Origin of the sequence: Herbaspirillum sp. ST 5-3, assembly GCF_004804275.1 — a bacterium.
In the GTDB taxonomy this organism is placed as follows: domain Bacteria; phylum Pseudomonadota; class Gammaproteobacteria; order Burkholderiales; family Burkholderiaceae_D; genus Noviherbaspirillum.
The window spans coordinates 224,767-453,918 of sequence record NZ_STGI01000002.1; the positions used below are offsets into that span (position 1 = coordinate 224,767).

Sequence of the window (229,152 nt, forward strand, 5' to 3'; positions counted from 1 at the left end):
TTTCAAAGCTACGGTTTTGCCAAAGACCATCATATTGAGACAGGGGTGGTATTCAATGCGGCAATTTTCTTGGCTGTCTCAACGGGAGTTGCAATTTGGGTGGCATCTCAATTCGGGATCACCGAGGGCTTTTGCATATGGCTAATTCTGAGCTGGGTGGCGGTCTGCCCGGTGTTGGCAGCAATTGCCGAGGTCAATCCTACGGGATTCAGTCTAAGCATCGGCGGAGGAGACCCGGCTTGGTATGGAGTTTGGTGGTTCAGGTGGGGCGTTGGCTTCGGGCTGGTCGCTTTGAGTGGATACCTACTGCATCGCAAACACGCGTATTGATCGATGTGGTATTCCGATGCAGTGATAGGAAGCCCTCCTTGTGAGGGCTTTTCTTTGAGCAATTCAGACGGGGCGCAGTGCCAAATCTCCTACAGATTTCCCGCCGCAATGCGTGCCAAATTCTACGCAAATCGGTGCCAAAATGCGCGCCGCGTTACAGATGTGCGGGCGCCTTCACCTTGGGCAATCTTGCGCAATAAGCAAAAGAAAAAGGGCTTGCGTTCTCACGCAAGCCCTTGCATTTCTGGCTCCCCGACCTGGACTCGAACCAGGGACCTGCGGATTAACAGTCCGTCGCTCTACCGACTGAGCTATCAGGGAAAGGAGGCCGAATTTTAGTGGTTCGTCACTGAAATGTCTAGAGGGCGCGTTTTTTGTATTCAAGGCAACATGCGCCCGGCAAACCTGGTTTGTCTGCCCAATGCTTGATCCTTCTCGCTATCAATGCGCCCAGACGCGATAGTGTCATGTTTGTAAAGATTACCGATCATGGCCTGAACTCTGAGGAGAGGGATATGTCTCGCAGCATTCTTTCCATCGAAGAAATCAATCATCTGATCCGCGCGGAAATGCGCAAGCACGAGCAGTGCGCCAAGGTTTCCCTCAAAACCATTTATTGGCATGAACCGGACTCAACTGGTTGCAATTGGGATGCGAACATGTGGGAGGGCGATGTGGCCGATGCGCTTGCGTGCAAGGAGCAGATTATCGAGGCAGTCAAGGACTTGCGAGCGCGCTACAACATTCCGAAGCCGGAGTGAGGCGGTCGATCGCCCACGTTGCAACTGCCGTCGCACGTAAAAACCACAATAAGTCCGACTAGCCGGTGAATGCTCCCGGCCGGCTTCGCTGTCCGCCCTTCAGCGGCGGAGCAAGGCTCTGAGCCAGGCAAATGCGAAAAACCGGCGTCCGAGACGAATCCTGGTGTGGAGCGATTTACCCATGATGACCTCCCATGCTTGAGATGCGCTTCCGCCTGGTTTATCGCAGGGTTGAACTGCCTCTCAATCGAAATTGTAGGAGCGGCATCCTTACGAGAAGATGACAAGCGCCGGCGGACGGCTTTGCCTCGCATCAAAAACAACACTGCAAGGCGGCTGGCCTGCATGGCACGAGGTTTGCATCGTTAGTGGCATAGGTGCCGCAGAAAAACAGAAGAAAACGCGCAATTCTTTTCTTTTGTTTTCGTGAGAAGCTCATGACCAAACCGACCAAAGAGCAAGTCCGCAAATGGCAGCAGGAACGCATCAAGTCGCATGCGCCGCCGCCTGACCCCATGCATATCCGGCGCGAGCTCGGGTGGGGCTCGCTTGAATTCCAGCACCCCAACGCGGGGAGATCGAACGCGCCCGGCTGACGGATCGAAGCAGGATCAGTGGGGGCGTACCGGGACGTCAAGTGGAATACCCCAGACGCCGATACCCTTGGCGCGCGCGATTCTTTCCATCGCTGTGTAGTGAAACGGCGCATCCGGCAGGGCGAGCGCCCAGCCGCGTTGCAGCATCCATTCGCTCAAGTCTTCGTCACCCGTCTTGCAGCTCGCCGTAATGCTGCCGTCGGCATTGACAGCGCGTTCCATGCAGTGGACGAAGTCGCCGGAGATCTTGAAGTCGAGCGCGAGCGCGGCGCGCGTTCCGCACGGTGTCGGGCGAATGAAGGTGTAGCAGGTGCGCTCGGTGGGCGGGATGTAAATGCCGTACAAGCGAATCAGGCGACCGTCGACGACCAGCGAGCCGTCGTCCTGCACGAATGCGAAGCTGGAAATGTCCGCTGCTGCCGGCGCAGGTGTGCCAATCACGGCACCGGCAAGCAGTGCGAACGCGATCTTTCTCAAGGATTTTCCTGTGTTCACATTGCGCCTTTGGCCGGCGGGATGACGAAACTCCTTTGCGCTGACAGCTTCGACAATCAACTGTAAGGTTTGGAGCCGATGTCGACGATGAACTCGGCGGCGCTGAGATAGCCTTCCGTCGGATTGATCGGCTGACGCTGAGGATCCCCGTGGTGCTCTTTCGCCAGTTCCGGCGCGATCTGCTCCAGCAGGTCCAGCGGGATGGATTCCGCACAGGATTCGACGAGGGCGAACAATTCGGGAGACAAGCCCTGGCCCTCCCGCACGCGCTGCGCAAGCGAGGCAAAGCGCGGACGCGCAACTTCCATCAGCGCCGCCCGCATGCGTGTGGATGACGGATTGGAGCGCGACGCTTCGGCAAGATCCGCATGATCGATAACAGGTATCGCCGCCACGCCGGTGCCAGGCCGGGCCAGCTTGAATGGATCAAAATCCGCCTCCAGCAGGTAGCTCAGGAATCGCTCGTGGAATTCGCTGTGCGTTACAGCATCCAGTGCGAGTGCATGGAAGGACGGTCCAGCCTCTTCGTTGTAGGCGCGTGCGCCCTTGCGTGCCAAGGCTTGAAGCCGTGACCAGTCGAAAGAGGAGGGCGCGCGTTCCCAGCTTTCCTGCAGGTCAATGAATTCGACGATCAGCCGGTTGATTTCGTCAGGGTCGTGTTGGGGCATGCTGCCTCCAAAATGCATTTGGCGCTTCCCGGATAAAAACGTTCCGGCACTTGTCTTGCCGAAATGAGGCGACGGCAGTCAGGCCGCCAGGAGCGACTCCAGCTGATCCGCCGGCACCGGCCGGCTGAACAGGTAGCCTTGGTACATGTTGCAATCATGGCGTGCGAGAAAGTTGCGCTGCTCTTCGGTTTCCACGCCCTCCGCAATGACCGCCAGTCCCAGGCTCTGGCCAAGCGTGACGATGGTGCGGGCGATCGCTGCGTCATTATCGTCGGTCAGCACATCTCTGACGAACGAACGATCGATCTTTATCTGATCCAGCGGGAGCAGCTTCAGGTAAGACAGCGACGAATACCCGGTGCCGAAATCGTCCAGGGAAAAACCGACCCCTCTGGCTTTCAGCTCCGTCATCTTGGCAATCGTCGCATTCACGTCATCAAGCAGGACGCTCTCGGTGAGTTCGAGCTTGAGTTGTCGCGGATTGGCGCCGCTGTTTTCCAGTGCGCCCAGTATTTGATCGACAAATTGTTCATGGCGGAACTGCCGCGGACTGACGTTGACTGCGATGCTCAAGCCGGCCATCGACGGCTGCGAGGACCAGGCGGCCAGTTGTTGGCAGGCGGTATTCAGCACCCACTGTCCCAAGGGCAGTATCAGCGCCGTCTCTTCCGAGAGGGCAATGAACCTGGACGGAAGCACCAGCCCGCGTGTGGGGTGCCGCCAGCGGATCAGCGCCTCGGTTCCGACCATGCGGCCGTCCTTGTCCATTTGCGGCTGGTAGTAGAGCATGAACTGGCCATCCCGCAATCCCTGCCGCAAGTCCGTTTCCAGCGTGGCCCGGGCGATGACGGCCGCTTGCATGTCCTGATTGAAAAAGCGCACAGTGTTGCGTCCGGAGGCTTTGGCTTGATACATGGCGAGATCCGCGCGTTTCAGCAACTCGCCCACCGTGTCGTTCCGGCCCTGGAAGAGCGCGACGCCGATGCTTGCCGCGCTGTGTTGCTCGACACCGTCGATCGAATAGGGCTGACGCAGACCATCAAGTATCTTTTCACACACTGCCTTGGTCTGGATGGCGACTTCACCGCGATGTTCGGGCAGGTCGGTCAGCATGATCACAAACTCGTCTCCGCCCAGCCGCGCCACGGTATCGCTTTCCCGCACGCAGGAGGAAAGGCGCCTGGCGACCTGTTGCAGCAGCAGGTCGCCTTTTTCATGGCCGAGGGTGTCGTTCAATGCCTTGAAATTGTCGAGGTCGATGAACAGCAGGGCGCCTGAGCAATGGCTGTGGGAGCTGGCCACCAGCGCTTGCCGCAAACGGTCCTGCAGCAACAGCCGGTTGGGCAATTCGGTCAGCGGATCATAGAAGGCGAGCTGCCAGACACCGTGTTCGGCCTCCTTGCGCTTGGTGATGTCGGTGTCGATTGCGAGAATCGATTGCGGCCGGCCATGGTCGTCCCTGACCAGGGTCCAGCGGCTCTCGACCACCAGCATGCTGCCGTCGTCGCGCCGTCGGGTGAATTCGCCACTCCACTCGCCTTCGGCCATTACCGTGTCGGTGGCTTCCGCGAAGACGGCGGCATCGTCATAGATGAGATTGTCGATCGATGCGCCAACCGCTTCGCTTGCCGCCCAGCCATACAGGCGTTCGGCGCTCTTGTTCCAGTAGAGGATACGGTGGTCCATGGCACGCACAATGATGGCGTCGCGCGCCTTGTCGAGCAAGGCGGCCTGATCGCGGATGCGCGCGTCCGCCTCGCGGCGTTCCTGCGCGGCAGCCGCGCGCGCGGACACCACCCTGAGTTTCTCTTCGGAAGACTCTTTTCTGGCAAGGATGCCGTAGGAAATATAGCTGGCGAAACACATGAGCGCGGTAGCGATAGTCAGCATGACGATCAACAGCAGATCGCCGATCCTGCGCGACGCATCTCCCATGCTGTACGAGAAGGCGTCTTCCAGCGGTGTAAGGCGATTGTTGATCTGCTTGATCCGCTCCAGTATCGGGCGCAGCGATGCATTGCTCGGGTTGCCGGAAAGGACGGCCGCATGCAGCATATCGGCCTCCGCCATGAGTAACGCAATGTATGCGTCGCCTTCTGCCCAGATCGAAATGGGGATGCGCATGAAGCTGAAGTTGCGAAGATTGCGAAACATCCTGATCATGCCGCCGATGTCGTCGGGATGATTTCGTCCTGCCAGAAAACCCTGCCGGGCGACGTCGAAATCGGGAGACGCCTTCTCCAGTTCCATTCGCGCCTTGTGATCGCCGAGCGGCACGCTGATTGCCGCCAGATAGCTTTGAAAATCGGCCGCGTCACGCGATTCGGCGTAGCGGTTCAGATGAAACACGGCTTCCTTCTGCGCCTTGGACCAGAGGCTTTCTCCTTCCACATAAGCGCGGCTTCCCGACAGGATATCCATGCTGAAGGCACTCAGTCCACCCAGCAAGGCAATGCCTGCCAGGAAGGGCCAGATCACTTTTATCCATCGCCAGGCAAAACCGGTCTTGGGGGACATGTTGATGTTGATGTTCGAATCACTGGTTCGATTGGAATTCAATTTGAATTGTTCCAGCCCGCGGCAGAATAGGTTGCGCAACAATACCGAGGGGATAAATCAGGTGAGGTTGGCGCTTTGAGATCTCACTGCGCCGATGGGGGGCGTGCTTCAGGGAACGCGCAGCTGGAATTCGGCGCCCCCATCGGGATGATCGAAAAGCGATACGCTTCCGCTCTTGTCACCCTTGCGATGCGCTTGCGCAATAGCGCGGCACAACTCCATGCCCAGCCCGGTCGAGGGCTTTTCCTCTTTGGAACCCAGGCCTGTTCCATCGTCGCGGATGCTGAATACGAGATAGCCGGCATCGTCCTTCATGCAGCCGACGTCGATCTGCCTGCACGCAAACCGGGTGGCGTTCTGCAAAGCCGCTTCCAGCGCGAGGCCGATCAGGTTCTCGTCGAAGAAACCGAGCACCGGCATGTTGCTCGGATTGACCGATATGCCTACCTCGCGTCTTGGATTGGGGTGGTTGCGGACCAGTCCGTTGAGGAAATCCTCCGGATTGACGGCATCGATGCGCGCGTTCAAGCCTTGCGAGGCGGCCTTGTACAGTGTGAGGAATCCGATCAGCTTGTCCTGCAGCGAGGCGCAGGTCTCGTGCGCGAGCAGCGCCTGTTCGCGTGTCGGGTTCATGGTCATGTCGTGCAGCTCGCCTTCAAGAACGCCGAGAGCGTTCTTGATGTCGTGGATGATCACGGCGGCGAGCTTGATATCCATGATTACTCTTTCTTCGCGGTGCGGCTGAGCGTCTCGCGCAGGAAGCGATACATCTTCGCCACGCGCTCGTTGCCCGGCATGAGCACATCGAGTTTGGAGAGGAAGTTGTTGACCTTCGCCACGTAATCGAGATTCAGACCCTTCTGGCTCATCCACAGCAGATGCAATTGCGCCGCGGCGAGCAGCACGCCGGTATTTTCCGGCATGGCGGCGAGGGCTTCGTCGAGCTTGGCCAGCGATTCGTCGAATTGCGCCTTGCGCATCAACGCGTTTGCCTCGGCCACGATGGAAGTGACTTCACTGAGTGCATGATCGACAACCTGGCTCGCCAGTTCTTCCTTGCCGGTGTCTTTCAGGACCTTGCGCGCGAGCGAAACCAGCCGGTTGTTTTCGTGGTCGGCCATCACCGCTTTCTTCAGGATCTCCGCGCCTTCGTCATCGCGCCCTATGGAGAATGCCGCTTTCGCCAGCGCCAGCGCAGAAGTATCGGCCTTGGTGCTGTCCACCAGGCTTTTTGCGAGCGCAAAGGCTTTTTCGGCTTCGATGCCGTTGCCCAACTTGATGTGTGCCTGGGCTTGCACCGCGGCTTGCGTTGCGGCGAATGCGTTGGATTCGATGTAGTGCTTCGGCGCGCTCGACAGAACCTGCAATGCTTGTGCCGCTTCCCCTGCGTCCACATGCACCTGCGCCAGCGATAGCATGTCCGAGGGCTGCGCGGTGAGCGAGCCTTTGGTATGCGTCAGCGCGCGGCTGAAAGCCGTCTTTGCTTTTTCCAGGTCCCCGGTGCGATAAGCGATGTCGCCCACCATACGGCTGCGTCGCGCCGACGGAATGACGTCGTACGATTGGTTCAGCGCTTCCAGCGCTTCCTGTTCATTGCCCTGGCTTTCCGCGACCTTGGCCAGCAGATCGTATGCCGGGATGTACTTGGCGTTACTGGCCAGCACCTCTTGCGCCGCCGCTTTCGCGTCGTCGAGCTTGCCGGCGATCTGATGGCAGGTGGCGATGCCGAGCCTGGCCCAGACCAGATCGTCACGCATCGCCAGCGCCTGCGAATAGACAGTGTGCGCTTCTTCCGGCTTGCTCAACTCCAGCAGGGCGGCGCCTTTGATCTTCAGGATATCGAGCGCCCACTTCGGCGCAGCCTGCAGCATCTTGTCGCATTCGGCCACGGCACCCGCGGTGTCCTTGAGTTTGAGGCGGCCGACAATAGTGCGCAGGGCGTTCTGCTTGTCCAGCAGGCGCTCGATGCGTTCAAGCAGCTTGGCGCCGGTGAGCGGCTTGACCATGTAGGCATCCGGCTGGAATTCGGCTGCGCTGGCGACGAGGTCATAGGCGGCCTCGGCCGTCACCATGATGAACATCGTGGCGGGGGACAGCAGGTTCTGGGAGCGAAGAAATTCCAGCAGTTGCTGACCGTTGGTTTCCCGGTTCAGGTTGTAATCGCAAACGATGATGTCGTAACCGCTTTTGCGGATGTAGCTGATTGCCTCGTCGGGCGTTCCCGCCTGGTCGACCAGGCCGATGCCCAATTGACCGAGCTGGTTGCGGATGTTTTGGCGCATGGTCGCCATGTCATCGACAACGAGGGCGCGCAGATTGGCAAGTCGCAGATTGGTAATCGTGGCCATATAAATGCAAGGGGTTACACGGACTTCATGCTAAGTCTAACGTCATATTGTTGCTGGATGGAAATAAATTTGATGTGCACAGGAAAATTCTTGCCGTGTTTGTGGTATTTATTGATGCTAGGAAAACACTCATTTGAACGCGGCGCATGACGCAGGCCGGCGGCGTTGACTGTTTGTTATCAGGCAGAAGAATGGTCGACGCCGGCGAGCCCCGCCGCTTCGCATACTCAAGCAACAGGGAACGCATATGGTTCAGCAACCCACGAACGAATCAGATCTTGAAACAGGCGGGCACCACGCAGGGACACTGTCAGTCCTGCACCTGATCAACAGGGCGCACAAACGCCTTGAGCACCTCCTGTTCAATCTGGAAGGCGAATCCGATGTGCAGGCCAGCGTGGTTGACATTGCCAGGGCGCTGACCCATGCAACCGATCTGAATCCGAATATTGCGCTTGCCTGCATCCTGCTCAATCAGGAAGAGGGCAGCTACGCTGTACGCCATTGCATCGACAGCGCGGTGGTGGCCTTGCTGGTGGCGCGCGCGCTGCAAAAAGGGCCGGCGGAAACGCTGACCATCATGGCCGCCGCGCTCACCATGAATGTCGGCATGCTGCCCAGCCAGGAGCAATTGCAGAGCCGTCTGAACGCGATTTCCGACCAGGAACTCGCGCTCATTCACAATCATCCTCAGCAAGGCGTCGACATGCTGGCGCGGGCCGGTGTCGCCGACCCCGACTGGCTGAGCTATGTGCTCGCGCACCACGAGAATGAAGACGGCAGTGGCTACCCTCTGCGCAAGACCGGTGACGAAATTCCGTTCAATGCAAAAATCATTTCGCTCGCCGATCGCTATTGCGCCCGCGTTTCCTCGCGCAGCTACCGCAAATCGCTGCTGCCCAATGAAGCGCTCAGCGACATCCTGCTGGCCGACCACGACAGTGTCGATCCCATGCTCACGACCTGCTTCATCGGCGTGCTCGGAATCTATCCGACCGGCGCCATCGTGCGCCTTGCCAATGGCGAAATTGGCGTTGTCGCCGGCAAGGGCGGCAGTCCCACCACACCCGTCGTGCATGCGCTGATCGGACCGCAAGGCGCGCCGCTGTCGGCGCCCATCAAGCGCGATACGGCGAATGCTCAATACACCGTGCGGGAAATGCTGAGCGAAGAGCGCGCCGGTGTGCGTTTCAGCATGCAGCAGGTATGGGGCGACGAAGCACGCCCGTAACCGGCGACCAAGCCGTCTCGCTGCCTCCGCGCCGTCTTCCGCCTGAAACTCCGGCCGGGCGGAGCCGCCGTGCTCAGGATGCATGAGAGAGATCAATTCGCATCGGCGCAAGTGCGAAGATGATTGATGACATGCATTTCGATTGCAATGTTTCTTCTCTCTCGATCGGCGGTCCGCACCGCCGCCCGGGTTTCAAGGAGAGTTGGCATGGCCAGGCAAATCGCACTGATCACTCTGCACGGCATGGGCGAGACGGTCGACAACTACTACGATACCCTGCGGGGCAAGCTGTTTGCGAAGCTGGACAACACAGCGAACAAGGTTGCTTTCCAGGCCGTCAACTATCAGAACCTCCTGCAGCCGAACGAGCAGGCCGTCTGGGAACGCATGGACAAGGGTGATCTGCGCTGGGATGACCTGCGCCGTTTCCTGTTGTTCGGATTTGCCGATGCCGCCGGACTCGAGACCAACAAGGAGGACGAGGGCTCTGTCTATGAGGGCGCGCAACTCGATATCGCGCGCAAGATGTGGGCCGCGCGGCAGGAAATGGGCGGCGACGGCCCGCTGCTCGTGATTGCGCAATCGCTCGGCGGCCAGGTGTTCTCCTGCTATATCTACGATGCGCAGCGCGCGGCGGCAGGCCAGACGCGCCATGCCGGCATCTGGAAGGACATCGACAGCTTCGCGGCAAGGATCACCGGTTCGGACAAAGCCCTGACGGCGGCGGAAAAGTCATTCCTGCGCGGCTCGACGCTGGTCGGACTGATGACCACCGGCTGCAATATTCCGATCTTCGTGGCGGCGCACAAGCGCTTGAATATTCGCGCGATCGACCGGCCGAACAACCAGTTCAAATGGCTGAATGTCTACGACAAGCATGACGCCCTTGGATGGCCCCTGCGGCCGCTGGAGGGTGGATATGAAGACCTGGTGGAGGACCGGCAAGTCAATGTCGGCGAAGGGCTTCTCGATTGGCTGAAGAGCTTTACGCCGATGTCGCATACCGCCTATTGGGAGGATGAAAACGTGGTGGCGGCGCTGGCGCGCATGATCATGCAGGGACTGCTGCATCCGGTTACACATAGTGTCGCGCCCGTCACAACACCTGCACAGCCGCACTGAACATCACTCGCAAGATGTATCGGCGGACGTCACGCATCGCGGGCTGAATCCGCCTCGGGCATGCCAAGATCGATTCCTCCGGGATCGGTGACCCTGCGCAGGGCGATGACATGGCCGACAAAGGGCTCCCGGTCCTGCCAGCCATTGTCGCGCGCCGGCACCAGCCAATATCCTTCTTCGTCATGGACCACCCAGTAGCGTGGATGACTGGTGTATTCATAAAGCGTCACCATCGGAATCTCCTTGCTTGCAAGCTTGCCATTCCCGGTTGCCGAGATGGGAAGACAAACTTGCATCGCCGCATTATTTCATGAAAAAAGAGAGCGGGAGTGTCATAATCAGCGACTCGAAAAATTGCGGTGAATCAATTACTCGATGCAAAAAGCAATACTCGGCGGGCTCACCGGAAGTCGCGCCATCTCGTTTTTCGCAGCCTTGACCGGCGTGCTTGGATTCATGTGTTCTCTGGCACTTGCCCTTCAAGTATTGCTCGCCCAGGGCAACCCTGGATTTCTCATCATCTGGCTGCTTGCAATGGCCGCCACCGCGGCATCCCTGCGCTTCGATCGCAAATGGCGCGAAACGTTTGGGCGAATCCATGCGATGAAGCCCGCAAGAACCGTTCACTCCGCACACCGGAAATGGACTCGCGATGCGGTAGATGTCGTGTTTCGCGACATACCCAGCACCTCGGTCGCCGCAGGACGGTAAGAGCAGCACGCGCAAGTGAATGCGTCCGGCACGCATCTGCGGAGGACGCCGGACAGCCGCAAGTCACGCCCACAACGCATCGCGGCATCGACGTTTTTCAGACCAAGGCACCAGCGCCGGCATGGCTTGCCGCTCACCGCTGAGCGCCGAAAAAACACCCTCAACATGCGGCGTTTGATTAGCGTCATCATCGCGTAACACGACGCCAGTATCATTTCTCCATCTGCTGTACATGCAACCGATATGCATGACTGCAGCCTGGCGTGCCTGATCGAAGCTATCGGACAGGCACGCCGCCCGCTCCTCGTTCATCATTCCTGATAACTGGTTCTCCGTGCCTGTCTCACTGCGCCGTCCCTGCTCATTCCCATCCTCGCCGCGGGCAGCGCTGTTGTTTTTCCGCCGGCTTGTGCCAGTCGTCACATCAGCTATCTCTAGACTTTCCTACAATCGTTTTCAAGAGCAGACATCTTTTTCACCGGGAGATCATCATGGGCAAAACCCTGCATGACCGTGTGCGCCTCAAAGGGCGGTACGCACTCTTCAATTTCAACCGCCTGCATGTGGCCGCACTTTGTGTATCGGCAGTCCTGGCGCTGCTTGTCGTTGGCGTCCAGGTACTTTATTGACCGCTAGGTTCTGAATGACGGCGGAGCCCCGTGAAGATCGTCTTCGCCGACGCGTTCGTACTCCGCAATGACCTGCGCCCCGAACAACAACAAGGTTGCTGCGATTTCCAGACTGAGAAGCACCACGATTGCCGTCGTCAGCGAGCCATAAACGACATTGACCTGCGACAGCGTGGCGAAATACCAGACAAGGACATGCCGCGTCAGTTCCCAGAGCAGGGCGGCGGTGACGCCACCTAACAGCGCGTGCCGCAGCGACAAGCGGCCAACGGGCATCACGAGATATACGGACGTGAGGACAAGAATCTCCCCTCCAAGTCCAAGCAGGTAAAGCAGCGTTCCCGAGACGCCACGCAGCGACCAGCTGTGGCCGAGCAAATCGACGCTTTCCTGTCCGATGGCCTGCAGGCTTCCAGAGACCAGTGTCACCAGCAGCAAGCCGACGCCCAGCGCAAGGATGTAGCAATACGGCAGCAATGCCGAGATCAGGAAATGGCGGCGGCGGATTGCGACGCGGTGAAAGAAGATGACCGACATCGCGTTTTCAAGCACGGTGAATGCGAGCGAGCTGAAAAAAAGCATGGTGGCGAGCAGCACCCAACCGATCACGTCACGATGCGTCATGAAGTTGGCCAGCTCGGCCACGATCGCTTTCGATTGCCCGGGCAGCAGCCACTCGAGGTAGCGCCCCAAGGTTTGCAAGAGTTCCGCTTGATCGATGACGTGCGACAAGGCTATCACCGTGACAATCAACAGCGGCACCATTGACAGCAGCGCGTAATAGGCGACCGCACCTGCGAGCAGCAGGCCTTGATTCGCGCGAAAACTCTTCAATGCCTTCAGGGCAAATGCGCCGGGATGTTGCAAAATCAGGCGTGCCCTCTGATCGATGATGTGCATGTTGACCTTGCGCGAACGACTCACGCTAGCAGAAAGTGGATTGGCCTCGTATTCCAGCTGGCGACTTGCAAGAAGCGTTCGCGCCTTCCTTGCGAGTCGTCAAAAAATGCAACTATGGAAACCGGACGCGAATCCGCGTCCTGAATTGCACGACTCTGCCTTGCGTCGGTGCCTACACCGACACTTCCTATTGTTTCCCGTCCTGCGCTTCGCATGTTTGTCATAGATAAAGCTCTGACTTGGCTGCAATCAATGCGCTCGCGCCTGGCTTCAAGACAATGTCTGAATGGAATGACGGTGTTGATCTGTATCGTTCGTTCCTGTCTTGAATTGGGGCGGTTTGCGGAAGGATGAGCAATGACAAGCAACAGCGCGTCCTCCCGCAAACCGCCCCGAATATTGCCTCGGCACCCCCATGCATTTCCGGAGTGCTGTGCGCAAGGAAGCACAGCCGATCCGGAGCATGAGGATTCATTGCCGAGGTGAAGCCATTGTCACGTATCGAAAATTGAAAGGTCAGCATGGATAAACTTTTGGCACGGAAGCGTCAACCTTCGTTGTTCCCCGAACATGGCGCGAAACCAGCGCTTTTTCATATTAGGCCGATTGTCGCAGCTCTGATTGCTGCCAGCGTGCTCTCAGCATGCGGCGGAGGTGGTTCAGGGTCCTCGACAACATCTCCGGCCACTGAAACAGGCAATACAGGAGGATCCCAGCCAGCCCCGACACCCTCTCCGTCGCCAAGTCCAAGTCCAGCGCCGACACCCGCTCCGGCACCTGCACCAGCTCCAACCCCCGCACCCGCACCCATCCCGACGCCACCGGCGCCGGTAAGCGCGTCCATGATCATGTCCTGTGTCGACGGTCCGAATTATCAATGCAGCGGTGGCAGCGTGATCCGCACGGATAATGGCGTCGCATTGACTAGTTCAGGTGTGCAGGTGTACGGAAACTCCACCAGCGATCTGGCAACGCCCAATCCGAGTCCTACGACCGCCATCGGCCTGACACCTGCGTCCGGCGGCGTGGCCGAGTTCCGGCTTGCCAAGGATGCGAACAGCACCGTGTCGAACCCGGCGATCCTGCTGAGCAATCTGGGGCTATCCTGGGACGGCAAGGTCGAGCGTCCCTTGATCATCGAAACATTCCGTACTACGCAAGGCCGTGTCCAGCTTGGCGGAACAGGCGCCATCACCTCGGTAGCGCTGCCAGCCAGTTCGGATCTCGGCTTCTACAACTTTTCGACGCTGGGCGCAGCCGGCACGCAAGTCAACTACGCGAATAACGTGTATTTCCCGCGTACGATCGCATCGCGTTGCCCGGCTGACCTGAATCCCTGCCCGACCACCGAAACGAGCGGCGTCCAGATTAAAGCAGGCGATTGGCGCACCGGCGGCAGCGACTTCGACTGGCTGGCCGCCACCCGCTTCCATGAGGACGGCGACGTCCATGCCGGCGACGGCGTGCCGAATGCTACCGGCAGCGGTGTTCCGTTTCCCGGCTCGAAGGGCTATCGTGGCGTCGCGGGCTGGAGTTCGCAATATGCCAACCTCGGTACCTGGGAAACGCAGGATACGGTGCTGATGGGAGAGTGGGGTGCCGCATCGGGCGCCGAACACAACACCAAGCGTCGCGGCGTGGTGTCTTTCGGCTCGGTTACCGATCCGGCGACGGTGCCGACGACGGGCACTGCAAGCTACAAAGGCATCGTGTATGGCTGGTACGCCTCGAACAAGACGGAGGAGCCGCCCGTATTCCGTGGTGATGCAACCATCACGGTGGATTTCGCGACGCGCCAGGTCACGATCGCATTCCAGAACACGAAGACCTTCGATGCCGCCGGAAACACCGTGCCGCTGGCCTTTACGGCAAATGCAGCGATGGGCGCCGCGGGAGCGAGCGTGGCCAATTACCTGACTGCGCCGACGACGGCGGGTACGCTGGCCGGCGGCATCAGCGGCCGCTATTACGGCCCGGTGGTATCGACCGGTACCGGTGGAACAGGTCCTGCGGAAATCGGCGGCGCATTCCAGCTGTCGAATGCAACGACGGGTGCCACGGCGATCGGCGGATTCATCGCGCTGAAACGCTGAGCGGGAGTACTTGGCAGGCCAGGCTGTGGCTATCGCGGTCTGGCTGAAGAGGCGCCAACCGTCTGCTAAGGCGCCTTTTTCTCCTCAACAGCCTTTGCCGGTTTTGCTTTCGCCACGGGCTTGCTGCGCGGCTTGGAAATGCAGATGGATTTGACAAGCTGCTCTTCCAGCGAGTCGGGTCTCGCGACATTCATGTCCAGGCTGACCGACTTGTTTTCGCCGACAATCGCGCCGCTCGCGAAGCGCCCGGAATAAAACGAGGAATCCGACACACCGACCCGGGCAGTCTTGCAATCGACGACCACGCGCTCTCGTGCCGACAGGTAGGCGTTTTCCTTTTCGAAGTATTCCGGATATGGATATTCGTAGTGCCGCCAGACCGCGACACGGTCCTTGTCCAGTTTTTTCACGTCGTGATGGATGAACACGGCGGCATTGTGCAATTTGCCGAGAGGGCGCCAATTCGCCGTCAGCTCATGCTGGCCCCGTTCGTAGAGGCTGTCCACGGTTTGTGGCGCAGCAGTTTCGGCATGGACGGCGAGGGCATGCAGCGCAAGGCACAGTACCGCGCCATGACGAAAGAATGTGCTCATGCCCCAGCCTCTCCTTATTGTTTGCCCTTGAGTCCGTCCGATGCAGTCAGATCGCCGGCAAGAATCTCGTTATGACGGCATGCGGCGAAGATGTCCAGGCCGCTTTGGTACATCGCATTCTTCACGCCCATGCCGCCAAGGACCGTGTGATAGAGATTGTCATGGCTGAACGGTTTGTCGAGTTCGGCGCGCAGGCATGCACTCTCGAGCGAGAAACGCTGGCGATAGCCGTCCGACATCCACAGGATGAACGGCACTCGTTTCTGCGCTTCGGGGGCGAACATGTAAGGCGCGCCATGCAGGTACAAGCCTTTCTCGCCCAGCGATTCGCCGTGATCCGAGACGTAGATCAGCACGGTGTCGAAGCGATCCGAGACCGACTTGAGGATGGCGATCTGTTGCGCCAGATTGTGATCGGTATAGACGATGGTGTTGTCGTACGCGTTACGGATCTGCTCTTCGGAACATTGCTTCAGCTCGTTGGTGTTGCAAACCGGCGTGAAGCGCTCGAAGCGTTGCGGGTAGCGTTTTGCATAGGCGGGACCATGGCTGCCGATCTGGTGAAAGGCGAACACAGTATCGTCCTTGATCGTCCGCAGCGACTTGTCCAGCCCCTGCAGCATGACCTCGTCATAGCAGGATTCGTTGTTGCACAAGGAAGCGTCGGCCTGCGCATTGTAGGTGACGTTCCTGGCGCGGGCGCTGACACCCTTGCTGCCTGAATTGTTGTCGCGCCACTCGACCTCCACGCCCGCCTTGTTCAGTGCATCCAGCAGATTCGTGGTATGCGCCGCAACCGGCACGCTGAAGTGTTCCTGGCCGAGATGGGAGAACATGCAGGGTAGTGAAATCGCCGTCGACGTGCCGCATGAGCTGACATTCCTGAAGTAATACAGGCCGTCGACTTTCGCCAGCTCCGGATTGGTCGGTCTGTCATAGCCGCCCAGCTGGAAATTGAGCCCGCGTGCCGTTTCGCCGACCACGAGGAACATCAGCAGCGGCTTGTTGTGCGCGGTCTTGGTGAAGCGGGTGGTGACGCCGCGCGTGTCGGCAAAGCTGTTGTTTTCCGCATTCGGAATCATGCTGCGCGCATACTGGATCGTCCCTTGCACGGCGGCTCCGGGGCTGAGAAGGTAGCGCAGGTTCTTGTGCTCACGCGCGAACGAACTGTAGTTCGCGGAAAAGGCAAACAGCATCAATCCGCTGAGCACCAGCCCGGCAACAAGAAACAGGCTGCGCTGCATCAGTTGCCGCTTCAGTCCGATTTTCTGCACCCGTACTCGCCACAGCAGCAACGACGGAAGAATTCCCAGCACGAGCATGTATGCGGCGAAGCGCAGGTTCAGGAGTGCGCCCGCTTCGCGCTGATCGGTTTCGAACAGATTGCGGATCATGTCCTTGTCGATGAACACGCCATAGGAATCTGCCGAATACGAGGCGGCAGCCGCAACCACGAACAGAATAGTTGTCGTCGCCTTAAGCAGGCGTCGACCCGGAATCAGCAGCAGGAATGCCGTATGCAGGAAAAGCAGAAAGAGGAACAGCGAAGCCATGAACAGGCTGTCGCTGAGCGTCCCGTCCCATAGTGCGGCGCCGGCCTCGCGCCAGAACCGGAAGTTGTGAAAAACCAGGAAAATTGTTGAAATGGCAAGAGCCAGTGTGACAGGGGAGCGGAAGTGGAACTTGGACTTGTCTCTATTGAAAGTCGAATAATTTTGCATGCTATGGAAGAAGCTGACGCGGCAGGGCACGCCATGAACTTGTGTAAAGGCAGCGGGCAGTATACACCGCCGTCACGGCGCATACGGCAAGCGGAAGGCGCGGGTGGAACAAGGCCCCTGAAGAATTGACAGAGATGCACGACGCCTTGCGTGCCTACCTTTTCACGCAAGTCAGGTACAGATAGCTGGACGAGAGCACGGCAATCACGATGCAGGAAAAGGCAAAACCGATTCCGGCACTCATGCAGAACAGCGTGGCGCATAAATGCCCGGTGCTTTGTTCCGTGGTACTCGTCATGCGGTCGGACAGCAATCGCATCAACTGCAACATGCAAAAGGCGATCCCGACCCATTTCCAGACATAAAACGGCAAGACCTTGCGCTGCGCGCGGTTGTACCGGTAATTGGCGACGCGCTGCTCCATGCTGCCACGGCCGGCGTCACGGAAAATCCAGAACGGGATGGCCAGTCGCCAGACATATTGCAGCCGAAATGAGATTCTCTTCAGCAGCGGCTGGGTGTTTTCGTGCATGGAATTCGCACCTCCTGCTACTTAGGCGAGAATTCAGAAAATGTGTTCCCGAGGCGAACAATCCAAGCGGGCGATTCAGAAGGGGCCTGCCCTCGGATGGCTGACGCGGAAGCAACAGCAGGTGCGCCCGCATCCAGGCCTCAGGTCTTGCGGAACAGCTTTCTTGAAAAGTGGTCGAGCATCATCCGCAGCTTGTGCGTCAGGCGCGAGAAGTCGAGCACCGATTTGTAGCGTGAACCATAAAAGTAAAACGCCATGCGACGCGACTTCCCCGAGCTGTGCCTGTGTGAATGCCGGTGCGAGTGGCGATGGCTTTCACGACTGCGCTCATCGTCCGACTCCGCACGCGCGATCCAGTCATCGTGTTCCCTGCGTTTGGCAGGATCGGACAGCACTTCATAGGCGACATTGATGATCTGGATGATGCGCATGGCGTCGGGGCTGTTGCCGTTGCGATCAGGATGATGTTTTTGCGACAGCGTTTTATACGCGGCGCGAATCACTTCGGGTGGCGCATCGCGCGCTACCTTCAAGTTGTCGTAGTGGGTATGGACTCGTGCCATCGGCGGCAATCCGAAAACAGTTATTTTTGTTAAAAACTTTAGAGTCGCAACCTGCTCGCTTCGTTCGCGCCCTTGCTGATGATGCTGACTATTTCAACCGTATCCTAAGTCGGCGAAATGCCTGACATATTGCAGTTTATCAAGGGCACTTGTGAATATGTTCGCGATCGCGCCGAATGGGCGGAAGCCGCCGGCTGCAGGTCAACGGCAAAAATAATCCGAAATGACCCGTTCCCCGTCAGGTTCCTGCACGGCCAGAAGGAAGGCATCAATACAGTCGGTTGCCTGGTCGACGACACCGTATACCGCGACGGATTCGAATAGCGGATGATGATTGGCGACGCTCATCACAAGGCGGGGAGGGCCGTAAGCCTGCAGCAAAGCCTCATACGGCTTGCCTCGCCATATGCTTTTCATGCGGATTTCCCGCTGATGGCGCGAGTCGTGGGTGGCGGCGAAGTGCGCTTGAGCTGGTGCGGATGTGCATCCATCGATCAAGGGTAATGCGAACGCAAGAATCAAGCTCAGCGAAAATGCACTTGGCCTGATGATCATTGCAATGGTGTCCGATAGGGAGAGGCGGGAAAATCATGCCGCATGCCCTGCGGCTTAATGCCGAATATCGTGTGCGGCGAAGTGGAGCATTATTTCATTCGGGAAAAGCGTGCGCAATATTCCAAGTCAACAAATGAATATTTCGTAACGAGATTGCGCGAAGGAGATAAGACCGGCCATGTTCTGCGCATGAATCGCTTCAGATTTTCCCGCTCTTGAGAAACTCGTTGCCTGCGCGGCGGGCAGCGTCGATCGCTTCCTTGTAATCCGCGATCGGGTGCTCGGAAGCATGGTGCGTCTCAAGGACGCACTTGAAGTCCTGGGCCTCGTCATCGAATCGATGTACGGAGACAAAAGGATCCCAACCGCCTCCCGGTACTTCCTGGGCGGTCAGATGGAGCTGGTATTTTCCGACGGTCTCGATTTGCATAGGCTTCCTTGCTGACTTGTCCATCGTAGCAAAGGACCTTCGGAAATCATTGACCGGCATCATGCGCATCAATGATGGTGTTCATGGCAAGAGTGAATGCCATCGTGCTGCGGGAAGGGCCAAAGAGCGCCGTCTATTGCGGAACAAATCCGGTTCGGCAGGAGTCTAGGCAGATTGATTTTCGTTTTCCACTGGAAAGACTCATGGCCCGCCAACAATCGATCGACGATGAGCTTGCCGCTCTTCGCAATCTCGAAGCTGCTGTTCGTGCATGCGGACTGCCGACCATCATGGTGTCCGGACAGCAGCAGCTCGATATGTTGGCGGATGCGCTGAAGGCTGTGGAGGAGGTGCGCAGGCTTGCCGAGCAACCTACGCCGCAGGTTCCGCAAGTGCAGGAGGAGCAACACTAAATCTCGGACTGTCCAGTCGTCGAAAGGAAAATGCGAATCAGGTAAGGTGTTCAGTTACCCGTGTTCCACCACGCACCGAGCAGGCCGGTAATATAGGTGGCAATTCCAATCGTTATCGATACCGCCGCAGCGATCGGCGAGTCGGCGGCAGCGGCGATGAGGCCGCCTGCAATCACGGCTCCGCCAAGGAGTTGTATCAGCCGGTATTCCTTGATCGTCGCCTGCGTGACTTCGTTGGCTTCACGCGCATGGGCAGTGACAGGATAACTGCATTCCCCGCAAATTTCGGCATTGGCAGGCAGCCGCGCCCCGCATTCCGTGCATGCGATCCCGGACAACTTCCCTTTTCTTCCCCACATATCCTGCGCCAGTCCTGCTGATGTTTTCAAGAATTGCAAATGCGTAATTAGACACCTGCGCCATGCCCCGGCCTAGCCATATATATGGGATGTCTGTCGGTATAAATACAAAATGCGCCAGAGCACGGCACAACTTTTGCTATTTCGGCATGCATGCAGTTGCGTTGGCGGCACGCATGCGTGGCATCTTCATGCGCGTGTAATAAATACACTGCATCATTGGCCCGAATTACACGCATTATTGACAGGAGGTCGTAGGTGAAAGTGACCGATGAAATGGTGCAGGTAGCAGTAAAAAAAGCTGTCGAAGCCGGGCTGTTGCCGCGCCATGCATGCCGTGAAGATACCGGCTCCTATCAGGAACTCATCGAACTGATCCTGCGGGCGGCGCTGGAGCTTGCCCCAGCGGAATCCGACCCGGTTTCCCAAATCTTCGCGGGAACACCCATGGAGCACAGCGCATACGGCTGACCATGAATTGAAGGGCGCGGGAACTTGCCCACATTAATTGTGGGAAAGCTTGTGGACAACTATGGAATTTGTTCCCTATCTCAATGATTCATAAGAAAATTCCATTGTTGATCAAAATCAAGGCAGATCGCTTCGGCGATACCGGACGGGCTCATTCCCTTGCGTTCCTCGTCTCGGCGATGTCCGCCCGAATTTTCGGCAGGTATTCGGGATATTCGCGCTGGATGAAATAAAGCAGTTCTTCACGCAGGCGGCAGCGCAGATCCCAGGACTGGCCCGCGTTGCCCGCGCTGATGAGGACGCGCAATTGCATGGCGTGCTCGCTGGCTTCGACCACCTGCACCAGACAAAGGCGACCATCCCATTCCGGAGCGCTCTTGCAGATTCGCTCGGCTTCCTTGCGCACCGGGTCCAGAGGCATCCGATAATCCACCCAGAGGAGCACCGTGCCGAGGATGTCCGAACTGGTTCTGGTCCAGTTCTGGAACGGGTTTTCAATGAACCACTGCAGTGGAACGACCATTCTGCGCTGGTCCCAGATACGCACCACGACGTAGGTCCCGGTGATCTCTTCGATATGACCCCATTCGTTTTGCACGATGACGACGTCCTGCAGCCGGATGGGCTGGGTGAGGGCAATCTGCATCCCTGCCAGGAGGTTGCCCAGCACCGGTTTCGCGGCGAAACCAACGACCAGTCCGGCGACGCCCGCCGATGCCAGAAGGCTGGTGCCGATCTGGCGCAGGATCGGCAGTGTCATCAATGCTGTACCGGTGCCTACCAGGATAATCATCACCATGGCGGTGCGCCCCAGGACCTTGGTTTGGGTCTGAATGCGCCGTGCTTGAAGATTGTCCGGTGAATCGGCCGGATTAAGCTCAATGATGGTGTGGGAGATTGCACGCACACAGCGCACGCCGAGCCAGGTCAGGGCAGCGATGAGCGCCAGTGCGCTGAAGTGCCTCGCCGCCGCCATTCCTGGTAACGAGTCGGCGGCATTGCGCAGGATGACTTGCGCAAGCAGCAGGAACACGACCATGGCGCCTGCACGGTGACCGTATTGCACGAGTCGGCGCGAGAACGGGAGCGCCGCCGCCAGCCTCTGCAGAAGCGTGGTTCCGATCCGGTGCACGATCATCACCACCGGCACGCAGAGGAGCAATTGCACCATGACGCCGATCCACGGCATACGGGTCACGAGCACAAACCATGGCATGATGGTGTATGCGGCTGTCGTCAGCCAGTCAGGCATACCGTCTGTCATCGGATGTTCGGCAACTCGATTGCATCGCGGCGGAGGCTTGAAGCCTCGTTTGGAGGGCGGCTCTGGAGATCATGCGGCCGCCGGGAATCGGAGCAAGCAGCAGGTGGGGCGCTGCCTCTGCCCGCATCGCTGCGCCCGGCGATTCGCCACGTCGAATTCCAGCCGGCAGAGAGCAGGAAAGGTGCGACCTATTCCGGGTTGTGATCAGGCACAGGCTCTTCGTCCGGTGTCGGTTTCTTGTCTGGCGTCGGTTCGTCGCCGGGAAGAGGCTCCGTCGGAACCTGATGCTCGTCTGCTGTCAACATCTTTCGCTCCGCTTAATCCATGCGCCGATCCTACTCCGAGCGGGGGCGAGGTCATTGAGGCAAATCATGCGTTTCGGTATTCCTTGAAGGATGACAAGGGCGGGCTTGGGGAGATATATGAAGTGAAAATAACAGCTATCACAAGAATAAAGCAGACGAATGATTATGGCTTCGATATAGTGGAACCGTCTCCTCCAACTCTCCTTGAATTGGATTCAGCCCGCAACCGAAAGGTCTGCGGGCTTTTTTTGCGCGCAGCATTCTCCCGTGTTGCCACGCTGGAGTCGACCACGCCAAGGTGTCCGAAAGAACCGGAGTCACTTTGTGCAATTTTTATCCGGAAGGATAAAACGCAATGAAATTAGCAACTTGCGGAACAATCCACACAGTTGTCCACAAACTTGACCACAGTTGCTGTGGGTAAGTATTGGCAAGCCTCAATGATGGAAAAACAGCTCGCACCGTCGGTGGGAGCTGCCTGTTCCAGCCAATCTCTGAAGCTTCCGTTGCGTGGTTCCGCCGCCTGCGCGTTGCTGATGCGGCGCTTCAGGCGGCGCTCGACGCAGCCGATACCGGCGTTTCCTTCGGCTTGAACTGTTTGTCGCTGATCCGGAATTTGGTGCGACGGTCGCCCATCAGATGGCGCAGATCCTTGATGCTCAAATCCGAAACTTCGTGCATGCGGATCAGGAGCGACGCGCCGACAGGGAGCCTGCGATGACGGATCTTGCTGATCAAAGGTGGTGCGACTTCGAGCGCACGCGAAAGTGCCGCATCGTTTTTCAGATTCAGCCTTTCGATCAAGGACTCCAACAGATTGTTGGGGTCGTATTGAAATTGCTCGGAATAGTTTGTCTCTTTAAAGTCGTTCATCTGCGGTTCCCCGTTTTCTGGTTCAATCTGGATCCTATTCTGACCAATCGCTCGGATGTAATTTTGATAATTCTCAGAGGTGCTGATCTCCGTGCTTAACGCGGAAGTGTGCGCTTGCCTATCTGTGTCGGAATTCTGTTCGCACCGGTTCGCGCGTATCTTGAAAATTATGCAAAGTAGGCCGCGCCGAGAACCAGCGGCGATCCGCTGACTCCCGCAACAACCAGCCTGCGTGCGACGCTGTGAATCTGATCTTCATATGCGCGATAGGTCTCCAAAAAATCCATTTGCCCGCCTTTGGTGCGACGCAAATGAGCGAGCGCATTCTTCGATACCAGGCATTCTCGATCTGTAAACCCGACTTCAACGGTAAATCTCACACCTTCATCGGCGACTAGTGGCTCGGTGCTTGTCTTGTTCATTGTTTTTCTCCATTGGTTGGACACGCATGAATGGGACGACAAGAATGCGTCTGCTTCCTGATAGTAGTGAGTCACTCCTGCCCGGTATTGATAGCGGTCAATACTTTGAGGATCGCGTCGCATGGGTGCGACGGTGGATGTTTCAGCTTGCCGGCGCCTGGAACAAGGTGAGTTCCCATTCGCGCGCGGGAGGCGAATAGCGCAGGATGTAGGTGCCGCCGTCGCTGGCGCTGATCTTGTAGTAGCTGTGGTCTTGCGCGATCCAGCGATCGACGATGCTGACGACATCGATGCGCCGCCCGCCAAGCTGGAAGGCGAGCGGCTCCCTGTCACCATAGGGGCCCGATCGGCTTTCGACATGTAGATGCATTAAACGCTCCACCAGGCCCGGCCTGTCCCGCATGCGTATTTGGGCATGCGAATTTTCGATTCGTTCGCCTTGGCTGCATTCTGCTCCCAAGTGATGGAAAAGCTTGCGCAAACAGCGATTGTCACCAAGAATGTGGGCAACACGGCAAGACACAGCGGCCGGTGATGGCAACCAAGTTCAGACGGAGAGCGGAAGATGTATTTAGATCACCCGAAAATCAGCGCAACGAACAGCAATACCGAACCCGACCGCATCGAACGTCTGAATCGCGTGTACGGTTATGCGCTCGCGGTTGCCGACGCAAGCGGCAATGAGGAATTTCTCGGCAAGCTGTCGCACCTGCACGACCACAAGGGCAAGCTGATCGTCGTCTGGTTCTCGGAGCCGACCGAGCAGGACAAGGAGTGCTTCGTCAAGGCCTGGAACAGCAAGGTGGGCGATGAAAGTACCAACGTCGGGCATGAGGTGACACCGCCGACTGTTTGAACTGGGATTGCTGCGCCGTGATCAGTCCGCGTGCAGCAAGAGGAACGCATAAAAAAACCCGAATGCGTTTGAACGCAGCGGGTTTTTTGTCGCGATCTGCATTGAAAGATCATCGGTGCCTTGGCACCGATTTCATTTCGATGCCGGTACCAGTGTGATGACATTGGTGCTGGAAATCTGATCCTGAATCAGTTCGATTTCCGCCAATAGATTCATCAGCGATCGCAGCCACGGATAGCGCGTGTAACGAATGGTGCGGTTGTTGACCTCCAGGTCGACGATAAATTGCGGCGTGATGATGTGCGGGTGCCTGGAACTGCACACGCCACCATGAAGTTGCGCGCGCTTGCCAAGATACGCCATGGCGCAGGCACGCTTGTATGCCACGGCGCTGCCGTAGCGATCGATGATGCTCTTGTCTTCGTTACACCTTGCGATGCATTGAAGATAGGCTTTCCAGTCACCTTCACGAATCTCGATAGCGCCCGATTTCGGGCTGATATTGGGAATCGCATCTTCTGAACCAAGTACTGCTGACACACTACCTCCCGAGCGTCGCGATATGCGGAGTTGTTTGCTTCCCCGTGTTGAAGCGGTCTGTTTTGACGCAAGGGCAAAGGGAAAAGTTCACTCAGGAAACAGATCAATTTTGCTGCGACGCCTCAATGCAAAAACTCGTCGTGGTGGATGTCATCATCGGCAAATGCAGCGCTGCGCCCGTGGCGTCGATCGGCGGGATTAGAGGGTAAACCGACGCCTGATTGTCGGTTAAAAAAAGCTTCGCCATGGTGCAATAGCATGGCGGTCGATTGTCATAGTGGGGCAGCCGACTCGCGTTTCCTCCGAGGTCGAGATTGGACCCGCCGGCGCAAGGCTGGCGGGTCGTTTTCTTTACGCGACAACGCGCGTGCGAATTTTTTGCCATACTTCTCAATGTGCGCGCGGAACGGACTATACTTCTTCCAGAATTTCTCCGCGATGCCATCACGGAACATCATCTTTCGGCTCGATCATGAAGGCAGACCATACCGACGATCGCACTGACCCTGTCAGACAGGCTGAAATCGCGCAGCCCAAAAGCATTGCGGACCTGAAGCCGAAGGGCGCGTGCTGGTATTGCAATCAGCCGCTCGACAATGTGCGCCGTTTCTGCAGCAAGACCTGCGCCGACGATTACCGTATCGAAGAAGAAGCATTCAACAATCCTCCGCCCTAGCAACTTCGCTCGTGCTGCTGTGATGCAACACAGTTTTAACAAAGCTTGAGCATGAACAATACCGGGACGCTCCCGCTTCGGGTTTTCTCAGACTGTTGTCTCCCGATCAAGATTAACTTCGGTTAAGGCAAGCAAGGAAATCAATGCCTTCATTGAAAAGTTAGTCCGCATTACGGACCTCAGGAGCGAATGATGACACCGGAAGAAATCGTTACCGATCTCAATACGAAGAATCGGGACATACTCTATGCCCGCACGGACTATCAGCATCTGACGCACGACCAGGTGCTTGCGATGATGGACTCGGCTGCCATGCGTGGATTCAAGCTGGGGAGCAATGTGGCTTTGTCCATGGTGAAAGGCGCGTTGCTGGTGCAACTGGCAAGGGCGGTCGGCGCACGGAAAGACACATCGGGCGTCTAGGAACCCATTGCGCGCGTGCGCTCATCCGGCTCAGAGCAACTCCCGGGAATTCATCGGGAATTCATCGGGAAACGACGCTTGCCTTCCGCGAGACCGGAAACCGGCTTCCGCAGACTGGCGAACGACGATACATTCCGTTACATTTCTCTGTATTACTTTTGATTTGGTGCAGCGTTTACAGGGATAGTATCGAGGTCCAAGTTTCCTGGGAGTCATAAATGAATACGCGAGCGAAACTCATCGCTTCTCTTGTCTGCTTTTTCAGCCTGCCCGCAGCCTATGCGGCCGACTTTGACGACTATGCGCGCGTCATGAGTGTGACGCCGCAGGTCGAACAAGTGAATTATCCGCAACAGGAATGTCATACCGAATACGTGCCTGTGCAACGCCAGCAGCGCGGCGTCGGCGGCTCCATTCTCGGCGGACTGGCGGGCGGCATCATCGGTAATCAGGTCGGCGGCGGCAGCGGCCGCTCCGTAGCGACAGCGGCTGGCGCCATCGCCGGTGCTATCGTCGGTGACCGCATGGAAAACAGCGAAACACCGGCGACCGAATCGCAGCCGGTAAATCGCTGCCGCACTGTCGATAACTGGCAGTCGCGCACCAACGGCTATGCCGTGACATACGAATACCACGGCCATAGCTACACCAGCGTGATGCCCTACGATCCCGGCGAGCGGATGCGAGTCCGCGTCTCCGTGATGCCGGCACGCTGATCTTCCGCCGCAACAATCCCTTCCTTGCAGGACGCCGGCTCGGTGCCGGCACCTGCATCTCCGCTCCAACGCTTCGCGCTTCAATATCTGTGCAGCACATGTCTGCACAGATCGCTTCCACCTCCTGACATTTCCAGGCAGATTTATCAAGGGAACATTTTTCCCGGCCGGGAGTCAGCTTGAATGGTTCAAGCGGTAAAGAAATCGCAATACGAACAATACGAACGCGTTGAAGCATCCAGTGTTCACTCAGCGTTGATCGAATTCAAGCGGCGCAGGCATTGATCGCCTGCGCGGCCGACCCATTGTGCAAGCAATCGAGGGGCAGTGCTCGCCTTCCTTTGGATACACATCGCCATGATCTTGAAAAAACCGGAAAAACAATCATTGCAACCGACGACAAAGCAGCTTGAATTATGGGGAGGCATTGAATGCACGGTGGTGCGCATTCAGGACAGTTACCGCAATCAGATCGCTGAAACAGGGCACGCCGATCGCATCGACGACCTCGATGCGATCGCGGCGCTGGGCATTCGCACGCTACGCTACCCGGTGCTGTGGGAAACCGTCGCGCCCGACCATCCGGACACATCGGATTGGCATTGGCACGATGCCCGGCTCGGCCGCTTGCGCGAGCTGGGCGTGGTGCCGATCGCCGGCCTGGTCCATCACGGCAGCGGGCCGCGCTACACCAGCTTGCTCGATCCCGCATTTCCAGACCTGCTGGCGCGATATGCGGGGCGCGTGGCGCAGCGCTATCCCTGGATAAAACGATTTACGCCGGTCAATGAGCCGCTGACCACCGCGCGCTTCAGCGGACTTTATGGACATTGGTATCCGCATGGGCGGGATACGCACACGATGCTGCGCGCGCTGTACACGGAATGCCGCGCCGTGGCGCTGTCCATGTGTGCGATTCGACGCAGTATTCCGGACGCCCAACTGGTGCAGACGGAGGATATGGGTAAGGTGTTCAGCCTGCCTGACCTGAAGTTTCAGACGGACTATGAGAATGAGCGGCGCTGGTTGTGTTTCGATTTGCTGTGCGGCCGCATCGACGCATCCCACTCATGGTACAGGGCATTCATCGATGCCGGCATCGACGCGCGCCAGATGGATTTTTTTGTCGAACAGCCCTGCGTGCCCGATATTATCGGCATCAACCACTACGTCACCAGCGAGCGGTTTCTGGATCATCGCAAGCGCGACTATCCCGCGGCCTTCCACTGCGAGGGCGTGCCGTACGTCGATATTCACGCCACGCGCGTCCATTACGCGGACGGCCTGACCGGCCCTGCGCAGCGCCTGCGCGAAGTATGGGAGCGCTATCGCTTGCCGATTGCCGTCACCGAGACGCATCTTGGCGGAGCACGCGATGATCAACTGCGCTGGCTGCACGACATGTGGCAGGCCGCGCACACGCTGAGAGGCGAGGGCGCGGACATTCGGGCGGTGACCGCATGGTCTATCTTCGGCTGTATCGACTGGAATTCGTTGCTGACGCAGAACAAGGGCTTCTATGAAAGCGGCTTGTTCGATGTGCGCGGCGGTTCGGTGCGGCCGACCGCTCTGGCAGGCGCCGCGGCATCCCTGGCAAAGACGGGCAGCTTCGACCATCCGGTGCTGGATGCGCCGGGGTGGTGGCACCGCCCGGACCGCTTCTTCGCGCACTCTCCGCAGCGCATCGTCGCGCCGGAGATCATCAAGTCGGCACGCAAGCTCGCGATCACCGGAGCAAGGGGAACGCTCGGACGGGCGCTGTCGCGCATTTGCACACAACGCGCGCTTGCGCATGAATTGCTGACGCGGGACGACATGGATATCGCGGATGAGGCATCGGTGGAGGCAGCGTTGAAGTTGCATCGGCCGTGGGCGGTGATCAATGCCGCCGGCTACGTGCGCGTGCCGGACGCCGCGCGAGAATCGGAGCGCTGCTTTCGCGAGAATGCCGCCGGCGCGGAAGTACTGGCGCGAGCCTGCGCCAGGCTGGGCATTCCGTATGTCACCTTTTCCTCGGACCTGGTCTTTGATGGCAGCCTCGGCCGTGCCTATGTCGAGAGCGACCTGGTTTCGCCCTTGTGCGTCTACGGCAGCAGCAAGGCCGAAGCCGAGCGCCGCGTGCTGCAAGCTTTCCCCGACGCACTCGTGGTGCGCACCAGCGCTTTCTTCGGCCCATGGGACCGATACAACTTCGTACATGGCGTGCTGCGCGATCTGAGTGCCGGCAGACGCGTCGCGGCAAGCGATGATTCGCAGGTGTCGCCCACCTATGTTCCCGATCTTGCGCATGCAACGATGGACTTGCTGATCGATCGGGTGAACGGCATCTGGCATCTTGCCAATCAGGGCGCAATGTCCTGGTTCGAACTGGCAGAACGTGCGGCGCGCCAGGCAGGTCTGGATGCATCGATGCTAAGCAAGACACATGGCGGCGGTCGCGGGATGACAGCCTTGTCGAGCGAGCGCGGGCTGATCCTGCCTAGCTTCGCCAGCGCGCTTGAGCGCTACGTGCGGGAAAACCTCGTGGCATGGAATGACAAGCCGGAGCGGGAGGCGGCGTAATCGGCATTCGTCATCGACATTCTTTGTGCAGCGATGGGAACAGCCTTGATTGGCAACACTCCAAATGAGGTAGCGTTCACCGCAAAGGAACCAGAATGGCCGATACCGCATACCCGCGTCCGCAGTTGGTGCGCGAGCACTGGCAATCGCTGAATGGCCAGTGGAAATTTACCTTCGACAACAACAAGCAATACAAGCATCCCTCCGACACTATCCAGTGGTCGCACGACATTCAAGTTCCTTTTCCTCCGGAATCACAGGCCAGCGGCATCGGCGATCGCGGCTTTCATCGGGCATGCTGGTATCAGCGTGAATTCAGCATCAAACCGGAAGGCGGCCGCATTCTCCTGCACTTCGGCGCCGTCGATTATCACGCCAAGGTGTGGGTTGACGGTCACAAGGTTGCCGAGCATGAGGGCGGGCACAGCTCGTTTCGCGCCGACATCACGACCGCACTCGGGCAGGATGAGCGGCATACGCTCACAGTCTATGTGGAGGACGATCCGCATGACCTGTCCAAGCCGCGCGGCAAGCAGGACTGGCAACCCGAGCCGCATTCCATCTGGTATCCGCGCACGACCGGCATCTGGCAAACCGTATGGCTTGAGCGCGTGCCGCATACTTATATCGACCGACTGCGCTGGACACCGCATTTCGACGGCTTCGAGATCGAGTGCGAAAGCTTTGTCGCCGGCGACCTGGAAGATAACCTGTCGGTGGAGGTGAAGATACGCAGCGGCTCGAAGATGCTGGCGGACGACACCTACCAGATCATCGGTGGCGAAGCGCATCGCAAGATTGCCTTGTCCGACCCGGGCATTGACGATTCGCGCAACGAACTGTTGTGGAGTCCGGAGCATCCGACTCTGCTCGATGCCGAAGTGACGCTGCGCCACAAGGATCAGGTGCTCGACAAGGTGCGTTCCTATACGGCGCTGCGCTCGGTGACGATCAATCGCGACCGCTTCATGCTCAATGGCAGGCCATACCACCTCAAGCTGGTGCTCGACCAGGGCTACTGGCCGGAGACCTTGTTGGCCTCGCCCTCCGACGAGGCCTTGCGCAGGGACGTGGAGCTGGCCAAGGCAATGGGCTTCAATGGCGTCAGAAAGCACCAGAAGATCGAAGACCCGCGTTATCTGTACTGGGCCGATCGGCTCGGCCTGCTGGTCTGGGAGGAAATGCCCTCCGCATACCGCTTCACGCCGCTGGCGATCAACCGCATGGTGCGCGAATGGAGCGAAGTGATCGAGCGCGACTACAGTCACCCATGCATTATCGTCTGGGTGCCCTTCAATGAATCCTGGGGCGTGCCCAACCTGACCTCGATGCAGGCGCATCGCAACGCAGTCGAAGCCTTGTACCACCTGACGCGCACCTTTGATTCGACGCGGCCGGTCATCGGCAATGACGGCTGGGAGGCGTCCGCCACGGATCTGCTCGGCATTCATGACTACGACGGCGACCCCGAGCGGATCAAGGCCCGATACGCATCGGGCGTGAGCACGCAGGAATTGTTCGACCGGCGGCGGCCGGGAGGACGGATACTGACGCTGGATGGCTATCCGCATCGCGGCCAGCCGATTATCCTGACGGAATTCGGCGGCATCACCTACGCGAAGAAAGCGGAGCCGGGTGTCAGCAATGTCTGGGGATATTCGCTTGCCGACAGCGATCAGGATTTCCTCGACAGCTATCGCCGCCTGCTGGAAGTGGTAAACGAAACACCGATGTTCAGTGGTTTCTGCTATACCCAGTTCGCCGACACATTCCAGGAAGCGAACGGCCTGCTGACTGCCGACCGTACGCCCAAGCTGCCGCTGGAGCAGATCTCAGACGCTACCAGGAACCACAAGCCGCATGCGAAGAAGCAGTACGGGATTTAGGCTTGGAGTCTAATCTTCGGCCTGATCCGCGCCGCAGCACTTCTTGAATTTCTTGCCGCTGCCGCAGGGGCAGGGATCGTTGCGGCCGACTTTGGGCGCGTCGCGCTGCACCTGCTGCACCGCCGATTTGCGCAGCGGCTTCCAGAAGCGATGGATATGCGGAATGGCCGCCTCCATTTCCACGGCCAGCTTGTCGCGCTTGAAGGGGTCATCGACCAGCGCCATTTCATCTTCCGCGATTTCGTCCGCACCGAGCAGATAAATCGGCTCGACCATTTCCGCGATGTTGGACGACCAGATCGGCTCCCAGGCTTCGCCACGCAGATTCATCGCCTGCCAGAACCCCCACGCCCAAGCCTCGCCATCGATCAGGGTGCGGCCTTCGACCTCGTGTTCGCAGAACAGCGGCTCGAACTCCTTCGGGGCCACCTCGAAAGTCATCACGACTTCGTTCATGAAACGCGCGATCAGGGCGGTGATGCGCTCGGCTTCCCTGGGCGACTTGAAGGCCGGTCCTTCCTTGCCTTTTGAACCCCACACTAGCGGCAGCCATTCGGCCATCAGCACTTCTTCAGGGCCGATCGCCAACGCTGTCAGGAAGCCGTGCAATGAGTCCATCGTCATGCCATCGTCGGCACAGCGGTCGGAGAGGAGGAACTGGTCGAGCTCCTTGAATTCCTTGTCGGAGAGGGGGTCGTCGAAGTGCATGCGGATTAGTCAAAGTGAGCGATGAAGGCGGTAGTGTAGCGCTTCGGGCGGGACGAGCGTCAATGAAATAAGAACGGCCGGGGAAGAAATATTTTTCTACCCCGACCGTGGCCGTTTCCGCAACGCTCGTCAGTTGCTACTTCTTGTACCAGTAGACTCGCCGGGTTCTCTTGGAGATGTTGGCATCCTTGTAGCAATTTTCGAGTGCAGAGGTGCAAGGAATTGTCGACGTTTGCGGCGGCTGCCCTTCGGCCGACACACAACCGATGCAGAAGCCGACTTTCTTCGTGCCCGAGCTGTCGGTGATCGACACGACACCGCTTACCGGTGAAGGTGGCAGTCCGCCGCCGTCGAGAGTCGTCGTCGTGGTCGTTCCGGTGAGCAAGCCCAGACTGTAGATTCGCGCAACGCCGAGCGTAGTTGTACAGGAATTTTCGTCCGGCTGGATGGCCTGATTAGTGCCGAAGTTTGTAACGCCACCGATGGTCAAGGGTGCATTGACCGACTTTTCGCCGGTTTGCAGGGTGTGGTAGTATCCGTGCCCCGAACCATCGTAGGCTGTGCTTGTGGCGTTAAACAGGTTAGTTTCCGTGATCGTCGCCTGTCCGCTCGCATCCTTGCCCGGCTTCATGTCTTTCAGCATGTACAAGCGATTGGTGACGCTGTACGAGCCGTTGGTATACAGGGGGTGTTCCCGGTCACCGGAACCAACCAGCACGGCATCGTAAGAATCAGGATTCGTCGCCGATCCGATCGGAACCACGCTGGGTTGGAAAAGGAATTTGCGGGGAGTAGCTCCGGCATCGCATGTACCTGTGCCGCATCCGAGCGCGGCAAGCTTGGTGACTTGCCAGCTTGACGGAGTCGATCCGCCAGTTGGCTCAAGGTCGACGCGCCATACATTGCCGCCAACGTCGACCGCATACATGCGCTCCACGTAGCCGTCGTTGTCGCGGTCGAGCAGCGAAATGTCTGCCACGATGCTGTAATCCATTCCGGAGACCTGACGTGTTGCCGCTGCCGTCGGGCCCGCGCTCCACACCAGGCTGCCGTCGGTTGCGTCCAGCACAAACACGCCACGGCCCATGGTATCGGCCGTTGGGGGTTCGCTGTCCTGCGTCGTGCTGTAGCCCGCGCCGAATACCAGCACGGGGTGCGCATAACCTTTCACGATGGCGAGGCGCGGGCGCGACCAGGTTTGCCCGAGTTCGCCCATGCCGGAATCGCTATAGGACTTTTTCCACAATACCCGCGGACTTGCCGGTGTAGTTACATCGAGTGCGTAGATGAAACGTCCGCCACGCCGCATGGTGAGATAGATGTAGGCGTGCGCGATGGTGCCGTCGGAATTGAGCTTCTGGTACATCCCGGTCGGACCGTCGACGAAGTAGTCTTTAGGCTGCGGGTGCAGATCTTCGTCCGTGTTGGCCAGCTTCAACGGTGGAGTGTTGTCGCGCTGGCGCTTGAGCTTGCCATAGAATTCCGGCAGTACCAAGCTCCACAGCTCGCTACCGGCCGGCACGCTGCCGATGGCGGCTGTCTGGTTGCCGTTCACTGCGTGGAATACGCCGTCGTTGCTGCCATAGTAAACTACGACCGATTCCGTTTGGCCGCCATAGCTGATGACCACCGGGCGAGAATGCAACACGTCGCCATGAATCGATGGTCTCACAGTCACGCCGCCGGGACCGCTCTCGTCGCCCTTGTTGTCTGCACCACGCACCCAGTTGATCAGATTAGTGCGATCGCTGTCCGAGGATACGCCCAGCATGGCCTGCGTGATCGCGGTGTTACTGGTGGCGAAGAGATTGGCGGTATTGGTCAAGTCGGCGTTGCAGCTAGTGCCACCCGGGCAATAGGTGTAAAGCCGACGCGGATTGGAGCTGGAACCGGCAGCGCTGGAATAGTTGCTGTTCAGGTTATCGATGCGGAGCCGTTGCGCTGCACCGCCTTTTTCAACCACCTCGCCATCCGGAGAGTCGTAGCCGAGGCCGGCTCCTTGCGGCTTGTTTTTCCAGAAGCCGCCATTGTTATCCGGGGATGTCGTCGTGTTCTTGACAGTCCAGAAACTGACGGCGTTCGGCGAAATGAAACCGGTACCGGCAGAACTGATTGCGGATTCCCCGGTTTTGTCTGCAAGCCGCAGCACACCCGACGAATCCAGTTTGAACTGGTATTGCTTCAGATTGCCCACCCAGCGCGGGTTTCCGTCGGCGTCCGGACGGAACATGCCCATGTAAATCTGGTTCAGGAAAGTCCCCTGTGTGTTCACGCTGACAGGCAGACTCGACGATGCGAACTGGCTGTTAATCGCGAGCACTTCATTCAGGATCTTCGTCAGAGCGGTGCTGATCTCACTGTAGCTGGATGTCGCAAAATATTTGCCGCCGCCGACGTTTGCCATGCTGTTGAGCAGAGCAGGATAGTCCGACTTGCAGCTCGGGCCGAGCAGGCCGACCGTGTAGGTCTTGATGTTGCGCGAGCCTCCCGCGTGGCCGTCGAGATCAATCTGAAACATGTAGCGGGTCCACTCGTCGGCGTACAGACCGGACGAGTCGGTATGGTTGCCCATCGAGTAGGAGCCGCAGGAGAACGCCGGGCTGGTGACCGTCGCGCAGGTCGTGCCTGAGCTGAAAGGGCTGTAGCCGAAAGTTCCGTAGCATCCCGACTGAATCGTGATATTTGTCTTCAGGGCAGCGGTGATGCCGGGAGCGGTGTTCAGCGATGCGCTTGGACTTGTACTGCCGCCATCGCCTGGCGTACCGCTGTTCTGGAAAGCGTTGCCGATGAAAACGACATAGTTCTTCTGGCAAGAGCCGCTGCTCGGCGCAGTATAACGGGTTCCCGACAGCCCAGTGCTGCCGGCGAAGTAGGCCCATGCCTCCTGGATCACGGCGGCGGTCGCTTCACCGCTTGCCTTGATGTTGTACTGGGAATTGCCCGATGTGACCCATTGCCTGATCCAGGCTTTCAGGCTTGCCTTGTTGGCGGCCGTCATGGGTACCAACGCCTTGACCAGGCAGCCACCGTTGCCGCCGCTTGCGCAGCCATAGCTCGTGCCGTAGCTTGCGTTATACATCATCATCCCGATATTGACTTTGGCGCTGCCGTCTGCATTTACGTCGAGCGCGTTGATGACGTTGTAGATGGCGCACTGTTCTATGCCGCCGGCTGTGCTGTTCAGCGATGGCGCCGTGCCATCGTCGTCATAGGTGCAGTTGCCCGAGCTGGCGGAAAAATTGGCGGCATTGTCCAGGATGATCAGCAAATTGGGGGCGGTACCGGCGACATTGCCATCGTAGATGTCGATGTCGTCGGCTCGGCCGGCCACGGGCGAGATCAGCAGTGCGGCGAGCAGGCTGGCCTGAATAAAACGCATCGTTTTCATGATAGTTCCCTCCCAGGCGCCGAGGCGCCGATTTTCTTTCTTGAAGTTCGACGTTGCGGAGATCGTTTGTCGATGGCGGATCAGCATCCGGAATCCCGACCTGCCCGAATGAGAACACCTTGCACGATGGTGGTCTTCGCACCGCTGTTGGTGTCGGCGACGTCCGCCTGGATTTCCCACAGATCCTGATTGCACAAGGCTTGCTGACCTATCTGCCTTTCTTGCGCGCCGTCCATGTGCGTCACGCTTGAAACGTCGGAGTCGCCGAGGCAATACGCATCCTCGGGATGTGCGTTGATATCAAGACTTTCCCGTGGTACCTCGCTCGTATTGCCGCAAACGGGCGGGGAAACATTGACCGTATAAGTGGCAGATCCCATCGGCACAGTAATGGTCTGGGCAGCGGGGGTGGTGTTGTAATCAGTGGAGAGAACCTGTTCGATCGCTTGTTGCGCGGCCGCCGTAGTTTCTCCCTGGATCTGCATGTTTCCGGTGATGCGCAGGTTTGTGGTACTGGAGCGAATCGAGGATACGACCAGCAAGGTGAGCACAACTAGCATGATCATGCTGACCACCAGGGCGGCGCCGGTTTGTGTACGTTTCTTGTTCATGATAACGGCCTCCGTCCACTCGGATTGGTGGCACGAATGACTTCAGAAAAAACACGACGCTTGTAGCTGTCGTGAAATGGTCCTACTGTCCCGGCCGTGCCGAGGCTGTAGGTCTTTTTATCGTCGTAGGTTAGGGTGCGTTCGGTATTGCGGGCCAGCAGATTGACCCGGATCGTCATGATGTTGCCCCAGTCTGCCGCGGTCATCGCCACGCCGGCATCGGTATTGGTGCCGGTGGTGTAGTAGTTCGCCGAACCGTCCGGGCTGGTCTCGGAATCGATCCCGTAGTCCAGTTGCATGTTTTCGATACCTTCAGCCAGTGCAACCGTCGTGAACGCGGCCGCGCCTCCCGAGACAGTCAGCTCCATGCGTTTGAGCGTTGGGATCGAGGTGCCGCCGTCGTCCGTGCTGCCATTGCATGTGGTCCCGCTGGCCGGCACATTGCACGGGCTGACGAAATAGATATGCACAGCATAGGCGCGCAATGGCGCGGTGCCCCCGGTTCGTCTTTTCAGCGTGAACACGCTGGTGTCCGAGCCGCTTCCAACGACGAAGGCCATCGTGTTGGAGACATTGATGCCGGATTGCAGATATGGCTGGCCCGCGACCGCGCTGGCGACGTCAACGGTTGACGTCTCCGCATGCCGCACTATCAGGATGTCGGTGCCGGAGACATGATTTCCGTTTGCCAGGCAGGCGGATAAAGGCGATGGCACCGTGGCGGGCGAATCGTAGCCCTGAATCGGCAAGCTGATCGCACTGGCCAGGGTTGCGATAGTCTTGTCGCACGGATCAACTATGGTGGTTGGTGCCGGCACGTTGTAGAACTCGCCGTAGAAGCCTGCCAGCTCGACGTCTTCCCGCAGTACCTGCGACGCGTAGCGTCCGTTTTCGATTTGTCGGCTGGCCTTGTCGAGTTCGGTCGATGCGCTGCTTTGCTGGGCGATCAAGGAGGTGATTCCGGCCATCAGCATGAGGCCGATGGTCACCGAAATCATCAATTCCACCAGCGACAGGCCGGACTGACGATTGAGGCGTCCCGCATGTGGCGGATGCGAGGAGCGAACTAGCTCGGGTGTATGGTTATCCATGGCAGTCAGTGCATTCAGTCAGGGCGCAAATGTCAGAGTAACGCTTACCACGCGTCGCCATTTTTCATCACCGTAGTTCCCTTTTGCGCAGGCCCATGAATCGGGCGGCGCGCTTGTCTTGCCCAGTCCCTGCCAGGACACGCTGACTTGATAGACGCTGGTGGTTGCATCGTAGGTGACGCAACCGCGTGCACCGTTCATGGCGCCGACGTTGGTATTTGCATCGGTTCCCTGAACGACCTCGGCCGCGCCGGTGAGCAGGCTGCTCCATTCATCCATGTCTCGCACGGCGGTTGCCTGCTGTGTGGCATTGCCGGATGCGCAGGCAGGCGTGGCGGTGGCTGAGGTGCCCAAGTAGGGTGTTCCCGCGGTCGCGTCGGTGGTGAATGCATAGCAGTCGGCGACCAGACGGTTGGCCTGGATGCGCGACACCATGTCTTGCAGCAGCACGAGCGCCTGGGCGCGCTGATAGGATTCCGCTTCGGAGCGGTGTCCATGCATCATGGTGCCGGCAAGACCGAGCAGGCCGAGCAGCAGGATGGCCATGGTGACCAGGACCTCAATCATGCTGAAGCCGGATCGGGAGCGCACGCTGTAGTCTTGGCTTTTCATCAGCAGGCTCCAGTCTTGCTATTGGGCAGGCCGCTGAGGCTGACGCTGACGCAGCGCGTGCGTGAACTGCCGCTGATTGCAAACGTCGGGACCGTAGTCCCCTGGACTCGACCGTTGCCGCCATACGTGACGCTGGTGACCGAGCTGGTAATGCTGACGGCACTGCTGTAGGCAGCCTGCCTGCCGAGTGTGGTGGTGGTGCCACCGCTGGTGACGGTTACGGTCCAGCCGTCTTTCCAGTCGCTCGATGCAGGAGTCACGACGACATTGGTATTGCGCTTGATGGCCTCGCTGCGCGCCAGCACAAGCATGGCGGTCACATCAAATGACGCTGTGCCGACTGCCTGATTCTTGATGAAGTCCACCAGCGACGGCATGCCGATGCTCATCAGGACCGCAGCGATGCTCACGGTCACCAGCAGTTCGACCAGGGTAAAACCGCTGTGCCGGATTGTCGATTTTCCCGAATGTGCTGTGCTTGTCATGATAGGCAATCACCAGCAGGCGGTAACGGTGCTTGAGCCGCTGATGCTTTTTGTCCCGTTCTGCGTCAGAGTCAGAGTTCCGCAGGCGGCGTCGGCGGTTGACTGGCTGCCGCTCGGCGTGGCGGTAATGGTGTAGGTCGGCGGTGCGGTGCCCGTGGTGATCGAGATGGTGTAGTAGCGGGAAACGTCGGACGGCGTGCCGAGCAGGAGACTTGAGTCGTTGGTATATTGCCGATTGTCGAGCAAGTACTGCTCTTCCCGGTTGGCGAGCGAAAACATGAAGCTTTCGGCGGCTGCGCGATTCGATTTCGTGACATGCCTCGTGTATGCCGGATAGGCAACGCCCGCCAGAATCCCGACAACTGCAACGGCAACCATCAATTCAATCAGGCTAAAACCGGTGCGGCGGTTTCGCATGCCGGGAGTCCTTGTCATTCTGTTCATGTCATGTGCTTTCGGGTATGCGGATAAGTGGCGAGAGATCAACATGTCTATAGGATATGAATGTGATGGCAATAGGCAACAAAAAGCGGATAGCAGGCAGTTTTCCCGGGATAAGCGGTTGCACTTCCGCGTTGCCTTTTCAACACGTTCTTGGCATACGTCCTTCCGCGTACAATGTCCGACGATGAACATCACCGCCTCCCACCCTTTCACCAGCCTGACTCCCGATTCAGTTCTTGCCGCTTTGGAAAGCATCGAGCTGTACGGCGACGGCCGCCTGCTTGCGCTCAACAGCTACGAGAACCGGGTTTATCAAATTGGCATGGAGGATGGCCCGCCGCTTGTTGCCAAGTTTTACCGCCCGCAGCGCTGGAGCGATGCGGCCATTCTTGAAGAGCATGCGTTTGTTCAGGAGCTGGCCGAGCGGGAAATTCCCGTGGTGCCGGCGCTATCGCTGGCGGGAAAGGGAACGCTGCATCATTTCGAGGGATTCAGTTTTGCCGTCTTTCCCCGGCATGGCGGCCGCGCGCCGGAGCTGGACGACCGCGCGACGCTGGAGTGGATGGGGCGCTTCATCGGACGCATTCATGCAGTCGGCGCGTTGCAGCCGTTCCAGACGCGGCCAACGCTCGATGTGGCGAGCTTCGGGGAAGAGCCATACGAATACCTGCTGACACACGGTTTCATTCCGCCTGATCTGGTCGATGCATACCGCAGCGTCGTCACGCAGGCGCTGGATGGCGTACGGCGTTGCTATGACCGCGCCGGCGAGGTGCGCTACCTGCGCCTGCATGGTGATTGCCATTGCGGCAACGTCCTCTGGACCGATGCCGGCCCGCATTTCGTCGATTTCGACGACAGCCGGATGGGGCCGGCGATCCAGGATCTATGGATGTTGTTGTCGGGCGAGCGGACGGACATGGTGCGGCAACTGTCCGACCTGCTGGCGGGATATGAAGACTTCTTTGAATTCAACGAACGGGAATTGCATCTGGTCGAGGCGCTGCGCACGCTGCGCCTGATTCACTATGCCGCATGGCTGGCGCGGCGCTGGGATGACCCGGCTTTTCCCGCAGCCTTCCCGTGGTTCAACACTCAGCGCTACTGGCAGGACCGCATCCTCGAACTGCGCGAACAGATCGCGCTGATGGATGAACCGCCGCTGTGGCAGGGCTGAACACTCAGCGCCTGAATCAGACCTTTTGCGCAGCGGCCGCGAGCGCGTCCAGATTCTCGATCAGCTTGTCGACCGTCGGCGCATTGTGCGCGGTCACGACCGCGTATTCGATTGCGTCGTCGCGTGCAGTCTTCGAGAAATACTTCAGCAGGTAGTCCGCATTTTCCACGCCGGGCTTGCCGCGCAGGTCGTCCCTTGCGAGCTTGCGCACATACCAGACGGCATAGCCGTTCGACTCTTCGCAGCAATAGATTTCGACCGAGTGGAAAGGTCCGAGCGGATGCGTCTCCGGATCGGTATGCCAGATCACCTTGCGCCACAGGTGGCTCTTCTTGGTTTCAGGGATGGAATGCATGATGTTGCTCCTTTTCGGCATGGGGTTGATTTCTAGATAGGGCTTCGATCAATGCGCTTGGTGAGGATAATCGAGGTCGAGGTCTGCCGCACGCCTTCGATGGCGCCGATCTGGTCGAGCAGCCGGTCGAGTTCACCGGTGGACTGGCAGCGCAGGGTGAGCATGTAGTCGACCGGGCCGCTGACGGCGCACAGGGTTTCCACTTCCGGCATTTTCTGCAGCACCTTGACCAGATTGGTCGCCTTGCGCGGGTCCATCACGATGCCGACATAGGCGCGCACCGCCGGTTGATACAACTCCTGGTTCAGTCGCACGCCATAGCCGGCGATGATGCCGCGCTTTTCCAGATTGCCGATGCGCGCAATGGCGGTAGTGCGCGCAATATCGACCCGCTTGGCGATGGTGGAGGTCGGCATGCGTGCGTCATCCATCAGCAAGGCCAGGATCTTGTTGTCGATATCATCGAGAGTCGGCTTCATCTTGTGCGATCTGTCCTGTCGTTTCGTCAGATTGTAGTTGAATCATACGTTATGACAACGCTTTGCTCCCTGTTTTCTGACATCGGGCAACTTTAGACTGAGGACATGTCCCCACAATGGAGGTTCGCGCCATGAAAACCAAACTCATCCTCCTCGGTGCCGGCAAGATCGGCGACGCGATCCTGAACCTGCTGTCGCATTCGGGCGATTACCAACTGACGGTTGCCGACCGTGATCCGCAACGGCTTGCCCATGTGCAGGCAATGCGCTTTCCCGATGTCGCGGTCGTGCAGGCTGACATCGCCGACGGAAAAACAGTGCTGGAGCTGATCGACGGGCACGACGTCAGCTTGTCCGCGTGTCCCTACTTCCTGACCCCGGTGATCGCGGCGGCGGCGAAAAAAGCAGGCTCGCATTATTTCGACCTCACCGAAGACGTGGAGAGCACGCGCGTGGTGAAGCAACTGGCCGAAGGGGCCTTCACCGCCTTCATGCCGCAGTGCGGCCTCGCGCCCGGCTTCATCTCGATCGTCGCCAACGACGTCGCCAGCCGCTTCGACACCCTGCGCGACGTGCACATGCGGGTCGGCGCGCTGCCGACGTTTCCGAGCAATGCGCTGAAGTACAACCTGACCTGGAGCACCGACGGTCTGATCAATGAATACTGCAATCCCTGCGAAGCGATTGTTGACGGGCAGTTGCGCGAGGTGTCGGCGCTGGAGGAGGTCGAGCATTTCTCGCTCGACGGCATCGACTACGAGGCGTTCAATACCTCGGGCGGTCTCGGCACACTGTGCGAAAGCCTGGCGGGCAAGGTGCAGAATCTGAACTACAAGACGGTGCGCTATCCGGGTCATCGCGATATCATCAAGATGCTGGTGCGCGATCTGCAGCTGGGCTTGCTCGACCGCCGCCCGATCCTGAAGGAAGTCCTGGAGACAGCGATACCGATCACCCGGCAGGATGTGGTGCTGGTGTTCACCAGCGTGTGCGGCATGCGCGAGGGCAGGCTGGAGCAGGAGACCTACGCGAAGAAGATCTACAGCCAGCAGGTGAATGGCCAATTGTTGTCCGCCATCCAGATCACGACGGCAGCCGGAATCTGCACGATGGTGGATCTGGTGATGCAGGGCAAGCTGCCGAAGGCGGGCTTGATCCGGCAGGAACAGGCGAAGCTGAGCGATTTCCTGGACAACCGCTTCGGCCGTTTCTATGCCGCCTGATTCTATGCCACCTGATAAAGGAGCAGTCGAATGGAATCCGTAACGCACTTATTCGCTGAACTCGGCGTCGATCTGACGCCATACCAGGGCAGAAGCCTGCACAGCATCAGCCCGATCGATGGCGAGACGCTGGCCGGCTTGCACGCCGACACGCCGCATCATGTGAAGGAAAAAATCGCGCGCGCCCACGCCGCATTCGGCCAGTGGCGCGTAGTTCCGGCGCCGCGGCGCGGGGAACTGATCCGTTTGTTCGGCGAGGAGTTGCGCACGCACAAGGAAGCGCTCGGCAAGCTGGTGACGATGGAAGCCGGCAAGATCCTGCAAGAAGGACTGGGCGAAGTGCAGGAAATGATCGACATCTGCGACTTCGCCGTCGGCCTGTCGCGCCAGTTGTATGGATTGACGATCGCGTCCGAGCGGCCGGGCCATCGGATGATGGAAACCTGGCACCCGCTCGGCGTGGTCGGCGTGATCTCCGCGTTCAATTTTCCGGTGGCCGTGTGGTCTTGGAATGCCGCGCTGGCCTTCATCTGCGGAGACAGTGTGGTATGGAAACCCTCCGAGAAGACGCCTCTGACGGCGATCGCCGTGCAGGAACTGTTTGGCAAGGCAATGCGACGCTTTGGCGCCGACGCGCCGCAGGGTTTGTCGGAATTGATCATCGGCGGACGCGAAGTGGGGCAGGAACTGGTGGACGACGCGCGCGTGCCGCTGGTCAGCGCCACCGGCAGTACGCGCATGGGCCGCGCGGTCGCGGAACGCTGCGCGCAACGGCTTGCACGCTCCATCCTGGAACTGGGCGGGAACAATGCGATGATCGTCGCTCCCAGCGCCGAGCTGGAACTTGCGACACGCGCCATCGTATTCTCCGCGGTCGGCACCGCCGGCCAGCGCTGCACGACCTTGCGTCGCCTGTTCGTGCATGACAGCGTGTACGACACGCTGGTGCCGCGCCTCAAGAAAATTTATGCATCGCTGCCTGTCGGGAATCCGCTGCTGAAAGAGACCTTGGTCGGGCCACTGATCGACGGCGCCGCGTTCGACGGCATGCAAATTGCGCTGGACAGGGCCCGCTCGGAAAACGGCCAGGTGTTCGGCGGCGAGCGTGTGCAGATCGCGGAATGCGAGACCGCGTACTACGTCCGTCCGGCGCTGGTGGAAATGCCGGCGCAAACGACCGTCATGCATCATGAAACCTTCGCGCCAATACTATATGTGGTGCGCTATCAAACGCTGGACCAGGCCATCGCCTGGAACAATGAGGTGCCGCAGGGCCTGTCGTCGAGCATCTTCACCACCGATCTGCGCGAAGCGGAGCGGTTCATGTCGTCAAGCGGCAGCGATTGCGGCATCGCCAACGTGAACATCGGTCCGAGCGGCGCGGAAATCGGCGGCGCGTTCGGCGGCGAAAAGGAGACCGGCGGCGGCCGCGAATCGGGTTCGGATGCGTGGAAGGCATATATGCGGCGCGCGACCAACACAGTCAACTACAGCCACGCATTACCGCTGGCGCAGGGAATCAATTTTGATTTTTGAAGCGGGCGGCGTTGGCCTTGTCATTGGAAGAACAATCAAACACAATGGAAAATGGAATGACTGCAACGCAGCGACTTGATGCAAAGGCAATGTCCGATGCCGAGCCTGTCACACGGAAAACTTTTGACGAGGTGATGGTGCCGGTCTACGCACCGAGCGCGATGGTGCCGGTGCGCGCGCATGGCCTCGATCTGTGGGATCAGGAAGGCAAGCACTATCTCGATTTCACCGCAGGCATCGGCGTGACCAGCCTGGGGCATGCCCATCCGGCGGTCGTCGAGACGCTGTGCACGCAGGCGGAAAAGCTATGGCATGTGGGCAACGGCTACACCAACGAACCGGTGCTGCAACTGGCGCGCGCACTGACCTCGGCCACCTTCGCGGACCGCGCGTTCTTCTGCAACTCCGGCGCGGAGGCGAATGAGGCGGCGTTCAAGCTGGCGCGCAAATATGCTCACACGCGCTTCGGTCCGTCCAAATCGCGCATCGTGTCCTGCGTCAATGCCTTCCATGGACGCACATTGTTCACCGTCTCGGTCGGCGGCCAGCCGAAATACACCGAGGGTTACGAGCCGTTGCCGGCGGAGTTGCTGCACATTCCGTTCAATGACATCGACGCCGCGCGCGCCGCAATCGGCGACGATGTTTGCGCACTTGTCGTGGAGCCGGTGCAGGGCGAGGGCGGGGTGCTTCCGGCGGATGCGGAATATCTGAAGGCATTGCGCGCACTCTGTGACGCGCACGGCGCCTTGCTGATCTTCGACGAAGTGCAATGCGGCATGGGCCGCACTGGCGACCTGTTCGCCTACATGGGCTACGGTGTCACGCCGGATATCCTGACTTCCGCCAAGGCGCTCGGCAACGGTTACCCGGTCGGCGCGATGCTCACTACCGACGACGTGGCGAGCGCATTCACGGTCGGCGCACATGGCACGACATACGGCGGCAATCCCCTGGCGGCATCGGTCGCGCTGAAGGTGCTGCAAACCATCAATACGCCGGATTTCCTGGCGCGCGTGAAGCAGGCTTCGGTGACGCTGGTGCAAAAGCTGGAAGCGATCAAGCACGATTATCCGCAGGTATTCGCCCAGGTGCGTGGCAGGGGGCTGATGCTCGGCATGGTGCTGACCGACGCCTGGCGCGGCAAGGCCAAGGACATCACCAAGGCAGCCGAAACCCAGGGATTGATGCTGCTGATCGCCGGCCCGGACGTTGTGCGCCTGCTGCCGGCGCTGGTGGTGAGCGATGCGCAGATCGAGGACGCACAGATTCGCTTGCGGCGCGCGCTCGACGTCGTGCTGTCCGCGCAATGAGGGGACGCGTCGGCTATTGATGGGAGAACTCCGTGTTCGTGGTCCGGCCCGCAGCAAGCTCAGACATTCCGGCACTTGAAGCCTTGGCGTCGATGGTAACGCCCGGCGTGCACACCTTGCCGAGAACGCGCAGCACGATAGAAAGCGCGGTGGAGCGGTCGAATGCCTCGTTCGCGGCGCACCCCGATACGCCGTCGACGGAAGCCTACCTGTTCGTGCTGGAGTCGGCGGTCGACCAGCCGCTTGCCGGCACGGCGGCGATTTCCGCCACGGCCGGCGCGAGTGGTACTTTCTTTGCATTCCGCAACGACGTGTTGAGCCAGGTATCGCGCGACCTGAATATCAGTCACAACGTGCACGCACTGAGCCTGTGCTCGGACTTGACCGGGCATTCGCAACTGTCCGGCTTTTACCTGCGCGAGCGACGCCGGGCAGGAGCCGAGGCCGCATTGCTGTCGCGCGCGCGGCTGTTGTTCGCGGCGGTCGCACCACGCCGTTTCAGTGAAAAATTCTTTGTGTCCATGCCGGGCATTACCGATGCCGACGGCAGCTCGCCGTTCTGGGAAGCGCTGGGGCGCAAGTTCTTCCAGATGGATTTCCTGCAGGCCGAACGCATGATCGAAGGCGCGCGCAATCGCACCCTGATCGTCGAGCTGATGCCTCCCTATCCGGTGTATGTGCCGCTGCTTCCTGCCGAGGCGCAGGACGCCCTGGGACAGGTGCATGGTGAAGGCGAATTGCCGTTCCGGCTCCTGACCGAGGAAGGCTTCGAGCACGACGCCTATGTCGACATTTTTGACGGCGGTCCGATCCTGTGCGCGCGCAGGAATGCCTTGCGATCGTTCTCCCGTTCGATGCCGCGCATCGTCACCGACGAGGCAGGCAAGGCAGCCCGCGCAAGCCGCGGCATGTACCTGATTGCCACGGCGCGCGACGAGCACTTCCGGGCCATCCTGGCCGAATGCGCTTCTCCCAGGCTGTCGGACAGCATCACGCTCACCCAGGAGGCGATGCGCGGCCTGGATGTGGTGAAGGGCGATTCCGTGTTGTGTGTGAAGCTATGAGGCCGACGATGCCAAAGCTGGTAGTCCGCGCCATCCGGGAACAGGATCTGGACGGCCTGCTGGCGCTGGCGCAACGGGTCGGTTCCGGCATGACCACATTCAAGCCGGACCGCCTGGCGCTGCGGCTGAGGGTTGAAGTCGCCTGCGCTTCGTTCGCCGCGCAGATTGCGCCGACGCAGCGCGATTATCTGTTCGTGATGGAAGATGTCGAGGCAGCGCGGGTGGTCGGCGTCTGCGCGATCAAGAGCGCGGTCGGCCTGGTCGACCCGTTCTACAACTACCGCATCGGCACCCTGGTGCATTCCAGCAAGGAGCTGAACGTCTTCTCCCGCATGGACACGCTCTACCTGTCCAATGACCTGACCGGATGCGCGGAATTGTGCTCGCTCTTCCTGCATCCCGATTACCGCGTCGGCAACAATGGCAAGCTCTTGTCGCGCAGTCGCTTCATGTTCATCGCGCAGTTTCCGCATCTGTTTCCGGAAAAGCTGATCGCGGAAATGCGCGGCTATCAGACGCCGGAAGGCCGTTCGCCGTTCTGGGACAGTCTCGGTCATCATTTCTTCCAGATGGATTTCGACCGCGCGGACGATCTCACCAGCCTCGGCAAGAAATCCTTCATCGCAGAACTGATGCCGCGCCATCCGCTGTATGTCGCCTATCTGCCGCAGGAGGCGCAGGACGTGATCGGGCGCGTGCATGTCGATACTGCGCCAGCGCGCCACCTGCTTGAACAGGAAGGCATGCACTACGAAGGTTATGTCGATATTTTCGACGCCGGCCCGGTCTTGCAGGCCCGCGTCGGCGAGTTGCGCGCATTGCGCGACAGCGACTTGTTCACTGTTGAAACCGGCAACGCGACAAAGGCCGAATCGCCATCGCTCGTAGCGAGCACGGCGATGCAGGATTTTCGCGTGATCGTGGCCGATGTCAATCCGAACGCCGGCAGCATTATGTTGTCGGAGGATCAGCAGGTACTGTTAGGCTGCGGCGACGGCGACGGCGATGTCGTGCGCTGCATGTCCCTTAACCCGAGGAAGAGTCCTCATGCATAGTCATTTTCTGAACGGGCAATGGGTAGCCGGCGAAGGTCCGCCGCTTCTTGTGCACAATCCGGCCGACGGAATGCAGATATGGAGCGGCAGGGCTGCCACCGCAACCGAAGTCGATGTCGCCTGCATGTCGGCGCGTGCCGCCTTCGGCAAGTGGGTGATGCAGCCCGTGGATGAACGCGTTGCGATATGCCAGCGTTTCCGCGATCTGCTGAAGGAGAACAGCGAGGAGCTGGCAAGGCTGATTTCGCTGGAAGTCGGGAAACCCCTGTGGGAATCGCGCACGGAAGTAAGCACCATGGCCAACAAGATCGACATCTCTGTCCAGGCCTATCATGCGCGCACCGGAGAATCGCTGAGCAAGGTCGCGGATGGCAATGCGGTGCTGCGCCACCGACCGCACGGCGTGTTTGCCGTGTTCGGCCCGTACAATTTCCCCGGCCATCTGCCCAACGGCCATATCGTGCCGGCCCTCATTGCCGGCAATACCATCGTGTTCAAGCCGAGCGAGTACGCGCCGCAAACGGCGATCAAGACCACGGACCTTTGGGAGAAGGCCGGCCTTCCCTATGGGGTGTTGAACCTCGTGAACGGCGGCCGCGATACTGGCGCGGCGCTCGCGCAGCATCCGCAGCTTGACGGCATCCTGTTCACCGGGAGTTATCAGACCGGCGCGCTGCTGCACAAGCAGTTTGCCGGCCAGCCGGGCAAGATGCTGGCGCTGGAAATGGGCGGCAACAATGCGCTGGTCGCCTGGGATGTCGGCAACATCGACGCAGCGGTGCATCACGCGATTTTTTCCGCGTTCGTCAGCGCGGGGCAGCGCTGTACCTGCGCGCGCCGATTGATTGTCCAGGACTCGCCGCAGGGACAGACCTTGATCGACCGGCTGGTCGAGGTTGCCGGAAAAATCCGCATCGGAAAATTCGATCAGGAGCCTGCGCCGTTCATGGGTCCGGTGATTGCGGCCCAGGTTGCACGGAAACTGCTGCAGGCTCAGGATGATTTGATCGCGCGCGGCGGCAAGGCCTTGCTTGCAATGCGATCGCTTGCGGCGGATACAGGGTTCCTTACGCCGGGCATCATTGACGTGACAGGCGCGGTGGACGTGCCTGACGAAGAATGGTTCGGGCCGCTGTTGCAGGTGCTGCGCGTTGCCGATTTCGATGCTGCGCTGCATGCCGCCAATGCCACGGCCTACGGCCTCGCTGCCGGCTTGCTGTGCGACGATGAAGCGCTGTGGCGGCGCTTCGTGGTGCAGGCGCGCGCAGGCGTCGTCAACTGGAACCGGCCTACGACCGGTGCGGCCAGCACCGCACCCTTTGGCGGCATCGGCAAGTCAGGCAACCACCGCCCGAGCGCGTATTATGCTGCCGACTACTGCGCCTATCCGGTCGCCTCGATCGAGAGCAACACGCTCGAGATGCCGAAGAATCTCTCGCCGGGTCTGGCGTTCTGAAAGAGGGGAACCATGTCGATTGCACGCGAATACAACTTCGATGGTCTGGTCGGCCCGTCGCACAATTACGCCGGCCTGTCCTTCGGGAACGTGGCTTCCTCCCGCAACTTCGGCAGCGTGGCCAACCCGAAGCAAGCGGCGCTGCAGGGGCTCGCCAAGATGCGCGCGCTGGCGTCGCGCGGTTTCGCGCAAGCGGTTCTTCCGCCGCAGCTGCGACCGAACTTCAGCCTGCTGCGCACCGTCGGCTTCAGCGGCAGCGATGCGGAGGTCATCGCCCGCGCCAGCAGGGACGCGCCCGCCATCCTCGCTTGCGCTTATTCGGCCTCGCCGATGTGGACCGCCAACGCGGCGACCGTCAGTCCATCCGCCGACACCGCCGATGGACGCACACACTTTACCGTGGCCAATCTGAACAACAAGCTGCATCGGTCTTTCGAACATGTGGAAACCGAACGCGCCTTGCGCGCCATCTTCGCCGACGAGAAGTTTTTTGCCGTGCATGGAGCGCTGCCGTCGACGCCCGCGTTCGGCGATGAAGGTGCCGCAAACCATACGCGCTTGTGCGCCTCATACGGCATGTCGGGCGTGGAAGTGTTCGCCTACGGCCGCGTGGAATTCGAACCCGACGCGCCTGCTCCCCGGCACTTCCCGGCGCGCCAGACGCTCGAAGCCAGTCAGGCGATCGCCAGACGGCACGGCCTGCACGAGCAGCGCACGATATTCGTCCAGCAAGACCCGGCCACCATTGACCAGGGCGTGTTTCATAACGACGTGATCGCCGTCGGCAACGGCAATGTGCTGTTCTATCACCAGCAAGCATTCGTCAACGAGGCCGAGACGATTTCCGCGCTGCGCAGGGCGATGGAGAACGTGGGGGCGGAATTGCGCCCGATTCGCGTGACGGCAGGCGAAGTCTCGGTCGCCGATGCGGTATCGAGCTATCTGTTCAACAGCCAGCTGCTCTACCGGCCGGATGGAAGGATGGTCCTTGTCGTGCCGCAGGAATGCCGCGAGAATCAGGCCGTGTCGCGATACCTGCAAAACCTGGTGGAAAGCGAGGATCCGATCGACGAGCTGATCAGCTTCGACCTGCGCCAAAGCATGCGCAACGGCGGCGGACCCGCATGCCTGCGTCTCCGCGTCGTGCTGAACGACGCGGAGGCGACGGCAATGCATCAGGGCGTGATCATGACCGAGGACTTGCATGGCCAGCTGGTCGCGTGGGTGCAAAGACACTATCGCGACCGCCTGGCGCCGGAGGATCTGGCCGACCCGATGCTCGCGATCGAGATCAGGACTGCGCTCGATGAACTCACCGGGATTCTGCGTCTGCCCGGTTTATATGACTTTCAGCGGTAAGTAGAAATAGCGCAAAGGTTCCGCTCATGCGGCATGCTTCGCCGCATCGCGTGTCGAGATCACCTTTTTCAGTCGCAGCAGCGCGCTTACCACGTCGGTCGATGCCGCAGAGTAGGTTGGCGACGAAAGCATCCGCTCGGCTTCGTCATACTTTTGCCAGTTGATCAGGCTGGCAACCTTGCCCGCCTCGACATGGAAATCGCGATGCTTTGCAATGACCTGGGCGAATTCCGAAACATGGCCATGCGCAGCCTTGCCTTCGGCGTGCAGCCATTTGCCGAGCTCGCAGCAATTGTCCTTGCAGATCGAGGCTACATCCATTTGCTCTTTTTTCGTAATAGCGGCACGGAACTTCACCTTCCATTCCGCATGCTTGCCTGCTGCGCTTTCGAGATCCATTTTCATCCTCGTAAAAGTATGTCCGCTGTCGAGATAGTTCGACCGGCTCTGCATCGATAGACGCAAATTGCATACCAGATACAAACTGTTGCATATTGTTGGGCGAAAGCCTCGGCGAGATGCCTCTGCCTCATCATTTCAACTGAACTTGTTCCCGAAAACGGGACGATACTTCTCGGTCAGCGGAATAAAGGTATTGGCAATGCGTCAATTTTTGGATCCAGGACAAGAAAACGACGCGGCCTGTACACGGCTGTGCACCACGTGCAAAATGTCCTTGTGCACCTTGCGCTTGGAGAGGGGCTGGCAGGCTTGCTTGTCCAGGAACGGAGCGAAATGGCAAGGCAGATGACCCAACAGAGCGGACCCGGATCAATATGAATCCCGACATCTCCGATTCAGTACGCGCAATAGCCGCGGGCGAACTGACGCAGATCGCCGCTTGCTTCGTCGCCTCCGGATATGTCGTAACGCAGCCGGCAAGCGGCATCCTGCTGGTCAACACGCCCGACGCTGCGCCATCGCGTGCACGACTCCTGCTGTCGGTTGGCGTGCACGGCGACGAAACCGCGCCCATCGAAATGCTGGCGCATATTCTTCATGAACTCGCCGCACAGCCGCATTCCCTGCGGGTGAATCTGATGGTGGTGATTGGCAATCTGGCGGCCATCCGACAGAGCAAGCGTTTCATCGACGTCGACATGAACCGCTTGTTCCGCGAGGAGCGCGGCGTGCTGCAATCCGGCGTCGAGGCACAGCGTGCCGACGAGCTGATGCGTGCCGCCAGCACGTTTTTCTCAGATGCGGATGCAGAGAACTGGCATCTTGATCTGCACACCGCGATTCGTCCTTCGCATTACCCGACCTTTGCCGTCATCCTGGCCAACATCGCCGCGCCACGCAGAAATGTGCTGGCGGGCTGGTTGGGGCAAGCCGGCATCGGCGCGCTGATCATCAGTCCGCCCTCTGCCGGAACCTTCAGCGGCTTCACGGCAACTCGTTACGGCGCCGCCAGTGCGACGGTGGAATTGGGGCAGGTGGGTGCGCTGGGCAGCAACGACCTGAGCCGGTTCGGCGCCGCACAGCAGGCGATCGACGGTTTTCTTCGCAGCGGCCACGTGCCGGCAGGTATCGAGCGTCCGCATGTGTTCACCGTGGCGCAGGAGCTGATCAAACGCAGCGATGCGTTTCGCATGGCCTTCGATGCCAGCACGAAGAATTTCACGCCGATGGAGCCGGGTACAGTCATTGCGGAGGATGGCGACACCGTGTATCGCGTCGGGCCTGCCACGGAATATGTGGTGTTTCCCAATCCGGATGTGCGCGTCGGATTGCGTGCGGGTTTGATGGTGGTGCGTCAGGCCTGAATCGGGGGACACGACCCGAACGCGCGATGCAATATCGGCTTGTTCAACTCAGCAAGGCCGGCTTGCCGAAGTGGTATCCCTGTCCGAGCGCGACGCCGAAGCCGTGCAGCATGTCCGCCGTTTCCTGGTCTTCCACCCATTCGGCGATGACGTCCATGCCGAAGACCCGCGAGATTTCAACCATGGCGCGCACGAAGACCTGGTCGTTCGGGCTGTGCGGCAGCTTGGCGATGAAAGAACCGTCGAGCTTGAGGTAGTCGAAGTCCAGTTCCTTGATGTAGTAGAACGAAGAAAACCCGACGCCGAAATCGTCCAGTGCAAAGCGGCAGCCGAGGCTCTTGATGCGGCGCACGAAATGCCGTACTTCTTCGAGGTTGTAGAAGGCCGCGGTTTCCGTCAGCTCGAAGATGATGCGGCTGGGGTCGATGTCCAGGCTCTTGATGCGCGTCTCGATCAGGTGCAGCAGGTCGGGGTCGCCGATCGACTTGCCGGAGAGGTTGATCGCAATCCCGGCATTCGCGGGCACGCGCGCCACGTCCCGCAAGGTGGCCTTGACCACGGCGCGATCCAGTTCCCCGATCAGGCCGAATACTTCGCAGGTCTTGACCAGTTCGCCGGTATTGCACGGCGTGCCGTTGTCATCCATCAGCCGCAACAAGGCTTCGTAATGGCTGATGGTTCCGGTGTCGAGATTGATGATCGGCTGATAGTGCATGGCAATGCGTTGCGTATCACGCAGCGCCGCGCGCACCACCGCGACGGTATTGAGCTGATGTGACAGCTCGCGCTTGTGCACATCGTCCGCTTCACTGTACAAATGGATGCGGTTGCGGCTGCGGTCGCGCGCCAGATGCAGCGCGAAATCGGCGCGGTTGAGCAGGTCTTCCATTTCCATCATGCCGTAGGCACAGGCACCGCCGGCGACCACGGTCAGCGTGAGCACTTCGCCCGCCAGCGGCATCTTGGTGCTCTCGACCGTTTCGGCCACATTGAGAATCCGTTGTTCGACCTGCCCATGCTCAACCGCATTGAAGTGGATGGCAAACATGTCGCCGCCGAAGCGGGCGAGCAGATCCGATGAACGCACCAGGCGCGACAGGATGCGCGCGGAAAGCTGCAGCGCCTTGTTTCCTTCGTTGCGTCCGTAGCTGTGGTTGATATGGTTGAGGCCGACAATCTTCAACAGCAGCAGCGCGCCGGCGGAAGCTCCCTCCGGCATGTCCCGCAGGCGATCTGTCAGGAGCTTTGAAAATCCCGCCTTGTTCATCAAGCCGGTCAGCGTATCGTGGTGCGCCAGCGCCATCTCATTGACGGACGCGCTTTTCTGTTCTTCATACTTCGCGATCGCGTCGGCCACGGTAGCGCGCAGGGTATCGAAGCGCAAGGGTTTGGTCAGGTAGCCGTAGGCGCCGTTGCGCAGCGATGCGACCGCGTGCTCGGCATCGTTGTGGCTGGTGGACATGATGAACAGCGGCGGCTGCGGGCGGCCACGCGTTGCTTCCAGCAGGCCCATGCCGCCGATACCCGGCATCGAAATATCGCACAGCACCAGATCGGCCGGCTGATCTTCCAGCAGGCGCAACGCTTCTTCTCCGCTGGCCGCGGTGATAACCGAGAAGCCCAACTTTTCCAGCATCGACTTTCCTGCCATGCGCTCGACCGGCCCGTCATCGACGACCAGTGCGCTTTTTGCGGGAAGTTTATGAACCGCCGAATCCATTTCTGTTCACCCCTGTTTATGCATTCGTTTCTGCTTCAGGCAGTTTTCGATGGCGTCGACCACCTTGATTGCGTTGAAAGGCTTGACCACGAAGCCGCTCGCGCCCGCCTGCAATGCGTTCTGAACATTCTCCAGGGTGGGAAGCGCACTGATCATGATGACGCCGACATTCGGCAGCTTTTGCCGGATCGTCTGCGTCGCCTGGTGTCCGTCCATGCGCGGCATGGCGATGTCGATGAAGGCAAGATCCGGCTTGTGCATCTCGCACAGTTCAATCGCCTTTTCGCCGTCGCGCGCCTCGCCGAGGACCTGGTGGCCATGCTCGCGCAGCAGCATGCGCAGCACGTGGCAGGTGGTGGCGTCGTCATCGGCGATGATGATGTTCAGACCCTTGGTTCGTTTGCGCATAGTCCTCCGTCAGGAAAGCATCGAGAGCAGTTTGTCGCTGATGCGCCGATATTCGGCTTCGATGGCCTTCATGCGTCTTTCAAAATCGATCCTTGCACCGCTCTTCATGAGCATCTCCAGATCCCTGCACAATGCCGACAGGCCGGAAGCGCCGATCGATGCGCTGCTGCCGCCGAGCGCGTGCGCTGTCTTCGCCAATAGTACATGGTCGCCGCGTGCATGGGCCTGGCGCAGCATCGCCAGGCGCGGCGGCGCGTCGTGCTGGTATAGCGCGGCAAGCTCGCGGAAATCGGCGCCGAACGCATCGCGCACATACTCGAGTTCATCGGTGCAGGGCGCAAGCATCGGCTCCACCCCCGTCCCTGCATGAACCGGCAGCCAGCGTCCCAGCGTTTCCTGCAAAAGCTGCGGTCGAATCGGTTTGGAAATAAAGTCGTCCATATCGGACGCCAGGCATTTGTCGCGCTCGTCCTGGGTCGTGCACGCGGTCAGCGCCACAATTGGCGTGCGACGGCCGTTGCCCTGCAATAAGCGAATCGTCTGCGTGGCTTCAAAGCCGTCCATCACGGGCATGTCGCAATCCATCAAGATCAGGTCGTAGCCGCCTTCGCGATGCATGTCGACCGCCCGCTGTCCGTTGTCCGCAAGGTCGGCCTTGCAGCCGAGGTTTTCAAGCATGCGCAGCGCGACTTGCTGATTCACCGGATTGTCCTCGGCGATCAGGATGCGGCGGCCGGCAAGGGGGAGTCGCGCACCGTTGCCTTCAGGCGTTGTAGTCGTGCCGCTGGCGCGGACGCTGACGAACGGTAGCTTGCCCTCCCTGATTGCCTCGCACAAGCGCAGCAGTGCGGCCGCATCGCGCAGCAACTCCGGTTTGACGAACAAGGCTGAAAATCCGGACTGCGTCACGCTGGCCTGATCCGGCTGCGCCTGCTCGTCCAGGAGTACCAGCGTGACATGCTGGTATGCCGCATCGGCCTTGATCGCCGCGCCCAGCAGTTCGCCGTCCATGCCTTCTATCCAGCGGTCGAGCATGACGAGCTGAAAAGGGTCTTGCGTTGCCTTTGCCTCGGCCAGGGTGTTCAATGCCTCCACGGCGGAACCGCTGGTCTGCACGCGCATACCCTGTGCGGCCAACATCGCGGCGAATGCCTCGCGCTGCGGAGATGCTTCCGATACGAGCAGCGCTCGCATGTCGGCTGCGGGATTTGGCGCAAGCGGCAATGAAAGGGAGAGGCGCAGGGTCGTGCCCTGTTGCGGGAGGCTGTTGATGCCTATCCGTCCGCCCATCAGCTTGGCCAGTTGCACGCACAGTGCCAGTTCAAGGGCGGCGGTGCTGCGCGGCGGGGGCGCCGGTTCCGTTTCCTGGTTCAAGATCGCGACAAGACGTTCGCCGACGTCGAATAGTCCTGGGGCGTGGATATGGATGCGCAAATCGCACGCGTTGTTCCCGCACTCGGCCTGCGTGGTAACGGTGATATCGGCCTGCTCCGAGAGGCGGATTGCACCATCGACCAGCATCGAGACCAGTTGCCGCAGCCGCGCAGGATCGCCTTCCACCAGCACCGACGGCGGCTCGTCGAGATGCAACTGGACACCTTTGGTGCGTGCGGCTGCGATCTTGTGCAAGCATGCTCCGTGGATTTCCGGGCGCAGGTCGAATCGCGTCCGCGCCAGCGCGAAACGCTTCGCTTCCAGGAGCGACATGTCGACGACGCGTTCTATCAGGTCGAGCAGCGTATCGAGCTTGCTTTGAACGATCGTCGCATATTCCCGCTGGGAGTCGGACAGATTCGTGTCGCGCAGCATGGTCAACATGCCGGCGATGCTGTTCATCGAGTTGCGGAGGTTGTGATTGATGTCGGCAAACTGGCGGCTCAATGCCGACGTGCCGGAGTCGTCCAGGATTTCTACCGCCTGATCTGCAGGCTCTGTCATCTTCGTGTTTATATCGGGCATGGCTGATGCTGGCGGTCGGCGGTACGGCTAGGAACGGCGCAGCAATTTCATAACGAAATTAGCAATGAATCATAACGAGGTTCCAGCTACTGTAGTGCTTTTTGAAACGATTTGTCTCGTGTTCACATCAAGTGTTTTTGTCAGCAGGCGGTGTCTTCAGCGAGATGTTGTTGAAACGACAATCTTGATGACGCGCGCAATCCCTTTTGGACGAGATTGTGGATGCAATATATGCAATACATATTCACGAACTGGCTCGGATTTCCCCCTTTATTCGCATGCCCGATTCGCGATCGCGCCTCTGATAATGCATGTTAAGAAATTCCGGCCAGCGGCGCGAACAAGAGAATGCCGGAATCGCTCATCCAGCGGGAGTCCAAGATGGAAACGAATCAGGCGATGCGAAACAACCTCAATGTGCAGGACAAGCCCTTCGACGACGAAGACGTCGATCGAAGCGCTGGGGTGCAGCCGGCCGCGACCAATCCGCGCACCGGCGGGGTCGATCTGAAAGCGATCCGCGAGGCCATCGCCCGCGTCGAAGCCGAAGCGAAAGCAACCGTCGCCGCCGAAAATCGCGCCCACGCCGAAGCGCGCGCGCGGGCACTCGCCGAAGACAAGGCCAAGATGGAAGCGGCCGCCGCCGCCGAGGCCTATCAAAACGCCCGGGCAGCCGAAGAAGCGATCGAAGCAGGCCGCGCGCGACTGGATGCGGAACGCCAGGCCCGCGAAGCCAGCGAGGCCCGCGCCGCCGCCGTCAAGAAGGAGATCGAAGCACTGCGCGCACGTGCCCAGGCCGAAGCCGAGGCCAAGCGCATGGCGGAAGAACGCGTCCGCGCCGAGCAGGAAGCCCGCAAGCGCGCAACCGAACAGATCGTGAAGGAAACCGAGCTGGCCGCGCGCGCCACTGCCGCCGCCGAGGAGCTGGCCCAGGAAACCGAACTGGCGCGCTGGCAAGCCGCCCAGCGCGTTGCCGCCGCCGAAGCCGCGAAACAGGAGGCGGAAGCCCGTGCCCGTGCCGATGCGCGCATGGTCGAGCTGGCCCGCGAACAGGAACGTCGCGAGCGCGAAGCACGCATGGCCTCCGAGATGCTCGCCAAGGCGCGTGCCGAGGCGATGGAAGTGGCACGCGAACGCGAGCGTGCCGAAGAGATGGCACTGCACGCGGCCTTGAGCCGCGCTCCGGTCGAAGTCCGTGCACGCGAGGAAGCCCGCGCACGCGCGCTGGCCGAGCAGGAAAGCGAAGCCTCCGCGCAAGCCCGGGCCGACCTCGAACGCAAGGCCGCCGATGCCTACCAGTTGCGCCTGCAGGCCGACGCCGAGCTGCGCGACGCCGCCGTCCGCCGCGAACATGCCGAGTCACTGGCCGCCGCGGCCGCCCAGGCGCGCCGCGAAGCGGAAGAGCGTATTCGCATTGCGACCGAAGCGCGCATCCGCACCGAGCGCGAACTGCAAACCCTGGCGCTGACCCGCGTCGAAGCCGAGCACAAGGCCGACATGCAGGCCCGCGCACGCGCCGCCGCGGAAGCGCGCGCCGTGTGCGAGGCGCGCGAGCGTGCCGAAGCCGAACAACAAGTCGCCGAAGCGATGCAAAGCCGCGCGGAAGAAGAGCAGCGCGCCAGGCAGCTCGTCGAGAAGCGTATCGAATTTGAACGCGCCGCCGCCAAGATGGCCGCCGACCAGGCCGCTGCGGAACAGCAGGCCTATGAGCGTGCCGCCGAACATGCGGAACTGCAACGCCAGACCGCCGAATTCGCCGCCGCCAAGGCGCGTGAAGCGGTGGAACTGGCGCGCGCCGAGCGCGAGCGCGCGGAGGCCGAACAGAAAGCCGTCGTGGCCTTGCAGGAAAAGCTGCGTGCCGAAGAAGCCGCCATGGCGCAAGCCGTGGCGCGTGCCGACGCTGAGCGCCAGCACACCGGTTTGTTGCGCATGCAGGAACAGGCGGAGCAGACAGCCCGCGCAGCCAAGGAAGAAGAATGCGAAGCTGCCAAGACCGCGCTCGCCAAGGCGATGGAGCGCGCCGATGCGCAACGCGAGGCTGCCAATGCCGCTGTCCTGAAAGCGCATGAGGCGGTCGAACTTGCACGCCTGGAACGCCAGCGCGCAAAAGATGAACAGCAGGCCCTCGAGACCTTGCAGCAGAAAGTGCAGGTCGAGCGGCAGCGTGCGGAGGCAGCGCAGAAGGTACTGAAAGCCACCCAGGAAAAGCTCGCCGCGGAACAGGCCGCGCTGGCCGAGGCCGAAGCGCGTGCCAAGGCCGAACTCGAACTGGCCGAATCCCTGCGCGCAAAGGAGGAATCCGACCGCGCCTTGCGTGCCGCGCATGAAGCCGAATCCACCGCCGCACGGCATACCGCCGAGCAAACCAATGCCGCTGTCGAACTGCAGCGCAAGGCCGCCCAGCTTGCCCTGCTGAAGGCACGCGAAGCCACCGAAGCCGCGCGTGCCGAACGCGAGCGTGCCGAGGCCGAACAGAAAGCGCTGCAAGCCGAGCAAGCCCGGCGCCAGGCCGACGAAGCGGCGCGCGTCGAAGCGGAAGCGCGCATGCACGCCGAGCAGGAGCAGGCCGAATTGCTGCGCGCAAGGGAGCGCGAAGAACTGGAAGCGCGCTCGGCAATTGAAGCCCGGCTGGCTGCGGAAAAGGAGCATTTGGAGCAGGCCGCCCGCAAGGCCGAACTGGAACGCGAAGCCGCCGAGGCGGCCGAAGCCAGCGCGCGCGAAGCCGTCGAACTGGCCCGCACGCAGGAAGAGCGCGCCGCCGCCGAGAAGCAGGCGCTGGAATCCATGCAGAAGAAGCGCGCCGCAGAGGAAGCGGTACGCAACTATGCTGCCGCCCGCGCCCGCGCCGAGACGGAACACGCGGAAACGATGCGCGCCCGCGAACAGGCTGAGCAGGCCGCGCGTGACGCCATCCAGGCCCGGTTGGCGGCGGAAAAGCAGCAGCTGGAACAGGCAGCGCAACAAGTCGCCCTGGAGCGCAAGGCCGCCGAAGCGGCGGAAGCGAAAGCGCGCGAAGCCGGCGAGCTGGCTCGTATCGAACAGGAGCGCGCCGCCGCCGAACAGCGCGCGCTGGACGCCCTCCGCGACAAGCTCGCTGCCGAACAGGCTGCAAAAGCCGATGCCGAAGCACGCGCACTCGCCGAGCATGAGCAGGCCGAAACGATCCGCGCAACCGCGCAGGCCGAGCGCAAGGCGCGTGAATCGGTTGAAACCCAGCTTGCCGCCGAAAAGCAGCGCATGCAGAAGGCGGCAGAGCGTGCCGAACTGGAACGCCAGGCCGCCTACGTCGCGCTGAGAAAGGTACGCGAAGCGATCGATCTGGCCAAGGCGGAGAAGGACCGTGTCGCCGCCGAGCGCGAGGCACTCGAAGCCATCCAGGCAAAGCTTGCCGCCGAAACGCAACTGCGCAATGAAGCGCAGGCACGCGCCAAGGCGGAAACGGAGCAGGCCAAAGCGATGAAGGCGCGCGAGCAGGCTGAGCGCGCAGCGCGTGAAGCGAGCGAAAGCGCTTGCGTCGCAGAGCAGGAGCTGCTGGCGAAGGCCGCCGAGAAGGCCGAATCACAGCGCAAGACTGCCGAACTGGCAATCGCGAAGGCGCGCGAAGCGATCGACCTCGCCACCGAAGAACGCCGCCGTGCCGCCGCCGAGCAGAAATCGCTGGAAGCGGTGCAGGAAAAACTGCGTATCGAGCGCGAGCGCGCCGACACTGAACAGAAGACGCTGGCCGCGATCGAAGAAAAATTGTCGGCGGAAAAGAATGCTGCAGACGATGCGCAAGCACGGCTTCGCATCGAGCAAGAGCAGGTGCAGATCACCCGCGCGCGCGAGCAGGCCGAACGCACAGTGCGGCTTGCGAACGAAAGCCGGCTTGCGGTCGAAAAGCAATTCCTGGAAAAGGCGCGCGAGCAAGTCGAGTCGCAGCGCCTCGCCGCGGAAACTGCCGAAGCCAAGGCGCGCGAAGCCATCGAACTGGCACGTGTCGAGAGCGCCCGTGCCAAGGCCGAACAGCAGGCGCTGGCAGCGATTCAGGAAAAGCTGAAAGCAGAAGACATCGCACGTATCGAAGCCGAGCAGCGCGCCAGGGCGGAACGCGAAGCGGCCGACCTGGCCAGCAAGCGCATGGAAGCGGAAATCGAGGCGCATGCCGCCGAAGAAGCACGGGTGGCCGCCGAGCGTCGCGCATTGCAGGCTGCGCGCAGGCAGAAGGAATATGCGGCAACGAGCACGGAGCAGGCTGAGACGCTGCGTGCCAGAATCGAACGCGAACAGGACGAGGCGCAGGCGATCGCCGCCGACCTGATCGAACGCATGGCGCAGAAGAGCGAAGCGCTCGGCGACTGGCGCGTCCGCGCCGAGAGCGTGCTGGCCGAATCGCCGGTGCCGGCAGTCAAGGCCCGCGCGGTCCGACGGCCGCTGGTCGCCGTACTGGGCGGCGCCGCCTTCGCCGCAGGTGTGGCGGTTGCCAGCACCTGGACCCTGCAGACTACCCCGGCAAGTACGGGATTCGCGCACAAGGCGGTCCCGGCCGTCGCAGCCTCCGTCAGCCAGTCCGGCCCGATCGGCCTTGCCAACCCCTCAAAATTGCAAATGTCCTATCAACTCAGCGCACAGCCGGAAACAGCCCCAGCCGTCGAGAGCACAGCGCAGGCCGACGCAGTGAAGGAATAGGCGAGGGCAGCCAGCGTTGTTTTTTCCTCTGCCGGTACTTGCACGATTGGTATGCCGCCGCTTCCGAAATAGCGTATTTAAGGCAGGAAGTATAGAATGCACTGGTTTAAAAATCGGCGCGGGCGGCTTGTCAACAGCGCTGCATTCCGGCTACCGTACGATTTCCATGCGCTTTCCGTGCGCTTTCTGTTTGCTGCAAAATAACACCAACCAAGACTCATGACTTTCTTCTCGCGCCGCATGATCAGTATTCGTTTGCGCCCTGTACTGAATAACACCATTGCATTGTCCGGTCTGGTGGCAGCCTTGTTTGCCGGTCCCGCGTTTGCGGACGATTACACCGACGTCAACAAGCTCATGCGCGGCGGTCAATATGCGGAAGCACTGACGAAAGCGGATGCCTTCCTGAACAAGAATCCGCGCGATGCGCAGATGCGCTTCCTCAAGGGCGTGATTCTCACCGAACAGAACAAGTCGGCCGAAGCCATCACGGTCTTCACCAAGCTGACCGAGGACTATCCGGGATTGCCTGAACCGTACAACAATCTCGCCGTGCTGTACGCGGCCGCCGGTCAGTACGAGAAGGCGCGCCTCGCACTTGATGCTGCCATCCGCACCAACCCGAGCTACGCGACCGCCTATGAAAACCTGGGCGATGTGCATGCCAAGCTCGCAAGCCAGGCCTATGACAAGGCCTTGCAGCTCGATTCCGGCAATTCCGCTGCGAAGTCCAAGCTGACGCTGGTACGTTCGCTGGTGGGCAACATGAACGGCGGCTCCAAGGTGGCCGCCACTGCACCTGCGCCGGCTCCGGTAACTGCGGCGCCTGCACCGGCACCCAAGGCTCCGACCCCGGCAGTGCCGGCACCGGCCGCGCCGCCGGTCGCTGCTGCACCCGTCCCGGTCAAACCGGCACCGATTGCAAAAAATGAAGCCCCCAAGCCCGAACACAAAGTGGAGCCCAAGGCCGAGCCGAAACCAATGGCGAATGCCAATGTCGAACGGGACGACGTGTTGAAGGTCGTGCATGGCTGGGCCAAGGCCTGGAGCTCGCAAGACGTGAAGTCGTATCTGGGCTATTACGGCAGCGATTTCCATACGCCGAACGGCCAGTCCCGCAAGGCATGGGAAGACGACCGGCGCGCACGCATCGTCGGCAAGAGCAACATCAGCGTCAAGGTCGAATCCCCGCAAGTCAGCATCAATGGCAATACGGCAACGGTGAAATTCCGCCAGGTCTATGTGTCGGACCGTCTGACCGCAAACACCCGCAAGACCCTCGTGCTGGCCAACAAGGGCGGCAAGTGGCAGATCAAACAGGAGAATACGGGTAGCTGATGTTGCGTTTCCAATCTACCAGGCGCCAGGCAACGGCCGGCACCGCCAGACAAGTCCTGTCCTGGTTGCTGGCTGCCAGCCTCATGACGGCGCCTTTCGCCGCGAACGCGAAGGCGCACGCCAAAAAGCCGGCGCCCGCGCCCGCGCGGGCAGTTGCCGCGCCCGTGGCGGACAAGCCCGATCCTGAAGTATTGCTGGTCGAAGTGTATAAAGAGCTGGGGGCCAACCGTTTGCGGCAGGCACTGGCCAAGGCCGACAAACTGGTCGAGGACTATCCGAATTTTCGTCTCGGCCATCTGATTCGCGGCGACCTCCTCCTGATGCAGACGCAGCCGGTCACCACCTTCGGCGCGGTGAATGGTCCGGAGGACAAGCTCAAGAACTTGCGCCAGGAAGCGATCGTGCGCCTGAAGTGGCTGCGCGAACGTCCGGATCCGAGCTTGCTGCCGCGCCTCGTGCTGCAATTGCGCGAGGACCAGAAGCATGTGATCCTGGTCGATGCCAAGCGCTCGCGCTTGTACGTGTATGCCAATGACGCCGGGCGCCTGAAATTCGTCAGCGACTATTACGTCAGCCAGGGCAAGCTCGGCGTCAACAAGCTCAAGGCCGGCGACCAGAAAACGCCTATCGGCATCTACTACATCACCAGCCATCTCTCGGGCGAGCGTCTGCCCGACTTTTACGGCTCCGGCGCATTGCCGATCAATTATCCGAACGAATGGGACAAGGTCAACGGCCGCAGCGGATCGGGTATCTGGCTGCACGGCACGCCTCCCGACAGTTACAGCCGTCCGCCGCTGTCCTCCGACGGTTGCGTCGTGCTGACCAACCCGGACCTGCACAAGCTCGCCGGCTCGGTCGAGATCGGCAAGACGCCGGTGGTGATCAGCGAAAGCGTGGACTTCGTCAGCAAGACCAAGTGGGAAAGCGATCGCCACCTTGCGACGCACCTGGTGGACGACTGGCGGCGCGACATGGAGAGCATGAATCCGCAGCGCGTGATGGAAAATTATTCCCGCCAGTTCCGTTCTGATCGCGGCGAGGACCTGAGTACCTGGTTTGCAAAGCATCAGCAATTCATGAGCGGCGTGAAGGATGTCTCGATCGAGCTGAAAGACTCGACTTTCTTCTTCTATCCTGGCCGCGACAACATGATTGTCAGCACCTTCACCCAGGAGTCGAGAGTAGGGAAGGGCAAGACATCGATTCGCAAGCGCCAGTACTGGGCGAAGGAAGGTTCGCAGTGGAAAATCGTGTACGAGCTGAACCTCTGAGACGACACGAATAACGCGCGCAATGCGCATAATGATCAAGGAACGGCTGCCTGATGGAAAGGCGGCCGTTTTCTTTTTGCGGTCCGCTTTTCGTTCTCGCGGGAATCTCTGCCGATGATGTTGCGATGATATTGATCAAGCTAGGTGCTCCTTTTCGCTCGGAAGCACCGAAAGGACCGGGCGGCATATTTTCCTGTTGAACTAAGTTTTGCCAAGAATGGTCATTCAAAGGCATGTGCATCGGATAACACGCAGGTCGCCATGCGATGCCAGAATTGCGGGGCGGAAAATACTGGGTTTGCACGGATTTGCGCCTCTTGCAGCAAGCCAATGCCCTTTCCGGGTGGCTACCAGAAGTTCAGTCAAACCGGCCATGCCCAGTTCGAAGGCAAGGGCATCGGCGGCGCGTCGTCTTTGCTTGAATACGGAGTACGGCTGCGCGCTCATCGATTCAGGAGGACATGCCATTTGACCGCTGCCAAGCAACGTACCCCACCTGCAGAGCCGAAACGCGAGGATCTGCACCGTAATAGCGCCGCGGCAACCGCTCCCCGCGGCGAGCGATCACGCACTCCACAGGAGTCCTCCGCGGATTCGACTACCCGGCAACGAACCGAACCGCACTGGAACGACACTGCAGCCGCGCGCGCTGCCGCCTTCGCGCATCAGGAGCCGCCCTGGCAGACCGCCTTTCAGGAGGGGAGGCCCAAACCTCGCCGCATCTCGCGTCTCATGCTGATGTCGGGGATTTTCGTCATTGGTGCGGCCGTCGGCCTGGGCGTCGCCGTCTGGTTCAGTAAAACCGGCGCACGTCAGACTCCTGTCCATGCGTCCCAGCCGCTGCCTGCGGTTCAGGCGCCATCGCAAGCGGGAGTGCAGGGCGCGCGTGCTCCGGTTCGCGGCATCAGTCCGGATGAACTTCCCTACGACGGTGCACCACCGCCGCAGCAAGCCGAGCAAGCGCCCGCAGCCCCGCCAGTCCCGACGCTGAAGTCTGGTGAGCACGACGATGTCGTCAACTCTGGCAGGGGAGCGACGACCTCCAGGAGCAAGCAAGGCGATTCCGATGCGCTCAGCGCAGCACCTCCGAAGCGCGCCAGGAAACCGGAGATTTCCGAGGCGGGCCAGGCTGCATTGGAAAGCACTGCACCCAAGCCGCGCGCAAAGCCGGTCGAGAGGAAGACAGCCAAGGCGCCGTCGAAGCGTCATGTACCGCAGCAGGCCGCCGCGAAGGACAAGGAGATCGAGCGTATCCGGCAGCAGGCGGAAGAAGAGTTAAAAAAAAAGACTAGCGCCGGGCGAGTCGTAGGAGAAGCGCGCCTGTCCAAACGCAAGCGCACCGGCCAGGCTTATGGCGGGCCGACGATGTCCGCCTCGTCGCAATCTCGCTACGCCGTCACGCGCGCCACGCTCGCGCGCTGCGAACGCATTCAGGGCCTCATCGATCGCGAGAAGTGCAAGTGGCGCCTCTGCGCCGGCAAGTGGGGCAAGAACGGTTGCCCATCCTACGAGCCGCACATTCCCGCTTATTGATCGTTTCCCTTCCCGCACGCGACTCCCCATCTTTTCGCTTCGCTGCGCACCTCTTCAAAGCGCCAGTTTCCCTTCCCGTAACTTCAAGTATTTTTTGAAGTTTACTTAAAGTGTTACTTCATTAGTTGCGCCTGGTGAATTCTCGTTTTTCCGGTTTACCAATGACATCTCATCCTGTTTTTCATTATGGTTAAAACAAAGTAATAACATAAAAATTTTTGTACCAACATTGTTTTAATAAAAATTTGCTATGCGGTAATTTTGTTGTACTATGTTAGAACATTGGTTCGAGGAACTTCTATGAAGACTGCAATCCGCAAGATGGGCAATTCGCAAGGGGTGTTGATTCCCAAGCCATTCTTGATGCAGACCGGTCTTGATATCGGCGAGGTCGAGATTGAGGTGGAGAACGAAGCAATCGTGATCCGCAAGCCGAGGAAGAAATCCCGCGAAGGATGGGCGGAGGCATGTCGTTTGCTTGCGGACAAGTCGACAGAACTTCCAATCGCCTGGCCTCTGATTATCAACGAAGCGGATAGTGGATTCACATGGTAAAGCGGGCCGACGTATGGCTGGCCGATTTTGAAAAACCGATCGGCAGCATGACTCAGAAGCGATGGCCTTGCGTCGTCGTCTCGCCTGAGGAAATGGACGAGTACCTGTCCACGCTCATCATGGCGCCGATGTGCACGCACGAACTGCCCGCACCGTTTCGTATTCCCGTCACGTTCATGCAGAAAGAGGGACTGATCCTGCTGGATCAGATCTGCACCCTCGAGAAGTCGCGCTTGGTAAAGAAGCTGGGGGTCATCAGCGAAGAAACGATGGCCAAGACTCTGGAAGTACTACAAGAAGTTTTCGCTTATTAAACATAAGGACCGTACTCAATGGCTAACGATTATTTGTCAGAAATTCGCGATGTCAATCTGAGCTACCTGATGATTGCCCAGCAAATGATTCGCCACGATCGCGCAGAGGCCATATTCCGCCTCGGCATCAGCGGCGAGATTGCCGATCTGCTGGCCAGCATGAGTAACGGTCAAGTCCTGAAAATGGCCAGCTGCAACGTGATGCTCTCGCGTTTCCGCTTCAACGACACGGCGATCCTGTCGACGCTGCTGCGCGACAAGGCCGGCACCGCCAGTGCGCCGGTGCATGCATCGATCATCATGGCGTCGCAGGCGCCCGAAACCATCCTCTGACGGCGCATCGACGCCGCCAGCCCTTGCGATCATGTGCGCCTGTTCCGGACTGCCGCTTGCTTTGCGAACGCGTGTCGCATGCATCGCCGCGCTAGGAGCGGCATAGCATGCAAGCGCTCGACGTGCTCAATGTGCTCGACAGTCCCCTGCGGTGGGAGACCGAACGGCAAAATCGCATTCATCAGGAAGCCCTCGAGCAAAAGAAGAAACAGCCGCGCACCGTCGATGCGCGCAAAGATCTGCGCCTGATCGCCAATCCCGCGCAAGACAAGAACACCAGCGCGGCCGTCACCCTCCCGCAGGAATGGGTCGACAAGGTCCGCAACATTCCCGATATGCGCTCCGCGCTGATTCCGCTCGACGAGCAGACTGAAGGCAGCGAGTGGAGCAAGCCGTTTTCCCTTTGCAAGGCGGACATGGAGCCGTGGCTATCCTTTTACCAGGGTTACCGCGAGTCGCGCCTGTTCCTTGAGAATGCTTCCGCCGACCAGCAGGATGCCTCGCAGCTCGATTTTCCGGTGCGCGCGCTGCTGGAATTGAAGCAAGCCGGCGCGAACATCATCCTGCAGCCGCCAGTTCAGATCAACGGATTGGTCGAATACCACGATCTCGAGGGCGAATTGAACGCGTGTCGCGATCAGGTACTCGCCAAGGCACTCTTCAAGGTGGCCAACGAAGTCCATCAAAACCATCTCAGGAAAGCGGTCGAACGCGGCCGCGCAATGGGCAACCTGCTGCATGATGCCCTGATGGGCGACGGCCACGCGAATCTGATCCGGGCCTGGGAAAAGGTCTACAAGCGCAAGCCGACGATCGACGAGCTGCACCAGATGCTGACCACCGGACGCGTCAGACTCTCGGAAAAGCGGCAATCGGCGCCGGAACCCAAGGCCATCCGGAGTCAGGAGAGGATGGCTCCAAGCCGCAGGGAAGCAGCGCCTGATCCCGAGGATGATGCGATCGTCGTCAACGTGGCGCGCACGCGGCCAAATCCAACCGCGTTGCCGCCGGAAGAACGCGAGAAGACCGCCGCTCCGGCCCAATCCCAGTCTCAGTCCCAGCCCACGCCCGGAAAAACGCGCGCAATCCTCGTCCATGTCTTGCAGGCGACGGTTTGCTGCGCAGCACTTGCCGCACTGGTCTTCCTGACCTGATCTTCCCGAAAGCAGGAAGCGACTCCCGTCCTCGGGAACCGGCAGGAGGCTTGGTGTCCGACCTCATGCGAAGCTCCGCGACTCTGGCAGAGTGCCAAAAGGCTTCGATGGCATAAAACTTGCGACATGGCAAGTTTTACACAGGCCAATCATGAATACTTCCGAAGTCCACAATGCTTCCTCCATGGAAGTCATCGCTTTCACCCTGGGAAGCGAAGAGTATGGCATCGACATTCAACGGGTGCAGGAGCTGCGCGGTTACGACGCGGTCACCCGCCTCGCCGACTCGCCGGATTACATCAAGGGCGTCGTCAATCTGCGCGGCTTGATCGTGCCGATTGTGGACATGCGCATCAAGTTCAATCTCGGCACGCCTACCTATGACCAGTTCACAGTCGTGATCATTCTCAATATCGCCGGCAAGGTGATCGGCATGGTCGTCGACAGCGTCTCCGATGTCATTACCCTGGCCGGGGAAGAAATCAAGCCGGCGCCGGACCTGGGCTCCACGCTCAATACCGATTACCTGATCGGCCTCGGCACGCGCGACGAGCGCATGCTCATCCTGGTCGATATCGACAAGCTCATGTCCGGAAGCGAGATCGGATTGATCCAGCGCCTTGCCGCATAAGACAGTGTCGATTGGCGCGGCGGCTTGTCGTCGGCATGACGGTCTTCGTCCCGGAAGAAGCGCTCAAGAGTGGCAAGCCGGATGCTGACGGCAGGCAAGCACGCCTTGCGGAGGCGCGGGGATGAACCTCGCAGCGCGAAAAAGGTCTTCAGGAAAGCTGGCTGCGGCAACGGAAAATGTGTCCGAAGACCTTCGCGAGCCCTCCTGTTTCTGAAATGAGTTCTACGCCAAAGGAGAATTTCGATGGCAACTCATCAAGCTGAAGACAAATGCGCGCTTCCACGCTGCACCTGTTCCGTACCCGTCGGACAACTGTATTGCAGCGAAGAATGCCGGCGCGAACACGCGAACCAGGACGAGCAGGGCGAGCAGTGCCCCTGCGGTCATGCGGAATGCTCGTCGAACGGGCCAAGCGGCGGCGTGACCTTGTAGATCCGCGATCTCGCGGCGGTCGAGGGCTCGATCCCGAAAGCCAGGGAAGAGGCGATCAACATCATTCTCGAAGTTCGGGTGGCGATTTCGCCTTGGGTCTTTCGCTTTGCACCCAAAAAGAATGTCGCCATGAATGCGGCACAGATTGGATGTGCGGTGCTGCTCCTTGCAATTTGGGCGATGGTGCGCGATCAGGACTTCCAACGCTGGCGGCATGGCGGACACACCGCGACGTAAACACGCTACTGCTGCAAAACAAATCGATCCCCTTGGGACATGCATCCAAGGGGATTTTTTGTATGAATGATCAGCGGCGGAAAATCCAGAGCAGAAGCGACAGCAGTAGCGACACAAGAATGCTGGTCATCACCGGGAAATGGAAGCTGAAACCTTCACGCACGATATGTATATCCCCAGGCAAGCGGCCAAGCGGAAGCCTGGACAGCCACGGCCAGAACAGGCCGGCAAGCACGAGCAGGGTACCGGTAATCAGGAGAAAACGCTGCATGTGAAGGATTGCCGCAAGGATGATCGACACTGCATTGGACGCCGGGTATCCTTCGCAATTCCCGACCAGGAAGCCAGCAAGTTGTGAGCTTTCCGTGTGCCTTGATGCGAGTCAATGAAATATTTTTTGGAAAGAAATACCTTCTCCTCATTAGCAGACGCAAAGAACAGGAGCGCGTCCGATTCCACCGCGTGACACTTAAATAAATCACGCAACATCTTCATCACGTCTGCAATGAAAATTTCTGTAAAACTTGCCGCGGCCGCACTGGCGCTTGCTGCGCATACGGCTTGGGCCGGCAATCTCGCGCTGTTCGGATTGGAACTTGGGGTTGCCACTCTTGACGACGTGCAAAAAGAAATCGGCGCAAAAACGCGCCTGGTTCCGGCAGGAACCAACCGGTATACGCGCGGCCCGATGCTGTCCGGCCCGGGCAAGGGAATCAATGTCGAAGGACTGAGCGAAATCGTCTTCATCTTCGACACGGCCCGAAAACTGAACGCCGTCGTCATGTACTTTCCGAACGGCGAGGGCAGCCGTGACGGACGAATCGCCACCTTTCGCAAGGCCATGAACGGACTGGCCGCCAAATACACGCTGGTTGAAAAGAGCATCGCGTCGGGCGGTGACGCCTACGCGCGCTTCAAGCATGGCAATGCAGTCATCGAGCTTGATGCGCCGCGCTATGACTTCGACATGACGCTGCGCTACATCACCGGTGATCTGCAGGACGCGTTTATCAGGCAAACCGGCAGTACGCCGCCTGCGAAGGGGGCCGGTTAGCCCTTGCCGGTTTGCGCGCGGTGCAGACTGTCTGAAACGTCTTGCACGATTTGACAAGCCCGCTGCACGGGCCTTCAAGCTTCGGGGCGATCCCCGGTGTTACGTTGTGTGCTTCGCATAACAACCAACACCAGGAGACGCTCCATGACCAATCTCGCAGACATCCGCCAATCCATCCGTTCGAAGATGCTCATCAACGGAGAATGGTGCGGCGCCCAATCCGGCAAGACATTTGCCGTTTTTGATCCGGCAAGCGGCGAAGAGATCGCGCAGGTGCCCGAATCGGACGCCGGCGACATTGACAGGGCGGTGCGCGCCGCACGCGCGGCCTTCGAGTCATCCGCCTGGCGCGACATGCTGCCGGCGCAGCGCGAGCGCCTGCTGCTGAAACTGGCCGACCTGGTTGAAGCCAACAGCCTGGAACTGGCGCAACTGGAGACCTTGAACAACGGCAAGCTGCTCGGCGTGTCGCAAGCCATCGACATCAGCGCCAGCGTGCAGTGGCTGCGCTACATGGCCGGATGGACCACCAAGATCGAAGGCAGCACGCTGGATCTGTCGATCGGATTTACGCCGGGCGTCAAGTACAACGCATCCACGCGCCGCGTTCCGGTCGGCGTGGTCGGCGCCATCGTGCCGTGGAACTTCCCCATGCTGATGGCGATCTGGAAAATCGCTCCGGCGCTGGCCTGCGGTTGCACGGTGGTCCTCAAGCCCGCCGAGGAAACGCCGCTTACCGCCTTGCGTCTGGCGGAACTGGCGCAGGAAGCCGGCTTCCCGCCGGGTGTGCTGAACGTGGTGACCGGCGACGGTCCGGTGGCAGGCGCGGCGCTTGTCAATCATCCCGGCATCGACAAGGTGACTTTTACCGGTTCCACCGAAGTCGGTCGCATCATCGGCCAGCAATGCGGCCAGGCCATCCGCCGCGCTTCGCTCGAGCTTGGCGGCAAGAGCCCGGTGCTGGTCCTGGAAGACTGCGATCCGGAACTCGCCGTGCAGGGCGCTGCCGCCGCGATTTTCCTCAACCAGGGGCAGGTCTGCACCGCCGGTTCGCGCCTGTATGTGCACAAGAAGAACTACGACCGCGTGGTCTCCGGCCTGGCTTCCGTGGCGGAAAACACCGTGCTCGGATCCGGCTTCGATCCCGCCACGCAAATGGGCCCGCTGGTATCGGCGCGTCAGCGTGAGCGCGTGATGGGCTACATCGAAAGTGGCCGCACCGAAGGCGCGGAAATCGTCAGCGGCGGCGTCGCACCGAATCGTCCGGGCTACTTCGTCAAGCCGACGGTCGTCTCGAACACCGCCTGCAAGCCGCTGACCGTGGTGCGCGAAGAGATTTTCGGGCCGGTCGTGGTCGCCATGCCTTTCGACGATATCGATAGCGTGCTGAGGGAAGCCAACAACAGCCAGTACGGCCTGGGCGCCAGCATCTGGACCAACAACCTGAGCGCGGCCAACAAGCTGATCGACCGCATCGATGCCGGCACGGTCTGGGTCAATACGCACAACGTAGTCGATCCCAGCATGCCCTTCGGCGGCTTCAAGAGCTCGGGCGTCGGCCGCGAACACGGACGCGCCGCGCTGGATGCCTATACCGAAATCAAGTCGGTCTGCATCGCCTACTGATTGATTCAGCGCCGGCAAGAGCGCTCACGTCCCGGTCGCTCGGCCGGGACGACGATTTTCCATAAGAAGAGGAGGAGTGAATGAACAAGAAAGCAGTGGTCGCCATGGCATTTGCCGCAGCGGCTTTCATCGCGCCGCAGTGGGCTGCCGCCAAGGCCGGGCCGGCCAACGTCGACGCCGCACGCATTGCGGCCTCGCAGAAAGATGGCGCCAACTGGCTCAGCCACGGCCGCACCTATGCGGAGCAGCGCTACAGCCCGCTGGCAAAAATCAATGATCACAATGTCGATCGGCTCGGGCTGGCGTGGTTCGCCGATCTCGACAATGACCGTGGCCTGGAAGCGACGCCCATCGTGGTCGATGGCGTGCTGTATGCGACACTCGCCTGGAGTCGGGTGTTCGCGGCGGATGCAGCGACCGGCAAGAAACTGTGGGAATTCGATCCCGGCGTCGAGAAATCGAAGGGGCGGCACGCATGCTGCGACGTCGTCAATCGCGGCGTCGCGGTTTGGAAAGGCAAGGTCTATGTCGGCACCATCGACGGACGCCTGATCGCGCTAGACGCATCCAGCGGCAAACAGATCTGGTCCGCCCAGACCACCGACAACACACTGGCTTACACGATCACCGGCGCACCGCGTGTCGTCAACGGCAAGGTCATCATCGGCAATGGCGGCGCGGAACTCGGCGTGCGCGGCTACTTCTCGGCCTATGATGCGAACAGCGGCAAGATGGCCTGGCGTTTTTATGTGGTGCCGGGCGACCCCTCCAAGCCGCAAGAATCGCCCGAACTGGAAAAGGCGCTGAAGACCTGGAACGGTGAGTGGTGGAAATATGGTGGCGGCGGAACCGCGTGGAATGCCATGGCCTACGACCCGCAGCTCAATCTGCTGTATGTCGGCACCGGAAATGGTTCGCCATGGAACCGGCAGATCCGCAGTCCGGAAGGCGGCGACAACCTCTACCTGTCGTCCATCGTCGCCGTCAATGCCGATACCGGGCGCATGGTCTGGCACTACCAGACGACGCCGGGCGATTCATGGGACTTCACCGCGACCCAGGACATCATCCTCGCGGACATGGAGATCAACGGCAAGAAGCGCAAGGTGCTGATGCAGGCGCCGAAGAACGGCTTCTTCTACGTGCTTGACCGCCAGACCGGCGAGCTGCTGTCGGCCGAAAAATTCGGCAAGGTGACCTGGGCCGAGCGCGTCGATCTCAAGACCGGCCGTCCCGTCGAGACGCCGGGTGCGCGTTACGAAAAGGACCCATCGGTGCAATGGCCAGGACCGTTCGGTGCGCACAACTGGCAGCCGATGTCCTTCAGCCCGAAAACCGGCCTCGCTTATATCCCCTACCATGAGCTGCCCTTCGTGTATTCCAACGGGGCGAAGGATTTTCACTATCGTCCCGGCGCCTGGAACCTCGGTTCCGGTGAGGAAAACTTCACCGCCTTCCCGCGCGAAGTCGCCAGCGGTGCACTGGTCGCGTGGGATCCGGTCAAGCAGAAGGCCGCATGGACCGCGCCGTATGCCTTCCACTGGAACGGTGGCACGATGGCGACCGGCGGCAACCTGGTGTTCCAGGGCACGGCTGATGGCCGCTTCGTCGCCTATTCCGCCGATGCCGGCAAGAAGCTGTGGGAATTCGCGGCGCAGACCGGCGTGATGGCGGGTCCGGTCACGTACTCGGTCGGCGGCAAGCAGTACGTCGCTGTCATGGCCGGGTGGGGTGGCGCAGCAGGCCTGATCGGCGGCGAAGCTACCCTTGCGCCCGGCGTGCGCAACATCAGCCGCTTGCTGGTCTTTGCACTTGACGGCAAGGAAGCGCTGCCGCCGATTCCGGTCAAGAAGGTCGTCTATACGCGCATACCGCAACCGGTGCAGGCATCGCCCGAGACGATCGCACACGGCAGCAGGATCTTCCACACGACCTGCGCCATGTGTCATGGGGTCGGTGCGGTGAGCGGCGGAATCATTCCCGACCTGCGCTTCTCCTCCGATGCCACGCGCAATGCCTTCGACGAGATTGTGCTCAAGGGCGCGTTGCACGCACGCGGCATGGCGTCGTTTGGCGACATCCTGACCGGCGCCGACCTGGCGGATGTCAAGGCATACATCATGGACAAGGAATATGCCGACTACATGAAGAGCAAGGAACAGCGCGACAAGCAGAACGCGCAACGCTGATTTTTCCTTTTTTCCCCAGCGGCATCGATGTTCTTTTGGCGTCGATGCCGTTTTTTTTATTCCGATTATTGATCCACGGAAATGCTGTTTCTCATACTTTCGTTTGTTAAAACGTAGACAATCGGCGTCAGACAATTATGGTAATCTGCACAGACAAAAAGCTGTACCGAATAACATCCGCAGGAGACAACGGCAGGCTCGCGTCGCGGTCGCTTCATTGAAAGCGGCATCGACGAACCGCCGTCGCACGCGCAGTGCGATCCACTCGTTGCATGAGCCGCCGTACCACATTGGAGATAGCGCCATGGCATCGCTGTTTGCGCCGCAAGTCGACCGGCTTCATGAGTCGCATGTGCATTCCCTCGATCAGTTGACGGAGATGGTGCATACCAGCTTCTACGAACTGGACTGCCGCTACACTACGCCGGACCGTTGTCACACACGCGCACTGGCGGCGAAATTCAAGGACAGCCTGGTATCCATGGTGGACACCACGCCCGCGATGTTCCGCCGCACCGATGGCGCATCGTCGCGTTCCGATGCCGGCACCTTCAAGATCATGTGGCAGATCACCGGGCAAAGCTGCATCCAGCAGGGCGGTCGCGAGGCCATGCTGGTTCCCGGCACCTGGGCCGTGTACGACAGCACCCGGCCGTACAGCGTCAACGTGCTCGATGAGGACAGCCGCTTTGTCGTGCTCTTCTTGCCGCAGAACGAAGCCTATGCCTGGGGACCGGCGATTCCGCGCCTGCTCGGCACCGCGCTCTCGGGCAAGGGAACGGCGGAAGTGGCGCTGTCGGCCATCGGGCGCTTGCTCGACGATCAGGTCACGCTCGACAGCGCGGGGCAGATGGTGGTGCAGGATTCGGTGGTCGCCCTGATGGCTGCGGCCATGCGGCAGACCGGCAATTGCGACACATCGGCGCAGTCGCGCGTCATGAACCCGCACAAGCTTGAGCAGATCCGCGAGTTCATCCTCGAACACATTTCTGAACCTGACCTGTCGGCCGAAAGAATCGCGCAGGCCTTCTCGATGTCGCGCCGTTCACTCTACTACCTGTTCGACCGGATGGGCGAGACGCCGCACGCCTATATCCTCGGGATGCGCCTGGAGGCCGCACGCAAGAGCCTCGGCGATCCGCGCGAGGCGGACAAGACGATTACGCAGCTCGCGTACGAATTCGGTTTCTCCGATGCCGCGCATCTGAGCCGCGCATTTCACGAACGCTTCGGCGTCAGCCCCAGCGGCTGGCGCGCGCATCGACGCATGTGACACGCGTTGCGCTTGCACGCAAGTTCAATTCCCTGCATGAATCTGCAAGCACGGCTTGCCGGCCTGCTGTTACCTTTCCCCAGGCAAATACGTCATGACGCAGAGGCGCTTGACGTCGATGAACAAGAAAAGGATTGCGTCATTCATGCTCGACCACTTCAAACCCGCGTCTTCCGCACTGGCAGGAATCGTGATTGCCGGCACCTGCATTACCGCGTCCGCCCAGGAACGCTCGCTCGCGCCGGTGAGCGTCACCGCCAATCGCGTTCAGCAACGCCTGTTCGACACGCCCGCCGCGGACGGGCTTGAGCTCGACTGGCGCGAGGGCGCCGCGCCAGCAGTAAGCATGACGGAAGCCTTGACGGCCGTGCCCGGCATTGCCGTGCGCGACCGACAAAACCTCGCGCAGGACGTTCAACTCTCGATCCGCGGCTTCGGCAGCCGGGCGACCTTCGGCTTGCGCGGCAGTCGCTTGCTGGTCGACGGCATTCCGGCATCGACGCCGGACGGGCAGGGGCAGGCATCGACGGTCAGCATGATCGCCGCGCAGCGCGTCGAGGTGCTGCGCGGGCCATGGGCGCAGATGTATGGCAATGTCGGCGGCGGCGTGATGCTGGTGGAAACCCGCCCGGCACCGGATGCGGCGGAGGCCGATATACGGTTTGCGGCAGGTAGTCGCGGGTTTCGGCAGGCGATGCTGAGCGGTGGCGCGCCGCTCGGCTCCGGACTCGGCATGCGCGCGGATGTGTCCGGATTCGACACCGATGGCGCGCGCGAGCATTCGGCCGCGCGGCGTCGCTATCTTGATCTGCGCATGGACTGGAAAGCGGATGCAAAAACCTCGCTGCGATTCGGCATCAACGGTTTTTCGCAACCGCTCGCGGAGGATCCGCTGGGACTGGCGCAGGCAGAGTACCAGCGCAATCCGCGCGGCGTGACTCCCGTGGCCGAGCAATTCAACACCCGCAAGACGGTGGATCAGTACCAGATGGGCGTGGCTGGCGAGCACCGCCTCGGCGCAATCGACCGGCTTTCGTTCAGCAGCTACGCCGGACAGCGCAAGCTGCGCCAGTTCCTTGCGTTCAGCGGCGCCGCTCTCACCAGTTCCGGCGGCGTGGTCGATCTGGAGCGCCAGTATTACGGCGCATCGGCCGCATGGCATCACGATTTCCGTACCAGCGACAAGGTGCCTGTGCGCTGGAGCGTCGGCAGCGAAATCGAGGCCACGCGCGACAAGCGCCTCGGTTTCGTCAATGCCAACGGCAGCGCGGGCGATGTGCGCCGCGACGAAGACAATGACGCCACCGCGTACGGGCTGTACGCGCAGGCGGATGCCTACGTGCATCCGGAAGTGCTGCTGTCGGCGGGTGCGCGCTACAGCCGCGTCGACATGCGCGTCGATGATCGCTACATCACATCCGTCAGCCCGGACGACAGTGGCAGCATTTCCTACAGCCGTTTCAGTCCTGTGGTCGGCGTGCTCTGGCATGCGACGGAATCACTCAATACCTTCGCCAACGTCGGTTACGGATTCGAGACACCCACGCTGAGTGAACTGGCCTATCGCCAAAGTGGCAGCGGCTTCAATTTCGCGCTGCAACCGGCGCGCAGCCTTCATGCTGAAACCGGCCTGAAGTGGATGCGCAATGGGACATCGCTGCAGGCCACGCTGTTCCGCAGTACCACGGATGGCGAGATCGTGCCCTTGGCCAACCAGGGCGGGCGGACCATCTTCCGCAATGTCGATGGCGTCGAGCGCTATGGCCTGGAATTGGGCGGCAAGCTGCGTTGGCGGCAAATCGATTGGACGCTCGCCTATACCTGGCTGCAGGCGCGATTCACGGAAGGTTTTCAAAGTGCTGATGGCAGGACGGTCAATGCGGGGAACCGCTTGCCCGGTACCGCGCGTCACACAATCCAGCTTGAAGCTGCGTGGAAGCCAAGCGAGACCTTGCGCTTCGGCGCGGAATTGCATGCGGAGAGCCGCATTCAGGCGGATGATCTGAACACCGAGGCAGCGCCCGGGTACTTCACGCTCGGCCTCAATGCAGAGCGCGCGTTTCAGGTGGGGTCGCACCGCGCCTCGGCCTTCGTGCGGTTCGACAATCTGCTGGACCGCAACTACATTGGGTCAGTCATCGTGAATGAATCGAATCGCCGCTTCTATGAACCGGCCGCAGGGCGTGCTGTCCTCGTCGGCATGCGCATTTCCTTGTGAGACACGCTGCCGGAAATTTCTACGCCGTCCGCAAGCCGCAACTGGCTGCGCTCGCCGGCTGCTGTGCAGCAGTCTTGCCATGGCCGGCCTGTTGTTCCGGCACGAGCTGAATGCCGTTTCTGATCGCGGTCATCTCTGCGAGAATCGAGATCGCGATTTCGGGGGGCGTCTTGCTGCCGAGATGCAGCCCGATCGGACCGTGCAGCTTCCCGATCTGGGCATCGGTGAGGTCAAACTGCTTGAGGCGCTCGCGCCGCTTTTCGCTATTCGCGCGTGAGCCGATCGCGCCGACATAAAACGCATCGGAACGCAGGGCTTCCATCAGCGCCAGATCGTCCAGCTTCGGATCATGGGTGAGCGCGACGACGGCGCTGCGGGAATCGAGCCGCATCTCCATCACCAGGTCGTCCGGCATCGCATGGACCACCGGCACTTCGGGCAGGTTCCATGCAGTGCGGTATTCTTCGCGCGGGTCGCACACCACGACCTGGTAATCCATCCCGGTCGCGATCTGCGCCAGAAAGCGCGAAAGCTGGCCGGCGCCGATCACAAGCAGACACCAGCGCGGGCCATGGACGGTCACCAGTTCTGTTTCGCCGAGCAGCAGGCACTGCCCCGCGCGCGCAGGCAGCAATTGCACCTGGCCACGCAACAGATCCAGATGACGAGCCACCAGCTCCTGCTGCGCCACGCGCTGCAGCAGTTCCGGGATGCGGCTGGCGTCCGACAAGGGCTCCAGCGCGAGCCGAATCGTGCCGCCGCAGGGCAGGCCGAAGCGATGGGCTTCGTCCGCCGATACGCCGTAGGTGACGATGTGCGGAAGATCCGCGGGTATGCCGTGCATGCGCACGCGCTCGATCAGGTCGTCCTCGATGCAGCCGCCCGACACCGAACCGACGACCCGGCCATCGGCGGCCATCGCCATCATTGCGCCCTCGGGACGGGGACTGGAACCCCAGGTCTTGACGACGGTGACAAGCTGGCAGCGCAGCCCGGCAGCGAGCCAGTCGGCACAGGCTTTCAGAACTTCAAGATCGATGCTGTCCATAGCGGATTGTCCTGTTCATATGTCCGGCAAATGATACCTGCCGCCGTTCCCGATCGCGGCGGCAGGTTTCCGCTGAAGCGCCTTACTTCGAGGTCGGCATCGCGAATTCGGCGCCTTTCGCGATCGAGGCCGGCCAGCGCTGCATGACTGACTTGTAGTGCGAGTAGAAACGCACGCCTTCTTCGCCATAGGCATGGATGTCGCCGAACAGGCTGCGCTTCCAGCCGCCGAAGCTGTGGAATGCCATCGGCACCGGAATCGGCACGTTCACGCCGACCATGCCGACCTTGATCTGCTTGCAGAACTCGCGCGCCGTGCCGCCATCGCGCGTGAACACGCAGGTGCCATTGCCGAACTCATGCGCGTTGATCAATTCCACCGCGGAAGCGAAGTCGGGAACACGAACCACCGCCAGCACCGGCCCGAAAATCTCTTCGCGATAAATCTTCATTTCAGGCCGCACATGATCGAACAGCGTGCCGCCGAGATAGAAGCCGTTTTCATGGCCCGCCAGCTTGAAATCGCGTCCGTCGACCTTCAGATCCGCGCCTTCTTCCACGCCCGACTGGATGTAACCCATGATCTTTTCGCGATGCTGGCTGGTGACGACCGGTCCCATTTCGGCGGAGAGGTCCATGCCGTCCAGAATCTTCAGATTGCGCACGCGGGGAATCAGTTTTTCAATCAGCGCATCACCGGTATTGCCGACCGCGACCGCCACCGAGATCGCCATGCAGCGTTCGCCGGCCGAGCCGTAAGCCGCGCCCATGAGCGCATCGACCGCCTGGTCGAGGTCGGCATCCGGCATCACGATGGCATGGTTCTTCGCGCCGCCCAGCGCCTGCACGCGCTTGCCCTTGGCCGCGCCGGTTGCGTAAATATACTCGGCGATCGGTGTCGAACCGACGAAGCTGACGGCGGCGATGTCGGGATGATGCAGGATGGCGTCCACGACAGTCTTGTCGCCCTGTACCACATTGAACACGCCGTCCGGTAGTCCTGCCTGCTTGAGCAGTTCCGCCATCAAGAGGCTGGGCGAAGGATCGCGCTCAGAGGGCTTGAGAATGAAGGTATTGCCGCAGGCAATGGCAACAGGAAACATCCACATCGGCACCATTACCGGGAAGTTGAATGGCGTGATGCCGGCGCATACGCCCAGCGGCTGGCGCATGGCGAAAGCGTCGATGCCAGTCGCGACTTGGGCGGTGTAATCGCCTTTGAGCAACTGCGGAATGCCGCACGCAAACTCCACCACTTCGATGCCGCGCTGCACTTCACCCTGCGCGTCGGTGAACACCTTGCCGTGTTCGGCGGTGATCATCGCCGCCAGGTCGTCCTGATGCTGTTCCAGCAGGGCCTTGTACTTGAACATCACGCGCGCGCGGCGCAGCGGCGATACCTCCGACCACGACTTGAACGCCTTGCCGGCCGCCGCGACCGCCTTGTCCACTTCGGCGGCATCGCCGAGCGCAACACGTTTCGTCACCCGGCCGGTCGACGGATTGAAGACGTCGGCGAAGCGGCCGGTTGCCGACGGGCTGACAGCGCCGCCGATGTAATGCTGGATATCTTCCTGCAGATGAACGACTTCTGTTGGGGCATTCATGTTTTCTGGGCTCCTGTTAACAATAGGGTGTGAAACATACAAATTCGCCTGCATGCGATATGCAAGCGCCGCGACCGCGCACCATTGCTCCGCCGCCGGGACGATGACGCGTCCGGATCGGCGCCATGCAGTGCAGCATTCGCATCTGCGCGCTGCCAGGGGTGCGCCGTGCCAGGTCTCGTGAAACGGACGTGGCGCACCGAGTTTCGGCTTTTCGTTGCAGCAGTGGCTTGCACCGTCGGCGGAACTTGCCGGTAACGCGCCAGCAGCTGGAATCGTGATTGACATCGGATTCCTCAGCCACTATATTTACCAACGGGTAAATAATATATTATGATTCGGCGAACGGCAAACTATTTACCAACGGGTAAATAAATATTATTATTCGAGCAGCAGGTAACCGGTTTTTTGCCGGCGGAGTTGTAGTGCGCAGGGACTGCCTCACGTACCGTCGGTGCAAAAGGCTGAAGAAGAAGTGGAGCGAATGCGCGCATCCGAGCAGAAAGCATGCCTCGGAACGCCAACATAAAGAGCTGTATTTCCAACTTGGAGGAGTCAACATGGATAACTCGAAACATAGCAAGATGCGCCGCAAGGTCCTGCGCACCATGGTCGCCGGCGGTACGCTGGCGGCCGGCAGCGCGGCATTGCCGTCGCTGGTGCGCGCGCAATCGGACACGGTACGCGTCGGCTTTCCCGTTCCGCTGACCGGCGCGTTCGCAGCCGAAGCGCAAGCCGTCGTGCGCGGCGCGGAACTGGCGATAAAGGAATTCAACGATGCGGGCGGACTCAATGGTCGCAAAGCCGAATTGCTGGTGCGCGATGACAAGCTCAATCCGCAAGAGGCCGCCACCCGCACCATCGAACTGATCGACAAGGACAAGGCACACTTCATCGTCGGCTCGGTGTCCTCGGCGGTGCAACTGTCGGTCAACAACGTGACCAAGCAGCGCAAGGTGATCTACAACTCGATCAGCCAGTCCGACACCATCAACGAGGCGAAAGACTGGAGCCGCTACACCTTTCATGAATGCCTCAATCCGCACATGACAGCGGGCGCCGTGGCACGCTACGCAATTCCGAAAATGGGCAAGCGCGTGGTCTTCCTGACGGCCGACTATGCCTACGGCCATGAAATGGTGCGTGGCTTCCAGACTGCCGGCAAGGCACTCGGCATGGAAGTCCTGGCCGATATCCGTCATCCGCTCGGCACCACCGACTTTTCCAGCTATTTCCCCAGGATCCTTGCGCTCAAGCCGGATGTCCTGATCGTCTGCAATTTCGGCCGCGATCAGCAGATCGCCTTCAAGCAGGCGAACGACTTCGGCATCAAGAAGCAGATGAAGATCATTGCGCCCCTGCTGATGCACAACGGTCGCAGCGTCGACGGACACAAGACCTACGAAGGTGTCATTGGCGGCACCGGCTACTACTGGGGCCTTGAAGGCTCGCTCGCATCGTCGAAGAAATTCAATGATGCGTTCAAGGCATTGCACAAGGGCGTGTACCCGACCGACTACGCCGGTCTCGGTTACGCCGGCGTGCGCAACGTGCTTGCCGCCGCCAAGGCCGCAGGCACCACCGATACCGAAAAGGTGGTGGATGCACTGCGCGCGGTCAAGGGCGACCTGTACAAGGGCAACGTGTTCTTCCGCCAGTGCGATCACCAGGCCGTGCAGTCCGTACTGATCATCGAATCGAAAGACCGCTCCGCCGCGGCCAATGACCAGGACATCTTCAGGATCGTGGCGACGGAAACCTTCGACGAAAGCAAACTGCGGTCCTGCAACGAGCTCGGGCATCAGGCCTGATTCGAAAACGAGAGGAGGGCGCGCCGGTTGAACGGCGCTGCCCTCCACGCTGCGCGCATGCTACCCGTTGCGCAGCGCGGAATTCAGCACAACAGTCAGGTTGATCATGGATCTCTCTTTCAGTCTCATTGCGCAGCAGCTTGTCACAGGCCTTGCGCTCGGTTCGATATATGTCCTCGTTGGTGTCGGCCTGTCACTGGTTTTCGGCCTGCTTACGATCGTCAATTTCGCGCATGGCGCGTTCTTCATGGTCGGCGCGTATGTTGGGGTGTTCGTTTTCGCCAGGACGGGCAATTTCTGGTTCTGCATGATCGCGGTTCCGCTTGCCACGGGCGCGATCGGCCTCGTGGTCGAACGCTTCCTGGTGCGCCCCTTGTACGGCAGGGGAATCGACTATCCGCTGCTGCTGACCTTCGGCCTGGCCTACGTCATGATGGATGTGGTCCGCATGGCTTTCGGCGTGCAGGGCGAACAGTTCGACACGCCTGAACTCCTCCAGGGTGCGGTCGATATCGGCATCGGCATGTTCCCGATCTATCGCCTGTTCCTGATCGCGGTGACGGCGGTGGTGCTGTTGCTCTTGTGGCTGGTGATTGAAAAAACGCGCTTCGGCCTGATCGTGCGTGCCGGCGCGCGCGACCCGATGGTGCTGCGTGTGCTGGGCATTGATGTGTCGAAGGTTTGGCTGGCCATCTTCGGCGTGGGCACGGCCATCGCCGGGCTGGCGGGCCTGCTCGCGGCACCGATGCGCGGCGTGTCGCCGGAGATGGGCGTTCCCGTTCTGATCGAGGCCTTCGTCATCACCGTGGTCGGCGGCATGGGCTCGCTCGGCGGTGCCATTGCAGCCGGCCTTCTGGTGGGCGTTGTCATGAGCTTCACCACCTTGTTCGAGCCTGAACTGGCCGACTTTTCAATGTTCGCCTTGATGGCGATAACGCTGATCTTCAAGCCGAACGGCTTGTTCGGCCGCAAAGGTTTGATGAGCTGATTGCCATGGAAAAAACCTCTTCACCCATTCTCTCCAAACCGGCTGTCATCGCACCGGCGTACCGCGTTCCGGCTATCGGAAGCCTGCTGGCACGGCATCCCGCCGCAAGCGCAATTGCGGTGCTCGCGCTGTTCCCGCTGGTATTTCCGTTTTACTCCCTGGCCATCAACATACTGTTGTTCGGCCTGTTCGCGGCGGGCTACAACCTGACCTTCGGTTACACCGGCAAGTTGTCGTTCGGGCATGCGGCCTTCTTCGGCAGCGGTGCTTACGGCTGCGGCATCCTGATCTCGCAGTTCGGCATGGGCTGGCACATCGCCCTGATTTCCGGCGTGCTGCTGGCGGGCGTGATCGCGCTGGCCATCGGCCTGCTGGCGATGCGCACGCGCGGCATTTATTTTGCGATGGTCACGCTGGCACTTGCGCAATGCGCCTACTTCCTGTTCTTCCATGCCACTTCGCTGACAGGCGGCGACAACGGTCTGCGCGGCGTCAACGTGGGCGCCGTCAACCTTGGCTTCGTGAAGCTCGATTTGCTCAATCCCTTGACCAAGTACTACTTCACGCTGGTCTTCGTGGCGCTGGCCGTGTGGCTGCTCGCACGCATTCTGCAATCGCCGTTCGGCGCGATCCTCGAAGCCTTGCGTGAAAACGAGCATCGCGCACGAGCCTGCGGCGTCAACGTCGAACGCACGCGACTGCTGTCGCTGGTGATCTCCGGCATGATCTGCGGTCTGGCCGGGGCACTGAACGCCATCAACCTTTCGACGGTGTCGATCGACAGCCTGTCCTACCACACCTCGGGGCAGGTCATGATGATGACGCTGCTGGGCGGCATGGGAACCTTCTTCGGCCCCTTCATCGGCGCCGGCATGTTTCTCGGCATCGAGCACATCGTCACGGGTTTCACCGAGCGCTGGCAAATGATCGTCGGCGTCATCTTCATCGTCCTTGTGCTCTTCTTCCCGAAAGGCATCTGGGGCACTGTTCTGGATTGGTACAAGAAATGAACGCTTCCGCCATCCTCAGCACCCGCAACATCACGAAAAAGTTCGGCGGATTTACCGCCAACAAGGATGTCAGCGTCGATTTTCCGAAGGGGAAGCTGACTGCCATCATCGGGCCGAACGGTGCGGGAAAGTCCACGTTCTTCAACATGGTGTCGGGCAGCTTCGCTCCGACCTCGGGCGACATCCTGTTCGACGGCAAGAGCGTCGTCGGCCTCAAGCCGCATGAGTTCGCGAAGGCCGGCATCTCGAAGTCGTTCCAGATCACCAACCTTTTTCCGGCGCTGACCGTGCTGGAGAACGTACGGGTCGCGGTGCAATCGATGCACAGCGCCTACGACCTCTGGACTCCGCGCAGTCGCCGCGCCGAGTGGGTGGAACAGGCGGAGCGCTTGCTGGAGCTGGTCGGCCTGCAGGACAAGCGACGCGAGAGGGCGGAAAACCTGGCACACGGCGAACAGCGCAGCCTGGAAATCGCGGTCGCACTCGCCTGCGATCCGAAGCTGTTGCTGCTCGATGAACCGACCGCCGGCATGAGTCCGGAAGAGACGCGGGTCATCATGGACCTGATCCTCAAGCTGCTGGAGCATCGCACTGTCGGATTGGTCGAACACAAGATGAAACTCGTCATGGGCGTGAGCGACAACATCATCGTCCTGCATCACGGCGAACTGCTGGCGCAGGGCGCACCGGATGAAATCCGGTCCAATGAAGAAGTGAAGCGCGTCTATCTGGGCAAGGGGAATCACTGATGGCAGAGCAGGCAATTTTGTCGGTGGACAAACTCAACGCATGGTATGGGCGCAGCCACATCCTGCAAGGCGTGAGCTTTCACGTGATGCCGGGTGAGGTGGTGTCCCTGATCGGACGCAACGGCGCAGGCAAGACGACGTCCATGAAGAGCATCATGGGCTTGTTGTCCCGCACTTCCGGTTCTGTCCGTTTTGATGGAAACGATATCCTGCAGGAACCGGCACATCAGCGCTTCCATCGCGGACTCGCCTATGTCTTCGAAGAGCGGCGCATCGTTCCGGGATTGACGGTGATGGAAAATATCGAGCTCGGCGTCATGGCCTCGCCCGAAGATCGCCGCCGCACACGCGAGGTGGTCGAGGAAATCGCGGAGACTTTCCCTCGGCTCAAGGAACGCCTGTCGCAGGAAGCGGTCACGATGTCGGGCGGCGAACAGCAGATGCTGGCGATTGCCCGCGCGATGGCAGCGCGGCCGAAGATGATCATGCTCGACGAGCCGAGCGAAGGCATCATGCCCAAGCTGGTCGATGAAATGTTCGAGTACTTCGAGGCCCTGAAGAAACGCGGCGTCACCATTCTGCTCGTCGAGCAAAGCGTGGAACACGCACTGCGCATCTCCGATCGCGCCTACATCATGGACCAGGGGGAGATCGTCTACGAGTCCACCGCCAAGGCGCTGCTGGCGGACGAGCAGATGCAGGAGCGCTATTGCTCGGTGTGACACTCGGTGTGACGACCCGTCACACCGGCTGCGACACAGGATGGGCAAGCACGATCGCCCATCCTGCCCGGTTCAATACGACAAGCGCGCGTTGACCCCGACAACGGCGATGTCGAGATAGGAAGAGCCGCGGCGATTGGTGCTTGTGAAGTCGATCGGATAACCGGCCAGTTTATAGTCATGCATGGAGCTCAGGCTCTGCGTCACTTTTTCCGGGGTCGGGTGCGGGCCTGACAACTTGATGGCTTCGACGGCGAGCCGGATGTTCAGATACGCCTCGAAGAGGAACGGGCTGGGTGTGATTCCCTTGAGGCTTGGCGTCTGCATGAAATTCTTGAATTCCCTGCTCAAGGCAAACTCGGACGAATTCGGATTGGGCACAACCTGGCTGATCCCGATGCCGCGAACTTTTTCTTCGCCCGCGAATTCCGCCAATCCCTTCGGCGATACGAAGGACAAGGCATAGAGCTGTGCAAAGCCGGTCGGTGCGTCATACACCTTCATGAACCGGTATACCGCTTCCGGCACGCCCATCAGCAGAATCGCCTGGGGCTTGGAAGCGATGAGCTGTTTCGCGTTGGCGGCGAAGTCGCGCTCTCCCGGCTTGTAGGGCGATTTGAGAACGATGTCGAAATTGTATTGCTGCGAAGCCTTGGTCAGACTGGCCAGGACATCCGCGCCGAAACCATCGTCCTGGTAGAACACCGCCACACGCTTCAAGCCAATGGTGGATACATGCCGCGCGATCTTCATGATTTCGTCGTTATACGACGCGCGGGTGTGGAATATCTGATCCGAACCCGGTCCTCTGATCGCCTCGGAACCGCTGTACACACCAACCAGCGGCAGCTTGTACTTGTTCAGGGTGCCGGTCTTGACCAGGGTTGCCGTATTGGCGGTGCCGGCACCGTTGACGAGCACGACGACATGGTCCTTTGCGACGATGTCCTCGACCATGCCGACTGTTTTCTTGGGATCGTAACCGTCGTCGCGCAGGACAAGCTTCAACTGATTGCCATTGACTCCGCCCTTGGCATTGACCTGGTCAAGATAGGTGGTGGTTACCTTGAGCACGTCGGCCGTGGTGAGCGCAAGGGGGCCGGTTATCCCCGATACGCATCCGATCTTCACTTCTTCGGCATTGGACAAACCAAGCGCCAGACTCGCGGCCAGCGCCGCTACGATTTTCTTCGAATTCATGTGTCCCCCCTTGTGTTGTGTGGTTGTACAGACGTGTCTCCGCCTTTCTGGTTGATGTTAGCTGATTTATGTGGGAAAAGGTATGGTCGGCCGTGCTCGTTGTCGTAAGTCGGAACAACTGTCATGAGCGCGACATTTGCATGGCCGAGAGTCAGGACCGCATAGCGGAATTGGGCCGGCGGAGGTCGTTGTCGATGTGCCGCATTGGCGTCACGGCTGTTGCTGTTCCGCTATGTATTCCGCAATGACGCGATCGGCGATCTTGAAACCTTCCGACGCAATCGGCACGCCAGCGTAGACGCCCGCCTGCAATAGCACTTCGGCGATTTCCTGCTCGGTCACGCCATTGTTAAGTGCACCGCGCACATGCAATGCCAGCTCATTCCAGCGCGCCATGGCCGCCAGCATGGCAAGGTTCAACATGCTGCGCGTCTTGCGATTCAGTCCTTCCCTGGACCACACATAGCCCCAGCATTGCGTCGACGTGAAATCGACAAAATGCTGGTAGAAGGGCGAGGCGGTCGCCACGTTGCGGTCGACGAAGGCCGCGCCCAGCACCTCGCGGCGAATCGACTGACCGATCTGCTTTGCATCCGACATGATTTTTTCCTCTCAGTGAACAGTGTTCAGGCCTGGAGTGGCGGGACGTATTGCGCGACGCCGTTGCCGAACGACCAGTCCTCCTTGCGTACCTCGACAAGATTGATGATCAGGTCCTTCGGATTGAAACCGATTGCTTCCACGCCTGCGGCGAGCGCGCGGTACAGTGCTTGTTTCAGTTCGATGGTTCGCCCGGCATTGAGGAAGATCTGTACGAAGATCACCTCGTCTTCATGCGGTATCCCCAGGTAGGAATCGGGGAATGCCAGGTTGCCGGGACCATGCTCGGTGATGATCTGGAACTTGTCGGCAGGCGGGACATTGATGGTGTCGACCATGGCCTGATGAATGGCATTGCTGAGGCGGCGGCGGAAATCTTCGTTTTTCCCTTCGCGCAGGTTGACTCTGACTACAGGCATGTTGTCTCCGGAAATGAGAGTACGTGGATGAAGTAAACGGTGAAGGCCGCTGCGACATTGGCGGCGGCGGCCTTGATTGGCTTAGATCGTGCCGAGCGCGCGCAGGATCTTTTCCGGCGTGATCGGCTGCGATGTGACCGACACCTTGAATGGCGACAGCGCATCATTGATCGCGTTCATGACGGCCGCCGGCGCGCCTGCGGTTCCTGCTTCACCGGCGCCTTTTGCACCGAGCTGCGAAGTCGCGGTAGGCGTCTCCACATGCGCCAGCACGATGTCCGGCATTTCCGACGCCATCGGCACCAGGTAGTCGGCCATGCTGCCGTTGGTGAGCAAGCCGTTGCTGTCGTACAGGCATTCCTCGAACAGTGCGCCGCCGATGCCTTGCACGATCGCGCCGCGCATTTGCTCGTCGACCAGCATCGGGTTCAGGATCCGTCCGCAGTCTTCCACCGCCCAATGCTTCAGCAGCTTCACGAAGCCGGTTTCGACATCCACTTCGACATAGGAAGCCTGTACGCCATTGGTGAAGGCAAACGGATAGTCGCGTTGGGCATAGGTGCGCGTGACGACCAGTTCAGGCAAGGGGCCGGGCGGAAGGGTGTCGGGGCGGAAATGAATGATGCGGCCGAGTTCGGCAAGCTCGACAAGACGCTCGCCGCTCGCGCGATCCACCACATGGCCGCGCGCGATGTCCAATTCCGCGACGTCGCGCTTGAGTACGATGCCTGCAAGCTTCCGCAAGTTCTCGCGCAATGCCAGGCCGGCCTGCAAGACCGCCTCGCCGCCGATGCCCGCACCGCGCGACGCCCAGGTGCCGCCGCCATACGGCGTCACCTCGGTGTCGCCGGTGACGACCTTGACGCACTCCATCGGCACGCCGACGGCATCGGCGGCGATTTGCGCAAAGATCGTTTCGGTGCCCTGGCCTTGCTCGCCCACGCCGACGAGGCAGGTCACCGTGCCGGTGGGCTCGAAGCGGATCGTCGCGCCATCCTGCGCGGCGATGCGCGCTCCGCCGACACCATAGAATGCCGCGCCGGGATTGGTCAGCTCGATCAGCACCGCAATCCCGATGCCGCGATAAATTCCTTGCTCGCGCAGCCTTGACTGCTCGCGCCGTAGCGCAGGGTAATCCATCAGCTTTTCCAGCTTGTCCAGGCATTGCTGGTGCGACAAGCGCTCCAGCTTGATACCCGACGCACCGGAACGCGGAAAGCTGTCGTCCGGCATGACGTTCCTGCGACGCATCTCCAGCGGGTCGATGCCCAGCTTCACGGCGGCGGCGTCGACAACGCCCTCCGTCACCGCGCACGCGATCGGATGGCCCACGCCGCGGTACTGACTGGTCGGTGCCTTGTTCTGGAACACGACGTCGAGCGTCGCACGGTATTCCTTGTGCTGATAAGGACCGCCAACGATGTTCAGCACCTGGTTGCCTTCGATCGCGCTGGTGCGCGGATATACCGAATACGGCCCGACGCCAGTCAGGTCAATCATGTCGAAGGCAAGGATCTCGCCGTCGGACTTGGCCGCAAGGCGCAGCTTCACCACATGTTCGCGCGCATGGATATCGCTGACGAAGGACTCGAGGCGGTCGGCGACGAATTTCACCGGACGCTTGAGCAGGATGGATAAGGCCACCGTCGCAAAATCATCCGGATAGGAATGCACCTTGATGCCGAAGGAACCGCCCACGTCTTTGCAGATCACGCGCACGGACGTCTCCGGCAGGTCGAAGTGACGCGCATACAGATCCTGCATCATGTGCGGCGCCTGATGCGAATGGTAGACAGTCAGTTTCCGCTCGGCCGGATCGAAGTCGGCCAGCACCGAGCGCGTCTCCATGGTCACGCCGGTATGGCGGCCGAAGCGGAAGGTCTCTTCCACCACCAGGTCGGCAGCGGCAAAGGCGGCATCCACATTGCCCGTATCAATGGTCTTGCGAAAGCACAGGTTGTCGCCCAGTTCGGGATGAATGACGGGGGTATCGGGAGCCAGCGCGGTTTCCATGTCGGCGACCGCCGGCAGTTCTTCCCAATCCACATTCACCATCTGCAAAGCATCTTCGGCTTGCTGGCGCGTCTCGGCAACGATGGCCAGCACCGGTTCGCCCTGCCAGCAGGCGCGTTCAATCGCAAGCGGATACTGGGGCGGCGATTTCATGCCCGGCAAATGCGCAAGCGTGGCCACCCACGGGCTGCATATCGCTGCGATCTGCTTGCCATCCACGATTGCGATCACGCCCGGCATGCTGCGCGCGTAATCGGCATCGATAGTGCCAATGCGCGCATGTGCCAGCGGACAGCGCAAAAAAACGACATGTGCCATGCGGGCCAGCACCACGTCGTCGACGTAGGTACCGCGCCCCTCGAGATGACGTCGTGCATTGGGCCGCGACACCGAAGTGCCGATATATGCGTTTGCTTGTCCGGCGGCGGAAACGGCGTTCAGTTCTTTGCGCGTAACATCGTTCATGTTCTTCTCCTGCTCACCGGCCCGCGCCGTTCGCACGGCGCTGCTGCAGCACGTCGGAAATGGCATCGACAATCGATTGATACCCGGTACAACGGCAGTAATTGCCGGACATGTATTCGCGCACCTGCTCGCGGTCCGCGTCCGGTTTTTCCTGCAACAGCGCCGAGGCGGTCAGCAGCATTCCGGAAGTGCAAAAGCCGCATTGCAATGCGTTGTGCGCATGAAATGCCGCCTGCAGATCCTTCAGGTCGCCGCGATCGCTGGCACCGTCGATGGTTTCGATTTCCTTGCCATCGGCCTGCACTGCCAGTACCAGGCAACCGCGCACGATCTCGCCATCGAGGCGAATGGTGCACGCGCCGCACACGCCGTGTTCGCATCCGGCACGCGCGGTCTTCATGCCAAGCTCGTCGCGCAGGAAATCGATCAGGTGAAGTCGCGGATCGACCGGCCTCTCGACGGTCACGCCGTTGACGCGAAGATTGATGAGCATCGGTTCGGACATCTTGGTCTCCATCACAACAGGTTTAAGCCGCAAGCCGCTGAAGCAGGCGGCGCATCAGAACTGAGGCGAGATGCTGCTTGGCCTCTGCGGAGTGATACAAGTCGGCGGCGGGATGCAATTCCGTGGTCAGGGCGACGCGTGCTGCTTCGAAGGTGTCGGCATTCAGGGACTTGCCCTCGATAGCAGCCTCTGCCGCCCGTGCACGCAAGGGAATGTTGCCGGTGCCGAGGAATACCAGCCTGACCTGGCGCAGCAAGCCGTCTGCAAATTGCCCGCTGGCCGCAAGGCCGACGATCGCGTAGTCGCCGCGGCGACGCGCCAGTTCGTCGAACGCAAAGCGCATCGCGCGCGGCTGAAGAGGAAATTCGCACGCAGTCACGATCTCGCCAGGCTCCATCGCTGTCGTATAGAGGTCCTGGAAAAAATCCTTTGCCTTGACACGCCGCTCACCGGACCGGCTGGCGAGAACGATGCTGGCGTCGAGTGCGACCGCGCAGGTCGGCCATTCGGCGGCCGGATCGGCGAACGCAATCGACCCTCCCAGCGTGCCGCGATTGCGGATTGCCCGGTGCGCCACGAAGGGCGCCGCCATTGCGAGCAGCGGGACATGCTCGGCGATCAGCGCGGAGTCTTCGATGTCGCAGTGACGGGTGAGGGCACCGATCTGCACGCAATCGCTGTGCAGCGTGATGCCGCTCAAGCCCGGTATGGCATTGATATCGAGCAGCAACTGCGGCTCGGACAAGCGCATGTTCAGGGTGGCGAGCAAGGACTGCCCGCCTGCGATGATGCGTGCATCGTCGCCATGCGTTTCCAGCAGCGAGAACACCTGGGCGAGCGAGCTTGGTTTGACGTAATCGAATGCGGGAGCTTTCACGATGACTCCATGGTTGCAAAGGCGAGAATCGATCAGGACAGCCAGCGCGTCGTCAGCAAAGTGAAGGCCACGCCGATGCCGAACCAGAAGAAGCGGTACAGCTCATGCTGAAAACCGCCGCCGGCGAAAGGGACCTGCACCGGGAGAGGCGTGGTCGCCGGCCGTGTCGGAGCGGATACGGTTGAGGGAGTGTTGACGTGTGCTGCATCAGCCGTAATGTCGGCTGTTGGCACGGTGGCAGCTTGGGCGGGACTTTGCAGCGCGGCGTCGAACGCGGCGAAGAATTCATCAGCCATTTTTTTCGCCGACGAGTCGATCAGGCGGCCGCCGATCTGGCCGAGCTTTCCACCGACCGATGCTTCCACCGAATAGGTCAGGCGCGTGCCGGTGCCTTCTTCCGCAAGCGCAACCGCCGAGCGACCCTTGGCAAAGCCGGCAGCGCCGCCCGCGCCTTCAAAACTCAAGGTGCACTTCGCTGGCGCCTCCATGTCGGTCATGAAAATCTTTCCCGAGAAACGCGCGCGCACCGGGCCGATTTTCAGCATGACGCGGGTGTGCGTTTCCGCTTCCGAGATCTTGTTGATCTCTTCGCAGCCGGGTATGCAGCGCGAAAGGATCGCCGGATCGTTGAGCGCCTCCCATACCTTTCCGCGAGGCGCGCCGATGAGCTGTTCTCCGATGAGTTCCATGTTTCTCCTTGAGGCAGTGCTTGTTGGGACAGGGCGCGCAACGAGGCGATTTACCGAGGTGAACCTTGCTTCGGGCGCGATGCCGCTTGTTCTGTTTTTCTATTATTTACCAACTGGTAAATGAAGTCAAACAATAATTCTGCGCGAGATTCATCGAAGGCGGCGGTCAATACGGGTATCATTAGCGCCACCGAGAAATGGCTCATCGGATTCGTTCGGCAGGTGCCGGCGGTACCTGCCGATGGCAAGCCCGGATGAGTCTGACAAATCGGGAAAAACGCGCGACGCGCGCTTCCCACTGCACAATTCATCGTCATGCGAGCTCGAACCAAAGAACCGACACCGGACGCAGTCAAGAAGGAAGGCAAGGTCCGCCAACGCCTCAGCACCCAGGAACGCGAGCAACAAATCCTTCAAGGCGCCATCAAGTTTTTCTCCGAGCGCGGGCTCGAAGGACAGACGCGCGACCTGGCCAAGGACATCGGCATCACGCACCCGCTGCTGTATCACTACTTCCCGACCAAGCAGGCACTCATCGACCGGGTGTATCAGGAGGTGTATCTGGGGCGCTGGAAGCGCGAGTGGGAGACGTGGCTTGACGAGAAGGACACGGGATTGGAAGAGAAGCTGACTCGCTTCTATCTCGACTATGCAGCAACGATCCTGACGCCGGAGTGGGTTCGCATACTGGTGTTCTCAGGCCTGAATGACGGCTCCATTCCGGACAAATATCTGGGCTTGCTCAAGCAAAAGTTGTTTCCGCGTATCGTCACCGAAACGCGCAAGCATCTCGGCCTGCCGCTGCGCGGCAAGATTACCGAGCGAGAGAATGAACATGTCTGGGGCCTGCATGGAGGTATTTTTTATATTGGCATTCGGCAGTGGGTGTACAACCTGCCCGGACCGGAGAACCTCACCCAGGTCATCCAGGACCGCGTGCATGCCTACATCGTGGCGGCGCAGGAAATGTTCGGTGGCGACAAGTAACTAGGCGCTCTGCGTGCTCGCGGCAAGGTCTTCTGCCGCAGCATAGTTCAGTTCAATCGTGATCCCGTTCGGATCCTCCAGAAACACCTGATGCAAATCCATTTCCGGAACGCGGCGTTCCCTGAACGGGATGCCATGCGACTTCAGGGCAGCATACGTTCCGGCAAGCCCTGTTACGCGGAAGGCGAGATGGTCGAGCTTGCCGGTCCCACCGCCTTCCTTTGATTCCTTCGCGCCCAGATAATCAGTCAGTCCTTCCGTATCCTGCGGATCCACGCCGACAATATGGACAAGGGCATTGCCCGCCGCTTCGCCATTGACGTCGGCAGGGTAGAGCCATGCGCCGGGAAAGCGGAATGGCGGCCGAGGGCCGGTGACCATGTTCAACGCAAGGCGGTAGAAACGGACCGACTCTTCTACATCGCTTGTGCGGATGGAGTAATGATCGAGTGTGCGAATTTGCATGGCGGACCTCGGAGGGAAGAGGGTTTTATGCTTTATTGATCATATGGTAAATTAAATCATTGCCGGTGGAAAGTATTTTGTCACAGGGGCGGCCGATCGAAAGCTGCCAACGCGCGTTCCGGCCACGTGCGGAGCCGGATGCCGCGCGATACGCGAGCACCCGGGAATGCGGACTGCTTACGCTTGCCGCAGCGTTTGCAGGAGCGCCGCTGCCGCCGGCTCAGACGACGCAGGGTTCTGTCCGGTGACGAGGTTTCCGTCGACAACGACATGCGGATGCCAGTCGGCTTCCTTGCTGTATTTGCCGCCGTTCTTCACCAGCGCATCCTCGACCAGGAATGGCACGATTTCAGTAAGCTGTACCGCCGCTTCTTCGGTATTGGTAAAGCCGGTCACGCCTTTTCCCTTCACCAGTGGCGCGCCATCTGAAGTCTTCGCATGACGCAACACCCCCGGGGCATGGCAGACCGCGGCAACAGGTTTGCCGGCGGCGTACATGGTTTCAATCAGCCGGATGGAATCACGGTCTTCGGCAAGATCCCACAAGGGGCCGTGCCCGCCGGGATAGAACACCGCGTCGTAATCGCCGGCGGATACCTCGGACAGTTTCACGGTCCGCGCAAGTGCGGCTTGTGACTCGGCATCGCTCTTGAAGCGTCGGGTAGCGTCGGTCTGCGCGGTCGGGTCGTCGCTCTTCGGATCGAGCGGCGGCTGTCCGCCTTTGGGCGATGCCAGCGTGATGTCCGCGCCCGCATCCTTGAAAACATAGTAGGGCGCGGCGAATTCCTCGAGCCAGAAGCCCGTCTTTTTTCCAGTGTTGCCCAGTTGGTCGTGCGATGTCAGCACCATCAGAATTTTCATTGTTGCTCCTTGCGTGAATGTGTTGAGAGATTGCGAGGCAAGGTTAGTGGACTTGCCTCGCGGATCGGTATCAAGCGGCTTCGAGCTGCAACGTCGGGTAATCGGTATATCCTTGTGCGCCGCCGCCGTAGAAGCTTGCGCGATCCGGCGTGTTCAGTTCCGTGCCACGACGGAAACGCTCGACCAGATCGGGATTGGCAATGAAGGGGCGACCGAATGCAATGGCGTCCGCAATTCCCTTCTGCAACAAGGCTTCTGCGCTCTCTGCGGTATAGCCGCCGCAAAAAATGAGTGCACCTGAGAACGCCTCGCGGATCTGCGCACGGAATGCGTCTGTGAGCTTGACTCCGCCGGCCCAATCCGGTTCCGCGATATGCAGGTAGGCGATGCCACGACGGCTGAATTCCTTTGCGAGATACAAGGCGCTGGCTTCCGGTTCGGTATCGGCGATGCCGTGTGCAACAAAGTGCGGCGACAGGCGTACGCCGACGCGTGAGGCACCCATGACCTCGGCCACCGCATCAACCACCTCGAGAATCAGGCGCGCGCGGTTTTCCAGCGAACCGCCATAGTTGTCGGTGCGCTGATTGCTGTTGGTCGAAAGGAATTGCTGCAACAAGTAGCCGTTTGCCGCGTGGACTTCCACGAAGTCAAAGCCAATGCGCTTGGCTCGTACTGCTGCCTGGCAATATTGCGCCACGATGCCGGGCAATTCTTCCAGTGCAAGTGCGCGCGGCGTCTCGCACTGCAAAGTTGCACGGCTGCCGTCCGGCTGAATGACGAAGCAGCTCGAGTTCGCCGGCGCCAAGGCCGAGGGCGCAACCGGCAGGGCGTCGTTTCCCTGGACCAGTCGATGAGAGATGCGTCCGACATGCCACATCTGCAAGGCAATCCGTCCGCCTTTTTCATGCACGGCTTGCACGACATTCTTCCAGCCCGCTTCCTGCTCATCGGTGTAAATGCCCGGCGTCCAGGCATAGCCCTGACCCTGGCGTGAAACCTGGGTGGCTTCTGTAATGATCAATCCGGCACTTGCCCGCTGTGCGTAGTATTCAACATTCAAGGCCGTCGGCACATCGCCCGGTTGGCCGGCGCGGGAACGGGTGAGAGGTGCCATGATGACCCTGTTGGGAAGGGATTGAGAGCCGAGGGTGAGGGGCGAAAGCAGTTTATTTGACATGGTTTCCTTGCTATAAATATTAGACCGGTCGTCTAGTTAAACATCCAAAAAAAAGGGCGAACTATCGCCCACCTGCAAAGATGAATCCATTCAGCCGGTACTGAGCATGTGTTCAGTCTGGCGATAAGCAATGTTCAAGGCATCGACGCTTCGTTTCGCCTTCGCGCGCAGGGATGCTCCCAGCCACATCGCGTACAGCGCTTCGGCAAGCTGTTGCGGATCATGAGCGCGATCGAGCGATCCTTCTTCCTGCGCGGCGACGATAGCGTCGGCAATCAGGCGAATGACGCTATCCATACCATCGGCCAGGGCTTTTCGCATCGGTTCCGACAGATCGGAGACCTCCGCCGTCAACTTGACCGCCAGGCAAGTGTCATGACACTGACTGGCGGCGTGCAGTTGCCGCCAGCCATCGAAATACGCCAGCAATCTTCCATGCGCCGGTACAGCCCGGTCCGCGAACAGTATCCGCAATCGCTCCTTGTAATGCTCGAAATAACGCTCCAGCAAAGCGACACCAAAACCCTCTTTTGACTGGAAGTAATGATAGAACGAGCCCTTCGGAACATCTGCTGCGGTCAGCAGCTCGCTGAGCCCCATCGCCGTAAAGCCGCGCCCGAGTATCAAGCCTTCTCCTACGCAGAGAATGCGTTCACGATTGTCCTGATAGCGCGTATGTCGTTCCATGGCTTGAATTGTACTAGACCGGTCGTCTAGACGCAATCATCGGATTTATCTTCGCGAAGAAGGAGGTAGAAGGATTGCGCAGTGGAATAGAGCTTTTTGCGAACGGACTAGCCGTGCCGAACAGACTGACGACGCGCACTCGATGGACGACACGCACTGTTAAGTCCGTTGCCCGTTAAGCAGCAGAGCGCGACTCAAGAAGCCGAGGCGTAATTGTTGGCGAGGCGTCAGGCGGCACGGTTGGCTCCGCCGTTAAAGCCGCATAATCCGGCCTTGAATTATTTAGTCGCGGAAAATTGCAGCGCAAATAAAAACAGCCCCCATCGCTGGGAGCTGTTTTCGATTTCTGGTAGGCCGTGCGGGACTCGAACCTGCGACCAACGGATTAAAAGTCCGCTGCTCTACCAACTGAGCTAACGACCCGAAAGACAGCGATTATAAGAAGCTTTTGTGTTTGCTGTCAAATGGTACAACAAGAATTCCAACCAATAATGGCGGCCAGCTGCATCAATAATATTCCTGACGGCGGACGCGTTGATCGCAGGATGCACTCCGCCGCATCCGTCGCGTTAAAAAATCTCACTTCAATGCAGCTAGGCGTTCTTTTGCCGTGCGTGCAGCGGGCGAATCCGGATACTGTGCAACCAATGTTTCCAGCGTTTTCTTCGCAGATCCCTTGTCCTTCAATTCCATATAGCAGCTTGCGATGTTCAACAAGGCATCCGCTGCTTTCGGACTGTCCGGATAATTCTTGACGACCACCTGCTGCGCCGAAATCGCGTTGCGGTAATCGCGTTGCGCATAATAGGTGTTACCCAGCCAGTATTGTGCGGACGGCGCAAAACCCGAGTTGGGATAGCGGCGCAGGAAATCGAAGAAGGACGCGCCGGCGTTCTTGTAATCGCCCGCCTTGAAGTAGGCAAGCGCCGCTTCGTATGCGCGTTGCTCGCCCTGTTCGACGCTGACTTCCTTGCCATCGACAGTGATCTGTTGCGGCTCCAGCTTGCGCAGGCGCGTATCGAGATCGACGTAGAAATCCTTCTGCCGCTTCTGCGTATTCGCCAGTTCGTTGGTCAGCATTTCGATCTGGCCGCGCAAGCGGGCGATTTCCTGCTTCAGCTGCTCATTCTGGTTGTTCAGATCGAAGTTGTTCGCCTTGTCAGCCTTGGCGTTGATTTCGCTCTGCATATTGTTGAGGCGCTCGCGGATCTCCAGAATGGCCCGACGCGCTTCATCGTCTTCAAACAGGGCGGCGCGCGCCTGCAGCGGCACCAAAGAAATTGCGGCCATGGCAGCCGCGGCAAGTGTGGATTGGAATTTGTTCATGGTTATTGGTAGACCAGATCGGCACGGCGGTTTTCGGCCCAGGAAGCTTCATCACTGCCGCTTGCTTTCGGCTTTTCCTCGCCGAACGAGACTGCTTCCATCTGCGAGTCGGACACGCCGAGCAGCGACATCGACTTGCGGACGGCTTCTGCGCGCTTTTGTCCCAGCGCCAGGTTGTATTCGCGGCCACCGCGCTCGTCCGTATTGCCCTGGATGACGATCTTGCGGCTCTTGTTCGTAGTCAGGTATTTCGCGTGCGCCTGGACCAGCGGCTTGAACTCATCCTTGACGATGTAGCTGTCGAAGTCGAAGTAGATGCTGCGTTTCGCCAGGACGCCCTTCGGGTCGTTCAGCGGATCGGTAGAGCCGGTTGTGATCGGCGCAACCGTGCGTGCATCGGCGGACGTCGTCGGAACCGTGCCCGAGCGTTCTTCAACTTTGACCTTGTCGTCCAGCTTGACGGAAGAGCCGCAAGCGGTCAAAAACAACGCGCTGGAAAGGATGAGGGCCAGGCTTGTGATGGGGCGCATTTGAATTCTCCTGATTAAATTGTTTCCACAAACTTATATTATTTCATGAATGGTCCCCAGGTAGGTTCGCGCACGTCGCCTGCCTGAGTTGTCAAGGTCTGCTTCACGCGGCCATCGACCGACACAACGGCCAGCGTGCCGCGACGGCCCGACTCGGTGGCGTACATGATGTATTTGCCGTTAGGCGAGAAGCTGGGCGATTCGTCCTTCGTTGTGTCGGACAGACGCAGCTCCTGTCCGCTGGCCAGGTCGAGCGCATACAGCTGGAAGCGGCCTTCGCGACGCGAGATAAACGCAAGGGTTTTTCCGTCGGGCGACAGGCGAGGGCTGATGTTGTAACTGCCGTTGAACGTGACCCGGTGCGCTTCGCCGCCATTCACGCTCATGCGATAGATCTGCGGCCCGCCGCTGCGGTCGCTGGTGAAGTAAATGCTCTGCCCGTCAGGCGAGAACTGCGGCTCTGTTTCGATGCTTGTCGTGCTGGTCAGCTTGCGCAAGCCGCCGCCATCCGCATTGACGGTGTACACCTGCGTATAGCCGTCACGCGACAAGGCGATGGCGAGCTTGCTCCCGTCCGGTGACCATGATGGTGCGGAATTGCTGCCGCGGTAGTTGGCAACCACGATACGCTGGCGGCTGACCAGATCCTGCACATACACCACCGGCTTTCTGGATTCAAACGAGACGTATGCGACCTTCGTGCCGTCGGGCGACCAGGCCGGCGAAATGATCGGTTCATTCGAGCGCAACGCTACCTGAGTGCCTTCTCCATCCGAATCGGCAATCTCCAGGCGATATTCGCGTCCTGCCTTGGTGACATAAGCGATGCGGGTTGCAAACGCGCCGCGCACACCGAGCAGCTTTTCGTAGATATCGTCCGCGATGCGATGCGCGGCGACGCGCAGGCGGTCCTGCGCCGCGACCTGGCCGAAACCCGACAGGCTGGCAGATTTCAATGTGTCGTACAGGCGGTAACGTGCGTCGTAGCGTCCGTCGGCCAGCCGCTGCACGCTGCCCACGGCAAGTGCGTCCGCGCCGCGCGATTTCCACTCGTCGAAGTTGACCGGTGTGGTTTCCGACATCACGTTGCCAGTGTCGATGATCTTGAAGTAGCCGCTGCGCGTGAGATCGGCCTTGACGATGGTGGTGATCTGTTGCGGGGCATTGGTTTCGTCGGCGAAGCCGGAAATTGCGATGGGAAGCTGACTGGCACCTACACCGGAAATCTCCACGCGCAACTGCGCATGTGCTAGGGCGCCTGCCATCAGTCCCGCGGTGGCGATACTGCGTAAGAAGAGATTTTTCATCATGACTTATTGCTCTTTCGGTCTGTGCGAAGTATTAAGTTGGGACGGTACATTGCCTGTCTTTGGCTCACGCGGGAAAGGCTGCGACTTCTCGATGGCGCGCAATACGGCCTCGTCGAAACCCGGCACGTTCGATGACTTGACCTTGCGCGGCGCGCCACGCAATGTACCATCTGGCAACAGGTCGAAGACATACTCGACGGCAGGATTGCCGACCAAGTCAGGAGGCACGTTGAACACTGTGTTCGACTTGATGCGCGCAACGATTTTCTGCATATAGCTCGCATCGGCGCGGCCGCCCTGGGATCTTGCCTGCTCACCCGTTCCGCCGCTGCCGGGCACGCCACCGGTGATACGGCGCATTTCCTCTTCGCGTGCCTTGGCCAGCTGCTTGGCGTCGGCTTCATCCTGCTTGCGCTTTTTCTCCGCGGCTTCTTTCTTCGCCTTTTCCGCTTTCTCTTTTTCGAGCCGCTTGACTTCTTCCTGCTCCTTGATCTTGGCCACGCGATCTTCTTCGAGCCGTTTCTTTTCCTTTTCCTTTTCCTTCTCCTTGCGCAATTCCTCTTCGTGGCGCCTTTTCTCTTCTGCCTTGCGTTTCTTTTCCTGTTCCAGCGCGATGTCAGGCTTGACTACGGGCGGCTCTTCCACCTTCGGTTCAGACTTCGGCTGCGGAACCTCCTTAACAACCGGTTTTGACTGCGGCTCCGGTTCTTTCTGGGGAACAGGGAGGGGCGCGGCTTCGTGGATCTCGGGGCTCCACACTTCCGCCTCGATGGTGGCCGGCGTATCGTTCTGCCAGCGCACGCCTATCCACAGGAAGGCGAACAGCAGTGCGTGCATCAGCGCCGCAAAAGTCAGAGCGCGCCAGCGTCCGGGTTCCTTGGGGACGATGTACGGTGTTTCGTCGGTCATTGCTTGGTCGCCAGCCCCACGCGATTGATGCCCAGCTTTTTCGCTTCCGAGATCACCTGGATCACTTCGTCGTACTTGATGTCCTTGTCGGCGGAGATCATCACTGGCAGATCCGGATGCTCCTCATGCAGGGCGCCCAGTTTCTGCACCAGCGCGCTGCGTCCGCCAACCTTGTCGGCAGCCTGTCCGCGACTCTTGTTGCCGCTGATGCCGATCGTCGCGCTGGTATCCGGTTTCAAGGAAATCTGAATGTATTCCGTCGGCGGCAATGCCGATTTGCCGGCCGTCGGCAAATTGACCACGCCGGGATTGGTCATTGGTGTGGCCACCATGAAGATCACCAGCAGCACCAGCATCACGTCGATATACGGTACGACGTTGATTTCGGATTTGAACTTGCGGCCGCGTCCGCCGCGCATCGTGCTGTTCGCCATTAGCGGACCTGCCGTTGCAAGATGTTGGAGAACTCTTCGATGAAGCTTTCGAAGCGGATCGCCAGGCGATCGATGTCATGCGAATAGCGGTTGTAGGCGACCACCGCCGGAATCGCGGCGAACAGGCCGATGGCCGTCGCAATCAGTGCTTCCGCAATGCCCGGCGCGACCGCCGCCAGGGTCGCCTGCTGCACGTTCGCCAGCCCGCGGAAAGCATTCATGATGCCCCACACCGTGCCGAACAGGCCGACATACGGCGATACCGAACCGACCGACGCGAGGAAAGCCAGGTGCGACTCCAGCGCGTCCATCTCGCGTTGGTAGGCGGCCCGCATCGCGCGGCGCGCGCCGTCGATCACGCTGCCGGAATCGACGTTGCCCTTGGCGGCAAAGGTCGCCTTGACCTTGATGAATTCGCCCATGCCGGATTCGAAGATGCGCTCCAGTGCGCCGCTCTTGCCGGCCGTATGGCGGCGATTCGAGGTGGCTTCTTCATACAAGGCATTCAGGTTGCCGCCCGACCAGAAGGCGCGCTCGAAATCCTCGGTCTGCGTCTGGGCGCTCTTTATCGCAAACATCTTGCGGAAGATATATGACCAGCTCATCACCGAGACGAGAAGCAGCAGGGCCATGACGAGCTGCACGAGCAGGGAGGCGTTGCTGATAAGGGAAATGAAGGAGAGGTCTTGTGTGACGGTCATTGGTCTGTATCTATGTGCAATTATCTCGTTAGGCAGCAGCGCACCGGAATGGCACCGGCGCGATTGCGCAATGAGGGGAAATTATCCTGTCTTTTTTATCCTGGCCAATACCTCGTCGGGTATCGGGCTGGGGCGGAACGTCCTGGTATCCACGCAGCCAACCTTGATGCGTCCACTGGCAAGCAGATACCGCTGTGTTCCATCGACGCGCCACGCTTCTTGTACAAATTGTACCGAAGCACGTCCGAGCCTTTCGACAACGACGGTGAGTTTCAGTTCATCATCTAATTTCGCCGGAGCATGATAATCCACTGCCGTGCTTTTGACGACGAACATTGAATGATGCTCTTTCGACAACAATCCCTGGTTGATTCCGGCTGCGCGCAGCCACTCGGTCCGCGCGCGCTCGAAGAATTTCAGGTAGTTTGCATAGAACACCACGCCGCCGGTGTCCGTGTCCTCATAGTAGACGCGAACGGTCCAGGTGAAATCCGCATTCATCACAATCCGGCCCGCGTCTCTAACTCGTTCGCTTGATGGAAAAAGGTCCGAACCCTTGGCAGGTCGGCATCATCTCGATGTAATTGATGTTGACATGCGGCGGAAGCGTCGCTATCCAGTACGCTGTTTCAGCGATATCCGCAGAGGTCAGCGGTACCGTGCCTTCATAGACTTTCGCCGCCGCAGCATCATCCTTCAGGCGCACATTCGAGAATTCGGTTCCACCGCACAAGCCCGGAGCAATATTCGTGGCACGCACACCGGTTCCGACCAAGTCCGCGCGCAGATTCAGCGTGAACTGATCGACAAAAGCCTTGGTCGCGCCGTAGACGTTCCCGCCCGGGTAGGGGTAGGCGCCAGCGGTCGACCCAATGTTGATCACGGTGCCGCGCCCACGTGCCACCATGCCGGGGAGGACCATGTGGGTCATGGTGACCAGACCCTTGCAATTGGTGTCGATCATCGTTTCCCACTCTTCCAGCGAGGCCTGATGTGCCGGTGCGATGCCAAGTGCCAGACCGGCGTTATTGACGAGGACATCAATGTCGCGCCAATCGGATGGAAGCGCCGACAAAGCGTTGCTGATCGATGTCTTGTCGCTGACATCCATTGCAACGGGCAAGAGAGCAGATCCAAGTTCCTTGGCCAAACCGTCGAGCCGGTCCTTGCGGCGGCCGGTTGCAATCACCTTATGGCCCATTTTGGCGAATTTGCGGGCCATTTCGGCGCCAAAACCGGATGTTGCGCCCGTAATCAAGACGATCATGTTGCTTTTCCCTTTTTTCGAATGAACGGTTGTCAAAATTGTAGCCGAAAGGCGGCATTCTGCCCTGAACAAACTTTCCGGGAGGCACTAAGGGGACGTATTTCTTCATCCTTGCTGAAATCAGGTACCTATCTTACAATCTAGCTCCATTTCGTCTCACGTAACTGGCGAAAAAGCCGGGCAGCATTTCCGGCGACAAGGTGGGCATCCACCGGGGAACGTGAGACTTATCTTTAGCCGTTCGCCTGGGCAGCCCAAATGGAATGCACGACTGAGGCTGCCTGTCATATCTATCGGCCCTCATTCGATTTAGGCAAACCCACTTTGCAACTTAATCGATTGGAGTTTTCATGTTTTCAAAAGACCAGACCATCGCCAAAGTTGATCCTGAACTTTGGTCCGCCATCCAGCAGGAAAACAAGCGTCAGCAAGATCACATCGAGCTGATCGCGTCCGAGAACTACACTTCGCCGGCTGTCATGGAGGCGCAAGGCTCTCAGCTGACCAATAAATATGCCGAGGGTTATCCGGGCAAGCGCTATTACGGTGGCTGCGAATTCGTCGACATCGCCGAAACGCTCGCGATCAACCGTCTGAAGGAATTGTTCGGTGCCGAAGCCGCCAACGTGCAACCGAATTCCGGCTCGCAAGCTAACCAAGGCGTCTTCTTCGCCATGCTCAAGCCGGGCGATACCATCATGGGCATGTCGCTGGCGGAAGGCGGCCACCTCACGCACGGTATGGCGCTGAACATGTCGGGCAAGTGGTTCAATGTCGTCTCCTATGGCCTGAATGACAAGGAAGAGATCGACTACGACGCGATGGAGCGTCTGGCGCATGAGAAGAAGCCGAAGCTGATCATCGCCGGCGCTTCCGCCTATGCGCTGCGCATCGATTTCGAACGTTTCGCCAAGGTGGCAAAAGACGTTGGCGCCTACTTCATGGTCGACATGGCGCACTACGCGGGTTTGATTGCTGCCGGCGTGTATCCGAATCCGGTGCCGCATGCCGACTTCGTCACGTCTACTACACACAAGTCCCTGCGCGGTCCGCGCGGCGGCGTGATCCTGATGAAGGCAGAGCACGAAAAGGCCATCAACTCGGCGATTTTCCCGGGCATCCAAGGCGGTCCTCTGATGCATGTGATCGCCGCCAAAGCGGTCGCATTCAAGGAAGCCCTGTCTCCGGAATTCAAGGATTACCAGCAGCAGGTCGTGAAAAATGCAGACGCGCTGGCCAAGGCTTTGATCGCGCGCGGCTTGCGTATCGTATCCGGCAGAACCGAATCGCACGTGATGCTGGTCGACTTGCGGGCGAAGAAGATCACCGGCAAGGAAGCCGAAGCGATCCTCGGTTCCGCGCACATGACATGCAACAAGAACGCCATCCCGAATGATCCGGAGAAGCCGTTCGTCACGTCCGGCATCCGCCTTGGCAGTCCCGCCATGACGACCCGCGGTTTCAAGGAAGCGGAGGCGACCAAGGTCGGCAACCTGATTGCCGACGTGCTGGACAATCCGCATGACGCGGCCACCATCGAACGCGTGAAAGCGGAGGTCAAGAAGTTGACCGAGGCATTCCCGGTCTACGGCTGATTGCGTTGCTTGTGCTGCGTGTCTCATGGGATGCGCAGCGCGTTGGAATGCGAGATGAACTGATGTAGAGTCCGAAAAGCAGTTCGTCTTGCATTCCGCGCCATATTCATGGGATTGAAATTTTGGGCGGGTGGCAAGAAAATTATTTAATTGACAACTTTCCATAGGCAACACCGCCGCCATGAAATGCCCCTTCTGTCACCATGAAGATACCCAAGTCATCGACACACGCGTGTCGGAGGAAGGGGACACCATTCGTCGCCGTCGCCGCTGCGCTCATTGCGACAAGCGATTTACCACCTACGAACGCATCGAACTCTCGATGCCGGTTATCGTCAAGAAAAACGGCAGTCGTGCCGAGTTTGATCCTGCCAAATTGCGCGGCAGCCTGATGCTCGCCCTGCGCAAGCGTCCCGTTTCCGCCGAGGCGGTCGACGCTGCAATCCATCGCATTGAAGAAAAACTGCTCTCCAGTGGCGCCCGGGAAGTTGTGTCCGGCCATATCGGCGAGCTGGTGATGCGAGAACTTAAACGTCTCGACAAGATTGCCTATATCCGCTTCGCATCCGTCTACAAGAGCTTCGAAGACGTAGCTGAATTCCAGGACGCGATCGCCGAAGTCGGGCCGGAACGCAAAAACCCCGCAAAGTAATTCATCGCGACCAATAGCGGCGCTCAGTTTTTTCGAGTAAATTATTGTCATAAAAACAACTATGCCTCATTTTTATAAAGTGAATCCATGCAGTACGTCTCGTTCACGGGCGAGCAGTTGCCAAATGTGGAAGTCGTGCGCCGCAGGCTTTTCCCTGGTTGAAGCATTGGTAGCCATCGTTGTCCTGGCAATTGGCGTGATCGGGGCTGCAGGTCTCCAATTGGCAGCATTTCGCACGGCGCAGCAATCCGCATATCAAACCTCCGCCCTGCAAATCGCCAGCGAGATGGCCGATGCGATCAGAACGATTAATCAGCATTTGAAACAGGCAGGCAGTGCAAGCCCGTTCTCGCAAGTCAGCTATCAGTCGACGGGCGACGGCGATCTGCCGATGCCGCCGAAGCTCTGCTATGCCGCCAGATGCGATGCAGAGGAACTCGCCCAATTTGAACTATATGAGTGGAAAAGCCGAGTACACGCAGCGCTGCCCGGTGGACGGCTTTTGATTTGTCATGACGCATCACCATGGGACAGCGGGAAAAAATCACTGTCCTGGGATTGCACGGGCACATCGGAAAGCACGGCGCCTTTAGTGATCAAGGTCGGCTGGCAAGCGAAAAATCCGGACGGCGCCTTGGTCAAGGATGGTGATGGCAAGTTCCCTCCCAGTGTCGCAATTACGGTCGGGCTCCCTGCAATATGAACGCTCTCCCGATATGCAGAGTGTCCCATTCAGGCCAGGCGTCTCTCGGCAAACAATACGGCCTGACCCTGGTCGAGCTGATGATTTCAATGGTCCTCGGTCTGCTGATTGTGATGGCAACGACGACACTGTTTGTTTCGACAAAAACTACCTATTTGATGCAAGACGACGATGCGCGCATACAGGAGACCGGGCGTTACGCCATCGACGTCATCACGAGATCGATTCGTAGTGTTTCTTTTGAAGATGAAAGTTCATCGGAGGTGCCGATTTCCGCAGCGATGACGAATGCAAGCATCTCCGGACTGGATGCGGCGGGTTTGAAAAGCAGAACGCAGGGCATTGAAGGGCCGTACACAAAAGCGGTCAACGGAAGCGACGTGCTTGCTGTCCGATTTTCTGGTGCTGGAAGCGGCGACAACGGTGACGGCACGATGCTCAATTGTGCCGGCTTTGGCGTTCCAGCACTCAGTGCCTCGGAGAGTGCGGACGAGAATCGTGGCTGGAGCATCTTCTACGTCGCCGAAGATGCTAGCGGGGAGCCTGAATTGTATTGCAAGTATCGCGGCAACGACTCCTGGACCTCGCAGGCGATCGCTCGCGGCGTCGAATCATTTCAAGTTCTCTATGGGCTCGATATGGACGACGACGGCTTGCCCGACCAGTTTCTGAACGCGACTGCCCTCGATGCCCTGGAGAGCGCGGGCCCTTCACAGGGCACGAACCTGCATGGCCAGGCTGCAGAACAGCGCGGAAAAACCTATTGGAAAAAAGTCGCAGCAGTAAAGTTTTCGCTGTTGATTCGGGGAGTGAATCGTACTCAAGGTGAAAGGTCGATGACTCAGTACGACCTCTTTGGCAAGGATTATTCAAACGCCTACGCCGGTGCGGATGCAGGCGTGCGTTTGCAGGAATCCTCGCTACCGAAATCGGTACGAGGCAGACAACGGCGGATCTTTAGTTCAATGGTGCTGTTGCCAAGCACGCTGGCCAAAAACCGTACATGAGTTCCAGATTTCCAAGGCGTGTTCGGCCCTCTCTCGGGCTCCGCTCATCCTCTGCGCGACAACATGGGGCGGCACTGATTGTGGCGCTCTTGATGTTGACGGTTGTTCTGATGCTTGCCGTCTCTGCGGCAAATATAGCGCTTCAGGGAGAAAAAGCAGCCCGCAACGACCGCGACCGCCAGATTGCCTTGCAGGCTGCGGAAGCCGCATTGTTGGACGCCGAACTGGATATCGAGGGCTCGCCATCCGGCGAAACCGTGCGTAGTGATTTATTCGGCAGCGAACAGATGGAGCGTGTTCCGAAAGGCTGCAGCCCGGGAGCTTCCCGGCAATTTCTTGGCATATGCACTACCGATGACCGTATGCCTCCGGCCTGGCAAACCGTCGACTTTACGGATGCAAGCGAGGATGCGGGCTCGGTACCCTATGGCTTTTTTACTGGGCGGGCCTTTCAGATCGGACAAGGTTCACTGCCAGCGCGCCTGCCTAGATACATCATTGAACTCAGTGTTCACCGGAATCCGGATAACTCTGCCGTCAAACCCGGAGCAGAGGATGTTTACCGGATCACAGCAGTGGGATTCGGCACACGGGAGACCACACAAGTCGCGTTGCAGACGCTCTACAGAAAAAAAGGCCGTAGCAAACCTGAAACCAATGCGCCGGTCGGCCGATTCAGCTGGCGCGAGATACATAACTGGGAGGAATTGCGTAGTGGTTCTCAAAAGTAGGGGGCAACAAGGGGCATGCAAACCGGACCGTGCGGGATTCACCCTCATTGAAATAATGGTCGCGCTGGTCATCATCGTGATCCTTTCCTTGATTGCCTACCCGGGCTATCAAGAAGCGGTTCGCAAGGGAAGGCGAGCCGAGGCGCGCGCCGCATTGATGCAACTCCTGCAGCAGGAGGAGCGGGCATACTCGCAGCACAACAGCTATATCAAGTTTTCGCAGGAATCAACGGAGGAGGAAGAAAAGAAGTTCAAGTGGTTTTCCGGTGAAACATCAAAGAGCAGCGCCTATGAAATCAAGGCTGAACCATGCAAGAACGACACAATCCGGAATTGTGTACAACTGATCGCCATGCCGGGTACGAAAAATGTTGATTCGAGCTACAAGGACATTGCTTGTGGTGAATTGAGCGTGACCAGCACCGGCCTGAAGGCCGCCAACAGTCCTGATTGCTGGAAATGAGGCACCAATATGCACGGATTCCGGCGATAAGGCACTGTGGCCTTTCCCTGGTTGAACTACTGACCGTACTTGCAGTTGTCGCTGTCCTGCTTGCAATGGGTTTGCCGAGCCTCCAATCCTTCATCCAGAATCAGCAGATAAGCGCAACCGTCAACGACTTTTATGCGGCCATCAGTCTGACTCGCTCGGAAGCAATCCAGCGCGGGGCTCGGGTCGATCTGGTGCCGCAGGATACGGATGGAAACTGGGCCAGCGGCTGGGTCGTTTTTGTCGACGAAAACAATAATCAAAGGCCCGACGCGGGAGAAAGGGTGATTTTCACCCATGATGCGGTTCAGAAAGGCACCAGTATCAAGGCAAGTCTTACCGATTCGACAGTACAATATCTCGCATACAACGGAAGCGGCCGGACTCGCACCAATGCCAGCAGTCTGCGAACGCAATTCGGAACATTCACATTCAAGTTGAATGATCAGGTGCGCAAGATCAAGCTCAATTTCCTGGGCCGGCCACGTGTGTGCAATCCGGCGCGCGAGGGAACATCCTGTTAACAGTGGAAGCATTTGGGCCGACTGCCGAGATACAATCGCGCAGGCTAGGCGCGCATCGAACTTAGATTAACCGAACTCACATCATTCGTGGATATACATTCCGATTCACAGGGCATTGAACTCGCGCTGCAATGGGCAGCGAAAGGACTCTTTATCACCACGCCGAATCCCAGGGTGGGGTGCGTGATCGTCAAGGACGGGCGGGTTATCGGTGAAGGGTACACGCAGCCGGCAGGGCAGGCGCATGCGGAGATACAGGCGCTCAACGATGCCGCCAGGCGGGGAGCCGACGTTCGCGGCGCCACGGTCTACGTCACGCTCGAACCTTGCAGTCACTATGGCCGTACGCCACCGTGTGCGGATGCCTTGATTCGCGCCGGCGTGGCGCGGGTGGTTGCTGCAGTGGCCGATCCCAATCCGCTCGTTGCGGGGCAAGGTGTGGCGAAGCTGAGGGCCGCGGGTATCGATGTGGTGTGTGGTGTGCTGGAAGATGAAGCGCGTGAAATGAATATCGGCTTCATGTCTCGCATGCAGCGGGGCAAACCCTGGCTTCGCATGAAGGCGGCTGCCAGCCTCGATGGCAAGACGGCGCTCCATAACGGCCGCAGTCAATGGATTACGTCCGAGGCCGCGCGAAATGACGGACACTGGTGGCGTGCCCGAGCGTGTGCCGTGCTGACCGGCATTGGCACCGTGCGGGAAGACGATCCTCAGCTCAACGTGAGAGCGATTGACACACCGCGTCAGCCGCGCCGCATTGTGGTCGACAGCCAGCTGCAGATAAGCCCGGACGCGCGCATTCTCGAGGGCGGCGGAGCCTGGATTGCAACTGCCTGCTCCGATCCGGAGAAGGAAGCGCGTTTGCGCGAACGCGGCGCCGAAATTCTCATGCTGTCGAACGCGCAAGGCAAGGTCGATTTGCCGGCCCTGATGCTGGAATTGGGGAGGCGGCAGATCAATGAGTTGCACGTCGAGGCAGGATTCAAGCTGAACGGATCCTTGATTCGTGAAGGATGCGCCGATGAATTGTTGCTCTATCTGGCTCCCAGCCTGCTCGGAGATGCGCGAGGTTTGTTCGATCTGCCTGCACTGGAAAACCTGAACGGCCGACAGCAACTCGTTTTTCACGAAATCAAGCAAATCGGGCCGGATTTGCGTATCCTTGCTCGTTTCATCTGATCGGATTGCACTCATGTTTACCGGAATCGTCGCCGCGATCGGCGCTATCACATCCATTACCCCCCTGGGCAATCAGACCGATGCGGGCGTGAGGCTGACGATCGATGCGGGCGGCCTGCCAATGAGCGATGTTGTACTTGGCGATTCGATTGCGCTCAACGGCGCCTGCATGACGGTCGTGAGCAAGACGGACAAGGGGTTTGTCGTCGATGTATCACGCGAAAGCCTGAACCGCACGGCTGGCCTCGATGCGGTCGGCGAGGTCAATCTTGAAAAGGCGCTCACGCTGGCCGACCGGCTTGGTGGTCATCTGGTATCGGGGCATGTCGACGGACTCGGCGTGGTTCGCAAGTTCGATCCGGTTGGCGAATCGATGGAACTGATCATCGAAGCGCCGAAGGAACTCGCCAAGTATCTCGCCTATAAAGGCTCGATCGTGGTCAACGGCGTATCGCTGACCGTCAATCGCGTGACCGATGCGGTAAACGGATGCGAATTTTCCATCAATCTCATACCGCATACGGTGGAAGTCACCACGCTCAAACACTTGAAACCTGGCGCGAAGGTTAATCTGGAAATCGACCTGATCGCGCGTTATGTGGAACGCATGTTGAGCATGAAAGCCTAGCCGCCGCACAAATTGGTTGTGTGATTGGCAAGAAAATGTCTTTAGGCGTGTCGGCGCGATCAATTGTTTCGGCCTTGAAAGTTAGGGCCGGTGTAAATCCTTTAAAATAGCAGGCTACATAGGATTTTAGTCATGGCTATTTCAACAACTCAAGAAATCATCAGCGAGCTACGCGCTGGCCGCATGGTCATCCTGGTGGATGAGGAAGACCGCGAAAACGAGGGCGACCTGGTTCTTGCCGCGGAATTCGTCACTCCGGAAGCAATCAATTTCATGGCGAAGTTCGGGCGCGGACTGGTCTGCCTGACGCTCACCGAAGAGCGCTGCAATCAACTCAATCTGCCGATGATGACCTCCCGTAATGGAACTTCATACGGCACCAATTTCACGGTATCGATCGAAGCCGCCGAGGGAGTGACGACCGGTATCTCTGCCGCTGACCGGGCAAGGACTGTTCAGGTCGCGGTGGCAAAAAATGCCAAGCCGGCCGATATCGTCCAGCCCGGCCATATTTTCCCGCTGAAGGCCCAGAAGGGTGGCGTGCTGATGCGGGCCGGTCATACCGAGGCGGGTTGTGATTTTGCCGAACTTGCCGGACTGACGCCCGCTGCGGTCATTTGCGAGATCATGAAGGACGACGGCACCATGGCTCGTCTTCCCGACCTCATGGAGTTTGCGAAGGAGCATGGCCTGAAAATCGGCACGATTGCCGACCTGATCCATTATCGCAGCCGGAATGAAAGCATCGTTGACAGGGTTGCGGAACGCCAGATGCATACCGTGCACGGCACGTTCAGGGCCATTGCCTATCGTGACAAGCCGAGTGGCGGCGCGCACCTTGCGCTGGTGCACGGCGACGTCAAGCCAGAACTTGAAACGCTGGTTCGCGTGCATCAACCGGTGTCCATTCTCGACCTGCTGGAAACACAGGTAACCACCCATTCATGGAACCTGGCTTCGGCAATGGCCGCCATCAAGGCGTCCGAGCGCGGTGTCATGGTCTTGCTGAATTGCGAGGAATCCGCCGAGCAGATGTTCGCGCAGTTCGAGGCGCTGAACTCACCCGATGCCAAGCCGCAGCCGCGCGGTTCGCGCATGGATCTGCGGACCTACGGCATCGGCGCGCAGATCCTGAAGGACCTGGACGTCGGAAAGATGAAGCTGCTGGCCAATCCGCGCAAAATGCCTTCGATGACCGGCTTCGATCTGGAAGTCGTGGGCTACCAGGACAAGCCGGAAAGCTGATTCCCTGCTTTTACTGGCGCAAATAGCTGCTACATTTCTGTAATAACAAACGCTCCACGCGTGGTTCGCTTGCCCGAACGAAATACGCGTGGTGTCTGATTTTAACGAGCGCAGTCGCGCATGAAGGAACAACCATGACCGTAGGAACATACGAGACCAATTTGAGCGGCGAAGGCGTGCGCGTCGGTATCGTGCAAGCCCGGTTCAATGAAGACGTTTGCCACGGGCTGCTGTCTTCGTGTCTGGCCGAGTTGAAGCATCTCGGAGTTGCCGACGAAGATGTACTGCACGTCACGGTTCCTGGTGCATTGGAAATTCCATTTGCGCTGCAGAAGATGGCGGAAACCCAGCAGTTCGATGCGCTGATCGCCATCGGGGCGGTCATTCGTGGCGAAACCTACCATTTCGAACTGGTATCCAACGAGTCCGGTGCCGGCATTACCCGGGTCGGTCTCGACTTCGGCATCCCGATTGCCAATGCCGTGCTGACTACGGAAACGGACGAACAGGCAGAAGTGCGTATGGCTGAGAAGGGCGCTGATGCCGCTCGTGTTGCGGTGGAAATGGCGAACCTTGCCATTGCTCTGGAAGAACTCGCTGAAGCAACCGAGGAAGAGTAAGTAATGACACAGAAGAACGTTCACGCGAATCCGAACAAGAATCGGACGCCACGCCATCGCGCGCGCGAATTCGCACTGCAGGGCTTGTATCAGTGGTTGCTGAACAACGAGGATGCGGGTGCGATCGATGCGCATATCCGTGAAGCGCACGGGTTTGACAAGGCGGATGCCGAGCACTTCGATACGCTGTTGCATGGCACGATCAGGCAGGTCGACAAGCTGCGCGAAGGCCTGGGCCCCTTGATCGACCGTCCGATCGATCAGTTGTCGCCGGTTGAACATGCGGCGCTGCTGATCGGCGCCTACGAGCTCAGCAATCATCTGGAAATTCCATACAAGGTCGTGATCAATGAAGCCGTCGAGCTGACCAAGTCATTTGGCGGCATTGATGGCCACAAATATGTGAACGGCGTTCTCGACAAATTCGCAGCCAAGGTGCGCGACGTCGAAGTGGATGACGCGAAAAGGCGTTGAGAACGACAGGCCGATCCGCCGCAAAATCAACTATTGTGATGAATCCCATTCTTGCTTCGCGTCTGGCCAACATTGCGCCGTTTCATGTCATGGAACTCGCAAAAATGGCGACCGAACTCGAGCGCCAGGGTCGTTCGATCATTCATATGGGCATCGGCGAACCTGATTTCACGGCGCCGCCGCCGGTCATCGAGGCCGCGACCCGCGCCATGGCAGATGGCAAGCTGCAGTACACCTCGGCGGTCGGTATTCCTTCCTTGCGCCAGGCAATCTCCGCACATTACGAGCGCGTCTACGGTCTGGACATCGCGCCGTCGCGCGTCATCGTCACTGCCGGAGCATCGGCCGCACTTCTTTTAGCGTGCGCGGCCTTGGTGGAGAGGGACGCCGAGGTACTGATGCCCGACCCGTCTTATCCCTGCAACCGGCATTTCGTGGCCGCCTTTGAGGGCGTCGCAAAGCTGATCCCCAGCGGACCGGAGGATCGCTTCCAATTGTCCGACGCGACGGTGTGCGATCAATGGTCGCCGGCCACGCGAGGCGTGTTGCTCGCATCGCCCTCGAATCCCACCGGTACCTCGATTCCGCATGATGAATTGGCAAAAATCGTCGCCAGCGTTCGGGAGCGGAAGGGTTTCACAATTGTCGATGAGATCTATCAAGGGCTGACTTACGACGAGACGCCATTTTCGGCCTTGTCGCTGGGTGAGGACGTCATTGTCATCAACAGTTTTTCCAAGTACTTCAACATGACAGGTTGGCGTCTCGGCTGGCTGGTCGTGCCGGAACGGATGGTCCCGCAGGTGGAGAAGCTGGCCCAGAATTTGTTCATCTGTGCATCCAGCATTGCGCAGCACGCTGGTGTCGCTTGTTTTTCGCCTGAATCGATTGCGATCTATGAGCGGCGCAAGGCTGAATTCAAACGGCGTCGCGACTACATCGTTCCCGCCCTGCGCGAACTCGGTTTCAAGGTGCCAGTGACGCCGGATGGTGCGTTCTATGTGTACGCGGATTGTTCCTCGCTGTCAGATGATGCGGACCGACTGACGATCGAGATGTTGAACAAGGCGGGAGTGGTGCTGGTGCCTGGACTCGATTTCGGACCTTACACGGCGCGTCAGTATATTCGTTTGTCCTATGCGACATCCATGGACAATCTGCGTGAAGCAGTCGGCCGCTTGACGAGTTTTTTCGCCCAACGATCCTGAGCGACGCAGGGACGTCTTTGCAGGAAATAAAAAAGGAGCCTCGAAGGCTCCTTTTTTGCGACTGTCGCAAGCTTACAGCGCGGCGAACTGATCCGCCTTTGCCAAGGGTTCAGTCTTCCCTTCGAGCGTCGCGGATTCTCCGTCCGACTCAGCCTTGCGCTCCTGACGGGGCTTGAGCGTACCGGAGCTCGCCGAGGTCGAGAAAACCGGAACCTTCTTACCCATCGCGACTTCCTTCAGTCGCCGGTATTCTGCCAGCACCTTGGCGCCATAGCCGGAATCGGAGTCGGATGCGCCGGCTCCGACATACAGTTTCAGTCCCGCCTCGACAGAGCCGCCGCGGGTGACGTAATCCTTCAGAATCAGCGAGCCAACCCGGATGTTCGCGACCGGATTCAGCGCCGCCTTCACGCCTCCCAAGTCCTCGAACTTGTCGTGGTGGACCTTGGACATGACCTGCATCAGGCCTTGCGCTCCGACCGGGCTTTCCGCGAACGGGTTGAATCCGGATTCGATCGCCATGACGGACAGGATCAGGAGCGGATCGAGCTTGATTTCCTTGGCTGTCATGTAGGCGGCGGATACCAGCATGTTGGTGGCGTCGGACGCGACCCGATAGCGTTTGGAAAGCCAGCTGGTCACCCACTGTTGCTGGCGGGTGTTGCCTACCGTGTCCTCGGTCGCAACCGATGCCTGCGCATTGCCGGCGACCGCGGCCTTGGTGATGGACTGGGCCGGCATGTCAAGGGCCGTCGCGGTCGGAGGCGTTTCTTCATCCGTCACTTCGTCTGCGCTTGCTTCAGCGAACGGGGACAGTTCCTTGAGTTGATCGGCGATTTCCGGCTTGACGAACATGATGCCAAGCGCGGCGATGGCGATGATCCCGAGGACGAGTACGGTGTGGTGTGCGGTTGTAATGAAGCCGCTGACGGTATCGCGGGCAAATACCGCCCATGCGGCCGACTGGCTTGCAGTTTTACGGGTAACGTCGAACGTCGCCCGGATAAATCGATTTAACATTGAACCTCCTAATCGTCGCGGCATGCGAAGAACCCACTACAAAGCCTTGTAGACCCTTGTGCTTGCCGAGAATCGGTCATCGTCCGCTGCCGCGCGCGGCGCAGCTTGCAGACGTCGGAATTGTTTGCTCTAGGCTGGCGGCTGCGCGATGGCGCCGGATCAGCGGCAAACAACTTGTTCGGGGAGAAGGCAGACGCCTTTTGGAAACACTCCTTAAAATGTTATGTGGGCCCCGATCCCGTGAATGATGAAGATTCTTGCTGCCTCGCCTTCACTCCCCAGGCGGGCTTCCTCATCGAGTTGGGCAAATTCTAGGGGGCTGTTTATATCAAGTCAATACTATCAACTCGATTCTTTATAACTTTTGAATCTAGATTTATCGCTGCACCGCAACAGAAAATCAATAAAATCAACTACTTGGGCTTGCAATTAAAAAATAGAAGCAGCTCTTCAACCTTGTGAAAAATCATGAAATATTCTGATTTGCGCGATTTTATTTCCCAATTGCAACAATTGGGCGAACTAAAGCACATCTCGACGCCGGTTTCTCCGTATCTTGAGATGACGGAGATATGCGATCGGACCCTGCGCGCGGGCGGTCCGGCGCTTCTTTTCGATAAGCCGAGCGGGCACACGATCCCGGTGCTGGGCAATTTGTTTGGTACTCCGCGTCGCGTCGCGTTGGGCATGGGCGCAGAGGATGTGAGCGAACTGCGCCGCATCGGTCATGTGCTGGCATCGCTGAAGGAGCCGGAGCCGCCGAAGGGATTCAAGGACATCGTGGGCTTGGGCTCGATGGTGAAAGCCTTGTGGGACATGGCGCCGAAAGAACATCGGTCGGCGCCATGCCAGGAAGTTGTGTGGGAGGGGAATGATGTCGATCTGGCGAGACTGCCGATCCAGCACTGCTGGCCGGGCGACGTGGCTCCCTTGATCACCTGGGGACTGGTGGTGACCAAGGGGCCGCACAAGAAACGGCAGAACCTCGGTATCTACCGCCAGCAGGTCATCGGTCGCAACAAGGTGATCATGCGCTGGCTGGCGCACCGAGGTGGCGCACTCGACTTTCGAGAGCATTGCATCGTCAATCGCGGCAATCCATATCCGATAGCGGTCGCCCTCGGGGCCGATCCGGCAACAATCCTGGGTGCGGTGACCCCGGTACCGGACAGCCTGTCCGAATACCAGTTTGCCGGCCTGCTGCGCGGCAGCCGGACCGACCTCGTGAAGACGATCGGCAGCGAACTGCGCGTCCCGGCCTCTGCGGAGATTGTGCTGGAGGGGCATATCAATCCTGACCCGTCTCATCCGAGCGGTTATGAGCATGCGCTGGAAGGCCCGTACGGCGACCACACGGGTTATTACAATGAGCAGGATTGGTTTCCTGTATTTACGATCGATCGCATCACGATGCGGCGCGATCCGATTTATCACTCCACTTATACGGGGAAGCCGCCGGATGAGCCGGCGATCCTGGGCGTGGCGCTGAATGAGGTGTTCGTTCCCTTGCTGCAGAAGCAGTTTGCCGAAATCACCGATTTCTATTTGCCGCCCGAGGGCTGCAGTTACCGCATGGCGCTGGTGCAGATGAAGAAGTCCTATCCGGGCCACGCCAAACGCGTGATGTTCGGAGTCTGGAGTTTCCTGCGTCAATTCATGTATACCAAGTTCATCGTCGTGGTGGATGAGGACGTCAATGTCCGGGACTGGAAGGAAGTGATCTGGGCGATCACGACGCGCGTCGATCCGGCGCGGGATACGACCTTGGTGGAGAACACGCCCATTGATTATCTCGACTTTGCGTCACCGGTGAGCGGGTTGGGTGGCAAGATGGGAATCGATGCGACCAACAAGTGGCCGGGGGAAACCCAGCGTGAGTGGGGAAGGGCGATTGCCATGACCGATGAGGTCAAGGCGAAAGTCGATCGCATCTGGCAAGAGTTGGGGATCTGATCGGCTGCAATCGGCTGTACACAGGAAATGCCCGGGCGTGCCGGGCGCTTTGCTGTTAAAATAGCGTCAGGCGGGCCCCTGCGCATTGTGGCATGGCCAACCTGGTCAGGTCGGGAACGAAGCAGCCAAAGCCATTTCCCGCAAGTGCCGCAGACAAGGCTCGCCCCTTTCCTGTCTTATCCTCATTGAACTTCCCGTCTGTTGCCTGGTATGCGTTTTCGGCGCCATGCCGAATGCTGCAACATGCATGTTTACCCTTGCATAATCGGTATTCTTTTTCTGGCATCGATGTGAGCAAGTGCCGTCTATAACTTGCAGCATGTCAGGTAAAATGCGGCGTATCGCCAATTGCCATCGCCACCATGTCCTATCAAGTTCTCGCCCGCAAGTATCGCCCCAAGAGCTTCGAGACGCTCGTCGGGCAGGAGCACGTCGTGCGGGCGCTGACGCACGCATTGGACCAGCAGCGCTTGCATCATGCCTATCTTTTTACCGGCACGCGCGGCGTGGGCAAGACGACCTTGTCGCGCATTCTCGCGAAGTCGCTGAATTGTGAAACCGGCATTACCGCCAAGCCCTGCGGAACATGTGAAGCGTGCACGGCCATCGATGCCGGGCGCTTTGTCGATTACATCGAAATGGACGCGGCGTCTAACCGCGGCGTCGACGAGATGGCGCAATTGCTGGAGCAGGCGGTTTACGCGCCGTCCAACGCGCGTTTCAAGGTCTACATGATCGACGAAGTTCATATGCTCACCAACCATGCGTTCAATTCCATGCTGAAAACGCTGGAAGAGCCTCCCGAGCATGTGAAGTTCATTCTGGCAACAACGGATCCGCAGAAGATTCCGGTTACCGTGCTGTCGCGCTGCCTCCAGTTCAACCTGAAACAGATGCCGCCCGGTCACATCGTCGGGCATCTGGACAATATTCTCGGCCAGGAAGGTATCGATTTCGAACCGCCGGCATTGCGTTTGCTTGCCCAGGGGGCGCATGGCTCGATGCGCGATGCCTTGTCGCTGACCGACCAGGCAATTGCATACGCTGCAGGCAAGGTGACCTTGGAAGCCGTGCAGGGAATGCTTGGCGCGCTTGACCAGTCTTATCTGATTCGCGTGCTGGATGCCCTGGCAGCGAAGGATGGCGCAGGCCTGCTGGCCGTCGCCGATGAAATGGCGACGCGCAGCTTGTCGTACAGCGCTGCGCTGCAGGATTTGGGGACCTTGTTGCACCGGATTGCGCTGGCGCAAACCGTGCCCGCAGCGCTGCCCGATGATGTGCCGGAAAGGGAAGATATTCTTCGCCTGGCGCAATTATTCGATGCGGAAGAGGTGCAATTGTTTTACCAGATTGCGGTGCATGGACGAAACGAGTTGAGTCTCGCGCCGGACGAGTATGCCGGCTTCTCGATGACCTTGTTGCGCATGCTCGCCTTCCGTCCTGGTGTGGGTGGTGCTGAAGCAAGGCCGGCGGCAGCGACGCCTGCGGTTTCTGCGCCGGCGCCGATGCCTGCGAGAGCGAGTGCTTCACCGCAGCCAGCGGCAGCACCGGCGCCTGCAGCACGTGCCGCAGGCGGCATGAGCCCCGCACGCGCCGCACTGGAAGCTGCCCGCAATGGCGGCAAGCCGCAGGCTGCGGTCACCTCGACCGCGAGGCCGGGGCCGGCCTCCATTCCACCATGGGAAGACGAGCGTCCTCAGGCAAATCAGCGTCCTTCAGACGATGCTGCCGAGGCAGTGGCTCAAAAAAAAACTGAACCGCAATCGTGTGGCGCAGGACAATCCGATGACGCGGTTGCGGTAGAGGAGGCACCGCCCGAGGTGCGGCAGGAAGCAAGCGCAGTGATCGCGCGTGTAAAACCAGCCCCCGCGAAGCCGATGCCATCCTTGAACTGGGATGGCAACTGGCCGGCGCTGGCGGCGGCCTTGCCATTGCGCGGCGTGGCGCAGCAACTCGCGCAACAGAGCGAGTTGCTGGGATGTGAAGACAATGGCGGCGGTGTGCAAGTGCATCTGCGCATCCCCCTCGAAACCTTGTGCTCGGCCGGCAGCGTCGACAAACTGGCGACGGCATTGTCGGAACACTTCGGAAAACCGACCCGGGTCACAACCGAGATCGGCGCGGTGGAGCAGACCGCCAACGCCCATGCGACAGCGGAACGCGAGGCGCGCCAGCGTCAGGCGGAAGAAAGCCTGCAGAGCGATCCCTTCGTGCAGACTTTGATGCGCGAATTCGGTGCGACTATCGTGCCGGGATCAGTCAAACCAATTTAATCAACGATCAGGAGTATCACCATGATGAAGGGCCAACTCGCCGGGCTGATGAAGCAAGCCCAGGCCATGCAGGACAACATGAAGAAGATGCAGGACCAGCTCGCCGGGATCGAAGTCGAAGGACAGTCCGGTGCAGGCCTGGTCAAGGTCGTGATGACCTGCAAGAACGACGTCAAGCGTGTGTCCATCGACCCGTCGCTGTTGGGCGACGACAAGGACATGCTGGAGGATCTGGTTGCCGCGGCATTCAACGATGCAGTCCGCAAGGCGGAAGCGACGACGCAGGAAAAGATGTCAGGCATGACCGCCGGCTTGCCGCTGCCGCCGGGCTTCAAGCTGCCGTTCTGATTGGCGTGGATTGTTGACGTCCGCAGCACGGGCAGCGGCCCTGGTCGCGTCCGTGTGGCTTGAAGCCGGTGACAGAGAAGAAATTGGTGAAAACTCCATCCAGTCTTGAATTCCTCACAGAAGCCTTGCGCCGCTTGCCCGGTGTCGGGCCGAAGTCGGCGCAGCGCATGGCTTACCACCTGATGCAGCATGATCGCGAGGGTGCGGCGACGCTCGGCCGTGCGCTGACGCAGGCGGCCGAGCGCATCCATCACTGCGCGAAGTGCAATACCTTCACGGAAAACGAGATTTGCGAAACCTGTCTCGACGCGTCGCGCGATGCCAGCCTGTTATGCGTGGTCGAGACGCCGGCTGATCAATTGATGATCGAGCAGACGATGACGTACAAGGGACTGTATTTCGTGCTGATGGGCCATTTGTCGCCACTGGACGGAATCGGGCCGAGGGATATTCACCTTGAAAAACTGATTGCGCGCGCGACGGACGGCGTAGTCAGTGAAGTGGTGCTGGCGACCAATTTCACCAATGAAGGCGAGGCCACCGCTCACTACATCAGCGAGACGCTCAAGGCGCGCGGCCTGAAGGTCAGTCGCCTGGCACGCGGCGTGCCGGTCGGCGGAGAACTCGAATACGTCGACGCCGGAACGATTGCGCGAGCGATGCTGGACCGTCGCTCAACCTGAGCCGGAATCCTCCGGCGAGAGCGGACAGCGATGTTTATCCATACCGCGGAAAATCAGAGCTGGTTGCGCGCGCGATGGCAGGCGCTGATGACGCATCTCGCATCGGACCGTGCGGCTGCCGACTCCGCATGGGAGGTGCTGGTCAAGCACTACGCAGAACCCCATCGCGCCTATCACAATCTTTCCCACATCATGGCATTGCTGCGTCATGCCGACGCTGAACGCGCGCATATGGCTCGTCCGGAAGTCGTCGAGCTGGCGATCTGGTTTCATGACCTGATCTACGATACGCGTGCAATGGACAATGAGCAGCGCAGCGCCAGTTGGGCGCATCACGCCATGCATGCCATGCGTATCGACACGGATTTGATCCCGCCCGTCGAACAGTGCATCCTCGCGACACAAAGACATGAGGTGCCGTCGGCTCAGATTGCCGATCTGCCCTTGTTCCTCGACATAGACCTGTCCATTCTTGGCAGCTCTCCCGAGATCTATCACCGGTACAGCCAGGCAATCCGGGCCGAGTATGACTGGGTTCCGCCGCAAGCGTACCGATCAGCACGCGTCGACATATTGCAGCGTTTCCTCGCGCGTCCGGCGCTGTTTTTCACGCCATCGATGGCGGCGCGTTTCGAAGCACAGGCGCGGCAAAATATCGCATGGGAATTGAAAGAGTTATCGTCTTTACAAACAGGGATATGACAAATAAAGCCTCCTCCGGCCCCTTGGCGGGCATCAAGGTTCTGGAACTCGGGACGCTGATCGCCGGACCGTTCTGTTCGCGCATGCTGGCCGAGTTCGGCGCAGAAGTGATCAAGATCGAGTCGCCTGATGGTGGCGATCCGATCCGGCAGTGGCGCGTGCTGAAGGACGGAACCTCACTCTGGTGGTCGGTGCAATCACGTAACAAGAAAAGCGTCACGCTGAACATGAAGGAGGCGCGCGGCCAGGAAATCGCCAGGCGTCTTGCGCTGGACGCGGACATCATCATCGAAAACTACCGGCCCGGCGTTCTTGAGAAATGGGGTGTCGGTTACGAAGACCTGAAGAAGATCAACCCGGCTACGATCATGGTTCGGCTTTCGGGTTATGGCCAGACCGGACCGATGAAGGATCTGCCGGGTTTCGGCGCAATCGGGGAGTCGATGGGCGGCATGCGCTATGTTTCCGGACACCCGGACCGACCACCGGTGCGGATCGGCATTTCGATTGGCGATTCGCTGGCGGCCTTGCATGGCGTGATCGGCGCGATGATGGCATTGCGTCACCGTGACGTGACCGGTGGCCGCTGGAACGGCAAGACAGGCGAGGATTCCGTCGCAGGGCAGGGACAGATGGTCGACGTGGCCTTGTATGAAGCGGTGTTCAACATGATGGAGTCACTGGTGCCTGAATATGATTTCGCCGGCGTCGTGCGGGAGCGTACCGGCGGCGCGCTGCCCGGCATTGTGCCCTCGAATACCTATACCACCAGCGATGGCGAGAACATTGTCATTTCCGGCAATGGTGACGCAATCTTCAAGCGCCTGATGCTGGCCATGGGGCGCGACGACCTGGCGAACGATCCGCAGCTGGCGCGCAATGATGGACGGGTGCCGCGCACCGAGGAAATCGATGGCGCGATCCAGGCATGGTGCGACACGCAGACGATCGACAGTGCGCTGGCTATCCTGAAGGCCGCAGACGTACCGGTCGGGAAGATCTATTCGGTGCGCGACATGCTGACTGATCCGCAGTTTCTCGCCCGCCGCATGTTCGAGCAACATGCCTTCCCCGACGGCACGCCGATCAAGCTGCCGGCGATCACGCCCAAGCTGTCGGAGACGCCCGGCGAGACCAAATGGCTGGGACCGGCGCTCGGTGAGCACACCGCTGAAGTCTTGCGCGGGCTGGGGTATGATGATCAGCACATCGCGCAGTTAAGACACGATCACGTCATATAGGGGACAGCATGAACAAGAAATTCTGGAAGCAGTTCGCCATTGCGCTTGCGCTTTTCCTGCTCGGCTACTTCACTTTCAACAGCAAGCTGTTTGCGCAGACGCCGGAGAAGCCCAAGGTCTCCATCGCAGTCGGCGGCAAAAACCTGTTCTACTATCTTCCCCTGACGATCGCCGAGCAGCTCGGGTACTTCAAGGAGGAAGGGCTGCAAGTCGAGATCAGCGATTTCGCCGGTGGCGCGAAGGCGCTCCAGGCCTTGGTCGGCGGCAGTGCGGACGTCGTGTCGGGTGCGTATGAGCACACCATCAACATGCAGGCCAAGGGGCAGCCGATCACGGCTTTCGTGTTGCAGGGGCGCGCACCGCAAATCGTGCTGGCGGTATCGAACAAGACCATGCCGAACTACAAAGCGATCGCGGATCTGAAAGGCAAGAAGATTGGCGTCACCGCACCGGGTTCATCGACCAACATGATGGCCAATTTCGTACTGGCGAAAGGCGGACTGAAGCCGACCGACGTATCCTTCATCGGCGTCGGCACTTCTGCAGGCGCGTTGTCGGCGCTGCGTTCGGGACAGATCGACGCGATTGCGAACCTTGACCCGGTCATCACGATGCTGCAGCAAAAGAATGAAATCAAGGTAGTGGCCGATACCCGTACGCTCAAGGACACCAATGCGGTGTTCGGAGGCCCGATGCCGGCCGCCACGCTGTACACCACGGATGCCTTTCTGAAAAAGAATCCGAACACCGCGCAGGCACTGGCGAATGCCATGGTTCGTGCCTTGAAATGGCTGCAGAAAGCGGGGCCGTCGGACATCATCAAGGTCGTGCCGGAAAGTTACCTGCTGGGTGACCGCGGGCTGTACATCGAAGCATTCCTGAAAGTGCGCGAGGCGATTTCGCCGGACGGCATTATTCCGGAAGCCGGACCGAAGACCGCGCTGAAGACCCTGCAGGCATTTGAGCCTCAACTCGCCGACAAGAACATCGATTTGTCGAAGACCTACACCAACGAATTCGCGAAGAAGGCAAACGCGAAATACAAATAAGGTCCGGTTCTGCAGCAACGCGGAACCCTTCGTCCGGGGACGACAAACGATGATTCCTGCGCTTTCGCTCGATAACATTACCTGCACTTTCATTTCCAGGGACGACCGCTCGCAGCGTTACACGGCAGTCGCCGACACGACCGTCCATGTCGCGCCGGGCGAGTTCGTGTCGATTGTCGGTCCCACCGGTTGCGGCAAGTCCACCTTGCTGAATCTGGGCGCAGGACTTCTTCAGGCTTCGTCGGGCAGCGTCAAGGTGTTTGGCGAAACGCTGGACGGAATTAACCGCCGTGCGGGATACATGTTCCAGGCGGATGCACTGATGCCGTGGCGCAGCGCCCTGCAGAACGTGATCGCCGGCCTGCAATTTCGTGGCATGGATGAAGCACAGGCGCTCGGGCTCGGTGAGGAGTGGCTGACGCGGGTCGGCTTGCAGGGCTTTGGAGACCGCTACCCGCATCAACTGTCGGGCGGCATGCGCAAGCGCGTCGCCCTGGCGCAAACACTGATTCTCGATCCCGACATCATCCTGATGGACGAACCGTTTTCCGCGCTCGACATCCAGACGCGCCAGTTGATGGAAAACGAAGTGCTCGAATTGTGGAGCGCGAAGAAAAAGGCAGTGCTGTTCATTACCCACGACCTGGACGAGGCAATCGCCATGTCGGATCGCGTCGTCGTCCTGTCCGCCGGGCCGCGCACGCATCCCATCGGAGAATTCAGGATCGATCTGCCGCGTCCGCGCGACGTCGCCGAAATTCGCACGCATCCGCGCTTTGTTGAATTGCATGCGCGAATCTGGGATGTATTGCGCGAAGAAGTGCTGAAGGGATATCAGCAGCAGAAGGTGCGTGCTTGACCGATTCAGAAACTTCTCGCCGGAAGAAGATGGCCTTGTCCGACTTCAAAGCATGATCATGTGGCGCATTCTCAAACCAAATCATAAAAATCTTCGCGTCTGGCAGGCATTCGTCCTGGTTGCCTTCTTCGCCATCTGGCATGTCGCCACGCGCGATCCGCAGGCAGCATTCTTCTTCGGCGAACCGCTCAAGGTACTGGCCCGGGTCTGGGAGTGGTTTACCGTCGGCAGTGGCAGCCTCGACGTGGGAATCGGTGATGCGACCTGGTTCACCCTGAGTTTTCCTGCCGAGATTTATTCGCATCTGCTGGTGACCCTGGCCGAAACCCTGCTCGCGTTTGGCATCGGCACGGCGCTTGGACTCGGTTTCGGGCTGTGGCTGGCTTTGTCGCCGGTCGCATCCGCGATTCTCGATCCCTATATCAAGGCAGCCAATTCAATGCCGCGCGTGATTCTTGCGCCGATTTTCTCGATGTGGTTCGGTCTCGGCATCTGGTCGAAAGTGGCATTGTCCGTCACGCTGGTGTTCTTCATCGTGTTTTTCAACGTCTATCAGGGCGTGAAGGAAGTAAGCCCGGTCGTGCTTGCCAATGCGCGCATGCTGGGCGCCAGCCGGCGGCAACTGCTGCGTCACGTGTACCTGCCATCCGCGATGTCCTGGGTATTCTCCAGCCTGCATACCTCGGTGGGACTGGCCTTCGTCGGCGCAATTGTCGGCGAGTACCTCGGCTCCGCGCGTGGAGCAGGCTATCTGATCCTGCAGGCGGAAGGCACGTTCGATATCAATACCGTCTTTGCGGGGATTCTGGTGCTGACCGCATTTGCGCTGGTGTTGGATGGCGTGGTGGGTGTCATTGAACGGCGCCTGATGAAATGGCAGCCGAAGTCCGGTGAAACTGAAAAGATGTAAAGCAAGCCCTGCATCTGCGCTTTCAATTGAAAGCTACTTCTCCAGAAGCTCGCGCAAGGTGGCCACGCCGCGCTTGATCTCTGCCTCTGGAATGGACGCAAAACCGAGCAACAGGCCCGAGACGCGACTCCCCAGTCCGTCTGCCTCCTCATCGGCGTTATAAAACTGCGATAACGCGCGCAGTTCGATGCCATGCTGAAGGGCCGTCCGCGCCAGCATCTGGTCATTGCGCTTGCAACGGAACCGGACCGGGAGATGCAGGCCGGCATCGGCGGGGCCGATGTGAAACTCGTCCGGCATGTGTGCGGCAATGGCGTCGAGCAAGGTGGCGCGCCGTTCGGCATAAACTTCCCTGGTGCGCTTGATGTGGCGGCTGAAGTGGCCTTCGGCAATAAAGTCGGCAAGTACCATCTGCGGCCCGATCGCGGTATGCCGGTCGAGGATGGCCTTGCCTTGTGCGAATGCCTCTGCGAGTGCCGGCGGAGCCACGATATAACCAAGGCGCAGGCCCGGAAACAGCACTTTCGACAGCGTGCCGACGTAGATGACGCATCCGGCCTTGTCCAGGCTTTGCAGCGAGGCGATCGGCGGACCCGTGTAACGGTATTCGCTGTCGTAGTCGTCTTCCACCACCCACATTCTTCTCTCCGCTGCCCATGCCAGCAATTCAAGCCGGCGCTGCAGGCTCATTGTCACGCCGAGCGGAAGCTGGTGCGAGGGTGTGACATAGGTTAGCTTTGCATCAGGATGCATGGCTGCACCGTAGGCCACGGAAAGCCCTTCATCGTCGACCGGGATATGGCACACGTGCGCTTGTGCGGCCCGCAGCGATGCATTGATTCCGCGATAACCCGGCTCCTCCACCCACGCGGCATCGCCGGGCGACAGCAGCAGGCTGGCAATCAGGAACAATGCCTGCTGCGAGCCGGACGTGATGATGATCTGCTCCGGCGCGCAATGGACACCGCGTGCCGCGCCCAGGTACGCGGCCAGTCCTTCGCGCAAAGGATGAAAGCCGGCCGCGTCTCCGTATCCCAGTTCATGCGGCGTATGACGCCAGCGTCGCGCCTCCAGCCGGGCCCAGACATCAAATGGAAACACGTCCAGTCCCGGCATGCCGATGCGGAAGGCTTTGGGCATGCCTGAGTGGTAGTTGAGCACCGCTTGAGGTCCGACGAAACATTGTCCGCGTGCGGAGAGCGGTCGGAGCAATTGAAGCTTGGCGGCTGCGCCATGCAGCCGGGACTTGTGCGCGATGGGAAGGCTGGCGCTGACGAAGGTTCCTCGCCCGACCGTGCCCGACAGGTACCCCTCCGCCATCAGTTGTGCATAAGCGTTCAGCACTGTCTGGCGCGACACGCGCAATTGCGATGCGAGTTCGCGCGTCGGTGGCAATTGCATGCCGGGGCCGATTGTTCCGGCCAGAATGGTTTGCTTGATCGCCTCATACAGCTGGCGAAACATCGGCACGGATGCTGTTGGATCGAGCTGCAGACTGGCGAGCGATTGGGCGAGATGCATGGTCATGCTGTTTCTGAAATTGGTATTTTAAAAATAGCATTTATTGGCTATTTAAGAAAGCCAAAGCGGGAGATATGCTGCGGCAAATCGGACAGGAAAAGGAAAGACATGGCATCCATTTCATATCGCACTAACGCACGCATTTCGCCGGAACAGCTGGCTGAGATATTTCGCCGTTCCGGGATTCGCCGGCCGGTTGACGATCTTGCCCGGATGACGGCCATGCTTGCACATGCGAACCTGCTGATCACCGCCTGGGATGGCGAGCAATTGATCGGCGTTGCTCGCGCATTGACCGATTTCAGCTATTGTTGTTACCTGTCCGACCTTGCCGTCGACCAATCGCACCAGAGGCGCGGGATAGGTGCGGCGCTGGTTGAGCAGGTGCGTCATGCGATCGGCGAAAAGTCCATGCTGCTCCTGCTTGCAGCGCCGGAGGCCATGCAGTACTACCCGAAGATCGGGTTCGAGCCGGTGCCGAATGGATGGATTATCAAGCGCGCCGCATAAGCAATTTCATCGGGGATCGATATGCATACTTACGAAGCAAAAGTTTCCTGGAAGCGCCTGGATCAGCAGTTTGTCGACAATCGCTACAGTCACGGGCATGAATGGCATTTTGATGGCGGCGCTGTCGTGCCTGCCTCCTCGTCGCCCTACGTCGTGCCCGTGCCGATGTCGATCGCTGCCAACGTCGACCCGGAGGAGGCGCTGGTCGCCGCAACTTCCAGTTGTCACATGTTGTTCTTCCTGTCGATTGCGGCAGCACGGGGTTTTGTGGTGGACAGTTATGAAGACAAGGCCCTGGGTGTGATGGAAAAGAACGGCGAAGGAAAAGTCGCCATGACACGCATTACACTGCGCCCGGAAATCGCGTTCGGCGGCGAGCGCGAACCCACGCAGGAGGAACTCGACGCGATTCATCATGCCTCGCATGCGCAGTGCTACATTGCGAATTCGATCAGGGCCGACGTCCTGGTCGAGCCTGCATGAGTGTCGCCGCTTGATCTGCTTTTTAATGAGGACCACATGTACCTTCAACGGCAATTCGAAGAAACCCGATTGGACGTGTTGCACGGCCTGATGAAGTCGCATCCGCTCGCCACGCTCGTGGTGCCGTCCGCATCCGGGCTCGTCGTGAACCACATACCGCTTCTCGTGTGCAGTCCGGATGGCGAACTCGGAACCTTGCGCGGACATGTCGCGCGTGCCAATCCGGTTTGGCAGCAGCTGGCGGACACTTTGCATGCCGTCGCAGTCTTTCAGGGGCCGGAGTCCTACATCACGCCATCGTGGTATCCAAGCAAGCATACCGACGGCAAGGCGGTGCCGACCTGGAACTACGCTGTGGTGCATGCGCATGGCATTCCACGCGCGATCGACGATGCGGACTGGCTGCTCAATCACTTGAGAGAAATGTCCGACGAACACGAACGCACCCAAGCTTTGCCGTGGAAGATTTCCGATGCGCCGGGAGACTTCATTGATCGCCTTGTCGAAGCGATCGTCGGTATTGAAATTCCCATTGCCAGGATCGAAGGTAAATGGAAGGTGAGCCAGAATCGTCCGGTGGGGGACAGGCTTGGAGTTGCGGCGGGATTGCGTGCACGCGGCGACGATCGCTCGCATGCGATGGCGGATCTTGTGATGCAGAACGCGGGAGAGATGGCGACGAAACGCTGAGGATTGTCTCGACAGCTGGAGCTTGATGTGGCGTGCACGGCGCACGCCACGGCTTGCAGTCCATCCTCGTGTTTCAGCGTAGCGCTTCCACCATTTTTTCAAGCTTGACTGCATCGGCGCAGAACAGGCGGATCCCTTCGGCCAGCTTCTCTGTACCCATCGCGTCTTCGTTCAGCATGAAGCGGAAGGCATTCTCGTCAAGGTTCAGCTTCTGCAGTTTGGCCGACTGCGCATCTTCCAGGCTCAGCCTGCGCGTGACCGGCGCTTCGCTCTCGGCGAGTTTTTGCAGAAGTTCCGGACTGATGGTCAGCAGGTCGCAGCCGGCCAGTTCCGTGATTTGCGAAGTGTTGCGGAAACTGGCGCCCATGACTTCGGTCTTGTAGCCGAACTTGCGATAATACTGATAGATCCGTTTGACCGATTGCACGCCCGGGTCGTCCGCACCGATGTAGTCCTGCCCGGTGGACTTCTTGTACCAATCGTAAATGCGTCCGACGAAGGGCGAGATGAGTTGCACATTCGCTTCCGCACAGGCAATCGCTTGCGGCAGTGCGAACAGCAGCGTCATGTTGCAGCGGATACCTTCTTTTTCCAGCACCTGCGCGGCACGAATGCCCTCCCAGGTCGATGCGATCTTGATCAGAACGCGTTCGCGCGAAATCCCGGCTGCTTCATACAGCGCGATCAGTGCGCGGCCCTTGTCGATCGTGCCTTGCGTATCGAAGGACAGGCGCGCATCGGTTTCGGTCGATACCCGTCCAGGGACCAGTTTCAAAATCTCCTGGCCGAACGCTACCAGCAAACGGTCGATCACCTCGGCGGTCGGTTTCCGCGCATGGTCGCGCACCGCTTTTTCCAGCAGCGGCTTGTATTCATCCTTTTGCACGGCCTTGAGGATCAGCGACGGATTGGTCGTAGCGTCGCGCGGCGCAAACGCCTTCATCGACTGGAAATCGCCGGTGTCGGCGACGATGGTGGTGTACTGCTTGAGTTGTTCGAGCTGGTTCATGAAAAATTCGGCGAAGAGGGAGCGACAATCTTCAATGATAACCGGATCGACCGCCGGCCGGTTAGACCTGTATCAGCTTGGAAGCTCAGATTTTGGGCGGATGCCTGAGGAAGGAGTCGAACTGCATATCGAGTTTTTGCAGCGCCTTTTGCGCATTTTGCATCTTCTTGCGGAATTCCGGGCCGCCCTTGAGCGCCAGGCCGACTGCGAGAATATCAATCACCACCAGATGCGCCAGGCGAGCCGAAATCGGCGTGTAGGGGTCGATGTTGAAGCTGAGGTCGATTGGCACTAGCGCCGTTGCCAGGTCGGCCAGCGGCGTGCCGCTCGGCGTCAGCGCGATTACATCCGCTCCGACTCGCCGCGCCAGTTGCACGCTGTGCAGTAGCGAGGTGCTGTTGCCGCGTTGTGATATGGCGACAACGGTATCGCCTTTTTTCATGAGCGCCGCAGAGATTGCATGAATATGCGGGTCGGCATATGCCACAGTGTGCACGCCGGAGCGGAAGAATTTGTGCTGCGCATCTGCCGCCACGATGCCGGACGTGCCCTGACCCCAGAATTCGATCTTGCTGGAGCGCGACAGGATATCGAGCGCCTTTTCGATCGCTGCGGGATGCAGGTTGTTGCGCAGGTCGAGCAGGGCATTGATGGAGCGGCTGCAAATCTTGTTGACGAGGTCGGCTGCGAGATCGCTTTGAAGAGGCAGTTCGTCTGCATGCGGCACCGCCAGCGCCAGCGTTTGCGCCAGTTTCAGCTTGAAGTCCTGCCAGCCGTCGTAACCCAGCGCGCGGCAAAAGCGCACCACGGTCGGTTCGGATACCTGCGCGCTTTTGGCGAGCGCTGTGATGTTTCCCGCCACCGCGAGGTCGGGATTCTTGAGTACCGCGATGGCGACCTTTTTTTCCGATTTGGATAATGTGTCGATCTGGGTCTTGATGGAGTCGAGCAGCATGGGCGATCTATGAATGTCTTCCGGCAGCCAGATTATAGTTGCCCGTTACAGCTCAGGAAGCGCTTCTTCACGCCATTGCAATCCATCGCGACTGATCAGCGCGCTGGAAGCGGCCGGCCCCCAAGTGCCCGCAGCGTAGGGAAGCGGTTCGTCGCCTTCCTGTTCCCAGTAATTCAGGATTGGTTCCACCCATTCCCATGCAGCTTCCAGTTCGTCGCTGCGCATGAACAGGGTGAGTTGACCGCGCAGCACGTCCAGCAACAGGCGTTCGTAGGCTTCCATGCGCGGCATCTTGAAGGTTTCGCGGAAATCCAGTTCCAGTTCCACCGGGCGCAGGCGCATGCCGTCGCCCGGAGTTTTTGCCATCAGGTTGAGCTGCAGGCCTTCGTCGGGCTGCAGCCGGATGATCAGGCTGTTCGGCTGGAAGCTGCTGTTTGGCTGCGCGAAGATCGAATGCGGAATGGTCTTGAAGCGCACCACGATTTCCGCGAGCTGGTCCGCCATGCGCTTGCCGGTGCGCAGGAAGAAAGGCACGCCAGCCCAGCGCCAGGTGTCGATCTCTGCCTTGAGCGCGACGAAGGTTTCCGTGCGCGAATGCGGATTGGCTTGCGGCTCCTTGCGGTATCCGGGGACCGCTACCCCCTCCACATGACCGGAGCGGTACTGGCCGCGAATGACGTTCTGCGCGAGCGTGTGCGGCGTGAAGCGCTTGAGCGAGCGCAACACCTTCAGCTTCTCGTCGCGCACGGCATTCGGCGTGGCCGATACGGGCGGCTCCATCGCGACGATGCACAGCAGTTGCAGCAGATGGTTCTGCAGCATGTCCCGCAGCGCACCGGCGGTTTCGTAATATTCCATGCGATTGCCGACGCCGATTTCTTCCGCGATAGTGATCTGCACGTCGGAGATCCATTCGCGCCGCCACAAGGGTTCGAACAGCACATTGCCGAAACGGAGCGCCAGCAGGTTCTGCACCGTTTCCTTGCCGAGATAGTGGTCGATGCGGAAGATCTGCGACTCGGAAAAAAAGCGGCCGACTTCGGCGTTGATCTGCTTGGCGCTGCTGAGATCGCGGCCCAGCGGTTTTTCCAGTACGACGCGCGACTCGGGTGTGGCGAGTCCGCATTCGGCGAGATTCTGGCAGATTTTTGCAAACAGGCTGGGCGGCGTCGCGAGATAGAACACGCGTGTGATGGCAGTGTCCTTGCGCATCGTCTTGGTCAGCGCCGCATACGTCTTGCCGTCCGTCGCGTCCAGCGATACATAATCGATATGTGCGCAAAACGCGTCCCATGCCGCCTGGTTGAATGCCTCTCTGGCGATATGCGGCTTGGAGTTCTCGTCGACCGCGTTCAGGAATTCATCGCGGCTCCATTCATGCCGCCCCACGCAAATGATGCGGGCAGTGGAGGGCAGGTCGTTGACACGGTTGCGGCTGTAGAGCGCAGGCAATAGCTTGCGCATCGCGAGGTCGCCGCTGCCGCCGAACAAGACCAGATCGAAATCGTGAAGGGCCATGATGTGAAGTGATTTAGGTAAACAAAATCCGGCTCGGTAATGAGCTATTCATTGTAGTCTGCTTGTTGCCATTGTCGATGCGCGGAAACCGCACCGCCTGTCCGACAATCGCGAACTTTATTCTGACAACGCGGTTTTGGCTCGCGCAATCAGTGCGTTCGTCGAGCTGTCATGCGCGTCCGGGCGGGGAGTGCCGGTCAATTCCGGCTCAATGTTTTTCGCCAGCACCTTGCCCAATTCCACGCCCCATTGATCGAAACTATTGATACCCCAGATCGCACCTTGCACGAACACCTTGTGTTCGTAGAGTGCAATCAAGGCTCCCAGCGTTGCTGGCGCCAATTCGTCCATCAGAATGGTGTTGCTCGGGCGGTTTCCAGGGAAGATCTTGTGAGGCAGAAGCGCTTCGATCTCCTTGTCTGCGAGATGTTGCGCGCGCAGGTCGGCGCGTACTTCCTCGGCGTTCTTGCCGCGCATGAAGGCTTCCGATTGTGCAAAACAATTCGCGAGAAGAACCGTATGGTGACCCGACAGGTCGTGCATGGGTTTCAGCGCGGCGATGAAATCGACAGGGATGATATCCGTGCCGAGATGCAGCAGCTGAAAATAGGCATGCTGGCCATTCGTGCCGACGTCGCCCCATACAACCGGGCAGGTCTGGACTGAGAGCGTTGCGCCGTCAACCGCCACACGCTTGCCATTGCTTTCCATCTCAAGTTGTTGCAGGTAGGCGGGAAACCGGTTCAGGTCCTGATGATAGGGAGCGATCGACAAAGATGTGGTGCCAAAGAAATTGCGATACCAGACGCCGATCATGCCCATGATCACCGGCATGTTGCGCTCGAGCGGCGCGGTGCGGAAATGCTGGTCCATTGCGTGGGCGCCGCCGAGGAATTCGCTGAAGGCGTCGAAGCCGATCGCCAGCGCAAGCGGCAGGCCGATTGCCGACCAGATCGAATAGCGTCCGCCTACCCAGTCCCAGAACGGAAACATGTTGTCGGGATCAATGCCGAATTCGCGCACTGCTTCGACGTTGGTGGAAACCGCGACAAAGTGTTTCGGCAGATCGGCTGCAACATGGCGGCTGAGAAACCACTCGCGAGCCGACTGCGCGTTCATCATCGTCTCCCTTGTGGTAAAGGTTTTCGAGGCGATAATGAATAGCGTGGTCGCTGGATTGACCTTCGACAACACCGCGTCAAGGTCGTGGCCGTCGACATTGGAGACGAAGTGCATGGTCAGACGCGGATGCGTGAAAGGCCGCAACGCGCGGCAAGTCATGGCCGGACCAAGGTCCGAGCCGCCGATGCCGACATTGACGATGTCCGTGATGGCGCGACTTGTCGCGCCGAGCCAGGCGCCCGACCGTACGCGCTCCGTGAACGCCTGCATATGATCGAGGACGGCATGAACCTCCGGGAGTACATCCTGTCCATCCACGACCAGTGTCGCACTGCGCGGCATGCGCAAAGCAGTATGGAGGACCGAACGGTGCTCGGTGACGTTGATTCTCTCGCCGCTGAACATGGCGTCTCTCTTCTGCTCCAGGCCGCGTTCGCGCGCGAGTTGAAACAGCAATTGCATGGTCGTATCGTTGAGCCGGTTCTTCGAATAGTCGAGCAGCAAACCTGCTGCTTCCGTGGAGAAACGGTCAAAGCGGTCCGGCTGGCCGGAGAAAAGGGTCCGCATCTGCCAGTTCTTCGCTTCGGCGTAGTGCGAGGAAAGCGCATGGAAGGCGGCGGCATCGGTAAGGTTGATTTCGCGCATGTCGAGCAGGGTTTCCAAAAAAGTCAATTTATTCAACTATACAACATTTTTTGGTAAATTCACTACAAAAGATTAAACATGTTTTGTGGCTTGTTTGAGGTGGCTCAGTAAGAGTATTTGCGCTTCTGCTCTATTTTCGGGGCTTCGGCTCGCCATAAGCTTTTGATGGCGGGGGGAATACTCGCAAAGACTGGGTCGTTCCATTTCTGCAAAACTGTAGTAAAATTTCAAAAAAATTGCGAAAGGCTGATCATGTCCCTTCATCCCGTCCTGAACACCGTCACCGCGCGCATCGCGCAGCGCAGCCGGCCCTATCGCTCCGCGTATCTCGCGCGTATCGAGGCTGCTCGGCTGAAGGGCGTGCAGCGCAGCGCCTTGTCCTGCACAAACCTGGCACATGCTTTTGCCGCCTTTCCTGCCCACGACAAGCTGAAACTCAAGCAGCAGCATGCACCATCCATCGCAATCGTATCGGCATACAACGACATGTTGTCGGCACATCAGCCGTTCGAGCGTTTTCCGGATGTGATCAGGGAAGCGGCGCGTTCGGTCGGCGCTGTGGCCCAGTTTGCCGGTGGCACGCCTGCCATGTGCGACGGCGTCACACAGGGGCAGCCAGGCATGGAGTTGTCCCTGTTCTCACGCGATGCGATCGCAATGGCGACGGCGATTGCCTTGTCGCACAATACCTTCGACGCTGCGCTTTTTCTCGGCATATGCGACAAGATCGTGCCGGGGTTGCTGATCGGCGCGCTGCACTTCGGCCATTTGCCGGCAGTGTTTGTTCCGGGCGGCCCGATGACGACCGGTCTGGCGAATTCGGAAAAGTCCAAAATCCGCCAGTTATACGCGCAAGGCAAGATCGGACGTGACGAGCTGCTGGAATCGGAAGCGCAGTCCTATCACGGCCCCGGCACCTGCACGTTTTACGGCACCGCCAACAGCAATCAGATGCTGATGGAAGTGATGGGTCTGCATCTGCCGGGCGCCGCTTTCATTACGCCGAATACGCCCCTGCGCGATGCACTGACTGCGGCGGCCACGCGTCGGGCAGCGGAAATCAGTGACCAAGGCAAGACCTATATTCCCGTGGGCCGCGTGGTGGATGAGAAGTCCATCGTCAATGCCATCGTGGCGCTGCTCGCCACCGGCGGCTCAACCAACCATACACTGCACCTGATCGCGATCGCCAAGGCGGCGGGCATCGTAATCGACTGGAACGATTTCGACGAATTGTCCGGTGTCGTGCCGCTGCTGGCGCGCATCTATCCAAATGGCGATGCCGATGTAAACCATTTTCACGCGGCGGGCAGCACCGGTTTCGTGATTCGTGAATTGCTCGATGCCGGCTTGCTGCATGAGGATGTGACGACAGTCCTGGGCAAGGGATTGCGCGCCCATTGCGTCGAGCCTTTCCTGCAAGGCGAGTCAGTCGTCTGGCAGCCTGCGCCGCCGGCAAGCGGCGATCTGGCGGTGCTGCGGCCAGCGGCGGAACCGTTTTCGGCAGATGGCGGACTGCGTCTTCTCTCGGGCAATCTCGGACGCGCGGTCATCAAGGTGTCCGCGGTCAAGCCGCAGCATCGCGTGGTCGAGGCGCCGGCGCTGGTGTTCAATTCGCAGGAAGAATTCATGCTCGCCTACAAGGCAGGCAAGCTGGACCGGGATTTCGTCGCCATCGTGCGCTACCAGGGACCACGCGCGAACGGCATGCCGGAGCTGCACGCCTTGACGCCGGCGCTGGGCAGTTTGCAGGATGCCGGCAGACATGTTGCGCTGGTCACTGACGGGCGCATGTCGGGCGCCTCAGGCAAAGTGCCGGCGGCCATCCACGTCTCACCGGAAGTGCTGAGCGGTGGACCGCTCGGTCGCGTTCGCGACGGCGATCTGATCCGCCTTGATGCCGATGCCGGCGTGCTGCAAGCCTTGGTGGCCGACGCTGAATGGAATGCGCGCAGCAGCGAGGAGGCCGATTTGTCCGCCAACCATGTTGGCATGGGGCGCGAACTGTTTGCGATGTTCCGCGCATCTGTCAGCGCTGCCGAGGAGGGGGCTGCTACCTTCGGCTTACCGCCCCCGCTGCACATGCCAGAAGAGCAGGACAACCCGCTTGCGGTGCCCGAAGACCAATCCTTCTCCGATGAAGATTCCCTGATTAATGCGAATAAATAAATCATGACACTGCTCGACATAATGCGTGCCTCGCCGGTCATTCCGGTCATTGCCATCGATAACATCGACCACGCCGTCCCCTTGGCGCGCGCGCTGGTTGCCGGCGGAATCCGCGTACTGGAAGTGACGCTTCGCACGGTGCACGGATTACCGGCCATCCGCGCGATGGCGGAGCAGGTGCCCGATGCGATTGTCGGCGTCGGTACCCTGACGCAGCCGGATGAATTCGCGGCTGCGAGGGACGCTGGCGCGGTGTTCGGCGTATCGCCGGGGCTGACACCCAGCCTGATCAGCGCGGCGAAAGCAAGCGGGCTGCCGCTGCTGCCCGGCGTGATGTCTCCCTCCGAGGTAATGGCAGCGCGCGAAGCCGGCTTCCGTCAATTGAAACTGTTTCCCGCCGTGCCCGCCGGGGGCATCGGCATGCTCAACGCGATCGCCGGTCCGCTGCCGGATGTGACCTTCTGTCCTACGGGCGGCATCTCGCAGGAGACGGCTTCTCAATTCCTTGCATGCAAGAACGTCGCGTGCGTCGGTGGATCATGGCTGACGCCAAAGGACGCAATGCAGGCGGGGGATTGGGCGCGGATCACGGAGTTGGCGCGGGCAGCGAGCCGTCTGCGCACCTGAACCCGTGGCAACGCTGGCGTCAGACGCGAACGGTTGATGTATCGGCGTGTACGACCACGCAATTGCGCCCTGAACGCTTGGCCTGATAGAGCGCGCGGTCGGCTCCGCGGACGAGGCTGCTGGTCTTGGCGAGATGTTCCGGCGTCAGGGTGCTGACGCCGAGGCTGACTGTCACGTATTCCGCAACGCCGGAAAAGGCGTGCGCCAGCGTGAGTGATTCCACTTCCGCGCGCATCGCTTCCGCCACCTGCAAGGCGCCGTCTTCATTGGTATTGGGAAGAATTACTGCAAACTCTTCACCGCCATAGCGGGCAACCAGATCGTTGGAGCGGTTGAGGACGCGGCCCAGCGACGCTGCGATCTGTACCAGGCATTCATCACCGCGCTGATGTCCGTAATTGTCGTTGTAGTTCTTGAAGTAATCGACGTCGATCATGATCAGCGAAAGCGGTGAGGCATTGCGTTTCGCGTTCCTGAATTCATGATCCAAGTGCAGGTCGAAGCGGCGTCGATTGGCAATGCCCGTCAATCCGTCGACCAGGGACTGCGACTGCAATTCGACGGCTTGCTCACGCAACTTCCTTTCGCGCGAAACCGCCATGCTGACATCTGTGATCTGCACCAGGCAATGGCGCGGCAGGGTTTCGACGTGCAGCGGCATGACATGCACAGCCTGCTGCATGCGTGCGCCGGCGGCGGCATCGGCCGGCGTGGAATAAAGCGGGAAGGGGGCCTTGTTCAGTGTTTGCGACAGCAGAGACGCAAAATTGTTGCGCAAGGCCTCGGTGATGGCCACATGCGTGCGGCCATCCGTCATGTCGGGGAACACTTCCGTAAAGGCTTTCCCGATAACGCTGTCGGCCGGCAGGCGCGAATGCTGTTCGACCCAATTGTTCCACAGGACGATGCGCTGCTCGGCATCGAAAACGATGATGCCGGTGCGGACCGCCTTGAGAACTCCTTGTATCAAGCCGAGCTGCATGGTTTTCCCGGCCTCAGCCGGACAGTTTTGCGAGATAAGCGTTGATGTACAGCTGCAGGTCATGCAGCGCAGGCATGTCGAGCAGGAAAGCGACGTATCCGTGGATCTGGTGCTTTTCGATATTGAAATCGATTTTCAGCGTGAGCACGATGCCGTCCCATTCCTTGCCCGACACGCTGAGAATATCCTCGCTGGTGCCGACATGGTACATTGGTAGCGATCCGTGCAGCTCCTTGCCGGACGCATTGGCCAGCGTCCCCATGCAGGAATTGAGGATGATGTTGCCGATTTCACTCATCGCTTCCTGTTCCATCTCGCTGAGTTCTTCGAGCGAAAGGCTTTGCCCGACCATCAGGCGCACGATTTCCAGGCTCTTTTCCTCAGGAAACATCAGGAAGGCTTCGGTCTTGAATGCGCCTTCGAAATGCTGCGTGATGGCGCAGATACGGCGGCCTTCATCGCTACCCAGGGTTTTCGCAACCTCGGAGCGGCTCTGGAAGGCAATCATCGGCACTGACATCTTCACTTCTTCATTCACGATGCGGCTCATCGCCGCGGCCGCCTGGCCGACTCCAAGGTTGAAAATTTCAACCAGGGCATCGTGTTGAAGGTCAGTGAGGCGGAACATTACCGGTTTTCCAGAACAGCGATAACCTGGTCGATACGGGCTTCGGTAATCGGTTTTTCGGCAAAACCGATGCCGAGCGCGTGCGCCTTGTCGCGAGTTGCGTCCTGCACATTGGCGGTCAGCAGGGTGATGCGGGCGGAGGGGCACTTGGCCTGGATTTTATCGACTGCGGCCAAACCGCCCATGCCAGGCATGTTGAGGTCCAGCAGGATCAAATCGGGCGTGACTGTTTCCAGCTTTTCAATTGCCTCCTCGCCGCTGGTTGCTTCCGCAATGTTCCAGTCGGGGTGTCTCTGGAGGATGTACTGCCTGGACAGCAGGCGGGAAACTTTGCTGTCGTCGACCACAAGTACGGTTGTCATCTTTATATCGCTTTTGTATCAGTTTGTGACGCAAACATTCTTTGGAGTAAGTCTACCACTCGATTGAGCGGCAACGATGCCTCAGCCAGAGAAAAAGTCTTCCTGTTCACGGGTCTCGATTAAAATAACGGCATTCTTTTTCATTGCAATGCACCATGACCCAAGACGAATTGAAACAAGCTGTTGCCCGCGCCGCGATCGAGTACGTACCTGACGGAGAGATCATCGGCGTCGGCACTGGTTCCACCGCCAATTTCTTCATTGATGAACTCGGCAAGATCAAAGGCCGCGTCAAAGGAGCGGTAGCGTCGTCCGAAGCGACGGCCGCACGCCTGAAATCGCATGGCATCCCGGTGCTTGACCTGAACGAGGTGGACTCGATGTCCGTCTACATCGACGGTGCAGATGAAATTACCCCGCAGGGCGCCATGATCAAGGGCGGCGGCGCAGCATTGACGCGCGAAAAGATCGTGGCATCGGTGGCCGGGAAGTTTGTCTGTATTGCCGATGGCTCCAAGCTGGTGGACGTGCTTGGCGCCTTCCCGCTGCCGATTGAAGTCATTCCCATGGCGCAAGCCGCCGTGGCGCGCAAGCTGAAATCCTTCGGCGGCGAACCGCGCCTGCGTATGAAGGACGGCAAGCCGGTGATGACCGACAATGCCTGCATGATCATCGACCTGGTTGGGCTGAAGATAGCGAATCCGGCTGAACTGGAAGCGCAGATCAACAACATTCCCGGTGTGGTCACGGTCGGGCTGTTTGCACAACGCGGCGCGGATGTCGGCCTGCTGGGAACGGTGGAAGGTGTGAAGAAGCTCAACTTCTGAAGCATTCGCCGCAAAGCAAAAAGCCCGCTCGACGATGTCTGCGGGCTTTTTTTCTGGCGACAGAGAATTATTCGCTCGGCGGCACGTAACCGGCTGCCTGATCGGCGCCGGCGCCGAAAAAGTGGTTTTCCATCTGCTGCGCCAGGTATTTTCGTGCGCGCGCGTCGGCCAGGTTCAGACGGTTCTCGTTGACCAGCATCGTCTGGTGCTTGAGCCAGCCGGCCCAGGCTTCCTTCGATACGCTTTCGTAAATCCGCTTGCCGAGTTCACCCGGATACGGCGGAAAATCGAGTCCTTCGGCTTCCTTGTTCAGCTTGATGCAGTGGACCATGCGGGCCATGTTTTTCACTCCTCGTTCATTCAAATGGGCTGCCTTGTTGGAAAATGCAGCGGTGTTAAAGTTGCTTGATCAGTACCAGTGATTTGCGTTGCCAGTTATACATGTGTTGCCGGTCCTTCGGCAAATCGTCGACCGTCGCATGCACGAATCCGCGCTTGAGGAACCAGTGCGAAGTGCGTGTCGTCAGCACGAACATCCGGGTAAATCCGGCCGCTCGTGCGCGGTTTTCCATGTGTTTCAGGATGCGCTCGCCGTCGCCCTGGCTTTGCACTTCCGGATTGACCGTCAGGCATGCCATTTCGGCCATTTTTTCCGCCGGGAAGGGATACAGCGCGGCGCAACCGAAAATCACGCCGTCGTGTTCAATCACCGAGAAATAGTCGATTTCACGTTCGATCAGCTCGCGGCCGCGCTTGACCAGGGTGCCGTCGGCTTCCAGCGGTTCAATCAATTTGAGGATGCCGCCGACGTCTTCAATGGTCGCCTCGCGCAGGGTTTCGAGGTTTTCGGTGCTGACCATGGTGCCGACGCCATCGTGCGTAAAGATTTCCAGCAGCGCTGAACCGTCCATTTCGAAGGGGACGATATGCACCCGCGGCACGCCGGCGCGCGACGCTTTCGCGCAATGCTGCAGGTAGAAGGCAGTATCCGCCGGCAATTTTCCGCTTTTCAGCAAGGCGTCCGCCTGGGCGGCGGTCAATTCGCGCACGTCGCGGCCTTCCTGGTCGGTCATCAGCGGTGTTTCGGTGATGAAAATCAGCTTGTCGGCGCGCAGGGCGGACGCAGCGGACACGGCCACGTCCTCCATGGTCAGGTTGAAGGCCTCGCCGGTGGGCGAGAAACCGAGCGGCGACAGCAGCACCAATCCGCCGGCACTTAATATCGGATGGATGGTCTCATAAGCGATCTTGCGCGCCACGCCGGTGAATTCCAGGTCAACCCCGTCGATGACGCCGATTGGCCGCGCGGTGACGAAATTGCCCGAAATGATACGAATCGCAGCATGCGCCATGGGGGTATTCGGCAAACCCTGGCTGAATGCCGCTTCGATATCGAGCCGCAATTCGCCGGCTGCTTCCTTTACGCACTCCATCGCCGCTGCATCCGTGATGCGCAGGCCGTTGTGGTAGCGCGCGGTAAGCTTGCGCAGCGCGAGCTGTTCCTCGACCTGGGGACGCGAGCCGTGCACGATGACGACCTTGATGCCGAGCGCATGCAATAAGGACAAATCCTGCGCCAGCACGGGGAGCGCGCCGGACACCACCAATTCCCCGGGAAAGGCGACCACGAAGGTTTTCCCGCGAAATGCGTGAATGTACGGCGCGACCGAGCGCAGCCATTGAACGAATTGAATTGGGTTTTCCATGAACCGCATTATATACAGTGCGACATGGATCGACTGCGCAACCTGATCCCGCGCGTCATGATGTTTGTCGCGCAAGGGGCATGGCGCCGGTTACCGCGACGATCCGTCCCGCTCTGTATAATTCGCCCCGATATGTCTGCATCCGAACAAGCCCAAAAAAACCCTGCCAAGCCCCGCCACCAACAGGGCAAGCCCGCTGCGCCCGCGGTCCGTAATCCGCTGCCCCCCATCACCTTCCCCGAGGAGTTGCCGGTCTCCGGCAAGCGTGCGCAGATCGCGGACGCCCTGCGCGCTCACCAGGTCATCATCGTTTGTGGCGAGACCGGTTCCGGCAAGACCACACAACTGCCGAAGATCTGTCTCGAACTCGGCCGAGGAACGTCGGGCCTGATCGGCCATACTCAGCCGCGTCGCATTGCGGCGTCTTCGACCGCAAAGCGCATCGCGCAGGAGCTTGGTTCGCAACTCGGCGTCCATGTCGGCTTCAAGGTGCGCTTCACGGATACCTTGTCCAAGGGCGCGTCGATCAAGCTGATGACCGACGGTATCCTGCTGGCGGAGACGCAAACGGATCCCTTGCTGAAGCAGTACGACACCATCATCATCGACGAGGCGCACGAACGCAGCCTGAACATCGATTTCCTGCTCGGCTATCTCAAGCAGTTGCTGCCGAGGCGCCCGGACCTGAAGGTGATCATCACCTCGGCGACCATCGATGCGGACCGCTTCGCGCGACATTTCGGCAAAGGTGACAAGCCGGCGCCGGTGATCGAGGTATCGGGCCGGCTGTATCCGGTCGAAGTGCGCTACCGCCCGGTCGAGCCGAACGACAAGAGCGAAACCAAACCCTCCGCGCAGAAGGAACAGCGTGACTTGATGGATGCGGTCGTCGACGCAGTCGATGAACTCGCACGCATCGGCTCCGGCGACGTGCTGGTGTTTCTACCCGGCGAGCGCGAAATCCGCGATGCCGCAGAAGCCTTGCGCAAGCATCATCCGCCGCACGTCGAGATACTGCCTCTGTTCGCGCGCCTGTCGGTGCAGGAGCAGGAGAGGGTGTTCAAGATTTCGAACGCGCGTCGCATCGTTCTCGCCACCAACGTCGCGGAAACCTCGCTGACGGTGCCGGGCATCCGCTATGTCGTCGATGCCGGGCTGGCGCGCGTCAAGCGCTACAGCTATCGCAACAAGGTCGAGCAATTGCAGATCGAGCCGATCGCGCAGTCCGCCGCGAATCAGCGTGCCGGCCGTTGCGGCCGCGTTGCTGCGGGCGTTTGCATCCGTTTGTATGACGAACAGGATTTCCTGCAAAGGCCGAAATTCACCGATCCGGAAATCCTGCGTTCCTCGCTGGCCGCGGTCATCCTGCGCATGAAGTCCTTGCGCCTGACCGATGTCGAGTCATTTCCCTTCATCGAACCGCCCATGGGGCGCGCGGTCGCGGACGGCTACCAGCTGCTGCAGGAGCTGGGTGCGGTCGATGACAACAACCAGCTCACGCCGCTCGGCAAGCAGCTCGCGAAACTGCCGCTCGATCCGCGCGTGGGGCGCATGATCCTTGCTGCCCGCGACAATGCGGCACTCACGGAAGTCTTGATCATCGCGTCCGCGCTATCGGTGCAGGATCCGCGCGATCGCCCGATGGAAGCACAGGATGCGGCCGACAACGCGCACAAGAAATTCGCCGATGAAAAATCCGAGTTCCTGAGCTACCTGAAAATCTGGAAGTGGTTCGAGGACGCGGTCGAGCACAAGAAATCGAACAAGCAGTTGATGGACAACTGTCGCGCCAATTTCCTCTCGCAACTACGCTTGCGCGAATGGCGCGATGTGCATTCGCAATTGCTGACGCTGGTGCGCGAACAGGGCTGGCGCATGAACGAATCGCCGGCCACCTACGAGCAGCTGCACACCGCGCTGCTGACCGGATTGCTGGGCAACGTCGGCTACAAGTCGGAGGAGGAGCCGCACTATCTCGGCGCGCGCGGCATCAAGTTCTACATCTGGCCCGGATCGCATCTGGTGAAGAAAGCCGGGCGCTGGATCATGGCGGCGGAACTGGTCGATACGACTCGACTGTATGCACGCTGCATCGCGCAGATTCAGCCGGAATGGCTGGAACGCGTCGGCGGCCACCTGTTGAAGAAATCCTATGGCGATCCGCGCTGGGAAAAACGCACCGGGCAAGTCTCTGCCTACGAGCGGGCGACGCTGTACGGCCTTGTGGTGTACAGCCAGCGTCGCATCAACTACGGCGTGATCAACCCGACCGAGGCGCGCGAGATTTTCATTCGCAACGCGCTGGTCGGCGGTGAGCTGGACACGCGCGCACCCTTCCTCGCGCACAATCAGAAGCTGGTGCGCGAGATCGAAAACCTTGAACACAAGTCGCGTCGCCTCGACGTGCTGGTCGACGAGGAACTGATCGCGGCGTTTTACGACAAGCTGATTCCGCAGGAGGTGCATAGCGCCTTTGAGTTCGAGAAATGGTACAAGCAGGCGACGGTCAAGAATCCGAAACTCTTGCACCTGAACCGCGACGACCTGATGCGGCACGAGGCCGCCGGCGTGACCACCGATTTGTTTCCGAAGAAAATGCCGGTGGCGGGTGTTGACATGATGCTGTCGTATCACTTCGAGCCCGGCAGTCCGCGCGACGGTGTGACACTCACCATTCCGCTCTATGCGCTTAACCAAGTGTCGGCCGAGCGCTGCGAGTGGCTGGTACCCGGCATGCTGAAGGAAAAGGTGCACCTCTTGCTGAAGTCGTTACCGCAAAAGCTGCGCCGGCATTGCGTGCCGCTGCCGGATTTTGCCGCCGGTTTTTGCGAGCGGGTCGAGTTCGGCAAGGGCAGTCTGATCGATGCGGTGATCGCGGATGTGCGCGAGCAGACCGGCATTGCGGTCAAGACCACCGACTTCAAGCTGGAGACCTTGCCTGCGCATCATTTCATGAATTTCAAGATTGTCGACGAACACGGACGGCAGTTGGAGATGGGCCGCAATCTGGCAGGCTTGCAGGCTGAATTCGGCGGGCAGGCGCGAGAAAGCTTCCAGCGCCTCGCCGAAAAAACGGTGGTGGCGCCGGCTGTGACGACGCAGGCCGGTCATGCGCGCGCAAGCGAAGTTGTGGCGTCGCCGTCGCCGGGCAATGGCAGCGGCACGGAACATCAGAACCTGACCGCATGGTCCTTCGGCGAATTGCCCGAGCTGCTGGAAATCCAGCAAGGCAAGCAAACCCTGATCGGGTTTCCGGCGCTGGTGGACAAGACCACGCACTGCGACCTGGAGGTGTTCGACGATCCGGCGGAAGCTGCCCGCGTGCATCGTATCGGCCTGCGTCGCCTGTTTGCGCTGCAACTGAAAGAGCAGCTCAAATACCTGGAAAAGAACATCCCCGGTCTGCAGCAGATGGGCATGCAATTCATGTCTCTCGGCTCGCAGGAAGAGCTGCGCGACCAGATCATCCAGGCGGGGCTTGAACGTGCCTGCCTGCAGGAACCACTGCCGAAAAATGCCGAAGAATTCAATCAGCGCAAGGAGGAAGGCAAGTCGCGGTTGGGTCTGCTGGTCAATGAGATTGCACGCCTTGCCGCACAGATCCTGGCCGAGTACTACACGCTGCCGAAGAAACTGCAAGGCGCAAAGGCGCATGCCCAAAGCGCGGCCGACATGCAGTCGCAATTGCAGACGCTGATCGGCAAGCGCTTCATCGCGGAGAACGATTATGTGCAGCTGTCCCATTTCCCGCGCTACCTGAAGGCCATTGGCGTGCGTCTGGAAAAGCTGCGCGCCGACCCGGCGCGCGACCAGCGTTTGATGGCAGAGTGGGCGCAGGTGGCGGCACCCTGGCAGAGGGCGCAGAAAGACAGGCAGAAGGGTGCCGATCCGAAGATGACTGAATTCCGCTGGTTACTGGAAGAGCTGCGGGTATCGCTGTTTGCGCAGGAACTGCGCACACCGATGCCGGTGTCGGCCAAGCGGCTGCAGAAAGTCTGGGAGTCGATGCAGCGCTGAACTGGCTTGAAGATCTGCGGCACGGCTGGAGGCTGCGCCTGCGATGCGTCCAGTTGTGCGCCGCCGTCACGAACAGATTCTATTCGCCGGGCGTGTTCAACTTGCGATAGATCGTATTGCGCGATATGCCGAGCGCGCGTGCGGTTGCCGACACATTCCCGCGCTTGGCTTCCAGCGTCCTGCGGATGGTCGACAGCTGGAGGTTGTCGAGGTTTTCCGAAGGCGTGACTGCCGGTGACGTCGACATGGTCTCCGGCGGCGATGCGGCGGCGACCTCATCGAGAAAATCGTCGGACAGGTGTTCCACGCCGAGCTCACGGTCGTCTCCGGCCATCGCGATGGCTGTGCGCAGCAGGTTAGTCAGTTGGCGCAGGTTGCCCGGCCATGTATAGCGCCGGAACAGCAGCATGACTTCCGGCGAAACCGTGTAGTCCACGCCTTTTCCCTCGATGGCGATTACTTTTTTTACCAGCGCATCGAAATCACTGCGCTCCCTGAGCGCTGGCAGCTTGATCACAAGGCCGTTAAGACGATAGTAAAGGTCTTCGCGAAAGAGGCCTTGCGTGATCATGTCGCGCAGGTTGCGGTTGCTTGCGCAGATGAGCGTCATGTTCACCGGTATGGAGCGTATGCTTCCCAGCGGCGTCACCACGCGATCTTGCAATACGCGCAGCAGGCGCGCCTGCAAATTCAGCGGCATGTCGCCGATTTCGTCGAGGAACAGCGTTCCGCCGTCGGACTGGAGAATCTTTCCGATGCTGCCGTTCTTGCGCGCGCCGGTGAAGGCACCGTCTTCATAGCCGAACAACTCGGATTCGATCAGGCTCTCGGGGAGCGATGCGCAATTGACCGCAACGAACGGACCGTTACGATGCGGTGAGGCGTGGTGGATCGCCTGTGCGAACAAGTCCTTGCCGGTTCCGGTTTCTCCTGTCAGCAGAATGGGAATATCGCGCCCGGTTACGCGTCGCACTTTCCCGATTGCGCTTGCGAGCCTTGCATCGCCGGTATTCAACTCGTCGAGTGGAATTTTCAACGGCCGGGGCGACGGTTTTGCAGCGGCGGGTTCATTGTCCGGTTTGGCAAGAGGCAACGGCGGACCAGCCTCCGGCGTCAGATCGGTCGAGTGATGGAACATCTTGCTGTCGAGCCGCAGTTCGCCACGCGCGAAAAGGCGTGCACCGGAAGGAAGGCAAAGATCGAGATAGCCGGGTGCGGCCGCTCGGTAATGATCGAACAGCGCCGACACCGGGAGATTGAACAGTGAACTCAAGGTATGCGAGCGCAGCGCTGCCAGCGGCAGTCCGAGCTGGGACAGGCCGCTGCGATTGGCGGAGAGGAAACGCCCGCCTGGCGTGAACGAGGCGATGCCCTCTATCAGTGTGCCGACCAGTTCGCGGCGACTGTGAAAGTGCAGCGTGATGGCGTTGCGAAAGGCGGATGAGAACAACTGGTTCTCGATCATCTGCGCCGACATGCGGACCAGTCCCATGGTGTGCCGGTGATAGCTGCGGTAATCGCCGGTCACATCAAGGACGCCGGCGACATTGCCTTGGTCGTCGAAGATCGGTGCGGCGGAGCAGGTCAGAAAATGGTTGGCATTGAGGTAGTGCTCGCTGCCGTGCACCAGCGTCGGCAGTTTTTCGGCGATGGTGGTGCCTATCGCGTTGGTACCCTTGCTGCGTTCCGACCATATGGCGCCAGGACGTATCGCGATCTTCTCCACCCTTTCGAGAAAATCATCATCCCCCAGCGCATGCAGCACATGTCCTTCCGCATCGGTGAGGATCACCATGCTGTGCGTGTTTTCTATTTGTTCGAACAGTGCGTCCATGACCGGCAACGCGTAGTCGCAGAGCGTGCGGTTCTGTTCCAGCAGACGTGACAATTCCTTGTCCGGGATGCAGGTGAAGTCCGGCGCATCGCTTTCCCGCAGTCCGAAGGACATCGAACGCGCGCGCGATTTTTCTATCATGCTCTGCTGGTCTTCCACCGCAAGAGTGCCCGCGCCAGTCGGCCTCAGTCTCGCGCTTGCCGCGGCAAACGAGGGCGGCGGCAAATCGCCCGCGCTGCCCGGCCCTTGATTCGTGATTCTCGCCATGTCTCCTCCTGTCGCTTGGGTTGCGGCTATCGTCTTTGTATTGGATGTTGCCGATTCGGGATCGACGGTTTCGGGTGAATGTATCACCTGTTTTGGCGCGTTGCAGAGGCCGCCACAAGCCGCGGCGCATCTTTGTTGCGACGCAATATGGGTCGATTTGTTGCCCTTTCCTGAACGCACGTGCTGCAGGTCGGAAGGCATGCAGGTGGCATGTCTTTTGCGCAACATGCCTAGTCCGTCCCGAATCGGATCAAAACTGTACCAATTTGAAACAATATAACAACGGAGAGACACACAATGACAATCAGTTTCAACATTAATGGCCAGTCGGTATCGGTCAACGTCGAGCCGGATACTCCTCTGCTGTGGGTTATCCGCGATGAAATCGGCCTGACCGGCACAAAATTTGGATGCGGTGCAGCATTGTGCGGTGCATGCACGGTCCATGTGAACGGGACTCCAGTACGCTCCTGCCAAACGCCGGTATCGGCTGTCGCGGGCAAGAAGGTGGCAACAGTGGAGTCGCTGTCCAAGGACAATTCGCACCCGCTGCAAAAGGCATGGATTGCGCATGACGTGCCGCAATGTGGCTACTGCCAGTCGGGCCAGTTGATGAGCGCCGCTGCCTTGCTGGCGTCCAACAAGAACCCGTCCGATGCCGACATCGACCATGCGATGAGCGGCAACCTTTGCCGCTGCGGCACCTACAACCGTGTGCGCGCCGCGATCAAGACCGCTGCCGCCGAGCTGCGCCGCAAGGCATAAGGAGGGAACGCCATGACACTATCACGCCGCGATTTCCTCAAAACCTCCGCCATTGCAGGCGGCGGGCTCGTACTCGGCATGTATCTCCCGAAGATCGGCGAAGCGCAAGCCGCCGGCACCGTTTACGCGCCCAACGCATGGGTACATATCGCAGACAACAATTCGATCACCCTGATCTCCGCCCGCTCCGAGATGGGGCAGGGTGTCTACACATCGATGCCGATGCTGATCGCAGAGGAATTGAACGTCGACATCCGGCAGGTCAAGGTCGAGATCGCGCCGCCCAACGCGGCCTATGTCAATGCGCTGCTCGGTGCGCAGATCACCGGCGGCTCCACCTCGGTGCGCGACGCCTGGGAAAAGTTGCGCATCGGCGGCGCCCAGGTAAGGACCATGCTCATTGCTGCCGCCGCCAATCAATGGGGCGTCGATGCGGCGAAATGCCGCGCTGAGAAGGGCATGGTCTTCGGCCCGGGTGGCAAGAAGGCGAGTTACGGTCAGCTCGCCGAGGCGGCGTCACGGTTGCCGCTGCCGAAGGAGGTGGCGCTGAAAGACCCGAAGGATTTCACGATTGTCGGCAAGCCCACGCGCCGGCTGGATACGCCCGCCAAAGTCAGCGGCAAGGCCGAATATGGCATTGACGTCAAGCTGCCGGGAATGGTTTACGCCTCCCTTGAGCAGTGTCCGGTGATCGGCGGCAAAGTCGTCAGCTTCGATGCAACAAAAGCGCGCGCCATGCCCGGCGTGATCGACGTGGTGCAGATCGATGATGGCGTTGCCGTCGTCGCGGACAGCTACTGGCGTGCAAAGAAGGCGCGTGAAGCCTTGACCGTCCAGTGGGATGAAGGCCCGGGCGCAAAGCTGGACAATGCGACCATGATGGCTGGTATCCGCAATGCGGCCGCAAGCGAGAAGAAGCTCGACATCAAGAGGAACGGCAATGCGCAGGATGCGCTGAAGGGAGCCGTCAAGCTTGTCAATGCCGAGTATGAATCGCAACTGCTTGCGCATGCGACGCTGGAGCCGATGAATTTCACTGCGGACGTTCGCGACGGCAAATGCCTGCTGATCGGACCGACGCAGTTCCAGCAGGGCGCGCATGGCGTGGTTGCGGCGAAGCTCGGACTCAAGCCCGAGGACGTCACCTTGCGCACGACCTTCCTCGGCGGCGGATTCGGACGCCGGCTGGAAGTCGACTTTACCGTGCAGGCGGCACAGATTTCGAAGGCGGTCGGCAAGCCGGTCAAACTGCTGTGGACCCGCGAAGACGACATGACGCATGATTTCTATCGCCCGATGGCTTTGCACCGCATGACTGCCGGCCTCGACGCGAGCGGCAAGCCGGTGGCCATGACTTTCGAGCTCACCTCGCAGTCGATCACGCAACGCGCATTCGGTCTGCCCAAGGATACGGTGGATCCATTCATGGCCGAAGCCTCGGTTGCGCCGTACGAGATTCCCGACACGACACATGAAATGGTGATTCATGACGCCGGTCTGCGCGTCGGCTATTGGCGCTCGGTCAGCCATGCGCTGAATGCATTCGCCAATGAAAGCTTCATCGACGAACTGGCGGCGGCGGCGGGAAAGGACCCGTATGCCTATCGCATGGCGCTGATCGAGAAGCAGCCGCGCTTTGTCAATGTGCTGAAGCTGGCCGCCGACAGGGCCGGATGGGGCAAACCGCTGCCAGCCGGGCACTCGCACGGCATCGCGTTGATGGAGGGCTATGGCACTTATATGGCCCAAGTAGCGGAAATCTCGGTGAAGGACAACGCGATCCGGGTGCATCGCGTGGTGGTGGCGGCCGACGTCGGCCGCATGGTCAATCCCGATACCGTGGAGGCGCAGATCCAGTCGAGCATCGTGTTCGGCTTGTCGGCGGCATTGAGCGGCGATATCACGCTGAAAAACGGCCGCGTGCAGCAGACGAACTTCAATAACTACCCGCTGCTGCGCATGCACGAAACGCCGAAGATCGACGTGATACTGGTCAAGAGCACGGAAAAGCCGGGCGGCGTCGGCGAGCCTGCGACCGCCCTGATCGCCCCGGCGGTGGCCAATGCCCTGTTTGCGGCGACCGGCTTGCGCATGCGCAAGCTGCCGCTCTCGCCGCAAAACATCGCGCGAGCCTGACGGAGCATTGCAGAAAGGCAGGGCATGTTCCGCGCACCGGTATCCTTGTGATGGTTGCTGGCGCGCGGGACGTGTCCTGCACGATTTCGCGGGCAGCCAAAGCATTGGCTTCGCATCGGCACGCGGAGACGCTGCCGCCAGCGAACCATCCAACCACTCACCTGCAAGCAATCTGAACATGGATAGCCTCGACCTTGAAGTCCTGAAGACATGCAGCGAATGGATCAGTCGCGGCCATCGCTGCGAACTGGTGACCGTCATCAAAACCTGGGGTTCCAGTCCGCGACCGGAGGGCGCGATGCTGGCGATTTGCGACGATGGTCGTGTCGTCGGTTCCGTTTCCGGAGGTTGCGTGGAAGACGATCTGATCGATCGCGTACGAAAGGACGGCATCACGCGCAGCTTGCCGGAAATTGTCACCTACGGCATCACGGCCGACCAGGCGCATCGCTTCGGCCTGCCCTGCGGCGGCACGATCCAGCTGGCGATTGAGCCCTTGTCCCGCGCCAGCGGCATCGACGAATTGCTGATGCGTCTGTCGGAACATCAACTGGTGGCGCGCAGGCTTGATCTGGCAAGCGGCGAGGTCATGCTCGGTCCGGCAAGCGCAGGCATGAGCCTGCAGGTGTCGGAAAGCGCGCTCACTACCATCCACGGCCCGCGCTGGCGGCTGCTGATCATCGGCGCGGGGCAGTTGTCACGCTTTCTTGCGCAGATCGCGGCGGGCATGGACTATCACGTCACGGTGTGCGATCCGCGTGAAGAGTATCGCGACGGATGGAGCCTGCCGGGCATCGATGTGCGGCATGAAATGCCGGATGACCTCGTGATCGCGATGCGGCTCGACAGTCGCAGCGCCGTCGTCGCGCTGACGCACGATCCGAAACTGGATGACCTGGCGCTGATGGAGGCGTTGCGCTCGGAAGCCTTTTATGTCGGTGCCATCGGTTCACGCTTGAACAATGCAAAACGCCGTGAACGGCTCAAACTGTTCGACCTTGCCGAGGCGCAGATCCGGCGGTTGCACGGCCCTGTCGGGCTCTATATCGGCAGCAAGACTCCTGCGGAAATTGCCATTTCCATTCTGGCGGAAATGACAGCCATCAAGAACGGGATTCGGCTTCCGGCTGAAGCGACGGTTGCCAAGGCTAAAGCGGCAATCCCGGCTTCCGGCAGTTCCTCCTGCGATGTCGCGTAGCGCATGTTGCGCGCGATCAAGCACCGATATTCATTCCAGCTGCGCCACAACATAAAGCCGGCACACGACCCTTGATCTTATTCAATTGACAATGGCGGGTCGCCGATATAGTGATTTTTGTAAAACCTGGTCCATGTGGAGGGGTAATGCAAGAATCTTCGGCAAGCTTTGTTGACCCGTTGGATGGCGCGACGCGGCCGGGAGCGCGCGCATGAGACATGTCATCATCGGTAACGGTCCGGCAGGCGTGATTGCAGCCGAAACCATTCGCAAGAATGCGCCGGTCGACGACATTGTGCTGATTGGCGACGAACCCGGCCCGCCTTATTCGCGCATGGCCATCCCGAACTTCCTGGCCGGGAATGCCAATGAGGCCGGCACCTATCTGCGCCGCGACAAGAACTATTTCACGCGACTGCAAATCGTCCAGATGTCCGGGCGCGCGGTCCATGTCAGCAGCCGTACCCGCACCGTCAAGATGGAAGACGGTAGCGTGGTCGACTTCGACAAGCTCTTGATTGCGACCGGTGCGAGGCCGCGCATGCCGCTCATTTCCGGCATCGACTCTCCGGGCGTGCACGCTTGCTGGACCCTCGAAGATGCGCGCGCCATCATGGAGCTGGCCGCGCCGGGGGCGCGCGTGATTCTGATCGGTGCAGGATTCGTCGGGTGCATCGTGATGGAAGCCTTGGCTGCACGCGGAGTCGATCTGACAGTGATCGAGAAACGCGATCGCATGCTTCCCAACATGATGGGGAAGGGCGCCGGCGAGATGATCCAGCGCTGGTGCGAAAACAAAGGCATCAAGGTGCATACGGCGACGCGGGTGGCGGGCATCATCGGCGACCGTTCGCCGCTGACGGTGCGCTTGTCGAACGGCATGCAATTGCACGCCGACCTGGTCGTGCATTCGGCCGGGACGACGCCCAATATCGAATTCCTGAGAGGCAGCGGCATCCGTTATCTGCAAGGGGTCGTGGTCGATGCCTCGATGCAGACCAATGTGCCGGGGGTGTATGCCGCCGGCGATTGCGCGGAAGCTTTCGACAGCGCAAGCTGCCGCAGCATGATTTCCGGTGTTCAGCCCAACGCGGCGGATCAGGCTTATTGCGCTGCCTTGAACATGACCGGCAAGAGCGCCTTCCAGCGCGGATTGCGGCAGATCGACGTGTTCGACACGATGGGACTGATTTCCTCTTCCTTCGGCCAGTGGCAGGGCGTGCGCGGCGGGCAATGGGTGGAAATCGCGGACGAAGAGCATTTCAAATACCTGCGCCTGGAATTCAGCCAGGATGTCCTGATCGGCTGCAATACCGTCGGCGTGACCGAGCATGCGAGCATCCTGCGCGGGCTGATCCAGCATCATGTCCATCTCGGGGAATGGAAGGACCTGCTGCTGCAGGATCCGACCCGATTGAAGGAAGCCTACCGCGAATGCGTGCAGCAGCAGTATGTGTACCAGGCGTCGCCGTACCACGCGCCAGGCGCTTCGAATCCGGGCGAGCTGCGCCAATCAGTCTAGCAGGATGTTGAAAAACTGCTGCGCGGGCCGATTTTGGGCGCTGCGGTGCTCTGCGTACCGCTCTGTACGCGTGCGCTCCTCGCACCCAAACTCGACCCGCTCGCTACGTTTTTCAATCGCCTGCCAGGGAATGTCGTTTCAACAAGATTGCCTGAATTTTTGGCCCGTCCGCAGCGCCGCCGCCAATACGCCCTTCGGAATAGTGGCTCCGCGAATGTTTTCGCGTAAAATCGCGGGTCAACGCGCATAAAAGACCCTTCCGGCTTCACGCTTCGCTCGCCGGCCGCGACCTGATATGCGTCGCTCCGACCCCATATCAACCCTCCGCGAAAACAATGAGCATCAAATCCGACAAGTGGATCCGCCGCATGGCGCAGGAACACGGCATGATCGAACCGTTCGAGCCGGGCCAGGTGCGCCATGTGAATGGCCACAAGATCGTCAGCTACGGCACTTCGTCGTACGGCTACGACATTCGCTGCGCCGACGAATTCAAGATTTTCACCAACATCAACAGCACGATCGTCGATCCGAAGAACTTCGACGAGAAATCCTTCGTCGATTTCAAGGGTGATGTCTGCATCATCCCGCCGAATTCGTTTGCCCTGGCGCGCACCATGGAGTACTTCCGCATTCCGCGCACCGTCCTGACCATTTGCCTCGGCAAATCGACGTATGCCCGTTGCGGCATCATCGTCAATGTGACGCCGTTCGAACCAGAATGGGAGGGATATGTGACACTGGAATTTTCCAATACGACGCCGCTGCCCGCAAAGATCTATGCCGGCGAGGGTTGTGCGCAGGTCTTGTTCTTCGAGAGCGACGAAGTCTGCGAAACCTCCTACAAGGATCGCGGCGGCAAGTACCAGGGGCAGCGCGGAGTAACGTTGCCGAAGACCTGAGCACGACCGGTTCCGTCCGGTTTCGCACATGACTTCCGAAAGCGCCATCAACGAGCGCCGGCTGCGCACCCTGAGCGACCTGACGAAACGGATTTCGCTCGGGAACCGGCTGGACGACTGCTTCGGCCTGATCCGCGAGGCGCTGTCGCGCAATCAGCGCGACATTCCGTTCGCCGTGCTTTTCCTGGCCGACGCCGGCGGCCGTCTTGGCGAGCCGGCATTTTGCTCCGGCTTGCCCGGCGCACAAGCAATTTCCATCCCCTTGCATGCCAGCGACGGCGACGATGAGCACCCCGTCGCGCGCGCTGTGCGTACCTCGGAGCCGCAGTTGTTCCGTGCGCGTGCGATCTGCGGCGAGACCGCGTCCTGCGATGGTTGCGCGGAGAGAGAGCAGGCGCTTGCCCTGCCATTCCTGTTGCCGGGTCAGTCGCAGCCGCGCGGAGTGCTCGTCGTCGGCATCAATCCCGACCAGCCTTTCGACACCACCTACCGCATGTTTCTCGAACTGGTGGCTGCGCATATCGCGACGGCCGTGGCGCATGCCGAAGCGGTCGGCGCGGAGCGGCGCAAGGTGGCAAGCCGCACGCAAGCCTTGCAGACGGCCAGCAAGCTGCTTTCCGCTGTTTTCGACAGGGCGCCCGGCGCCATTGCGATCACTGATCTCGACGGACGCTTCGTGCGCGCCAATCCGGCCTACCAGCGTCTGGTCGGATATGGTGAAAGCGAACTGATCGGCCGCTCGATGCAGGACCTGGCCGATCCCGACGATTTCACGCGCAAGGAGGTGCTGCTTCAGCAGTTATTGCGCGGCGAGCGCGCATCCTTTGAGCTGGAAATGCGCTATCTGCGCAGGGATGGCTGGGTCATCTGGGTCAATAATTTCGTGTCGGTCATCGATGACGAACAGCGCCGCCCGCGCTATTTCGTCAAGATCGCGCAGGACATCACCGACCGCAAGCGCACAGAGCGTGAACTGCTCGTGTCACGCAATGAATTGCGCGTCCTGTATGACAGGCTGCAATCGGTACGCGAAACGGAGCGGGCCGCCCTTGCCCGCGAAGTGCATGATCAACTGGGCCAGATCCTTTCCGCGGCAAAAATCGATATCAAGCTGCTTGAGGACGATATCCGCCGCCGCGACACGGTGCTTTCCCGGCGCAAGGTTTCAACCGAACTTCGCTCCGCCCGCGGCACGCTGGACAAGGCGATCCTGCTGGTTCGCCAGATCGCGACCGAACTGCGCGCGGTGGAACTCGAGGAGCAGGGCTTGTATGCAGCCGTTGAATGGCATGCTCGCGATTTCGAGCGGCGCACCAGGATCACTTGCCATGTCACGCTTCCAGCAGACTTGCCGGAGCCGCAAGGCGTAGCGGCGACTGCGCTGTTCCGGATCTTTCTGGAGGCGATGACCAATGTACTGCGGCACGCCAATGCAGGCCAGGTCTGGATCAGTGTCATGCCCCGGGGGCGCAACATGCTGCTTCGCGTGCGCGATGACGGCTCCGGCATTTCCCGCCAGCGCGTACGCAGCGCCCATTCGATCGGCATCATCGGCATGCGCGAGCGCGCCGCGCTGGTCGAGGGGCGTCTGCTGTTGGGGCCGCTGCGCAATGGCGGTACGCTGGTCTCGGCCCGGATTCCCATGGGTGCCGCGCACGATACGCAGGGGGGAAATCGCACATGATACGAATCATCATCGCTGACGATCACGAACTCATTCGAGAAGGCATCAAGAAGATCATCCGCTCCTCCAGGGACATGCGGGTCGTGGGCGAAGCCGGCGATGTCGATGGCATCCTCGCGCTCGCCGCGCAGCATGCTCCGGACATTGCGATCCTGGACATCGGTCTTCCGGGATATGACGGACTGGAAGGGCTGGCGGAAGTGCGTCGCCGGTTTCCAGACATGCCGGTGCTTATCCTGAGCATGCATCCCGAGGAGCGCTTTGCGATCAGGGCGTTGAAGGCTGGCGCCGCTGGCTACATCACCAAGGCCATGGCGGCCGAGGAATTGATCAAGGCAATCCGCAAGGTCATGTCCGGCGGCAGCTATGTCAGCCCGCGCCTGGCGGAACTACTGGCGCTGGAAGTGCGCGAGCCGCACGACGCAGCCCTGCACGAAAGCCTGACCGATCGCGAACTGCAGGTCGCTTCATTGATTGCCTCAGGCAAGCAGATCAAGCAGATCGCCGCAGAACTGTCGATCAGCATCAGCTCGGTCAATACCTATCGCCTTCGCATCTTCAAGAAGATGGGATTGTCCTCGAACGCGTCACTGATCCGCTATGCCGTAAAACACGGCCTCGTCGAGTAGTTTTCCTTCCGCTCCCCCTAGGCAAGGGCGGACGGTCGCGGCCTCCGTCTCATTCCTGTTTTTTCGTCTTCGTGTCGTTAAATTTGCGACACGATGGCGCACACCTTGCGACAACAACAGTCAGCCAACGCCTGATGTTGTCATGCAGAACTATCCACTATGATCAATTCAGTGCGGCGCGCCGGATACGCATCGTTTTTTAAATACCGGGGGAAATTTTTTTCGCGCGGGTTCGACCGAATTTGCTGCATAGGGAGCATCGTCCGACTGCAATGCATATGCATGCATATCGACGGGCAAGGTGGCCGGGTATTTCCGGAAGATGGATGTGATGATTTTGCGATGGCCCGGTTGTATTCATCGCCCGATTCGATGCATGGGAGCTTGCGATGAAATTGATTGAATTCGAATGTCGAGGCCATCGTTTCGCAATGCCCCTTGATTGTGTGCGACGCGTCGTTCCCGGCGTGATGCCGACGCCGCTTCCCGGAGCACCCGATATCGTCCTCGGTGCACTTAACCTGGGAGGCGAAATCCTCGCGGTCATCAATTTCAACCGCCGCATCGGCGTTCCTTTTTCCGGCATTGATTCGTCGCAATTCCTGCTCGTGTCGGACCTCAGTGACTTTCCGGTCGGTTTCGTGGTCGACAAGGTGAATGGCGTCATCGAACGCGACCTGAGCGGGGCGACCGTACTGCCCGAACGGTTCGCAGCAGGGGATTTCGTCGAGGCGGTAGCCCGGCTCGACGACGGATTGTGCGTCATCATTGATCCGGAACAATTCCTGTTTGATGAAGAGAAAAGCCTTCTTGGCGATGCATTGGAGAAGGTGCGGCATGACGATCATTGAAAGCGCGGCCACGCCGCTGCTTCTCAACCGGCTTGCAGCAAGGATCGAAGCCGAGATCGGCCTGTCCTTCCCAGCGCCGAAACGACGCGACCTGATCAACGCCATGCGTGCGATGGCGGCTTCCGCAGGTTTCGTATGCGAGAAGGATTGCATTGACTGGCTTCTTGCCGATCCATGGGATGACGCGAAATACGAAATGTGCGCGCGACATCTGACGGTCGGCGAGACTTATTTTTTCAGGGAACCGCGCGCGTTCGATCTGGTCTGCGATTACGCAAGGGAGAAAATGGCCGAGGACGATGCGCGCCTGCGCATCTGGAGCGCCGGATGCTGCACTGGCGAGGAGCCATACTCCATCGCCATGGCGCTCAAACAGGGCTTGCCTCAATTGGATCCACGCCGGATTTTCATCCTGGGCACCGATCTCAACGGCATCAACCTGCAAATTGCCCGCGACGGCATTTATCGTCAGTGGTCGTTTCGCAAGGCCGGCGAGCTGCCGCAGCCGCGCTGGTTCCGGGAGGAAGACGAGAACCGGTTCCGGCTCGACGCTTCGATCAGGAACATGGTGCGCTTCGCGGCGCTGAACCTGACCGATCCGGGGTATCCGTCAGCGGCGACGCAGACGCAGGAAATGGACATCATCTTTTGCCGCAACGTTCTGATGTATTTCTCGAAATTGCAGGCCCGACGGGTCATCGAGCGCTTCCGGAAATGCCTGGTCGATGGCGGCTGGCTGATTGTCAGTCCGAGCGAGGCGTCTTCCGACATGTTCAGCGGATTTTCCCCCGTCTATTTGCCGGATGCGATCTACTTTCAGAAAACCGGCGCTTCCAGCCAAAGCGCGCCGGAAAAATGGGCATTGCCGACCGTGTCGCCCTCCGACGCGCAGTTGGATTGCGCTGCGCCCGTGCACGCGGAGCCGGCATCCGCGAGGATCCGACCGCCCGCGCGCAAGGATTCTGCACGGGAAGTCGCAACCGACGCCGCTGCACGGGCGCGCACGCTTGCATCCGAGGGCAAGGTCGATGCCGCCATGCATTGCCTCGACCAGTCGATCAACAACAATCCGTTCAGCGTGGAGCTCTACCAGGCCAAGGCATTGATTGCGATAGAGGCGGGCGCACAGCGCGACGCCTTGCAGAGCCTGAAGCGCGTGATTTACCTCAAGCCCGATTTCATCCTCGCGCATTACCTGCTGGGTGTTCTGCAAATGGCACGCAACAGGCCGAGGGATGCGGTCCGGCATTTTGAAACGGCCAGGGAAATGCTCAGCAGTCTGCGCAGCGGCGACGTGGTGCCGGGATCCGACGGCCTCACTGTCGCCAGCTTGCTGGATTCGGTGTGCGCCTACATCGGGAAGGGGAGCGCATGACGCGCAAAACCCTGGCACTCCGTCGCGCAGGCGCGATTGACTGGGCTGGCATTCATCGTCGCCTGGAGGAAATGCGCAATGCGATAGACAACATTGGCGCAGGCAATCCCCTTGATTCCATGGAGCTGGAAAGGATTCTGCGCGAACGCGCCGTCGCGCTGGCCAAACCCGTGCTGCCGTCGAAGGCAGACACGCTTGCAGGCGATCGCATCGATATCCTGGTCTTTCAGTTAGCTGGCGAGAAGTACGCGTTCGACGCTGCGTATGTCGCGCAAGCCTGTCCGGTGCCGCCTGTCGCAGCAGTTCCCGGCGCGCCTGATTACGTGGTCGGCATCGTGGCCATCGAGGGGGAAGTGCTGTCGGTGATCGATCTGCGTTCTTTGCTCGATCTCTCGCTTTCCAGTCTGACGGATCCGACCGCAATCATCGTCCTGAAGAACGACGCAATGGAATTTTGCGTGCTCGCCGAAGAGATCGCCGGAATGGAGCAGGTTTCGGAGGGGACGCTGCAGCATGCCTTGCCGACCATGGGCAGCAAGCAAACGAATTATCTCAAGGGTGTGACCGCCGATCGTGTCGCGGTGCTGGATGCGGAACAGCTTCTGTCCGATGCGCGCCTGGTGGTCGACATGCGCTGACGACAAGACAGATAAAACGGTGGAAATTGGAGGGGCGATGAAAACGATTCTGGATCTCAGTACGCGTGCGAAACTGTTGCTCGGCTTTGGGCTGTTGATTGCTCTGCTGGCGACAGTCAGCACGATCGCGTATCGCGACACAGCGCATCTGAAGGAGTCGCAACGCGAGTTGTTCCAGGAAGATTTGTCGATTTCGCTTGAACTGATGGCCTTGCGCACCACGCTGAACCGCGAGCGCGTCGCGCTATTGTCGCTCGTGATCGGGGATGCAGAAGAACAAGCCAGGCAGCGGCTGAAGCTCGAACAGGAAGGCGCGGCATTTGATGCTTTGATCAAGAAGCTCGCCGCGCACAAGCTGAAAGATCCCGTCTTTGCGCAAAAACTCGACAAGCTTGTCGGCTTGCGCCGGAATCTCATCGAAGACCGCAATCGCGACGTGTTTCCCGCAATGAAAGCCGGAAAACGCGAGCAGGCGGCGTCGATCATCCTCGGGCCCTTGCAGCAATCTTTTCAGGCATTTCGCGACCTGGCCGACCAGATGGGCGAGGAACAGATTGCCGAAGCGGAGAAGCGTATGCGGGAATCTGAAGCGCTGGTCGATACCGCGCAGACAACACTGATCGTTGCCAATCTCGTTGCGATCGTTCTTGGACTGGCGCTTGTGCTCTGGCTGGACCGACTGATCGCCATGCCGCTGAAGCAGGCCACCACTGTCGCGCAGAGGATCGCCGGCGGTGATTTGACGGTGAGCGTGCCGACATCTGGCGGCAAGGATGAAGTCGGCCAGTTGCTGGGCGCGCTCGACCTGATGGTGGATAACTGGAAGCAGACGCTGAAAGAGATCAGCGGAGGCATTGTCACGCTGAGCGCTGCCGCCAGCGAGATTCTCGCCAGCACCATGCAGGCATCGGCGGGGGCGACGGAAACGGCGGCTGCGGTCAGCGAAACCACGGCAACCGTGGAAGAGGTGAAACAGACCGCGCTGCTGGCGAGCCAGAAGGCGCGCACCGTGTCGGACGCCGCGCAAAGAGCGGTGCAGACCGCGGATGCCGGCCGCAAGGCTGTCGAAGGCGGCATGGAGGGCATGGAAAACATTCAGGACCAGATGGAATCCATTGCGGAGACCATCGTGCGCCTGAGCGAGCGCAGCCAGGCCATCGCCGAAATCATCGCCACCGTGGGCGGCCTGGCCGAACAGTCCAACCTGCTGGCAGTCAATGCGGCGATCGAAGCCGCCAAGGCCGGCGAGCAGGGCAAGGGGTTTGCGGTCGTGGCGCAAGAGGTCAAGGACCTGGCGGACCAGTCGAAGCAGGCTACCAGGCAGGTGCGCGTGATTCTGAGCGACATCCAGAAGGCGATCAGTGCGGCGGTCATGACGACCGAGCAGGGATCAAGGACGGTTGCCGGCGGCGTCGAGCAGACCACCGAGGCGGGCAATGCGATCAGGAGCCTCGCGCAGAGCATTTCCGATGCGGCCCAGGCGGCGGCACAGATCGCGGCGTCCAGCCAGCAACAGCTCGCCGGGATGGACCAGGTTGCCATGGCAATGGAAAACATCAAGCAGGCCAGCGCCGAGAACGCGGCCGGCGCCAGGCAATCCGATGCCTCTGCCCAGAACCTGCATGAGCTAGGCCAGAAACTCAAACAGGTGAGCGAGCGCTTCAAGTTCTAGTGCGATCAGATCATGCCGGATCCGAAGAACGCGTTTCTGCAGAAATTGATGCAGACTTTCCGTGTCGAGGCGGAAGAGCATCTGCAGGACATCGTCTCGCAAGTCGTGCTTCTGGAGCAGAAGGGCGAAGCGCCGTCGCTGGAACAGGTGGAGCGCATCCTGAAAAGGCTGCACACCCTCAAGGGCGCGGCGCGCGCGGTCGATCTGACCGATCTCGAGACGCTCTGCCACGCGATGGAAAACGTTTTCTCGGCGATGCGCACCACGGACGACGGGCTTGCCGCCGGACAGTTCGACCTTGTCCATCAAGCCTGTGGCCTGGCCCGGACCCTGACGAACGAACCGTCGGACAGGGCGCGCAATCTTGCCGGCGCGCTCGCGCAGCGGCTGAACAGCCTGAGTGCGCAACTTGACGCCGGCGAACGCAGCGCGCCGATAGCATCGGATGCTGCGCAACGCTCGCCGGAGGAGGATGACGAACCGGCGCCGCAGGCCGTCCGCACCAATGTCATCAAGGTCGAGGGACAGAACCTCGACGCCATCCGTTATCAGACCGAAGCCTTGCTCTCGGTAGAGCTGGGATTGCAGCAACATGTCGCGGATCTGGTTGCTCTTGCCGACAGCATGGCCGAATACACCGCGCGTCTGCGTCCTGTCGACTCCGTATTGCACCGGCCGGCGCGTTCCGCACGATCGGGAATGCGATCAAAGGGCGCGGCCGGCGAGAGCAAGGCAAGCAGGACCGACAAGGTGCGCGAGGACTTCGAACTGCAATGCCGGCGCGTGGCGAACGCTATCGGCAGGACGCAGCGCGACTTTGCGATGATCCGCTCGCGGCTGCTGGATGCGACGCTGGAAACCGCACTGGTGCCATGCGCATCCGCTCTGGAGCAGCTTCCGGGCCTGGTCCGGAATCTCGCGCGAAGCCGGGGCAAGGAAGCGGTTCTGCACATGCAGGGAGAGAGCACACGCATGGACCGCCGCATTCTCGACACGATACGAGAGGTCATGATCCATCTCGTGACGAACGCGGTCGACCACGGCATTGAAGCCGCCGAGACACGCCTTGCGGCGGGCAAGCCGGCGGCGGGCGCGATTCGCATAACGGTGGCGCAATGCAGCGACAATCGGGTTGCATTCACGCTTAGCGACGATGGCGCCGGGATTGACGTCGAAGCGATCATCAAGGCCGCAACCGGCCGCGGCAAGCTGAGCGCCGAACAACTGGCCGGTTTGAGCGACCGGCAAAAGCTCCAGCTGGCGCTGCATGCTGGCGTTTCCACCAGCCGCGAAGTGACTCATGTATCCGGCCGCGGCGTAGGTCTGGCCATCGTCGCGGAAAAAGTCGCTTCGCTCGGTGGCGAACTGTTGATCGACAGTCGCCCCGGCGAGGGATGTTCCTTCGAATTGCTGCTGCCGGTGCGGCTGGCGACTTTGCGTGGCCTGATATTGCGTAGCAGGGGCGCGCAATTTGTCCTCGCGCTGTCCGGCATCGAGTCGGTGCGCGCTCTCAAAGAGGACGACATTCGGACGATCGAGAGCCGCGAAACCCTGCTGGTGCGCGAGAGCGTCGTGCCTGTGATCCGGCTCGGGCAGTTGCTGGGTCTGGAGCGTCCTGCGGCTGGGTCAGCCGGCGGTGAAAACATAGCGCTGATCGCACGTGCCGGAGGAAACCTGTTTGCATTGCTCGTCGACGAGATTCTCTCCGAGCAGGAAGTGTTGCCCAAGGGTTTGGGCAAGCAGTTGCGGCGCGTCCGTTTCATTGCCGGCGCGACGCAGTTGGGCGATGGCAGCCTGGTACCCATACTCCGGCTCGAAGATATTGGCGCACATGGATTGACGGGCAATGACGCTGCATCTGCGGGCCGGGTGCAAAGCGAGGCGTGGGTCGCGAAGCGGATTCTCGTGGTCGAGGATTCCATTACCTCGCGCCTGCTGCTGAAGCACATCCTGGAGGGCGCCGGTTATCTGGCGGAAACGGCGATTGACGGCCTGGATGCCTTGTCGAAGCTGCGCCAGGGGAATTTTGATGCGGTCGTCAGCGACGTCGAAATGCCGCAGATGGATGGGCTTGAGCTCACTGCGCAAGTTCGCGCCAATCCGAAGACCGAGGAGTTGCCGGTGATTCTCGTGACATCGCTGCAGTCGTCCGAGGAAAAGGAACGCGGCTTGCGGGCCGGCGCCGACGCCTATGTGGTGAAGGGCGCATTCGATCAGGACAGCCTGCTGGCGACGATCCGGCGTCTGATTTGAAAGGAAGGACGATGATACGCGTTTTGGTGGCGGACGATTCCCCTTCGGTGCGCGAGCTGCTGGTGTACATCCTCGGCTCGGACCCTGAGATCGACATCGTCGGATGCGCTGAGGATGGCGAAGAAGCGGTGCGGATGGCGCAGCAGAAAAAGCCGCATGTCATCACCATGGATCTGCACATGCCGAAGCTCGACGGCTTTGAGGCAACGCGCAAGATCATGCAGACCTGCCCGACGCCCATCGTCATCGTCAGCGGCAGCGTGGATCCGGAGGAAGTAGGCATGAGCTTCCGCGCCATCGAAGCCGGCGCGCTGGTCATGGTGCAGCGTCCCTTCGGTATCGGCAATGCGATGCACAACCAGACCTCTAATGCGCTGATTCGTACGGTGAAATCGATGGCCGAGGTGAAAGTGGTGCGTCGCTGGTCGCGGGATCCCGCCGTGAAAAATGAAAGCGTCGGCACGGCGATCGCCGAACCGCGGAAGAGGCAGTGCAAGCTGGTGCTGCTCGGCGCGTCCACCGGCGGACCTGCCGTGTTGCGCGACATCCTCGCCCAGTTGCCCGCCGATTATCCGCTGCCGATTGTCATCGTGCAGCACATGGCCTCGGGCTTTGTCGACGGATTCGCGGATTGGCTGTCTTCCGCAAGCGGCATCAAGGTCGCGCTCGCAACGCATGGGGAGCACCTGGTCGGTGGCCGGGCCTATCTCGCGCCCGACCGCTTTCAAATGGCCATCGGCCGGAGCCTGCAGGTTGAATTGTCGTCCGGTCGCCCCGAGCATGGAATGCGCCCGTCGGTGTCGCATTTGTTCCGGTCGATCCACAAGGACCTCTGCCGCGGAACGGTCGCCGTGCTGCTGACCGGCATGGGCAAGGATGGCGCACAGGAGTTGCGCCAGCTCAAGGACAAGGGCGCGATCACGATCGTGCAGGACCGCGCCACCGCAGCCGTGTACGGGATGCCGGGCGAGGCCATCAAACAGGACGCGGCATCGCTGATCCTGGATCCGGTGGAGATCGGAAAACTATTACATGCGTTGGGCAGGGAGTTGCCCTCGAATTCGCCTTATACCGGTATTTGAAGGAAAAGAATGAATCACATCGTTGTCCAGAACGAATTGCCCGCCGACATTCTGGTTGTCGAGGACAGTGAAACACAGGCGGGTCAAATTGCGCATCTGCTGGAAACTGCCGGATACCGCGTTCGCGTCGCCGGGAACGGGCGCGAAGGCCTGGCGCAGGCGCGGGCGGTCAAGCCGACACTGGTGGTGAGCGATATCGCAATGCCCGAGATGGATGGCTTCGCGATGTGCCAGGAGATCAAGAAGGACAGCGGACTGAAGGATGTGCCGGTCATTCTCCTGACTGCACTGACCAGCCTGTATGACGTGATCAAAGGCCTCGACTGCGGCGCTGACAATTTCATTCGCAAGCCGCTCGACGGAAAATACTTGCTCGGCCGGATCCGCTTCATCCTCGCCAATCGCGCATTGCGCAGCAACGACCGGGTCGAACTGGGCATGAAGATCAATCTCGGCGGGCAAACGCATTTCGTCACGGCCGAGCGTCAGCAGATTTTCGACCTCCTCATCTCGACGTATGAGGAAGCGATACAGATGACGGAAGAGCTGCGCCTGCAGCAGAGCCAGATTGCGCATTCTTACCAGTCCCTGCACGGCTTGTACCGGATCGCGGAAGCGCTGAATCCGACCATCACCGAAAAGGCGGTTGCCGAGATGGCGCTGGAACGCGCGCTCGACCTGCCGGGCGTGATCGGCGGCTGCGTTCTTCTGCTCGATGCCGATGGCGGATTCCGTTGTGTCGCTGCGCAGGATTTCGGCACTGCCGCTCAAGTGGCAGAGGAGACGATAGACTGTGCCTGTCGCAGCAGACTGCTGACAGGAGATTTTCACGTGCCGCAGGTCATCGAGGATTGCGCGATGTTGCGCCAGGATCCTGTCGCTTATCCGAGCGGAGGCGGGCACGTCAGCGTGCCGCTGGCCGTCGGCGACCGCACACTGGGCGTGATGAATCTTCTCATCGTCGACACGAGCGCAGTGAGCGAAGAAGACCTGCGCGTGCTCGACACGGTCGGCAACCAGATCGCCATCGCGCTGGAACGGGCGAATCTGTATGCGCACATGGAAGCGCTGGTCAAGGAACGCACCGAAGCATTGCAGGCGGAACGCAATCTGCTGTCCGCCGTGGTCAACACGACCGGCGCGCTGGTCTTCCTGGTCGACCTTGCCGGCCGCATCGTGATGTTCAATCCCGCCTGCGAACAGACGCTCGGATGGAAAGCGGAAGAGGTGCAGGGGCGCCCTTACTGGGAGCTCTTTCTCGATCCGGAGCGCGCGAAAGTGGTCAAGTCGATCTTCGGCAGTCTCGACATCACGAAGTTGCCGGCGCAAATCCAGGGCGACTGGATTGCGCGCGACGGCAGCCGCCGCAATATCATCTGGTCGACCACCTTCCTCAAGAATGCCGATGGCAGTGTCGAGTATTTTCTCGGCAATGGCATCGATGTCACCGAGCTTCGGCTGGCCGAGGAAAGAGTGCGCTATCTCAGCAACTTCGACACCTTCACGGGGCTGCCCAATCGCATTCTGCTCAGGGATCGTGTCAGGTTCTGGCAGGAGCGCGTGTCGGCGACCAGGAAGGTCATGGGGTTCCTGGTCATCCACTTCGATCGGCTCACGCTGATCCGCGAGAGCTTGGGAATCCGCGCCGAGCAAGACTTGCTGCTGCAGATCACGCGACGTCTCAAGGAATGGGCGTCGGCGGACGACAGTATCGCGCGCTACGGCGACACCAGTTTCGCAGCAATCGCCGTACGCGCCGAGCCGCAGGATCTGTCCGTCGTGGCGCGGCAGATCCTCGCCGCGATGAGCGCGCCGTTTCAATTCGAACAGCAGGATGTGCACATTGACGCGCATATCGGAATCACCATTTTCCCGAATGATGGCGAGGAGTACGACACGCTGTCGCAGGGTGCGGAGGCGGCCATGCGCCGCGCATTGACCAGCAGGACGGAGCGGTGCGAATTCTACCGGCCGGAACTCAACCGTGAAGCGAGCGAGCGCTTCAAGCTGGAAAATGCGCTGCGCCATGCGCTGGAGCGCGACGAATTCCTGCTCCACTATCAGCCGCAGGTCAGTCTGAAGACAGGGAAGATTGTCGGATTCGAGGCGCTGCTGAGATGGCAGCAGCCGAAATTCGGACTGGTTCCGCCGGGGCGATTCATCGGTCTCACCGAGGATACCGGACTCATTCTGCCGATCGGCGCATGGGTGCTGCGCACGGCATGCGAGCAGATTCGCGCCTGGCAGCAGGCGGGCTTGCCGCCAGTGCCGATCGCGGTCAATCTCTCGGCCAAACAGTTTTCCATGAACATTGCCGATACGGTCAAGAGCATCCTCGAGCAGACAGGCGTGGATCCGAGCCTCATCGAACTCGAACTGACCGAGACGGTATCCATGGAGGATCCGGAGAGCACCATCCAGATCCTGCGCACGCTCAAGGAAATGGGCGTGCTGCTGGCGATTGACGACTTCGGGACCGGCTACTCGAACCTGAATTACCTGAAGCGGTTCCCGGTCGACAAGCTCAAGCTCGACCAGTCATTTGTCCGCGACCTGATCTCCGACCCGGATGACCTGTCCATTTCGCATGCGATGATCGCCATGGCGCACAGCCTGCGTCTGACGGTGATTGCCGAAGGAGTGGAAACCGAGGGTCAACTTGCGCTGCTGGCGCAGCACGGTTGCGATGAAATCCAGGGTTACTTCTTCAGCAGGCCGGTGGATGCGGCCAGCGCCGCAAGCATGTTCAGTGAAAACAAGTCGCTGGCGCTGGATACCCTTGAACGCCGTCCGTACAGGCGCACAGTGTTGATCGTCAGCGGCGAGGCAGACCTTGCGGCGGCGATGCGGGACGCGATGACGCGCGCGGGATTCACCGTGTTCCAGTCCGGCAGCGCGGCGCAAGCCTTTGAAGTGCTCGCTGCCGAGGAAGTCGGCGCCGTTCTCTGCGATCGCCGCATCCGGGACATGGACGGGGTCGAATTTCTGGCACGGGCAAGCCAGATGTATCCGTCCGTCGTCCGCATGATGTCGATGCATGATGACGATCGGCGCTCGCTCGGAGAGATCAATGGCATCTTCGGGATTGTCTCCAAACCCTGGAAGGCGGCGGAACTACTTGCGGCCCTTGGTGCTGCGCTTGGCGAGTTTGAGTCGAGGGCAAAAAAAATCCCTCTTCCTTTGCAGGAAGAGGGAGGATAAGGGGTAGCGTATTTGCGATACGGCCACTTGTACTTCACGCACGCTGCCCCCAACCCAAACATCTCCTCCACGGAGACGCAGCCCACCCTAAGGAGCCTGGAAACAGATTTGAATTGGACTTGTCATGCAATGAATCCCCGTCGCATCGGGAAATTCATCGCATGTTCGAAACTCGGCTTGCCATGAGCACGCGTGGATCAAATCGCCGCGGCTTTCCTGCGTCTCATTGCGTGTTGTTATTGTTTAATGATGATGCACGGAAACACTCTGAATGACTGTTTCATAATTGCGAGAGATGTTGCCAAATGTAAAAACAGGGAACGCAAGTCCGATGCCAAGGGGAAATTCGGCAGGTACTGACAGAGTTTGGCAGTGCGCGCGGGGGTACGGGCACTTGTGGACACCCCTGGTGACAATTCACGTCACTTGAATGCGGGCGCAGTGCGGTTTCACCCGCGCTGCGCCCGATGAAGTTTACCTCACGCAGTCGACGTAGTAACCGCGCTTGCCGTTGACTTCCCGCGTCACGAGACCGTGGACATCGGTCTCGAAGCCGGGGAACTTCTCGTTGAAGTCGCGCGCGAACTTCAGGTAGTCGACGATGGTCTTGTTGAAGCGCTCGCCCGGAATCAGCAGAGGAATGCCGGGCGGATACGGTGTCAGCAGGATCGCGGTGACGCGGCCTTCCAGTTCGTCGATCGCAACGCGCTCGATCTCGCGATGCGCCATCTTCGCAAACGCATCCGACGGCTTCATTGCCGGCTGCATGTCGGACAGATACATCTCCGTGGTCAGGCGCGCCACGTCGTAGATCTTGTACATGTCGTGGATGTTCTGGCACAGGTCGCGCAGGCCGATGCGCTCGTAACGCGGATTGGCCGCGGCGAACTCCGGCAGGATGCGCCAGATCGGCTGGTTCTTGTCGTAGTCGTCCTTGAATTGCTGCAGCGCCGTCAGCAGCGTGTTCCAGCGGCCCTTGGTGATGCCGATGGTGAACATGATGAAGAACGAATACAGGCCGGCTTTTTCGACAATGACGCCATGCTCGGCCAGGTATTTGGTGACGATCGACGCCGGTATGCCGGTCTCGCCGAACTTGCCGTCCAGCGACAAGCCCGGTGTGACGATCGTGGCCTTGATCGGGTCGAGCATGTTGAAGCCCGTCGCCAGCTTGCCGAAGCCGTGCCAGTTGTCTTCGGCGCGGATGATCCAGTCTTCGCGCGAGCCGATGCCTTCTTCGGCAAAAGTGTCCGGTCCCCAGACTTGGAACCACCAGTCCTGTCCCCACTCCTGATCCACCTTGCGCATCGCGCGGCGGAAGTCGAGCGCTTCCAGGATGCTTTCCTCGACCAGCGCGGTGCCGCCCGGCGGCTCCATCATGGCGGCGGCCACGTCGCAGGAGGCGATGATCGCGTATTGCGGCGAGGTGGAGGTGTGCATCAGGTAGGCTTCGTTGAACATGTCCTGGTCGAGCTTCACCGTCTGCGAGTCGCGCACCAGGATCTGCGACGCCTGCGACAGGCCGGCCAGCAGCTTGTGCGTGGATTGCGTCGAGAAAATCAGCGATTCCTTGGCGCGCGGGCGGTCCTTGCCGATCGCGTGCATGTCCTTGTAGAACTCATGGAAGGTCGCGTGCGGCAGCCATGCCTCGTCGAAGTGCAGAGTGTCGATCTCGCCGTCCAGCATGTCCTTGATGGTTTCGACGTTGTAGACCACGCCGTCGTAGGTCGATTGCGTAATGGTCAGGATGCGCGGCTTCTTGTTTTTCGCTTCGCGGGCGAAGGGATTGGCCTCGATCTTCTTCATGATGTTTTCGATCCTGAATTCCTCCAGCGGGATCGGGCCGATGATGCCGAGGTGGTTGCGCGTCGGCATCAGAAACACCGGAATCGCGCCGGTCATGATGATCGAGTGCAGGATCGACTTGTGGCAGTTGCGATCGACCACGACGATATCGCCGGGACCGACCGTCGAGTGCCAGACCATCTTGTTGGAAGTCGAGGTGCCGTTGGTGACGAAATAGCAGTGATCGGCATTGAAAATGCGCGCGGCATTGCGTTCCGACGCGGCGACCGGGCCGGTATGGTCGAGCAGCTGGCCCAGTTCTTCCACCGCGTTGCAGACGTCGGCGCGCAGCATGTTCTCGCCGAAGAACTGGTGGAACATCTGCCCGATCGGCGACTTCAGGAATGCCACGCCGCCCGAGTGGCCGGGGCAATGCCACGAGTAGGAACCGTCCTTGGCGTAATGGACCAGCGCACGGAAGAAGGGCGGTGCCAGTCCGTCGAGGTAGGAGCGTGCTTCGCGGATGATGTGGCGCGCAACGAATTCCGGCGTGTCTTCAAACATGTGAATGAAGCCGTGCAGCTCGCGCAGGATGTCGTTGGGGATATGGCGCGAGGTACGTGTTTCACCGTAGAGGTAAATCGGGATGTCGGCGTTCTTGTGGCGAATCTCTTCGACGAAGGCGCGCAGCGATCGGAGCGCATGCTCGGTTTCTTCCGAGCTGCCGCCGCCGAACTCCTCGTCATCGATCGACAGGATGAAGGCGGAGGCGCGCGATTGCTGCTGCGCGAACTGCGACAGGTCGACATAGCTGGTCACGCCGACCACTTCCATGCCTTCGCTTTCCATTGCTTGTGCCAGCGCACGGATGCCCAGACCCGATGTGTTCTCGGAGCGGAAGTCTTCGTCGATGATGACGATGGGGAAGCGGAATTTCATGAGGTCTCCAAAAGGACAGATGACAGGGAGACGCCTGGGTCAGTCGTGGCAACAACCGCTTGCGCGCCGAAAAAACGAATTTTCGCAGATATGGGGATTGCGTGGGGAAAAACGAGGCCAAAGCGAGCAGATTCGCCGGCCGCGTGCCATTTTGATAACTTTGCGCCTGTGGTTTGCCGGGGCATCGGTCCCATCAGCTGTCTTTCCCGGCCAATCGCTTCGCACTTGGCACCTATATGCCGACCGGGTAGGTTTCCGGCGCTTCGCCGGATTGCTCGTGGGCGCCCTGCGCCAGCGCCTGCACGGCGTGGGTTTCATCGAAGTGCAACACCGCGTCGAATTGATGGGCCAGATGCGCGTAGAAGTAGTGGCTCTGCCGCTCGGTATTCGGGGCATAGATGACGCCGATCGCCCGTTCCAGGAGAGCGCTGGACGGCAACACACGGGTTTCGACATGATTGATGCGCAGAGGCAGCATGAAGCGCGACAAGGCGGTACGGTGAAAGGCTTCCTCGTAGCTGCCGGGCAGGGCCGGTCGGACCTGCTTCTGCTCGGCCGGGCCGTCCCAGTCGGAGGCGGCCGTCACGGTGCCCTGATAAGTGGTAAATCCGATCAGCACCGCGTCGTCATGGTAGCGTTCGCGCGCCAATTGGCCGACGTTCCATTCGCCCTGGTAGCCGATTTCGGTCGCCCGTGCATCGCCAATGTGGGAATTGTGCTCCCACACGACGATTTTGGCGGCCTTGCCGGGCCTGGATAAATGCGCCGCGAGCGCCTGCAAGGTGTCTGCCATATGCAAATCGCGCATGTTCCAGGATGAGATCCGGCCCTGGAACATGGTGCGATAGTACTTTTCGGCGTTCCTGACCAGGCGCGCGTTCTGTTCCGCGTAGAAGAACTCGTCCGCCGCAAGCTGGTCGTCGGCATCGCGAAACTCGAGCGCTCTCGAGCGCAGGTCATGCAGTTGGGCGAGCACCTGTTCTTCGCAGGAGGGCGACATGCCGAAGCTCGTCGCATATCCGTAACGCTGGCTGTCTTGATGATAATGATCGAAGCAGGCATAGCGGGCGCGGGCGCGCGCGGCGGCCTCCGGATCCACCTTGTCGAGGTAGCGCAGCACCTCGTTCATCGAGGCGAACATGCTGTACAGGTCGAGCCCGTAAAATCCGGCGCGCGGCGCTTGCGACGGCAAGGCGTCGTTATGCGCGCGCAGCCATTCGATGAAGCCGAGCACATCGGTATTGCGCCACATCCAGGTGGGAAAGCGTTCGAAGCCCGACAATGCGCGTTCGGCGTCAGCATCGTCGCCGCGTCCGCGCACGTAACGATTGACGCGATAGGCATCGGGCCAGTCTGCCTCGACGGCAACGGCATCGAAGTTCTTTTCGAGGATCAGGCGCTTGGTAATTTCAGCGCGCTCCCGATAAAACTCGTGCGTGCCATGGGTCGCTTCGCCCAGCAGCACGAAACGTGCATCGCCAATCAAGTCCATCAAGGGATCGTAATCGTTGCTTGACCCGTTCAGCAGATGCGCAGCCGAAGCAATCGACACGCTGAGTGGAGAATTGGTAGCGGTTGTCATGGCTCATCCGGATCGGAGTGGTTGGACATGCCTGAAACCGCTTCTCCGGAAAGCGGTTTCAGGCGCTCTTCGCGCTGCTCACGTTCAATGCACGATGGCACCCATGTGCGATGCAGGCTGCGCGGCATCGCGTGGCGCAATGCCGCTCTCGATGAAGGACTTCATGCGCATCAGATCCTCATCCATCTGCCGTTTCGGATTGCCGTTGAACAGCGAGGCGGCGGCATGGCCCAGCGTTCCGGCAGGCGGACTGTAAACCATGTGCACACTGACCCGCGTGCCATCGCCTTCCGGTTCGAAATGCACCGTGCCGGTATTCTGTACGGTCGCGTCCGGCTCGCTGCGCCATGCCAGGCGTTCCGGGCGATGCGAGTCGGTGATGACCGCGTCCCATTCGATCTGCGTGCCGGCCGGTCCGCTCACGATCCAGTGCGAGCGTCCATTGCCCAGATCGCGCACTTCCTGCACGTTGGACATGAAGCGCGGGAAGTTCTCGTAGCGGGCCCACGTATCGAACACGGTTTCGGGCGAAGCCTGAATATAGATGGTCTTGTGCAGATCGACGGCCTGCTTGCCTGCGCTCATCATGCGGGTGAACGGACGGTTGCTGATACTGCGTGCCAGCAAGCCGAGTCCGATCGCGGCTGCCGCGGCGCCAACCGGCGAGCGGCGAACCAGCCCGTACAGGCCGAGCGCGCTGCCGCCGACCGTACCCACTGCGCGCAAGGCAGGCGGCCAGGTTTCCTGCATGATGGATGCGCCGGCACGACGCAACTTGCCTTCGCCTTGCAGGCTGGGAATTCCTGCTCCGCTTTCATGCACATCCAGATAGTCCTGCACTTCGTTGACGCCCGCCACCGACTTTACACAATCGAGCAATTGCTGCTTTTCACTCGCAAGGACAGGGCCATGTAAGGTAATGCAGCCGTTCTGCGCATTGACCTTGACCGCGCGTGGATGCGATACGACACGGCCGATTTCCTTGCGAACGCGCGCCACCAGTGTTTCGTCGTCGCCGGCTTGAGTGCGTTGCGAGAACAGGCGGCCTGCCTGCGCGCGCCAACCCTGTATCCGATTGTTGAGATCGCGCGATGCGACATCGATCGCCCCGCTGGTCTTGGTTGCCACGCTGCGCATCTTGTCGGAGGCCAACGCACGGCGGCGCCTGCCGCGATCAGGATCCGCCAGATACATCGCGACTGCGCCAAGTGCGGCGCCCGCGACCCAGAATGCCAATGACTGACCCTTGCTTGATTGCTGATCCATATCCATCTCCTTTGTTCAAGTATTGACGGTGCGTGGCACAAGCCTGTCGGAGCGGAACGAATCACACCTTGGCAGGCATTGCTCACGATTCCTGGGCGGCCCCATACCAGAGCCATTCATACGGCTTGATGTTCCCGAAATGATCATCACTTGCATTCAGCCTGGATTGGATTGCCGAGAGTTAAGCATGTGGGAGTACGGAGTAAAGCCGGAATCGACGCGGCATGCTGGTCTTGCGCGGCTGGCGGAAAATTCGTGGAGAGCATGTCTGCCATCGGGGCGGAGCCAGAAGCGATACTGCCGATTTCGTTCACTGCGCCTGCCATGCCGCCCTTTCCGTGCCTGTCTTCCAGTGGGTGTCATGCGCTGAAAACTGGCAACCAATCAACAAGATCGATCGAGATAGAATCGGGAAACATCCAAACAGTTGGACATGACATATGCATAAACGTTGCACGCATTCGGCGAGTTTGCGCATGCGGCGGGAGGCGTTGATGCGGAACGGCAGGGGAGAGGTGGGGGAAGGCCGCCGGCTTTGCGCAAGTCGACGGCCAGGTGTTGCGTTGGCTCAGGGCATGGTGCCCCGGATCAGAAGTGCAGCCAGGCCATCACGCCAAGCGCGATGCCCACGCCTGCCACACCGTAGGAGGCATATTCCAGCCACTTCTTGCGGGTCAGGAGCGTAATTGCAGCCAGCGAAATCGCGATCTGTTCCGCGGTCATTGCCTGTGCCCAGCGATGATGCTGGTGCATCTGCTCGTCCGATTGCTTGTCCCAGTCGTGCGAGACCGCTTCCAGCTTCTCGGCATCGGCCTTGATGTCGGCCTTTTCCTTCTTGTAGCGTTCGACTTCCGACTTGTATTTTTCGGTATCGACGCCGGGCAGGCTCATCGCCAGTTCCGCCAGATTCTGCTTGTTGGACTTGGCCTGATAATAATTCCACTGATTGGACGCTTCGGTCTTCTTGATCGCCGCGTTATTCTTGAAGAGCGCCGCGTTGTTCTGCGTCGCGCCGGCCTGATAACCGAAGACCGCGCCAACCGTCGCGAGTATCGCCGTGGTCACCGCGATCTTGCTGGAAAAACTGTCGCCGCCGTGTGCGGCATGTTCCACTTCATGGTCATGCGGGCCATGCACATGAAAACCGTGTCCTGACATTGCCTCTCCTAGATTCTCTGGTAAGTAACGAATGCGTAGTCGAATCCGTTTGGATCGGAATGATACTTCTCACGCGCGACTTCTTTCCACTGTTTTGGATCGATCGCCGGGAAAAATGCATCACACTCGAAGGTCCTGGCAATTTCGGTAACCACCAGGCGGTCGGTGCGCGGCAAGGCTTCCCGATAGATCTGCGCGCCGCCGATGATGCAGGCTTCCGCGTCGCCGACCAGCTCGATCGCCGCATCGAGCGACGTCACCGCCTCGACGCCCTCATGCCGCCATGCGGCGTTGCGAGTGATGACGATATTGCGCCGGTTGGGCAGGGGGCGTCCGATCGACTCGAAGGTCTTGCGACCCATGATGACGGGATGCCCCGTGGTCGTGCGCTTGAAATGCGCCATGTCTTCCGGCAGGCGCCAGGGCAGGGAATTGTTGATGCCAATGCCACGTTGTGCGTCGGTGGCGACGACGATGGTCAAGTGCGCCATTACACCGCCACCGGCGCCTTGATATGCGGATGCGCCTGGTAATCCGTGATCTCGAAATCCTCGTACTTGTAATCGAAGATCGAATCCGGCTTGCGCTTGATGAGCAGCTTCGGCAGCGCATAAGGCGTGCGCGACAACTGTTCCTTCACCTGTTCCATGTGGTTCGAATACAAATGGCAATCGCCGCCGGTCCAGATGAATTCGCCGGGCTGCAGGCCGGTCTGCTCCGCCACCATGTGGGTGAGCAATGCATAGGACGCGATATTGAAGGGCACGCCGAGGAAAATGTCGGCACTGCGCTGGTACAACTGGCAAGACAATTTGCCATCGGCCACGTAGAACTGGAAGAACGCATGGCAGGGCGGCAGCTTCATCTGCGGAATGTCGGCCACGTTCCATGCCGAGACGATCATGCGGCGTGAATCGGGATTGTTCCTGATCTGATCCATCACCTGCGCGATCTGGTCGATGTGCTTGCCGTCCGGCGTGGGCCAGGAGCGCCATTGATAGCCGTAGATGGGGCCGAGGTTGCCGTCCGCATCGGCCCATTCGTCCCAGATCGAGACACCGTTGTCTTTCAGGTATTTGGTGTTGGTCGATCCTGCCAGGAACCAGATCAGCTCGTGAATGATGGACTTCAGATGCAGCTTCTTGGTGGTCAGCAGCGGGAAGCCCTGCTGCAGATCGAAACGCATCTGATAGCCGAACACCGAGCGGGTGCCGGTGCCGGTGCGGTCGGTTTTTTCGGTGCCATGTTCTTGAACATGGCGCATGAAGTCGAGGTATTGGCGCATGTGTGTTTTCCGTGAGTTGCGCTATTTTAACGGGTAAAAAGGCGGCAGCGTGTTTGCGTTAATCTTGCGAAAACTGCAATGCTGCGAGGCTGGCGTAGAGTCCGCCTTGCGCCGTCAGCGACGCATGGGTGCCGATCTCGATGATTCGCCCGTGTTCCATCACGACGATGCGGTCGGCGCGCTGCACGGTCGCCAGCCGGTGCGCGATCACCAGCGTGGTTCGCCCCTTCATCGCCGCCTCCAGTGCGCTTTGCACCAGGCGCTCGGATTCCGCGTCGAGTGCGCTGGTCGCTTCATCGAGCAGCAGCAGTGGCGGATTTTTCAGCAAGGCGCGCGCGATCGCAATGCGCTGCCGCTGGCCGCCCGACAGGCGCACGCCGCGCTCGCCGAGGAAGGAGCGGTATCCTTGCGGCAGCTTCTCGATGAATTCATGCGCCGCCGCCAGCTTTGCAGCCGCGATGACTTCCTCGTCGCTCGCACCTGCGCGGCCATAGCGAATGTTCTCCATCGCATCTGCCGAGAACACGACCGTATCCTGCGGCACGATGCCGATGGCGCCGCGCAGGGTGTGCAGGTCGAGCTTGCGGATATCGACACCGTCGAGCAGGATGCTGCCGTGCTGCGGGTCATAGAAACGCAGCAGCAGCTGAAACAGCGTGCTCTTGCCCGCGCCCGACGGGCCCACGACGGCGACGTTTTCGCCGGGGCGGATGTCGAGGGAAAGATCGAGCAGCGCTGGCGACTGCGGGCGGGAAGGGTAGCGGAAGCCGATCCCTTGCAGCGCGAGCGAAGCGCCGTTCGCCGTGCGCGGCGGCAAGGCTTGCGGCTGCGAAGGCGACTGAATCGGCGAGCGGACCGCCATCAGCTCCAGCAAGCGTTCCGCGGCGCCTGCCGCGCGTTGTGCGTCGCCGATCACCTCGGACAGCGCGCCGATCGCACCCGCGACGATGGTGGCGTACAGAATGAACTGGCCAAGCTCGCCGGCCGTCATGCTGCCCTGGATGACCGCCTGCGCGCCGAGCCACAGGACGAACACATTCGCGCCGAACACCAGCAGGATCGCGACCACCGTCAGCAGTGAGCGCGCGCGGATGCGCTGCAATGCCACCTGAAATGCGCGCTCGACCAATTCGCCGAAGCGTTGCGATTCCAGCTTCTCGTGGGTGAATGCCTGCACAGTCGGCATCGCATTCAGGATTTCACCTGCGAGTGCCGAGGTGTCCGCGACACGGTCTTGCGAAGCGCGCGACAGTTTGCGCACGCGTCGTCCGAACAGTACGATCGGCAATACCACCGCGGCAAGCAGCACGATGATGATCCCGGCCAGTTTGGCGCTGGTGACGAACAGCATGACGAGCCCGCCGATGCAGAGCAGCGCATTGCGCAGCGCCATGGAAATGCTGGTGCCCACCAGCGTCTGGATCAGCGTAGTGTCGGTTGTCAGCCGCGACAGCACTTCGCCGGTTTGCGTGGTTTCAAAAAACTGCGGGCTTTGCGTGACCACATGGCGATAGATCGCGCTGCGCATGTCGGCGGTCACGCGCTCTCCCAGCCACGACACCATGTAGAAGCGCGACGCGGTGGCGATCGCGAGCACGCTGGCAACACCGAACAGCGCAAGGAAATACAGGTCGATATGCGCGCTGCTTTTCGCTCCGGCCGCGCCGAAGCCGAGATCGATCATCTGCTTGAACGCATACGGAATCGCAAGCGTCGCGGCGGCGGCGACGAGCAGCGCGATGCCCGCGAGGATGATTTGCTTCTTGTAGGGGGCGAGAAATGGCAGCAGGCCCTTGAGGGTGGCCAGGCTGCCTTTGCGTGTTTCGTTCGATGTGCTTGTGTTCATAATTTGAGTGGTTTGACGTAGCCCGTCAGTTCGAGATAACCGCGGCCGGCTGCCTTGCCATCGCGCTTGACGGTGACAGCGCCCTCCCAATACACCGCGCCGGTCGATTGCCGCGAGTCCAGTTCCTGATCATCCTGCAGCGGGACCAGGTCCCAGGTGGCCGACCCGGTTTCGATGCGCGTGGCCACGGGGTAAGTCGCATTGGTGCGCGGCGAGTTCCAGCTGCGCTGCGGCAGGAAGCGCACCTGATCCGGATCGTAGTTGGTGATGTGTCCCGCCGGATCGCGCAGGGCGGCATGCGCCCACAGCTTGGCGCCATCCTTGCCACGGATCTGAAATGCCATCAGTGCGGAACCGTCATCGAGATTGATGCCGGTCCAGTCCCAGCCCGCCGCGTCGGCGTCCAGCACGCTGGTCGACCATTCATGATCGAGCCAGGCAATGCCGCTGACCTTGACTGGTTTCCCGTTGCGCGTCACGGTACCGGCAAGCTTGAGCTGGGGTTCGCTGTAGTAGTAACTTGCCTGTCCCGGCTTCGGCCCCTTGCGAGAAAATCCGTGATCACCCTGCAGCATCGGCTCTTGTGTGGCCGCCAGCGAAAAATCCAGCGCAAAATCACGCGCTGCGGCATGCATGCGATAGCCACCATTCGCGTTTCGCACCAGTCGCCAGTCGCCAAGCTTGACGTCGGTGTTGCCTTGCTTCGAATATGCGAGGTCAAAGCCTTCACGCGCAATCTTCTGGTCGTGCAGGAGCTTGCCGATGGCCGGATCAGACAAGGCCGCATGCGCGATGATGAGCTGCCTGGGAGCAAAGCGGCTTGGGTTGGCCGGGTTGTGCTCGGTAGCGGAGCGGAAGAAGGTGATCTGAAATCCAAGCTGCTTGTTGTCCGGCGTTTCCAGCCAGCCCGTGACATACCACCACTCGGTACGGAAATCCGGATGCGCGCCAAAGTCACGCGGAAAGGCAAGCTGCCTGCCCGGATCGACTGTCGCGAATCGCGGCGCATCGGCAAACGTCGGCGCCGCCATAAGCGGCAAGAGCGACAGGAGCAGCGCCGTCCAGCATGCCGCAGCGCTGAACTTGTTCGACAAGGATGAAAACATAGTGCTGGCCATTACCAATCCTCCCTCACTGCACGCACCGCCTGTCCGGACACGGCGTATCGTCCCGCGATCAGGGCCGTGATTGCCGCCGAACCCGAGAGCACTGCTGCGACGGTGAGCAGCACGTTCCACGGCATGTGCAATTGCATCGTCCAATGGAAGGATTGCGGATTGACCACAAACACCAGGATCAGGCTGATTGCGCCGCCCAGCAGAAAACCGATCGCCACGCCCAGCAAGGAAAGCAGGCCGCCTTCGACAGCCAGCATGGCGAGGATCTGCCTGCGCGTAACGCCGATGTGACGCAGCATCCCGAATTCCTTTGCACGCGCGAGCGTTTGTGCGGAAAAGGTTGCCGCCACGCCGAACAGACCGATCACGATGGCCACCACCTCCAGCAGATAGGTCACGGCAAAACTTCGGTCAAAAATCTTCAGTGTGATGGCACGAATGTCGCCGGGCAGGGCGAACTCGAGCGCAGCGCCGAACGGCAGCCGCCGCAATTCGGCGATCACCTGTTCCGCCTTGACGCCGCTGCGCAACCACAGCGCCGCGTCATTGACCTCCATGTCGCCCGACAAGCTCCGGTAATCCGGCAAACGCATCTGGATTGCGCCCGACTGTCTTGCGTAATCCCGCCACACGCCGGCCACGACGAACTGCTGCGTACGACCCGCAATATTCAGCGAAACGCGCGCGCCAACTCGGTAGTGATACAAATCGATGACCGCTTCCGATACCCAGATCGGCAGCACGTCGGCCGGCAGTTCGCTCGCCGATAAAGCCTTTCCTGCAAGCGGCAAGATCTTGCCCGGATCGACAACATCGATCGGCCTTGCCATCAGCGTGACCGGCGGACGTGCCGGGTCAAGCACCAGCGGCAGCGTGCGCAGGAAATCGGCGCGCGCGACGCCCGGCAAGGATGCGATCGCTTGCTGGTCGGCGGGTGACAGCGCGCCGGTGTTGCCGCTGAGGGCCGAGCGTACATAGAGGTCGGCGGAGAGCACATCCGACAGCCAGTTGTCGACCGAGACCCGGAAGCTTGCCACCATGATCGCCATCGCCACCAGCAGGCTGAAACTCGACAGCACGCCGCCGAGTGCGATCGACGCCTGGTTCGGCGCGTTCGCCAATCGTGCCAGCGTCAGCGTCGCGATGACCTGCGGCTTGCGGCCGGTCATGCCGGACAACATCGCAAACGCCAGCGCCGAAAAACGCGGCATCAGCCCGATACCGCCGATCAGCAGCAAGGCAATCGCAAGATAACCGAACAGCGGCAGCTCGAAAACCGGCGGCAGGCGCGTCAGCAGTGCGCCTGCAGCGAGACAAGTCAGCGAAGGCCAGGGCGAGGACAACCTGGACAAGGCAACGTCCTCGCTTCCCGACTTGATCGCCTGCGCAGGTCGCGCGCGGGCAGCTTCCCAGGCCGGACTGGCGCAGCCGAGCAACGCGGCGATCGTGCCGAGACTGAAGAACGCCGCCGCGGCCCAGGGCGAGAACTGCACGGTCGGCTGGACGCCGGGAAAATACCCGCCGCCCAGGTCGCCTCCGAATAAGCGCAATGCCGCCGCAGCGATTGCATAACCGCCTGCCAGACCCAGCAGCGATCCGGTGACGCCAAGCAATCCGCCTTCCAGCAGGATCTGGCCCAGCACCTGCCGGCGTGTCATGCCGATCACGCGCAACAAGGCAAGCTGGCTGCGTCGCCGTATCACCGACAAGGCTTGCGTGGAAAAAACCAGAAAGGCTCCGGTGAACAATGCCACCAGCGCCAGCACATTCAGGTTGACGCGATAGGCGCGCGACATGTTGTTGGTGCGCTCCTCTTGGTCCTCGGTCTCCGTGACCAGATATTGCGGCTGCAATTCCCTGGTCAGCGCGGCCTTGAACGCGGCGCGATCGATGCCTGCGGCCAGCTTCAGGTCGATATGCGAAAGCTGCCCGATGCGGCCGAAGCGCCATTGCGCCGCTCCGATGTCCATGACCGCGATGCGCTGTCCCGCGCGTGCGCGCACCAGGCCGCCGGCCACGCGCAAGACGACCGCTTGCGTTCCGACGCGCAATTCCAGCCGATCTCCGCGTCGGACCTGCAGCCATTCCATCGCCGCCGGCGAAAGAAAGATCGCATCGTCGGCGAGCGTATCGAAAGGCCGGTCTTCGGCCGGCATGCCGATCAGATCCGGTGCAATGGCAGCGGCCTTGAACATGTCGACGCCCAGCACCTTGAGCGCGCTGCGCTGCCCCGGAATCGCCGCATCGAGTTCCAGCACCGGATTGGCGAGCGCGACGCCTTCATGCTGCGCGAGACGGGGATAAAGCGATTCGTCGAAGAAGGCTTGCGTGCTGCGCACCTGCAGGTCGGCCTGGCCGGACAGGCTCTTGATCGCCGCGGAAAACTCGTTGTAGGCGGCGGCATTGATCAAATGGATGGCGAAGCCGAGCGCCACGCCCAGCGCAATCGCGCCCGTGGCGATCAGTGCACGCACCGGATGCGCGCGCCATTCGCCGAGCGTGAGCCACTGGCCGAGAAAGGATCGCTGGCCGCCACTCATGCCGGCACCGATTCCATCGGCAGCAATCCTTGCTTCGTCAACATCAAGATGCGATCCGCGGTGGCCGCCGCTGCCGGCGAATGGGTGACGAGAATGCCGGACGCGCCGTTTTGCTTGATTTCATCACGCAGCAGGCGCAGCACCTCGTGTGCGGTATCCGGATCGAGGTTGCCGGTCGGTTCGTCGGCCAGCAGCAGTTTCGGCTTGTGCACCAAGGCGCGCGCAATCGCGACCCGCTGCAATTCGCCACCGGAAAGCTGGCGCGGAAAATCCTGCTCCCTGCCGCGCAGGCCGACCGCCGCCAGCATCTGCGTCGCTCTTTGCGTCTCGCTGTGATTGAGCATCAAGGGCAAGGCGATATTCTGGAACAGCGTGAGATGCGGCAGCACATGAAAGGCCTGGAATATGAAGCCGAACTTTTTTCGTCTGAGCAAGGTTGCTTCATCGTCGTTGAGCGAAGACATCGGCACGCCATCAACGACGATTTCGCCGGCATCCAGCGAATCGAGGCCGGCGACCAGATTCAGCAGGGTCGATTTGCCGACGCCGGACTCTCCCATGATCGCGACGTATTCGCCATCCTTGATGTCATGCGACAAATTGCTGAGAACACTCCGGCCATTGGGGTACGACTTGCTGATATTGCGAAGCTGTAACATCGATACGCTTTCTTCTCGGTATGCCTGATTGCTGAAGCTTACGTGTTGTGACAAAAAAGAACGGGATGCCCTGTCCGGACTTGTGACGCATCAAGGGACGGTCGATTCACGCGACCTATGATAGCCAAATTCCCTTCACGCGGCGCCGCCCGGCTCGGCTACCGCCGCATTGCCATTGACAGGAAATCTTGCAAAGCGGATTCATTCAGATCTATCACAAGAACACGAATGCGATATGCGCTGAGCTCAATGCAGGCTTGCTCGCGCCGCAAGCCTGCATCTCGCCGAAATTTCTCTATGACGGGCTGGGTTCCAAATTGTTTGCGGCCATCTGCGAGCTGCCGGAATATTACCCCACGCGGACCGAGGCGCTGATTTTTGAGCAATACCGCGCCGAGATCGCGCGATCCACGGGACGCGGGTCGACCTTGATCGATTTGGGCGCCGGCAATTGCGAGAAAGCCGCCAGTCTGTTTTCCGCCTTGCAGCCGGTGCAATATGTACCGGTCGATATTTCGGTCGATTTTCTGCGCGAGGCGGTCGAGTGCTTGCGCTACCGCTATCCGCAGATCAGGGTGACGGCACTGGGCATGGACTTTTCCAGCGCGCTCGAACTTCCCGACGCAGTTCGTTCTGACAAGCGCTTGTTCTTTTATCCCGGCTCGTCGATCGGCAACTTCACGCCGGAGGAGGCTGCCGCCTTTCTCGGCAGAGTGCGCGATGCCTGCCGCGCCGACGGGGGGCTGCTCATCGGGGTCGATCTCATCAAGGATGAGGGCTTGCTGTATGAGGCCTACGACGACGCAATCGGACTGACCGCGGCTTTCAATCTGAATATGCTGCAACATTTGAACCGTTTGCTCGGAACCAACTTCAAGCCGCGCGACTGGCGCCACGTCTGCCAGTTCAACGCCAGCGAGAGCCGCATCGAATTGCACCTGGAAGCGCTGCGTAGCGTGACCGTGACGTGGGACGACGGCGAGCGACGTTTCTCGCAGGGCGAACGCATCCATACTGAAAACAGCTACAAGTACACGCCTGAGAAATTTCTGCAATTACTGGAGCGCGCCGGATTCGCGCATGTGAACAGGTGGAGCGATCCCCATGGGTGGTTCATGTTGTGCCATGCACAGGCAGTTTGAAACGAGAGGTGACGATGAGCGCCTTCGCTGACGATCGGCAATCCGCCTACCGCCGTGTTCGCGGTCGTACCGCCGCCTTGTCGGAGCCTCTGACCGATGAAGACTGCTGTGTGCAGTCGATGCCGGACGCCAGTCCTGTCAAATGGCATCTGGCACACACGACCTGGTTTTTTGAAACCTTCATCCTCGAGCGCTTCGAGGAGGATTTCCGCGCGTATCATCCGGCGTACCGGGTACTGTTCAATTCCTATTACAACGGCATTGGCGAAAAGCATCCGCGCCCGCAGCGCGGCATGCTGACCAGGCCGTCACTCGGCGATGTGCGCGCCTATCGTCGCAACGTCGATGAGCGGATTGCTCTCCTGTTGTCGGCCAAGGAAGAACACGATGAAATCGCACGACTGCTGGAGATGGGCTTGCACCATGAACAACAGCACCAGGAGCTGATCCTCACCGACGTCAAGCATTTGCTGTCTCTGAATCCCTTGCTGCCCGCATACTGCAGCACAAGCTTGCCGAACACCAGCTACGAGGAACCGATGGCCTGGCGCGCATACGATGCCGGCGTCGTCGAGATCGGCCATGCCGGCGATGTGTTCTGCTTCGATAATGAATTGCCCCGTCACCGTCAATTCCTCGAACCGTTTTCGCTGGGCTCCAGGCTGATTTCGAATGGCGAATACCTCGCATTCGTCGAGGATGGCGGCTATGCGGAGCCGGGCTTGTGGTTGTCCGAGGGATGGGACTGGGTACAGGCCAACCGCGTGTCGCAACCGATTTACTGGCGCCAGGGCGACGATGGATGGCAGGAATTCACGCTGCATGGTTTACAGCCGCTCGATCGGCATCGTCCCGTGACGCATGTTTCCTATTTCGAGGCGGATGCCTATGCGCGATGGAGCGGCGCACGCCTGCCGACAGAGTTTGAATGGGAGCACGCCGCCACGGGCGCGAGCGATTTCGGACATGGCAGCTTTCATCCGAGCGCGCATATCGGCTCACGGGATACCGAACTGACGCAACTGTTCGGCGAATGCTGGCAATGGACCGCGAGCAGCTATGCGCCTTATCCCGGATATCGCGCGGCGGCAGGCGCCATCGGCGAATACAATGGCAAGTTCATGTGCAATCAGTACGTGCTGCGCGGCTCGTCCTGCGCGACGCCGCCCGGACATGCGCGCACGACCTATCGCAATTTCTTTCCCGCATACGCGCGCTGGCAGTTTTCCGGCATTCGCCTGGCGAAATAAGGATAGCAGCCTTCAGTCCACATTCAGGCTGTAGTGAAAGAAGCTGGTGTCGCGCTGGTAACCTACCGATTCGTATAACTTCTGCGCAGGGTTGTCGTGCGCGGTGGAAAGAGCAAGCCGCTTTGCCCCGCATGCCGCAGCGTGCATCCTGGCAGCCTCCAGCAAGGCCTTTCCAACACCCGTGCCGCGTGCTTGCGGCACGACAAACAGATCGTTGAGGATCCAGATCCTTCTTGCACTGACCGAAGAAAACGACGGATACAGTTGCGTAAAACCGAGAGCTTCGCCTTGCCCGTTTTCTGCCAGCAGAATGACCGATTCCAGCAGTGCCAGGCGATCGCGGATGAATTCGCGCGCCAGTGGCAAATCGGACGCCTGCCCGTAGAACTGCCGATACCCGTCAAACAAGGGAGCGATGATCTCGGCGTCGGCTAATCCCGCCTGGCGAACGTTTACTTTCATGGTGACCCTCCCCACAGTGATGTTGAAAGGGCATCATTGTACGTCGGCGCTTTCGCTCGCAGGCATGATTCGCGCTTGCATGATTTCGCTGACGCGTTGTTGGCTTTTGCCAATGCGAGGTCGATAATTGGCAAATACTCCTGACATTTCAAGATCTGTTCAAGCATTGCAATGAATTTTTCCTTCCGAACCGCCGCGCCCAATGAGTTGGCCGGAGCGCTGCAGGATGCACGCGATTACACGCTGACACTGTTTGAATGCTATGCGGCGGCAGGTCTGGACCTGCCGGGCAAGGTTCCGATCCTTCCTTCCATCAATCCGCCCTTGTGGGAACTGGGACATATCTCATGGTTTGCGGAGTGGTACATTCTGCGCGATGCCCAGTCGAGCGATCCGACCGCTGCGCAACGTACCTCCATGCTGACCAAGGGAGACGATTGGTTCGACCCCAATACCGTATTGCATCGCGCGCGATGGAAAGTCGAGCTGCCAAGCTCCGGCGCACTGAAGACTTATTGCCGAGAAGTGCTCGATCGTGTGCTCGACAAATTGACGCGTGTGAAGAACGAGCATGCGGCGCTCTATCCGTATCGACTGGCCCTCGCGTATGAAGATATGCGCGGGGAAGCATTGGCCAGTGGCCTGCAGACGCTCGACGTGGTTTTGCCGCAGCAACTCGCCAATCATGTGATTCCCGCTTGGGCACAGGGTGAAATCCGTTTTCCCGGCGGCACCATCCAGCTCGGCAGCGTACCTGATTCCGGATTCGTGTTCGATAACGAAAAATGGGCGCATCCCTGTTATGTGCCGGCATTCACCATGGATTCGACCCTGGTGTCGAACGCGCAGTACAGCGAATTCGTTGCGGACGGCGGCTATCAGATGCCGCAGTTCTGGACCACGGCGGGGCGTGCGTGGTTGATGGCGCAGGATCGTTCCGCGCCACGCGATTGGGTGCGCGAAGGCCGGCACTGGCGTTGTCGCCGTTTTGGGAAAGAGAATGCCTTGCCGGTCAATGAGCCCGTGCGTCACATCAGCCTGTATGAGGCGCAGGCCTATTGCACTTGGGCAGGCCGTCGTCTGCCGACGGAAGCGGAATGGGAATTCGCGGCCATGTCCGGCCATCCGGCATTTCGCTGGGGAGATTTATGGGAGTGGACTTGCTCGCCTTTCGAGCCGTATCCGGGATTCGCGCCGGATGCCTATCGAGAGTATTCCGCGCCGTGTTTCATGACGCATCAGACCGTACGCGGTGCGTCGTTCGCAACAAGACTGCGTATCCGCTCGCTGAAATTTCGCAATTTCTGCCTGCCGGAGCGCGACGACGCGTTCATCGGCTTTCGCACCTGCGCCTTGTAACGGCGACGCGCATAAAAAAACGGCCGCCCGGTAAAACCGAAGCGGCCGTCTTGTTTTAGTGCTTGCCGATTGATCGATCAGCGGTCGCCGAAGGAACGACGGCTGTTACCGCTGTCACCGAAACGCGAACCCTTGTTGAAACCGCCTTCCTTGCGCGGAGCGCCCGGCTTGCTGAAGGTGCGCTGACCCGGCTTGGCGCTGCTGTTGCCGCGGTTGTCGCCCGGCTTCCAGCCGCCCGGTTTGCGGGCGCTGCGTGGGGCGGAAGCCGTCTTTTTCGGCTCCAGGCCTGCGACCACATCGACAGGGATCAATTGCTTGGTGAAACGCTCGATACGCTTGATGTTGATGTTTTCAGCATGGTTTACCAGCGAAATCGCCAGGCCATTGCGTCCCGCGCGGCCGGTGCGGCCGATACGGTGGACATAGTCTTCCGGGAATTTCGGCAGGTCATAGTTCACCACGTGCGTGATGCCCGGCACGTCGATGCCACGCGCTGCCACGTCGGTTGCCACCAGCACCCGAACCTGACCGCGACGCAGTGCGTCGAGCGTACGATTGCGCGCACCCTGGTGCATGTCGCCATGCAGGGCAGCGGCGGCAAAGCCGGCGATGTTTAGACGATCGGCAATCGTATCGGCATCGCGCTTGGTCGCGGTAAATACCACGGCCTGATCCAGCGACGCATCGCGCAGCAGGTGATCGAGCAGGCGGTTCTTGTGCGACAGATCGTCCACGAAGTGCACGCGCTGCTGGATGTTCTCATGCTTGGTCGCGGAACCGGCGATCTGGATCACCAGCGGCTCACGCGTGATGCGCTTGGCCATGTTGCCGACCACGCCGTCGAGCGTGGCGGAGAACAGCATTGTCTGGCGCGTTTCCGGCGTCGAAGCAACGATCTTTTCGATGTCGTCGATGAAGCCCATGTCCAGCATGCGGTCGGCTTCGTCCAGCACCAGAATTTCCAGTTGCGAGAAATTGATCTTGCCCGATTCCATGTGATCGATCAGGCGACCCGGTGTGGCGACGAGGATTTCCGGATTCTTCGCCAGCAATTGCATCTGCTTCGGATAGGGCATGCCGCCGAGGATCGAAACGGCGCGCACGCGGCGCAGATTGGAGCCGTATTTGGCGGTCGCGGTCGTCACTTGCAGCGCGAGTTCACGGGTCGGGGTCAGCACCAGCATCTTCGGTTGCGCCGGCTGGAAACGAGGACGCTCGCCGCGCGAACGGGCGGACTGGCGTTCCTGGTTGGCGGTCTTTGCGCCCGGCTGCGGTTGTTGCTCGGCCAGCGCGAATTTGTGCAATGCCGGCAGCATGAATGCTGCGGTCTTGCCGGAACCTGTCTGCGAGGACACCATCAGATCGCGGCCTTGCAGGGCTGCGGGAACTGCCTGCTCCTGAACGGAAGTAGGTTTGGTGTAGCCGGCTTCGGTCAGTGCTTTCAGAATGGACGCGTGCAGGCCAAGTGCTTCAAAAGTCATTGTGTTTCTTTCTTAAAATTCAACGCCGCGACCACACACAGGACGGGTGCGCAGGCGTATTAAAAAGGCAACGCCAACCAACGAAACAACTGAGAATTTTTCTGAGAAATTTCGGCACAAAAGCTTTGCGCCGGGACGGTGTCTGAAAATCAACACCAAAAGGCGGGATGGCTTTATCGTTTATTGCTAAAGGGTTGCGATGCTACGATATGCATGCTTGTTGCGATGCACTGCGGCGCATTATACAGACTAATCGATTTCGGTGCCGGGTATTTTTTGCGCTGCAAAATGCGTGGGCAAGCGCAATCCCGGCGGGCAGGGCGGACATGTGCCGCCCTGGGAATCTCTTACTCTTCCGGCGCGTACATCACGTGCGAGAAGCCGCCGTCGACATAGGTGATTTCGCTGGTAATGCCGGATGCCAGGTCCGACAGCAGGAACGCAGCGGTATTGCCCACGTCTTCGATCGTGATGTTACGACGCAGCGGCGCATGCGCGGCGACAATGCCGAGCAGTTTGCCGAAGTCCTTGATGCCGCTCGCCGCCAGCGTCTTGATCGGGCCGGCGGAAATGCCGTTGACACGAATGCCTTTCGGGCCGAGGGCTTCTGCCAGGTAGCGCACGCTGGCTTCCAGTGATGCCTTGGCGAGGCCCATGGTGTTGTAGTTCGGCGTGGCGCGGGTCGAACCCATATAAGTAAGAGTCAGCAGCGAGGAGTTCGGGCGCAGCATCGGCAGCGCCGCCTTCGCCATTGCCGGGAAGCTGTAGGAGGAAATGTCGTGCGCGATGCGAAACGATTCGCGCGACAAGCCGTCCAGGAAATTGCCCGTGATCGCTTCGCGCGGCGCGAAGCCGATGGAGTGCACCATGCCGTCCAGATGGTCCCAGGACTTGGCAAGATCGGTGAACACGCCATTGATCTGTTCATCGCTGCTGACGTCGCATTCGAACACCAGCTTGCTGCCGAATTCATCGGCGAATTCGGTGATGCGCTCCTTGAAGCGCTCGCCAACATAGGTGAATGCCAGTTCGGCGCCTTCACGTTTGCAGGCCTGCGCGATGCCGTAAGCGATGGACCGGTTGGACAGAAGGCCGGTGATCAGGATTTTTTTGCCTTGCAGAAACGCCATGAATGACTCCAAATGAATTTGTCGTATTTTATCGCTTAACAGGCCAAGGGCTGCCTGCGTCGGCAAGAAATGCAGTTAAAGTGCCCGTTTCCGCCGTTTTTGCGTTTGATTTCACGAATTGGGCACGATTGTAGGGAGACTTCGGGCGCACGGCAACTTTTGCGTTTGCGCAGCAAGCGTGTTTGAAAATTCCAATTGATGCTAATTGCTGTGATAAAACACGGAAATTCAATTAACGTGCGGCAAGTGTCGTTGATCGGCTAAAAATCTCGTCAACTCAACCTGTCCCTTTCGGTACAATAGCCCCACTTTTTCGACCCGCTATGCTGAACGGCATTTCTCGTGAACAGGCGAATGCGTAAATATTTCCTATCCTTTCTGCTTGTCAGTAGTCTCCAATACAGCGGCAGCGCATTCGGCGCCCATGCCTTTTCCATGTACGACACGCCGAAGTATCCGGCAGGTTTCACGCACTTCGATTATGTGAATCCCGATGCGCCGCGAGGCGGCGAGTTGTTTCTCGCGAATCCGGACCGTCGAACCAGTTTTGACAAGTTCAATCCGTTTTCGTTGAAGGGCGTGGCGGCAGCCGGGGTATCCAACCTGATGTTCGAAACTCTGGCGACCGGTTCCTCCGACGAAGTTGCCACCATGTACGGTCTGCTGGCGGAAGACATGGAGCTGGCGCCCGACCGGATGTCGATGACCTTCCGTCTCAATCCGAAAGCAAAGTTCAATAATGGCGACCCGGTGACCGCTGCCGACGTCAAATACTCCTACGATACGCTGGTCGCCAAGGGCGCTCCACAATTCAAGTCGATCTTTGCCGACGTCAAGCAATGCGTGATCGTCGATCAGCGTACCGTGCGCTTCGACTTCAAGGCGCTCAATCGTGAGTTGCCCCTGATCGTGGGCGGCGTCCCTGTGTTTTCCCGCAAGTGGGGCGCCGGCACGTCTTTCGACAACATCCAGCTTGAACCGCCGATTTCCACCGGCCCCTACCTGATTGACCGTTACGACGTGGGCCGCTCGATCAGTTACAAGCGCGATCCGAATTACTGGGGCGACGACGTTCCCTCGCGGCGCGGCATGTTCAACTTCGGGCGCATCCTCTACCGTTTCTACAAGGATGATGTGGCGCGCCTGGAAGCGTTCAAGGCGGGCGAATTCGACGTTGTGGTCGAATACAGTGCAAAGAACTGGGCGCGCAGCTATATCGGGCCGAAATTCAAGAGCGGCGAAATCGTCAAGCGTGAGCTGCCGCATTCCAATGCGGCGGGCATGCAGGGTTTCGTGATGAATTTGCGGCGGCCGCAGTTTGCCGACATCCGCGTGCGCAAGGCGCTCGGCCTCGCGCTGGATTTCCAGTGGATGAACCGGCAACTGTTTTATAACCAGTACAAGCGCATTTACTCCTTCTTCAACAACAGCGAGCTGGCGGCGGTCGGCATGCCCAGCGAAGGCGAACTGAAAGTGCTGCAGCCCTTGCGCGACAAGCTCGACCCGGCCGTGTTCGGGCCGGCGCCGGTGCCGCCGCGCACCGATCCGCCGAGTTCATTGCGCGCCAATCTGCTGCAGGCCAAGGCATTGTTCAAGGAAGCCGGCTGGGAGTATCGCGACGGCGCGCTGCGCAACAGCAAGGGCGAACCGTTCACCTTTGAAATCCTCGACGATCAATCCGCCTTGTCGCGCGTGATCAGCGTGTATGTCCGCAATCTGCAAAAGCTCGGCGTACAGGCCAGGCAGCGCACCGCCGATTACGCGCTGGTGCAGAAACGCATGGAGGAATTCGATTTCGACATGACCAGCATCCGCTTCCCGGATACGAACAGTCCGGGCAATGAAATGTTCGACATGTTCAGCTCCAAGGCCGCCGACGAAAAAGGCTCAAACAATGCCTGGGGATTGAAGGATCCCGCCGTCGACAAGCTGGTCGCGGGCCTGGTTTCCGCGGAGACGCGCAAGGATCTGGTTGCCGCAGCCCGTTCGCTCGATCGTGTGCTGTTGAACAAATACATTGTCGTGCCCCATTGGTATTCTTCCACGCACCGGGTCGCGTATCGCAGCCGCTTCGGCATTCCGGCGAAACTGCCTTTGTATTACGCTGCGGACCCTTACGTGATTTCAACCTGGTGGCAGGAAAAAGCAAGGTAGAGCATGAATATCTGGTCTTATATCGGAAAGCGGGTGTTGCTGATGGTGCCCACCCTGCTGGGCGTCATCGCCATCACTTTCGCGGTCATTCAGTTCGTGCCCGGCGGCCCTGTCGAACAGGCGTTGATGGAATTGAAAAAAGGGCAGGTGGCCGGCGGCGAAGCGACGGGCGGCGGCGGTTCAGAATATCGCGGGCGCCAGGGCATCGATGCCGAGCGCGTGAAAGAGATCAAGGCCTTGTACGGCTTCGACAAGCCGCCGCTGGAACGCTTCTGGCAGATGCTCAAGGGCTTTGCCACCTTCGATCTCGGCAAGAGCTTTTATCACCATGCGGACGTGTGGCAACTGGTGAAGTCGAAGCTGCCGGTGTCGATCAGCATCGGGCTGTGGACGTTTTTCCTGACCTATCTGATATCGCTGCCGCTGGGTGTTGCGAAAGCAGTGCGCGAAGGCAGCCGATTCGATGTCGCAACCAGCATCGCGGTGCTGATCGGCTATTCGATTCCCGGCTTCGTGCTGGGCGTGTTCCTGCTGGTGCTGTTCGGCGGCGGCAGCTTCCTGCAGTGGTTTCCTTTGCGCGGACTGACCTCGGATAACTGGGATCAACTGTCCTGGTTCGGCAAGATCACCGATTATCTCTGGCATATCACGCTGCCGGTCACCGCATCGGTCGCCGGGTCGTTTGCAGTGATGACGATGCTGACCAAGAACACCTTCCTCGAAGAGATTCGCAAACAGTATGTGCTGACCGCGCGTGCCAAGGGCTTGAGCGAGAAAACCGTGCTCTACAAGCATGTATTCCGCAATGCGCTGATTCCATTGGTAACCGGCTTTCCGGCGGCATTCATCGGCGCTTTCTTCGCCGGCAGCCTGCTGATCGAAACCTTGTTTTCGCTCGACGGTCTCGGATTGCTTTCCTACGAATCCGTCGTTCGCCGCGATTATCCGGTGGTCATGGGGACGCTTTATCTGTTTACGCTGATCGGCCTTGTGGTGAAATTGCTGGGCGATCTTTGTTATGTGTGGGCCGACCCGCGCGTGCAGTTTGAAAGTCTTAACCGATGAATTCGAACAATAAAACCCGATCCGTCTCGCCCTGGCGTCGCATCTGGCTGCGTTTCAAGCAGAACCGCCGCGGTTACCTGAGCCTGATCATTTTCTGCGTGTTCTTTGGCATCAGCCTTCTTGCAGAGGTGATCTCGAATGACAAGCCGCTGGCGGTGCGGTACAACGGCCGGATCATGTTTCCGATCGTGACGACTTACTCGGAGAAAGTGTTCGGCGGCGATTTCGATACGCCGGCGGATTACCTCGATCCCTTCATTCAGGATCAGTTTCAACGCCCCGGCAACTGGGCAATCTATCCGATCAACCACTATTACTTCAACACGCTGAATTATTTCGCGAAGTCACCCAACCCGGCGCCGCCGTCCGCGGATAACTGGCTGGGAACGGACGACCGCGGCCGCGACGTATTTGCGCGTCTGCTGTATGGCTTCCGGGTATCGGTACTGTTCGGCTTCGCGCTGACCATCACCGGCGTCATTCTCGGTGTGGTGACCGGTGCGATACAGGGTTACTTCGCCGGCAAGACCGACCTGTTCTTTCAGCGTTTCATGGAAATCTGGGGATCGATGCCGGAACTGTATCTGCTGATCATTTTCGCGTCGATCTTCGAGCCCGGTCTGGGCTTGCTCCTGATTCTCCTGTCCTTGTTCGGCTGGATGGGACTGTCCGATTATGTGCGCGCCGACTTCCTGCGCAACCGCAACCTGGAATATGTGCAAGCTGCGCGCGCGCTCGGCTTGTCCAATCGGCAGATCATCTGGCGTCATGTACTGCCAAACAGCCTGACGCCGGTAGTCACCTTTCTGCCGTTCCGCATGAGCGCCGCGATTCTTGCACTGACCAGTCTCGACTTTCTCGGGTTGGGTGTGCCGCCTTCGACGCCAAGCCTGGGCGAACTCCTGGCGCAGGGCAAGAACAACCTCGATGCGTGGTGGATAGCGACATCGACTTTCGTGGTGCTGACAATGACCTTGCTGTTGCTGACCAATATCGGCGATGCATTGCGCAACGCGCTGGATGTCCGGAGGAAAGCATGAGCTTGCTGGACGTTCAGAAATTGCGGGTGCAGTTCGGCCCTTCAACAGTCGTCAGCGATGTCAGCTTCACCATTGCGCCGGGTGAAAAGTTCGCGCTGGTCGGCGAATCCGGTTCGGGCAAGACGGTGACTTCGCTGTCCATCCTGCGCTTGAATCAGGATGCGCAATACAGTGGCCGCATCCTGTTCGAAGGCCAGGACCTCCTGCAAAAGCCGGAAGCAGCGATGCGTTCCGTGCGCGGCAAGGATGTCGCGATGATCTTCCAGGAGCCGATGACCGCGCTCAATCCGCTTTTCACGATCGGCAACCAGATTGCGGAAGTGCTGATGCTGCATGAAGGTATCAGCGCCAAGGAGGCGGCAAAACGCACCATTGATCTGCTGGAAAAAACCGGCATTCCGGAACCCGCGAGGAGGGCGCTCGCCTTTCCGCACCAGTTGTCCGGCGGTCAGCGTCAGCGCGCGATGATTGCCATGGCGCTGGCATGCAAGCCGAAGCTGCTGATTGCGGATGAACCGACGACTGCGCTCGATGTGACGATTCAGGTGCAGATCCTGGAACTGCTGAACCAGTTGCAGCGCGAAGAAAACATGGCGGTGCTGATGATCACGCACGACCTGAACCTGGTGCGGCATTTCGCGGATCGCGTCGGCGTGATGGAAGGCGGGCACTTGATCGAAACCGCCACGACCGCTGACTTGTTTGCCAATCCGCGCGAGGCGTATACCCGCAAGCTGCTCGCCAGCCATCCGCAGCGCGTGGTTGAAACGGTTGACATAAATGCCGCACCCTTGCTGACTGCGGAGCAGATGCGATGCACCTTTTCGATCAAGCGCGGCATGTTCAAGAAGGTGCCCTTCGTGGCGGTCGATAATGTCGATTTGCAGTTGAAGCCGCATGAAACGCTCGGCATCGTGGGGGAGTCCGGTTCCGGCAAGTCGACGCTGGGAATGGCGCTGCTGCGCCTTTCATCGGCCGAGGTGGATGGCCGTATTGCCTTTGTCGGGCAGCCGATCAGCGAGATGTCCAGCACTGCGCTGCGTCCTTTGCGCGCGAAGATGCAGGTGGTGTTCCAGGACCCGTTCGCATCCTTGTCGCCGCGTCGCACCATCGAACAAATCGTAGGCGAGGGGCTGGCATTGCACCAGCCGCAACTGGGCAGGGATGGTTTGCGTGCGGCGGTTGCCAAAGGCTTGATCGAGGTTGGCTTGGCACCGGAGATGATGTCGCGCTATCCGCATGAGTTCTCGGGCGGACAGCGTCAACGGATTGCGATTGCGCGCGCACTGGTGCTCAAGCCGGAATTGATCCTGCTCGACGAGCCGACGTCTTCGCTCGACGTGTCGGTGCAAATGCAGGTGTTGATGTTGTTGGCGGAACTGCAGCGCAAATACGGAATGGCGTATCTCTTTATCAGCCACGACCTGGCCGTGATTCGCGCCATGGCCCATCGGGTGATGGTCATGAAAGACGGCAAGGTCGTCGAGAGCGGAATGACGGAGGAAGTGTTGTCGAATCCGACGCAGCCATATACGCAACGGCTGCTCGCCGCGGCGACTTATTCCACGCTTTCATAACGAGGGCTTGCGTAACGAACTGGACAGCGCAGGCTCTACGCCTGCGCCGGTTCGTCAGCCGTGTCGTTTCTTGCTCGAGGATGCCGTCTTGCGAGTGGGGGCCGGTGCTGCCTTGCGATGGGTGGTGGTGCCGCGTGCGACATGGCGTTTTCCCGATGCCTTGTTCTGCACGTTGAGCTGCAGCGTCTGACCGGCGGCTACCTTGTCATGCTTCAGGTTGTTCCAGTCCTTGATCTGCGTAACGCTGACGTTGTGCCGCTTTGCGATCGAGGCCAGTGTGTCGCGTTTGCCGACCTTGACATACAGGCGACGGGTTTCCGGCACGTCCGGCACGGTCACCATCCTCGCGTTGTCCACGATTTCCGGCGCGATGTCCTTCTCGGGCGCATGCTCCGGTTTCGGAACCAGCACCGTGGATCCCGCCTTCAGGAGCATTTTCGGCGGGATATGGTTTGCTTCGCGAATCACTTCAGGCGTGGTGCCGAATTTCTTCGCAATGGTCTCGATCCGCTCGCGCGCACTGGTCACCTTGTGCGCCGTCCAGGAGGACAGAGCGTGCCCCCATTTCGCCAGGTTTGACTTGAATTTTTCCGCATTGCTCTGCGGGAGCAGGATCTGGGTATCCGAGCTGCCGGTGATGACAGGACGATTGAACTGCGGATTCAGCGCCTTGAATTCGTCGATCGACAGCTCGGCCAGTTGGGCCGCGACCTTGATATCGATATCGCGCGTCTTGCCGATCGTGACGAAGTAGGGCTGGTTCTCGACCTTCGGCAGCATGATGCCGTATTCCGCAGGCGAGGCGATGATGTTCTTGACCGCCTGCAGTTTCGGCACGTAGTTGCGCGTCTCCACCGGCATGTACTGCGACAGGCTGTTGAAGTCGGTCGGGCGGCCAGCGGCCTGTGCCTTGTTGATCGCGCGCTGCACCGAACCTTCGCCCCAGTTGTAGGCGGCCAGCGCAAGCTGCCAGTCGCCGAACATGCCATACAGCTTCTGCAGATAGGTCAGCGCCGCATCGGTCGACGCAATCACGTTTCGGCGATCGTCCTTGAACATGCTCTGCGTCAGATTGAAGTCCCGCCCGGTGGACGGAATGAACTGCCACATGCCGGCTGCCTTCGCCGTCGAATAGGCTTGCGGATTGAAAGCGGACTCAATGAAGGGCAGCAGCGCCAGTTCGGTCGGCATGCCGCGCTTTTCGAGTTCCTGCACGACGTGGAACAGATAGCGTGACGCGCGCGTCGTCGTGCGTTGAATGTAGTCCGGGCGCGAACTGTACCACTGCACCTGGTTCGCCACCAGCGGATTATCCAGATCGGGAATGCCGAAACCCTTGCGGATGCGCGCCCAGACATCCACCTCTTCCATCGCGAGCAATTGCACCAGCGGGTCGTTGGGATCGTAGGGCTTCTCCAGTGCGGAGACCTGCGTCCATGTATTCAGGGGAAGGGAAAGATCTGCAGCGTGCACAGCGAATGGTGCGCTGAGGAGAAGAATCGCTGTAAACGGAAATTTTCTTATTTTCAGCGGCTGCATGGGTCCTCGCTTGCTGTTTTATTGCGGGGGCTATCGTCAGGCACCCGGGGAATCAATGGAGTTTACGTAATGGTGTTTTCCTGCGTCAAGGCTTATTGCAAAACATTACGGACCGACAAGTCGGCCTTGCTGCTCAACGGTAGGAATTTTTCCATTGCCGTAAGGCAGCGAAAACAGCGATAGGTTCCCGGTCGGAAAGGTGTCCGGCTGCGACAAGTCGGTCGGCAATGCCGGATTCACGGTACCGCAGGAATGGATTTGTCGATTTTTCCAGGCCGATTGTTGATGGAACCGTGGGCTGTCCCCGATCGCGCTTGGCTTGTTCCTGCTGAATACGTGCTTTTATTGCAACATTTTCAGGTTCGACTTCGTTGGCGAAGCGAAGGTTCGCCAGCGTGTATTCATGCGCACAGTAGATTTGCGTTTTATCAGGAAGCGCGGCCAGTTTTGCGAGTGAGGCAAGCATTTGTTCAGGCGTGCCTTCAAACAAGCGGCCGCAGCCGCCGGCAAACAAGGTGTCGCCGCAAAACAGCCATCCCTGTTCTGCTGCGAAATAGGCAATATGGCCGCGCGTATGTCCGGGGACGTCGAGTACACTGAGTCTGAGCGCCGGTTCAGCAAGCGTGACCGTATCCCCTTCGCCCAAGGGATGGGTGATCTGCGGAATGGCTTCCTGGCGAGGCCCGAATACTGGCACCTTGAAGTTCCGCAGCAGTTCGGGCACGCCGCCGACATGGTCAGCATGATGATGAGTCAGTAGAATAGCGGCCAGGGAGAGGCGATGCTCTTCAAGTGCGGCCAGAATGGGCGCTGCATCACCCGGGTCGACCACCGCGGCATGTTTGCCATCGTGAATCAGCCAAAGGTAGTTGTCCTGGAACGCCGGTACAGTCAATACATTCAACATACGATGGAACGTCAGTCGCCTGAAAAAGCCATTATAGCGCTCGGTCCCTGGCTGGATACGCCGGCCGGAGCCTACGTGCGCGCGTGGCAGCAGGAACGGCTGGACATGCTGACCGCGGATATCTTCGGTTTTAATGCCATGCAGATCGGTCTGCCGCAGATCAAAGCGCTGCAGGCCAACCGCATGCCCAACAAGTGGCTGACCGATACGCAACTGCCATCGGTGAACAGTGACGGATCGCGCTCGCCAATCGTCGTGGTGCATGATTTCGCCGAATTGCCTTTTGCCTCGCAAAGCCTCGATCTGGTGGTGCTGCCGCACGTGCTTGAGTTTGCGGATGAGCCGCACCAGGTGCTGCGCGAGGTCGAGCGCGTGCTGATCCCGGAAGGGCAGGTCATCATTTGCGGCTTCAATCCTGCCAGCCTGTGGGGCTTGCGCCAGGTTGCCAGCCGTGTCACCGGAGCGCATTTCCTTCCGCAGAATGGCGAATTCATCAGCCTGCCGCGTCTGAAGGACTGGCTGAAACTGCTGAACATGGAAGTCAACCGCGGGCATTTCGGCTGCTACGCGCCGCCGTGCGTCACCGACAAATGGTTGAACAGGTTCGTCTTCATGGAAAAGGCCGGCAATCGCTGGTGGCCTTTTCTTGGCGCGGTGTATATCGTGCAGGCGATCAAGCGCATCCGGGGCATGCGGCTGATCGGCCCGGCCTGGACGCGGAAAGCCGCCACCGCGCCGCAAGGCGTTCCCGTCACCAATCGTATTCAAAAGCACAAGTAAGCATGGACAAAGTTGAAATTTTTACGGACGGGGCCTGCAAGGGAAATCCCGGTCCCGGCGGCTGGGGCGCATTGCTGATCGCCGGCGGACATAAAAAGGAAATGTTTGGCGGGGATCCCAAGACCACCAACAATCGCATGGAACTGCAGGCCGTGATCGAAGCCTTGTCGGCACTCAAGCGCCCGTGCGAGGTTGTCGTCCACACCGACAGCCAGTATGTACAAAAAGGCATCAGTGAATGGATCCACGGCTGGAAAGCGCGCGGCTGGAAAACGGCCGCCAAGGAACCGGTCAAGAACGTCGATCTGTGGCAGGCGCTCGATGCGGCGCAAGCCATCCACACCATTGAATGGCGCTGGGTAAAGGGCCATGCCGGCCATGACGGCAACGAGCGCGCGGACGCACTCGCCAATCTTGGTGTCGCCTCGGTCACCTAAGGTGGCTGCTTGTGCTACATTCGCTCGTTGGCAACGAGTTCGCTTGCTGCCTGGCATTCATCCTGACAAGTAAAGTAAATGGACGCACGGAGATTGTTGTATCCCGGCATAGCTGCCATTGGTATTGCCGCATTGGGCTCGTATGCGTATTACGCGCAGCGTCAGCCGCAAAGGCCCGTCGAGCAAACCGCAAGCGCCGCGCCGGCAGCGCCCGGCACGGGCAAGGCAACAGGTGCGGGCAGCATCGCCGCCGTTGATGTGGCAAGAGTCGCAAGCACCAGGCTGGTCAACGACGTGAATGCAGTCGGCACCATACGCTCGAATGAATCGGTTGTGATCCGGCCTGAAGTGTCCGGCCGCATCAGCAAACTCAACTTCGACGATGGACAGCAGGTGAAGAAGGGGCAATTGCTGATTGCCTTCGATTCCACCGTCAATCAGGCGGAAGTCCTGCAAGCGAAGGCCGAACTCGGCATCGCCAAAGCCAATTTTGAACGCAACGCCGACCTGGCCAAGCAAAAGTTCATCTCCGAACGCGCCCGGGACGAATCTCTCGCCAATGTTCAGGTGCTCGAAGCCAAGCTTGCGCTCGCGGAGGCGCGCTTGTCCAAGATGGAAATCCGCGCGCCGTTCTCCGGCATCGTCGGCATTCGCAACGTCAGCGTCGGCGACTATGTGAAGGACGGCGCCGATCTGATCAACCTGGAAGACATTTCAAGCGTCAAGGTCGATTTCCGCATCCCCGAAAAATATGCGGATGTCGTGCAAAAAGGGCAGGCCCTCGAAGTGGTGGTGGATGCCTTGCCGAACAAGCCATTCCATGCAAAGGTCGACGCGGTCGATCCGCAAGTCGACAGCTCCGGACGTTCCACCTCGCTTCGCGGTCGCATCGCCAATCCTGAAGGCAGGCTGAAACCCGGGATGTTCGCGCGTGTCAGACTGATTCTCGGCGAGCGCGACAACGCGCTGGTGATCCCCGAAGAGGCCATCGTCCCGCAGGGTAACAGGATGACGGTCTGGAAAGTGGTGGATGGCAAGGCCGTCAGGGCCGAAGTGAAGACAGGATTGCGGCGCGCAGCCAAAGTCGAAATCACGCAGGGACTGCAAGAAGGCGACACCGTGATTACCGCCGGCCAGGTCCGCCTGTCCAGGGACGGCACGCCGGTGCGCGTCGTCCAGGCCGGCGGGCCGGAATCAAAGCCGGTGGAAGCGTCCGCCACCGCCACGCCCAAGAGCTAACCGGAGCGCATCATGGTTTTATCGGATATCTGTATCCGCCGTCCCGTTTTCGCGACGGTGATGTCGCTCATCATCGTGCTGATCGGGCTTGTCTCCTACAACCGGCTGGCGGTGCGCGAATACCCGAAAATCGACGAGCCGGTCGTGACCGTCGCAACGAACTACCCCGGCGCGAGTTCGGAGATCGTCGAATCCCAGGTGACCAAGCCGATGGAGGATTCGATCGCCGGCATTGACGGCGTCGACGTGCTGACATCCATTTCCCGTTCCGAGCAGAGCCAGATCACGGTGAAGTTCCGGCTTGAAAAGGACCCGGATTCGGGCGCCAACGACGTGCGCGACCGCGTGTCGCGCGTGCGCTCCAAGCTGCCGCAGACGATCGAGGAACCGGTGATCGCCAAGGTCGAGGCCGATGCCAATCCGATCATCTGGCTGTCGTTCTCCAGCGACACGATGTCGCAGCTCGACCTGACCGACATCGCCAACCGCATTGTCAAGCCGCGCCTGCAATTGCTGCCGGGTGCTGCGGATGTCCGCATCGGCGGCGAGCGCAAGTATGCGATGCGCATCTGGCTAAACCGCGACAAGCTGGCCGCATACAGGCTCGCGCCGGCCGATGTGGAAGACGCCCTGCGCAAGCAGAACATCGAAGTGCCGGCCGGTCGCATCGAATCGCGGCAGCGCGAATTCTCGGTAGTGTCGCAGACCGACCTCACCACGCCGAAGGAATTCGGAGACATCATCGTGCGCTCGGTGAATGGCTATTCGGTTCGCCTGCGCGATGTGGCAAACGTCGAGATCGCCCCCGCCGCCGAACGCACATCGGTACGCTTCAACGGCAAGAACGCGGTGTCGCTTGGCATCATCCGCCAGGCCACTGCCAACCCGCTGGAGCTGGCCGGCTACGTGAAGGCCGAATTGCCGAAACTGAATGAAGAACTGGCGGCGCAAGGCGTGCAAATCGGCATCGCGGTCGACAACACGCTGTTCATCGACCGTTCGATCAAATCGGTCTACAAGACCATAGGTGAAGCCATCGTGCTGGTTGCACTGGTGATCTTTGTCTTCCTGCGTTCCTTCCGTGCTTCCCTCATTCCGCTGGTCACGATTCCGGTGTCGCTGATTGGCGCCTTCGGCCTGATGTCGCTGGCCGGCTTCAGTATCAATACGCTGACGCTGCTCGCGCTGGTGCTGGCAATCGGCCTCGTCGTGGACGATGCGATCGTCGTGCTGGAGAACATCTTCCGTCACATCGAGGATGGCATGAAGCCGTTCGACGCGGCGCTCAAGGGCGCGAAGGAAATCGGCTTCGCGGTGGTCGCCATGACGCTGACGCTGGCCGCGGTGTACGCGCCTGTTGCGTTCACGCCGGGCCGCACGGGACGCCTGTTCGTGGAATTCGCGTTGACGCTGGCCGGTGCCGTGCTGGTGTCCGGATTCGTCGCGCTCACCTTGTCGCCGATGATGTGCTCGGTGCTGTTGCGGCACCAGACGCGGCACGGTGTGGTGTATCGATTGATCGAAAACGCTCTGGACATGCTGACCGCCGGGTACCGCAAGGTTCTCTCGGGCACGCTCACGACCCGCTGGCTGGTAGTCCTGGTGTATGTCGTGGTGATCGGCGCACTGGTGTGGCTTGCCACCAGCATGAAGAAGGAGCTGGCGCCGATCGAGGACCGCGGCACCATCTTCACCACCTTCGCAGGGCCGGATGGCGCATCGCTGGAATACACCGAGAAGTATGCACGCCGGATGGAGGAGATCGCCGCCGGGATCAAGGAAATCGACCGCGTCTTCATTTTCGCCGGCAACCCCACCGTCGAGCGCGGCAGCGCTTCCTTCCGCACGATCGACTGGACCGAGCGCAAGCGCAGCACGCTCGACATGCTCAAGGAAATGCAGCCCAAGATGGCGGCCATCCCCGGCATTCTTGCCTTCCCGAATGCGCCGCCTTCACTCGGACAATCGATCCGCGAGCGGCCGGTGAACCTGGTTGTGCTTTCCAATGCTTCCTACGCGGAATTGCAGAACGTCGCGCAACAGATTGTCGCCGAGGCAAGCAAGAATCCGGGGCTGGTCAATATCGATACCGATCTGCGTCTGAACAAGCCGCAGGTGAATGTGGAAGTCGATCGCGACAAGGCGGCGGACGCCGGCGTCCAGATTGAAACCGTCGGGCGCACGCTGGAGACCATGCTGGGCGGACGCAATGTCACGCGTTTCAAGAAGGACGGCGACCAGTACGACGTGGTCGTGCAAATCCAGAACGGCGAGCGCGATGCGCCGGACGACATCAACAACATCTTCGTGCGCGGCCTGAGCAAGACCGGCGGGCTGGACCAGATGATTCCGTTGTCCAGCCTGCTCAAGGTGCGCGAAACGGTCGCGCCGCGCGAGCTGAACCACTTCGGCCAGCGCCGTGCGGTCATCATTTCCGCCAACCTGGCAAACGGATACACGCAAGGCGAAGCCATCGAGTTCATGGAGCAGACGGCAAAGAGCATCCTCAAGCCGGGATATGCGACCGACCTGTCCGGTTCGTCGCGCGAATATCGTGATGCCAGCGGCAGTCTGGCGCTCACCTTCGTGCTCGCGCTCGCCTTCATCTACCTGGTGCTGGCCGCGCAGTTCGAGAGCTTCATTTACCCCTTCATCATCATGCTGACCGTACCCCTGTCGATGGCCGGCGCGCTGGCGGTGCTGAAGTGGGGCGGCGGAACCCTGAACGTGTACAGCCAGATCGGCCTCATCACGCTGGTAGGCCTGATCACCAAGCACGGCATCCTGATCGTGGAATTTACCAACCAGTTGCGCGAGCAGGGCAAGGCCCTGCATGAGGCCGTGGTCGAAGCGGCGGTGCTGCGTCTGCGGCCGATCCTGATGACAACCGGCGCGATGGTTCTCGGCGCGGCGCCTTTGGCATTGGCGACAGGCGCGGGCGCGGAGTCGCGCATGCAGATCGGATTGGTCATTGTCGGCGGCATGAGCTTTGGTACACTGCTCACGCTGTTCGTCGTGCCCACGTTTTATACTTTCCTTGCCCGCAAGAAGACAATCCATCCGGTGGTGGATGCTGCTGCACCCAAACCGGCTACCGCTCAATAACCATGCGACAAATCGTTCTTGATACCGAAACCACTGGCCTGAACCCGCGTTCGGGCGACCGCATCATCGAAATCGGCTGCGTCGAGATCGTCAATCGCCGCCTGACCGGCAACAACTTCCACAGCTATATCAATCCCGAACGCGACTCGGAAGAGGGCGCGCTCGCGGTGCACGGATTGACCACCGAATTCCTCAGCGACAAGCCGAAATTCGCCGAGATCGCGGCCGAGTTGCGCGACTATGTGCGCGATGCGGAAATCATCATCCACAATGCGCCGTTCGACCTTGCCTTTCTGGATGCGGAGTTCGAACGCCTCAGTTTCCCGCGCTTCATCGAGCACGTCGCGATCGTGACCGACACCCTGGTGCAGGCCAAGGAAATGCATCCCGGCAAGCGCAACTCGCTGGACGCGCTATGCGATCGCTACGGCATCTCGAACGCGCATCGAGCCTTGCACGGCGCCTTGCTCGATGCGGAACTGCTGGCCGAAGTCTATCTGGCGATGACGCGCGGCCAGAACAGCCTCACGATCGACCTGGGTGCGCCGGATGCCGTTGCAACGAGTAACGAATTGCTGGAAGTCGTCCCTCTTGCCGAGATTGTTATCCTGCAGGCGACGGCGGACGAACTGGCCGCACATGAAGCCTTGCTGGACCGGCTCGACAAGGATGTCAAAGGCAGTTGCATCTGGCGGACCGAGCCCGCTGCATCGGCAAATTGATTCCGCGCAGGGTTTATGAGATAATGCCGACCTCTTCGGACAGTTAGCTCAGGGGTAGAGCACCGCCTTCACACGGCGGGGGTCACTGGTTCAATCCCAGTACTGTCCACCAGAACACCTTTCCAAGCAGTCCACAGAAGACCAAGAATCGCTAAAACGCCCGCAAACTGCGGGCGTTTTGCTATCTGTCAGATCAAGGACGACCAGCGACGCCACGCCGAGCAAGAGTCGTTGGACGCGCTGAAATGCAAGACCAGAAATCATTTACCGCGCCGTCGGCGTCCAAATGCCAAAAATCTGTTCGCGCAGCCAGCGGTTGCCGGGATCGTTTTCCGCATTGGTGTGCCAGTACAGAAAAATGTCCGACGCCGGCAAATCCGCCGGAAACGGAACGATCTGATTGCCTAGACCCTCGTTCACCGCACGGGCGAATCGTTCCGGTATCGTGAGCAGCATGTTGGAGACCTGCACCGCGTGGCTCGCCGTCAAGTAATGCTGGCATCGCAGTTTGATTCGACGCTGGTAACCTCGTCGGGACAGTTCATAGTCTTCGAGTGCCGGCCCGAGTCGGCGCGAACTGGCGACGATGTGGTCTTGTTCCAGATAGGACGCCATCGAAATGGATCCGTGAACGGCAGGATGGCCTTGGCGCGCAACGACAACCATCTTTCCTCCCCCGAGATGCTTTTGATTGATCATCTGGGTGATCGGTTGCATGATGTCGATGACTACCGCAAGCGTCCCGGTTGCAAGCTGCGTCTGAAAGTCGGACCGGTCATAGTGGACGGCCGATATCCGGACGTTCGGCGCCACCGTTTCCATGGATTCGATCAGAGCGGGTATCAAGGATGATTCGACGATGGGGCGCATGCCGATCTTGAATTCCCGCTGGGATTCCGCAGGATTGAATTCCGATAGCTGATTAAGCGATCCTTCGATTTCGCCGAGTGCGCGCCGGACCGGTCCAATCAGTTCGTGGGCCATCGCAGTTGGCACCATCGTATTGCCCTTTCGAATGAACAGAGGATCACCAAGCAATTCGCGCAAGCGGTTCAATGCGTGGCTGATCGCGGGCTGGGATAGTTTCAAGGTGTCGCTGGCGCGCGTGATGCCGCCCTCGGTATAGATGGCGTCGAACACGACAAAGAGGTTCAGGTCGATCCGGCTCAAGTTCATGCATGCCCTCATGTCAGTAGTGTTCGTCCATTCATTATCTGAATAGCCTTGTTCGCACGCAAGTCATTGTTGTGGATCGAGGGGATAGGGAAATTCGGAAGAAGCAAGCGCTTCCCGGTTGTTCAGGCCTTTCGACAGGTTATGCATGCCATGAATGACCGTCTTCGATATTAAGCATTGGTCAGGCCGTGCGCCCCACGCTAAGCTTCAGCACGTAACATCACATCACCAAAGGAAGAGGGCGTCAGATGAATCTCGAATATTCCCCCCGAGTGGTCAGTCTTCACAAGCGTGTCAAGGCGTTCCTGGACGAGCACGTCTTTCCACAGTACTCGCGCCGTGAACAGGAAATTGCGGAGAACGCGAGGAACGGGCGTCCGTATGCGCCGTATCCGGTGCTGGAGGAGTTGAAGACGAAGGCAAAAGCAGAAGGATTGTGGAATCTCTTTTTGCCGGAATCCGAACTTGGCGCCGGTCTCACTAACCTTGAGTACGCGCCGATCGCCGAAATGATGGGAAAGCAGTATTGGGCATCCGAAGTATTCAATTGCTCCGCGCCAGATACCGGCAACATGGAAGTCCTGGTTCGTTACGGGACCGAAGAGCAAAAACGCCAATGGCTCACGCCGCTGCTGAATGGAGAAATCCGCTCGGCGTTTGCGATGACCGAGCCTGCCGTGGCCTCGTCCGACGCAACTAATATCGAATGCAGCATCAGGCGCGATGGCGATGACTATGTGATCAACGGGCGCAAGTGGTATATCACCGGCGCGGCTGCGGAGAATTGCAAGGTGTTCGTGCTGATGGGTAAAACCGATCCGCACAACCCCGATCGCCATCGCCAGCAATCGATGATCCTGGTGCCGAAGGACACACCGGGCGTCACGATCGTGCGCGATATGGCGCTGTACGGATTCATGGACCCGCCGGCGGGCCATCCTGAAGTCCTCTTCGAAAATGTCAGGGTACCGGCATCCAATATCCTGCTGGGTGAAGGGCGCGGTTTCGAGATCGCGCAGGGACGTCTCGGGCCTGGCCGGATTCACCACTGCATGCGTGTCGTCGGCATGGCAGAGGCCGCGCTGGAACTGATGTGCAAACGCGTGGTGTCACGCGTTGCCTTTCACAAGCCGCTGTCCGACCAAAGTGTGTGGCGTGAGCGTATTGCCAAGTCACGCATGCTCATCGAGCAGACCAGGCTGCTGGTCTTGAATGCCGCGTACAAGATGGACACGGTGGGCAACAAGGTGGCGGCAAAGGAAATTGCGATGATCAAGGTGGTGGCGCCGAACAATTGCTGCAAGGTCATCGACTGGGCTATCCAGGCGCATGGCGCGGGCGGATTCAGCCAGGATTACCTGCTGACTTCGTATTACGCCTATGCGCGCCATCTGCGCACGGCGGACGGGCCGGATGAGGTTCACAGCAATGCGATCGCGAAGCAGGAGCTGGCGCCATACCTGGCTGCCGCCCGCAAGTGAGGACGCGGTCATACACGGACCTCAAAGCAATTACTTTCTGGAGAATTTCATGAATTTGTTCGACTTGACCGGCAAGGTGGCGATCATTACCGGTTCCAGCCGAGGCATCGGGCGCGCCATTGCGGAGCAGATGGCAGCAGGCGGGGCGAAGGTGGTTATTTCCAGCCGCAAGGCTGAGCCATGTGAGGAAGTTGCGGCCGGCATTCGTGCAACTGGTGGTCAGGCGATTGCCATTCCTGCCAATATCTCCGACAAGGCGCAGCTCGAGCACCTCGTGGCGCAATCGCGCAAGCAACTTGGGCCGATCGACATTCTCGTATGCAATGCCGCCACCAATCCCTATTACGGGCCGAGCACCGGCATGACCGACGAAGTGTTCGACAAGATCATGCGCAACAACGTGCTGTCCAACCACTGGCTCTGCCAGGCGGTGCGCCCGGACATGGCGATGAAGAAGGACGGCGCAATCGTGATCATTTCGTCGATCGGCGGCATGCACGGCGACGCCAACATCGGCATGTATTGCGTCTCCAAGGCCGCCGACATGCAGCTTGCGCGCAATCTTGCGGTGGAATGGGGGCCGGACAATATTCGGATCAATTGCATCGCGCCCGGTGTGATCAAGACCGATTTCGCCAAGGCGATCCATGAGAATGACATGGTGCGCAAGATGGTGGAAAACGAGCTGCCCTTGCGTCGTCTCGGTGATCCGAATGACATCGCCGGCGTGGCGGTGATGCTGGCCAGCCCGGCCGGAAAATACGTGACCGGGCAAACCATTGTTGCCGATGGCGGCTTGACGATTCGCTGAGGCCGGATAGACGATGTTTGACGAAGAAAATTCCGGGACCAGGGCGGTCGCGCAGCAGCATCAGTTCGATGTCGAGCGACTGGAGACTTTCCTGAGCAAGAGCCTCTCCGGATTTGCCGGGCCGGTTTCGGTGCAGCAGTTCAAGGGTGGGCAGTCCAATCCTACCTACAAGCTGTCCACCCCGAATCATCACTATGTGATGCGGGCGAAACCCGGACCCGCCGCGAGCCTGCTACCGTCGGCGCATGCGATTGAGCGCGAATACCGCGTCCTGAAAGCATTGCATGGCAGCGATGTCCCCGTCGCCGCGCCGCTGCTGCTGTGCGAGGACGAGGCGGTGATCGGCCGGGCGTTCTATCTGATGGAAATGATGGATGGGCGCGTGCTGTGGGATCCGGCGATGCCAGGCGCATCCGCCGATGAGCGGTCGCGGCTGTACGACGAGATGAACCGCGTTATCGCTGCCTTGCACAAGATCGATTATGCAGCGGTCGGACTGGCCGATTACGGCAAGCCCGGCAACTATTTTGCGCGGCAGACCGACCGCTGGACGAAGCAATACCGGGGCGCCGAAACCGAAGTGATCGAGGCGATGGACAATCTGATTGCCTGGTTGCCGCGGAATATGCCGGTTGACGATGGTTTGGCGTCCATCGTGCACGGCGATTTCCGGGTCGACAACCTGATCTTCCATGCCACGCAGCCGCGCGCGCTCGCGGTGCTGGACTGGGAGTTGTCGACCTTGGGGCACCCGCTGGCGGACTTTGCGTATCATTGCATGGCCTGGCGCGCCCCGCGTGCCTTCCGGGGCCTGGCGGGCGAGAGTCTGGCTGCGCTCGGCATCCCCGACGAGCGGGCCTATGTCGAGAAATATTGCGACCGAACCGGTTTTCGTGTTACCGGCAACTGGAACTTTTACCTGGCGTTCAACCTCTTCCGGCTTGCCGGCATCAACCAGGGTGTCGCCAAGCGTGCGTTGGACGGCACGGCATCCAGCGAGCAGGCGCAACGGGTCGGCAAGACGACTCGCCCACTGGCGGAAATGGCGTGGTCGTACGCACAAAGGGCGGAAAAGAACCTCGCCTGAGCGATCATGCATGCCGCCGTATGCGCGGCATGCATGATCGTGTATTAAAAACAATCATTGGACGCATTCCGTCCGTCCGCATAAGCTTTTTTCCCTTAAGCAGTCTTTGGGCAGTCCGGCACCTCGTTGCGAGACGCCCAACCAGGCGTACTGGTTGCCTCTGCTCTCAAACGAACATGTCTGCGGCGACGCTTGTCCAGTGACCGACGCCCGGTACACATCCTTCACCCATTCCAGACCTTCTCGCATGTCGACTTGCACGCTGCCTGACTCCACTCGATTTCGCAAAGCGCTCGGTGCGTTCACAACTGGTGTCACGATCGTCACGACGCGTGACGGTGCGGGACGAGACGTCGGATTGACCGTGAACAGTTTCAATTCGGTATCGCTTGATCCGCCACTGGTGCTATGGAGTCTGGCCAGGAGCGCCAGCAGTTTGCCGGCATTTGTCAGCGCCGACTTTTTTGCCGTGCATGTTCTAGCAGCTGACCAGGCACCGTTGTCGCACCGGTTTGCGCAACGCGGTGCGGAAAAATTTTCGGGGATGCCTTTGCAGCGAGGCCTTGGCGGACTGCCCTTGCTGGATGGATGTGCGGCTCGTTTCGAATGCAGGACCGTACATCGGTATGAAGGCGGCGATCATGAAATCTTCGTCGGCGAGGTGGTCAGCTTCGTGCATTACGAACGTCCGCCACTTGTATTCCAGGGCGGAGCGTATGCGACAGTCCTGAAAAGGATGGATGCCGCCGCGGGTTCGGCCAGTGAGGCAATTAGTTAAACGGATAAGAACGGAGACCAATTCAATGACAATTAATAACCGTGTCACCACAATGCTTGGCGTTGAGCATCCCATTATCCAGGCGCCGATGGGGTGGATCGCCAGGGCACAGCTCGCCTCGGCAGTATCCAATGCCGGCGGAATGGGGATCATTGAAACCTCCTCCGGCGATCTGGACGCGATTCGCAACGAGATCCGCAAGATGCGAGAACTGACCGACAAGCCGTTCGGGGTCAACATTGCGCTGACTTATGTCCGTGATCCTGCGATCGTGCAGTTCGTGGTCGATCAGGGAATCAAGTTCGTGACAACATCGGCAGGGGATCCGACGCGCTATTGCGCCGATCTGAAGGCGGCGGGTTTGACGGTTTTTCATGTGGTGCCGACACTGGCCGGGGCACTCAAGGCGGTTGCCGCCGGGGTCGACGGCCTGATTGTGGAAGGAAGCGAGGGCGGCGGTTTCAAGAATCAGCGCGACGTGACGTCCATGGTCCTGCTGCCGCTGGTGTGTTCCAAGGTCACGGTCCCGGTCGTGGCCGCGGGCGGTTTCTGCGATGGTGCGACGATGGCCGCCGCATTCGCGATGGGCGCGGAAGGCATTCAGATGGGGACGCGCATGTTGTCATCGACCGAGTCACCCGTGCACGATAACTGGAAGCGCGCCATCGTCAATGCCGAAGAGACCGATACCGTTTTCCTCAACCGCGGCGGCAAGGGACCGGCCTTGCGCGCGCTCCGCACAGAGCGTACGTCGCGCATTGAGCAACAGATCCCGGAAAGCATCATGAGCGAATTCGCCGGCGTCCAGCAGTTGTATTTCGGCGGCGACATGGAAGCCGCCGTCCCGCTGACGGGGCAGGTCTGCGGACGCATCGATGCGGTCAAGCCGGTGCAGGAGATCATTGAGGAAACGGTTCGCGACTTCCATCGCGTGGTCGATGGTCTGGCGGCACGATACGGGTCGGCTCGCTCGGCAAGTTGACGCAGACATTTTGTGCGCCGACCTTACCAAGAAAACATCCTGCTCCAGGATTCAGGGCGCTTTCCACGTGTCTGAAGGTCGCCGCGCTCCGCCATGATGGGGGAGCCACGGCAGCTACCTAGCTGGCTAGCTTGACGCCGCGACTTCCGATGAGGTCTACTGCACTTTGCAGCAGCAATAGACGCACCTATCGGCGGAGGACAATGGCGCAAACTCTCGACACGCTACATTTCTATCGCAATGTGCCTCCGGTATCCTCGTTTGCCGAAACGATGTCGGGGCGTCAGCATCGCGACCTGCCGCGCGATTGGTGGATCGCGATCGCTGATGTCGCCGGATCGACGCGCGCCATCGAAGCGGGGGCCTACAAGGATGTGAATACGGTTGGCGTTGCCTGCATCGCTGCCGTGCTGAACGTCGAGCCGGACGTCGATCTGCCGTTTGTATTCGGCGGCGACGGAGCGACGTTCGCCTTGCCGGGAGTGTTGCGCGAACGCGTCGAATGCGCATTGCGTGGTGCGCAGAAGCTCGCGCGCGAGGCGTTTGGCCTGACCCTGCGCGCCGGTGTGGTAAGCGTTGCAGATCTGGTCGACAGCAGCTATCCGGTCTGCGTCGGCAAGATGCGTCTTTCGCAGCATGTCACCCAGGCGTCCTTTTCCGGCACCGGATGGGACGAGGCCGAAAGGCGCATCAAAACGCCCGGCGCAGGCGGAGTGCTGCGCGTCGATGAGAACAATGGTGCGATGGATGCACGCTTCGACGGTTTTGAATGCCGCTGGAAGCCTTTCCCCAGCGTGAATGACCACAAGCTTTCGCTGTTGGTGGTTGCGCTGGCAGCGGAGGCGGATCGCAAACACGAGGTCTACGAACGCGTGCTGGGCCGGATTCAGTCGATTTACGGCGATGTTCCAGCGTATCACCCCTTGCGTGCCGAGCGCATGCGGCTGGCATTCAATCCACACACGCTCTCGCATGAGCTGCGGGTTCGCACCGCAGGGCAAGGAGCGCTGCGACGCGCTGCCTATTTCGGCGAGCTCCTGTTTCGCAGCGCAGCCGGTACGTATTTGTTTGCACGCAAGCGCGATACGGCGTTGACACGCTGGAGTCACTATGTCGACGAGCTGGTGGAAAATTCCGACTTTCGCAAGTTTGACGGCATGTTGCGCATGCTGATCGATGGCAGTGAAGATCAGTACGCGCAACTGCAGGAATTCCTCGACGCTGAATACCGCGCTGGTCGCGTCGCATGGGGCGCGAGCAAATCGCGCGAAGCACTCCTGACCTGCATCGTCCGTTCCTACAATGGCCAGCACATGCATTTTCTTGACGGCAGCGATGGCGGATATGCGCTCGCGGCGCGCGATCTCAAGAAGCGTCTTGCACAAAATAAATAAGGCAAGGATCCCGCAGGATTTGCATGCATGTTCAATCAGGTGCATGCATTGACAAGCGGTGAATGTCAAATCGCGGTAATTTCAAAAACGTTTCCGATTCACCTGTGTTGCCGACGTGCACCTGATGGCATGATTTGCCGTGGGAACGCACACTGGCGCGCATCGATCGACATCGCTGAGGAATGCCATGGCCACGACATATCTCGACCCGGCGGAAGTGCTGACTGCACAGAAGATGCTTCGCGCGCGCTTGCTCGATCATCGCAGCGCGGTTTCATGGCCCGCGGGACGGGAACTGGCAGCACAGTTGCTTCTGCATATCGATGAGCCGACGGCCTGCTGGCAATTGGCGGTGGAATGGATGTGCGGCGCATTCGACGTGGAGCGTGTCGACGGCGGTTATGCAACGCCCGCGCAGCGAACCTACATGCTCGGTAGTGCAGAGGCGCGTTGCGCTGACCTGGAGATCGATTCCTTGCGAGGCATCGCTATTGATAACCACGACCCGGGCGTGGCATGGATATGGTCGTCATCGCGCCCCGTCGTTTTTGCAGAGATTCCGCAAGAAAAGCGCCTGAGCAAAGGCTTGCGTCAGCGCCTCATGGCGGCAGGCACGGCTTCCAAGATTGCGGTGGCCTTGCGCGAAAGCGGTAAGCCATTTGCCTTGCTTTGTATCGATCACGTGGAAAAGCGGCGCGATTGGACCGCTGAACAGTTTGCGTGCTTTCAAAGCCTTTCTGCCGAAGTCCTCGGCCCGATCCTGTGGACTGCGGAGCGCTTGCAGGCAGACGCATCCGTCCATGTGCACACGGGCGATATTGACGACTTGACCCCGGCCGAACTGAGAGTGGCCATGCTGGCGGCGACCGGCATGAGCTACAAGGAAATCGCGCGCAGTCTGAGCCGGTCCTTTTCGACGGTCGACCACCAGCTCCGCAGCATTCGACGGAAATTGGGCGTGCAATCCTGCACGCGATTGGCGCGTCTGCTGGCAATACGAACTGGGACGGCCTAGCATCGCGAATATTCGCGATAGACGAGGCCCGGGGGCCGGCATATCGTTTGCCTGACGCAGCTGCGTTCCCTGCCTCGCGGCAGCGGCCAAATCACATGTAAATCAGGAGACTTCAATGACAACCATGCCTCCGGCACTGGCCGGTATTCCCCACGTCACGCATCGCAGTGAAAACGAGCTTCCATTCGTCGATTTCATGGAAGGGCTTGCGGTGCAGTTGCTGCAAGTGGATATTGAATCAGGACTGTGGGTCGTACGTGCCCGGTTCGCGCCGGGATTGACCTTGCCTCGGCACAAGCATACCGGTGAAGTGTTCGCGCTGACCTTCTCGGGTTCCTGGAAATATCTCGAATACCCCGAGGTGAACACGGCCGGATCCTACCTGTTTGAACCGGCCGGGGCAGTGCATACCTTGCACGCGCCCGCCACCAATACGGAAACGACCGAAGCATGGTTCGCGATCCGGGGTGCGAACCTGAACGTCAATGAAGCGGGCGAAGTGGAGAGTGTCTGGGACGCCGGGTTCATCCGCGACACCTATCTGGCGCTCTGCAAGGAAGCCGGCCATCCCAACCCGAACGTGATCGGACTCTGAGGCGAAATGCTTGTGCCGTGTTCGTCATGCTTGCGGATTCCGCATGGCGAACACGCCTGAGTTGCTAGTTGTGGATGGGCAGGTCGCGAGACGGTATTTTCGGTTCGCTCTCCATGACCGGGCGGATATTCGCAAAGTCTGGTTCGGTTGCTGGAACAGCTTGAGCGGCCGCTTCGCCTTTTTTGAAGACGAGCATCATGTTTTCTGTGCCGGTCAGGAATGCTTTGGCATTGTCACATTCGCTTGTCCGTTTTTCGGGACTGCGCTGGCTGTTCAAAGGAGTCATGCTTGCCTTGCCGGTGGCGACCGTTAATCGCGTGCTGTCCTCATTAGCGACTATCGTCGCGTCCGCGTCGCCCGATTCAATCATCGCCAGCGTGGTGCGCACGTGGAGCAACTGATTCTTGCCAGGTCGGCTAACGCATATGAAGCGTAGAACGCCTTGGTCTAGACGCAGTCGGCTTTCATTGGGGGAAGCGTCTTCGATCACGACCCGGCTTTCCGCCCGCAGGATCAGCAGTTCGCCGGATTGCAGTCTGAGCTGAAGATGACCGCCGGTCGCTGTCTGGTAAACGTCACCGCCATAGACAAGTTGGCCGGATAAAACGGGCATGCGCAGGCGGGTTCCTTCTTTCTGGAGGAACACCTTTCCGTTTACGGACAAGATCTCGCCCAGGGTATCGGCTGCCACGCTCGACGCGCCGAGCGCAAGCAGAATGCAGAAAACGGCAAGTCGCAGCGGCTTCACGATCTTCTCTCCGGGATTTCCGCGCGTGCAAGCCGCGAGTCTTGGCTGCGTTTTCGCTCCGGATGTTGAGTGGAAAAAGTGGCAGGGCAGATTCACGGTTCCGCCATGCCACTCGTTTTACTGCTGAGGCCTACGCCCAGAAGCTGCTATAGAAGCTGCTCATGCCGGTCAGCCCGACGATCGGGTACTCGGTCGCATTCAGGTAGCCGCTATGGCTGCTCTGCGGCATATACACAGTGACGCCATGCGCGGTGGTCAAGCCTCCGGTATCCACGACCGCATCGCTCAGCGCCGTCAGCACACTTTGTGCGGCAGTGTCGAGACTGCCCACCGCGTTCAGTTGCATAAAGTTGGTCATCAAGCTGTGCAAGTCGACATAAGTATCGTTCTGGAAGTCCAGGGCCGTGCTCCGCGCGCTGCGCAAGGTTTGCATTGCGCTGCTGCCGGCGGCACTGACCGCTTGGGCGAAATTGTCCCACGCGGTGGCAAGATCGCCCACTTCCGAAGCATTCAGTGCGGCAAGCGTGACTTGATTGTTGCCTTGTGCCTGATAGAAGCTTTCGTAGCTGTTGACGGCCTGGGTCGCGAGCTGTGATCCGGACGGGGACGCCTGTTGCTGGAATAAGGACAGCCAGTTGGTGTAGTCCCAGCCATCACCCGGCTCCGTGTCTTCAGAAACGACCACGTAGTCAGTCTGCGTGCGCAACGCATAGCCTTGATCCAGCACGCCCTGGAGGCATGCATCGAAACCGATCATGTCGAAATGCGTCACGCTGGATGCAGAAATCGCCTGACTGACTTCATTCAAGGACAGATTGGCGCTGTAGCTAGTGTCATCCCAGGCAACGCCGGCAATGCCGCCGCCATGATCCCAGATAACCAGCGCGTAGTGGTCAGCAGGAGCAGCCTGGGCCGACGCATTGATGAACTCGGTGAGTGTCGAGGTGCTGCCCATGTTCCGCTCGCCCCAGCTTGTCAGATTGCTGGAGACATGATTCAGGTCATTGTCATGACTGAGGAGACCAAAGCGCGAATCAGTCCAGTTGCCGTCGGCGGAACTGTAGCCGCCGATGCGATCGACCAGTGCCGCTACCCGCACGTTTTGCGGAAGGCTTGCGGCCTCCATTTCGTTCACATCGGACAGGGCGAAGCTTTCGAGGTTGTTGTCGCCGTCGACATAGACCATGACGGTCCAGGTTCCTTGCGAGCCCGAACTCGGTGTCGGCGTCGTACTTCCGGTGTCGGTGCTCGCATTCTCGCTGACGGTCAGCGCGTACGTGCCGGTGCTCGACGCATAGCCGCCGGCGGAGATGTAATAGGTGCCGCTGCTGGTCGGACTGAACGTGACAAGCGCATCGCTGCCATAGCCGCTGTCGTCATCCGTGGTGCCGGTAATGAGGAGGCCGGTACTGTCGTAGATGCCTCGGAGGTAGGCGTCGGTCAAGGTACCGTTGCCGCTCGCCGCCCCTGCGAGACTGATGTTGTAGCTGTGTCCCGCTGACAGGTTCACCGCGAACCAGTCCTGATCGCCGGCTGTCCCGATGAGGCTGGAAGCACTGCCTCCGACGGAGACGGTTCCCGTGGTCGACGTGCTCGCTGCAAGGTCCGCTGTGGACGTGGTGCTGCCGGAACTGGTCGAGCTTCCGCTGCTCACACTCAACACATAGTTGCCGGTATGGTTGCTGTACCCGCCGGCCGAGATGTAGTAGGTGCCGCTGCTGGTTGCTGTGTACGTGACCTGCGCGCTCGCCCCGGTGCCGGAGTCGTCATCGGTAGTGCCCGAAATCAGGCTGCCGCTGCTGTTGTAGATGCCGTACAGATATGGGTCGTTCAAAGGCGTGGTGCTGTTTGCCTTCGGCTGCAGATCGATCGTGTACGTTTGTCCTGCCGTGAGTGACACAGCGAACCAGTCCCGATCTCCTGCTTCGTTGACCAGACTGTCGACGCTGCCTCCCGCAGTCACCGAAGCTGTCGTTGTCAAGTCCGCCGGGATGTCGGTCACCCCTTGGCTGGTCACCGAGAGTGCGTAGGTGCCGGTGCCGGTGCTGTATGCGCCCGCGGAGATGTAGTAGGTACCGCTGCTGGTGGCGTCGAACGTGACACGCGAGTTTGCGCCCTCGCCGGAGTCGTCATTCGTGGTGCCGGAGATCAGGTGGCCGCTGCTGTCATAGATACCGCGCAGGTAGGGATCCATCAATGTGCCGCTGTTGGTCGGCGATCCTTCGAGGTCGATCTGGTATCGCGTCCCGGCCGTCATGTTGACCGCGAACCAATCCTGATCGTTGGCGACATCAATCGTGCTGGTGGCGGAACTGTTGACGAAGACGACGCCTGTGGTTGCCGTGCTCGCCGCAAGATCGCTGTTGCTTTGCTGTTCGACACTGAGGCGGAAGGTGCCGGTATAGCTGCCATAGCCTTCGGCCGAAACGTAGTACGTGCCGGAACTGGTTGGCGTGAAGTCGAGGCGCGAATCGCGGCCATCCTGGTCGTCCGCATACGTATTGGCAACCAGTACGCCGCCGGAATTGTAGATGCCGGAGATGAGTGGATCGTAAAGCGTGCCGTTGCTGCTGCCGGAACCCTGCATGCGAACGGTGTAAGTGCTCCCGGCTGTCAGATTGACTGCATACCAGTCGGCATCCGTCGTACTGCCAATGGTTCCGGTCACGGAGCCACCGACTGCAACCGTGCCTGTCGTGTTCGTATTGGCAGCAATATCGCTGCTGCCGGAATCGTTCACGCTCAGTCGGAACGTGCCGGTGTAATTGCTGTAACCTTCCGCGGAGATGTAGTAGGTGCCTGTGCTGCTCGGCGTAAAGTTGATGCTCGAATCGCGGCCGTCCTGATCGTCGGCATAGGTGTTGGAGACGTACACGCCGTTGGCGTCGTAAATGCCGGAAATGAGGGGATCATAGAGCGTGCCGTTGCTGCTGCCCGAGCCCTGCAGACGGATCGTATAAGTCGTATTCGCCGTCAGGGACACCCCGTACCAGTCGGCATCCGATGACGTGTCGATTGTCCCGGTGACGGAACCACCCACGCTGACCGTGCCGGTCGTGCCTACATTGGCCGCAACATCGGCTGCAGTCTGGGTCGCGCTCAGCGTGTAGTTGCCCGCGTAATAGGAGTAAGCGTCGACATAGTAAGTGCCGGAACTCATGGGGGTAAAGCTTGCCGTGGCCGTGTACGACGATCCATTGCTGGCTCCGGTCGCATAGCCTCCGTCATAATTGCCCGATGCATCGTAGATGCCATAGATGACAGGCGCGGTATTGCCGCCGCTTCCAGAGAGTGTGAATTGATAGGTATTGCCTGCTGTCAGTGTAATGGCGTACCAGTCTTGATCGTAAGCCTGATCGATAGTGACAGTCGTGCTGCCACCGACGGGCAGGCTCGAAGTCGTTGACGTCGAACCTGCAACATCCGATGCCGTTTGCGCCACACTAAGGTGGAAGGTGCCCGTGGAGCTGCCCCAGCCTTCAGCCGCGATATAGTATGTACCCGAGGTGGTCGGTGAAAAGCTGAGGCGGGAATCCATGCCGTCTTGGTCGTCGGCGTAGGTGTTGTAGATTAATGTACCACTCGAGTTATAGACTCCTGAGATGAGTGGATCACTCAAGGTGCCGTTGTCGGAATGGCTGCCTTGCAGGCGGATCGTGTAGATATTCCCAGCTGTCAGGGTAACCCCATACCAATCCGCATCGGATGAACTGTCGATGGTGCCGCTGACCGAGCCGCCAACAGAGACGGAACCGGTCGTTGTCGTATTGGCCGCAATGTCGCCGCTGCTCGAACCGCCAGAAGCGCTGACTGACAGCGTGAAAGTTCCGGTGTAGGAGGAATAGGAACTGGCCGCGATGTAGTATGTGCCTGAGCTGGATGGCGTAAACGTGCTCATCGCGTCGAGGTGGGTCGTACCCCCACCGGAATCGTCGTTGAAGCCACCGAGGTAGGCGGGAATGGTGCCGCTGCCGTAACTGTAATAGACGCCATTGATCACCGGATCGTGGAGCGTGCCCGCGTTCGCCCCCTCGCCCTGCATGCGTATCGTGTAGGTGACACCTGCCAGCATGGTAATACCGTACCAGTCTTCGTCACCGTAGGAATCAATCGTCCCCGTGACGGGGGTACCGGCGCTGATGTACGAACCCGTGCTGGCGTCACCCGCAACGGTGTCGACGGACCTTTCGAGATAAGACGGAGCAATCTCGCCTCTTCCCGCCTTGTTGCCTGCAACCTCGCTGAAGATGAAGGTGAAGCCACCCGTGTCGTCGTAGGAATCGCTAATGACCCCATAGTAATTACCACTTGAAGTTGGGGTGATGTGGAGGGTAAGCGTGCCGTCCGCTGCCTGGCCGTAACTGCCGGCCAGTTGCTTGCCGCTTTCGTCGTAAATACCCTGCAGTACCGGCGTATTAAGTGCGTCGCCTGATGCCGCGCTTTGCAGCGTAAACTGATATTCCTGGCCTGCGGTCAGATTGAAAAAGACGGAACGTGTCTGGAATCCCGTGCTTACCGTGCCCGAGTAGGTCTGCCCGGCCGAGATGGATGTCTGGCTGTCGGTATTGCCTGCTGCAACGTCAAGGTCAGCGACGGTGACTACATATTGGCCGGTGGTGCTGTTCTGGCCTTGCACGCAAATATTGTAGTCGCCGGTGCTAGTGGGCGAAAAAGTCAGTTGCGCATTCTGGCTGATGCCATAATCGGCGTTGGTCGCGTTCGCAACTGGATTGTCCGAGGGGTCGCGGACCTGGACGATTTCCGGGTCAAGGGCACTTCCTGCAGCCGCCTGGACTTCGATGCGATAGGAATGACCGGCGACCAGACTGTAATGATTGTTGTCGATTTCACCGCTTGTATCGATGCTGTGGCTCGCCATGTTCGACAAGGCGTTGGCTGCCAGGCTCTGATACGTGGACGCAGGAGTGCTGGAATTGACGGCATTGAGCATTTCACGGGCCGCTGCGGCAGCGGTGTAGCCGGAATAGGCGTTGACATCATCCTCGGAGTCAATGCTGCTTGTAAAATAGGATGCCGCCGCAATCCGGTTTGCAACCAGCGCGGCATCAATCAGGCCTTGCGGCTCAGTATTTGCCTCGGCCCCGCCCATCATGTTCAGCGCCGCCTTGCTTCGTGGGAGCACTCCGGAATCGATGCGATCAGCCCACCAGTTCAGACCTTCTTCGTCAGGCTCACGCCCTACCACGTTGTGATAAATAGCAGTGACGAATTCTCTCGTGTTGCCGGTATAGAGTGCGGCCGACTCGTCGCTGTTACCGAAGCTGTCGATAATTGCGCGAACTGTCGGGTTCGTGTCGTAGGTTGCGACGAAGTCTAGAGTGTTGGTCGGTGCATTAGCTGCATTGAGCATGGACGCCATATTGTTCAGGCCACCGGCATCTGCGGGACGACCAAAATAGGCGACGTAGAATTTTTGTACGAGCGGGTAGTAATCGGTGACGGCCATGAGTGCAATTCCTTAATAATTAGTGGCGCAGAGCGAGAGGGCAGCAGCCTTTTTTCTGGAGCGGTAACGAGTTATCCGGTATCGAGACCGGCGATTATTTTCGGCACGGAAGAGGCATCCTCGGCCATGTTTTTGAGTCTTCACAGATGGCGAACGGATGAGACTCGACAAAAGGTTCACTCAGGATTCAAGAATCGGGGCGAGTCATTTTTCTCGGATGAGAAAAATAGAGGGGGCAAGAGGAGGCACGAGAATCGAATTGATATGCGGCGCATTTTTTCGTTATTTCTCAAGCAATTGAAGGAAAGACGGCACACAAACCCTTTCCAGGCGATGTCTATCCGTCCTCAACCAGGACACACTTCGGCGATCGATCAGTGCCAGCATCAAAGCCCTGGATGCAATGACTTATCGATGCAAAATTTACGTATAAGCAATAAGTATAGCTTTTTGTTACATTTTTTGCGCTTTAGATACAAAAATTTATCCGACCGCGTCACAAATGTGATCGTTGTGGCAAAAATGGCGCAAGCCGATGCTATTAAGGGCAGTGGAAATGGAAGTGGCCAGAGCAAAGTACTTGTCATTAACGCGCATTGCAAATCGCGTATAACTCGTAACTTCGACCTATAGTTACTCTGTTTGATGAGGTTGAGACTTGCGCATTAGCGCAATAGCCATCGCAATAGGAGGCTAATGGGGGATGTTAAGAGAGAGACCTGATCGCCCAATAAATCAGCGCAATGCTGACCGCGGCCGAGGAAAGCATGCATGCGGCAGCTTGCAGCTTGTTGTAGTTGAAGCTGGTCTTTGCATGCGAAATACCGGCGTCTTGTCTCACTCGGTCCATGGCATCCTCGTTGGGCTGTGGAAATCGTTACTTAGGGTCATTGTATAGAGATGACGATCGGAATCAATAGTTCGTTCAGCAACATTTACGCAAATTAACTTGAGAAATATCAAGCGGTGATGTCTGGTGGAATCGAAACGGGAGGTGTGTTGCAATGTTTGCAAGGGCAGGCTGTGCTACCCGCTTCTCAGCGGCGCTGCATCCGAAGGTAACGGCGACGCTTCGCAAGAGCAAAAAAAAGCCCGCAAATCTTGCGATTGCGGGCTTAAATCCAATTCAAGAAGAGTTGGAGGAGACAGGAGAACTATATCGCAGCCCTGTTCCATCGTCCGCTTTATTATTGCAATAACAGACATAAGAAATATGTATATCTGGTGTGGCGAACGATGGGAAGTAAGTGGCTTCCTGTCCAGTCTCATCGTATCGATCGACTATGTCGTAGCGGCAATGGAGACGAATCGCGTGTGGACTATTTTCGCCCCGTTTTTCGGACAGGCGGCGATTCCTTTTTCGTTGTCCGCCCGATTGCCGGCGTGCGCATTCCTGCCGCTTTCTTCGGGTCCTTGGGCTTGGCGGGAGCTCGTCCCGCGCAAGTTCCGGCGAAGCGGCGGCTGCCGGTCGCACCGGCGCCGGTATTATCAGCGCGCGGTACGAGATGCCTTTCGCTGTTGCCGATCAAATCCGATCGCCCCATGCGCTGCAGCGCCTCGCGCAGGATCGGCCAGTTTTCCGGATCGTGATAGCGCAGGAAAGCCTTGTGAAGACGGCGGATCTTGCCGGCGCGCGCGGTTTCGACAACTTCGGAATCGGCCGACACCTTGTGCAGCGGGTTTCGGCGGCCGTGGTACATCGCGGTCGCCATTGCCATCGGCGTCGGCAGGAAGGTTTGCACCTGGTCGATCTGGAAATTGTTCTTCTTCAGCCACAGGGCCAGATTCAGCATGTCTTCATCGGTCGTTCCGGGATGCGCGGCGATGAAGTAGGGGATGAGATATTGTTCTTTGCCGGCTTCCTGCGAATAGCGCTCGAACATTTCCTTGAACTTGTAGTACGCACTCATGCCGGGTTTCCCCATTTTCGACAATGGGCCGTCTTCGGAATGCTCGGGCGCGATCTTCAGGAGTCCGCCAACGTGGTGCGTGACCAGTTCCTTTACGTATTCGGGTGAGCGAACCGCGAGATCGTAGCGAAGACCGGAGCTGATCTGGATCTTTTTGATGCCGGGAATGGCGCGCGCCTTGCGGTACAACTGGACCAATTTGCTGTGATCGGTATTCAGATTGACGCAGATGCTCGGGAAGACGCAGGAAAGCCGTCGGCAGATTTGCTCGATTTTCTTGTCCTTGCACGCAAGCCGGTACATGTTGGCGGTCGGCCCGCCCAGATCCGAGATGGTGCCGGTAAAACCCTTCGTCTTGTCGCGGATCTGCTCGATTTCGTGCAGGATCGACGGCTCCGAACGACTTTGGATGATGCGGCCCTCGTGCTCGGTGATCGAGCAGAAGGTGCAGCCGCCGAAGCAGCCGCGCATGATATTCACCGAGAAGCGGATCATTTCCCAGGCGGGAATTCGCGCCTTGCCGTAGCTCGGATGCGGCGCCCGCGCGTAGGGCACGTCATAGATGCCATCCATTTCGTCCATCGCCAGCGGGAATGGCGGCGGATTCAGCCACACGTCGCGTTCGCCATGCGCTTGCAGCAGCGCACGTGCATTGCCGGAGTTCGATTCGAGATGCAGCACACGCGACGCATGAGCGTACAGGACGGGATCTTCCTTTACCGCTTCATAGGACGGGAGACGGATGACGATCTTGTCGCGCTGCTCTTTCAGTGCGGCCTGGCGTTCTTCGCGGCTCAGGATGCGCACCGGCTGTTCGACCGGCGGTTTCTGCTCGGTGGCGCAGCTTGCGGTCTCCTTCGACTTCGTTTCATAGGGGTCGGGAAGCGGTTCGACGCGGCCCGGCGTATCGTAGTGCGTCGAATCGACCACCGTCCAATCATCGGCCGGCGTCCAGCCGCTGGGAACCATATAAGCCGTGCCGCGCAAATCGCGAATCGTTTTGATCGGTTCGCCGGCGGCCAGCCGATGCGTGAGTGCAACGAGTGCCCGTTCGGCATTGCCATACAAGAGCAGATCAGCCTTGGAATCGGGCAGCACAGAGCGCCGCACCTTGTCCGACCAATAATCGTAATGCGCGATACGGCGCAGGCTGGCCTCGATGCTGCCGACGACGATATTGGTGTCGGGATAGGCCTCGCGGGCGCGCTGGGCGTACACAACAAGCGCACGGTCAGGACGCTTGTTTGGCTCGGCATTCGCGGTATACGCGTCTTCCGACCGGATCTTGCGGTCCGAGGTGTAACGGTTGATCATCGAATCCATGTTGCCGGCTGTCACGCCGAAGTACAGATTCGGTTTGCCAAGCGCTCGGAACGCTTCGGCGGAATGCCAGTCGGGCTGGCTGATGATGCCAACCCGGAAACCTTGCTTTTCCAGCAGTCGCCCGATCAGCGCCATGCCAAAGCTGGGGTGATCGATATAAGCGTCGCCCGTGATCAGAATGACATCGCACGAATCCCAGCCGAGCGTATCCATTTCAGCCCGAGACATCGGCAGAAAGGGAACCGGGTTGGTGTAATCGGCCCGGTAGCGGGGATAGGAAAAGAGGTTCTTTGGAGCGTTCATGGTGGGGCGGATTGTACCGGAAATGCACTGCCAGACGCCGCGAAACGGTTATTGCGCGACGGGCCGGCATCTGGTCATTGCATGTGACTGAAAGGAACCGGGCAAGTTCGTGAATGGCTGTCAGGCTATGACAGCCTTGGTTCGATTTCTTTTCTCAATGCGCGGCGCCGGGCTGGAACTCCGTTATCGTGCATTTATCAAAACGGGGCTGTTGTTTCTATTCGCAGCGCTTACCGAAAGGAGACATGCCATGATGCGCCAGAACGAACTCCAACAACGTTTCAGCCAGATTGAAAACACGATTCATCAGGCGGCGCAACGCTGCCAGTCGGCGCAAGCTATCCCGATGGATCTGAAGGACTGCATCCAGCAACTCGACCAGAGGACGACACAGGCGAGGAATACTCTTCAGTCGCAGGATGAAAACCAGATTCGCCAGTGCGTGGACGATCTGGAGCAACTCGGTGACCGGGCCAAGGATGCATGCGAGCATTCTTCCGCAAATGTGGATGGCGAATTGAAGAACGCCATCATGCAAGCGCACCGCGAACTATCGGACCTGAAGCATCAACTCCACTGATCGTTTGATAGCATGAAATTCTCGCGAAGGCATTCCTTCGCGAGAAGCAGGCTGCCTCATCATTTGCCGGGTACCACGTCCGGCAGCACCACGTTGACATCCAGCACTTCCAGGTTGCCCTGACGGTCAAGTGAAATCTTGATGTCGTCGGCGTTCACCTTGGCATACTTCGAGATCACTTCGATCAATTCCTTATGCAGCGCAGGCAGGAAATCAGGGCCGTCGCGCCCATTGCGTTCGCGAGCGATGATGACCTGCAGGCGCTCCTTCGCCGTACTGGCGCTTTTGGGCTTGTTATTGAACAGGAATGAGAGTAGCGCCATATTACTTGCCCTTGAACAGTCGCTGGAACAGGCCCGGCTTTTCATAAGCGGTGAAGCGCAGCGGAACTTCATTGCCGAGGAAGCGCGCAACCACGTCCTGATACGCTTCCGCGACATCGCTGCCGGCCATGTGGATCGCCGGATTGCCCTGGTTGGAGGCATGCAGCACCGACTCCGATTCCGGGATGATACCAATCAGCGGGATGCGGAGGATTTCCTGCACGTCCGTGTAGGACAGCATCTCGCCCGCATCGACGCGCTTGGGAACATAGCGCGTGATCAGCAGGTGTTCCTTGACCGGCGTGTCGCCCTTGAGCGCACGGCGCGACTTGGCCTGGATGATGCCGAGGATGCGATCCGAGTCGCGCACGGACGAAACTTCCGGATTGGTGACGACGATGGCTTCATCGGCGAAGGTCAGCGCCATCACCGCGCCGTGTTCGATGCCGGCGGGCGAGTCGCAAACGATGTACTCGAAATCCATCTTGGCCAGGTCGTTCAGTACGCGCTCGACGCCTTCTTCGGTCAGCGCATCCTTGTCGCGCGTCTGCGATGCCGGCAGCACGAACAGGTTGTCGCAATGCTTGTCCTTGATGAGGGCCTGGTTGAGGGTCGCTTCATTGTTGATGACATTGATGAAGTCATAGACCACGCGGCGCTCGCATCCCATGATGAGGTCGAGGTTGCGCAGACCGACGTCGAAATCGATGACGACCGTCTTGTGCCCGCGCAGCGCCAGCCCCGATGAAAAGCTGGCGCTGGAGGTGGTCTTGCCGACGCCTCCTTTGCCGGACGTTACAACAATGATCTTGGCCACAAACAAACTCCTTTCAGAAAAGTCGAATAACTAAGCGCGAATGGATATCACATCTATCCGGTCGCCTGCAAGACGGACCTGCGCAGGTTTTTTCGCCAGATCCTGGGGTAAGCCGCTCTCAAAGGTGCGGTAAATGCCTGCAATCGAAACCAGTTCGGCTTCCATGCTCAGCGAAAAAATACGTGCTTCGGCGTTGCCGCTGGCGCCGGCAAGTGCCCGTCCGCGCAGGGGCGCGTAGACATGGATGCTGCCGTCGGCGATCAATTCGGCGCCGCTATTGACGATGGCTGTCACAATCAGATCGCTGCCGCGCGCGTAGATCCGCTGGCCGGCCCGCACGGGCGTGTCGATGATCATGGCCGCCGGCGCAGCGATTGGTGCTGCCGGTGCCGGCTGAACGGGGGCAGGGGCTGGTGCGGCAGGCTGCTCTTCCTGTGTCTCCTGTCGCGGCTTGACCAAGGTATCGATGCTCAGGCCGCTGGCGACGATCTCCGGCTCCATCTCGGCCGGTGCGCCGCGTACGGCGACCGGATTCAGGCTGTAGGACTTGAGCAAGGCGATCAGCGCCGCCCAGTCGACGCTGCCGGTGAAATCGCAGCCGGCGACGTCGATGACGGCAAATTCATGATCGAAATAGTCGGACGCACCGCCTGTCATCTCTTGCATCGCGTTGTCCAGCGTCGCCAGATCGGATACGCGCAGGATGGCGGAAACGGCAACGACGGTTGAAATCTTGATTTCTATCGGTTTGCTGCTTTGGGTCTTTGACATAAATGCTAATCGTGGTTACCGCTGCCTGAAGTGCTCTTCGAGAGGGGCAAGCCGCGTGCCTCGTCCGGAAAAGCGCTCTCTGGTGAGCAAAAAACAATGCGCCGCCCGCCAAATGAATCGGGCCGCGGTAGGCGGCCCGAACGTGCTGGGAAATGAAAATTCGTTACAGCGCATTGAATAATTGCTCACCACTCGCTCTGTGCTTCAAGAATATTATACCTGTTGCCGTCACGCTATCTCCCTGATTACGCGTTCTATTTGCGGGAACGTTGCGGGAAAGCGCCGCTCAGAGCGCGGTGCGCAACGCGAACAGCTCGGGAAACAGCACGACATCGAGCATTTTCCTGAGATAGCTGACACCGGCCGTTCCGCCCGTGCCGGTCTTGAAGCCGATGATGCGCTCGACGGTGGTCACATGGCGGAAACGCCAATAGCGGAACGCCGTCTCCAGGTCGACCAGTTTTTCAGCGAGCTCATACAAGGCCCAATGCCGTGCCGGATCCTGATAAACCGCGAGCCAGGCGGCCTTGACCGATTCGTTGGCAGTTGTCGCCTGCGTCCAGTCCGCATTCAGGCGAGCGGCGTCGATCGCAAATCCCTGTCGAGCCATCAGCAGGATCGCTTCATCGTAGAGTGATGGCTGATGCAATGCAGCGTCCAGTCGCGCATGGTGCTCCGGCGCGGCGGCATGAACGGCAAGGAGCGCCGCATTCTTGTTCCCGAGGACGAATTCGAGTTCTCGGTATTGGCAGGACTGAAAACCGGAGGATTGCCCGAGGTAGGGGCGGATCGCGCTGTATTCGGTCGGCGTCATCGTCGCCAGCACATCCCAGGCATGCACCAGCTGGTCCATGATGCGCGCCACGCGCGCGAGCATCTTGAATGCCGGCGGCAAGTCGTCCAGATGCATTTGTCGGCGCGCTGCATGCAGTTCGTGCAACATGAGTTTCAGCCACAGTTCGCTGGTTTGATGCTGCACGATAAACAACATTTCATTGTGGTCCGGCGAGCGCGGATGCTGCGCTGACAGCACCTGGTCGAGTGCCAGGTAGTCGCCGTAGCTCATCGCCTGGCTGAAGTCCATCCTGGCCCCGTGCCACGAAGCGGACGTGTTTTCCGATTCCATGATTTGCCTCACTTGCTCAGGTCACCGCATCACGCGGCGCTGCGATGTCGTATGTCTTGTTGTCCAGGATATCCGCCAGGATTTCCACCGCATCCCACACATCGACAAAGCGCGTATACAAGGGCGTCAATCCGAAACGCATGATTGCCGGTTCGCGATAGTCGCCGATCACCCCACGCCCGATCAGCGCCTGCATCACCGCATAGCCATGCGGGTGCGCGATGCTGACCTGACTCCCGCGCCGCGCGTGTTCGCGGGGCGTGACGAGCGATAAGGGATGCTTTCCGCAGCGATCCTCGACCAGTTGAATGAACAGATCGGTCAAGGCCAGCGACTTTGCACGAATGGCGCCCATGCTGGTTTGCGCAAAGAGATCAAGCCCGCATTCCACCATCGCCAGCGACACGATTGGCTGCGTGCCGCAAAGTGCGCGGCGGATGCCGTCGATTGGCCGGAATTCGGCTTGCATGTTGAAGGGCGCTGCGTGGCCCCACCATCCCGACAGCGGTTGCCGAAAACCCGCCTGATGCCGCGCCGCGACCCAGATGAAGGCAGGAGCGCCGGGGCCGCCATTGAGATACTTGTAGGTGCATCCGACCGCAAAGTCGGCCTTGTCTGCATTCAGATCGACCGGCACCGCGCCGGCGGAATGCGCCAGGTCCCAGACGGTGAGCGCGCCGCAGGAATGGGCGCGTGCGGTGAGCGCTTTCATGTCGTGCATGTAGCCGGTGCGATAGTTCACGTGGGTCAGCATGACGACCGCAGTTTGTGCATCGATCGCGGCAGGCAGATCTTCGGGAGAATCAACGAGGCGGATTTCAACACCGCGCGCGAGCCAGGAGGACAGGCCCTGCGCGATGTAGATATCGGTCGGGAAATTGGCGCGCTCGGTCACGATGCACTTGCGGCCCGCACGTGACGGGCTGCTTGCCTGCATGTGAAGGGCTGCCGCCAAGGCCTTGAACAGGTTGATCGATGTCGTGTCCGTCACGACCACTTCGTTGTTCGCGGCGCCGATCAATGGCGCGAGCTTGTCGCCCAGCTGGGAGGGCAGGTCAAGCCAGCCGGCCTGGTTCCAGCTGCGAATCAAGTCGTCGCCCCATTCCCGAACAATGACCTCCTGCGCGCGCGCGAGCGCCGCCTTGGGTCGAGCGCCGAGGGAGTTGCCGTCAAGGTAAATCACGCCTTCCGGCAAGGCGAACTGTTGGCGCAGTCCAGCCAGCGCATCTGCGGCATCCATGGCCAGGCAATCGGATCGCGTCGTCATCGTGCGTTTCCTCCCAGGGATCGCAGCACCGCGCGTACCGGGCTGGCGTCCATTGCGTGCAGTTTCAAGGGCAGGGCGATCAGTTCGTAATCCGCTGCCGGGATTCCGTCCAGCACGATCCCTTCAAGGATAGCCATCCGATGCTTTCGCACGGCATGGTGCGCGTCCATTGTTTTGGATTCCTGTGGATCGAGCGATGGGGTGTCGATGCCAATCAGCGCGACTCCATGCTCGGCGAGCAGCGCGATGGTATCGGCTGCAACGCTGGCAAACGCAGGGTCCCAGGAAGCCTGCGGCGCGGTGATGTAAGTGCGCAATAGCACGCGCGGTGGAACATCATTTAAAGCATGTGTGATATGGCGCGGCTCGACACGGCTGATGCCGATGCAGTCGATGACGCGACACGGACCGAGATAGGCGTCGAGCGCGACGTCATCGATCGACGTGCCACGTGCGTCGTAATGTGACGGCGCGTCGCAGTGCGCGCCGGTATGGGTCGACATACTGATGCGGCTGACCTTGACCGGGCAGCCATCACCCATCTGCCATGTGGGTTCTGCATGAAATGCCGTATCGCCTGGCCAGACTGGCGTGGCGGAGGAGATGACGGGACTGATATCCCAGAGGGTTTTCGAATCGGGCATGCGCGTTTCCTGCAAACGTGATGAATAAGTGTAAGACGAAAGCCCTGAATTTTTGTTGCTGATTCTTTCTGAAAATTCGCCGAAATTCGAATACAGTACGAGAAAATCCTCCAAATCTGAACAATCATTCGAAATGAAACTCGATACCACCGACTTGAAGATTTTGACGCTGCTGCAGGAAGACGGCCGGATGAGCAACCTCAATCTCGCCGAAAAGCTTTTCTTGTCGCCGTCTTCGTGTCTGCGACGGGTCAAGCTGCTGGAAGAGAGCGGCATCATTAGCCGCTATAGCGCAGTGCTGAATACCGAGAAGCTCGGCCTTGAGGTCGATGCCTTTGTGCAGGTGACCATGCGGCGCGATGTGCAGCATTGGCACGAAAACTTCAGTGCGGCGCTCAAGGGCTGGCCCGAGGTCATCGGCGCGCACATCATCACCGGCGACGCCAACTATCTGTTGCGAGTGAGGGCGCGCAATCTCAAGCACTATTCGGCTTTCATCCTCGAGAAACTGTACAAGACCGAAGGCGTGCTCGACATCCGCTCCAATGTGGTGCTCGAGACCATCGTGGATACGCAAACCATTCCGGCCTCGCTGCTCGATCGATGAGCTTGCAAGCGAGCGTTCGCCGCATTGACTTCACCGAGCCACTGCGGGCGGACTCATTGTGCCGGCACCTTTTCGCATAGCCGCCAGTACTTGCGCAGCAATTGCACGATATTGATATCAAGCCCCGGCGTCATAAACGTCCAGATGCTGTCTTGCCTCGCCATGCGAAGCAAACGCTTGGCCTTGATGTTGACCTCCTGCACGGGCAATGCTTGTGTGCGGTAGGCTGACTCATCCGCTTCGATATCGCCATCGCTCTTGAAGAAAAGCCATTCTTCAACGAAACGCGATTGAGCGCGCTCCAGTTCATGTCCTACCGACTCGGGCACCGGACAACGGATCTCGTCCCGGGTAGGTGGATAGTCGATGGTCCATGGGCCGTATACATCGTCCTGCACGCTGCGATAGAGGTGCGGCGTGCGGTTCGCGTAGAAGTGTTCGACCATGAAAAAGGCTGCCGAGAAGTACAGGCTTCTCGCTTCGATGTGCCAGCCATAGATGTCATCACCGGACTCGAAATAAAACAACGCAAAGACAGAGCCCAGTTTTCCTGGCGAATATGAAATGTATATCTTGGGCTGCATTCATTCATAGCCTAAGCAAGCTGACGGAAACCGGCTGTCACCGTTGGCGAAGATTCTGTCTTGCAGTCCGGATGAGGCATAAGAATCCAATGGATACGAAATGCGAAACAGGCTGCGTACCTTCATAGACAAGCCCTGGTTCGGCTGGTTCGCCTTGATGGATGTGCCGAGCTATTCCCCCTTCATTGAATTGAAATTTCCAGCGCGGAATAAGCCGCGCAAATTACGGATGTGAGTGAAGAGGCGTGGCTTTTGATCAAATTGCCCTTCGATTAAATTGGCTATTCTCTGAACCGATTTGCCAGGCTGGGTAATTCGGATTAGAACGCGATGGATCGAAGCGCCCCTTGTTTCTGTTCGAGGATTTCGCAGCGCCGGCAGATATTACTTGGACATAACGCGAGAGGAAATCATGAACACACAACGAGTAGCGCTGGTCACAGGAGGCATGGGCGGCCTGGGGGAGGCAATTAGCAGGAAGCTGTTCGCCGCCGGATATCGCGTGGCTACAACCTACTCTCCCCATAACGATCACGCCGAGGCGTGGCTCAAGGAACAAAAGGCGCAAGGCTTCGATTTTTCGGCATACAAGGTGGACGTCTCCGACTTCAGCTCATGCGAGGCAGGCGTGATGAAGGTCGTCGGTGATCTGGGTCGGGTCGACATCCTGATTAACAACGCAGGCATCACACGCGATACGACGCTCAAGAAAATGTCGCTGGAGGATTGGCATGAAGTACTCACGACCAACCTCGACAGCGTATTCAACATGAGCAAGCCAGTGCTTCACGGCATGCTGGAAAACCAGTGGGGACGCATCGTCAACATCTCCTCGGTCAACGGGCAGAAGGGAGCCTTCGGGCAGACAAACTATTCCGCCGCGAAGGCGGGCGTGCATGGATTTACCAAAGCACTGGCGCTGGAGGTTGCAAGCAAGGGCATTACGGTAAATACGGTCTCGCCCGGCTACCTGCGGACGAAAATGGTCATGAAAGTGCCCAAAGAAGTTCTTGAAACAAAAATTCTTCCGGAAATCCCGGTGGGCAGATTGGGTGAGCCTGATGAAGTTGCCGGCCTCATTGCCTATCTTTGCTCCGAACAGGCAGGGTTCTTGACGGGAGCGAATATCGCCATCAACGGCGGTCAGCATATGTATTGAACGAAGCCGCGGCGGCCGGGCTGCGGCCGCCGTTCCAGTTTCGATGGCGCCGCTGACTCGAACCTGGACCAGGTACGTCAATCGGCGCCGTTTGACACTCTGCATCGATGAAATGTATTCCAATCGGGATCGCGCTTGATTTGTCTCAAGCGCGGTTGGAAGCGAGTGGAAGACTGTCCTGAATGCGCACAGAATATACACGGTTCATCTCACTACATCCCATTATTAATTCTCTTTGCAGCCCGCCCTGCAGACAGAATCGCAGGCGGCGTGGATTGCCGGAGTTGCGCGCGTAACCGGCGCGCTGGACACGATGGGATCTGCTTCCTTGGCCGCAAGATTGATACAGCGGGAATCATCGAAATGCCGACGGATGTCGGGAACTGGAATGTATTGAGCTTCTTGTACTTCTCTTCTCATCTTTCTAGGAGAGCAATCATGCAGAATTTTTTGAATCCATTGGTCACCATGTATCAGACCCAACTGGAAGCATCGCGACGCTTCGCTGATGCGTTGTTTTCCGGTACGGAGAAAATAGATCGTGTCGTCATCGGCGCATCGCATCGTGCCTTCAACGAGCAGCTGAATTTTGTCCAGGCGATGGCGGCCGCGCGCGACCCCCGTAGCGTAGGAAGCACATTGCAATCCGGTTTCTTGTCTCGCAATCCCGACGAGGCGATGAACTATCAGAAGGAAATAATGCGGATTTTCGCGGAAATGCAGAATGAAATCGGCCGTTCGATGCAGGATTATCTTGAACAGGTCGGTTCGCATGCGACAAGCACCGCCACGGCACCGCTCGAGACCGCGCAGGACCAGGCGAACGATGCCGTGTTCAATCCGATGACAAGCATGTTTTCCGTGTGGGAGTCCGCCTTCAAGGAAGTCGCCGACCTCGCCAAGAAGAACATGATGGCGGCACGGTCTACTGCCGAGAACGCTGCGCGGCGGACAATGCAGAGCGCGGGTAATTACGCGAATGTGGCCAATGTCGCGACCGGTTCCGCGCAGGAAACAGCGACCAGCGCTGTCGATAGTGCCGCCAGTGTCGCGACGCAGGCTGCAAGACAGACGGCAACAGTTGCGGAAGAAAGCGGCGACGAAAAAAGGGGAATTCCCCCCGGTGGCGGGAAGCGCAAATAGGCATGCCGCGACCTCGGCGAAAAAATACATGCCCAAAAAAATAAGCCGACGCTGCTCGGCTTATTTTCTTTCAGAAGAACTGGCGGAATGTTTACCGCCGCAGCTCCGGCATCGGACGTCACGCCGTTGCGAATTGTCCCCAGTCGGTATCCGGCTGCTCGGGAGATTGGGGGGTTGAACGTGCCTTCTTGGCGGCGACTTGCTTTGCGCGCGAGCTGGATGGAGGCAAGCGGCGCAAGGTCTTCAGTGCCTCGGGATCCTTGATGCCGATTGAACGTTGATCAACGGTAATCAAGCCGATTTCATTGAATGCAGATAATGTGCGGCTTACCGTTTCCAAGGTCAAACCAAGGTAACTGCCGATTTCATGCCGCGTCATGCGCAGATTGAACAGCTTGCTCGAGTAACCCATTTCGGCATAACGCTCCGACAAATTGACCAGGAAGCGCGCCACACGCGCTTCGGCGCTGAGTGCACCCAGCATGCTGACCATGGCCTGTTCGCGGACCAGTTCACGGCTCATCACACTGTACATGGCATGTTCGAACTCGACATGCGCACGACCGAGTGCGGTGAGTTTCTTGAACGGAAGCAGAATGAGGTCGCAGTTAGACAGGGCA

Annotated in this window: 208 protein-coding genes, 3 tRNA genes, 1 other RNA gene, 1 pseudogene and 1 riboswitch (2 of these 214 cut by a window edge); of the genes and pseudogenes, 114 read left to right on the forward strand and 99 right to left on the reverse strand. The window is 59.6% G+C overall.

Features of this window, described 5'->3' with window-relative positions:
* On the forward strand, window positions 1-330 hold the 3' portion of the coding sequence (locus E6W33_RS04665; RefSeq protein WP_136414848.1) for a hypothetical protein. The gene continues 102 nt to the left of window position 1, outside the view; 330 of the gene's 432 nt are visible here — the last part of the coding sequence; the start codon falls outside the window, past its left edge; it ends in the stop codon at window positions 328-330.
* A 245-nt stretch (window positions 331-575) separates the two neighbouring features.
* On the opposite strand, the gene E6W33_RS04670 is transcribed toward E6W33_RS04665, so the two are convergent.
* Window positions 576-651 (reverse strand) — tRNA-Asn (locus E6W33_RS04670).
* Between the two features lie 194 nt (window positions 652-845).
* On the opposite strand from E6W33_RS04670, the gene E6W33_RS04675 reads away from it, so the two are divergent.
* The gene (locus E6W33_RS04675) at window positions 846-1,091 is read left to right on the forward strand and encodes a hypothetical protein (protein WP_136414850.1); all 246 of its coding nucleotides are present in this window, start codon (window positions 846-848) and stop codon (window positions 1,089-1,091) included.
* 437 nt (window positions 1,092-1,528) lie between these two features.
* On the forward strand, window positions 1,529-1,687 hold the full coding sequence (locus E6W33_RS26935; RefSeq protein ID WP_168798528.1) for a hypothetical protein: 159 nt from the start codon (window positions 1,529-1,531) through the stop codon (window positions 1,685-1,687).
* 15 nt (window positions 1,688-1,702) lie between these two features.
* Here the strand turns inward: E6W33_RS26935 and E6W33_RS04680 are convergent, their stop codons facing one another.
* From E6W33_RS04680 to E6W33_RS04700, 5 genes are all read right to left on the reverse strand, one after another.
* Complete coding sequence (locus E6W33_RS04680; protein WP_136414852.1) at window positions 1,703-2,164, reverse strand: nuclease-like protein; 462 nt, start codon at window positions 2,162-2,164, stop codon at window positions 1,703-1,705.
* A gap of 74 nt (window positions 2,165-2,238) precedes the next feature.
* On the reverse strand, window positions 2,239-2,850 hold the full coding sequence (locus E6W33_RS04685) for a hypothetical protein (protein WP_136414854.1): 612 nt from the start codon (window positions 2,848-2,850) through the stop codon (window positions 2,239-2,241).
* Window positions 2,851-2,928: 78 nt separating this feature from the next.
* Complete coding sequence (locus E6W33_RS04690; RefSeq protein ID WP_348983148.1) at window positions 2,929-5,409, reverse strand: EAL domain-containing protein; 2,481 nt, start codon at window positions 5,407-5,409, stop codon at window positions 2,929-2,931.
* A gap of 108 nt (window positions 5,410-5,517) precedes the next feature.
* Window positions 5,518-6,126 carry a HAMP domain-containing sensor histidine kinase gene (locus E6W33_RS04695; RefSeq protein WP_136414856.1) on the reverse strand — a complete coding sequence of 203 codons (609 nt, stop codon included), beginning with the start codon at window positions 6,124-6,126 and terminating at the stop codon, window positions 5,518-5,520.
* 2 nt (window positions 6,127-6,128) lie between these two features.
* On the reverse strand, window positions 6,129-7,757 hold the full coding sequence (locus E6W33_RS04700; protein WP_136414858.1) for a response regulator: 1,629 nt from the start codon (window positions 7,755-7,757) through the stop codon (window positions 6,129-6,131).
* Window positions 7,758-8,004: 247 nt separating this feature from the next.
* On the opposite strand from E6W33_RS04700, the gene E6W33_RS04705 reads away from it, so the two are divergent.
* Both E6W33_RS04705 and E6W33_RS04710 read left to right on the forward strand, forming a co-directional pair.
* Window positions 8,005-8,988 (forward strand): HD domain-containing phosphohydrolase, encoded by a 984-nt coding sequence (locus E6W33_RS04705; RefSeq protein WP_136414860.1) that lies wholly within the window; start codon window positions 8,005-8,007, stop codon window positions 8,986-8,988.
* Window positions 8,989-9,195: 207 nt separating this feature from the next.
* Entirely contained in the window at window positions 9,196-10,110 is a 915-nt protein-coding gene (locus E6W33_RS04710) for a hypothetical protein (RefSeq protein WP_211097234.1), read from the forward strand.
* A 29-nt stretch (window positions 10,111-10,139) separates the two neighbouring features.
* Here E6W33_RS04710 and E6W33_RS04715 read toward each other — a convergent pair whose 3' ends face one another.
* From E6W33_RS04715 to E6W33_RS04725, 3 genes are all read right to left on the reverse strand, one after another.
* The gene (locus tag E6W33_RS04715; protein ID WP_136414862.1) at window positions 10,140-10,343 is read right to left on the reverse strand and encodes a hypothetical protein; all 204 of its coding nucleotides are present in this window, start codon (window positions 10,341-10,343) and stop codon (window positions 10,140-10,142) included.
* 70 nt (window positions 10,344-10,413) lie between these two features.
* Complete coding sequence (locus E6W33_RS04720) at window positions 10,414-10,857, reverse strand: hypothetical protein (protein ID WP_136414864.1); 444 nt, start codon at window positions 10,855-10,857, stop codon at window positions 10,414-10,416.
* A 27-nt stretch (window positions 10,858-10,884) separates the two neighbouring features.
* Complete coding sequence (locus tag E6W33_RS04725) at window positions 10,885-11,136, reverse strand: hypothetical protein (protein WP_136414866.1); 252 nt, start codon at window positions 11,134-11,136, stop codon at window positions 10,885-10,887.
* 176 nt (window positions 11,137-11,312) lie between these two features.
* On the opposite strand from E6W33_RS04725, the gene E6W33_RS26940 reads away from it, so the two are divergent.
* Window positions 11,313-11,450 carry a hypothetical protein gene (locus tag E6W33_RS26940; protein ID WP_168798529.1) on the forward strand — a complete coding sequence of 46 codons (138 nt, stop codon included), beginning with the start codon at window positions 11,313-11,315 and terminating at the stop codon, window positions 11,448-11,450.
* A 3-nt stretch (window positions 11,451-11,453) separates the two neighbouring features.
* Here E6W33_RS26940 and E6W33_RS04730 read toward each other — a convergent pair whose 3' ends face one another.
* On the reverse strand, window positions 11,454-12,350 hold the full coding sequence (locus tag E6W33_RS04730) for a YihY/virulence factor BrkB family protein (RefSeq protein WP_136414868.1): 897 nt from the start codon (window positions 12,348-12,350) through the stop codon (window positions 11,454-11,456).
* A gap of 842 nt (window positions 12,351-13,192) precedes the next feature.
* On the opposite strand from E6W33_RS04730, the gene E6W33_RS04740 reads away from it, so the two are divergent.
* On the forward strand, window positions 13,193-14,443 hold the full coding sequence (locus E6W33_RS04740) for a hypothetical protein (RefSeq protein WP_136414872.1): 1,251 nt from the start codon (window positions 13,193-13,195) through the stop codon (window positions 14,441-14,443).
* A gap of 65 nt (window positions 14,444-14,508) precedes the next feature.
* Here the strand turns inward: E6W33_RS04740 and E6W33_RS04745 are convergent, their stop codons facing one another.
* The 6 genes and pseudogenes from E6W33_RS04745 to E6W33_RS04770 all read right to left on the reverse strand — a co-directional run bounded on the left by E6W33_RS04745 (window position 14,509) and on the right by E6W33_RS04770 (window position 18,837).
* Window positions 14,509-15,036 (reverse strand): surface-adhesin E family protein, encoded by a 528-nt coding sequence (locus E6W33_RS04745; protein WP_136414874.1) that lies wholly within the window; start codon window positions 15,034-15,036, stop codon window positions 14,509-14,511.
* A 14-nt stretch (window positions 15,037-15,050) separates the two neighbouring features.
* Complete coding sequence (locus tag E6W33_RS04750) at window positions 15,051-16,757, reverse strand: phosphoethanolamine--lipid A transferase (RefSeq protein ID WP_136414876.1); 1,707 nt, start codon at window positions 16,755-16,757, stop codon at window positions 15,051-15,053.
* A gap of 154 nt (window positions 16,758-16,911) precedes the next feature.
* Window positions 16,912-17,289 carry a hypothetical protein gene (locus tag E6W33_RS04755; RefSeq protein ID WP_136414879.1) on the reverse strand — a complete coding sequence of 126 codons (378 nt, stop codon included), beginning with the start codon at window positions 17,287-17,289 and terminating at the stop codon, window positions 16,912-16,914.
* Window positions 17,290-17,636: 347 nt separating this feature from the next.
* Window positions 17,637-17,852: pseudogene (locus tag E6W33_RS27450) on the reverse strand (J domain-containing protein); the annotation flags it as partial.
* A gap of 201 nt (window positions 17,853-18,053) precedes the next feature.
* Entirely contained in the window at window positions 18,054-18,269 is a 216-nt protein-coding gene (locus E6W33_RS04765) for a hypothetical protein (protein ID WP_136414883.1), read from the reverse strand.
* 337 nt (window positions 18,270-18,606) lie between these two features.
* Window positions 18,607-18,837, reverse strand: coding sequence for a hypothetical protein (locus E6W33_RS04770; protein WP_136414885.1), 231 nt, complete (start codon window positions 18,835-18,837; stop codon window positions 18,607-18,609).
* 71 nt (window positions 18,838-18,908) lie between these two features.
* Between E6W33_RS04770 and E6W33_RS04775 the strand changes: the two genes are divergently transcribed.
* Entirely contained in the window at window positions 18,909-19,250 is a 342-nt protein-coding gene (locus E6W33_RS04775) for a hypothetical protein (protein WP_136414887.1), read from the forward strand.
* Between the two features lie 50 nt (window positions 19,251-19,300).
* Here E6W33_RS04775 and E6W33_RS04780 read toward each other — a convergent pair whose 3' ends face one another.
* Complete coding sequence (locus tag E6W33_RS04780) at window positions 19,301-19,639, reverse strand: hypothetical protein (RefSeq protein ID WP_136414890.1); 339 nt, start codon at window positions 19,637-19,639, stop codon at window positions 19,301-19,303.
* A 228-nt stretch (window positions 19,640-19,867) separates the two neighbouring features.
* Here E6W33_RS04780 and E6W33_RS04785 point away from each other — a divergent pair, with 228 nt between their 5' ends.
* The gene (locus tag E6W33_RS04785; RefSeq protein WP_136414893.1) at window positions 19,868-20,080 is read left to right on the forward strand and encodes a hypothetical protein; all 213 of its coding nucleotides are present in this window, start codon (window positions 19,868-19,870) and stop codon (window positions 20,078-20,080) included.
* Between the two features lie 151 nt (window positions 20,081-20,231).
* Here E6W33_RS04785 and E6W33_RS04790 read toward each other — a convergent pair whose 3' ends face one another.
* The 4 genes from E6W33_RS04790 to E6W33_RS04805 all read right to left on the reverse strand — a co-directional run bounded on the left by E6W33_RS04790 (window position 20,232) and on the right by E6W33_RS04805 (window position 23,314).
* The gene (locus E6W33_RS04790; RefSeq protein ID WP_247869523.1) at window positions 20,232-21,332 is read right to left on the reverse strand and encodes a mechanosensitive ion channel family protein; all 1,101 of its coding nucleotides are present in this window, start codon (window positions 21,330-21,332) and stop codon (window positions 20,232-20,234) included.
* A gap of 863 nt (window positions 21,333-22,195) precedes the next feature.
* Complete coding sequence (locus E6W33_RS04795; protein ID WP_136414898.1) at window positions 22,196-22,522, reverse strand: hypothetical protein; 327 nt, start codon at window positions 22,520-22,522, stop codon at window positions 22,196-22,198.
* 167 nt (window positions 22,523-22,689) lie between these two features.
* The gene (locus tag E6W33_RS04800; protein WP_168798530.1) at window positions 22,690-22,944 is read right to left on the reverse strand and encodes a DUF1488 family protein; all 255 of its coding nucleotides are present in this window, start codon (window positions 22,942-22,944) and stop codon (window positions 22,690-22,692) included.
* A 142-nt stretch (window positions 22,945-23,086) separates the two neighbouring features.
* Window positions 23,087-23,314 (reverse strand): hypothetical protein, encoded by a 228-nt coding sequence (locus E6W33_RS04805; protein WP_136414902.1) that lies wholly within the window; start codon window positions 23,312-23,314, stop codon window positions 23,087-23,089.
* 195 nt (window positions 23,315-23,509) lie between these two features.
* On the opposite strand from E6W33_RS04805, the gene E6W33_RS04810 reads away from it, so the two are divergent.
* Complete coding sequence (locus E6W33_RS04810) at window positions 23,510-23,800, forward strand: hypothetical protein (RefSeq protein WP_136414904.1); 291 nt, start codon at window positions 23,510-23,512, stop codon at window positions 23,798-23,800.
* Window positions 23,801-23,932: 132 nt separating this feature from the next.
* Here the strand turns inward: E6W33_RS04810 and E6W33_RS04815 are convergent, their stop codons facing one another.
* Entirely contained in the window at window positions 23,933-24,340 is a 408-nt protein-coding gene (locus tag E6W33_RS04815; protein WP_136414906.1) for a hypothetical protein, read from the reverse strand.
* A 472-nt stretch (window positions 24,341-24,812) separates the two neighbouring features.
* On the opposite strand from E6W33_RS04815, the gene E6W33_RS04820 reads away from it, so the two are divergent.
* The 5 genes from E6W33_RS04820 to E6W33_RS04840 all read left to right on the forward strand — a co-directional run bounded on the left by E6W33_RS04820 (window position 24,813) and on the right by E6W33_RS04840 (window position 30,603).
* Window positions 24,813-25,016: a hypothetical protein gene (locus E6W33_RS04820; RefSeq protein WP_136414908.1), complete on the forward strand. Its 204-nt coding sequence runs from the start codon at window positions 24,813-24,815 to the stop codon at window positions 25,014-25,016.
* A gap of 189 nt (window positions 25,017-25,205) precedes the next feature.
* Complete coding sequence (locus E6W33_RS04825) at window positions 25,206-25,439, forward strand: hypothetical protein (protein WP_136414910.1); 234 nt, start codon at window positions 25,206-25,208, stop codon at window positions 25,437-25,439.
* Window positions 25,440-25,657: 218 nt separating this feature from the next.
* Entirely contained in the window at window positions 25,658-26,155 is a 498-nt protein-coding gene (locus tag E6W33_RS04830; protein ID WP_136414912.1) for a glycine zipper 2TM domain-containing protein, read from the forward strand.
* A gap of 357 nt (window positions 26,156-26,512) precedes the next feature.
* Window positions 26,513-28,717, forward strand: coding sequence for a family 1 glycosylhydrolase (locus tag E6W33_RS04835; protein WP_136414914.1), 2,205 nt, complete (start codon window positions 26,513-26,515; stop codon window positions 28,715-28,717).
* A gap of 95 nt (window positions 28,718-28,812) precedes the next feature.
* Entirely contained in the window at window positions 28,813-30,603 is a 1,791-nt protein-coding gene (locus tag E6W33_RS04840) for a glycoside hydrolase family 2 TIM barrel-domain containing protein (protein ID WP_136414916.1), read from the forward strand.
* Window positions 30,604-30,612: 9 nt separating this feature from the next.
* Here the strand turns inward: E6W33_RS04840 and E6W33_RS04845 are convergent, their stop codons facing one another.
* From E6W33_RS04845 to E6W33_RS04875, 7 genes are all read right to left on the reverse strand, one after another.
* On the reverse strand, window positions 30,613-31,311 hold the full coding sequence (locus E6W33_RS04845; RefSeq protein WP_136414918.1) for a UPF0149 family protein: 699 nt from the start codon (window positions 31,309-31,311) through the stop codon (window positions 30,613-30,615).
* A gap of 136 nt (window positions 31,312-31,447) precedes the next feature.
* Entirely contained in the window at window positions 31,448-34,699 is a 3,252-nt protein-coding gene (locus E6W33_RS04850) for a PilC/PilY family type IV pilus protein (RefSeq protein WP_168798531.1), read from the reverse strand.
* A gap of 80 nt (window positions 34,700-34,779) precedes the next feature.
* Entirely contained in the window at window positions 34,780-35,310 is a 531-nt protein-coding gene (locus E6W33_RS04855; protein WP_136414922.1) for a pilus assembly PilX N-terminal domain-containing protein, read from the reverse strand.
* Entirely contained in the window at window positions 35,307-36,401 is a 1,095-nt protein-coding gene (locus tag E6W33_RS04860) for a PilW family protein (protein WP_136414924.1), read from the reverse strand. Before E6W33_RS04860 ends, E6W33_RS04855 begins: the two co-directional genes overlap by 4 nt.
* Window positions 36,402-36,419: 18 nt before the next feature.
* Entirely contained in the window at window positions 36,420-37,013 is a 594-nt protein-coding gene (pilV, locus tag E6W33_RS04865) for a type IV pilus modification protein PilV (protein WP_136414926.1), read from the reverse strand.
* Window positions 37,013-37,498, reverse strand: a complete 486-nt coding sequence (locus E6W33_RS04870) for a GspH/FimT family pseudopilin (protein ID WP_136414929.1) — start codon at window positions 37,496-37,498, stop codon at window positions 37,013-37,015. The genes pilV (E6W33_RS04865) and E6W33_RS04870 overlap by 1 nt, the downstream gene beginning before the upstream one ends.
* Before the next feature lie 9 nt (window positions 37,499-37,507).
* On the reverse strand, window positions 37,508-37,942 hold the full coding sequence (locus E6W33_RS04875; protein ID WP_247869524.1) for a type IV pilin protein: 435 nt from the start codon (window positions 37,940-37,942) through the stop codon (window positions 37,508-37,510).
* Window positions 37,943-38,126: 184 nt separating this feature from the next.
* On the opposite strand from E6W33_RS04875, the gene E6W33_RS04880 reads away from it, so the two are divergent.
* Complete coding sequence (locus tag E6W33_RS04880; RefSeq protein ID WP_136414931.1) at window positions 38,127-39,119, forward strand: serine/threonine protein kinase; 993 nt, start codon at window positions 38,127-38,129, stop codon at window positions 39,117-39,119.
* Window positions 39,120-39,135: 16 nt separating this feature from the next.
* Here the strand turns inward: E6W33_RS04880 and E6W33_RS04885 are convergent, their stop codons facing one another.
* Both E6W33_RS04885 and E6W33_RS04890 read right to left on the reverse strand, forming a co-directional pair.
* Window positions 39,136-39,474: a hypothetical protein gene (locus tag E6W33_RS04885; RefSeq protein ID WP_136414933.1), complete on the reverse strand. Its 339-nt coding sequence runs from the start codon at window positions 39,472-39,474 to the stop codon at window positions 39,136-39,138.
* A gap of 32 nt (window positions 39,475-39,506) precedes the next feature.
* Window positions 39,507-39,953 carry an Lrp/AsnC family transcriptional regulator gene (locus E6W33_RS04890; protein ID WP_136414935.1) on the reverse strand — a complete coding sequence of 149 codons (447 nt, stop codon included), beginning with the start codon at window positions 39,951-39,953 and terminating at the stop codon, window positions 39,507-39,509.
* A 131-nt stretch (window positions 39,954-40,084) separates the two neighbouring features.
* Between E6W33_RS04890 and E6W33_RS04895 the strand changes: the two genes are divergently transcribed.
* From E6W33_RS04895 to astB, 7 genes are read left to right on the forward strand one after another with little or no spacing between them, the layout of a single operon-like run.
* Window positions 40,085-41,176 carry a saccharopine dehydrogenase C-terminal domain-containing protein gene (locus tag E6W33_RS04895; protein ID WP_136414937.1) on the forward strand — a complete coding sequence of 364 codons (1,092 nt, stop codon included), beginning with the start codon at window positions 40,085-40,087 and terminating at the stop codon, window positions 41,174-41,176.
* Between the two features lie 30 nt (window positions 41,177-41,206).
* Window positions 41,207-42,712 carry an aldehyde dehydrogenase family protein gene (locus E6W33_RS04900; protein ID WP_136414940.1) on the forward strand — a complete coding sequence of 502 codons (1,506 nt, stop codon included), beginning with the start codon at window positions 41,207-41,209 and terminating at the stop codon, window positions 42,710-42,712.
* Between the two features lie 56 nt (window positions 42,713-42,768).
* A complete protein-coding gene (gene astC / locus E6W33_RS04905; protein WP_282183678.1) occupies window positions 42,769-44,025 on the forward strand; it encodes an acetylornithine/succinylornithine family transaminase in 1,257 nt (418 codons plus the stop codon).
* Window positions 44,026-44,057: 32 nt separating this feature from the next.
* Window positions 44,058-45,089 carry an arginine N-succinyltransferase gene (locus E6W33_RS04910; RefSeq protein ID WP_136414942.1) on the forward strand — a complete coding sequence of 344 codons (1,032 nt, stop codon included), beginning with the start codon at window positions 44,058-44,060 and terminating at the stop codon, window positions 45,087-45,089.
* Window positions 45,090-45,097: 8 nt separating this feature from the next.
* Window positions 45,098-46,144 carry an arginine N-succinyltransferase gene (gene astA, locus E6W33_RS04915; RefSeq protein WP_247869525.1) on the forward strand — a complete coding sequence of 349 codons (1,047 nt, stop codon included), beginning with the start codon at window positions 45,098-45,100 and terminating at the stop codon, window positions 46,142-46,144.
* Window positions 46,137-47,600: a succinylglutamate-semialdehyde dehydrogenase gene (gene astD / locus E6W33_RS04920; RefSeq protein ID WP_136414946.1), complete on the forward strand. Its 1,464-nt coding sequence runs from the start codon at window positions 46,137-46,139 to the stop codon at window positions 47,598-47,600. The genes astA and astD overlap by 8 nt, the downstream gene beginning before the upstream one ends.
* A gap of 12 nt (window positions 47,601-47,612) precedes the next feature.
* Window positions 47,613-48,959 (forward strand): N-succinylarginine dihydrolase, encoded by a 1,347-nt coding sequence (astB, locus tag E6W33_RS04925; RefSeq protein ID WP_136414948.1) that lies wholly within the window; start codon window positions 47,613-47,615, stop codon window positions 48,957-48,959.
* 24 nt (window positions 48,960-48,983) lie between these two features.
* On the opposite strand, the gene E6W33_RS04930 is transcribed toward astB, so the two are convergent.
* Window positions 48,984-49,358, reverse strand: a complete 375-nt coding sequence (locus E6W33_RS04930; protein WP_136414950.1) for a CZB domain-containing protein — start codon at window positions 49,356-49,358, stop codon at window positions 48,984-48,986.
* A 377-nt stretch (window positions 49,359-49,735) separates the two neighbouring features.
* Between E6W33_RS04930 and E6W33_RS04935 the strand changes: the two genes are divergently transcribed.
* Window positions 49,736-50,725 carry a succinylglutamate desuccinylase gene (locus E6W33_RS04935; protein ID WP_136414952.1) on the forward strand — a complete coding sequence of 330 codons (990 nt, stop codon included), beginning with the start codon at window positions 49,736-49,738 and terminating at the stop codon, window positions 50,723-50,725.
* A gap of 43 nt (window positions 50,726-50,768) precedes the next feature.
* Here the strand turns inward: E6W33_RS04935 and E6W33_RS04940 are convergent, their stop codons facing one another.
* The 3 genes from E6W33_RS04940 to E6W33_RS04950 are packed head-to-tail and all read right to left on the reverse strand — an operon-like array spanning window position 50,769 to window position 54,791.
* Window positions 50,769-52,445 (reverse strand): EAL domain-containing response regulator, encoded by a 1,677-nt coding sequence (locus E6W33_RS04940; protein WP_136414954.1) that lies wholly within the window; start codon window positions 52,443-52,445, stop codon window positions 50,769-50,771.
* Window positions 52,446-52,451: 6 nt separating this feature from the next.
* Complete coding sequence (locus E6W33_RS04945) at window positions 52,452-52,853, reverse strand: response regulator (RefSeq protein WP_136414956.1); 402 nt, start codon at window positions 52,851-52,853, stop codon at window positions 52,452-52,454.
* A gap of 9 nt (window positions 52,854-52,862) precedes the next feature.
* Window positions 52,863-54,791, reverse strand: a complete 1,929-nt coding sequence (locus tag E6W33_RS04950; RefSeq protein ID WP_168798532.1) for a response regulator — start codon at window positions 54,789-54,791, stop codon at window positions 52,863-52,865.
* 402 nt (window positions 54,792-55,193) lie between these two features.
* Here E6W33_RS04950 and E6W33_RS04955 point away from each other — a divergent pair, with 402 nt between their 5' ends.
* The 10 genes from E6W33_RS04955 (at window position 55,194) to E6W33_RS05000 (ending at window position 67,044) form a co-directional block, all read left to right on the forward strand.
* Complete coding sequence (locus E6W33_RS04955; protein ID WP_136414960.1) at window positions 55,194-59,480, forward strand: hypothetical protein; 4,287 nt, start codon at window positions 55,194-55,196, stop codon at window positions 59,478-59,480.
* Between the two features lie 219 nt (window positions 59,481-59,699).
* Window positions 59,700-60,818 (forward strand): tetratricopeptide repeat protein, encoded by a 1,119-nt coding sequence (locus E6W33_RS04960; RefSeq protein ID WP_136414962.1) that lies wholly within the window; start codon window positions 59,700-59,702, stop codon window positions 60,816-60,818.
* A complete protein-coding gene (locus E6W33_RS04965) occupies window positions 60,818-62,092 on the forward strand; it encodes a L,D-transpeptidase family protein (protein WP_247869526.1) in 1,275 nt (424 codons plus the stop codon). Before E6W33_RS04960 ends, E6W33_RS04965 begins: the two co-directional genes overlap by 1 nt.
* Window positions 62,093-62,422: 330 nt before the next feature.
* Window positions 62,423-63,625 (forward strand): hypothetical protein, encoded by a 1,203-nt coding sequence (locus tag E6W33_RS04970; RefSeq protein WP_136414964.1) that lies wholly within the window; start codon window positions 62,423-62,425, stop codon window positions 63,623-63,625.
* A gap of 300 nt (window positions 63,626-63,925) precedes the next feature.
* A complete protein-coding gene (locus E6W33_RS04975) occupies window positions 63,926-64,180 on the forward strand; it encodes an AbrB/MazE/SpoVT family DNA-binding domain-containing protein (protein WP_136414966.1) in 255 nt (84 codons plus the stop codon).
* Entirely contained in the window at window positions 64,174-64,494 is a 321-nt protein-coding gene (locus E6W33_RS04980) for a type II toxin-antitoxin system PemK/MazF family toxin (RefSeq protein ID WP_136414968.1), read from the forward strand. The genes E6W33_RS04975 and E6W33_RS04980 overlap by 7 nt, the downstream gene beginning before the upstream one ends.
* Window positions 64,495-64,512: 18 nt before the next feature.
* The gene (gene flhD, locus E6W33_RS04985; RefSeq protein ID WP_136414970.1) at window positions 64,513-64,827 is read left to right on the forward strand and encodes a flagellar transcriptional regulator FlhD; all 315 of its coding nucleotides are present in this window, start codon (window positions 64,513-64,515) and stop codon (window positions 64,825-64,827) included.
* 107 nt (window positions 64,828-64,934) lie between these two features.
* Complete coding sequence (locus E6W33_RS04990; RefSeq protein WP_136414973.1) at window positions 64,935-65,981, forward strand: hypothetical protein; 1,047 nt, start codon at window positions 64,935-64,937, stop codon at window positions 65,979-65,981.
* 151 nt (window positions 65,982-66,132) lie between these two features.
* Window positions 66,133-66,612 carry a chemotaxis protein CheW gene (locus E6W33_RS04995; protein WP_136414975.1) on the forward strand — a complete coding sequence of 160 codons (480 nt, stop codon included), beginning with the start codon at window positions 66,133-66,135 and terminating at the stop codon, window positions 66,610-66,612.
* 243 nt (window positions 66,613-66,855) lie between these two features.
* The gene (locus tag E6W33_RS05000) at window positions 66,856-67,044 is read left to right on the forward strand and encodes a hypothetical protein (protein ID WP_136414977.1); all 189 of its coding nucleotides are present in this window, start codon (window positions 66,856-66,858) and stop codon (window positions 67,042-67,044) included.
* A gap of 307 nt (window positions 67,045-67,351) precedes the next feature.
* On the opposite strand, the gene E6W33_RS05010 is transcribed toward E6W33_RS05000, so the two are convergent.
* Complete coding sequence (locus E6W33_RS05010; RefSeq protein WP_136414979.1) at window positions 67,352-67,552, reverse strand: DUF2905 domain-containing protein; 201 nt, start codon at window positions 67,550-67,552, stop codon at window positions 67,352-67,354.
* Window positions 67,553-67,786: 234 nt separating this feature from the next.
* Between E6W33_RS05010 and E6W33_RS05015 the strand changes: the two genes are divergently transcribed.
* From E6W33_RS05015 to E6W33_RS05035, 5 genes are all read left to right on the forward strand, one after another.
* Window positions 67,787-68,335, forward strand: coding sequence for a hypothetical protein (locus tag E6W33_RS05015; protein ID WP_136414981.1), 549 nt, complete (start codon window positions 67,787-67,789; stop codon window positions 68,333-68,335).
* A gap of 144 nt (window positions 68,336-68,479) precedes the next feature.
* On the forward strand, window positions 68,480-69,961 hold the full coding sequence (styD, locus tag E6W33_RS05020) for a phenylacetaldehyde dehydrogenase StyD (protein ID WP_136414983.1): 1,482 nt from the start codon (window positions 68,480-68,482) through the stop codon (window positions 69,959-69,961).
* 80 nt (window positions 69,962-70,041) lie between these two features.
* A complete protein-coding gene (locus E6W33_RS05025; RefSeq protein ID WP_136414985.1) occupies window positions 70,042-72,150 on the forward strand; it encodes a PQQ-dependent dehydrogenase, methanol/ethanol family in 2,109 nt (702 codons plus the stop codon).
* Window positions 72,151-72,454: 304 nt separating this feature from the next.
* A complete protein-coding gene (locus E6W33_RS05030) occupies window positions 72,455-73,423 on the forward strand; it encodes a helix-turn-helix domain-containing protein (RefSeq protein ID WP_136414987.1) in 969 nt (322 codons plus the stop codon).
* A gap of 94 nt (window positions 73,424-73,517) precedes the next feature.
* Window positions 73,518-75,641 (forward strand): TonB-dependent receptor, encoded by a 2,124-nt coding sequence (locus tag E6W33_RS05035; protein WP_247869527.1) that lies wholly within the window; start codon window positions 73,518-73,520, stop codon window positions 75,639-75,641.
* A gap of 19 nt (window positions 75,642-75,660) precedes the next feature.
* On the opposite strand, the gene E6W33_RS05040 is transcribed toward E6W33_RS05035, so the two are convergent.
* On the reverse strand, window positions 75,661-76,689 hold the full coding sequence (locus E6W33_RS05040; RefSeq protein ID WP_136414989.1) for an XdhC family protein: 1,029 nt from the start codon (window positions 76,687-76,689) through the stop codon (window positions 75,661-75,663).
* Window positions 76,690-76,771: 82 nt separating this feature from the next.
* The gene (locus E6W33_RS05045) at window positions 76,772-78,295 is read right to left on the reverse strand and encodes a CoA-acylating methylmalonate-semialdehyde dehydrogenase (RefSeq protein ID WP_136414991.1); all 1,524 of its coding nucleotides are present in this window, start codon (window positions 78,293-78,295) and stop codon (window positions 76,772-76,774) included.
* A 560-nt stretch (window positions 78,296-78,855) separates the two neighbouring features.
* Here E6W33_RS05045 and E6W33_RS05050 point away from each other — a divergent pair.
* From E6W33_RS05050 to E6W33_RS05070, 5 genes are all read left to right on the forward strand, one after another.
* A complete protein-coding gene (locus E6W33_RS05050) occupies window positions 78,856-80,106 on the forward strand; it encodes an ABC transporter substrate-binding protein (RefSeq protein ID WP_247869528.1) in 1,251 nt (416 codons plus the stop codon).
* 106 nt (window positions 80,107-80,212) lie between these two features.
* Window positions 80,213-81,094, forward strand: coding sequence for a branched-chain amino acid ABC transporter permease (locus tag E6W33_RS05055; protein ID WP_211097235.1), 882 nt, complete (start codon window positions 80,213-80,215; stop codon window positions 81,092-81,094).
* Between the two features lie 5 nt (window positions 81,095-81,099).
* Entirely contained in the window at window positions 81,100-82,104 is a 1,005-nt protein-coding gene (locus E6W33_RS05060) for a branched-chain amino acid ABC transporter permease (RefSeq protein ID WP_136414993.1), read from the forward strand.
* The gene (locus E6W33_RS05065) at window positions 82,101-82,853 is read left to right on the forward strand and encodes an ABC transporter ATP-binding protein (protein ID WP_136414995.1); all 753 of its coding nucleotides are present in this window, start codon (window positions 82,101-82,103) and stop codon (window positions 82,851-82,853) included. Before E6W33_RS05060 ends, E6W33_RS05065 begins: the two co-directional genes overlap by 4 nt.
* The gene (locus E6W33_RS05070) at window positions 82,853-83,575 is read left to right on the forward strand and encodes an ABC transporter ATP-binding protein (protein ID WP_136414997.1); all 723 of its coding nucleotides are present in this window, start codon (window positions 82,853-82,855) and stop codon (window positions 83,573-83,575) included. The genes E6W33_RS05065 and E6W33_RS05070 overlap by 1 nt, the downstream gene beginning before the upstream one ends.
* Before the next feature lie 72 nt (window positions 83,576-83,647).
* Here the strand turns inward: E6W33_RS05070 and E6W33_RS05075 are convergent, their stop codons facing one another.
* The 8 genes from E6W33_RS05075 to E6W33_RS05110 all read right to left on the reverse strand — a co-directional run bounded on the left by E6W33_RS05075 (window position 83,648) and on the right by E6W33_RS05110 (window position 90,660).
* Window positions 83,648-84,775 (reverse strand): ABC transporter substrate-binding protein, encoded by a 1,128-nt coding sequence (locus tag E6W33_RS05075; protein WP_136414999.1) that lies wholly within the window; start codon window positions 84,773-84,775, stop codon window positions 83,648-83,650.
* Window positions 84,776-84,985: 210 nt separating this feature from the next.
* Window positions 84,986-85,375 (reverse strand): carboxymuconolactone decarboxylase family protein, encoded by a 390-nt coding sequence (locus E6W33_RS05080; RefSeq protein ID WP_136415001.1) that lies wholly within the window; start codon window positions 85,373-85,375, stop codon window positions 84,986-84,988.
* Window positions 85,376-85,401: 26 nt separating this feature from the next.
* On the reverse strand, window positions 85,402-85,794 hold the full coding sequence (locus E6W33_RS05085; protein ID WP_136415003.1) for a tautomerase family protein: 393 nt from the start codon (window positions 85,792-85,794) through the stop codon (window positions 85,402-85,404).
* Window positions 85,795-85,875: 81 nt separating this feature from the next.
* Window positions 85,876-88,272, reverse strand: a complete 2,397-nt coding sequence (locus E6W33_RS05090; RefSeq protein ID WP_136415005.1) for a xanthine dehydrogenase family protein molybdopterin-binding subunit — start codon at window positions 88,270-88,272, stop codon at window positions 85,876-85,878.
* A 13-nt stretch (window positions 88,273-88,285) separates the two neighbouring features.
* Entirely contained in the window at window positions 88,286-88,777 is a 492-nt protein-coding gene (locus E6W33_RS05095; protein WP_136415007.1) for a (2Fe-2S)-binding protein, read from the reverse strand.
* A 22-nt stretch (window positions 88,778-88,799) separates the two neighbouring features.
* On the reverse strand, window positions 88,800-89,654 hold the full coding sequence (locus E6W33_RS05100; protein WP_136415009.1) for a xanthine dehydrogenase family protein subunit M: 855 nt from the start codon (window positions 89,652-89,654) through the stop codon (window positions 88,800-88,802).
* 32 nt (window positions 89,655-89,686) lie between these two features.
* Window positions 89,687-90,343 carry a carbon monoxide dehydrogenase subunit G gene (locus E6W33_RS05105; RefSeq protein WP_136415011.1) on the reverse strand — a complete coding sequence of 219 codons (657 nt, stop codon included), beginning with the start codon at window positions 90,341-90,343 and terminating at the stop codon, window positions 89,687-89,689.
* Window positions 90,344-90,393: 50 nt separating this feature from the next.
* Window positions 90,394-90,660 carry a hypothetical protein gene (locus E6W33_RS05110; RefSeq protein WP_136415013.1) on the reverse strand — a complete coding sequence of 89 codons (267 nt, stop codon included), beginning with the start codon at window positions 90,658-90,660 and terminating at the stop codon, window positions 90,394-90,396.
* Here E6W33_RS05110 and E6W33_RS05115 point away from each other — a divergent pair.
* Window positions 90,659-91,330, forward strand: a complete 672-nt coding sequence (locus tag E6W33_RS05115) for a TetR/AcrR family transcriptional regulator (protein ID WP_136415015.1) — start codon at window positions 90,659-90,661, stop codon at window positions 91,328-91,330. The genes E6W33_RS05110 and E6W33_RS05115 overlap by 2 nt on opposite strands.
* On the opposite strand, the gene E6W33_RS05120 is transcribed toward E6W33_RS05115, so the two are convergent.
* The 13 genes from E6W33_RS05120 to E6W33_RS05180 form a co-directional block, all read right to left on the reverse strand.
* Complete coding sequence (locus E6W33_RS05120; protein ID WP_136415017.1) at window positions 91,331-91,795, reverse strand: VOC family protein; 465 nt, start codon at window positions 91,793-91,795, stop codon at window positions 91,331-91,333.
* A 177-nt stretch (window positions 91,796-91,972) separates the two neighbouring features.
* Entirely contained in the window at window positions 91,973-92,656 is a 684-nt protein-coding gene (locus tag E6W33_RS05125; RefSeq protein ID WP_136415019.1) for a type 1 glutamine amidotransferase domain-containing protein, read from the reverse strand.
* Window positions 92,657-92,726: 70 nt separating this feature from the next.
* Window positions 92,727-93,836, reverse strand: a complete 1,110-nt coding sequence (locus E6W33_RS05130; protein ID WP_136415021.1) for an alkene reductase — start codon at window positions 93,834-93,836, stop codon at window positions 92,727-92,729.
* A gap of 90 nt (window positions 93,837-93,926) precedes the next feature.
* On the reverse strand, window positions 93,927-94,523 hold the full coding sequence (locus tag E6W33_RS05135; RefSeq protein ID WP_136415023.1) for a TetR/AcrR family transcriptional regulator: 597 nt from the start codon (window positions 94,521-94,523) through the stop codon (window positions 93,927-93,929).
* A 347-nt stretch (window positions 94,524-94,870) separates the two neighbouring features.
* Window positions 94,871-94,946: transfer RNA gene (locus E6W33_RS05140), tRNA-Lys, on the reverse strand.
* Between the two features lie 156 nt (window positions 94,947-95,102).
* Entirely contained in the window at window positions 95,103-95,849 is a 747-nt protein-coding gene (gene ybgF, locus E6W33_RS05145; protein ID WP_136415025.1) for a tol-pal system protein YbgF, read from the reverse strand.
* 2 nt (window positions 95,850-95,851) lie between these two features.
* The gene (gene pal, locus E6W33_RS05150; protein ID WP_136415027.1) at window positions 95,852-96,379 is read right to left on the reverse strand and encodes a peptidoglycan-associated lipoprotein Pal; all 528 of its coding nucleotides are present in this window, start codon (window positions 96,377-96,379) and stop codon (window positions 95,852-95,854) included.
* 38 nt (window positions 96,380-96,417) lie between these two features.
* Window positions 96,418-97,689, reverse strand: a complete 1,272-nt coding sequence (gene tolB, locus E6W33_RS05155; RefSeq protein ID WP_136415029.1) for a Tol-Pal system beta propeller repeat protein TolB — start codon at window positions 97,687-97,689, stop codon at window positions 96,418-96,420.
* Window positions 97,690-97,692: 3 nt separating this feature from the next.
* Window positions 97,693-98,598 (reverse strand): TonB C-terminal domain-containing protein, encoded by a 906-nt coding sequence (locus E6W33_RS05160; RefSeq protein WP_136415031.1) that lies wholly within the window; start codon window positions 98,596-98,598, stop codon window positions 97,693-97,695.
* A complete protein-coding gene (locus E6W33_RS05165) occupies window positions 98,595-99,032 on the reverse strand; it encodes an ExbD/TolR family protein (RefSeq protein ID WP_136415033.1) in 438 nt (145 codons plus the stop codon). Before E6W33_RS05165 ends, E6W33_RS05160 begins: the two co-directional genes overlap by 4 nt.
* Window positions 99,032-99,733, reverse strand: coding sequence for a protein TolQ (tolQ, locus tag E6W33_RS05170; protein ID WP_136415035.1), 702 nt, complete (start codon window positions 99,731-99,733; stop codon window positions 99,032-99,034). Before tolQ ends, E6W33_RS05165 begins: the two co-directional genes overlap by 1 nt.
* 81 nt (window positions 99,734-99,814) lie before the next feature.
* Window positions 99,815-100,234: a tol-pal system-associated acyl-CoA thioesterase gene (gene ybgC, locus E6W33_RS05175; protein ID WP_136415037.1), complete on the reverse strand. Its 420-nt coding sequence runs from the start codon at window positions 100,232-100,234 to the stop codon at window positions 99,815-99,817.
* A 19-nt stretch (window positions 100,235-100,253) separates the two neighbouring features.
* A complete protein-coding gene (locus E6W33_RS05180) occupies window positions 100,254-101,000 on the reverse strand; it encodes an SDR family oxidoreductase (protein WP_136415039.1) in 747 nt (248 codons plus the stop codon).
* A gap of 150 nt (window positions 101,001-101,150) precedes the next feature.
* A riboswitch (ZMP/ZTP riboswitch) is annotated at window positions 101,151-101,258 on the forward strand.
* 92 nt (window positions 101,259-101,350) lie between these two features.
* Here E6W33_RS05180 and glyA point away from each other — a divergent pair.
* The 13 genes from glyA to E6W33_RS05245 all read left to right on the forward strand — a co-directional run bounded on the left by glyA (window position 101,351) and on the right by E6W33_RS05245 (window position 112,056).
* A complete protein-coding gene (glyA, locus tag E6W33_RS05185; RefSeq protein WP_136415041.1) occupies window positions 101,351-102,595 on the forward strand; it encodes a serine hydroxymethyltransferase in 1,245 nt (414 codons plus the stop codon).
* 181 nt (window positions 102,596-102,776) lie between these two features.
* The gene (gene nrdR, locus E6W33_RS05190) at window positions 102,777-103,247 is read left to right on the forward strand and encodes a transcriptional regulator NrdR (RefSeq protein WP_136415043.1); all 471 of its coding nucleotides are present in this window, start codon (window positions 102,777-102,779) and stop codon (window positions 103,245-103,247) included.
* A 124-nt stretch (window positions 103,248-103,371) separates the two neighbouring features.
* A complete protein-coding gene (gene pilV / locus E6W33_RS05195; protein WP_168798534.1) occupies window positions 103,372-103,950 on the forward strand; it encodes a type IV pilus modification protein PilV in 579 nt (192 codons plus the stop codon).
* A 20-nt stretch (window positions 103,951-103,970) separates the two neighbouring features.
* Window positions 103,971-104,957: a PilW family protein gene (locus tag E6W33_RS05200; RefSeq protein ID WP_247869529.1), complete on the forward strand. Its 987-nt coding sequence runs from the start codon at window positions 103,971-103,973 to the stop codon at window positions 104,955-104,957.
* Window positions 104,954-105,688: a pilus assembly protein gene (locus E6W33_RS05205; RefSeq protein WP_136415047.1), complete on the forward strand. Its 735-nt coding sequence runs from the start codon at window positions 104,954-104,956 to the stop codon at window positions 105,686-105,688. The genes E6W33_RS05200 and E6W33_RS05205 overlap by 4 nt, the downstream gene beginning before the upstream one ends.
* Window positions 105,672-106,151, forward strand: a complete 480-nt coding sequence (locus E6W33_RS05210) for a type IV pilin protein (protein ID WP_282183679.1) — start codon at window positions 105,672-105,674, stop codon at window positions 106,149-106,151. The genes E6W33_RS05205 and E6W33_RS05210 overlap by 17 nt, the downstream gene beginning before the upstream one ends.
* A complete protein-coding gene (locus E6W33_RS05215; RefSeq protein WP_247869532.1) occupies window positions 106,148-106,702 on the forward strand; it encodes a GspH/FimT family protein in 555 nt (184 codons plus the stop codon). Before E6W33_RS05210 ends, E6W33_RS05215 begins: the two co-directional genes overlap by 4 nt.
* 87 nt (window positions 106,703-106,789) lie before the next feature.
* Window positions 106,790-107,881, forward strand: coding sequence for a bifunctional diaminohydroxyphosphoribosylaminopyrimidine deaminase/5-amino-6-(5-phosphoribosylamino)uracil reductase RibD (ribD, locus tag E6W33_RS05220; RefSeq protein ID WP_136415051.1), 1,092 nt, complete (start codon window positions 106,790-106,792; stop codon window positions 107,879-107,881).
* 13 nt (window positions 107,882-107,894) lie between these two features.
* A complete protein-coding gene (locus tag E6W33_RS05225) occupies window positions 107,895-108,509 on the forward strand; it encodes a riboflavin synthase (protein ID WP_136415052.1) in 615 nt (204 codons plus the stop codon).
* Between the two features lie 132 nt (window positions 108,510-108,641).
* Window positions 108,642-109,754 carry a bifunctional 3,4-dihydroxy-2-butanone-4-phosphate synthase/GTP cyclohydrolase II gene (gene ribBA, locus E6W33_RS05230; RefSeq protein ID WP_136415054.1) on the forward strand — a complete coding sequence of 371 codons (1,113 nt, stop codon included), beginning with the start codon at window positions 108,642-108,644 and terminating at the stop codon, window positions 109,752-109,754.
* A gap of 134 nt (window positions 109,755-109,888) precedes the next feature.
* Complete coding sequence (gene ribH / locus E6W33_RS05235; protein ID WP_136415056.1) at window positions 109,889-110,374, forward strand: 6,7-dimethyl-8-ribityllumazine synthase; 486 nt, start codon at window positions 109,889-109,891, stop codon at window positions 110,372-110,374.
* A 3-nt stretch (window positions 110,375-110,377) separates the two neighbouring features.
* A complete protein-coding gene (nusB, locus tag E6W33_RS05240; protein WP_136415058.1) occupies window positions 110,378-110,848 on the forward strand; it encodes a transcription antitermination factor NusB in 471 nt (156 codons plus the stop codon).
* A 38-nt stretch (window positions 110,849-110,886) separates the two neighbouring features.
* Window positions 110,887-112,056: a pyridoxal phosphate-dependent aminotransferase gene (locus tag E6W33_RS05245; RefSeq protein ID WP_136415060.1), complete on the forward strand. Its 1,170-nt coding sequence runs from the start codon at window positions 110,887-110,889 to the stop codon at window positions 112,054-112,056.
* Between the two features lie 72 nt (window positions 112,057-112,128).
* Here E6W33_RS05245 and E6W33_RS05250 read toward each other — a convergent pair whose 3' ends face one another.
* Window positions 112,129-113,076: a lytic transglycosylase domain-containing protein gene (locus tag E6W33_RS05250; RefSeq protein ID WP_136415062.1), complete on the reverse strand. Its 948-nt coding sequence runs from the start codon at window positions 113,074-113,076 to the stop codon at window positions 112,129-112,131.
* Window positions 113,077-113,544: 468 nt separating this feature from the next.
* On the opposite strand from E6W33_RS05250, the gene ubiD reads away from it, so the two are divergent.
* From ubiD to E6W33_RS05300, 10 genes are all read left to right on the forward strand, one after another.
* Window positions 113,545-115,029 carry a 4-hydroxy-3-polyprenylbenzoate decarboxylase gene (gene ubiD / locus E6W33_RS05255; protein ID WP_136415064.1) on the forward strand — a complete coding sequence of 495 codons (1,485 nt, stop codon included), beginning with the start codon at window positions 113,545-113,547 and terminating at the stop codon, window positions 115,027-115,029.
* Window positions 115,030-115,098: 69 nt separating this feature from the next.
* An RNA gene (ffs, locus tag E6W33_RS05260) (signal recognition particle sRNA small type) lies at window positions 115,099-115,197 on the forward strand.
* Between the two features lie 194 nt (window positions 115,198-115,391).
* Entirely contained in the window at window positions 115,392-117,302 is a 1,911-nt protein-coding gene (gene dnaX, locus E6W33_RS05265) for a DNA polymerase III subunit gamma/tau (RefSeq protein ID WP_136415066.1), read from the forward strand.
* Window positions 117,303-117,323: 21 nt separating this feature from the next.
* Window positions 117,324-117,650: a YbaB/EbfC family nucleoid-associated protein gene (locus E6W33_RS05270; RefSeq protein ID WP_136415068.1), complete on the forward strand. Its 327-nt coding sequence runs from the start codon at window positions 117,324-117,326 to the stop codon at window positions 117,648-117,650.
* An 86-nt stretch (window positions 117,651-117,736) separates the two neighbouring features.
* Entirely contained in the window at window positions 117,737-118,333 is a 597-nt protein-coding gene (gene recR / locus E6W33_RS05275) for a recombination mediator RecR (protein ID WP_136415070.1), read from the forward strand.
* Between the two features lie 30 nt (window positions 118,334-118,363).
* Complete coding sequence (locus E6W33_RS05280) at window positions 118,364-119,035, forward strand: hypothetical protein (RefSeq protein ID WP_136415072.1); 672 nt, start codon at window positions 118,364-118,366, stop codon at window positions 119,033-119,035.
* Window positions 119,032-120,276, forward strand: a complete 1,245-nt coding sequence (locus E6W33_RS05285) for a CaiB/BaiF CoA-transferase family protein (protein WP_136415074.1) — start codon at window positions 119,032-119,034, stop codon at window positions 120,274-120,276. The genes E6W33_RS05280 and E6W33_RS05285 overlap by 4 nt, the downstream gene beginning before the upstream one ends.
* 8 nt (window positions 120,277-120,284) lie before the next feature.
* Window positions 120,285-121,325, forward strand: a complete 1,041-nt coding sequence (locus E6W33_RS05290) for an ABC transporter substrate-binding protein (protein ID WP_136415077.1) — start codon at window positions 120,285-120,287, stop codon at window positions 121,323-121,325.
* Window positions 121,326-121,374: 49 nt separating this feature from the next.
* Window positions 121,375-122,184, forward strand: a complete 810-nt coding sequence (locus E6W33_RS05295; RefSeq protein WP_136415079.1) for an ABC transporter ATP-binding protein — start codon at window positions 121,375-121,377, stop codon at window positions 122,182-122,184.
* A 58-nt stretch (window positions 122,185-122,242) separates the two neighbouring features.
* The gene (locus tag E6W33_RS05300) at window positions 122,243-123,094 is read left to right on the forward strand and encodes an ABC transporter permease (protein WP_136415081.1); all 852 of its coding nucleotides are present in this window, start codon (window positions 122,243-122,245) and stop codon (window positions 123,092-123,094) included.
* Window positions 123,095-123,127: 33 nt separating this feature from the next.
* Here the strand turns inward: E6W33_RS05300 and E6W33_RS05305 are convergent, their stop codons facing one another.
* Window positions 123,128-124,621 (reverse strand): PLP-dependent aminotransferase family protein, encoded by a 1,494-nt coding sequence (locus E6W33_RS05305; protein WP_247869533.1) that lies wholly within the window; start codon window positions 124,619-124,621, stop codon window positions 123,128-123,130.
* A gap of 102 nt (window positions 124,622-124,723) precedes the next feature.
* On the opposite strand from E6W33_RS05305, the gene E6W33_RS05310 reads away from it, so the two are divergent.
* The 3 genes from E6W33_RS05310 to E6W33_RS05320 are packed head-to-tail and all read left to right on the forward strand — an operon-like array spanning window position 124,724 to window position 126,298.
* Window positions 124,724-125,125, forward strand: a complete 402-nt coding sequence (locus E6W33_RS05310) for a GNAT family N-acetyltransferase (RefSeq protein ID WP_136415083.1) — start codon at window positions 124,724-124,726, stop codon at window positions 125,123-125,125.
* Window positions 125,126-125,146: 21 nt separating this feature from the next.
* Entirely contained in the window at window positions 125,147-125,608 is a 462-nt protein-coding gene (locus tag E6W33_RS05315; RefSeq protein WP_136415085.1) for an OsmC family protein, read from the forward strand.
* A 36-nt stretch (window positions 125,609-125,644) separates the two neighbouring features.
* The gene (locus E6W33_RS05320; RefSeq protein WP_136415087.1) at window positions 125,645-126,298 is read left to right on the forward strand and encodes an FMN-binding negative transcriptional regulator; all 654 of its coding nucleotides are present in this window, start codon (window positions 125,645-125,647) and stop codon (window positions 126,296-126,298) included.
* Window positions 126,299-126,371: 73 nt separating this feature from the next.
* On the opposite strand, the gene tal is transcribed toward E6W33_RS05320, so the two are convergent.
* The 4 genes from tal to pgi all read right to left on the reverse strand — a co-directional run bounded on the left by tal (window position 126,372) and on the right by pgi (window position 131,547).
* Window positions 126,372-127,307, reverse strand: a complete 936-nt coding sequence (tal, locus tag E6W33_RS05325; protein WP_136415089.1) for a transaldolase — start codon at window positions 127,305-127,307, stop codon at window positions 126,372-126,374.
* A gap of 85 nt (window positions 127,308-127,392) precedes the next feature.
* Window positions 127,393-128,262 carry an SIS domain-containing protein gene (locus E6W33_RS05330; RefSeq protein ID WP_136415091.1) on the reverse strand — a complete coding sequence of 290 codons (870 nt, stop codon included), beginning with the start codon at window positions 128,260-128,262 and terminating at the stop codon, window positions 127,393-127,395.
* 45 nt (window positions 128,263-128,307) lie between these two features.
* Window positions 128,308-129,780: a glucose-6-phosphate dehydrogenase gene (zwf, locus tag E6W33_RS05335; RefSeq protein WP_136415093.1), complete on the reverse strand. Its 1,473-nt coding sequence runs from the start codon at window positions 129,778-129,780 to the stop codon at window positions 128,308-128,310.
* A gap of 117 nt (window positions 129,781-129,897) precedes the next feature.
* On the reverse strand, window positions 129,898-131,547 hold the full coding sequence (gene pgi / locus E6W33_RS05340) for a glucose-6-phosphate isomerase (protein ID WP_136415731.1): 1,650 nt from the start codon (window positions 131,545-131,547) through the stop codon (window positions 129,898-129,900).
* A gap of 252 nt (window positions 131,548-131,799) precedes the next feature.
* Between pgi and edd the strand changes: the two genes are divergently transcribed.
* Complete coding sequence (gene edd / locus E6W33_RS05345; protein WP_136415095.1) at window positions 131,800-133,716, forward strand: phosphogluconate dehydratase; 1,917 nt, start codon at window positions 131,800-131,802, stop codon at window positions 133,714-133,716.
* A 3-nt stretch (window positions 133,717-133,719) separates the two neighbouring features.
* Window positions 133,720-134,343, forward strand: a complete 624-nt coding sequence (locus E6W33_RS05350) for a bifunctional 4-hydroxy-2-oxoglutarate aldolase/2-dehydro-3-deoxy-phosphogluconate aldolase (RefSeq protein ID WP_211097236.1) — start codon at window positions 133,720-133,722, stop codon at window positions 134,341-134,343.
* Between the two features lie 19 nt (window positions 134,344-134,362).
* On the opposite strand, the gene E6W33_RS05355 is transcribed toward E6W33_RS05350, so the two are convergent.
* Genes E6W33_RS05355 through E6W33_RS05365 form a run of 3 tightly spaced genes read right to left on the reverse strand, consistent with a single transcriptional unit; the run spans window position 134,363 to window position 136,315 of the window.
* Window positions 134,363-135,325 carry a diguanylate cyclase gene (locus E6W33_RS05355; RefSeq protein ID WP_136415099.1) on the reverse strand — a complete coding sequence of 321 codons (963 nt, stop codon included), beginning with the start codon at window positions 135,323-135,325 and terminating at the stop codon, window positions 134,363-134,365.
* A 13-nt stretch (window positions 135,326-135,338) separates the two neighbouring features.
* Window positions 135,339-135,953: a chemotaxis protein CheX gene (locus tag E6W33_RS05360; protein ID WP_136415101.1), complete on the reverse strand. Its 615-nt coding sequence runs from the start codon at window positions 135,951-135,953 to the stop codon at window positions 135,339-135,341.
* Window positions 135,953-136,315 carry a response regulator gene (locus E6W33_RS05365; protein ID WP_136415103.1) on the reverse strand — a complete coding sequence of 121 codons (363 nt, stop codon included), beginning with the start codon at window positions 136,313-136,315 and terminating at the stop codon, window positions 135,953-135,955. Before E6W33_RS05365 ends, E6W33_RS05360 begins: the two co-directional genes overlap by 1 nt.
* A gap of 155 nt (window positions 136,316-136,470) precedes the next feature.
* Here E6W33_RS05365 and rpiA point away from each other — a divergent pair, with 155 nt between their 5' ends.
* Complete coding sequence (gene rpiA, locus E6W33_RS05370; protein WP_136415105.1) at window positions 136,471-137,142, forward strand: ribose-5-phosphate isomerase RpiA; 672 nt, start codon at window positions 136,471-136,473, stop codon at window positions 137,140-137,142.
* Between the two features lie 67 nt (window positions 137,143-137,209).
* On the opposite strand, the gene E6W33_RS05375 is transcribed toward rpiA, so the two are convergent.
* Both E6W33_RS05375 and argA read right to left on the reverse strand, forming a co-directional pair.
* A complete protein-coding gene (locus tag E6W33_RS05375) occupies window positions 137,210-137,482 on the reverse strand; it encodes an oxidative damage protection protein (RefSeq protein WP_136415107.1) in 273 nt (90 codons plus the stop codon).
* 55 nt (window positions 137,483-137,537) lie between these two features.
* Complete coding sequence (argA, locus tag E6W33_RS05380) at window positions 137,538-138,848, reverse strand: amino-acid N-acetyltransferase (protein ID WP_136415109.1); 1,311 nt, start codon at window positions 138,846-138,848, stop codon at window positions 137,538-137,540.
* 132 nt (window positions 138,849-138,980) lie between these two features.
* On the opposite strand from argA, the gene hrpA reads away from it, so the two are divergent.
* Entirely contained in the window at window positions 138,981-142,865 is a 3,885-nt protein-coding gene (gene hrpA, locus E6W33_RS05385; RefSeq protein ID WP_136415111.1) for an ATP-dependent RNA helicase HrpA, read from the forward strand.
* Window positions 142,866-142,944: 79 nt separating this feature from the next.
* Here the strand turns inward: hrpA and E6W33_RS05390 are convergent, their stop codons facing one another.
* Window positions 142,945-144,840, reverse strand: coding sequence for a sigma-54-dependent Fis family transcriptional regulator (locus tag E6W33_RS05390; RefSeq protein ID WP_136415733.1), 1,896 nt, complete (start codon window positions 144,838-144,840; stop codon window positions 142,945-142,947).
* 423 nt (window positions 144,841-145,263) lie between these two features.
* Here E6W33_RS05390 and E6W33_RS05395 point away from each other — a divergent pair, with 423 nt between their 5' ends.
* From E6W33_RS05395 to E6W33_RS05460, 14 genes are all read left to right on the forward strand, one after another.
* Entirely contained in the window at window positions 145,264-145,731 is a 468-nt protein-coding gene (locus tag E6W33_RS05395) for a (2Fe-2S)-binding protein (RefSeq protein WP_136415113.1), read from the forward strand.
* Window positions 145,732-145,743: 12 nt separating this feature from the next.
* Entirely contained in the window at window positions 145,744-147,867 is a 2,124-nt protein-coding gene (locus E6W33_RS05400; protein WP_136415115.1) for a xanthine dehydrogenase family protein molybdopterin-binding subunit, read from the forward strand.
* Window positions 147,868-148,045: 178 nt separating this feature from the next.
* A complete protein-coding gene (locus E6W33_RS05405; RefSeq protein ID WP_136415117.1) occupies window positions 148,046-149,065 on the forward strand; it encodes an XdhC family protein in 1,020 nt (339 codons plus the stop codon).
* Window positions 149,066-149,276: 211 nt separating this feature from the next.
* Window positions 149,277-150,587, forward strand: coding sequence for an FAD-dependent oxidoreductase (locus tag E6W33_RS05410; protein ID WP_136415119.1), 1,311 nt, complete (start codon window positions 149,277-149,279; stop codon window positions 150,585-150,587).
* Between the two features lie 335 nt (window positions 150,588-150,922).
* Window positions 150,923-151,489 (forward strand): dCTP deaminase, encoded by a 567-nt coding sequence (gene dcd / locus E6W33_RS05415; RefSeq protein ID WP_136415121.1) that lies wholly within the window; start codon window positions 150,923-150,925, stop codon window positions 151,487-151,489.
* A gap of 28 nt (window positions 151,490-151,517) precedes the next feature.
* Window positions 151,518-153,173: a PAS domain S-box protein gene (locus tag E6W33_RS05420; protein ID WP_136415123.1), complete on the forward strand. Its 1,656-nt coding sequence runs from the start codon at window positions 151,518-151,520 to the stop codon at window positions 153,171-153,173.
* Window positions 153,170-153,802, forward strand: coding sequence for a response regulator transcription factor (locus E6W33_RS05425; RefSeq protein ID WP_136415125.1), 633 nt, complete (start codon window positions 153,170-153,172; stop codon window positions 153,800-153,802). The genes E6W33_RS05420 and E6W33_RS05425 overlap by 4 nt, the downstream gene beginning before the upstream one ends.
* 389 nt (window positions 153,803-154,191) lie before the next feature.
* Window positions 154,192-154,653 (forward strand): chemotaxis protein CheW, encoded by a 462-nt coding sequence (locus E6W33_RS05430; protein ID WP_136415127.1) that lies wholly within the window; start codon window positions 154,192-154,194, stop codon window positions 154,651-154,653.
* A complete protein-coding gene (locus tag E6W33_RS05435; RefSeq protein WP_168798536.1) occupies window positions 154,640-156,028 on the forward strand; it encodes a protein-glutamate O-methyltransferase CheR in 1,389 nt (462 codons plus the stop codon). The genes E6W33_RS05430 and E6W33_RS05435 overlap by 14 nt, the downstream gene beginning before the upstream one ends.
* Window positions 156,025-156,666, forward strand: a complete 642-nt coding sequence (locus E6W33_RS05440; RefSeq protein ID WP_136415131.1) for a chemotaxis protein CheW — start codon at window positions 156,025-156,027, stop codon at window positions 156,664-156,666. The genes E6W33_RS05435 and E6W33_RS05440 overlap by 4 nt, the downstream gene beginning before the upstream one ends.
* 37 nt (window positions 156,667-156,703) lie before the next feature.
* The gene (locus E6W33_RS05445) at window positions 156,704-158,338 is read left to right on the forward strand and encodes a methyl-accepting chemotaxis protein (protein ID WP_168798537.1); all 1,635 of its coding nucleotides are present in this window, start codon (window positions 156,704-156,706) and stop codon (window positions 158,336-158,338) included.
* A gap of 48 nt (window positions 158,339-158,386) precedes the next feature.
* On the forward strand, window positions 158,387-160,591 hold the full coding sequence (locus E6W33_RS05450) for a response regulator (RefSeq protein ID WP_168798538.1): 2,205 nt from the start codon (window positions 158,387-158,389) through the stop codon (window positions 160,589-160,591).
* Window positions 160,592-160,602: 11 nt separating this feature from the next.
* A complete protein-coding gene (gene cheB, locus E6W33_RS05455; RefSeq protein WP_136415138.1) occupies window positions 160,603-161,673 on the forward strand; it encodes a chemotaxis-specific protein-glutamate methyltransferase CheB in 1,071 nt (356 codons plus the stop codon).
* A gap of 9 nt (window positions 161,674-161,682) precedes the next feature.
* Window positions 161,683-164,874 (forward strand): EAL domain-containing protein, encoded by a 3,192-nt coding sequence (locus tag E6W33_RS05460; protein ID WP_136415140.1) that lies wholly within the window; start codon window positions 161,683-161,685, stop codon window positions 164,872-164,874.
* Between the two features lie 474 nt (window positions 164,875-165,348).
* On the opposite strand, the gene E6W33_RS05465 is transcribed toward E6W33_RS05460, so the two are convergent.
* The 10 genes from E6W33_RS05465 to E6W33_RS05510 form a co-directional block, all read right to left on the reverse strand.
* A complete protein-coding gene (locus tag E6W33_RS05465; protein WP_136415142.1) occupies window positions 165,349-167,598 on the reverse strand; it encodes an arginine/lysine/ornithine decarboxylase in 2,250 nt (749 codons plus the stop codon).
* 232 nt (window positions 167,599-167,830) lie between these two features.
* Complete coding sequence (locus tag E6W33_RS05470) at window positions 167,831-169,180, reverse strand: erythromycin esterase family protein (protein ID WP_136415144.1); 1,350 nt, start codon at window positions 169,178-169,180, stop codon at window positions 167,831-167,833.
* Window positions 169,181-169,264: 84 nt separating this feature from the next.
* Window positions 169,265-170,446, reverse strand: coding sequence for an SRPBCC family protein (locus E6W33_RS05475; protein WP_168798539.1), 1,182 nt, complete (start codon window positions 170,444-170,446; stop codon window positions 169,265-169,267).
* Window positions 170,447-171,034: 588 nt separating this feature from the next.
* Entirely contained in the window at window positions 171,035-171,604 is a 570-nt protein-coding gene (locus tag E6W33_RS05480; protein WP_136415148.1) for a DUF4337 domain-containing protein, read from the reverse strand.
* Window positions 171,605-171,612: 8 nt separating this feature from the next.
* Window positions 171,613-172,095, reverse strand: coding sequence for a dihydrofolate reductase (locus E6W33_RS05485; RefSeq protein ID WP_136415151.1), 483 nt, complete (start codon window positions 172,093-172,095; stop codon window positions 171,613-171,615).
* Entirely contained in the window at window positions 172,095-172,889 is a 795-nt protein-coding gene (locus tag E6W33_RS05490; protein WP_136415154.1) for a thymidylate synthase, read from the reverse strand. Before E6W33_RS05490 ends, E6W33_RS05485 begins: the two co-directional genes overlap by 1 nt.
* 58 nt (window positions 172,890-172,947) lie before the next feature.
* Entirely contained in the window at window positions 172,948-174,735 is a 1,788-nt protein-coding gene (locus E6W33_RS05495; RefSeq protein ID WP_136415156.1) for an ABC transporter transmembrane domain-containing protein, read from the reverse strand.
* On the reverse strand, window positions 174,732-175,766 hold the full coding sequence (locus E6W33_RS05500; protein WP_247869549.1) for a carotenoid 1,2-hydratase: 1,035 nt from the start codon (window positions 175,764-175,766) through the stop codon (window positions 174,732-174,734). Before E6W33_RS05500 ends, E6W33_RS05495 begins: the two co-directional genes overlap by 4 nt.
* A gap of 86 nt (window positions 175,767-175,852) precedes the next feature.
* The gene (locus E6W33_RS05505) at window positions 175,853-178,393 is read right to left on the reverse strand and encodes an ABC transporter permease (protein WP_136415158.1); all 2,541 of its coding nucleotides are present in this window, start codon (window positions 178,391-178,393) and stop codon (window positions 175,853-175,855) included.
* Complete coding sequence (locus E6W33_RS05510; protein WP_136415160.1) at window positions 178,390-179,052, reverse strand: ABC transporter ATP-binding protein; 663 nt, start codon at window positions 179,050-179,052, stop codon at window positions 178,390-178,392. The genes E6W33_RS05505 and E6W33_RS05510 overlap by 4 nt, the downstream gene beginning before the upstream one ends.
* Before the next feature lie 185 nt (window positions 179,053-179,237).
* On the opposite strand from E6W33_RS05510, the gene egtD reads away from it, so the two are divergent.
* Both egtD and egtB read left to right on the forward strand, forming a co-directional pair.
* A complete protein-coding gene (gene egtD / locus E6W33_RS05515; protein WP_247869550.1) occupies window positions 179,238-180,194 on the forward strand; it encodes an L-histidine N(alpha)-methyltransferase in 957 nt (318 codons plus the stop codon).
* Window positions 180,195-180,208: 14 nt separating this feature from the next.
* Window positions 180,209-181,444 (forward strand): ergothioneine biosynthesis protein EgtB, encoded by a 1,236-nt coding sequence (gene egtB, locus E6W33_RS05520; RefSeq protein ID WP_136415162.1) that lies wholly within the window; start codon window positions 180,209-180,211, stop codon window positions 181,442-181,444.
* A gap of 12 nt (window positions 181,445-181,456) precedes the next feature.
* On the opposite strand, the gene E6W33_RS05525 is transcribed toward egtB, so the two are convergent.
* Entirely contained in the window at window positions 181,457-181,906 is a 450-nt protein-coding gene (locus tag E6W33_RS05525) for a GNAT family N-acetyltransferase (RefSeq protein ID WP_136415164.1), read from the reverse strand.
* 171 nt (window positions 181,907-182,077) lie between these two features.
* Between E6W33_RS05525 and senA the strand changes: the two genes are divergently transcribed.
* The gene (senA, locus tag E6W33_RS05530; RefSeq protein WP_211097237.1) at window positions 182,078-183,265 is read left to right on the forward strand and encodes a selenoneine synthase SenA; all 1,188 of its coding nucleotides are present in this window, start codon (window positions 182,078-182,080) and stop codon (window positions 183,263-183,265) included.
* Window positions 183,266-183,342: 77 nt separating this feature from the next.
* Here senA and E6W33_RS05535 read toward each other — a convergent pair whose 3' ends face one another.
* Window positions 183,343-184,746 (reverse strand): DEAD/DEAH box helicase, encoded by a 1,404-nt coding sequence (locus E6W33_RS05535; RefSeq protein WP_136415167.1) that lies wholly within the window; start codon window positions 184,744-184,746, stop codon window positions 183,343-183,345.
* A gap of 347 nt (window positions 184,747-185,093) precedes the next feature.
* Entirely contained in the window at window positions 185,094-185,876 is a 783-nt protein-coding gene (gene fabI / locus E6W33_RS05540) for an enoyl-ACP reductase FabI (RefSeq protein WP_136415169.1), read from the reverse strand.
* A 354-nt stretch (window positions 185,877-186,230) separates the two neighbouring features.
* Between fabI and E6W33_RS05545 the strand changes: the two genes are divergently transcribed.
* From E6W33_RS05545 to E6W33_RS05560, 4 genes are read left to right on the forward strand one after another with little or no spacing between them, the layout of a single operon-like run.
* Window positions 186,231-188,030 (forward strand): extracellular solute-binding protein, encoded by a 1,800-nt coding sequence (locus tag E6W33_RS05545; protein ID WP_136415171.1) that lies wholly within the window; start codon window positions 186,231-186,233, stop codon window positions 188,028-188,030.
* A gap of 3 nt (window positions 188,031-188,033) precedes the next feature.
* Window positions 188,034-189,095, forward strand: a complete 1,062-nt coding sequence (gene yejB, locus E6W33_RS05550) for a microcin C ABC transporter permease YejB (RefSeq protein WP_136415173.1) — start codon at window positions 188,034-188,036, stop codon at window positions 189,093-189,095.
* Window positions 189,092-190,135: an ABC transporter permease gene (locus tag E6W33_RS05555; RefSeq protein ID WP_136415175.1), complete on the forward strand. Its 1,044-nt coding sequence runs from the start codon at window positions 189,092-189,094 to the stop codon at window positions 190,133-190,135. Before yejB ends, E6W33_RS05555 begins: the two co-directional genes overlap by 4 nt.
* A complete protein-coding gene (locus E6W33_RS05560; RefSeq protein WP_136415177.1) occupies window positions 190,132-191,712 on the forward strand; it encodes an ABC transporter ATP-binding protein in 1,581 nt (526 codons plus the stop codon). The genes E6W33_RS05555 and E6W33_RS05560 overlap by 4 nt, the downstream gene beginning before the upstream one ends.
* 54 nt (window positions 191,713-191,766) lie before the next feature.
* Here the strand turns inward: E6W33_RS05560 and E6W33_RS05565 are convergent, their stop codons facing one another.
* Both E6W33_RS05565 and gloB read right to left on the reverse strand, forming a co-directional pair.
* Window positions 191,767-193,251, reverse strand: a complete 1,485-nt coding sequence (locus E6W33_RS05565; protein WP_136415179.1) for a transglycosylase SLT domain-containing protein — start codon at window positions 193,249-193,251, stop codon at window positions 191,767-191,769.
* 133 nt (window positions 193,252-193,384) lie between these two features.
* Complete coding sequence (gene gloB, locus E6W33_RS05570; protein WP_136415181.1) at window positions 193,385-194,158, reverse strand: hydroxyacylglutathione hydrolase; 774 nt, start codon at window positions 194,156-194,158, stop codon at window positions 193,385-193,387.
* Window positions 194,159-194,161: 3 nt separating this feature from the next.
* On the opposite strand from gloB, the gene E6W33_RS05575 reads away from it, so the two are divergent.
* From E6W33_RS05575 to E6W33_RS05600, 6 genes are all read left to right on the forward strand, one after another.
* A complete protein-coding gene (locus E6W33_RS05575) occupies window positions 194,162-194,938 on the forward strand; it encodes a class I SAM-dependent methyltransferase (RefSeq protein ID WP_136415184.1) in 777 nt (258 codons plus the stop codon).
* A 2-nt stretch (window positions 194,939-194,940) separates the two neighbouring features.
* Entirely contained in the window at window positions 194,941-195,375 is a 435-nt protein-coding gene (gene rnhA / locus E6W33_RS05580; RefSeq protein ID WP_136415186.1) for a ribonuclease HI, read from the forward strand.
* 78 nt (window positions 195,376-195,453) lie between these two features.
* On the forward strand, window positions 195,454-196,614 hold the full coding sequence (locus tag E6W33_RS05585; protein WP_136415188.1) for an efflux RND transporter periplasmic adaptor subunit: 1,161 nt from the start codon (window positions 195,454-195,456) through the stop codon (window positions 196,612-196,614).
* 12 nt (window positions 196,615-196,626) lie between these two features.
* Window positions 196,627-199,719 (forward strand): efflux RND transporter permease subunit, encoded by a 3,093-nt coding sequence (locus E6W33_RS05590; protein WP_136415191.1) that lies wholly within the window; start codon window positions 196,627-196,629, stop codon window positions 199,717-199,719.
* A 2-nt stretch (window positions 199,720-199,721) separates the two neighbouring features.
* Window positions 199,722-200,441 carry a DNA polymerase III subunit epsilon gene (dnaQ, locus tag E6W33_RS05595; RefSeq protein WP_136415193.1) on the forward strand — a complete coding sequence of 240 codons (720 nt, stop codon included), beginning with the start codon at window positions 199,722-199,724 and terminating at the stop codon, window positions 200,439-200,441.
* Between the two features lie 37 nt (window positions 200,442-200,478).
* Window positions 200,479-200,553 (forward strand) — tRNA-Val (locus tag E6W33_RS05600).
* 152 nt (window positions 200,554-200,705) lie between these two features.
* Here E6W33_RS05600 and E6W33_RS05605 read toward each other — a convergent pair.
* On the reverse strand, window positions 200,706-201,617 hold the full coding sequence (locus E6W33_RS05605) for a LysR family transcriptional regulator (RefSeq protein ID WP_136415195.1): 912 nt from the start codon (window positions 201,615-201,617) through the stop codon (window positions 200,706-200,708).
* A gap of 248 nt (window positions 201,618-201,865) precedes the next feature.
* On the opposite strand from E6W33_RS05605, the gene E6W33_RS05610 reads away from it, so the two are divergent.
* From E6W33_RS05610 to E6W33_RS05645, 8 genes are all read left to right on the forward strand, one after another.
* A complete protein-coding gene (locus tag E6W33_RS05610) occupies window positions 201,866-203,098 on the forward strand; it encodes an acyl-CoA dehydrogenase family protein (RefSeq protein ID WP_136415197.1) in 1,233 nt (410 codons plus the stop codon).
* 49 nt (window positions 203,099-203,147) lie between these two features.
* Window positions 203,148-203,909, forward strand: coding sequence for an SDR family oxidoreductase (locus E6W33_RS05615; protein WP_136415199.1), 762 nt, complete (start codon window positions 203,148-203,150; stop codon window positions 203,907-203,909).
* Between the two features lie 13 nt (window positions 203,910-203,922).
* Window positions 203,923-204,996, forward strand: coding sequence for a phosphotransferase family protein (locus tag E6W33_RS05620; protein ID WP_136415201.1), 1,074 nt, complete (start codon window positions 203,923-203,925; stop codon window positions 204,994-204,996).
* 247 nt (window positions 204,997-205,243) lie between these two features.
* The gene (locus tag E6W33_RS05625) at window positions 205,244-205,774 is read left to right on the forward strand and encodes a flavin reductase family protein (RefSeq protein WP_136415203.1); all 531 of its coding nucleotides are present in this window, start codon (window positions 205,244-205,246) and stop codon (window positions 205,772-205,774) included.
* Window positions 205,737-206,756 (forward strand): nitronate monooxygenase, encoded by a 1,020-nt coding sequence (locus E6W33_RS05630; protein ID WP_136415205.1) that lies wholly within the window; start codon window positions 205,737-205,739, stop codon window positions 206,754-206,756. The genes E6W33_RS05625 and E6W33_RS05630 overlap by 38 nt, the downstream gene beginning before the upstream one ends.
* A 203-nt stretch (window positions 206,757-206,959) precedes the next feature.
* Window positions 206,960-208,150, forward strand: coding sequence for a DUF3095 domain-containing protein (locus E6W33_RS05635; protein ID WP_168798540.1), 1,191 nt, complete (start codon window positions 206,960-206,962; stop codon window positions 208,148-208,150).
* Between the two features lie 187 nt (window positions 208,151-208,337).
* Window positions 208,338-209,165, forward strand: a complete 828-nt coding sequence (locus E6W33_RS05640) for a helix-turn-helix transcriptional regulator (RefSeq protein WP_136415209.1) — start codon at window positions 208,338-208,340, stop codon at window positions 209,163-209,165.
* A gap of 115 nt (window positions 209,166-209,280) precedes the next feature.
* Window positions 209,281-209,760 (forward strand): 2,4'-dihydroxyacetophenone dioxygenase family protein, encoded by a 480-nt coding sequence (locus tag E6W33_RS05645; protein WP_136415211.1) that lies wholly within the window; start codon window positions 209,281-209,283, stop codon window positions 209,758-209,760.
* A 64-nt stretch (window positions 209,761-209,824) separates the two neighbouring features.
* Here the strand turns inward: E6W33_RS05645 and E6W33_RS05650 are convergent, their stop codons facing one another.
* From E6W33_RS05650 to E6W33_RS05660, 4 genes are all read right to left on the reverse strand, one after another.
* On the reverse strand, window positions 209,825-210,508 hold the full coding sequence (locus tag E6W33_RS05650) for a FecR family protein (protein ID WP_136415213.1): 684 nt from the start codon (window positions 210,506-210,508) through the stop codon (window positions 209,825-209,827).
* Window positions 210,509-210,638: 130 nt separating this feature from the next.
* The gene (locus E6W33_RS05655) at window positions 210,639-215,975 is read right to left on the reverse strand and encodes a pre-peptidase C-terminal domain-containing protein (protein ID WP_136415215.1); all 5,337 of its coding nucleotides are present in this window, start codon (window positions 215,973-215,975) and stop codon (window positions 210,639-210,641) included.
* Between the two features lie 706 nt (window positions 215,976-216,681).
* Window positions 216,682-216,825 (reverse strand): hypothetical protein, encoded by a 144-nt coding sequence (locus E6W33_RS26945; RefSeq protein ID WP_168798541.1) that lies wholly within the window; start codon window positions 216,823-216,825, stop codon window positions 216,682-216,684.
* 469 nt (window positions 216,826-217,294) lie between these two features.
* Window positions 217,295-219,436 (reverse strand): YgiQ family radical SAM protein, encoded by a 2,142-nt coding sequence (locus E6W33_RS05660; RefSeq protein ID WP_247869551.1) that lies wholly within the window; start codon window positions 219,434-219,436, stop codon window positions 217,295-217,297.
* A gap of 325 nt (window positions 219,437-219,761) precedes the next feature.
* Between E6W33_RS05660 and E6W33_RS05665 the strand changes: the two genes are divergently transcribed.
* Window positions 219,762-220,091 carry a hypothetical protein gene (locus tag E6W33_RS05665; RefSeq protein ID WP_136415219.1) on the forward strand — a complete coding sequence of 110 codons (330 nt, stop codon included), beginning with the start codon at window positions 219,762-219,764 and terminating at the stop codon, window positions 220,089-220,091.
* A 59-nt stretch (window positions 220,092-220,150) separates the two neighbouring features.
* Here E6W33_RS05665 and minE read toward each other — a convergent pair whose 3' ends face one another.
* The 6 genes from minE to kynB form a co-directional block, all read right to left on the reverse strand.
* Window positions 220,151-220,414 carry a cell division topological specificity factor MinE gene (gene minE / locus E6W33_RS05670; protein ID WP_136415221.1) on the reverse strand — a complete coding sequence of 88 codons (264 nt, stop codon included), beginning with the start codon at window positions 220,412-220,414 and terminating at the stop codon, window positions 220,151-220,153.
* Window position 220,415: 1 nt separating this feature from the next.
* Window positions 220,416-221,231 (reverse strand): septum site-determining protein MinD, encoded by an 816-nt coding sequence (gene minD, locus E6W33_RS05675; protein ID WP_136415224.1) that lies wholly within the window; start codon window positions 221,229-221,231, stop codon window positions 220,416-220,418.
* A 30-nt stretch (window positions 221,232-221,261) separates the two neighbouring features.
* Entirely contained in the window at window positions 221,262-222,002 is a 741-nt protein-coding gene (gene minC, locus E6W33_RS05680) for a septum site-determining protein MinC (protein ID WP_136415226.1), read from the reverse strand.
* Window positions 222,003-222,288: 286 nt separating this feature from the next.
* Window positions 222,289-223,128: a tryptophan 2,3-dioxygenase gene (kynA, locus tag E6W33_RS05685; protein ID WP_136415228.1), complete on the reverse strand. Its 840-nt coding sequence runs from the start codon at window positions 223,126-223,128 to the stop codon at window positions 222,289-222,291.
* Between the two features lie 16 nt (window positions 223,129-223,144).
* Entirely contained in the window at window positions 223,145-224,395 is a 1,251-nt protein-coding gene (gene kynU / locus E6W33_RS05690; protein ID WP_136415230.1) for a kynureninase, read from the reverse strand.
* Window positions 224,392-225,039 (reverse strand): arylformamidase, encoded by a 648-nt coding sequence (kynB, locus tag E6W33_RS05695; protein ID WP_136415232.1) that lies wholly within the window; start codon window positions 225,037-225,039, stop codon window positions 224,392-224,394. Before kynB ends, kynU begins: the two co-directional genes overlap by 4 nt.
* A 133-nt stretch (window positions 225,040-225,172) precedes the next feature.
* Here kynB and E6W33_RS05700 point away from each other — a divergent pair, with 133 nt between their 5' ends.
* On the forward strand, window positions 225,173-225,646 hold the full coding sequence (locus E6W33_RS05700; protein WP_136415235.1) for an Lrp/AsnC family transcriptional regulator: 474 nt from the start codon (window positions 225,173-225,175) through the stop codon (window positions 225,644-225,646).
* Window positions 225,647-225,699: 53 nt separating this feature from the next.
* Here the strand turns inward: E6W33_RS05700 and E6W33_RS05705 are convergent, their stop codons facing one another.
* Complete coding sequence (locus E6W33_RS05705; protein ID WP_136415237.1) at window positions 225,700-226,230, reverse strand: hypothetical protein; 531 nt, start codon at window positions 226,228-226,230, stop codon at window positions 225,700-225,702.
* A gap of 412 nt (window positions 226,231-226,642) precedes the next feature.
* Here E6W33_RS05705 and phbB point away from each other — a divergent pair, with 412 nt between their 5' ends.
* Together phbB and E6W33_RS05715 are read left to right on the forward strand one after the other, a co-directional pair.
* Window positions 226,643-227,389 (forward strand): acetoacetyl-CoA reductase, encoded by a 747-nt coding sequence (gene phbB / locus E6W33_RS05710; RefSeq protein ID WP_136415239.1) that lies wholly within the window; start codon window positions 226,643-226,645, stop codon window positions 227,387-227,389.
* A gap of 438 nt (window positions 227,390-227,827) precedes the next feature.
* Window positions 227,828-228,532 (forward strand): phasin family protein, encoded by a 705-nt coding sequence (locus E6W33_RS05715; RefSeq protein WP_168798542.1) that lies wholly within the window; start codon window positions 227,828-227,830, stop codon window positions 228,530-228,532.
* A gap of 118 nt (window positions 228,533-228,650) precedes the next feature.
* Here E6W33_RS05715 and E6W33_RS05720 read toward each other — a convergent pair whose 3' ends face one another.
* A protein-coding gene (locus E6W33_RS05720) for a helix-turn-helix domain-containing protein (RefSeq protein WP_136415741.1) crosses the window boundary here: on the reverse strand, window positions 228,651-229,152 show its 3' portion. The gene runs 311 nt beyond the window's last position; the window shows 502 of its 813 coding nt (coding positions 312-813); its start codon lies off the right edge, out of view — the gene reads right to left on this strand; the stop codon is at window positions 228,651-228,653.

Excerpts from the sequence above, each read along its gene's own strand:
- E6W33_RS04675 (WP_136414850.1), top strand. The coding sequence starts at position 846 with ATGTCTCGCAGCATTCTTTCCATCGAAGAAATCAATCATCTGATCCGC.
- E6W33_RS26935 (WP_168798528.1), top strand. The coding sequence starts at position 1,529 with ATGACCAAACCGACCAAAGAGCAAGTCCGCAAATGGCAGCAGGAACGC.
- E6W33_RS04685 (WP_136414854.1), bottom strand. The coding sequence starts at position 2,850 with ATGCCCCAACACGACCCTGACGAAATCAACCGGCTGATCGTCGAATTC.
- E6W33_RS04695 (WP_136414856.1), bottom strand. The coding sequence starts at position 6,126 with ATGGATATCAAGCTCGCCGCCGTGATCATCCACGACATCAAGAACGCT.
- E6W33_RS04700 (WP_136414858.1), bottom strand. The coding sequence starts at position 7,757 with ATGGCCACGATTACCAATCTGCGACTTGCCAATCTGCGCGCCCTCGTT.
- E6W33_RS04705 (WP_136414860.1), top strand. The coding sequence starts at position 8,005 with ATGGTTCAGCAACCCACGAACGAATCAGATCTTGAAACAGGCGGGCAC.
- E6W33_RS04710 (WP_211097234.1), top strand. The coding sequence starts at position 9,196 with ATGGCCAGGCAAATCGCACTGATCACTCTGCACGGCATGGGCGAGACG.
- E6W33_RS04715 (WP_136414862.1), bottom strand. The coding sequence starts at position 10,343 with ATGGTGACGCTTTATGAATACACCAGTCATCCACGCTACTGGGTGGTC.
- E6W33_RS04720 (WP_136414864.1), bottom strand. The coding sequence starts at position 10,857 with ATGCGTGCCGGACGCATTCACTTGCGCGTGCTGCTCTTACCGTCCTGC.
- E6W33_RS04725 (WP_136414866.1), bottom strand. The coding sequence starts at position 11,136 with ATGATGAACGAGGAGCGGGCGGCGTGCCTGTCCGATAGCTTCGATCAG.
- E6W33_RS26940 (WP_168798529.1), top strand. The coding sequence starts at position 11,313 with ATGGGCAAAACCCTGCATGACCGTGTGCGCCTCAAAGGGCGGTACGCA.
- E6W33_RS04730 (WP_136414868.1), bottom strand. The coding sequence starts at position 12,350 with ATGCACATCATCGATCAGAGGGCACGCCTGATTTTGCAACATCCCGGC.
- E6W33_RS04740 (WP_136414872.1), top strand. The coding sequence starts at position 13,193 with ATGATCATGTCCTGTGTCGACGGTCCGAATTATCAATGCAGCGGTGGC.
- E6W33_RS04745 (WP_136414874.1), bottom strand. The coding sequence starts at position 15,036 with ATGAGCACATTCTTTCGTCATGGCGCGGTACTGTGCCTTGCGCTGCAT.
- E6W33_RS04750 (WP_136414876.1), bottom strand. The coding sequence starts at position 16,757 with ATGCAAAATTATTCGACTTTCAATAGAGACAAGTCCAAGTTCCACTTC.
- E6W33_RS04755 (WP_136414879.1), bottom strand. The coding sequence starts at position 17,289 with ATGCACGAAAACACCCAGCCGCTGCTGAAGAGAATCTCATTTCGGCTG.
- E6W33_RS04765 (WP_136414883.1), bottom strand. The coding sequence starts at position 18,269 with ATGAAAAGCATATGGCGAGGCAAGCCGTATGAGGCTTTGCTGCAGGCT.
- E6W33_RS04770 (WP_136414885.1), bottom strand. The coding sequence starts at position 18,837 with ATGCAAATCGAGACCGTCGGAAAATACCAGCTCCATCTGACCGCCCAG.
- E6W33_RS04775 (WP_136414887.1), top strand. The coding sequence starts at position 18,909 with ATGATGGTGTTCATGGCAAGAGTGAATGCCATCGTGCTGCGGGAAGGG.
- E6W33_RS04790 (WP_247869523.1), bottom strand. The coding sequence starts at position 21,332 with ATGCCTGACTGGCTGACGACAGCCGCATACACCATCATGCCATGGTTT.
- E6W33_RS04795 (WP_136414898.1), bottom strand. The coding sequence starts at position 22,522 with ATGAACGACTTTAAAGAGACAAACTATTCCGAGCAATTTCAATACGAC.
- E6W33_RS04800 (WP_168798530.1), bottom strand. The coding sequence starts at position 22,944 with ATGAACAAGACAAGCACCGAGCCACTAGTCGCCGATGAAGGTGTGAGA.
- E6W33_RS04805 (WP_136414902.1), bottom strand. The coding sequence starts at position 23,314 with ATGCATCTACATGTCGAAAGCCGATCGGGCCCCTATGGTGACAGGGAG.
- E6W33_RS04810 (WP_136414904.1), top strand. The coding sequence starts at position 23,510 with ATGTATTTAGATCACCCGAAAATCAGCGCAACGAACAGCAATACCGAA.
- E6W33_RS04820 (WP_136414908.1), top strand. The coding sequence starts at position 24,813 with ATGAAGGCAGACCATACCGACGATCGCACTGACCCTGTCAGACAGGCT.
- E6W33_RS04825 (WP_136414910.1), top strand. The coding sequence starts at position 25,206 with ATGATGACACCGGAAGAAATCGTTACCGATCTCAATACGAAGAATCGG.
- E6W33_RS04830 (WP_136414912.1), top strand. The coding sequence starts at position 25,658 with ATGAATACGCGAGCGAAACTCATCGCTTCTCTTGTCTGCTTTTTCAGC.
- E6W33_RS04835 (WP_136414914.1), top strand. The coding sequence starts at position 26,513 with ATGATCTTGAAAAAACCGGAAAAACAATCATTGCAACCGACGACAAAG.
- E6W33_RS04840 (WP_136414916.1), top strand. The coding sequence starts at position 28,813 with ATGGCCGATACCGCATACCCGCGTCCGCAGTTGGTGCGCGAGCACTGG.
- E6W33_RS04845 (WP_136414918.1), bottom strand. The coding sequence starts at position 31,311 with ATGCACTTCGACGACCCCCTCTCCGACAAGGAATTCAAGGAGCTCGAC.
- E6W33_RS04850 (WP_168798531.1), bottom strand. The coding sequence starts at position 34,699 with ATGAAAACGATGCGTTTTATTCAGGCCAGCCTGCTCGCCGCACTGCTG.
- E6W33_RS04855 (WP_136414922.1), bottom strand. The coding sequence starts at position 35,310 with ATGAACAAGAAACGTACACAAACCGGCGCCGCCCTGGTGGTCAGCATG.
- E6W33_RS04860 (WP_136414924.1), bottom strand. The coding sequence starts at position 36,401 with ATGGATAACCATACACCCGAGCTAGTTCGCTCCTCGCATCCGCCACAT.
- pilV (WP_136414926.1), bottom strand. The coding sequence starts at position 37,013 with ATGAAAAGCCAAGACTACAGCGTGCGCTCCCGATCCGGCTTCAGCATG.
- E6W33_RS04870 (WP_136414929.1), bottom strand. The coding sequence starts at position 37,498 with ATGACAAGCACAGCACATTCGGGAAAATCGACAATCCGGCACAGCGGT.
- E6W33_RS04875 (WP_247869524.1), bottom strand. The coding sequence starts at position 37,942 with ATGAACAGAATGACAAGGACTCCCGGCATGCGAAACCGCCGCACCGGT.
- E6W33_RS04880 (WP_136414931.1), top strand. The coding sequence starts at position 38,127 with ATGAACATCACCGCCTCCCACCCTTTCACCAGCCTGACTCCCGATTCA.
- E6W33_RS04885 (WP_136414933.1), bottom strand. The coding sequence starts at position 39,474 with ATGCATTCCATCCCTGAAACCAAGAAGAGCCACCTGTGGCGCAAGGTG.
- E6W33_RS04890 (WP_136414935.1), bottom strand. The coding sequence starts at position 39,953 with ATGAAGCCGACTCTCGATGATATCGACAACAAGATCCTGGCCTTGCTG.
- E6W33_RS04895 (WP_136414937.1), top strand. The coding sequence starts at position 40,085 with ATGAAAACCAAACTCATCCTCCTCGGTGCCGGCAAGATCGGCGACGCG.
- E6W33_RS04900 (WP_136414940.1), top strand. The coding sequence starts at position 41,207 with ATGGAATCCGTAACGCACTTATTCGCTGAACTCGGCGTCGATCTGACG.
- astC (WP_282183678.1), top strand. The coding sequence starts at position 42,769 with ATGACTGCAACGCAGCGACTTGATGCAAAGGCAATGTCCGATGCCGAG.
- astA (WP_247869525.1), top strand. The coding sequence starts at position 45,098 with ATGCCAAAGCTGGTAGTCCGCGCCATCCGGGAACAGGATCTGGACGGC.
- astD (WP_136414946.1), top strand. The coding sequence starts at position 46,137 with ATGCATAGTCATTTTCTGAACGGGCAATGGGTAGCCGGCGAAGGTCCG.
- astB (WP_136414948.1), top strand. The coding sequence starts at position 47,613 with ATGTCGATTGCACGCGAATACAACTTCGATGGTCTGGTCGGCCCGTCG.
- E6W33_RS04930 (WP_136414950.1), bottom strand. The coding sequence starts at position 49,358 with ATGGATCTCGAAAGCGCAGCAGGCAAGCATGCGGAATGGAAGGTGAAG.
- E6W33_RS04935 (WP_136414952.1), top strand. The coding sequence starts at position 49,736 with ATGAATCCCGACATCTCCGATTCAGTACGCGCAATAGCCGCGGGCGAA.
- E6W33_RS04940 (WP_136414954.1), bottom strand. The coding sequence starts at position 52,445 with ATGGATTCGGCGGTTCATAAACTTCCCGCAAAAAGCGCACTGGTCGTC.
- E6W33_RS04945 (WP_136414956.1), bottom strand. The coding sequence starts at position 52,853 with ATGCGCAAACGAACCAAGGGTCTGAACATCATCATCGCCGATGACGAC.
- E6W33_RS04950 (WP_168798532.1), bottom strand. The coding sequence starts at position 54,791 with ATGACAGAGCCTGCAGATCAGGCGGTAGAAATCCTGGACGACTCCGGC.
- E6W33_RS04955 (WP_136414960.1), top strand. The coding sequence starts at position 55,194 with ATGGAAACGAATCAGGCGATGCGAAACAACCTCAATGTGCAGGACAAG.
- E6W33_RS04960 (WP_136414962.1), top strand. The coding sequence starts at position 59,700 with ATGACTTTCTTCTCGCGCCGCATGATCAGTATTCGTTTGCGCCCTGTA.
- E6W33_RS04965 (WP_247869526.1), top strand. The coding sequence starts at position 60,818 with ATGTTGCGTTTCCAATCTACCAGGCGCCAGGCAACGGCCGGCACCGCC.
- E6W33_RS04970 (WP_136414964.1), top strand. The coding sequence starts at position 62,423 with ATGCCCTTTCCGGGTGGCTACCAGAAGTTCAGTCAAACCGGCCATGCC.
- E6W33_RS04975 (WP_136414966.1), top strand. The coding sequence starts at position 63,926 with ATGAAGACTGCAATCCGCAAGATGGGCAATTCGCAAGGGGTGTTGATT.
- E6W33_RS04980 (WP_136414968.1), top strand. The coding sequence starts at position 64,174 with ATGGTAAAGCGGGCCGACGTATGGCTGGCCGATTTTGAAAAACCGATC.
- flhD (WP_136414970.1), top strand. The coding sequence starts at position 64,513 with ATGGCTAACGATTATTTGTCAGAAATTCGCGATGTCAATCTGAGCTAC.
- E6W33_RS04990 (WP_136414973.1), top strand. The coding sequence starts at position 64,935 with ATGCAAGCGCTCGACGTGCTCAATGTGCTCGACAGTCCCCTGCGGTGG.
- E6W33_RS04995 (WP_136414975.1), top strand. The coding sequence starts at position 66,133 with ATGAATACTTCCGAAGTCCACAATGCTTCCTCCATGGAAGTCATCGCT.
- E6W33_RS05000 (WP_136414977.1), top strand. The coding sequence starts at position 66,856 with ATGGCAACTCATCAAGCTGAAGACAAATGCGCGCTTCCACGCTGCACC.
- E6W33_RS05010 (WP_136414979.1), bottom strand. The coding sequence starts at position 67,552 with ATGCAGCGTTTTCTCCTGATTACCGGTACCCTGCTCGTGCTTGCCGGC.
- E6W33_RS05015 (WP_136414981.1), top strand. The coding sequence starts at position 67,787 with ATGAAAATTTCTGTAAAACTTGCCGCGGCCGCACTGGCGCTTGCTGCG.
- styD (WP_136414983.1), top strand. The coding sequence starts at position 68,480 with ATGACCAATCTCGCAGACATCCGCCAATCCATCCGTTCGAAGATGCTC.
- E6W33_RS05025 (WP_136414985.1), top strand. The coding sequence starts at position 70,042 with ATGAACAAGAAAGCAGTGGTCGCCATGGCATTTGCCGCAGCGGCTTTC.
- E6W33_RS05030 (WP_136414987.1), top strand. The coding sequence starts at position 72,455 with ATGGCATCGCTGTTTGCGCCGCAAGTCGACCGGCTTCATGAGTCGCAT.
- E6W33_RS05035 (WP_247869527.1), top strand. The coding sequence starts at position 73,518 with ATGACGCAGAGGCGCTTGACGTCGATGAACAAGAAAAGGATTGCGTCA.
- E6W33_RS05040 (WP_136414989.1), bottom strand. The coding sequence starts at position 76,689 with ATGGACAGCATCGATCTTGAAGTTCTGAAAGCCTGTGCCGACTGGCTC.
- E6W33_RS05045 (WP_136414991.1), bottom strand. The coding sequence starts at position 78,295 with ATGAATGCCCCAACAGAAGTCGTTCATCTGCAGGAAGATATCCAGCAT.
- E6W33_RS05050 (WP_247869528.1), top strand. The coding sequence starts at position 78,856 with ATGGATAACTCGAAACATAGCAAGATGCGCCGCAAGGTCCTGCGCACC.
- E6W33_RS05055 (WP_211097235.1), top strand. The coding sequence starts at position 80,213 with ATGGATCTCTCTTTCAGTCTCATTGCGCAGCAGCTTGTCACAGGCCTT.
- E6W33_RS05060 (WP_136414993.1), top strand. The coding sequence starts at position 81,100 with ATGGAAAAAACCTCTTCACCCATTCTCTCCAAACCGGCTGTCATCGCA.
- E6W33_RS05065 (WP_136414995.1), top strand. The coding sequence starts at position 82,101 with ATGAACGCTTCCGCCATCCTCAGCACCCGCAACATCACGAAAAAGTTC.
- E6W33_RS05070 (WP_136414997.1), top strand. The coding sequence starts at position 82,853 with ATGGCAGAGCAGGCAATTTTGTCGGTGGACAAACTCAACGCATGGTAT.
- E6W33_RS05075 (WP_136414999.1), bottom strand. The coding sequence starts at position 84,775 with ATGAATTCGAAGAAAATCGTAGCGGCGCTGGCCGCGAGTCTGGCGCTT.
- E6W33_RS05080 (WP_136415001.1), bottom strand. The coding sequence starts at position 85,375 with ATGTCGGATGCAAAGCAGATCGGTCAGTCGATTCGCCGCGAGGTGCTG.
- E6W33_RS05085 (WP_136415003.1), bottom strand. The coding sequence starts at position 85,794 with ATGCCTGTAGTCAGAGTCAACCTGCGCGAAGGGAAAAACGAAGATTTC.
- E6W33_RS05090 (WP_136415005.1), bottom strand. The coding sequence starts at position 88,272 with ATGAACGATGTTACGCGCAAAGAACTGAACGCCGTTTCCGCCGCCGGA.
- E6W33_RS05095 (WP_136415007.1), bottom strand. The coding sequence starts at position 88,777 with ATGTCCGAACCGATGCTCATCAATCTTCGCGTCAACGGCGTGACCGTC.
- E6W33_RS05105 (WP_136415011.1), bottom strand. The coding sequence starts at position 90,343 with ATGGAACTCATCGGAGAACAGCTCATCGGCGCGCCTCGCGGAAAGGTA.
- E6W33_RS05115 (WP_136415015.1), top strand. The coding sequence starts at position 90,659 with ATGCGAGCTCGAACCAAAGAACCGACACCGGACGCAGTCAAGAAGGAA.
- E6W33_RS05110 (WP_136415013.1), bottom strand. The coding sequence starts at position 90,660 with ATGACGATGAATTGTGCAGTGGGAAGCGCGCGTCGCGCGTTTTTCCCG.
- E6W33_RS05120 (WP_136415017.1), bottom strand. The coding sequence starts at position 91,795 with ATGCAAATTCGCACACTCGATCATTACTCCATCCGCACAAGCGATGTA.
- E6W33_RS05125 (WP_136415019.1), bottom strand. The coding sequence starts at position 92,656 with ATGAAAATTCTGATGGTGCTGACATCGCACGACCAACTGGGCAACACT.
- E6W33_RS05130 (WP_136415021.1), bottom strand. The coding sequence starts at position 93,836 with ATGTCAAATAAACTGCTTTCGCCCCTCACCCTCGGCTCTCAATCCCTT.
- E6W33_RS05135 (WP_136415023.1), bottom strand. The coding sequence starts at position 94,523 with ATGGAACGACATACGCGCTATCAGGACAATCGTGAACGCATTCTCTGC.
- ybgF (WP_136415025.1), bottom strand. The coding sequence starts at position 95,849 with ATGAACAAATTCCAATCCACACTTGCCGCGGCTGCCATGGCCGCAATT.
- pal (WP_136415027.1), bottom strand. The coding sequence starts at position 96,379 with ATGCGCCCCATCACAAGCCTGGCCCTCATCCTTTCCAGCGCGTTGTTT.
- tolB (WP_136415029.1), bottom strand. The coding sequence starts at position 97,689 with ATGATGAAAAATCTCTTCTTACGCAGTATCGCCACCGCGGGACTGATG.
- E6W33_RS05160 (WP_136415031.1), bottom strand. The coding sequence starts at position 98,598 with ATGACCGACGAAACACCGTACATCGTCCCCAAGGAACCCGGACGCTGG.
- E6W33_RS05165 (WP_136415033.1), bottom strand. The coding sequence starts at position 99,032 with ATGGCGAACAGCACGATGCGCGGCGGACGCGGCCGCAAGTTCAAATCC.
- tolQ (WP_136415035.1), bottom strand. The coding sequence starts at position 99,733 with ATGACCGTCACACAAGACCTCTCCTTCATTTCCCTTATCAGCAACGCC.
- ybgC (WP_136415037.1), bottom strand. The coding sequence starts at position 100,234 with ATGAATGCGGATTTCACCTGGACCGTTCGCGTCTACTATGAGGACACG.
- E6W33_RS05180 (WP_136415039.1), bottom strand. The coding sequence starts at position 101,000 with ATGATCGTCTTGATTACGGGCGCAACATCCGGTTTTGGCGCCGAAATG.
- glyA (WP_136415041.1), top strand. The coding sequence starts at position 101,351 with ATGTTTTCAAAAGACCAGACCATCGCCAAAGTTGATCCTGAACTTTGG.
- nrdR (WP_136415043.1), top strand. The coding sequence starts at position 102,777 with ATGAAATGCCCCTTCTGTCACCATGAAGATACCCAAGTCATCGACACA.
- pilV (WP_168798534.1), top strand. The coding sequence starts at position 103,372 with ATGTGGAAGTCGTGCGCCGCAGGCTTTTCCCTGGTTGAAGCATTGGTA.
- E6W33_RS05205 (WP_136415047.1), top strand. The coding sequence starts at position 104,954 with ATGAGTTCCAGATTTCCAAGGCGTGTTCGGCCCTCTCTCGGGCTCCGC.
- E6W33_RS05215 (WP_247869532.1), top strand. The coding sequence starts at position 106,148 with ATGAGGCACCAATATGCACGGATTCCGGCGATAAGGCACTGTGGCCTT.
- E6W33_RS05225 (WP_136415052.1), top strand. The coding sequence starts at position 107,895 with ATGTTTACCGGAATCGTCGCCGCGATCGGCGCTATCACATCCATTACC.
- ribBA (WP_136415054.1), top strand. The coding sequence starts at position 108,642 with ATGGCTATTTCAACAACTCAAGAAATCATCAGCGAGCTACGCGCTGGC.
- ribH (WP_136415056.1), top strand. The coding sequence starts at position 109,889 with ATGACCGTAGGAACATACGAGACCAATTTGAGCGGCGAAGGCGTGCGC.
- nusB (WP_136415058.1), top strand. The coding sequence starts at position 110,378 with ATGACACAGAAGAACGTTCACGCGAATCCGAACAAGAATCGGACGCCA.
- E6W33_RS05245 (WP_136415060.1), top strand. The coding sequence starts at position 110,887 with ATGAATCCCATTCTTGCTTCGCGTCTGGCCAACATTGCGCCGTTTCAT.
- E6W33_RS05250 (WP_136415062.1), bottom strand. The coding sequence starts at position 113,076 with ATGTTAAATCGATTTATCCGGGCGACGTTCGACGTTACCCGTAAAACT.
- ubiD (WP_136415064.1), top strand. The coding sequence starts at position 113,545 with ATGAAATATTCTGATTTGCGCGATTTTATTTCCCAATTGCAACAATTG.
- dnaX (WP_136415066.1), top strand. The coding sequence starts at position 115,392 with ATGTCCTATCAAGTTCTCGCCCGCAAGTATCGCCCCAAGAGCTTCGAG.
- E6W33_RS05270 (WP_136415068.1), top strand. The coding sequence starts at position 117,324 with ATGATGAAGGGCCAACTCGCCGGGCTGATGAAGCAAGCCCAGGCCATG.
- E6W33_RS05280 (WP_136415072.1), top strand. The coding sequence starts at position 118,364 with ATGTTTATCCATACCGCGGAAAATCAGAGCTGGTTGCGCGCGCGATGG.
- E6W33_RS05285 (WP_136415074.1), top strand. The coding sequence starts at position 119,032 with ATGACAAATAAAGCCTCCTCCGGCCCCTTGGCGGGCATCAAGGTTCTG.
- E6W33_RS05290 (WP_136415077.1), top strand. The coding sequence starts at position 120,285 with ATGAACAAGAAATTCTGGAAGCAGTTCGCCATTGCGCTTGCGCTTTTC.
- E6W33_RS05295 (WP_136415079.1), top strand. The coding sequence starts at position 121,375 with ATGATTCCTGCGCTTTCGCTCGATAACATTACCTGCACTTTCATTTCC.
- E6W33_RS05300 (WP_136415081.1), top strand. The coding sequence starts at position 122,243 with ATGTGGCGCATTCTCAAACCAAATCATAAAAATCTTCGCGTCTGGCAG.
- E6W33_RS05305 (WP_247869533.1), bottom strand. The coding sequence starts at position 124,621 with ATGACCATGCATCTCGCCCAATCGCTCGCCAGTCTGCAGCTCGATCCA.
- E6W33_RS05310 (WP_136415083.1), top strand. The coding sequence starts at position 124,724 with ATGGCATCCATTTCATATCGCACTAACGCACGCATTTCGCCGGAACAG.
- E6W33_RS05315 (WP_136415085.1), top strand. The coding sequence starts at position 125,147 with ATGCATACTTACGAAGCAAAAGTTTCCTGGAAGCGCCTGGATCAGCAG.
- E6W33_RS05320 (WP_136415087.1), top strand. The coding sequence starts at position 125,645 with ATGTACCTTCAACGGCAATTCGAAGAAACCCGATTGGACGTGTTGCAC.
- tal (WP_136415089.1), bottom strand. The coding sequence starts at position 127,307 with ATGAACCAGCTCGAACAACTCAAGCAGTACACCACCATCGTCGCCGAC.
- E6W33_RS05330 (WP_136415091.1), bottom strand. The coding sequence starts at position 128,262 with ATGCTGCTCGACTCCATCAAGACCCAGATCGACACATTATCCAAATCG.
- zwf (WP_136415093.1), bottom strand. The coding sequence starts at position 129,780 with ATGGCCCTTCACGATTTCGATCTGGTCTTGTTCGGCGGCAGCGGCGAC.
- pgi (WP_136415731.1), bottom strand. The coding sequence starts at position 131,547 with ATGCGCGAAATCAACCTTACCGATGCCGCCGCCTTCCATGCGCTTTCC.
- edd (WP_136415095.1), top strand. The coding sequence starts at position 131,800 with ATGTCCCTTCATCCCGTCCTGAACACCGTCACCGCGCGCATCGCGCAG.
- E6W33_RS05350 (WP_211097236.1), top strand. The coding sequence starts at position 133,720 with ATGACACTGCTCGACATAATGCGTGCCTCGCCGGTCATTCCGGTCATT.
- E6W33_RS05355 (WP_136415099.1), bottom strand. The coding sequence starts at position 135,325 with ATGCAGCTCGGCTTGATACAAGGAGTTCTCAAGGCGGTCCGCACCGGC.
- E6W33_RS05360 (WP_136415101.1), bottom strand. The coding sequence starts at position 135,953 with ATGTTCCGCCTCACTGACCTTCAACACGATGCCCTGGTTGAAATTTTC.
- E6W33_RS05365 (WP_136415103.1), bottom strand. The coding sequence starts at position 136,315 with ATGACAACCGTACTTGTGGTCGACGACAGCAAAGTTTCCCGCCTGCTG.
- rpiA (WP_136415105.1), top strand. The coding sequence starts at position 136,471 with ATGACCCAAGACGAATTGAAACAAGCTGTTGCCCGCGCCGCGATCGAG.
- E6W33_RS05375 (WP_136415107.1), bottom strand. The coding sequence starts at position 137,482 with ATGGCCCGCATGGTCCACTGCATCAAGCTGAACAAGGAAGCCGAAGGA.
- argA (WP_136415109.1), bottom strand. The coding sequence starts at position 138,848 with ATGGAAAACCCAATTCAATTCGTTCAATGGCTGCGCTCGGTCGCGCCG.
- hrpA (WP_136415111.1), top strand. The coding sequence starts at position 138,981 with ATGTCTGCATCCGAACAAGCCCAAAAAAACCCTGCCAAGCCCCGCCAC.
- E6W33_RS05390 (WP_136415733.1), bottom strand. The coding sequence starts at position 144,840 with ATGATAGAAAAATCGCGCGCGCGTTCGATGTCCTTCGGACTGCGGGAA.
- E6W33_RS05395 (WP_136415113.1), top strand. The coding sequence starts at position 145,264 with ATGACAATCAGTTTCAACATTAATGGCCAGTCGGTATCGGTCAACGTC.
- E6W33_RS05400 (WP_136415115.1), top strand. The coding sequence starts at position 145,744 with ATGACACTATCACGCCGCGATTTCCTCAAAACCTCCGCCATTGCAGGC.
- E6W33_RS05405 (WP_136415117.1), top strand. The coding sequence starts at position 148,046 with ATGGATAGCCTCGACCTTGAAGTCCTGAAGACATGCAGCGAATGGATC.
- E6W33_RS05410 (WP_136415119.1), top strand. The coding sequence starts at position 149,277 with ATGAGACATGTCATCATCGGTAACGGTCCGGCAGGCGTGATTGCAGCC.
- dcd (WP_136415121.1), top strand. The coding sequence starts at position 150,923 with ATGAGCATCAAATCCGACAAGTGGATCCGCCGCATGGCGCAGGAACAC.
- E6W33_RS05420 (WP_136415123.1), top strand. The coding sequence starts at position 151,518 with ATGACTTCCGAAAGCGCCATCAACGAGCGCCGGCTGCGCACCCTGAGC.
- E6W33_RS05425 (WP_136415125.1), top strand. The coding sequence starts at position 153,170 with ATGATACGAATCATCATCGCTGACGATCACGAACTCATTCGAGAAGGC.
- E6W33_RS05430 (WP_136415127.1), top strand. The coding sequence starts at position 154,192 with ATGAAATTGATTGAATTCGAATGTCGAGGCCATCGTTTCGCAATGCCC.
- E6W33_RS05435 (WP_168798536.1), top strand. The coding sequence starts at position 154,640 with ATGACGATCATTGAAAGCGCGGCCACGCCGCTGCTTCTCAACCGGCTT.
- E6W33_RS05440 (WP_136415131.1), top strand. The coding sequence starts at position 156,025 with ATGACGCGCAAAACCCTGGCACTCCGTCGCGCAGGCGCGATTGACTGG.
- E6W33_RS05445 (WP_168798537.1), top strand. The coding sequence starts at position 156,704 with ATGAAAACGATTCTGGATCTCAGTACGCGTGCGAAACTGTTGCTCGGC.
- E6W33_RS05450 (WP_168798538.1), top strand. The coding sequence starts at position 158,387 with ATGCAGACTTTCCGTGTCGAGGCGGAAGAGCATCTGCAGGACATCGTC.
- cheB (WP_136415138.1), top strand. The coding sequence starts at position 160,603 with ATGATACGCGTTTTGGTGGCGGACGATTCCCCTTCGGTGCGCGAGCTG.
- E6W33_RS05460 (WP_136415140.1), top strand. The coding sequence starts at position 161,683 with ATGAATCACATCGTTGTCCAGAACGAATTGCCCGCCGACATTCTGGTT.
- E6W33_RS05465 (WP_136415142.1), bottom strand. The coding sequence starts at position 167,598 with ATGAAATTCCGCTTCCCCATCGTCATCATCGACGAAGACTTCCGCTCC.
- E6W33_RS05470 (WP_136415144.1), bottom strand. The coding sequence starts at position 169,180 with ATGACAACCGCTACCAATTCTCCACTCAGCGTGTCGATTGCTTCGGCT.
- E6W33_RS05475 (WP_168798539.1), bottom strand. The coding sequence starts at position 170,446 with ATGGATCAGCAATCAAGCAAGGGTCAGTCATTGGCATTCTGGGTCGCG.
- E6W33_RS05480 (WP_136415148.1), bottom strand. The coding sequence starts at position 171,604 with ATGTCAGGACACGGTTTTCATGTGCATGGCCCGCATGACCATGAAGTG.
- E6W33_RS05485 (WP_136415151.1), bottom strand. The coding sequence starts at position 172,095 with ATGGCGCACTTGACCATCGTCGTCGCCACCGACGCACAACGTGGCATT.
- E6W33_RS05490 (WP_136415154.1), bottom strand. The coding sequence starts at position 172,889 with ATGCGCCAATACCTCGACTTCATGCGCCATGTTCAAGAACATGGCACC.
- E6W33_RS05495 (WP_136415156.1), bottom strand. The coding sequence starts at position 174,735 with ATGAACACAAGCACATCGAACGAAACACGCAAAGGCAGCCTGGCCACC.
- E6W33_RS05500 (WP_247869549.1), bottom strand. The coding sequence starts at position 175,766 with ATGGCGGCGCCGACGTTTGCCGATGCGCCGCGATTCGCGACAGTCGAT.
- E6W33_RS05505 (WP_136415158.1), bottom strand. The coding sequence starts at position 178,393 with ATGAGTGGCGGCCAGCGATCCTTTCTCGGCCAGTGGCTCACGCTCGGC.
- E6W33_RS05510 (WP_136415160.1), bottom strand. The coding sequence starts at position 179,052 with ATGTTACAGCTTCGCAATATCAGCAAGTCGTACCCCAATGGCCGGAGT.
- egtB (WP_136415162.1), top strand. The coding sequence starts at position 180,209 with ATGAGCGCCTTCGCTGACGATCGGCAATCCGCCTACCGCCGTGTTCGC.
- E6W33_RS05525 (WP_136415164.1), bottom strand. The coding sequence starts at position 181,906 with ATGAAAGTAAACGTTCGCCAGGCGGGATTAGCCGACGCCGAGATCATC.
- senA (WP_211097237.1), top strand. The coding sequence starts at position 182,078 with ATGAATTTTTCCTTCCGAACCGCCGCGCCCAATGAGTTGGCCGGAGCG.
- E6W33_RS05535 (WP_136415167.1), bottom strand. The coding sequence starts at position 184,746 with ATGACTTTTGAAGCACTTGGCCTGCACGCGTCCATTCTGAAAGCACTG.
- fabI (WP_136415169.1), bottom strand. The coding sequence starts at position 185,876 with ATGGCGTTTCTGCAAGGCAAAAAAATCCTGATCACCGGCCTTCTGTCC.
- E6W33_RS05545 (WP_136415171.1), top strand. The coding sequence starts at position 186,231 with ATGCGTAAATATTTCCTATCCTTTCTGCTTGTCAGTAGTCTCCAATAC.
- yejB (WP_136415173.1), top strand. The coding sequence starts at position 188,034 with ATGAATATCTGGTCTTATATCGGAAAGCGGGTGTTGCTGATGGTGCCC.
- E6W33_RS05555 (WP_136415175.1), top strand. The coding sequence starts at position 189,092 with ATGAATTCGAACAATAAAACCCGATCCGTCTCGCCCTGGCGTCGCATC.
- E6W33_RS05560 (WP_136415177.1), top strand. The coding sequence starts at position 190,132 with ATGAGCTTGCTGGACGTTCAGAAATTGCGGGTGCAGTTCGGCCCTTCA.
- E6W33_RS05565 (WP_136415179.1), bottom strand. The coding sequence starts at position 193,251 with ATGCAGCCGCTGAAAATAAGAAAATTTCCGTTTACAGCGATTCTTCTC.
- gloB (WP_136415181.1), bottom strand. The coding sequence starts at position 194,158 with ATGTTGAATGTATTGACTGTACCGGCGTTCCAGGACAACTACCTTTGG.
- E6W33_RS05575 (WP_136415184.1), top strand. The coding sequence starts at position 194,162 with ATGGAACGTCAGTCGCCTGAAAAAGCCATTATAGCGCTCGGTCCCTGG.
- rnhA (WP_136415186.1), top strand. The coding sequence starts at position 194,941 with ATGGACAAAGTTGAAATTTTTACGGACGGGGCCTGCAAGGGAAATCCC.
- E6W33_RS05585 (WP_136415188.1), top strand. The coding sequence starts at position 195,454 with ATGGACGCACGGAGATTGTTGTATCCCGGCATAGCTGCCATTGGTATT.
- E6W33_RS05590 (WP_136415191.1), top strand. The coding sequence starts at position 196,627 with ATGGTTTTATCGGATATCTGTATCCGCCGTCCCGTTTTCGCGACGGTG.
- dnaQ (WP_136415193.1), top strand. The coding sequence starts at position 199,722 with ATGCGACAAATCGTTCTTGATACCGAAACCACTGGCCTGAACCCGCGT.
- E6W33_RS05605 (WP_136415195.1), bottom strand. The coding sequence starts at position 201,617 with ATGAACTTGAGCCGGATCGACCTGAACCTCTTTGTCGTGTTCGACGCC.
- E6W33_RS05610 (WP_136415197.1), top strand. The coding sequence starts at position 201,866 with ATGAATCTCGAATATTCCCCCCGAGTGGTCAGTCTTCACAAGCGTGTC.
- E6W33_RS05615 (WP_136415199.1), top strand. The coding sequence starts at position 203,148 with ATGAATTTGTTCGACTTGACCGGCAAGGTGGCGATCATTACCGGTTCC.
- E6W33_RS05620 (WP_136415201.1), top strand. The coding sequence starts at position 203,923 with ATGTTTGACGAAGAAAATTCCGGGACCAGGGCGGTCGCGCAGCAGCAT.
- E6W33_RS05625 (WP_136415203.1), top strand. The coding sequence starts at position 205,244 with ATGTCGACTTGCACGCTGCCTGACTCCACTCGATTTCGCAAAGCGCTC.
- E6W33_RS05630 (WP_136415205.1), top strand. The coding sequence starts at position 205,737 with ATGCCGCCGCGGGTTCGGCCAGTGAGGCAATTAGTTAAACGGATAAGA.
- E6W33_RS05635 (WP_168798540.1), top strand. The coding sequence starts at position 206,960 with ATGGCGCAAACTCTCGACACGCTACATTTCTATCGCAATGTGCCTCCG.
- E6W33_RS05640 (WP_136415209.1), top strand. The coding sequence starts at position 208,338 with ATGGCCACGACATATCTCGACCCGGCGGAAGTGCTGACTGCACAGAAG.
- E6W33_RS05645 (WP_136415211.1), top strand. The coding sequence starts at position 209,281 with ATGACAACCATGCCTCCGGCACTGGCCGGTATTCCCCACGTCACGCAT.
- E6W33_RS05655 (WP_136415215.1), bottom strand. The coding sequence starts at position 215,975 with ATGGCCGTCACCGATTACTACCCGCTCGTACAAAAATTCTACGTCGCC.
- E6W33_RS26945 (WP_168798541.1), bottom strand. The coding sequence starts at position 216,825 with ATGGACCGAGTGAGACAAGACGCCGGTATTTCGCATGCAAAGACCAGC.
- E6W33_RS05660 (WP_247869551.1), bottom strand. The coding sequence starts at position 219,436 with ATGTCTCGGGCTGAAATGGATACGCTCGGCTGGGATTCGTGCGATGTC.
- E6W33_RS05665 (WP_136415219.1), top strand. The coding sequence starts at position 219,762 with ATGATGCGCCAGAACGAACTCCAACAACGTTTCAGCCAGATTGAAAAC.
- minE (WP_136415221.1), bottom strand. The coding sequence starts at position 220,414 with ATGGCGCTACTCTCATTCCTGTTCAATAACAAGCCCAAAAGCGCCAGT.
- minC (WP_136415226.1), bottom strand. The coding sequence starts at position 222,002 with ATGTCAAAGACCCAAAGCAGCAAACCGATAGAAATCAAGATTTCAACC.
- kynA (WP_136415228.1), bottom strand. The coding sequence starts at position 223,128 with ATGGAATCGGAAAACACGTCCGCTTCGTGGCACGGGGCCAGGATGGAC.
- kynU (WP_136415230.1), bottom strand. The coding sequence starts at position 224,395 with ATGACGACGCGATCCGATTGCCTGGCCATGGATGCCGCAGATGCGCTG.
- kynB (WP_136415232.1), bottom strand. The coding sequence starts at position 225,039 with ATGCCCGATTCGAAAACCCTCTGGGATATCAGTCCCGTCATCTCCTCC.
- E6W33_RS05700 (WP_136415235.1), top strand. The coding sequence starts at position 225,173 with ATGAAACTCGATACCACCGACTTGAAGATTTTGACGCTGCTGCAGGAA.
- E6W33_RS05705 (WP_136415237.1), bottom strand. The coding sequence starts at position 226,230 with ATGCAGCCCAAGATATACATTTCATATTCGCCAGGAAAACTGGGCTCT.
- phbB (WP_136415239.1), top strand. The coding sequence starts at position 226,643 with ATGAACACACAACGAGTAGCGCTGGTCACAGGAGGCATGGGCGGCCTG.
- E6W33_RS05715 (WP_168798542.1), top strand. The coding sequence starts at position 227,828 with ATGCAGAATTTTTTGAATCCATTGGTCACCATGTATCAGACCCAACTG.